The organism is Ensifer sesbaniae, assembly GCF_013283665.1.
GTDB lineage: Bacteria > Pseudomonadota > Alphaproteobacteria > Rhizobiales > Rhizobiaceae > Ensifer > Ensifer sesbaniae.
In genome coordinates this window covers 284259-504324 of record NZ_JABEKU010000001.1, presented here as the reverse complement: position 1 = coordinate 504324, position 220066 = coordinate 284259, and the positions used below count along the sequence as shown (strand labels likewise).

Sequence of the window (220066 nt, the reverse complement as noted above, 5' to 3'; positions counted from 1 at the left end):
GGTTGCAGTGCCGCGGGTGACGATGCGGCCGACGAGGGCGATGAGGCGATCGAGCAGGAAGCCGACGATGCCGACATAGATGAGCGCGACGATGATGTCGCTGATCAGCGAGGAGTTCCAGGCGTCCCAGATGAAGAAGCCGATCCCGACGCCGCCGATCAGCATTTCGGCCGCGACGATCGCGAGCCACGAAAGGCCGATACCGATGCGCAGACCGGTGAAGATGTAGGGGGCGGCAGCCGGCAGCATGATCTTGGCGAAGTACTCAAGGGCGTTGAGGCGCAGCACCTTGGCGACGTTCTGGTAGTCCTGCGGGATGTTGCGAATGCCGACGGCGGTGTTGATGATGATCGGCCAGATGGCAGTGATGAAGATTACGAAGATCGCCGACGGGTTGCCATCCTGGAAGGCGGCCAGCGACAAAGGCAGCCAGGCCAGCGGCGGTACGGTGCGCAACACCTGGAAGATCGGATCGAGCCCGCGCATGGCAAGCTGGCTCTGGCCGACCAGCGCACCGAGCGCGATGCCGACGACCGCCGCGAGCGCATAGCCGATTGCGACACGCTGCAGGCTCGCCGCGATGTGCCAGAAGAGCCCCTGGTCGACACCCTGGCCGACATAAAAGGGATGGGCGATCAGCTCCCAGCTTTCCTCCAGCACGCGCGTCGGCGACGGCAGGCTGGAATCAGGCGCCGAACAGGCTATCTGCCAGGCGACGAGGATCAGCGCCAGCGTGACGAGAAGCGGCACGATGTTGGTGGCAGCGGCAACGAGTCTCGCAGTGAGCGGCCGGCCGCTACCGACCCTGGCCGAGCGGGTGAACGCGATGACGCGCGCGGCTGGCCGAGGCATAGCGTCCTGCTTGAGTTTGAGATTGGTGACGGTCATGCCGTTCTCCTTGGAATTCGGAACGGATGGTCGCGAGGTACTGGCCGCGACCATCGCAATGGTCAGGCGACGCGCGAGATCGAAAGGCTCTTGAGGTAGGCGGCTGGATCCGCGGGATCGAAGACCTTGCCGTCGAAGAACTTTTCGACGCCGCGCGATGTGGACGCCGGCACGTCGGTGACGCCCAGATCCTTGGCGGCGTCGCGCCAGATATCCTCACGGTTGACCTTGGAGACGAGCGCCTTGATGTCGGTATCGGGCGCGAACTTGCCCCAGCGGATGTTCTCGGTGAGGAACCAGGCATCGTGGCTCTGGAACGGATAGGAGGCGTGATCGCGCCAGAACTTCATGAAATGCGGGCTCGCTTCGACGACCTTGCCATTGCCGTAGTCGTATTCGCCCTTGAGACGGTCGACGATGTCCTTCGCCGGCACGTTGAACCAGCTGCGCTTGCCGACGATTTTCGCAAGCTCGTCCTTGTTGGCCATGTCGTCGCACCATTGCGCCGCTTCCTGGATGGCCATGGTGAGCGCCTTGGCGGCGCGCGGGTTCTTCTCCACCCAGTCGGCGCGCATGGCGAAGGACTTCTCCGGATGCTCGTTCCAGATCTCGGCGGTGTTGACGGCGGTGTAACCGATCTTCTGATTGACGAGCTGCTCGTTCCAGGGCTCGCCGACGCAGAAACAGTCCATGGTGCCGACCTTCATGTTGGCAACCATCTGCGGCGGCGGCACGACGATGGTTTCGACGTCTGTATCCGGATCGATGCCGCCGGCGGCGAGCCAGTAGCGGATCCAGAGATCATGGGTGCCGCCGGGAAAGGTCATCGCCACCTTGGCGGCGGCACCTTCGGCCTTCTTCTTGGCGAAGGCCTCCTTGAGCGCGGATGCATCGAGGCCAACCTTGAGATCGGCATAGGCCTGGCCGACCGAGATCGCTTGCGCATCGAGATTGAGGCGGGCGAGGATCGCCATCGGCAGCGGCTGGTTGTTCTGGGTGACCTTGCCGGTCGAGATCAGATAGGGCATCGGCGTCAGGATGTGGGCGCCGTCGATGCCGGAGCCGGCGGAGCCCAGCACCAGGTTGTCGCGCGTCGTGCCCCAGGAGGCCTGCTTGACCACCTCGACCTCGGTCATGCCGTATTTGTCGAAGAGCCCCTTTTCCTTGGCGATGATCAGCGGCGCCGAGTCGGTGAGCGCGATGAAGCCGAGCACGGCCTTGGTGGTTTCCGGCCCAGAGCTTTGCGCGAAGGCGCCGGATGGGAAGGCCGACTTGACCGCGCCGAACAAGGCGGCGGTTGCCGTGGTCTTCAGCAGGCTGCGGCGGGTCAGGCCGCCGGTCGAAAACTTGGTCATGCGCAGGTTCCTCTGCTGGCCGGATAATCGGACATAAAAAAACGCCGCTCGGTGCTTGCGTCCGGGATCGGGAGGAATCCTCGGGAACAAAACCTTGCGACGTCGGTGTCTTCGGCAAACGCGATCTGGCGTTTGAGCTCGCTTCGATCGCCGTTGACCGAAGCATTTCTAGAAAAGCAAAGGCCGTGCCAGTTCGCCGGCGTGACCTTTAGATACTTGAATTCAAACTATAATTTCCGATGGCGGACACTAAGCCTATAAATTCGCCTATTGTAGAATCTGCTGAATTATTGTGCGGCGCACATATTTCGCATCCGGACTCTGCACAAACATGGTGCGTCATCCTCAGCTCTCCTGCTCGACGGAAACGCCCGCCATGGAAGCGCGAACGGGGAAAGAGCGGACATAGGCCTCGATATCCGCGGGATCGAAGACGTGCCCGTCCATGAAGCGGTCGCCCGGCCTGTCGCCTTCTATACGAATAGCGGTGTCGGCGGGAATGGCTGCCTTGCCAAGAGCCTGGCGATAGAGGTCGGGGCGATAGGCGGCAGCGGCCAGCGCCTGCATCTCGGGCGACAATCGCGCCTGCCCCCAGCGCACCATCTGGCTGTAGAGCCAGAGCGCCTGGCCAGGACGGGGATAGTTGGCGTGCTCGCGATGGAAGACGAAATAGTCGTCAATCACGCGCCTGTTGCCGGCCGCATCGATGGTGAACTCGCCGGCGAGAACCCGGCGGATGATTTCGACCGGGGCACCGACGTAACGAGGAGCGGCGAGCAGTTCGGCAAGGGTGCCGCGATTGGCAGGCTCGTCGCACCAGCGCGCCGCTTGATCGAGCGCCAGGAGCAGGCGCGATACGGTCTCGGCGTTGCTCTCCGCCCACTCCGGCCGCATGCCGATCACCTTTTCCGGCGCCGAAGGCCAGATGTCCTGCTTGGCGGCGACGATGCGCCCGAGGCCACGCTCGGAAGCCACCATGTTCCAGGGCGCGCCGACGCAGAACCCGTCGATCGCGCCGGCGGCCAGCGCGTCTGACGTCAGCGGTGGCGGCACGACTACGAGCTTGACATCGCGATCCGGATCGATGCCGCCTGCCGCCAGCCAGTAACGGACCTCGTAATTGTGCGAGGAGAAGGGATGGGTGACGCCGAGCCTTGGCGCCGGCTCGCCGCCGTTGCGCATTCGGCTGAGCACGGCAGCAAGCGCACGTGCATGGGCGAGCGCGCTCTCTACCTCGCCGGGATCACCCTCCTCCTGCATGCGCTGGAAGAGCCGGTTGGAAAGCGTGATCGCATTGCCGCCGCGCCCGAGCGAGAAAGGCGCGATCGTCGGCGAGGGATTGGAGCCGAGGCCGAGCATGGCCGCGACCGGCATCGGCGAGAGCATGTGGGCGATATCGAACTGACGAAAGGCGAGACGGTCGCGCACATTGGCCCAGGAGACATCCTTGACGAGATCGAGCGTCAGCCCCTCCTTGCGAGCGAAGCCGAGCTCTGCCGCTGCGATCAGCACGGCGGCATCGACCAGCGGAATGAAGCCGGCGCGGATCGTTCGTGCCCCCTCGCCACCCATTCTCACCGGCGCGGGCAACCCCTCGCCCATCGCCGCGCCGGGTCGCGAATTGTCGATGGTCGTCATGACGTTCACTCCGGTGTCTCCTTCCGACAGCATCGGAAACCGCGCTCTCACATCAGCAGGCCTGCGGCCGTCACCACGCTTTGCGCGATCTCCGATATCTTCTTCTTCTCGTTCATCGCCGTCTGGCGCAGCAGCGCGAAGGCCTCATCCTCGGAAAGCCCGCGCATCTTCATCAGGATGCCCTTGGCCCGCTCGATGACCTTGCGTTCTTCGAGGGCTGATTTCGCATCGGCCAGCTCACGCTGCAGCCGGCTGAAGGCGTTGAAGCGGCTGACGGCCATGTCGAGGATCGGCTTGACGCGCTCCTTCTTCAGTCCGTCAACCACATAGGCCGAGACGCCCGCCTCCACCGCCGCCTCGATCGAGGCTGTATCGGAGCGATCGACGAACATGGCGATCGGGCGCCCGACCGTGCGGGTAAGCTGGAACAGATGCTCCATCATGTCGCGGTTGGGGTTTTCGATATCGATGACGATGACATCAGGCCTCAACGTCTCAATGGTGCGGACCATGCCCTGGACCTCATGGATCACCGTGACCTTGCGATGGCCGGCCTCATGCAGCCCCTCCTCGATGATCGAGGCGCGGATGGCGTTCTCGTCGATCACGAGAATGGTGAGATCCCGATGCGTCATGGCTTATCATGATGCAGCGCAGCAACTTTCGCAACAGGATTTGCCTAATATTTTGACAATCTTTTATTCTGAATAAAATTTACTCAATTTGCCAATTGAATTGGCAAGGCCAGGACGATAGCGGGATGCGCCTGGACGATGTAGAAGACTAGGAGCAAAGGGGTCGGCGCACGGATGGCAAAGGGTCAGTTCAGGATGCTGCACAGCGCGACCGCGGGCATAGACGCGGTCGAGGCGCAATCGCGCCAATCCTTCGCCCGCCATACCCATGACCAGTTCGGCATCGGCCTCATCTACCAGGGTGCCCAGAAATCGCTCAGCGGCCGCGGCATGGTCGAGGCAGGCGTCGGCGACATGATCACCGTCAATCCCGGCGAGGTGCATGATGGCACGCCGATCGGCGACGCCGGGCGCTCCTGGCGCATGCTTTATTTCGATCCCGCCGTCATCTCCGCCGCCGCCGAGGATATCGGCCAGGGCCGCCCGGATGCCGGCGAGTTCGCCTCACCCGCCTTCAGGGATGTGGACGCGGCAAACCAGTTCCGGGCGCTCTTCGCGGCGATCACAGACCCCACGTCACAGGACGAGGCGATCCGGCACGAGGAACGACTTCTGTTGCTGCTTGCAAGCGTTCTTGCCGCCGGCAGGACACGGCGCCTCGAAAGACCGGCAGCCGTCACTGCCGCAAAGATGATGATCGACGATGATCCGACGGCCGCGATCACCCTTGCCGACCTCGCCGCTGAGGCAAGGCTCAGCCGCTTCCAACTGGTACGCAACTTCGCGAAATCGGTCGGCCTGACGCCGCATGCCTATATCGTCCAGCGCCGCATCGATCTCGCCCGCCGCCTGATCGGCGAAGGCATGCCGTTGTCAGAGGCGGCATTCGCCGCCGGCTTCGCCGACCAGAGCCACATGACTCGCATCTTCGTCAGCAAATACGGGCTCTCGCCGGGCGCTTACGCCGAGGCAAGGAAGTAGCACCGCAATTCCGTTCAAGACCCGAAATCCTCTCCGGCGCATTGCTGCACCCACTGCGCATCGAAAACGCGGCACTGCAACGGAGAACGGACATGTCGGAAAAATTTCGGGGCTATTTCTATCTGTCGCTGGCGATGATCCTCGTCGGCAGCACGGTGATCGCCAGCAAGATCATTGCTGCTGGTCTCGCCCCTTTCACCGCGACGGCGATGCGCTTCGCCATCGCCTTCCCGCTGTTCCTGGTGCTGATGAAGTTCACCGGGACGTCGTGGCCGAAACTTAGGGCCGGCGACTGGCTGATCCTCATCGCCCAGGCCGGTGCTGGCAGCGTCGGCTACACCACCCTGCTGATCGCCGGCCTTGGCCTGACGGCGGCAACCGATGCCGGCGTGGTGATTGGGACCCTGCCGGTCGTTTCCGCCGCCATCGCCATCCTCGTTCTCGGCGAGCGCCCCGACCGACGGATGCTTGCGGCGATCGCGCTTGCCGCCGTCGGTGTGCTCGCGATCGTCTTCAAGTCCGGCGAAGGCAGCGCCCATTCTCCGCTCGGCATCGCCCTCATCTTCGGCGCCGTCGTCTGCGAGGGCCTGTTCATCCTTCTCAACAAACGCGTCGGGGCGGAAATCTCGCCGCTTGCGCTTTCGACGCTGATGTCCGGCTTCGGCTTCGCCGTCGCCCTCATCCCCGCGATGTTCGAGGCACATGCGACTGTAGAGATCGACAAGGGCGCGATCATTGCGGTTTTCTATTATGCGCTCGTTCCGACGGTGGCGGGCTTCGTGCTCTGGTATGCCGGCTCCGCACGGGTGAGCGGCACCGAGGCTTCGGTCTTTACGGCCTTGGCCCCGGTTTCGGCCGTGCTCTTCGCCTTCCTGCTGCTCGGTGAACCGGTCGGTCTCCACCAGCTTCTGGGCATCGGCTGCGTGCTCGGCGCCGTTCTTGGACTGACCGTGCCTCAGATCCACTCCAGCCGAAGGGCAGCAGGCGCCCTTCCCGCAAAGGAGGCTTGAGCCAGAATGAACCCACAGGCTTCGAGGATCTCCATGCATTTCCAACACGCAGACGATATCTGGCGCGATTTCCCGGAGCTCAGCGCCGGCGCCCTCTTTATCGACGGCGTACGCAGCGACGTTTCGGTGGAGGGCGAGATTCGTCGCCTCCAGGCGATCGCGAACGAGCGCCTCGGCACAGGCTCGGAAAGCGAGCTGCCGGAAATCCAGGCCTGGCGCCGGACCTTTGCCAAGATGGGGCTGAAGCCGACGCAATATCGTTCGGCCTCCGAGGCGCTGCTCAGGCGCTTCAGGAAGGAAGGCAGCCTGCCGGCGATCCACCCGCTGATCGATCTCTGCAACGCCGCCTCGCTCGCCTTTGCAATCCCGATTGCGGTCTTCGATCTCGAACGCGTCACCGATTTTCTGTTGGTCCGCCGGGCGCTCGGTAACGAAACCTACCTGACCTTCTCGGGAGAGGTGGAATGCCCCGAACCCGGCGAGGTGATCTTTGCGGATGGCGAAGGGCGGGCGCACGCCCGACGCTGGACCAACCGGCAGAGCGGTCATTCGGCGATCCGGCCGCAGACAACACGTGCACTGATCGTTGCCGAAGCCCTGCACGAGACGGCGCGCGACGATGTCGAGCGCTTGACGATCGTGCTTTCCGAGGCGATCGCGGCGGCCTGGGATGTTCGCCCGAGCATGGCCGTGCTCGATCGCTCATCTCCGCGTTTCGATTTTACGATTTAGGGATCTCGTTCAGACGCGGTACTTCAGCGCCGAAAGGCCGGCCGATGCTTCAGCACTGGCCGGCATGATTGGGTGATCAGGCTGCCTTGGCGACGTGATATTCCTTGATCGCGACCATCTTGATCGCCGGGTAGCGTTCTGCCTCGTAGCGCAGCGAGAAGCTGTCCTGCGCGAGGAAGACCGGGTCGCCGTCGAGATCGCGGGCGATGTCGCCGCGGCGCGCCGTGATAAACTTGTCGAGATCGGCGGCCTGATCGGCCGAAATCCAGCGGCAGACCGAGAAGCGCGACATTTCGAAGGAGACCGGCAGGCCGTATTCGGCGCTGAGGCGTTCCTTCAACACGTCGAGCTGCAGTGCGCCGACGACGCCGACGATCGCCGGCGAGCCGTCTTCGGGCGAGAAGAGCTGGACGACGCCCTCTTCCGCCATCTGCTGCAGCGCTTCCTTCAGCTTCTTCGCCTTCATCGCATCTTCCAGCCGTACGCGGCGCAGGATTTCCGGCGAGAAATTCGGCACGCCCTGGAACACCAGCGGCTCACCCTCAGTCAGCGTGTCGCCGATACGAAGCGTGCCGTGGTTCGGGATGCCGACGACGTCGCCCGCATAGGCGGTATCGGCGAGCTGACGCTGCGAAGCGAAGAAGAACTGCGGAGCGCTGAGGCCCAGTTGCTTGCCGGTGCGCGACAGGCGCGCCTTCATGCCGCGCTCGAGCTTGCCGGAGCAGACGCGGGCAAAGGCGATACGGTCGCGATGGTTCGGGTCCATGTTGGCCTGAATCTTGAAGACGAAAGCCGTCATCTTGTCGTCGGTCGCGTGCACCGTGCGGATATCCGCCACCTGGTCACGCGGCGGCGGAGCCATCTCGCCGAGCGCGTTGATGAGATCGCGCACACCGAAGTTGCGCAGCGCCGAGCCGAAGAAGACCGGCGTCAGGTGACCCTCGAGAAAGGCCGTCTTGTCGAAGGGCTTGCAGGCCTCGATCGCCAGCGTCAGCTCGTCGGTGAAGGCGTCGCGCTCGTTTTCCGGCAGGCGATGGGAGGCCATTTCCGCACCGCTGACCTTGGTCGGAATTTCCTGCGTATCGGAGCCGCGCACGGTGTTGTCGGCCAGATGATAGGAACCGCAGAAGGTCTTGGACCGGCCGATCGGCCAGGTCACCGGCGCGCAATCGAGCGCCAGCTTTTCCTCGACTTCATCCAGGATCTCGAAGGGATCGCGGCTCTCGCGGTCCATCTTGTTGACGAAGGTGATGATCGGGATATCACGCATGCGGCAGACTTCGAAAAGCTTCAGCGTGCGCGGCTCGATACCCTTGGCGGCGTCGATGACCATGACCGCGGCATCCACCGCCGTCAGCGTGCGATAGGTGTCGTCGGCGAAGTCTTCGTGGCCGGGCGTATCGAGAATGTTGAAGACGTTGCCGCCATATTCGAAGGTCATCACCGAGGTGACGACCGAGATGCCGCGCTCGCGCTCGATCTTCATCCAGTCCGAACGGGTCTGGATGCGATCCTTCTTGGCCTTGACCTCGCCGGCGAGCTGGATGGCGCCGCCGAACAGCAGCAGCTTTTCGGTGAGCGTGGTCTTACCGGCGTCCGGGTGCGCAATGATCGCAAATGTGCGGCGGCGGGAGACCGCCTCGGCGAGAGTTTCAGCCATGTCGTAGAATCCTGTGAGTTGCCGCGTCCTTTACAGGCTCGGCCCCGATTATGCAATTGACCGAGGCACCCACGCGCCGGCTTATGCGACCATGAGCACACATCCATCCGAATCCCGCCCGACCCTCAACCTCGTTCGCCTGCCGCACGGCGAGGGCCTCGAGCTGCCGGCCTATGAGACATCCGGTGCCGCTGGCATGGATTTGCGCGCGGCCGTTCCCGCCGATCGCCCGCTCATGCTCACGCCGGGCAAGCGGGCGCTGGTGCCGACGGGCTTCGTCTTCGAGGTTCCGGCGGGCTATGAGGCGCAGATCCGCCCGCGCTCAGGGCTCGCCTTCAAGCATGGCATCACCTGCCTCAACACGCCCGGCACGATCGACAGCGACTATCGCGGCGAGGTGAAGGTGCTGCTCGTCAATCTCGGCGACGAGGATTTCGTCATCGAGCGCGGCATGCGCATTGCCCAGATGGTGATCGCGCCGGTCACGCAGGTCACGGTCCGCGAGGCTGACGGGGCGAGCGAGACGGCCCGCGGCGCCGGCGGCTTCGGCTCGACGGGCGTTTAAACGAGATTTTTCTAAATCAGAGGCGGCAGGCGGCGCTTGACCGGCGACGACTTGACGATCGAAGTGTTGGTCTGCGCCTTCTCGGCGATCCGGTCGAGGATCGTGTCGAGCTGCGCCATGTCGCGAACGAAGAGCTTGGCGATGAAACAATCGTCGCCGGTGACCTTGTCGCATTCGACGATTTCGGGCGTGTCCTGGATCAGCCGCTCGACGATGTGCAGCATGCCCGGCATCGGCCGCACGCGGATGACGGCCTGCAGCGGATAGCCGACTTTCACCGGGTTGAGGGCGATGGTGAAGCCGTCGAGAATGCCGCGCTCTTCCAGCTTGCGGAGACGATCCGCAGCACTCGGAGAGGATAGCCCCGCCTCCTGCGCCAGTTCCTTCAGCGACACCCGGGCATTGGCCGCCAGAATGTCGAGGATTCGTCGGTCAATCTCGTCCAGCATCACGACACCATAAGCCACAACAACAAACAGAACTTCGATAATTAGGCAATATAGCATAATTGCCTTTGTTCATCCATGGGAAAGGCCGTAAGCACCGGCTATTCTCCAATCACCAAACATGGAGCAGTGGTCATGAACAACGAACTCAAGCGCGGCAGCACCGAGATGACGGCGGCCATGCTGATATCCGGAACCATCGGCTTGTTCGTGCTGATGTCGGGGCAGCCGGTGACGAGCGTGGTGTTTTGGCGCTGCATCTTCGGGGCCTTCACTCTCGTGGCCATCGCCTGGGCGCTCGGGCTCCTCGAGCGTCGTCACTTCAGCCGGCGGATGCTGCTGCTCTCGGTTGCCGGCGGCATCGCGATCGTCGTCAACTGGCTGTTGCTCTTCGCCGCCTATTCCCATGCGTCGATCTCGATCGCCACGATGGTCTACAACACGCAACCCTTCATGCTGCTGGGCCTCGGCGCGCTGTTCCTCGGCGAGAAGATCACCGCCACCAAGATCTTTTGGCTTACCGTCTCCTTCGCCGGCATGCTGGCGATCGTCGCCGCCAAGCCCGGCCAGGGCTTCGCCCCGGAAAGCTATCTGACCGGCATTGCGCTCGCGGTCGCTGCCGCCTTCTTCTATGCGATCGCAGCGATCACAACGAAGTTGCTCAAGGGCACGCCGCCGCATCTGATCGCGCTGGTACAGGTGATCACCGGGACCGTGATGCTCGCGCCGATGACGCTCGCCGCCGCCGCACCATCAGGGCCCGCACAGTGGTCGATCCTCCTCACCCTCGGTGTCATCCACACCGGGCTGATGTATGTGCTGCTCTATGGCGCGATCCAGCGGCTGCCGACGCATATGACCGGCGCGCTCTCCTTCATTTACCCGATCGCAGCCATCGTCGTGGACCGCGTCGCTTTCGGCCATCAATTGCAGCCGGTCCAGATCCTCGGCTCTGTGGCGATCCTGATCGCCGCCGCCGGCATGAATCTCGGCTGGAAACTTCGCCTCCCCTCCACTATCAAGCGTGAGCGCGAAGGGAGAACGGCATGATCACCTGCTACCTGAAATACGTCATCGACCCCTACAAGCTCGCCGAGTTCGAGCACTACGCCAAGCTCTGGATTCCGCTCGTCAATCGGCTGGGCGGAACGCATCACGGCTATTTCATGCCGCATGAGGGGGCAAACAACATCGCGCTCGCGCTTTTCAGCTTTCCGAGCCTTGCGGCCTACGAGAGCTATCGCAAGGAGATGGCCGCGGATCCGGAATGCCTGGAGGCTTTCGCCTATGCCGAGAGGACGCGCTGCATCGTCAGCTACGAGCGCAGCTTCATGCGGCCGGTTTTCGAGTAATCCTCTGGGGATAGGGCAGGCACCGGCTATCGCCGCGCTTCGGCCGCCATGCCGAGCGCAAAGCCGAACAGCGCCGTGCCCATGGCCCAGCGCTGAACCACCATGAACAGCGGCCGCCCGGCGAGAAACGCGGCGATGCCGCTGGCTGCAAGCGCGATCATCGCGTTGACGGTAACGCTGGTCACAATCTGGATCGAGCCGAAGACCAGCGACTGGCCGAGCACATTGCCGAGCTCCGGCCGGATGAACTGGGGCAGAAGCGAAAGATAGAGCACCGCCACCTTGGGATTGAGCAGGCTCGTCAGGAACCCCATGACGAAGAGCTTCTTCGGCCCGTCCTTCGGCAGTTGGCGGACCTGAAAAGGCGACCGACCGCCCGGCCTGACCGCCTGCCAGGCGAGATAGAGAAGATAGCCGGCGCCTGCGAGACGCAGCGCGTCATAGGCGAAGGGCACGGCGAGAAGCAGCGCGGTGATGCCGAGCGCGGCAGAGACCATGTAGACGACGAAACCGAGTGCGACGCCGCCGAGCGAGATCAGTCCGGCGCCCGGTCCCTGGCTGATCGAGCGCGAGATCAGGTAGATCATGTTCGGCCCCGGGGTCAGCACCATGCCGAGTGCCAGCAGGGCAAAGCCGATGAGATCCTTCAATTCCGGCATGGAAGCGCGCCTTTCGCTCGTTTTTCAGCAAGCTCTACCGATCCGGCGTCGGCGGGCAATGCCAGACTTGTCACCCGGTCAATTTTGCCGCCAGACGCGCCCATTGGCCGCCGTCCCATGATTTCCCTTTTTGGCGGTTTGCGTTAAAAGCCTGCACCACCATTGGGAGGAACGTCCATGACGCTCGCGGCCCTCATCGCCTATAGCGGTGCCCTTTTCATCGCGGCGGCCATCCCCGGTCCCGGCGTGACCGCGCTGGTCGCGCGGGCGCTCGGTTCCGGCTTTCGCGAAACCTTCTTCATGGGCCTCGGCGTGATCCTCGGCGATATGGTCTATCTGACGGCTGTCGTGCTCGGGCTGGCGCTGATTGCGCAGACCTTCACCACCATCTTCCTGGTGGTGAAGTTCGCCGGGGTGCTCTATCTCGGCTATATCGCCTGGAAGCTCTGGACCGCCGGGCTGCTGCCTAAGGACATCAAGGCGAAGCCATCGACGAATGCGGCAATGTCGTTCGTCTCCGGCCTGCTCGTCACTCTCGGCAACCCGAAGACGATGCTGTTCTATGTGGCGCTGGTGCCGACGCTGATCGACATTGCCGCGATCGGCCCGCGCGACTACGGCCTGCTGCTGACGGCAACCTTCCTGGTGCTCTTGACGGTGCTCGTTCCCTACATGCTGCTCGCCGCGCGGGCGCGCTTGCTGCTCAAGCAACCCAAGGCGCTGAAGGCGCTGAACCGTGTAGCAGCCAGCGTGCTTGCGGGAACGGCCGCCTATATCGCCGTTCGCGCGGGCTGAAAGAACTTTTCCCGAACAACGCATTCGCCGGTGATTTTTCCTTCGGCAGGTCATCCTGTCGCGTTCGCCGTTCTGGCATTGGACGGCCGTTGTTCCTATTCTCAGAGACGAACAATCTACGTCCAAGGGAGAGCCTCATGTCCGACACACGCAAGCCCGGCCGCGGCCGCGTCTATTCCTCGATTACGGAAACGATCGGCGACACGCCCATCGTGCGGCTGGACAAGCTTGCCAAGGAGAAGGGCGTGAAGGCGAACCTGCTCGCCAAGCTCGAATTCTTCAATCCGATCGCCTCGGTCAAGGACCGCATCGGCGTGGCGATGATCGAGAGCCTGGAAGCCCAGGGCAAGATCGTTCCCGGCCGCACGACCCTGATCGAACCGACCTCGGGCAATACCGGCATCGCGCTCGCCTTCGTCGCCGCTGCCAAGGGCTACAAGCTGATCCTCACCATGCCGGAGACCATGTCGGTCGAGCGACGCAAGATGCTGGCGCTGCTCGGCGCCGAACTGGTGCTGACGGAAGGCGCCAAAGGCATGAAGGGCGCGATCGCCAAGGCACAGGAACTGGTCGAGACCCTGCCCGACGCGATCATCCCGCAGCAGTTCGAAAATCCGGCCAACCCGGAAATTCACCGCAAGACCACGGCAGAGGAGATCTGGAACGATACCGACGGCGCGGTCGACATCTTCGTGTCCGGTATCGGCACCGGCGGCACGATCACCGGTGCCGGCCAGGTATTGAAGGCGCGCAAGCCTTCGATCCAGGTGATCGCGGTCGAGCCGGAGGAATCGCCCGTTCTCTCCGGTGGAGCGCCCGGCCCGCACAAAATCCAGGGCATCGGCGCAGGCTTCGCCCCGGCAATCCTCGACACCTCGATCTATGACGAGATCGTCACGGTCAATAGCGGCGAAGCCATCGACGCCGCCCGCCTCGTCGCCAGGCTCGAAGGCGTGCCGGTGGGCATCTCCGCCGGCGCGGCACTGACGGCCGCGATCGAGGTCGGCCAGCGTGAGGAAAATGCCGGCAAGACCATTGTCGTCATCATCCCGTCCTTCGCCGAACGCTATCTCTCGACGGCGCTGTTCGAGGGCCTCGGCGGCTGATCGGCCTGCCAGACCTGGTCAAAGGGCGCCGCGCGGGCCGGCGTCGTGAAACACATGGATCGGGTGTCGCAGAGCCGACCGTCTGCTATGCCGCCGCCTGCAGCCTTTCGCCGGCGATGCGGTAGGAAATCGCCTCGGCCAGATGGATGCGGCCGACCGTCGGCGCGCCATCGAGGTCGGCGAGCGTGCGCGCGACTTTCAGCACACGGTGGTAGCCGCGCGCGGAGAATTTCATCTTTTCGGCGGCGTCCCTGAGGAGTTGCAGGCCCGCGGTGTCGGGCTCGGCGATTTTCTCGATCATCGATGTCGATGAGCGGGCATTGCTCGTCAATTCCGCATGGCCAAGGGCGGCGAAGCGGTCGATCTGCAAGGCCCGGGCGCGGGCAACCCGGCGGGCCACGACCTCACTGCTTTCGGCAGCCGCCGGCTTCAGGAGATCGGCGGCGCTGACGGCCGGCACGTCGATACGGATGTCGATGCGATCCATCAGCGGGCCGGAGATGCGCGCCTGATAGTCTGCCATGCAGCGGGGTCCACGCGCGCAGCTGTGGCCGGGCTCGCCCGCCATGCCGCAGCGGCAGGGGTTCATGGCGGCGACGAGCTGGATCGCGGCGGGATAGCTGACGCGGTGATTGGCGCGGGCGATGATGCATTCGGCCGTTTCGAGCGGCTGGCGCAGTGCATCCAGCACCTGCGGCGAGAATTCCGGAAACTCGTCGAGGAACAGCACGCCATGATGGGCGAGCGACGCCTCGCCGGGTTTGGCACGCAAGCCGCCACCGACCATGGCGGCCATGGTGGCGGAATGGTGCGGCGTGCGGAACGGCCGCCGGTCCGACAGCTTGCCGCCCGGCAATTGCCCGGCGATCGAATGGATCATCGACACTTCGAGGAGCTCGGCCGGACTGAGTGGCGGCAGGATCGATGGCAGCCGCGCAGCCAGCATCGACTTTCCCGATCCGGGCGGGCCGACCATCAGCAGATTGTGGTTGCCGGCGGCCGCGACCTCGAGCGCCCGCTTGGCGCTTTCCTGGCCCTTGATGTCGGCGAGGTCGGGCAGGTTGGCAGAGCCCGAGCGGATCGCGGCCTGCGGCCGCGAAAGCACCTGCGTGCCGCGGAAATGGTTGGCGATGGCGATCAGGCTTCGCGGCGCGAGAATGTCGATGTCAGCCCCGGCCCAGGCGGCCTCCGCCCCGCTTTCGGCTGGGCAGATCAGCCCCTTGCCGAGCGCATTGGCGCCGATCGCCGCCGGCAGCGCGCCGGCAACCGCGGCAATGGTGCCATCGAGGTTGAGTTCGCCGATCACGACATAGGGCGCCAACGCGTCGCCGGGAATGGCGCCGAGCGCCGCCATCAGGCCAAGCGCGATTGCCAGATCGAAATGGCTGCCTTCCTTGGGCAGATCGGCGGGGGCGAGATTGACGGTGACGCGCTTGGCCGGCAGCGCCAGACCGGAAGCGTGAAGCGCCGCCTGCACCCGCTCGCGGCTTTCGGCGACCGCCTTGTCCGGCAGGCCGACGATCTGCATGCCGACCTTGCCCGGTGCAACCATCACCTGAACGTCGACCGGCAGACCCTCGATACCCTGAAATGCGACCGTGCTGACACGCGCGACCATGATTATCCCCTCGCCCAGGCAGCCCAACTCATGGGCGCCGCAACCGCCTTGGGTTGCAAGACGGAGCCTTGCACGGATCACGCACAAAAACAAGAACAATTACAGAACATATGCTGGCACGAAACCAGCGCGCTGTCGTCGACGAGGACGCTCGAGTGAGCAGCCCCGGGCGGAGCCGCGGCAATCTCTATTGGCCGGAAGTACCTCTATAGCGCCGCGCGTCTTAGCAGACGCCCAAAGATCGAGGTCGATTCAAGGAGACACGCAGTAGGAAGAGCGTCGGATCAGGCGCGCTTGTGCTCGATCGCGTCCCAGAGCAGGCTGGCTATGTCGGCGCCGCCGAATTTCTTCACTTCGCGGATGCCGGTCGGCGAGGTGACGTTGATCTCGGTCATATAGTCGCCGATGACGTCGATGCCGACGAAGAGGAACCCGCGGGCCTTCAGCGCCGGGGCGATACGGGCGCAGATTTCCTTTTCGCGGGCCGTCAGTTCGGTCGGCTCGGGCCGGCCGCCGGCATGCATGTTGGAGCGGGCGTCGTGCGCGGCCGGAACGCGGTTGATGGCGCCGACCGGTTCGCCGTCGACGAGCAGGATGCGCTTGTCGCCCTTGCGCACCGCCGGCAGGTATTCCTGGGCAATGAAGGGCTCGCGGAACATCTGGCCGAACATTTCGAGCAGCGACGACAGGTTGCGGTCGTCACGGGTCGAGTGGAAAACACCAGCGCCGCCATTGCCGTAGAGCGGCTTCAGGATGATGTCGCCCATCTCCTGGCGGAAGCTGGCGATCTCGGCGGGGTCGCGGGTAATCAGCGTCTTCGGCATCAGGTCGGCGAATTCGGTGACGAAGATCTTCTCCGGCGAGTTGCGCACCCAGGCCGGATCGTTGACGACCAGCGTCTTCGGATGCAGGCGCTCCAGAAGGTGGGTCGAGGTGATGTAGGCCATGTCGAAGGGCGGGTCCTGACGGAGCAGGATGACGTCCATGGTCGAAAGATCAACGCGCTCAGCCTCGCCAAGCGTGAAGTGATCGCCCTTGACGTCGCGCAGCGTCATCTGCTGCACGCTTGCATAGACCTTGCCGTCGCGCAGCGACAGTTTTTCGGGCGTGTAGTGGAAGAGGCGATAGCCGCGCCACTGTGCCTCGAGGCTCATCGCGAAGGTGGAGTCACCCGCAATGTTGATGCCCGACACATGGTCCATCTGGACCCCGACATTGACGATTTTCGCCATCTTCCCGTCCCTATTGCATCACGGAAACCCGCGATCGATTTCAAACCGCCAGAGCGGAGTGGCCGCGGAAATCGCACGCCATTCTACTCTGAAAAAGCCCGCAACATGTAGAATGCGGGCGGGCCTTAGGCAAGGCGAGGTGAGGCTATTCGAAGCCTTCGACGAGGCAGGTGATGAGATCGTGATCCGAGAGCGGCCGGCCGGACGGATCGAGCTAGGGAATGATCCTGGTTTCGCCGATCGTCAGCCCCCGCGAAAGGAACCAGTCGAGCTTCATCGCGCGCTCCGGCCAGCGGGTAATCAGGCTCGGTCGGGTGGTCATCACCTCGAGCGGGCCGCCGTGGCGGGTGAAGCCGCGGGCGGTGCTCATGGCAAAGAGCCCTTCCGCCTCGAAGTCGCCGCCGGCATGGTTGCCAGTGTTGAGATCGCCACCGATCAGCATGGGCAGGCCCGGGAAGGCCTCGTCGAGCGCATCGATCAATTCCCTGACCTGGCGCTCGCGATAGGCGGCAGTGGTGGCGCTTTCGAGATGGGTGGAGACGGCGACGAAGGGACCCGCCTCGGTCTCGATGACGGCGCCGATCGTAAACGGAAGCGCGAGCGGCATGGTCGAGGATGGCGCGCCGCCGACCTCGATGCTGTTCATCTCCGGGCGCGCGGCATGGCTGCGTCATGGGCTGCGACGGTGCGCACGACCCCGGCAAAACCAGCACGGACTTCAGCCGATGGAACGACAAGTTGCTCTACGGTTTCGTGGATCACGATACGGTCTCCAGGCGCAGGCTCTGCGCCGACTGATCGTCGCCCGCGACAGACGTGCCGCGCTCCAGCCGCTTGCCGGTTTCGGGCGAGAAGAAGTGCAGGCAGTCGACGGCGATCGTCACGGCAAGATCGCCGGACAGCGGCGTTTCAGGAGAGAGAGCGATCGTCAGCTGCTGATCGTCGATGGTTCCGTGCACGAGACGCTGCGCGCCCAGCTCCTCGACATAGTCGACCTGGAACAGCATGGCGTCCTCACCGACGGCAGCGAGCCTGAGGTCCTCGGCGCGCAGGCCGACGGTGACGGCGCCTTCCACCGGAGCGCGACCGGCAAGGGCAATCTTGTAGAGACCGATCTGCAGGCTGCCGCCTTCGATGTGCCCCTTCACCAGGTTCATTGCCGGCGAGCCGATGAAGCTCGATCTGCTCGATGCGGCCGCCGTTCAGCACTACCAGCCGGTCGGCGAGCGTCATCGCCTCCAGCTGGTCGTGGGTGACGTAGAGCGAGGTCGTGCCGAGGCGCTTCTGTAGCCGCTTGATTTCGCCGCGCATGGAGACGCGCAGCTTGGCGTCGAGGTTGGAGAGCGGTTCATCGAAGAGGATGGCCGCTGGCTTGCGCACGATGGCGCGGCCCATGGCGACGCGCTGGCGCTGGCCGCCGGAGAGCGCGCGGGGCTTGCGGGAAAGATAGGGCTCGATCTCCAGCATGCGGGCGGCTTCGGCGACGCGGGCATCGATCTCGGCCTTCGGCCGTCTTGCGGTTCCTGAGGGCATAGGCAAGGTTGTCGTAGATGGTCATGTGCGGATAGAGCGCATAGTTCTGAAAGACCACGGCGATACCGCGCTCGGCCGGATCGACGTCGTTGATGACGCGTGAACCGATCGTCACCGTGCCCTTGGACATCGTCTCGAGGCCCGCGACCATGCGCAGGAGCGTGGACTTGCCGCAGCCGGACGGACCGACCAACACGATGAATTCGCCGTCCTCGATGTCGATCGAGACGGATTTCACCGCCTCGACATTGCCGTGAAAGATCTTCGAGACCTCGGCGATGGTAATGGCCGCCATGGCTGCCTCCGTTGAAATGGTGCCGTTTCGGGAGCGGGCGGGAGACTTGTCCCACCGCCGCCCCGCCTACTTGTCGCTTTCCGTCAGGCCCTTGATGAACCAGCGCTGGAAGATCACGACGATCATCACAGGCGGCAGCATGGCGAGGATCGCCAGCGCAAAGGCCTCGTTGTAGTCGGGAATGTTCGAGCCGACCCAGACGAGCAGGATCTGCTTGATGCCGCGCACCAGCGTGAAGAAGCCTTCGTCGGTGGTCATCAGCGTCGGCCAGAGATACTGGTTCCAGCCGTAGACGAACATGATGATGAAGATCGCCGCCATCATGGTTCGCGACAGCGGCACCAGGACGTCGATGAAGAACTTGAACGGTCCCGCGCCATCGATGCGCGCCGCCTCGACAATGACAGGCTGGTTACGCTTTTGTGTCGGAACGATTACAAATTCGACAATATGTTCCAAGTCGGGGTGCCGGCGGAACACCGCGATCATTTTCCCTGATCCCGCCCCGGTTCAGAAGGCATCCGGCAGGTGCCGCGGCCAACCCCAGGGCGTCACCGTGACGATGTCGTAACGCACTGAAAGCCTGCTGAAATCTGGTTGTTTGGCTAGCCAGAGATCGCTCGCAGCGCGAATGCGCTTTTGCGCCGTGGCCGTCACCGCGAAGACGCCGTCTTCGGCCGAGCGGCGCGCCTTGACCTCGACGCAGGCAATGAGGTCGCCGCGCCTTGCGATGATGTCGATCTCGCCGAGCTTGGTGCGATGGCGCATGGCGACGATGCGATACCCCTTCAGCAACAGGCAGAGTGCTGCGCGATACTCGGCGAGGTATCCGCGCCTCAGCGCCTTCAGTCTCCGCCGATCGCCCGCATCAGTCGCCATGGCGCTCCTTCAATTGCAGCAGGCGGTCATAGAGTTCCCTGCGCGGCAGGCCAGTCTGGCGGGCAGCTTCGGTCGCCGCCTTGCCTGCCGGCATGTCGGTGATGAGGCTTAGCAGCAGGGCGTCGACATCGGCCGCTTCCGGCTCGGGTGCTGCATCCGGCGGACCGATGACGAGAACGATCTCGCCTTTGACGGCACCTGCCTCTTCATAATGGGCGGCAAGCTCGCCGAGCGTGCCACGGCGGAACTCCTCGAAGGTCTTGGTGAGCTCGCGGCAGACGGCAGCCCGTCTCCCCTCGCCGAGCACCTCGGCCGCGGCCGCTACCGTCGTGGCAATCCGGTGCGGCGATTCAAAGAACATGATCGTCGCCGGCACGGTCGCGAATTCCTTGAGGCGATCGCGCTTCGCCTTGTCCTTGGTCGGCAGGAAACCGGCAAAGAGGAAGGCGTCGTTCGGCAGGCCAGAACCGACTAGGGCGGCGAGCGGCGCCGAGGCACCGGGGATCGGCACGACGCGGTGTCCCGCCTCGATCGCAAGCTGGGCCAGGCGGTAGCCGGGATCGGAGACCAACGGCGTACCGGCATCGGAGACGAGTGCGACCGATCGCCCTTCGGCGAGCGCTGCCAGCAACCGTGGCCCGGCCTCGTCGGCATTGTGTTCATGGTACGCATAGGGCCGGTTCACGATGCCGTAGCGGTCGAGCAGCACGCGCGTGACCCGCGTGTCCTCGCAGGCGAGCACATCGGCGCCGGCGAGCGTTTCCAGCGCCCGCAGCGTGATATCGCCGAGATTGCCAATCGGAGTTGCCACCAGATAGAGTGCGGCATCGAGCGGACGGGCCGGGACGCTGACATTGTGCAGGCGATAGCTGCGCTCTCTCTGCCCGCCGGATGGTTCCGATATCTTCTGTTTTTCCACCTGCAACGTCCTGATCATGCTCGCCGAAGCGCCTGTTCGGACTTTATGAGTGAGCCGGCACGGCAGGGCAAGGGTCGAGCGGCGAGCCGGCGTACCACATCTGGGGACAGAAGCCCTCAAACCCCTTGCTTTCCGGGCGCTGTTTCTGCCATTTTGCCGGTCCACATCTTTCCGGTCGGTCGGCCGGGACACTCGCAGTTGACGCTCAGGCGGGCGCCTCGTCCGCCGGGCAATGGTTGAAAGCGGCATCCCATGCGCATTACTCTCGAGCGGTCCAACCTCCTGAAATCGCTGAACCACGTGCACCGCGTGGTCGAGCGGCGAAACACGATCCCGATCCTCTCGAACGTGCTCTTGCGTTCCGACGGCGCGAGCCTGGAAATGAAGGCGACCGACCTCGACCTCGAAATCACCGAGGCGACGCCGGCGCAGGTGGAACAGTCGGGCGCGACCACGGTGCCGGCGCATCTGCTCTACGACATCGTGCGCAAGCTGCCCGACGGTTCGGAAGTGCTGCTCGCCACCAATGCCGAGGGCACGGCGATGACCGTTGCCTCGGGCCGTTCGAAATTCTCGCTGCAGTGCCTGCCGCAGTCCGACTTCCCGGATCTCACCGCCGGCAGCTTCTCGCACTCCTTCCGCCTCAAGGCGACCGACCTCAAGATGTTGATCGATCGCACCCAGTTTGCGATCTCGACCGAGGAAACCCGCTACTATCTCAACGGCATCTTCATGCACACCGTCGAGAGCAAGGGCGAACTGAAGCTGCGCGCCGTCGCCACCGACGGTCACCGCCTCGCCCGCGCCGACGTCGAAGCGCCGTCGGGCTCGGAGGGCATGCCGGGCATCATCATCCCGCGCAAGACCGTCAGCGAATTGCAGAAGCTGCTCGACAATCCGGACCTCGTCGTCACCGTCGAAGTGTCCGATGCCAAGATCCGCCTGACCATCGGCTCGATCGTCATGACCTCGAAGCTGATCGACGGCACTTTCCCGGATTACCAGCGCGTGATCCCGGCCAACAACGACAAGGAACTGCGCGTCGATTGCCAGTCCTTCGCCCAGGCCGTCGACCGCGTGTCGACGATCTCGTCCGAGCGCGGCCGCGCCGTCAAGCTGGCGTTGAGCGAGGGCCAGATGACGCTGACGGTCAATAATCCGGATTCCGGCAGTGCTACCGAAGAACTGCCCGTCGGTTACGAACACGACCCACTCGAAATCGGCTTCAATGCCAAGTACCTGCTCGACATCACCTCGCAGCTGACCGGCACCGATGCGATCTTCATGCTGGCCGATCCGGGTTCGCCGACGCTCGTTCGCGATCTTGCTGCCGAAGACGCGCTTTACGTGCTCATGCCGATGCGCGTGTAACCGGGCCTGACGTGGTGCAAATACCAACCCGTCACGCCTGCGCGTGACGGGTTTTTTATTGGTCGATCCATCCGGCGGCTGTTGATAAGCGGACGCTTTCAGGCGCAGATAGACTTGTTTTTGCCGCAGATGGGGACACATTATTATTGCCGCCGCCGCGACCGGCTCGAATCAGCGAGCGAGGATCCATAGCGGGCGGCCGTATGAGGAGAGGACGACGGTTTTGAGGGGTTCAATGAATTTGCGCGTGAAGGTGAAGGAACGGCTCGGACGGAAGTTCGACGAGGAAATTCGCTTTTTCAAGGGATGGATGAGCAATGCCAAGGCTGTCGGCGCAATCCTGCCGACCTCTTCCGTTACCGCGCGCCGAATGGCGAGCGTCATCAATCCCGCCTCGGGCTTGCCGGTTCTCGAGCTGGGCCCGGGCACTGGCGTCATTACCAAGGCAATTCTGGAACGCGGCCTGCCCGCATCGAGCCTGGTCTCGGTCGAATATTCCACCGACTTCTATAACCAGCTCAAGGTCAACTTCGCCGGCGTCAACTTCGTCAATGGCGATGCCTTCGATCTGGAACATACGCTCGGCGAACTGAAGGGGCAGACCTTCGACAGCGTCGTCTCGGCGGTGCCGCTTCTGAACTTTCCGATGCACCGGCGCGTCGAACTGATCGAGGATCTGCTGTCACGCATTCCGGCCGGCCGGCCGGTCGTACAGATTTCCTATGGACCCCTGTCGCCCGTCGTCGCCATGCCGGATCGCTACAGCATCCAGCACCTCGACTTCGTCGTGCGCAACATCCCGCCGGCACAGCTTTGGGTCTATCGTCGGGCACACTGACGGAATGTTCGGGGTCTACCTCACCCATCCGCAGGTCCAGATCGATCCGGACGTGCCCATTCCGCGATGGGGACTTTCCTCCGTTCGCCGCGAGCGTGCGGCCAGAACTGCGGCCTTGCCTTGGGTGCGTTCGCTCGGCAGGGTCGTCTCGAGCGACGAAACCAAGGCGATCGAGGCTGCTCGGCGCACCGATTGCCCGCAGTTCCGACCAGAAGGGTAGTGGCGGCGGCAACGTCTTCGCTTTCCGCCTTGCGGATCGCGCCGTCGCATGCGACTGGACCGTCATGGAAAACTGGCAGGGGATCTAGACGATGACCGAAACCGCGCGCGACAGACTGATCGTGGGCCTCGACCTTCCGACGATCGCCGATGCCGAGAGGATCGTGTCGACGCTCGGCAACGAGGTCTCCTTCTACAAGATCGGCTATCAGTTGGTCTTTGCCGGTGGGCTCGAATTCGCGCGCGACCTTGCCAAGAGCGGCAAGAAGGTCTTCCTCGACATGAAGCTGCTCGACATCGACAACACGGTTGCCAAGGGTGTCGAGAACATCGTCAAGATGGGCATGTCGATGCTGACCCTGCACGCCTATCCGAAAGCGATGAAGGCGGCCGTCGAGGCTGCCAGGGGTTCCGACCTCTGCCTGCTCGGCGTGACCGTGCTCACCTCGATGGACGAGCAGGACGTGATCGATGCCGGCTATGAATACGATCCGCATACGCTGGTGCTGCGCCGGGCCGAACAGGCGCGCGCGGCCGGCATGGGCGGCATCGTCTGCTCGGCCGAGGAATCCGCCGCGGTCCGCAAGATCATCGGGCCGGACATGGCGCTGGTCACCCCGGGCATCCGCCCGGCCGGCGCCGACAAGGGCGATCAGAAGCGGGTGATGACGCCGGCCGAAGCGCTGAAGGCCGGCTCCAGCCATCTCGTCGTCGCGCGCCCAATCGTCGCAGCCACTGAGCCGCTTGCCGCCGCCCGCGCCATTCTGGCGGAGATGGACGGGGCTCTCCCGCGCTGACGCGGGAAGTATTCCTGACGCTGGGCGGTCCCATGTTGATCCGCTTGACCTCGATCAAAATTTGCCGGAAGTAACTGCCGTCGGCCCCGGTGCCGAAAGACGAGGAGCTCAACATGGCCAAGGGATACTGGATCGCACGGGTCGATGTCCGCGACCCCGAGCGCTACAAGGATTATGTGGCGGCAGCAAAGCCGGCCTTCGAGAAATACGGCGCGAATTTTCTCGCGCGCGGCGGTGAACATCATCGCCTCGAGGGCGGCGTTCGTGCGCGCAACGTCGTCATCGAATTTCCGTCGCTGCAGGCAGCGGTCGACTGTTACAACTCGCCCGAATATCAGGTTGCCGCTGCGATCCGCCAGGAAGTCGCCGACGCAGAGATGGTCGTCGTCGAAGGCATCTGACGGCCTGGCATCCCCATCTTCCGACAGGTCCTGCAAGCCGCGTGGATTGGCCTTCACCTCTCGCGGCTGTTGGGCTATGTAGCAATCAATTCTTTCCTTTGCGATCAGGAGTGCGTTTCCCATGACCTTGTCCAACCTTCCGCCGCTGGTGACGATTTTCGGCGGATCCGGGTTCGTCGGCCGTCATGTCGTGCGCGCGCTCGCCAAGCGCGGCTACCGCATTCGTGTTGCCGTTCGCCGGCCGGACCTTGCCGGCCACCTGCAGCCGCTCGGCAATGTCGGCCAGATCTCCTTCGTCCAGGCGAACCTGCGTTATCGTAAATCCGTCGACCGCGCCGTCGCAGGCGCCGACCACGTCATCAACTGCGTCGGCGTGCTGTTTGAAAGCGGCCGCAACACCTTTGATGCCGTCCAGGACTTTGGCGCGCGCGCCGTGGCGGAAGCTGCGCGTAGCGTTGGCGCCACGCTGACGCACATCTCCGCGATCGGCGCGGATGCGTCCTCGCCGTCGCAATATGCCCGCAGCAAGGGTCGTGCCGAGGCGGCGATCCTGGAAACGAAGCCTGACGCGATCATCCTGCGTCCTTCGATCATCTTCGGACCCGAGGACGGCTTCTTCAACAAGTTCGCCAGCATGGCCCGTTCTTCGCCGATCCTGCCGCTGATCGGTGGTGGTCACACCAAATTCCAGCCGGTCTACGTGACCGACGTGGCGGAGGCCGTCGCGCGCGCCGTCGACGGCAAGATTGCCAAGGGCAAGATCTACGAGCTCGGCGGCCCGGATGTCTTGAGCTTCCGCGACTGTCTCGAGATCATGCTGAACACGATCGACCGCAAGCGCACGCTGGTGTCGCTGCCCTTCGGCGTTGCGTCCCTCATCGGCCGCATCGCGTCGATGGTCCCCTTTATCAAGCCGCCGCTCACGGCGGACCAGGTAGTGTTGCTGAAATCCGACAATGTCGTCTCGGCAAAGGCGGTTTCGGAAGGACGCACGCTCACCGGCATCGGCATCGAGCCGACCATGCTGGAATCGATCCTGCCGACCTATCTGGTGCGCTATCGCCCGCAGGGCCAGTACACCCGCAGCGGCCGCGCCGCCTGATCGCTGCGAAGCCCATCTTCTTTTGAACGGCCGCCGGCACCCGCCGGCGGCCGTTTGCTGTGGTATTCGAGCAACAGCGTTGCAGTTCTGCCGCAGTTAATAAAGCGAATGGCATTTACTGCAAATTCAACATGTCCTGATATTGATCATGTCATATCCAGCGACTAAACACCGCCTCGCGCCCGGATCGCAAGGCACGGCGGGCGGCAGCAGCAATCTCGAAAGGCATAGCGTCCATGGGCAAGTCGATCGCAATCTTTTTTGCGTCTGCGGCACTGATCATTCTGGCTGGCTCATTCATCGCGCCGAACACGGTCGCGAGCAGCGGCAAGGATTGCGCGCCGGCCTATGGCGTCGATCCCTGCACGACGGCATCGATCGATCTTTCCGGCCACTGAGGCGGGCGCCCCTCAGATCACGTAGTTCCGAACGGAAGGCCGCTTCGCGCTTTTCCGGAATTGCTTCGAGGGGCATATCTAGAGTTATTGGCGGGGGCCAGTAGCCGCGTGCGTTTCACCTTGAGACGCACGCGGCTTTGTATTTTGGGCCCAGTGAGAGATCAAAGAAAACTGAGGCAACAGAAAAGGCGCGTCCGAGAACGCGCCTTCGTTTGCGGATAGCAATCCCGGGTTCAGCCAAGCAGCCAGAGGCCGATCAGGCCGGCCGCACCGACGAGGATGCGCCAGATGGCGAACGGCGTGAAGCCGCGCCGCGAGACGAAGTCCAAGAGCGAACGCACGACGAAGATGCCGGCAACGAAAGCCGCGATGAAGCCGACGGCGATCAGCGTGAAATCGTCGAAGGAAAGCGCGTCGCGGTTCTTGTAAAGATCCAGCGTGAACGCGCCGACCATGGTCGGCATCGCCAGGAAGAACGAGAACTCCGCGGCCGAGCGCTTGTCCGTCCCCATCAGCAGGGCGCCGGCGATCGTGGCGCCGGAGCGCGAGGTACCGGGGATCATCGCCAGGCACTGAAACAGGCCGATCTTCAGCGCCAGCGACGGCGGATAGTCTATCACATCGGTATAGCGCGGCTTCAGCGGCAGATGGTCAATCGCATAGAGGATGACACCGCCGACGATCAGCACGACGCAGATCAGGCCAGGCGTTTCGAACAGCACCGCTTTGATGAAATCATGGGCGATTGCTCCGATGACGGCCGCCGGCAGGAAGGCGATCAGAACGGACAGGACGAAGCGGCGCGCCTTGATGCTCGTCGGCAGCGCCAGCACAATCGACAAAAGCTTCTGGAAATAGACGAGCAGGATCGCCAGAATGGCGCCGAGCTGGATGAGGACGGCGAAGGTATTGCCCGGCGACTTGAAGCCGAGAAAGTGGCCGGCGAGGAGGACGTGCGCCGTCGACGAGACAGGGATGAACTCCGTCAAGCCCTCGATGAGCCCGAGGACGAGCGCGCTGATGATCGATTGATCCGCCATATATGAGATTTTCCTGACGTGTTTTGGAGTGGGAGGAAAAAGGCTGATTCGCTTGTGTTTGCCACCACAAATTTCTATAGCTCTATCACAGGAGCCGTGGCCAGACGCTTGCGCCGCCACGCTGACGCCCCCTGCAAAAAGCTGACGCCCCCTGCAAAAAGACTCTGAGAAGCAAGATCATCGATGCCGACACTGTATCATCACCCCATGTCCGCCGCTTCACGGTTCGTCCGCCTTATCCTCTCGGAATATGGCTATCAGACGGAATTGTCGGAGGAGCAGCCCTGGGAGAACCGGCGCGACTTCCTGGCCTTGAATCCGGCCGGGACGTTACCGGTGTATGTTGACGACAGTATGAGAGCGCTCTGTGGCGCCACGATCATCTCGGAATATCTCGACGAGACGAACGGCATCATGAAGCGGGATCGTCGGCTTCTGGCGGAAGACCCGTTCCAGCGCGCGGAAATCCGCCGCCTGGTCGAGTGGTTCCTGCAGAAGATGGAAGCGGACGTCACCAGGCCGCTGGTGCGCGAGCGGATCTTCAAGCTGCAGATGACGCCGGACCAGGGTGGTGGTGCGCCCGACAGCAAGATCCTGCGCACTTCGCGCGCGAATATCCGCCAGCATATGAAGTATCTCTCCTGGCTCGCGGGGTCGCGCACCTGGCTTGCCGGCGACCGCATCTCCTATGCAGATCTCGCGGCGGCCGCGACGGTGTCCGTGCTAGATTATCTTGGCGAGATCGACTGGTCGGATGCCCCGACCGCCAAGGAGTGGTATCAGCGGCTGAAGTCCCGCCCCTCCTTCCGCCCGCTGCTTTCCGAGCGCGTGCGCGGCGTAACCCCGGTTCCGCATTATGCGGACCTCGACTTCTGAGGCTGAAACCGTGCCCGGCATCGCTGCCAAGGCTGACAGTGGGGATCGACGGCGGCTGAAGCTGACCGAATTTCTGAAGGCTGAGGCGGCAGACAAGGGCTTCGATCTCTGTCGCATCACCCGGCCGGACGCCATTCCCGAGGCGCCGGCTCGGCTGCAGGACTTCCTCGACGACGGCTTCCACGGCACGATGGACTGGCTCGCCGAGACTGCCGAGCGACGCTCCGACCCGCGAACGCTCTGGAGCGAAGTGCGCTCGGTCGTGATGTTCGCGATGAATTACGGGCCGGAAGACGATCCGCGCGGAATTCTCCAAAAGACCGATCGAGGCGCGATCTCGGTCTACGCCCAGAACCGCGACTATCACGACGTCATCAAGGGCAAGCTCAAGGAAGTCGCCACACGGTTTGCCGCGCGTGCAGGCGAGGATGTCAAGGTCTTTGTCGACACCGCCCCGGTAATGGAGAAACCACTTTCGGAAAAGGCCGGTCTCGGCTGGCAGGGCAAGCACACCAACCTCGTCAGTCGCGAATTCGGCTCCTGGCTGTTTCTCGGCAGCCTGTTCACCACAGCGGAACTCATCATCGACGAGCCGGAGCGCGACCGTTGCGGCTCCTGCCGCGCCTGCCTCGATGCCTGCCCGACCGGCGCTTTCCCCGCACCCTATCAGATCGACGCGCGGCGCTGCATTTCCTACCTGACGATCGAGCACAAGGGGCCGATCGATCCGGAACTGCGGCCGCTGATGGGCAACCGCATCTACGGCTGCGACGACTGTCTCGCCGCCTGTCCCTGGAACAAGTTCGCGCAGGCTGCTTCCGAAATGAAGCTGAAGGCGCGCGAGGATCTGAAGGCGCCGTCGCTGGAAGCCTTGCTCGACCTCGACGACCCGGCCTTCCGCAGCCTGTTCTCGGGCTCGCCGGTCAAGCGCATCGGCCGCGACCGTTTCGTGCGCAACGTGCTGATCGCGGCCGGCAACTCCGGCGATCCGGCGCTTGCGCCTGCGGTCAAGGCGCGCATCGATGATCCCTCGCCTGTGGTGCGGGCGATGGCGATCTGGGCGCTGTCACGATTGGTCGCGCCGGCAGCGCTTGCAGAATTTGCCGAACAATGCGAGCCAGAGACGGACGAAGACGTCCTCAACGAATGGCAGATGGCGGGAGTGAGCCGATGCATGTCCTGATCCTTGGCGCCGGCTACTCCGGTACGGCAATCGCGCGGGCGATGGCTCCGACGGCGACAAGCGTTGTCGGCACCACCCGCACCGGGGAGAAGGCGATGAAGCTTGAAAAGGCCGGCATCCGCCCGATCCTGTTCGATGGAGAAACGGTCTCGGACGAACTCGCAGCCGCGCTTGGCCAGGCGACTCATCTGATCCAGTCGATCGCGCCCGGCCGCGACGGCGATCCGATGTTCCGCGCTTCCAGCCCGGATCTCGCGCAGCTGGCTCCGAACCTCAAGTGGATCGGCTATCTGTCGACGGTCGGCGTCTATGGCGACCATGGTGGAGCATGGGTCACCGAGGACATGCTGCGCAAACCGGTTTCGGCGCGCTCGGTCGAGCGGGTGGAAGCAGAGGACGGCTGGATTGCCTTCGGCGTCAGGCAGAACATCCCGGTCGCGGTGCTGAGACTTGCGGGCATCTACGGCCCGGGACGCAACGCCTTCTGCAATCTCGCAAACGGCACGGCCCGACGCCTGATCAAGCCGGGACAGGTGTTCAACCGCATCCGCGTCGAGGACATCGGTGCTGCCACCCTGTTCCTCGCCACCAGTGGTACGGGCGGCGTCTTCAACATTACCGACGATGAGCCGGCACCGCCGCAGGACGTTGTGGCCGAGGCCGCGCGGCTGATGGGCGTCGAGCCGCCGCCGGAGATCCCGTTTGAACAGGCGGAACTCTCGCCGATGGCCCGCTCCTTCTATGGCGAGAACAAGCGGGTATCGAACGCCCGCATGCGCGCCACCGGCTTCGCGTTCGCGTATCCGAATTATCGCGTTTCGCTTGCGCAGCTCTGGCAATCCGGCACGTGGCGCAACGCCTGAAACGCAACGCGGCGTACAATCAACAACATAACCCGAAATGCTTATAGAAAGCCGATAGTCTGTTCATCAGTAACGGCGCCACGAACGCCGCCAGAATTGTGACATTCTCTGGATATTCCTTCGATACTTGATGAAGTGAATACAACCTTTGCGCTAGTGGCGAATTTTCGACCATCCGGATTCCGGAAATTTCGTCCAATTCGAAATTTTTAATGAATTTTTTCGTTTACCACTGAGTTGCGCCTGCGTGCGGAAGGCCGCCAGCGTTCAACCACTGATTCCAAAGAACTTCCCGGCCCCTTTTAAACTATTTCAAACAATCTTCGTTTTTGAATTTTCGTCCTTTTTTAATAATTCCTAATAGAACGTAAATGGTTGAAGCACGTTTTCGCCATTTTTCGCCCCAATTAGCGGTTCTCAGAAGTTTTTTAATCAACCATTTGACCGAGGGGATCGCCAGTTTGACGCCAGCGAAGATCAAGACAGCTGCCGCTGCAGCGCTGTTCACGACCGCTATCGGTCTCGTTTCCGTTTCCGATAGCCATGCAGCCGGCGCCGGCTGCGGCGGCGCATCCTGGTATGCGCTGAGTTCCAGGACCGCCTCCGGCGAGCGCATGAATGCGGCACACCTGACCGCCGCCCACCGCAGCCTGAAATTCGGAACCAAGGTTCAGGTCACCAACAAACGCAACGGCAAGAGCGTGATCGTTCGCATCAACGATCGTGGGCCGTTCATCCGCGGACGCGTCATGGATCTTTCCAAGGCCGCGGCTTCGCAGATCGGCATGGTACGCTCCGGCACCGCCAGCGTCTGTTATCGCGTCGTCAATTCCTGATCTTGAAATACTGCCGTCCGGCCAATCGTCGGGTGGGTTTACTTGAGAAAGACCGTTCTCGGCGGTTAATCTTCTCCGCCGTCTTGCTCTTCGATGCCATCGCCGCTACCACGGCGAAAAAGGAGTTGATCGAAGATGCGTTTGGGCGGCAGGCTCGCTGGAGCCATTGAGGTTCTTGAGGATATCGAAAAGCGGAAGCGCCCGGTCGCCGACGCGCTCAAGGATTGGGGCCTTTCCCATCGCTTCGCCGGATCCGGCGACCGCTCCGCGATCGGCAACATCGTCTACGACGCCCTTCGCATGAAACTCTCGCACGCCTACCTGATGGACAGCGACAGCGCCGCAGCGCTCGGCCATGCCGTCATGTACCGCCAATGGGGCTTCAGCCCGGAAGCGCTCGCCGCCGAGCTCGACGGCGACAAATTCGCACCGGAAGCCCCTTCCGCCGAGCGCATGCAGGCCTTCACGACGCGGCGTCTCGAAGACGCGCCGGCCTATGTCCAGGGCGACATTCCCGAATGGACGCAGGCCTCCTTCGAGGAAAACTTCTCCGACGACTGGCTCGATGAAGCCAAGGCGCTCGCCGGCCGGCCGACGCTCGACCTGCGTGCCAATACTCTGAAGGCCTCGCGCGCCAAGGTGCTGAAAGCGCTGGAGCGCAGCGGTGCGGAACCGGCGACGATCGCTCGCAACGGCATTCGCATTCCCGCCGGCGAAGGCGCCTCGCGCCTGCCGAACGTGACGGCGGAACTTTCCTTTCAGAAGGGTTGGTTCGAAGTCCAGGACGAGGGCTCGCAGATCGTTGCCGATCTCGCCTTTCCCCAGGAAGGCGAACAGGTGCTCGACTATTGCGCCGGCGGCGGCGGCAAGACGCTCGCCATGTCGGCGGCGATGAACAACAAAGGCCAGGTGCACGCTTACGACACCGACCGCAAGCGCCTTGCCCCGATCATCGAGCGGCTGAAGCGCGCTGGCACCCGCAATGTCCAGGTGCATGAATCCGCCGAAAGCCTGGCGCCGCTCGCCGGCCGCTTCGACCGCGTGCTGGTCGATGCGCCCTGCACCGGCACCGGCACCTGGCGCCGGCGGCCGGACACCAAGTGGCGGCTCAACCAGAAAAACCTCGAAGAGCGCATCTCCCAGCAGGAGGAAGCGCTGGCGAGTGCCGCCCAGTTCGTCCGGCCGGGTGGCCACCTCATCTATGTCACCTGCTCGGTGCTGCCTGAGGAAAACGAGGCCCAGGTCTACGGCTTCTGCGAAGACAATCCGGAATTCGAGATCCGGTCGGCCGCCGACATCTGGGCGACGCTCTTCGGGACCGACAAGCCGCAGCCCTGGTCGGCCGACATGAAGACGGTGACGCTGACGCCCGCGTCCACCGGCACGGACGGCTTCTTCTTCTGCCTGATGCGACGCAAGGGCTGAGCCCTTCGCCGGCCGCCGAACGCCCGGCATCAGATTTAAAAGGTTCTAAACTATACACTTTGACACAAGTTTGCTTTTGGTTCATGAGAGGCGGGCCCGGCCGGGGCCCTTTCTCATGGCCCGAGCCTGAACGACACCCGCGTCTGCGGGCTCGCTCGGCTGCGCCGAAGGAAGCAACAGGAGAGGGTCATGACCAAGAAATTCATCCGTGGCGCCGCGCTGGCGTTGATGACGGCAACGTCGGCGCTGGCCCTGCAGCCGGCCCATGCCGCCACCGATGCCGCCGCCGTGGTGAAGCACTACACCGCTGTCGCCCATGCCAAGTTCGAAGATGCGCTGACGACGGCCGAGGCACTCGACAAGGCAGTCGACGCGCTGATCGCAACGCCGAGCGAAGAAACGCTGAAGGCAGCCCGCGACGCCTGGCTCAAGGCCCGCAATCCCTATCAGGAAACCGAGGTCTACCGTTTCGGCAACGCGATCGTCGACGAGTGGGAAGGCAGGGTCAATGCCTGGCCGCTCGACGAGGGCCTGATCGACTATGTCGATCCGAGCTACGGCAGCGAGAGCGACGAGAACGCCCTCTTCACCGCCAACGTCATCGCCAACAAGACGATCAAGATCGACGGCAAGGACGTCGATGCCAGCAACATCACGCCGGAATTCCTGGCCGGCACGCTGCAGGAAGCCGGCGGCATTGAGGCGAACGTCGCGACCGGCTACCACGCAATCGAATTCCTGCTGTGGGGCCAGGACCTGAACGGCACCAAGGCCGGCGCCGGCAACCGCCCCTATACGGACTACGACACCAAGGCCTGCACCGGCGGCAATTGCGACCGCCGCGCCGCCTATCTGAAGGCCGCGACCGAGCTTCTCGTTTCCGACCTCAAGGAAATGGTCGCCAACTGGACACCGGACGGTGCTGCCACCAAGGCCGTCGAGGCGGATCCGAAGGCTGGTCTCGTCGCCATCCTCACCGGCATGGGCTCGCTCTCCTATGGCGAGCTTGCCGGCGAGCGCATGAAACTCGGCCTGCTCCTGCATAATCCGGAAGAGGAGCACGATTGCTTCTCCGACAACACGTACAACTCCCACCTTCATGACTCGATCGGCATCCAGTCGGCCTATACGGGCGAATATACCCGCGTCGACGGAACGAAGATGACGGGCCCGTCGCTCTCCGAACTGGTCGCCGCCAAGGATGTGGCTCTCGACAAGGAAATGACGGCCAATCTCGCCACCACGGTCGAGAAGATGCGGGCGATGGCGAAGCGCGCGGAGACCACCGAGGCCTACGACCAGATGATCGGCGAAGGCAATGCCGAAGGCAACGCCACCGTTCAGGCGGCGATCGACGGTCTGATCGCCCAGGCGAAGACGGTGCAGCGCGTCATTGCGTCGCTGGATCTCGGCACGATCGAGCTTGAAGGTTCGGACAGCCTGGACAATCCTAACGCCGTCTTCCAATAAGCTGAAAAGGCGGGCCGCTCCGGCACCGGTGCGGCCCCGATACTCCTGTCATGAAACCTGGCGTCCCCGGCCTCTTCGCGCTTCTTCTCGTTCAAGCGCTTTCTACGGCCCTGCCCGCCCTTGCCGGCGACGGCCTTCCGACCGAACGCACCGATCTCGACAGCAAGGACCGCGCCCGCGTCGAAGCGGTGACGCGGCCGACCGACGATTTCTCCAAGGCGGAGACCTTCGAGGCGATGTCCGGGGGTGCAGCGACCTCGATCGCGCCCGTCAATGCCGACAGTTTCTCGCAGTTCTCGGCCAATCTCACCTTCCAGGAGGAAGAGGGCTTCAAGCTCGGCAATGCGCTCTTCCGCAAGCTCTGGGTTTCCTCGCCCTCCTCGACCCAAGCGTCCGACGGGCTCGGTCCGCTCTACAATGCCCGCGCCTGCCAGAGCTGCCACCTGAAGGACGGGCGCGGACGCCCGCCCGAAGGCTCCACCGATACGACTTCGATGTTCTTCCGCCTGGCGCGCCCGCCGCGCGACGACGAGGAACGGCGGCTGGTCGAAGCACATGAGGTCGGCAACTTTCCGGATCCGGTTTACGGTGCCCAGCTTCAGGATAGCGCCGTGCCCGGCCTTGCAGCCGAGGGTCATCTGAAGGTCAGCTACACGGAGGAGCCCTTCACCTTCCCCGACGGTGAGACCGTTTCGCTGCGCCGACCGAGCTATTCCGTAACCGACCTCGCCTACGGGCCGCTCGATCCGGCGACGACGCTCTCGCCGCGCGTGGCCCAGCCGATGATCGGGCTCGGCCTGATCGAGGCGATCCACGAGGCCGATATCCTGGCGCTTGCCGATCCTGACGACGCCGATGGCGACGGGATCAGCGGCCGCCCCGCGCTGACGCGCGATGCCAGGACCGGCAAGCCGATGCTCGGCCGTTTCGGCTGGAAGGCGCAGAATGCCACCGTGCGGCAACAGAGCGCCGACGCTTTCGCCACCGATATCGGCATCTCCTCCCCCGACGCCGACCGGCCGCACGGCGACTGCACCGCGGCGCAGGCAAAATGCCTTGCCATGCCGACCGGCGAGCAAGCGCGTCTCGGACCGACAGAAGCTCCGGACCCGGTGCTCGACCTCGTTTCCTTCTACTCCAGAAACCTCGCCGTGCCGGCGCGGCGAAAGGCGAGCTTTGCCGAGACGCTCCGTGGCAAGAAGGTCTTCTACGATCTCGGCTGCACGAGCTGCCATACGCCGAAGTTCGTCACCCGCCGCGATGCCGACAACAAGGCGCAGTCCTTCCAGCTCATCTGGCCCTATTCCGATTTCCTGCTGCACGACATGGGCGAGGAGCTTGCGGATGGGCAACAGGTCGGGGTCGCCAGCGGCCGCGGGTGGCGCACGCCACCGCTCTGGGGCATCGGCTTGACGAAGACCGTCAGCGGGCACACCTTCCTGCTGCACGACGGACGCGCCCGCAATCTCACCGAAGCGATCCTCTGGCATGGCGGCGAGGGGCGGAAGGCCCGCGATGCTTTCGCCGCCCTTGCCGCAAGCGATCGCCGCGATCTCCTTGCCTTCCTGGAGTCACTCTGATGTCCGCTACGCATACACTCACCCTTGCACTCTCCCTGGCGCTGACGACCGCATTGCCGGCAATGGCCCAGGAAGGGAGCGCGCTCTCGCCGCGCGTCGTCAACGAGGCCGCCGTCCCCACCGTCATGGCCAAGGCCGTCGACGCGTTCATCATTCCCGCCTATCGCAACCTCACGGAAAAGACCGCCGCCGCAAGGCAAGCTACGGCCAAGCTCTGCGAGGCGCCGTCGCAAGCAGCACTCAAGAGCGCACAGGGAGCGTTCTCCGATCTGGTCGGCGCCTGGTCGGCGATCGAGGTGGTAAGGCTTGGTCCGGCTCTCGAGCAGAACCGGTTCGAACGCTTCCTCTTCTACCCCGATCGCAAGAGCACCGGGCTGAAGCAAGTGCAGGCGATCCTTTCGAAAGAGGATGAAGGCGCAACGGACGAAGCCAGGCTCAAGGGCAAGAGCGTCGCAGCCCAGGGACTGGGCGCGCTCGAATACGTGCTCTATGGCACCGGCGCCGAGGCGCTTTCGAGCGAGGAGGGGAATTTCCGCTGCCGCTACGGCCTGGCGATCACCGGAAATCTCGACACAATCGCCGACGAGCTCCTGGCGGCGTGGCAGAAACCGGACGGCATCCAGGCGGCCTGGAAACATCCGGGCCCCGACAATCCCGAGTTCCGCGACAGCCGCGAGGCGGCCACCGAACTGCTCGGCATTCTCGTCCACGGAGTCGAGACGGTGAAGGACCAGCGGCTGAAACCGTTCTACGAAGGCAAGGACGACAAGGGCCACCCGAAGCTTGCGATCTACTGGCGCTCCGGCAACACCATGGCCTCGATCGCCGGGAATGTCCGTGGCCTCAAGACGCTGTTCGACGTTGCCGACATGCAAAGCCTGCTGCCGGAAGACAGCCGCTCCGTCGCCGGCTCGGCCGACTTCGTGTTCAAGTCGGTGATCGGCATGGCCGGGAACATCGATGGACCGATCGACGCGGCCCTTGCCGATGACGACAAGCGCGCCAAGCTCGCCTTCCTGTCGCTCAACATCAACGACCTTCTCGACCGCTTGAACAAGGATTTCGGCGGCGCGATCGGGCTTGGCGCCGGCTTCTCCTTTGCCGACGGCGACTGACGAAAACCGTTGCCCGGACGGGCTGTTGACAATTCCGGCTTTTAGGCGCAAAGCGCTTTTCGTGTCCGCTTTCGCGGGCACGTTTCACCACAAGGACCAACTCACAATGAACCCCGACAGTCGAAGTCGAGCCTTCACGCTCACGACCGTCCGGTCCTGATTGATCAGGGCTTCATGGCGGTCGGATGACTCGCCCTATGGAGCCCCAAATGCTGCGCATCTACAAAAGCCAGAACAGCCACCTCGTGCTCGTCGACATGCTCGATGGCATCGCCTCCCCGACGCCGGCGATCTGGTTCGATCTCTTCAACCCGTCCGTCGAGGAAACGCGCCTCGTCGAAGGTCAACTCGGCATCGCGATCCCCACCCGCGACGAGATGCAGGAGATCGAGCTTTCCGACCGGCTCTACCAGGAGGATGGCGCCGAATTCATGACGATGACGGCAACCGCGAAGCTCGACAGCGACTACCCGGTCAAGGTGCCGGTGACCTTCATTCTCAAGGGAACGACGCTGGTCACGGTCCGCCATGCCGACCCGAAGCCGTTCCAGACCTTTTCCAACCGCATCCAGAAGGCGAACGGCCAGATCTGTGAGAGCGGCGAACTGGTGATGCTCGGGCTTCTCGAGGCGATCATCGACCGCACAGCGGATGCGCTCGAGCGCGCCGGCAGCGAGGTCGACGCGATCTCGCGCGAGGTGTTCCGCAAGACCAATGCCAGCGCCACCAAGAAAACGCGCGACCTGCAGTCACTGATCGAGCAGATCGGCCAGAAGGGCGATCTCTTGACGGTGATCCGGGAAAGTCTGGTCAGCATCGGCCGACTCGTCGCCTATCATGTAGCGCTCGAAGGCATGGGCCCGCGCAAGGCTGGAAAGGAAAGCCGGCAGCGGATCAAGCTGATCCAGCGCGACGCGACCTCGCTTGGCGATCACGCGCTGTTCCTGTCGAACAAGATCAACTTCCTGCTCGACGCGACGCTCGGCCTGATCAATCTCGAGCAGAACCAGATCATCAAGATCTTCTCGGTTGCCGCCGTCGTCTTCCTGCCGCCGACGCTGGTCGCCTCGATCTACGGCATGAACTTCGGCGTGATGCCGGAATTGCAATGGGAGTTCGGCTATCCTGCGGCATTGATGCTGATGGTGATCTCGGCAATCGTGCCCTATTTCTACTTCAAGCGCCGGGGCTGGCTCTGAGCGCATAACCCGCTATATCGCAGCCTTGAGCGGCGCCTCCGTTGAGGGCTGCGGATTTGCACGACGAGCGAGGATGGCATGAGAGCCGCCACGGGCCTGATCGACCGGCGCAGTTTCCTGAAAATGGCGGGTTCAGCCTGGGTATCGAGCCTTGCGCCCGAGCAGGCTTTCGCCCTGGCACGGGCGGATGCCGTTTTCGCCTCCGCCTTCATGGCGCCCGATGGAAGCTACGGCGTCGCGACGCTGACGGAAACGGGCGAAATCATCGAGCGCACCGCGCTGCCGGCCCGGGCGCATGGCATGGCCTATTCGCCCGTCAGCCGCCGGGCGGTCGCCTTTGCCCGCCGACCCGGCACCTATGCCATGATCCTTGCGACCGACGGCACGGCGGAACCGGTGGTCATCGCCGCGGCGGAGGGCCGGCATTTCTACGGCCACGGTTGCTTTTCGGCGGATGGCAGGCTGCTCTATGCCACCGAGAACGACTTTGCCGCCAATCGCGGCATGGTCGGCATTTATGACGGCACCGACAACTTTGCCCGCATCGGCGAGGTCCCGACCTATGGCATCGGCCCGCATGACATGACGCTTGCTGCCGACGGACGCCTGCTGGCGATCGCCAATGGCGGCATCGAGACGCACCCGGATTTTGGCCGCACCAAGCTCAATCTCGACCACATGGAGCCGAGCCTGACGCTGGTCGACACGCGAACCGGAGCGCTGGTGCAGAAACACCGACTGCCTGATGACCTCAGCCGGCTATCGACCCGCCATGTCGATATCGGCCCGAAGGGCGAAATCTGGTTTGCCTGCCAATACGAAGGCGCGCGCAACGACCTGCCGCCGCTCGTCGGGCATTTTTCCAAGGGGGAGGATCTCCAGTTCCTGTCGCTGCCCGAGCACACGACGGAAGCGCTGGCAAATTATGTCGGCGCGATCGCGGTCAACCGGCATGAGGGGTTGATCGGCCTGACCTCGCCCAAGGGCAACGTGGCCGTGACGCTCGATGCCCAGACCGGAGCGGTGCTGAAGGAGGAGCGCGTCGTCGATGCAGCAGGGGTTGCCGCCGCCGATCACGGTTTTGCCGTCTCCTCCTATGATGGCCACTTCAAGCGGCAGCAAAGCCGCGTCGCCTGGGACCAGCACATCGTCCGCTTGACGTAGACCGAAAGAGACGACAGCGCCGCGCGTCTGGAAGCGCAAAGGTCGCCTAACACCTGTCCGGGCCATCTTTCCGCTTCCAGCGTTTCCACTTGCGGAATTCTCTAGGCGGCGAGATCCGCGGCACCCGAGAGCCGCGCCAAATCATTCCAGCGATAGGCGACTTGCTCATGCGTCTCGGCTCCGAGCGCGACCTGTCCCTGGGCGACCGGTACTGCGCCCAGGCGCTCGTAGAAGGATCGGTTCGGGTTGGTCGACAGCACCCAGGCGAACAGCGAAGAGCCCCCCATTTCGCGGCTGTGCGCCGCGACGCTTCGCACCAGCGCCGAACCGATGCCGGCGCGCTGGAACTCTTCGAGAATGTAGAGGGCGTAGAGCTCCCGGTCGAAGCGCGGCGGCATGGAGCGCGCCTTGCCGTAGTTCGCAAAGCCGATCACCTTGTCTGCGTTCATATCGACCGCCACCAGATGGAAGACCCCGGCAACGCGCATTCGCCTGGCGTGGCGCAGCGCCTGCTGCTCGATCGTCATGGCATCGAGAAACTGATCGGCGATCAGGCCGCGAAACGTCGTTCGCCAGGTTTCGACGATGACAGAAGCGATCATCATGATGTCGTCCGGAACGGCCGGGCGAATTTCGATGCGGCGGAAGCTGTTCATGAAGGAGATATAGGGGCGACAGGCGGGCTTAAAAACGGCACGAACGGGACTGGCGAGGATTTTTCACGAGCGGGCGCAAACACTGTCCAAGGCCGCAGCCTCTTCCGTCTTTCCGTCTTGTCGTCCAGGGAAGGCCGTGCGACTGTCCGCCGACCGGGGCCGGTAGGCCCGTAGACATTATGCAGGGCCTTTCTCATTGATGGACGACCGCGATCCCCCCGATTTTCGAAAGCGCATTCGCGAGAGCTTCGCACGGCAGGCGGCGATGCGCACGATCGGCGCAGAACTGACGCTAATCGAGCAGGGTACGATCGAAATCGAACTGCCCTTCGACGAGAAGCTGACGCAGCAGCATGGCTTCCTGCATGCGGGCGTGATTTCGGCGGCGCTGGATTCGGCCGGCACTTATGCGGCCTATTCGGTGATCGACCCTGATGCCTCGATCCTGACGATCGAGTTCAAGGTCAACCTGCTTTCGCCGGGGCGCGGCGAGCGCTTTCTGTTCCGCGGCGAAGTGACCAAGCCTGGATCGACGATCATTGTTTCCGACGGGCGCGGCTACGCGATCCGCGCCGACGGGCCGGCAAAGCTGATCGCGTCGATGACGGGAACGATGATGGTGGTGCGGGGACGCGAGGGGATCGAAGGATGAGTTTTGCCGTCAAGGACGTCGCCGGACGCAGGATCCTCTACGTCATGGCCGTGGATGCCGAATACGGGCCACACCTCAAGGAGCGGATCAAGCCGCTGATGACCGGTGTCGGCCCGGTCGAGGCGGCCGTCGTGCTGACGCGGACGCTTGCCGAACTCGCCGCGGAGCGTGCACTACCCGATCTCGTCGTTTCGCTCGGCTCTGCCGGTTCCGCCAAGCTCGAACAGACGGAAGTCTACCAGGCGGTCTCGGTCGGCTACCGCGACATGGATGCCTCGCCGCTCGGTTTCGAGAAGGGTAGGACGCCGTTTCTCGACCTGCCGGCGATAGTGCCGCTGCCGCTCAGGATTCCCGGCCTGCCGGAGGCGCGGCTTTCGACCGGCGCCAACATCGTCTCGGGTGCTGCCTATGGGGCGATCGATGCCGACATGGTTGAGATGGAGACCTTTGCGGTCCTGCGCGCCTGCCAGTCCTTCGGGGTTCCGCTGGTTGCGCTTCGCGGAATTTCCGACGGCAAGGCTGAGCTCAAGCACGTTAGCGACTGGACGGAATATCTTCACATTATCGACGAGAAGCTTGCTGATGTGATCGACCGGTTGGAGAATGCGGTTTCGACCGGCGAGATCCCGCTCTAGACGCTCATCCTGCTCTGAAACCCCGGAATTGTCGGGGTGCAATTGAATCGTTGCGCTGATGGCGGGCTTTCATTAAAGGCTCGCCATGATCAAGCTTGTTTGAAGGCCCCAAATGACCCAGACAGCCCATCCCGACACCGTCCTCATCGTCGACTTCGGCAGCCAGGTGACGCAGCTCATCGCCCGGCGCGTGCGCGAATCCGGTGTCTATTGTGAAATCGTGCCGTTCCAGTCGGCGGAAGAAGGCTTCCGCCAGCTGAAGCCGAAGGCCGTCATCCTTTCCGGCAGCCCGGCCTCGACGCTCGAGATCGGCTCGCCGCGCACGCCCCAGGTGATCTTCGATTCCGGCCTGCCGGTCTTCGGCATCTGCTACGGCCAGCAGACCATGTGCGCCCAACTCGGCGGCAAGGTCGAGAGCGGCCACCACCGCGAATTCGGCCGCGCCTTCCTGGAAGTCGAAAAGGACTGCCCGCTATTCGAGGGCCTCTGGTCCGTTGGCTCGCGCCACCAAGTCTGGATGTCGCATGGCGACCGCGTCACCGCGATCCCCGAAGGCTTCGAGGTCGTGGCGACCTCGGCCAACGCGCCCTTCGCCTTCATCGCCGACGCGAAGCGCAAATATTACGCCGTGCAGTTCCACCCGGAAGTGGTGCACACGCCCGACGGCGCCAAGCTGATTTCCAACTTCGTGCACAAGATCGCCGGCATCAAGGGCGACTGGTCGATGTCGGCCTACCGCGCCAAGGCGGTCGAGGCGATCCGCAAGCAGGTCGGCGACAAGAAGGTCATCTGCGCGCTTTCCGGCGGCGTCGACAGCTCGGTCGCGGCACTGCTCATCCACGAGGCCGTCGGCGACCAGCTCACCTGCATCCTCGTCGACCACGGCCTGATGCGCAAGGACGAGGCGAAGAACGTCGTTGCGATGTTCGAGGAGCACTACAACCTGCACCTCCTGCACATCGACGCGTCCGACCGCTTCATCGGCGAGCTCGAAGGCGTCAGCGACCCGGAAACCAAGCGCAAGATCATCGGCCGCCTGTTCATCGAAGTGTTCGAGGAAGAGGCGAAGAAGCTCGGCGGCGCCGACTTCCTCGCCCAGGGCACGCTCTATCCCGATGTGATCGAAAGCGTCTCCTTCACCGGCGGCCCGTCGGTGACGATCAAGTCGCACCACAATGTCGGCGGCCTGCCGGAGCGCATGAACATGCAGCTCGTCGAGCCGCTGCGCGAACTCTTCAAGGACGAAGTGCGCGTGCTCGGCCGCGAGCTCGGCCTGCCCGACAGCTTCATCGGCCGCCACCCCTTCCCGGGGCCGGGCCTTGCCATCCGCTGCCCGGGCGGCATCACCCGCGAGAAGCTCGAGATCCTGCGCGAAGCGGACGCGATCTATCTCGACGAGATCCGCAAGGCCGGCCTCTACGACGCCATCTGGCAGGCCTTCGCCGTGCTCTTGCCGGTGCAGACCGTCGGCGTCATGGGCGACGGACGAACCTACGAGTTCGTCTGCGCGCTTCGCGCCGTCACCTCGGTCGACGGCATGACGGCGGACTTCTACCACTACGACATGGAATTCCTCGGCCGCGCGGCAACACGCATCATCAACGAGGTCCGTGGCATCAACCGCGTCGTCTACGACGTGACCTCGAAGCCGCCAGGCACGATCGAGTGGGAATAGCCAGTCATCTCGATGCCATCGGACAAACTCTATAACGATCCAAAGCTTGTAGAGTTCTACGACATCGAGAACGGCTGGACCGCCGATTCCGAATATCTGAAGTCCATCTCCGCTGGCCGCACCTCGATCCTCGATCTCGGGTGCGGCACCGGCTTGCTGACTTCTGCTCTGGCAGCGACGGGCAAACGGGTCGTCGGCGTCGATCCGGCAGTCGCGATGCTGGATGTCGCGAGGTTGAGACCGGGCGGCGACCGGGTACGCTGGGTCGAAGGCGACGGGCGAACGATCCGCCTTAACGAGAGCTTCGATCTGGTGCTGCTCAGCGGTCATGCTTTTCAGGTCTTCCTCACCCGGGAAGATCAGCTTTCCGTTCTTCGGACCATCGCTGCGCATCTGGCCGCTGAAGGGCGTTTCATTTTCGATAGCCGCAATCCACGGATCGGAGAATGGCGAAGATGGACGCCGGCCGAATCCGAACGGGATATCGTTCATCCGGTGCTCGGCAAGATTCTCGCGTGGAACGATGCGCGACATGACGCGGAGTCGGGTATCGTGGAATACGGAACCTTCTACCGGATCGCAAAGGACGGACGCACTTACGCTGCCCAGTCGAAAATCACCTTCCCCTCCTATGAAGACCTCGTCTCGATGATGGATGAAGCAGGACTCGTCGTCGAACGGTGGCTTGGCGGCTGGGATGGCCGACCGTTCGAAACCTCCGCGCCGGAGATCATCCCGATCGGCCGGCGGCGATAGGCACGCCTGATGTCCGCCGCCGGGGGCTTGTCGGCAACCGTCGCACAACTCGAATCAATAGTATTGACTAATCAATCAGCGCAGACTAATGATTTAGTCATGATGATCGAAACCGCCCCCATCACTGCCGTCATGCGCGCCCTAGCCGACCCCACCCGCAGGGCCGTCTTCGAGCGCATTGCCAGTGCCGACGAGATCACCGTGGTCGAGCTCACCCGCGGCAGCGGCGTGACGCAGGGCGCAATCTCGCAGCACCTCAAGTCGCTGAGACAGGCGGGTCTGGTCGCCGAGCGTCCCGAGGGCCGCAACGTCTATTACCGCGCCGAGCCCGAGGGGCTGGCGCCGCTCGTCGACTGGATGAGCCACTACGGCAGCTTCTGGCGCGACCGCTTTGCCAATCTGCGCACGCTTCTCAAGGAGATCGATCCATGACCGACGCAGCTGTTCTGAAATACGAGACGCAAGACATTGTCCTCGACGAGGTGTTTCCGCATACGCCCGAGACAATCTGGAAGACGTTGACCAATGGCGAATTGATGGGCCGCTGGATCATGCCGCCTTCAGGTTTTGAAGCCGTGGAGGGCACGCACTTCACCTTCCAGACGACGCCGGCCGGCGCCTGGGACGGGACGATCCGTTGCCAGGTGCTGGAGGTGCGCCCCTATGAGCGGTTCGCCTATTCCTGGAAAGGTGGCGACGAGGGCAATATCGGCTACGGCTCCCGCCTCGATACGGTCGTCACCTGGACACTCACGAAGGTCGATAACGGCACGCGCCTTCGCCTCGTGCATTCCGGCTTCGTGACGCCGAAGAACGACACGGCGTTCAGCAACATGAGCAACGGCTGGCCGAAGGTCCTGTCGCGCCTCGGCTCCGTCACCGACGAGCAGAACTAGCATCGACGCCGGATCGAGCGTCACGACGATCCGGCACCTCACAAACCCGAAACAAGCGAAGAGAACGGTCGGCGTCGCCCTCGCGGTCACGCACCAGGCCTTGCCGTGCCGTAAAAGGAGGAATGGATGAGCACGTCCTATATCGGCGGATGCGCCTGCGGTGCGCTTCGCTATCAGATTTCCGGAGAACCGGTTTTCTCGAACGACTGCCAGTGCCGCGACTGCCAGCATGAGAGCGGGACCGGGCATGGATCGCATATGACGTTCCGGCGCGACGGGGTGAAGCTCGAAGGCGAAGCCAAGCACTGGGACATGGTCGCCGACAGCGGCAATGTGAAGACGCGCGGCTTCTGTCCCATCTGCGGCTCGCCCGTCTACATGACCTTTGCGGCCATGCCGGAGTTCTTCACCATCCGCGCGGCAAGCCTCGACGACCCCAGCCGCTACAAGCCTCAAGCGGTGACCTACGGTATACGCGGCCATGCCTGGGACCATCTCGATCCGGCCCTGCCGAAATTCGAGAAGATGCCGCCGAGGTGAGCGGCGCAGCAGCACCTCGGCGTCGCCGGCCTGCATCCCCATTCCCGATCGAGGGGCGTCTGCCGCGACCGACAATCCGCATCAGGCCGGCGGAATGAAGGGCTGACTGATCGTCTGGAACACGGGGAGCGCTTCCAGCTTCTCCGCATGGGCGTGCAAGTGGGGATAGCGCGAGGTCGCCACCAGATCGGAATGCACGTCCCTAAGGAACCGCAACACCGCCGCGACTGCGATGTCCGCATGACCGATCCGCTGCGAGAACCAGTATTCGCTCTGGCTTTGCGCGCGGCTCGCCTCGAGGACGCCCAGCGTCTCCTCGATCTGACGGCGGCAGCGGTCGACCCAAACGGCCGAGACCTCGCCGTGCAGCCGTTTCTCGTAGAACAGGCTTACGGCCTTGTCGCCCAACCCGGTGGCGAGCGCAGCGATCCTCAGCGCCCGGTGTCGCTCCGGCTCGTATCGGGGGAACAGGGCCTCCTCGTCGGAAACGAGGCTATCGAGATAGTCGAGGATGATGTGGCTGTCGGTCAGCGCGAGGCCATCGTCCAGCACGAGGGTCGGCACGCGCGTCAATGGATTATAGGCCCGAAGCTCGTCGGCATTGCCGAAGGACGACCAGGGGCGGTGTTCGAACGCAATGCCGTAGAGACTGAGGGCGATGCCCACGCGCCGTACGAACGGGGAGTCATATTGGCCGATCAAGATCATTTTGCCGCCTTCTGCTTGTGCTGACGTTTTCCAAGAACAATAGGCATTCTCCGGATATCAAGGCCAGAGCGATTACGGCGAAATCCGTTGCCGCACCCCAGTTCTTAGCGACTTGCGGAGCACTGTCGGAATGCCGATAAGCGCCACCAGCATAACGATACGGGAGGAGCCCATGGACATTTCCGAAATCATCATCGCCGGCGATACGCCCGGCATCGAATGGCGCCTGCCCGTCTTCCGCTTCAAGGGGCGGAGCGCTGCGGCACCCAAGACCTATATCCAGGCGGCATTGCACGCCAACGAGCTGCCGGGCACGGCGCTGGCGCATTTCCTTCTGCAAAGGCTGCAGCAGGCGGACAAGGACGGCGCCATCCTCGGCGACATCACTGTCGTGCCACAGGCGAACCCGATCGGCACCGCGCAGTCGCATTTCGGCGAGCTGCAGGGCCGCTTCGATTTGGGATCGCGCACCAATTTCAACCGCGATTTTCCGCTGATCTCGCTGGCCGACCGCGACAGCCTCATCGATGATCTCGATCGCCATTCAGCCACCGATCGACTGAAACGCCAGTTGCTGCACATGGCGCTCGGCGCCGACTTGATGCTCGACCTTCACTGCGACGACGAGGCGCTGCAATACGCCTATATCGACGATGCCTTCTGGCCGGAGGCGGGAGACCTCGCCTCCGCGCTCGACATGGAGGCGATCTTCCTTTCGGATGGCGAAAGCTCCGCCTTCGAGGAGGCTGTCGCCTATGCCTGGAAATATGAAACCGGGCAGAAGAAGGCGCGCCTTCCCGGACGCCTGTCGGTCACCGTCGAGCTTCGCGGCACGCGTGACGTCTATCCGGAACTTTCCCGCAAGGATGCCGAGGGTGTCTTCCGCTTCCTCGTCGCCCGTGGCGTCGTAAGCGATGACGAAGAGGCGATCGCACCCTTCGCCGGCATCGTCGCGCCGCTCGACAATATCGAGATGATCCGCGCACCGCAGGCAGGCGCCATCCTGTTCCATCGCGACATCGGCGAAACCGTCAAGGCCGGGGACCTGCTCGCGACCATTCTCACCCGTCCCGGCCGACCCGACGGCGCGCTCGACGTGCGCGCGCCGCAGGACGGGCTGATCGTCACCCGCGTCTCGACCCGCCTTGCACGCCGACACTCGGACCTGATGAAGATCGCCTGCGCCGCGCCTTCCGGCGCCGTACGCAAGCCGGGCCCGCTCGAGGCCTAGGAGACATCCGGGAAAGCGCGAGGCCGTCCCGGGTCGCTTTATTCAGCGGCCGTCACCCAAGGTGGCGGCTGTCATCTTCGGGCTGTCGAGAAGTATGGTCGAGCGCAGCGTCTTGATCTCGGCAATCTGCTCGAACTCGCTCCAGAGCAGACGCTTGTAATCCGCGACATCGCGCACGGCGATCTTCAGGAGAAAGTCGAAGTCGCCGGCGACGGTGTGGCACTCCACCACCTCCGGCATGCGTGAGATCAACTCGATGAAGCGATGGCCGACCTTGCTTGCTGTGCGTTCCAGCGTCACCTCGACAAAGGCCTGGAAACCGATGCCGGCCGCCTTCGGATCGACCACGACCGTCTGGCGGATGACGCCGGCCGCATAGAGCCTGGCGAGGCGACGCGACAGCGGCGCCGGCGAGAGCCCGACCCTGGCCGCGAGCTCGTTGTTGGTCAACGACGCATCCTCGACCAGCAGACGAATGATCCGCCGATCGACCTGATCCAGCTCCAGCGATACCTTCTCGATCACGTTTGAACCTCGCATGCGCAAATCAGCAAATGAAATGCAGGATTTTGCGCAAATCGCACGATGTCAACATTGTCTCCATGGCAAAAATCGCATCGATTTTGCGCTGATCCTGACCTAAGAAGGAAGTCGCAGGGCAGCCGGAGGAACGGCGGCCGGCTGGCTTTTCGACAGACAAATGCAATCGCTGCCACGCCAAGGGGGAATTCCGGCATGTTCGACGCACTGACCCGCCAACCCGATGATCCGTTGCTTGCCCTGATCGGGCTCTATCGCAACGACGAACGCCCCGGAAAGGTCGATCTCGGCGTCGGCGTCTACCGCGACGAAACCGGCCATACGCCGATCTTCCGCGCCGTCAAGGCCGCGGAAAAACGGCTCCTCGAAACCCAGGACAGCAAGGCCTATGTCGGCCCTGAGGGCGACCTCGTCTTCATCGATCATCTGTGGACGCTGGTCGGCGGCGACACCGTCGATCGCAGCCACATTGCCGGCGTGCAGACGCCGGGTGGTTCCGGCGCGCTGAGGCTCGCGGCCGACCTCATCCACCAGATGGGCGGCAGGCGCATCTGGATCGGCCTGCCGAGTTGGCCCAACCATGCGAGCATTTTCAAGACGGCCGGCCTTGAACCCGCCGGCTACCCGTTCTTCGACGTGCCGTCGCAGACGGTGCTCTTCGACAACATGATGACGGCGCTGCAGGGCGCTGCCGCCGGCGATGCTGTTCTCCTGCATGCGAGCTGCCACAACCCGACGGGCGGCGTCATCACCGAGGCACAGTGGATGGAGCTTGCCGCCGTCATTGCCGAGCGCGGTCTGCTGCCGCTCGTCGACCTCGCCTATCAGGGCTTCGGCCGCGGACTCGACGAGGATGTCGCCGGCCTTCGCCACCTGATCGGCGTCGTGCCCGAAGCGCTGGTCGCCGTTTCCTGCTCCAAGTCCTTCGGCCTTTATCGCGAACGCGCCGGCGCGATCTTCGCAGTGACGACCTCGTCCTCCTCGGCCGATACGGTCCGCTCCAACCTCGCCGGCCTCGCCCGCACCAGCTACTCGATGCCGCCGGATCATGGTGCGGCGATCGTGCGTATGATCCTTTCCGACGCCGATCTCGCACGCGATTGGAAGGAAGAACTCGAAACCATGCGGCTGCGCATCACCAACATCCGCCGGGCGCTTGCCGAAGGCCTGCGCGACCGCTGGCAGGCACTCGGTGCCGTCGCCAGCCAGGAGGGCATGTTCTCGCTGCTGCCGCTCACCGAGGCCGACGTCATGCGGCTCCGAAACGAGCACGGCATCTATATGCCCGGCTCCGGCCGCATCAACATCGCCGGCCTGAAGACGGCGGAAGTCGAAGACGTCATCACCAAGTTCAGGAATCTCTGAGGATCAGATGGCCGAGCGCAGCATCGACGTCTCCGAAGCCCCGGTAGAACGCCACCGCCTCTACGAGGATGCGCTGGCGATCTTGACGGGCACGCTGATCATATCGCTCGGCGTCATCATCTACAGCAAGGCGATGCTGTTGACGGGCAGCACGTCGGGGCTGGCGCTGCTTTTGCAATATGCGACCGGGGCCGAGTTCTGGCTGGTCTTCTTCCTCGTCAACCTGCCCTTCTACGTCCTGGCGGTCAAACGGCTCGGCTGGATGTTTGCGCTGCGCACCTTCCTCGCCGTCAGCCTGGTGTCGCTGTTTTCGCGGCTGACGACCGGTTGGGTGGAGATCGCCCGGCTCGACCCCATCTACGCGGCGGTCGTCGGCGGCGGACTGATGGGCACGGGTCTGCTGATCCTCTTCCGCCACCGCACCGGGCTTGGCGGCATCAACATCGTGGCGATCTATCTCCAGGAAAAATTCGGCGTCCGTGCCGGCTATTTCCAGCTCGCGGTCGATCTCGCCATCCTCGCCGCCGCCTACTTCGTGCTGCCGCCGGCAAACCTCGTGCTTTCGGTCGTGGGCGCTGCCGTCGTCAACATGACGCTGGCGATCAACCACCGGCCCGGCCGCTACGCCGGCGTGACCTGACAAGCGAGCGCTCTTCCCTCCCGCGCGTCAGGCGGCTATCACTCCCGTCACGCTTTCAAGTTGCGCGATTCCGGACAGTGGCCGGAGTTGCTCACGACGATATTGGGGCATGGAATGACGGTTACGATCTACGGCATCAAGAACTGCGACACGATGAAGAAGGCGCGCACCTGGCTCGAGGGCCGGGGCATTGCCTACCGCTTCCACGACTACAAGGCCGAGGGCATCGACCGCGCGCATCTCGAACGCTGGTGCAAGGAAGCCGGGTGGGAAATGGTGCTGAACCGTGCCGGCACCACCTTCCGCAAGCTCGACGAGGCCGACAAGCAGGGCCTCGATGAAGAAAAGGCGATCACGCTGATGCTGGCCCAGCCCTCGATGATCAAGCGGCCGGTGCTCGAAGCCGACGGCAACCTGCTGATCGGGTTCAAGCCTGACCTCTACGAGGCGCTGCTCGCCAAAGCCTGATCCCCATTTGGAGCGACGATGTCGAAGACCACCCGCGCCACGCAAACGCTTTCGAAGGCCGGCATCGCCTTCAGCGTGCACAGCTATGACTACGATCCCAATGCCGAGCGCGTCGGCCTGCAGGCGGCGGAAGCGCTCGGCGAGGATCCGCGCCGGGTACTGAAGACGCTGATGGCCGAGGTCGACGGCAAGCCGGTCTGCTGCGTCGTACCCTCCGACCGCGAAGTCAGCATGAAGAAGCTCGCCGCCGCTTTCGGCGGCAAATCGGCGGCCATGATGAAGCCGGCGGACGCCGAGCGGCTGACCGGCTACCACGTCGGCGGCATCAGCCCGTTCGGACAGAAGAAGCTGGTGCCGACCGCAATCGAAGAGGCAGCCCTTGCCGAAGCCGCGGTTTACATCAATGGCGGCCAGCGCGGGCTGCAGGTCCGGCTCGCGCCGCGCGACGCCCAGGCGGCGCTGAAGGCGATCGCCGCACCGCTGATCGCCTGATCTCTGCCATCAAAATATCATGGATGACATATAGAGCCGCGATGCGGGATGAGGAAATCTCCGATGGTTTCCGCCCGCAGCGCGCTCACGACCGGGAGCGTGGGGTCGCTTCGGAGTCGTTTCATGGCATCTGCAAGGTTTCTGCGCGCGAAGCGTCTTCTGAAACGCCTCGTCGTCGGCACGGTTGCGCTCGTTGCAGCCCTGGCCCTCTATCTCGTTGGTCTGCAATGGACCGGCAACTTCCACACGCTCGTCGCCGGTGAGGTCTACCGTTCGGCACAGCCGACTGCGGAAGCGATCGCCGCCTATTCCAAGGCCTACGGCATCCGCACCATACTCAATCTGCGCGGCGAGAAACCGCACGAACGCTGGTATCGTGATGAGGTCGCCGCCGCCGAGCGTAACGGTATCCGGCTCATCAACTTCCCGATGTCCGCCTCGGCGGAAATCGACCGCAAGGAAACCGACGCGTTGATGGCGATCCTCAGGAACGCGCCGAAGCCGCTACTGATCCATTGCAAGGCCGGCGCCGACCGCACCGGCCTCGTCTCGACGATCTACCTGCAGCAGATCGCCGGCGTCGACGAGGAGACGGCCGAGTGGCAGCTTTCGCCGCTCTACGGCCATGTGGCGCTGCCTTATCTCTCCGGCACCTTCGCCATGGACGAGACCTGGGAAGCGCTGGAAAAATCCTTCGGCCTCAGCAGCTGAGGTTGAGGGTATCGCGCGGCGTGGGCTGCGCGTGACGGCCCCTCATCCCGCTGCCGCGACCTTCTCCCCGCACGCGGGGAGAAGGGGCCTTGCTGCACTCGCTCTCCCAGCCACGACCGAGGGGCAAGCTTCCGAGGAATTCCATCGCCCCTACGCCGTGCCAATAGCTATATCGCGCTTGAAATACCTTACCGCAGCTTCGCCAGCAGCGCCGCCAACTGCCTCGCCTCGGCCTCTGTCAATCTGGCACCGACATGGGCCTCGATCGATGGGCCATAGGTCTGCCACATGCGTTCACGCATCGTCCGGCCGGCCTCGGTGATCACCACCCACTGGCCGCGACCATCGGCGTCGAAAGCTTCGCGGCGGACCAGACCTTCCTTTACCAGCCGATCGATCAGGCGCGAAAGATTGTATTGCGCAAGCAGCGTGCGCGCTTCGATCTCGAAGGGACGCAGACGGCCGCCTTCCGCCTGGGCCAGCTCCCACAACACATCGTACCAGCCAAGCGGCGGCAAGCCGGCAGCCTTGAAGTCGGCCTCGATCCGCGCAAGCACGCGCTCACGGGCGCGCATCAGCCCGATCCAGGCTTCGGTGGTTTCCGCACTCGGGCGCTTTGCTTCGTTTTTTGTCTCGTTGGCCATAGATGCAGTTACATCCATCTTGAAAGCCGAAGCAAGCCCACATACATGCAGATGCATCTACCTTACTTCAACCGGGAGACTGCCATGCTTACCCTCGTCAGCCACCATCTCTGCCCCTATGTGCAACGCGCCTCGATTGCGCTCGACGAAAAAGGCGTTCGTTTCGAGCGGACCTATATCGACCTCAAGTCCAAGCCCGACTGGTTCCTGAAGATCTCGCCTCTCGGCAAGGTGCCGCTGCTCCAGGTGCCGCAGCAAGGCGGTGAAGCAGTGCTGTTCGAAAGCTCCGTCATCGCCGAATATGTCGAGGAAACTCAAGCCGGTCCGAGGCTTCACCCCGAGAATGCGCTGGAGCGCGCCCGGCATCGCGGCTGGATGGAATTCGGCTCATCGATCCTTTCGGAACTCTGGGGCTTCGAGACCGCCAAGGACCAGGCAACCTACGAGCAGAAGCGCAAGGCGATCGCCGGCAAGTTCGCGACCGTGGAAGCGGCACTCGGCGATGGTCCCTATTTTGCCGGCGCCGGCTTTTCCCTCGTCGATGCGGTCTTCGCACCGATCTTCCGCTACTTCGACCTCTTCGACACGCTCGCCGATCACGATATCTTCGATCGCCTCGACCGAGTCCGCGCCTGGCGAAGGGCGCTCTCCGAGCGACCGAGCGTCAAGGCGGCCGTGACCGCCGATTACGGCGAGCGGCTGATGGCCTTCCTCAGGGATCACGACGCCTACCTGCTGCGTGCGCGAGAGGCATAGGCAGATAGGATCGCAGCCAGCATCCCGTCCTTCAGTTTCGTTTCGCACTGGCCTATGACATCACCAAGCCCGTGCGGGAGGAGTTGCACATGACGGACCTGACCTCGACCTTGACGATCCTGGAGCCCTACCCCGGCCTCTACGCCTATTACGACGGGCGTATTGCCGGGGTGCGACTTCACTCGGAGGCGCCGAACTGGCTCGATGACGGCGCCTATGAACTGGGCATCGCCTCCTATGCCGTCGTCGATGGCCGCGAGGCGCTGGTCTATGACACCCATATTTCGCTCGCCCATGCCCAGGCGATCCGCGATCATCTCGAAAGCCTCGGCGTCACCTCGATCCGCGTCGTGCTCAGCCATTGGCACAAGGATCACGTGGCCGGGAACGCCGTCTTTGCCGACTGCGAGATCATCGCGCTCAAGCTGACGGCGGAGAAGCTTGAGGAAAATCGCGAACGGATCGAGACGGCGACACCGCCGATCAATCCCCTCGTCATGCCGAACCGGCTGTTTACGGAGACGCTCACGCTCACCGTCGGCGAACGTCGGGTCGAGCTGCATCACTTCGCCATCCATAGCGCCGACGGCAATGTCATCTGGCTGCCTGAGGAGAAGCTGCTGCTCGCCGGCGATACGCTCGAGGATACGACGACCTTCATCAGCGAGGCGGACCAGACGGCGACGCACATCTCGGAACTCGGGCGCCTGCGGCAATGGCCGATTGCTCGGATCCTGCCCGCCCATGGCGACCGCGAGCGCATCGCAGCCGGCGGCTACGGGCCGGAACTGATCGATGCCAACCGCCGCTACATCGAGCGGCTGACGCATGCGATTGAGACCGGTACTGCCATCGGCACGCTTGCGGAATTCGCCGCCGAGGAGATCGCCTCCGGCGCGCTCGTCTATTTCGCGCCTTACGAGGCGGTGCACCGGAGCAATGTCGAACGGATGAGGGCTGCCCTCGCGGCACGCTAAGCGCGGAACGATGCCGGGCAATCAGCCTTCATTTTCGCCGCAAAGCGCTCTAAGTCTTCTTCTTCCGATTCAAAAGACAGGCAGATCATGACCTATCCCGCCAATACGCCCAATCCCATCGATCCTGTAAAACTCGATAAGCTTGCAGAAGTCGCGATCCAGGTCGGCCTGCAGCTGCAGCGCGGCCAGGACCTGGTGATGACCGCGCCGGTCGCGGCAATGCCGCTGGTGCGCCTGATCACCAAGCACGCCTACAAGGCGGGTGCAGGCCTGGTGACGACGCTCTACTCCGACGAAGACACGACACTGGCACGCTACGCCTACGCTCCAGACGAGAGCTTCGACCGGGCGAGCGCCTGGCTGTTCGAAGGCATGGCCAAGGCCTTTGCCGGCGGCGCGGCGCGCCTGGCGATCTCCGGCGACAACCCGATGATGCTCTCGACGCAGGACCCGGCCAAGGTCGCGCGCGCCAACAAGGCGAATTCGATCGCCTACAAGCCGGCGCTTGAAAAGATCTCCAACTTCGACATCAACTGGAACATCGTCTCCTACCCGAACCCGTCGTGGGCGAAGCTGGTCTTCCCGAACGATCCGGACGCGGTTGCCGTCGAAAAGCTCGCCAACGCCATCTTCGCCGCCTCGCGCGTCGATGTCGCCGATCCGGTGGCCGCCTGGAAGGAGCACAATGCCAACCTCGCCCGGCGCTCGGCCTGGCTGAACGGCGAGCGCTTCGCTGCGCTACACTTTACCGGCCCCGGCACCGACCTGACGGTGGGACTGGCCGATGGGCATCTGTGGTGCGGCGGCGCGTCGGAAGCCAAGAACGGTATTACCTGCAACCCGAACATCCCGACCGAGGAGGTCTTCACGACGCCGCACGCCCTGCGCGTCGAGGGCCATGTCTCCTCGACCAAGCCGCTATCGCACCAGGGCACGCTGATCGACAACATCCAGGTGCGCTTCGAGGGCGGCCGGATCGTCGAGGCGAAGGCATCGCGCGGCGAGGAAGTGCTGAACAAGGTGCTGGATACCGACGAAGGCGCGCGCCGGCTCGGCGAAGTGGCGCTGGTGCCGCATTCCTCGCCGATCTCGGCCAGCGGCATCCTGTTCTACAACACGCTGTTTGACGAAAACGCCTCCTGCCATATCGCGCTCGGTCAGTGCTATTCGGGCTGCTTCGTCGACGATACCAAGCTGACGCCGGAACAGATCCGCGCCCAGGGCGGCAATTCGAGCCTGATCCATATCGACTGGATGATCGGCTCCGGCCAGGTCGACATCGACGGCGTGCGTGCCGACGGCAGCCGCGTGCCGGTCATGCGCCAGGGCGAGTGGGCCTGATCGCGGTCGCGATCAGGGGCCGGTTCCCTTTGTGAAAACCATCAAGGCCGTCGCAGGAATGCGGCGGCCTCTTCGTCAGTAAAGTGGCCGGCCGGCAATGTGAAGCGCTTGCCCTATGGTTGCAAGCCCGCGCTTAGGCGCGGGCCGGTCGCACCTTGGGCAGCAATTGTGCGCGCTGGCTGAGCCAGACACTGGCGAAGACGACGAGGATGCCGAGGGCCTGGACCGGCGTCAGTTGCTCGCTGAGCACGCCCCAGCCGAGCAGGATTGCAACCACCGGGCTCAGGAAGCCGAGCGGCGAGACGGCCGCCGGTTCGAGGCGTGAGAGGCCGCGGAACCAGAGCAGATAGGTGAAGGCGGCGCCGATGAGGCCGAGATAGGTCAGGCCGAGAATGTTCGCCGCCGACAATGAAGGCAGGGACGGTTCGAAGAACAGCGCTACCGGCACGAGAAGCAGGCCGCCGGCCGCCAGTTGCCAGGCGGTGAAGGTGAGCGGCGGCACCGGCGGCGCCCAATGGCGGCTGAGGACCGTACCGAAAGCCATGGAGACGGCGCCGGCGAGACCGGCGAGCACTCCGAGCGGATCGAGCGTGGCGCCCGGCGTCAGAACCAGAAGGCCGACCCCGACGATACCTGCAAGGCCGGCGGCGACGCTGAGAGCCCGGATCGGCGAGCCGAGGAAGACGCGCGACAGCAGGATGACGATCAGTGGCTGAACGGCGCCGACCGTAGCGGCAACGCCGCCCGGCAGCCGGTAAGCCGAGACGAACAGCATGGCCCAGAAGAAGGAGAAGTTGAGCGCGCCGAGGATGAAGGATCGCGGCCACCAGATCCCCTCAGGGAGACGCCGTACGATGAGCAGCAGCAGGAGCCCTGCCGGCAGGGCCCGCAACATCGCAACCGTCAGCGGATAGCCTGATGGCAGGAACTCCGTCGTAACGAGGTAGGTGCTGCCCCAGATGGCGGGTGCCAGCGCAGTCAAGGTAAGGTCGGCAGTGCGGTTCGTGCTCATATCTCTACCTGAAGAATCTCTATATCAAGATAAATTGAGACTATCAGAGTTTATCTCTACGTCAAGATATCCTATAGCTGTTGGAACAATGGAGGCTTCGGATGGACCGCGTCGACAGGATATTGGCTCAATGGCACCGGGAACGGCCGGATCTCGACGTGTCGGCCATGGGCCTGCTCGGCCGGCTCTCGCGGCTTTCGACGCATATCGGCCGGGAGATCGAAAAGACCTTTGCCGAACGCGGCATCTCCGCTTCGAGCTTCGACGTGCTGGCGACGCTGCGCCGCTCCGGGCCGCCTTATCGGCTTTCGCCCGGCGAGCTGCTGGATACGACCATGGTCAGTTCCGGCACCATGACCAACCGCATCGACCAGTTGGAGAAAGCCGGCCTCGTCGAGCGGATCGCCAATCCCGAGGACCGGCGCAGCGTCATCATCGCCCTGACGGAAGAAGGGCGGCGCCGGGTCGACGAGGCGGCGACCGCGCATGTGGCAAACCAGCATCGGGTCGTTGCCGAGCTCTCGCCCGAGGAGCGCGCGACGCTCGACCGGCTGCTGCGCAAGTATCTGGCGGCGTTCGAGTAGCCGTGGCCAGCGCATGGCGCGTTCAAGTGAAAGCGCTGGAAGCGGAAAGATGCCCTAGAAACAAAGGCTGGAGCGACCATAGTGCGTTCATCTGAACGCATGGCGCTCTAGTGTCCTGATCGATAAATTTGTGCGATCATTTTCCCTGTTTGAGAAGGGGATGATCGATGGGCAAAGCGGCGGTTGCGATTGTCTTGACGGGTGAGGAGCGCGGTGAACTGGAGACATTGGTTCGCCGCCGCGGCACGGCGCAGGGCCTGGCGCGGCGGGCCCAGATCGTGCTGATGGCCGCGGACGGCGTTGAGAACAAGGAGATTGCCACGCGGCTTGGCACGATGCCGAACACGGTGGCCAAATGGCGACGGCGTTTCGCCGAGCAGCGGCTCGATGGGCTTTACGACGAGCCGCGTCCCGGCGCGCCGCGCCAGATCGGCGACGAAGAGATCGCCGAGACGATCCGGTTGACGCTGGAGACGACACCGCCGGACGCCACCCACTGGAGCCTGCGTTCGATGGCACGGGCGGTCGGACATGCGCCCTCGACGATCCATCGCATCTGGACGGCCTTCGGGCTGCAGCCGCATCGCGCCGAAAGTTTCAAGCTGTCTTCGGATGCGCTATTCGTCGAGAAGGTGCGCGACATTGTCGGCCTTTATCTCAACCCGCCCGAGCGGGCGCTGGTGCTCTGCGTCGATGAGAAGAGCCAGATCCAGGCACTCGATCGCAGCCAGCCGGTGTTGCCGATGCGGCCCGGCCAGATCGAGCGGCGCAGCCACGACTACACCCGGCATGGAACACTTTCGCTCTTCGCCGCGCTCGACGCTGCCACCGGCAAGATCATCGGTCGCTGCTTCAAGCGTCACCGCGCGCAGGAATTCCTGAGATTCCTGCGCGAAATCGAAGCCAACGTGCCGCCAGACCTTGATATCCACATCGTCATGGACAACTACGCCACCCACAAGACCAGCGCCATCCGCAGCTTCTTTCTCAAGCGGCCCCGCTGGCACATTCATTTCACCCCGACGGCGGCGTCATGGCTCAACCAGGTCGAGCGCTTCTTTGCCAACCTGACCGAAAAGCAAATCCGGCGCGGCGTGCACCGCTCCACCGCTGAATTGGAGGCGGCAATCACCGCCTATATCGACGCCGTCAACACCGATCCCAAACCGTTCCGATGGACCAAATCGGCAGACGATATCCTCGCCACCATCAAACGCTTTTGCCTGGCAACCCTGCAAATCGCCGATGTGCAAAACAAATCGGCAGAAACTTCTGAATCAGGACACTAGATGCCGCCGACCAGCCGACGGACACGGGCGAGATGCGCCTTGCGCTTGGCGTCGGTCGCCCGGTCCATGTCGTGCAGCGCGAGCATGCGGAAGTTCAGCCCCTTGGCACACAAGGCAGCGATGCCGCGCTTCAAAAGCCGCTTCACCGGATTGCCCATGTAGAGATGCACCACCCACCAGGGAGCACCGGTCGTGGTCAGCGCCCAGAAGAGCTTGATGTTTTGGAGGCGCGGAATGATGCGCCCGCCGGTCGCATCGTTGTCGAAGGCAACACCGGGTGCCAAAACCCGGTCGAAGAAGCCCTTGAGAATCGCCGGGAAATTGAACCACCATTGCGGAAACACCAGCACCAACCCGTCCGCCGCTTGCAGTCGTGCGATCCAATCGGAGGCCGCCGATCGATCATAGGTCTCGGTAAAATAGCTTGCGCGTTCCGCCACGCTCAGACGTGGATCGAAGCCCTCGCGGTAGAGATCGAGCAGGTCGACGGTATGGCCGTTTTCCTCCAACGCCGCGCGCGCTTCACGCGCAACACTTGCGGCAAAACTGTCTTCCAGCGGATGAGCAAGCACGAGCAAGATACGCATGGTTCTCCCTTATGACTGGCGCCGGAGCTTCCGCTTGATCTTCTGGGCTGGCGACCGTGAAGCCAGAAAGCGGCGCGTTCCCAAGACGCCCGTCCCATCACGGCCAACCGGACTAGAACAGCGTGCCCTGCTTCGGCGTCTCTCCTGACGGTTCTGGGGACTTCGATTGTTTCTTGCGGGGCGTCGGCGGCTGCGGGACCGGCTCGCCGCTCCCCTCGCCCGCGATGGCTGAGACCCGGCCATCGGCAAATTCCAGACTGAGCGCCATGCCGGCCGTAACGGCCGCCGCCTGCCGCACCGGACCGCCTTCGGCATCGCGGACCAGCGCGAAGCCGCGCTGCAGGACGTTGCGATAGGAAAGGGATTGCAGGATGCGGTCCTGGGCGACGATGACGCTGCGCAAGCGGCGCACGTCGGCGCGAACCGCTGCATCGGATCGGGCGGCGAGCCCGGCGACACGATCCGTCGCGCGATGGATCTGGCCAAGCAGCCGCGACGGCAACGTCCGCAGCGCGGCGTCTGCCGCCGAAACCCGCGCCTCGCCGCGATGCACCTGCCGCTCGACGATGCGTTCCGCGCGGTTCATGAAGTCGGCGATTCGCTGACGGCGGTCGGAGAGCTTGCCTTTGAGAAGGTCTGCTCGAAGCTCGGTCGATACGCGCTCGAACTGGCGCCGCTTGTTGGCCGTGTTCATCTGCAGGCCGCGTCCGAGCCCGAGGGCGGCCTCGTCGAACCGGCGGCGCGGCAGCGCCAGCAACTGATCGAGCGACGGCAGCGCGCGCGCCAGTGAACGCACCGCCTGGCGGCGATTGTCCATCTGCCGACCGACGGCCGCCTTGAGACGAGCCGAGAGGCCGGAAATCGCGGCTTCGAGATCGGCCTTCACCGGCACCGCCATTTCCGCAGCACCAGTCGGCGTTGGCGCCCGCTGGTCGGCGGCATAGTCGATCAAGGTCCAGTCGGTCTCGTGCCCGACCGCGGAAATCAGCGGAATCTCGGAGGCGGCCGCGGCGCGGACGACGGCTTCGTCGTTGAAACCCCAGAGGTCCTCGAGGCTGCCGCCGCCGCGGGCGACGATCAGCACGTCTGGCCGGGCCATCGCGCCGCCCGGCTCGATCGCGTTGAAGCCGCGGATCGCTGCCGCCACCTCGTCGCCCGAACCATCGCCCTGCACCCGGACGGGCCAGACGACGACGTGCACGGGAAAGCGGTCGGCGATGCGGTGCAGGATATCCCTGATGACCGCACCCGTGGGCGACGTCACGACGCCGATCACCTTGGGCATGTAGGGTAGCGGCCGCTTGCGGCCGGCATCAAAGAGCCCTTCGGCGGCGAGCTTGCGCTTGCGCTCTTCCAGCAGCGCCATCAGCGCGCCGGCACCGGCCGGCTCCATCGATTCGATGACGATCTGGTACTTCGACGAGCCCGGAAAGGTCGTGACCTTGCCGGTCGCGATCACTTCCATGCCTTCCTCGGGCCGGAAGCGCAGGCGCGAGAACGTGCCCTTCCAGATCACCGCATCGATGCGCGCCCGATCGTCCTTGAGCGCGAAATAGGCGTGACCGGACGAATGCGGGCCGCGATAGCCGGAGATCTCGCCGCGGACGCGCACCTGGTCGAAAGCCTGCTCGACCGTTCGCTTGATCGAGCCGGAAAGCTCGGACACCGAATATTCGGTGAGGTTGCTCGGAGAATCGCTGTCGAAGAAAGAAGCCATGGCTTCTTTTACCGCACCCTTGGCCGAAGGCCAGCACATCCGTTGCGCTTTCCACCCGCCGGCGGCAGGCGCGCTCAAGGTTTCAGGGCATAGAGCCGAATGGACGCGCCTGCCGAAACCGGCAGGGGCGAAAGGAACGCCGGCACGCGCCCGGCGGTCAACTCGGCATAGAAGCCTTGCGGCGCCCTCGCGGCGATCATTCGCGCCTGAACGTCGGCGGCGCAGAAGGCCAGCACTGGATGCCCGAGTTGCCGCAGCATGGCCTCCGCTTCTTCCGGCCGCGCCAGGCCGATCTTCAGTTCCGCGAGCATGCCGGCGGCATTGCGGTGATAGGGCGCGCTCAGCACGCGGTGCTGCGTGTGAAGAAGGAGGGCCGCACCAATATCCGATGGCCCGACGACGAACGACGGCGGCAAGTCTTCCAGATCTGCCAGCGACGCCGCTGTCAGGCACGCCTCACCGTTCGAGACTGCGGTTTCGCCCGCCACGTGTCCCCCGATCCCCTTGTCGACGAGCGTTCCGGCCATGGCCCATACCGCCGGAACCGAAATGACAAGCGTGCCGACGTAAAGCAGAGAGGCGCCCACGCCTGCCGTTCCGCCGTTTGAGCGGGCGCGAAGGTCGGTGAGCAGCAAAGCGATCGGCACAATCGCCAGGAGATTGGAAAAGGCCATCCCGCGCACCTGGATGAGCGCAATCATCAGGCTCGAGAACACAAGCGCGAAGAGGATGAGGTTGAGACCGATCCGGTCACGGCGCCAGATGCGCCAGACACAAAGAAGCGCGGCAAATGCACCGGTGAAGTAGTAGGCCCCGATGCTCGCTGATTCCGTCCTTGCAACGGCAACGAAGGAACGCGCCTCGGTGACGTTGTCGAGCCACAGCTCGCGAAGCAGCGGATCGAGCCCTGCCAAGGGATTGCCCAGGCATTGCGGCGCCACCGACAGTGCCACGGCAACGATACCCAGGCCGCAAGCGCCAAGGGCGAAGAACCGCACGACGGTCGGTCGATCGCTGACCATTGCCGCGGCAAGAGCAAGCAGGCCGCCTCCAGTCAGCGCCAGCGAGTAGAAGGCGATCGAGAGATTGTCGCAGGTCGCAGCCAGATAGAGGCGCGGCGGCACGGTCACGAAAAAGAAGAGGCTCAAGCCTGCAGCGAGCGAAAGGCCAAAGGCAACGGTGGTCCGCGCAGCCTTCCCGCCGACGGCGGCCCACTGGCAGGCAACGACGGCGCAGACCATAGCCACAAATGGCGTCGTTTCCGCACCAATGGCGATCGCCAGCGCCGCCGCCAATCCTGCTACTGCGTAGCTGGACGCGCGATACTGCCGATCGACGAGCATCGCCAGCATGACCGCGACTAGGACCAACTGCACGTTATGATGATCGATGGCCCCCCCTAGGAACCGGTTCGAGGTGGCGATGAACAGCGCCGTCAGCCCCAGACAGAAATGCATGGATGGCGTGCCGCCCACACGGCGCCCGGCCAGACCCATTGCCGCGAGCAACGGAAGCGCCAGGCAGATCGGCAATATCGCTAGGGCCAGGACTTCCGCCTGCATTGCACCGACAAAGGGCCTGAGGAGAGCCATGAGCCCGGCGATGGGCAGATCAATCAAGCGCGACCAGTGCATCAACGTTCCGCCCTCAGGGCCGAGGCGGACTTGCGTCAGGTCGAACCAGCTTTGGCCGGCCAGCAGATCGCGCACCTCTACCAATCGCATGACATCGTCATTGTCGCGGCCGACATAGTCAGGCGCCCTCAGGAACTGGATGATGAGGAAGAGGATGATGGGCGCGCCGTAGACGAGCACCGCCCAGGGCAGGTTCGACCAGGACCGCCTCGGTGCATGCGCCGTCGCCATGTCTGATGGTGCCGCAGTGCCACTCGGCATAGTTTCCCGCCCCTCTTGCTCTCGCGGCATCATAAGGAGGCGCAATCAAGAAAGGGTAAAAACCGGGGGGCGGGAACGAGCTTGTCGAGCGCCCAGCGCGACGCTCCTTGGCGTCTTGTTAACACCCTGATGCCTATGATGGCACCGATCCAACAGGAACCGAGCCGCTCGGATGTTCGAACGTTTCAACATCGCCGTTCTCTTGCCGTGCTACAACGAAGCCTCGACCATCGGGCAGGTCGTTCAAGGTTTCCAAACGGCGCTGCCGACGGCCCGCATCTACGTCTACGACAACAACTCGACGGACGGCACGGCGCTGAGGGCCGTGCTTGCCGGCGCAACCGTCGTGCGCGAACGCCGGCAGGGCAAGGGGCATGTAGTACGCCGAATGCTCGCCGATATCGATGCCGACATCTATGTCATGGCCGACGGCGACAGCACCTACTGCCCGACGGATGCGGAAGATCTCGTGCGCACCCTGATCACCGAGCGCGCCGACATGGTCGTCGGGACGCGCCGCGGCGTTCATGACGACGCCGGCAGACAGGGGCACGCCCTCGGGAACCGCCTCTTCAACCTTCTCTACCGTTCGATGTTCGGCACGGACTTCAACGACATTTTCTCCGGCTACCGCGTCTTCTCGCGGCGGTTCGCCAAGAGCTTCCCGGCCGTTTCCAATGGCTTCGAGATCGAGACGGAGATGTCGGTCCATGCCTCGCGGCTGAAGCTGCCGGTCGCTGAACTCGAGCTCGATTACGGCCGGCGGCCCGAAGGCTCCCATTCCAAGCTCTCGACCTTCAAGGACGGCGCCAAGATCCTCTGGACCTTCGTGATGCTGATGAAGGAAACGCGGCCGTTCACCTTCTTCGGCCTCATCAGCCTCGCTTTCCTGGCGGCGAGTTCAATTTTCATGACGCCGGTCCTGATCGAATACTTCGCGACCGGGCTCGTGCCCCGCATGCCCACCTGGGTCTTCTCGCTGGCTCTGCTCCTGGTCTCGATCATGATGATCACGGCCGGTCTGATCCTCGATTCGGTCTCGCGCGCCCGCACCGAGCAGCTCCGGCTGCACTATATCGCGACGCCCGCACGGGCTGCGCCGGCTGAGAGCTTGAATGCGAGCATCGCTCCCTCCCCGTTCGACGACCAGGAATCCGGCCTACAGCCAACACCACGGATTGTTCGGGAACGCCACGGATGAACCGGGAAACAACCAACCGCATACGCTTCATCATCGAAGACGTCATCCCGCCGATCTTCCGAGATTCGCGGCTTTTCAAGGGCATGGCCAGCCTCGCCTGGGGCAAGCATATCGCGCATCTTGCCGAGTTTCGCGCGCGTGCGCCGTTCCTGTCGGCGCGCGAATACGAAGATCTCTACCGGCTGCATCCGAGGGTCCACGAGGGAACGGACAATTCGGAAGCCTGCGTTCGCAAGATCGCGGCAAGCGTCGTCGGCGACGGCGTCTGCGACGTCGGTTGCGGAACCGGCGTTCTGCTGAAGCGTATTCGAGAGCCTAATCCGGGCCTTCGGCGCCTCACGGGCGTCGACTTTGCCATCGACGATGCGGCCCGGATCGAGGGCGTAGAGTATCACGCGGCGATGATCGAGGAGCTGCCGTTTGCCGATGGCGAGTTCGATACCGTCGTCTGCACGCACGTCATCGAGCATATCCTCGACTATCGCAAGGCGATTTCCGAGCTTCGCCGGATCACCCGGCGGCGCCTGATCATCGTCGTGCCGCGCGAGCGCGAGTATCGCTACACGTTCAACCCGCACTTCAATTTCTTTCCCTACACCCACTCCTTCCTTCGCGCGATGCATCCGGTTCCAGCCGAACACGAGTGCATCGATATCGGCCGCGACATCTTCTATCGCGAAGACAAAGCTCTGGCGGTGTGAGGGGTGGCGATGAATCTCAATCTGGCGCCCACTGTCTGGTTCGGACTGTTTTTCACACCGGTGCTGATTTCGGCCGGACAGATCCTCTTCAAGCTGACGAGCGCCAAGACCGGCGACGCCAACGCTCACGGGCTGCTGGCGCTCGCCCTCAGCCCGACATTGCTCACGGCATTAGCCGTCTATGGCATCGGCACGATCATCTGGATCTTCACGATCAAGTCCGTGCCGCTGACGATCGCCTATTCGTTCATGGCGTTGACGTTCTGCCTCGTACCGCTGCTTGCTGCCGTCTTCCTCGGCGAGGCCATGACGCTGCGCTACGGCCTCGGTGCCGCGCTGATCATCAGCGGCATGATTATCATCAATTCGTAAGGGTGCCCGGGACCATGATCGTCACCGCTTCCTTCCTCCTCGGCATCATCGCATGCGGCCTGCGATCGGCACGCGCCTGCCTGTTCGTCGGCGCGGCGCTGACGGCTTTGGCCGGCGCAGGCGGTGACTGGATCGAAGCGTTAGCAACGATCGGCGCCTACAACATGGGCCTCGCCCTTATGCTGTGCGGCGCCATTGCCATCGACCGGCAGCGCGACCAGCAATAGCGCTCACCCCTTCCGTTCGAAAAACGCCTTGGTCTCCTCGTCCGCGGGGAAGAAGGATTCGATCAGCACGCCTTCCACCAGGGCATCCTGGGTCGAGCCGAAGGTCTGCAGCGTGGTGATGAAGCTCAAGCGCGGGCCGCCGACATCGAGCTCGATCGGCAGCACGGGCAGGCGATCGGTGGCGGGGTGGTTTTCGATCGCCCGCTCGACCGCCGGGCTCGACGCGGCTTTCTCCAGGCGTTTGCCGAGGCGGCTGCGCGGCCCCTGCAGCCAGGCCTCGGTGCGCACGCGCTGTACGAGATCAGCCGCCGCGGCCTCCCAGTTGACGACCAGCTTGCGAACGTTTTCGTTGCCGAGGAACGCGTCGAGGAAGTTTTCTCCGGGCTGGAATGGAATGTCGGCAGCCACGGCCAGGCTCGCCAGCGCCGGGTTGACGACGAGCAGCGTGTATTCATGGTCGAGTACCAGGCCGGGATAGGGATCGTGCCGGGCCAGGATGAGCCTGATGGCATTGGCGACGGCCGGCGGCATGGCGTCCAGCCCTGCGGCCGGGCGCGTCGCCATGCGCGGCCGATAGCCGGCTGCCGAAAACAGCGTTCCCTGGTCGCGGGCCGGAATATCCAGCACCGAGGCCAGCCGCAGGATCATGCCCTCCGACGGTTTCGAGCGACCGGTTTCCAGGAACGACAGGTGCCGCGCCGAGATGCCGGCAGCGCCCGCGAGATCGAGCTGGCTCATGCGGCGATGGCCACGCCATTCCTTCAGATGTTCGCCAAATTGCATATGCCTGTTTTCTCCATTTGCCCGGCAGAGTGACGTCCGTGCCAAGTAAATCCATTACCTCAGAGGTAATTGGTTCGATGACGTCATCAGAGCAATATCCGGCCATCGACAAACGGATGGAGCCGAAAATGAACCTCTCGAACCGCAGCCTGCTCAACAAGACCTTCCTTGCCGACGGTGCATTCTCGCTGGTCGCCGCCGCCGTCCTGATCCTCGACGCGGCACCCTTCGCCGCATTGATCAGCCCCGCCGCGACACCTGTCACGATGAAGGTGCTCGGCGTTGGACTGCTGGTCTGGGGGATCTTTCACCTGTCGGCGGCGCGCAATGGCGGTCCGGTAACGGCAGCGGCGCGCATCAGCATTGCCGGCGACGTGCTCTGGCAGATGGCGAGCCTAGTGCTGCTGTTCACGGCCTATACCGATCTCTCAGCTGCGGGCATCGCCCTCGTCGTGATCGGCATGATCGCTGTCGCCGACTTCCTGTTCTTCAAGCTGCGGGGACTGGCACGGGAACGCGCCGCGCTCGCCTGACGAACCCAAGAGATCGAGAAGGAGGTCCGCCAGCCATGCCGGCGGACCTCCTCGCATTCTTCGACCGGCTCAGATGGTCTCCCAGCCGTCCTTGGCGCTGGCGCGGTAGATCGCATCGATGAATTTCTGGTTGAGGCGCGAATTCTCGAGTGTCACCACTTCCTCGGGCTCGCCCTTGGCGGCGCGCGAGAAGGCTTCCGCCTGGAGCTTGTACTGGCGCGCATCCTGGAAGCGGAAGAGCTGCGACTGGGCGTGGTTCTGATTGGTGAGTTCCACCTCCTCTCGGCCGTAGCGGTCGGCGTTGAAGGGCGATTTCACCTCGATGAAGCCCTTGTCGCCGTGGAAGACCATGATCTGGCGGGCAGCGAGCTGGGTGGAGATATAGAAGCTCAGCTCGAAATCACCGAAGTCTGCCCGCACGCTCGAATAGATGTCGGTGCCGAATTCCTGATCGCGATCGGTGTTTGCCTGAACCCGCACCGGCTCCTGGCCGGTGACGAAGCGGGTGGTGATCGTCGGATAGACGCCGATATCCGGCAGGCCGCCGCCGCCGAGCGCGGGAATGTTGCGCATGTTGTTGGGGTCGCGGTTGAAATAGGTGAATGCACCCTGGACGTGGCGCAGCCGGCCGATCGCGCCCTCAGCCAGCAGCGCGCGCACCTTGCGCCAGACGGGGCTGTAGGTGACCATGAAGGCTTCGGCGATCAGAACCCCATTGCGATCACGCGCGGCGATCAAGGCGTCGATCTCCGAGGCGCGCAGCGCGATCGGCTTTTCGCAGAGCACGTGCTTGCCGGCATTGGCGGCCTTCACCGACCATTCGACGTGCTGTGCCGTCGGCAGCGGGATATAGACCGCATCGATGACGTCGGAGGCCAGCATGTCCTCATAGGAGCCGAAGGCATGCGGGGCGGAGAAGCGATCGGCCATGGCCCGGGCTTTTGCGAAGTCGCGGCTGGCAACAGCCGAGACGACGCAGTTTTCCGCATCCTGAATGGCCGGCACGACGAGATCGCGGCCGATCTTGGCCGTGGACAGAATTCCGAAACGTAACATGGCGGAGCTCCCTGATTTTAGCGGCCGAGACTACTGCATGTTTCCTTAAATTTCCTGCAATTTAAGGATGAAAACATGCAGCAACTCAAAGTGCTACAGCGACCTTAGCGCGTCTAAATACGCGCGGCGCTGTAGCGCCGAGGTACGTACCTATCAAGCGGTTGATATCGTTCCGACGGAGATTCCCGTTCGCAGAAAAAAGCCCTGGGGCGGGTGACAATGTCAGCTTTTCCGCCCTATCTTTCCCTTCGCAATCCTCCCGATCGCGATATGCTTCCATCCCGTCCAATGGAGCGACCCCATGGAAAAACTGAGACTTGGCCGCACTGACCTGGAAATCGCGCCACTTGTCTTCGGCGGCAATGTCTTTGGTTGGACCGCCGACGAAAAGACGTCGTTCGCCTTGCTCGATGCCTTCTTCGATGCCGGCTTCAACGCCATCGATACCGCAGACGTCTATTCCTCCTGGGCGCCAGGCAACCAGGGCGGAGAATCCGAAACGATCATCGGCAAGTGGCTGAAACAATCGAGGCGACCACGCGATAAGGCAGTCATCGTCACCAAAGTCGGTTCCGAACTCGGGCCCGGCCGCAAGGGGCTTTCGCGCCGTTGGATCCTGCAAGCGGTCGAAGATTCGCTGAGGCGGCTGCAGACCGACCATATCGACCTTTATCTCTCCCACTGGCCGGACCCGGAAACGCCCTGTGAAGAGACGCTTGCGGCCTATGACCAATTGCTGTCCGAAGGCAAGGTCCGCAACATCGGTGCCTCCAACCTGAATTCGCTGCAGCTGCGCGAGGCGCTCGACATATCCGCGACCCACGGCCTGCCGCGCTATGCGGTGCTGCAGCCGGAATACAATCTCTACGACCGGGACGCCTTCGAGGGACCGCTGCGCGACCTCTGCATTTCGGAAGAGATCGGCGTGATCACCTATTTCGCGCTGGCGCGTGGCTTCCTGTCGGGCAAGTACCGAACACACAAGGACCTCGAAGGCTCGGCGCGCGGCAGCGGTGTCGAGAAATACCTCGACGGACGCGGCATGCGCATCCTTGGCGTGCTCGACGAGATTGCCGCCGAAACCGGTGCAAGCCAGGCAGAAATTGCGCTCGCCTGGGTCCGGACGCGCAAGGGCGTCACGGCACCGATCGCCAGCGCCACGAACCTCGCGCAGTTGCAGAGCCTCATTCGTTCTGCCGATCTCCAGCTGTCGGATGAAGCGATCCAGCAACTCAACGATGTCGGCGAATGACGGAGGCAAAGCCAGCACGATGGCATTGACGCGCTGCTGCCGGTGGCGACGAAGCGATCGGCGTCGGCTCCCACTGGTGCACCGAAGCCGACCATGCCGCCGTGCGGCGGCTCCGTGAGCGCTCCTCCGGCACCGACGAGCATGTGCGCTACAAGGTCAGTTTCCGCACATTCCGCAAATCCGGAAAACCGGCATAGGCCTCGGCATGGCTGCCGCCCTGGTTGGCCATGCCCGCCTTCGTCAGGACGCCGCGCGGCTGCACGAAGCTCATGATCCGGCGCGCGGGCCGCTCGTGCCACTGGATGTTGAAAGCCCAGAGCTTCGGGAAGAAACAGAGCGAGGCGTAGGGCAGGTGGTCGTGGATCCACCAGGCGATCGACTGCCAGCCGCCGATGTCGCCGCGCCGGTCCCATACCCAGGGGATGACGATGCAGGCGGTGGCGCCGATACATCCGTCGGCGTCGCGCATGTCCCAGATATGGTCGGCGGCCGAAGCGGCATTGGTCGAACAATTGAGGCCATTGGCGTTGCCGAAGCCGTTGACGGCGCGATTGCGGTAGCCGGAGCGAATGACGAGGCGGCCGAAGGTCGCTTCCAGCGGCTCCAGCAGTTCTTCGCAGAGGCGCCGCCCCGCCTCGATCGCGAGATCCGGATCATCAGGGATGTTCGGGATACGGTAGAAATCGGCGATCTCCGAATGCAGGAACTCGCGGAAGAAGAAATTCCGGGAGAGCCGCACACGGCCGAGATCTTCAAGACCCTTCATCGATCCGGGCTTCTTCATCGTCTTCCTTTCTCATCCGAACAAACGGAGTGCGCGAGCCAATGGCATTCCAGATTCGGCCCAACCGCGCCACCCGATTCCAGAGCGGCTGCTATCCGCTGTGCCGGAAGAAATCGATGAAGGCGCGTAGCGCCGGCCGCATCTGCCTGCGGCTCGGATAATAGAGATATGGACCGGCATAAGGTGCGCACCCAGCCGACCTTCGGCGATCGCCGTCTCGACCCGGGAGCGAAAGAGATAGGCCAGACCGGCACCGCCGATCGCCGCCTTGATGATCGGCCTGTCCTCGGTGAGGATCAGCGGGCCTTCGACCGATACCGTCAACTCCTCGCCGTCCTTCTCAAACTCCCAGCGATAGAGCGCGCCATTGGAAAAGCGCAGGCGGATGCAGCGATGCTGAGCGAGATCGCGCGGGTGCTGCGGCCGGCCATGGCGCGCGAAGTAGTCGGGCGACGCAACGACGGCACTTTCGAGCTCCGGCCCGACCTTCACCGCGATCATATCGGCCTCCAGACTTTCGCCGAGCCTGATTCCGGCGTCGTAGCCCTTTTCAACGATGTCGGTGAAGCCGTCCTCGTTGGCGATCTCCAGGACGATCTCGGGATAGCGGTTCAGGAAGGCGCCGAGCCGGGGCGCGAGGATGAGATCGGCGGCAAACCGCGGCGCCGTGATGCGCAGGTTGCCGGCGGGGCGCTCACGCGCGTCGGCGGCGGCCTCTAGTGCGAGGGCGATCTCTTCCAGCGCCGGCGCCAGCCGTTCGAGCAGCCGGCGCCCCTCCTCCGTCGGCGCGACGCTGCGCGTGGTGCGCGCCAGAAGGCGGATGCCGAGGCTCGTCTCGAGGCTGCCGACGGCATGGCTCACCGCTGATGGCGCCACGCCCAGTTCTCGGGCGGCCCCGCGAAAACTGCCATGGGCGGCAACGGCGGCCAATACCGCAAGTTGGGAGAGCTGTGTTCTGTTCATTGATCGAAATAATAGAACAGCCCGTGAGAATTGACAGTGATTTTCAGCCGCGGCGCATGGCCCTATTCTTCAATCGTCGCCAACGTCGGACGGAGCGAGGAGTTCGTCAGCCTTGGCGCAGAGGAACCGTCGTTCGCCCACGCGGGCTCGTCGGCGGCGCCCGACCATCAATTCACGCCTCGGACGATAGACGTGCCCTCCCAGCGCGCGAGTTTCGATGCGTGCCAGCTAGACAAGGAAACGACATGAAGACCCGCAAACTCGGGAATGACCTCACCGTCTCCACCATCGGCCTCGGATGCATGGGCATGAGCTTCGCCTATGGCGCCACGGACGAGGCGGAATCGATTCGCACGCTCCACCGCGCCGTCGATCTCGGCATCACCTTCTTCGATACGGCCGAAGTCTACGGCCCGTTCGAGAACGAGAAACTGCTCGGCAAGGCTCTCGGGCCGCTGCGCGACAAGGTGACGATCGCCACGAAATTCGGCTTTCGCATCGAAGCCGGCGCGCCGGCAGCCCAGGCGATCAGGGGTGTCGACGGACGGCCGGAGCATGCGAAGGCGGTGGCGGAAGCCTCGCTCAAGCGGCTCGGCACCGATGTCATCGACCTCTACTACCAGCATCGCGTCGATCCGGAGGTGCCGATCGAGGACACCGTCGGCGCCATGGCCGAGTTGGTGCGCGAGGGTAAGGTGCGGACCATCGGCCTTTCGGAAGCGAGTGCCGCCACCATCCGCCGGGCCCACAAGGTTCATCCGATCGCCGCTGTTCAAAGCGAATACTCGCTGTGGTCGCGTGACCCGGAAGAAGACGTGCTTGCCACCTGCCGCGAACTCGGCATCGGGTTCGTGCCCTACAGCCCGCTCGGGCGTGGCATGCTGACCGGCGCCCTGCGCAAGGCTGACGATCTCGAAGCCGACGATTTCCGACGCTCGCTGCCGCGTTTCCAGGCGGAGAATTTCGACGCCAATGTCCGGCTCGTCGAGACGCTCCAGGCGCTGGCCGAAGAAAAGGGCGTCACCGCCGCTCAGCTCGCGCTCGCCTGGGTCGTCAACCAGGGCGATTTCATCGTGCCGATCCCCGGCGCCCGCAAGCTCAATCATCTGGAGCAGAATGCTGCGGCCGCAGACATCACCCTCACGGCCGAGGAATCCCGCCGGCTCGCCGACGCTCTCTCGCCGGCCTTGGTCGCCGGCAAACGCTACACGGACGCCTCGCTGGCGCTCACCAACCGTTGAGCTGGAGCGTCTCCCGTTGAAGCGGCGTGGTGGAAGCCCTCTATCTGTTTGTTTCCAGCGCATTTCCTGACGGAAAGCCGCTTCGCACTTTTCCTGGAAATGCTCTATTGCTCCCCGCCTGCCGTCAAGGGCGGGGAGATTTCCCATCGAAATTCCCGCCGGACGCACTACCTCTCAACCAACGGCAACAAATCCGGAGGAGCGGGAATGTCCGACGAGCAGGCGATCAGCGCAGTGGTGCATCTCTATGTCGACGGCATGGCCTTTGCCAACGAGGGCGCTCTGCGCAAGGCGTTTCATCCCGATGCAGCTATCATCGGCAACTACAAGGGCGCGCTCGAATGGACGACGCGCGAAGGCTTCATCAAGACGATCGTCGAGGCGGGGGCTGCGCCACCTGGAACCCAGCCGGAGATGGACGTGCAGAAGATCGATATCACCGGTGATGCCGCAACCGTGCGAGTGGTCGACAGTTTCGCCGGCGAACGCTATTCCGACCATCTGTCGCTGGTGAAGATCGACGGGCGCTGGGTGATCGTCAACAAGGTCTTCCATCAGCACGCGTCATGAGGGAAATCCTGCAGAAGACCGAGCCGACGGGCAGGCTCATCGGCATCGACCATATCCAGCTTGCCATGCCGGCGGGTGCCGAGCCGGCGGCACGTGGCTTCTATGGCGGCCTTCTCGGCCTCTCGGAAGTAACGAAGCCGGCCAATCTTCTCGCGCGCGGCGGCTGCTGGTTCGAGCAGGGCAATATCCGCGTGCATCTCGGCATCGACCGAGACTTCAGGCCGGCGCGCAAAGCGCATCCGGCCTTCGTCGTCGACGATCTCGACTGTCTGACGCTGCGGCTCGAAGCGGCCGGCGTGACGATCGTCGAGGACGAACCGCTTGCCGACTACCGCAGATGTTATATCTACGACCCTTTCGGCAACCGTATCGAACTGATGCAGCGCCTGGACTGAGTTCGAACGAAAAAGGGCCGCTGCGATCCAGCGGCCCTTTCGATCGAGTGCTTGCCTACAGCGCCGCGCGTCTTATCAGACGCGCAAAGGTCGCTGTAGCACTTTGATTTTCTGCATGTCTTCGCCCTTAAATCGAGGTCGATTTAAGGAGACATGCAGTAGGGCTCACGCCCGGAGCACGCCGCCCGTCGATTTCGTCACATTGGCGACGATCTTGGCGGTGAGAGCCTCGAAGTCCTCGTCGGTCAGCGTGCGCTCGACCGGTTGGATGGTAACTTCGATGGCGATCGACTTCTTGCCTTCGCCGAGCGAGGCGCCTTCGAAGACGTCGAAGACGCTGACGCCCGTCACCAGCTTGCGGTCGGCGCCCGAAGCCGCGCGCAGGATGGCGCCGGCTTCCACCGTCTTGTCGACGACGAAGGCGAAGTCGCGCTTCACCGCCTGGAAGGGCGAGAGATCGAGCGCCGGCTTGGTGCGGGTCGCCTTCTTCTTCGGTTCGGGCATGGCGTCGACATAGATCTCGAAGCCGCACAGCGCGCCCGAAACGTCAAGCGCTTCCAGCGTCTTCGGGTGGAATTCGCCGAAGGAGCCGAGAATGATCTTCGGCCCGAGCTTGATCGTGCCGGAACGGCCCGGGTGATACCAGGCGGGGCCGCCCGGTTCGAACTGGACATTGACCATCGGCACGCCGCAGGCTTCGAGTACGGCAATCGCGTCGGCCTTGGCATCAAAGACGTCGACCGGCTTGCCGCCGCCCTTGGCCGCGTTCGACCAGAGACGGCCGGCGCCGTTCAGCGAGGCCGTGCCGCGGCGGATGCCGCCGGCAACGCGGCGCTGGGTTTCAGGCGTATCGCCCTCATAGGTGCCGGAGACTTCGAAGATCGCGACGTCGCCGAAACCCTTGTCGGCATTGCGCTGGGCGGCCGTCAGGAGACCCGGCAGCAGCGACGGGCGCATGTCCGACATGTCGGAGGCGATCGGATTGGCGAGCTTCAGCGCCGGCGCACCGCCGCCGAAGAGCTTCGCCTGCTCCTCGGAGATGAACGACCAGGTGACCGCTTCCAGCATGCCGCGGCTTGCAAGCGCGCGCTTGGCAAGGCGGGTGCGTATCTGCAGCGTCGTCAGGATCTTGCCGTTGACGGTGCCATGACTCGGCAGCGGGGCGGCGACGATGTTGTCGACGCCGTGGATGCGCATGACCTCTTCGACGAGGTCGGCCTTGCCGTCGATGTCCGGTCGCCAGGACGGAACCGAGACCTTGAAGCGGTCACCGGAACCCTCGACGCCGAAGCCGAGCTTCTTCAGGATCGAGATGCTCTCTTCCGAGGAAACCTCGAGGCCGGTCAGGCGCTTCACTTCGGAAACCGGGAAATCGACGATCTTCGGCGTGTGGCCGGCGTAACCGACCACTTCCGCCTTGGCCGCCCTGCCGCCGCAGAGTTCAAGCACCAGCTCGGTCGTACGCTCGAGGCCAGGCACCATGTATTCCGGATCGACGCCGCGCTCGAAGCGGTAGCGGGCATCGGTGATGATGCCGAGGGTACGGCCGGTCTTGGCGATGTTCATCGGATCCCAGAGCGCCGACTCGATCAAGACGTCCGTGGTGTTCTCGTCGCAGCCGGAATGCTCGCCGCCCATGACGCCGCCGATCGATTCGATCGCCTTTTCATCGGATATGACGACGTTGTTGGGCCCGAGCTTGTATTCGCGCTGGTCGAGCGCCAGCACGGTTTCGCCTTCCTTGGCCCGGCGGACCGTCAGGTTGCCCTTGACCTTGGCGGCGTCGAAGACGTGCATCGGCCGGCCCTGATCGAAGGTCATGTAGTTGGTGATGTCGACCAATGCGTTGATCGGGCGCAGGCCGATCGCCAGCAGCCGCTGCTGCATCCACTTCGGCGACGGGCCGTTCTTGACGCCGCGCACCAGCCGCAGCGAGAAGCCCGGGCAGAGGTGCTTGTCTTCGCCGAGGTCAAGCGTGAGCTTCACCGGTGTTTCGCCTTCGACGGCGAATGACGGCGCCTTACGCGCCTTGAGTGTGCCGAGGCCGGAGGCGGCGAGGTCACGGGCGATGCCGTAGACGCTGGTGCAGTCTGGCCGGTTCGGCGTGAGGTTGATCTCGATCATCGGATCGTCGAGGCCGGCATAGGCGGCATAGCTCGTGCCGACAGGCGCATCGGCGGGCAGGTCGATGATGCCGTTATGATCGTCGGAGATCTGCAACTCCTTTTCCGAGCACATCATGCCGCGGCTTTCGACGCCGCGGATGGTACCGACGGCAAGCGTCACGTCGATGCCGGGCACGTAAGTGCCCGGGGCGGCAAAGGCACCGACGAGGCCGGCGCGCGCATTCGGTGCGCCGCAGACGACCTGGATCGGAGCGCCAGAGCCGGTATCGACCATCAGCACGCGAAGCTTGTCGGCATTCGGATGCTGCTCGGCCGAGACGACCTTGGCGATGACGAAAGGTTTGAAGGCGGCCTTGTCGTCGACGTCTTCCACTTCGAGCCCGATCATCGTCAGGCGCGCGCAGATTTCTTCGAGCGTGGCGTCGGTTTCAAGGTGGTCCTTGAGCCAGGAAAGCGTGAATTTCATGATTTCACCTGTGTCCTAGGAGCATTTTGCAGTCAGGTGGCCTCACCTGACGTCGCACAAATGCGGCAAATCAAAAAGAACGAGCGGAAGCGCGAACGGTGTGAGCGCACCCGCTCTGATCAGCTGCGCGATCAGGCCGAAAGACCGCCGAACAGCGTCGGCATGTCGAGCGGGCGGAAACCGTAATGGGTCATCCAGCGAACGTCGGCGTTGAAGAAGTCGCGCAGGTCCGGCATGCCGTATTTCAGCATGGCGATGCGGTCGAGGCCCATGCCCCAGGCGAAGCCCTGGTACTCGTCCGGATCGAGCCCGCCCGAGCGCAGCACGTTCGGATGCACCATGCCGCAGCCGAGGATCTCCATCCAGTCGGTGCCTTCGCCGAACTTCACGATCGGGCCGGAGCGGTCGCACTGGATATCGACCTCGAAGGACGGCTCGGTGAAGGGGAAGAAGGACGGACGGAAGCGCATCGTCACCTGATCCACCTCGAAGAAGGCCTTGCAGAACTCTTCCAGCACCCAGCGCATGTTGGCGACATTCGCCGCCTTGTCGATCACCAGGCCTTCGACCTGATGGAACATGGGCGAGTGGGTCGCGTCGGAATCCTGGCGGTAGGTCTTGCCGGGGATGATGATGCGGATCGGCGGCTGCTCAGCTTCCATGGTGCGGATCTGCACCGGCGAGGTGTGCGTGCGCAGTACCTTGCGCTCGCCCTTCTCATCCGGATTGAAGAAGAAGGTGTCGTGCATCTCGCGGGCCGGATGGCCCTCGGGGAAGTTCAGCGCGGTGAAATTGTAGTAGTCGGTCTCGATATCCGGACCTTCGGCGATCGAGAAGCCCATGTCACCGAAGATCGCGGTGATCTCGTCAACGATCTGGCTGATCGGGTGAATGCGGCCGCGTTCGGCCGGCGAGGAGCGGACCGGAAGGCTGATATCGACGGTCTCGCGCGCCAGGCGCTCGGCAATCGCTTGGTCCTTCAGCGCCGTCTTCCGGGCGGCAATCGCCTCGGCGACCGTGTTCTTCAGCGCATTGATCTGGGCGCCGCGGGTCTGGCGCTCCTCCGGCGTCATGGTCCCGAGCGTCTTCAGCAGCTCGGAGATCGAGCCCTTCTTGCCAAGCGCATTGACACGCACCGCCTCGATCGATCCTTCATCGTCGGCGGCATGGATATCCGCCAGCAGTGTCCGTTCCAGTGTTTCCAGTTCGCTCATTCTGTCCTGCCTCGATGCGGGAATGGGTTCGGTTCTATATCGGCTCAAGTCTTCAGGAATGTGATCGCGCCGCGGTCGCGAAGAATGCCGGTGCAAGGACGACCAAGCCGCAGGCCCGGCCGAAGCGTCGTCGGATGAGGGAACCGGGGCAGTTCCTTTCGATCGTCTCGCACGTTCATCTCGCGAAATAAGAAAAACCCGCGCCAGCCCTGCCAGCGCGGGTTTCCCAACGAATTTTAAGTACGGTTTTGGGAAAACGCTGGCTTAACGGACAGCGCTTTCAAACTCGTTTGCCGTGCCGGCTTCCTTGAGATAGGCAAGCGCCTTCTTGGAAGCTTCGACGAGGGCGCCGAATGCTGCCGGCTCATGGATCGCCATGTCGGACAGAACCTTGCGGTCGACTTCGATGCCAGCCTTGTTCAGGCCGTCGATGAAGCGGCCGTAGGTCAGGCCGAATTCGCGGACGGCAGCGTTGATGCGCTGGATCCAGAGAGCGCGGAAGTTGCGCTTGTTGACCTTGCGGTCGCGGTAAGCGTACTGCTTCGAACGGTCAACCGCTGCCTTGGCGGCGCGGATGGTGTTCTTGCGGCGGCCGTAGAAACCCTTGGCTGCCTTGAGCGTCTTCTTGTGCTTGGCGTGGGCGGTAACGCCGCGTTTTACACGTGCCATGTCATGATCTCCTTAACGTATCCAATGTGCCTGAAAGTCTTAGAGACCGTTCGGCAGGTAGTTCTTGACGACCTTCTTGCCGTCGGGCTCGGCGAGAACCATGGTTCCACGCGCGTCGCGGATGAACTTGTTGGTACGCTTGATCATGCCGTGGCGCTTACCAGCAGCCGCTGCACGAACCTTGCCGGTCGCGGTGATCTTGAACCGCTTCTTGGCAGACGATTTCGTCTTCATCTTGGGCATTTTGCTACTCCATTGTTCTTTAAAATGCGAAACGAACAGACGAGGCTCGTTTCCAGCGTTAAGAACGGCCACGGCATGCCCTGCCGGACCGTTCGGACGGGGGCTTATAACCGCACATCCGGAAAAGCGCAACTGCGGAATCGAAGATGGGCCGCAAGCCGTGGCTGAATGCGTCCCACTATTGGCCGACGCATCGCGAACACCTTGTCCCTAGGCGGGATCGCGCGGTCTCTGGCGGCCGCCGACGGTGTCGAATGTCAACACGGCCTCGAGGCCGCCCAGCGACGACTGCCCGAGCGACAGCACCGCGCCATAGGCGTCGGCGATATCGGCGCTGATCGCAAGTCCGAGGCCGGAATTGGCGGCGTGATTGCCCTCAGTGTCCTCACCATGGGCGCCGCGGCGCAGGACCTGTTCCCGGTCCGCCTCGGCAACGCCGGGACCGTCGTCGCCAACGGCGATGCGCACCCGACCGTCAGCCGCCTCCGCCGAGAACCGGATGCGGGTCCGCGCCCATTTGGCGGCGTTGTCGAGCAAATTGCCGAGGCATTCGGCCAGGTCGGCCGGATCGAGGTCAAGCGAAATCGACGGATCGATCTCGACTTCCCAGACGACATTGCGCTCGGCCGTTATCGGCCGCAGGACATTGACCAGCTTGCCGCCGAGGCTGGCGATCGACGTGGTTGCCATGCGTTCGACACCCATGCGGGCCGCCTGAATCTGGCGATCGGCACGCTGGCGCACCAGATCGACCTGCTCGAGCGCGATCCGCCGCTCTTCCTGCGGCAGGCTCTCGGCAAGCTGGGCAAGCACGGTCAACGGCGTCTTCAGGCCGTGGGCAAGATCGCTGGCACGGGCGCGCGCTTGCGCCAGGGCTGCCTCGCGCTCGGAAAGCAGCAAATTGATCTCGGCGATCAGGGGCTGTACTTCGGTGGGGCCGGCCGAACCAAAATCCTTCTCTTCGCCGGATCGAACCCGGGCCGCCTGCTCGCGCAAGCGCACCAGCGGTGAAAGTCCGAGCGCGCCCTGTAGAAACGCGGCACCGGCGAGCACGAAGGCGGTTGCCACCAGCATCAGCCGGATCTGGCTGTGAAAGTCGGCCAGCGCATCATCGAGTTCGCTGCGCGCGAAGCCGGCGGCAACGGAGAACCGTCGCGCATCCGGCCCCTCACCGAAAGTCAGCGTCTGCTGGTAGACCAGCACAGATGCTCCGTCCGGACCTTCTACCTCCAGGAAGCCCAGATGGTGGGGTGCCGAAGGCCGATCGCGGTCGATCACCGTGTCCCATAAAGAGCGCGAGCGGATGGGCGCGCGGCCGTCGCGGGTGATCTGCCAGTAGCGTCCGCCGGCGGGCAGGCTCAGCCGCGGATCCGCGGGCTCGCGCGGCAGGACAATTTCGCCGTCACGCACCGCCACCTGGGCGGCAATCGTATCGACCAGCGTCACCATTTCCGTACGATAGCGGCCGACGACGTAATCGGTGAAAAGCCTGCTCAGGGAGAGCCAGACCACCAGCAGCACGAGGCCTATGGCGATCGATGCGCCGATAGCAAGCCTCAGCCGCAGCGAACGGATCATGCCGGGCCATCCGGCAGAACGTAACCGAAGCCGCGGCGAGTCTCGATAGCGTCGCTTTCCGTCTTTTTGCGCAGGCGTGCGATCATCGCTTCGACGGCGTTCTTGGCCGCATCGTCATCACGTCCCTGCACATGGCTCGCCAGTTCGAGCGGCGTGACGACCTGGCCCTTGCGCTCCACGAAGAGCGCGACCATCCGGTATTCGAGCGGGCTGAGTTCGAGTGGCTCTCCGTCGAAGGTCACGCGGCGCGTCGCCTCATCGAGCGTGAAGCGCCCGGCCGCACGTACCGACGTGACGCGAGGGCCGGCACGCCGCAACAGAGCTCTCAGCCGCGCCAGCAGCTCCTCCGCGCGAAAGGGCTTCGGCAGATAGTCGTCCGCACCGGCATCGAAGCCATCGACACGCTCCATCCAGGAACCCCGCGCCGTCAGAACCAGCACCGGCGTCTCCAGCCCGGCCTGGCGCCAGCGCTTGAGGATCGACAGCCCGTCCATGCCCGGCAGGCCGAGATCGAGGATGATCGCGGTATAGTTACCGCTTTCCCCTCGCTCCCAAATGTCCGGCCCCAGGGCAAGCGTATCGACGCCATAGCCCTCCGCCTCCAGCCTGCCTGTCACGTGGGCTGCGATGTTGGGATCGTCCTCCGCCAGAAGAATGCGCATGCCGCCCTCAGAAACCGAAGATATTCATGAATTTTCCGGTGCGCGCGTTGATGCGCAGGTTGCGGATCGTGCCCTGCCGGTCACGCGTGCGCAGCCGGTAAACCTCGCGGCTGCCGGAGCCTCTGAGATCGACGCCGATGACCCTGCCGTATTTGTCCTCGTCCACAAGTCGGAGAACATCCTTCAACGGCAGGATGTCGCCTTTCTCGACCGCTGCGCGCGCGCGCTCCTGGTCGCTGCGGCGACCGCCGCCGTCCGGAGCGCCGGCGCTTGTACCGTCATCGTCGTTGCCACCGCCGTCGTTGCCGCGATCGTCATCGTTGTCATCGTGGTCATCGTCGCCGCCCTGGTCACCACCACCGCCGCTGCCGCCACCGCCGCCACGCGAACCACCGCCGTTACCGGAATCGCCGTCCTCGGCCAGGGCGCCCAAGCGACCGGGCTGCGGCGCAAGCGAAAGCAGGAGCGAACAGCAGAAGAGCGCAATCAGGTCTCGTCGTGTCATCGCCATGGCGCCATCCGGTCGCGATCGCCTCTTCGATTTCGGTTCAGGGTTATTTTCCCAAGCTTAGCGCATCCGCAGGTCGGCCCGCGAGAGCGCGCCCACGGGGTGTCAGCCTACGCCAGCCGTCGCCACAACGCCAGTTGCGCGCATACCCCCAGCGCCACGTTGGCACGGGGGCATGCGCTGGCCGGGTCGAGCCGCCGGGCGGGCTGGTGGCGGTCGACCTTCGCTCCGGCGCATGGTGCGGGGCTAATGCGCCGGGCAAACTCCAAACAGATCAGGGCGCCGGCCTGATGGAAACGGTGGTGATCGGCCCCGGGTTACGGCGGAAATCACCGTGATTCGGCTCCACCGTCACGACGCGAACGCCATGTTCGAATTCCACTTCGACCTCGAGCACACGGCCGAGATCGTCGACGGCGATCAGCGACCCGTCGCGCAGGCCGCGAAGGCTTTCCTCGGAAACGCGCAGTTCGACCTCGGGACGATCGCGGGCATCCCGGAAGTCGTCATCGTTGAAATCATCGTCGTCGCCGTCGTCATCCCGATCAACGTCATGCCGATCGTTGTCGTCGCGGTCATCGTCATCGCGATCTTCCGATCCGTCGTGACCGCTACCACTGCGATCATCATTGCCGCGATCGTCGCCGTCATCGTCATCGGCGAGGGCTGCGGTCGAAAACGGATGCGCAGGACCGCTTGCGATTACCGACAAGCCGATGGGCGCTGAAACGAGGCTGCAGAGACTGACCGAGGAAACAAGCAGGGCTTTTCGCAGCGCTGAACTCATCATCTCCAGTCCATCTCCCGTTGCCGATGCACGAAGAATGGCATCCGTTTGCTGACAGATCGCTGAGGATGGTTGTCAGCATTCTGTCAGAAAGCGCCGGCACGGCACCGGCAACGAAAAAAGCCGCCCGGAAGGCGGCTTTCATCGGATCGGTCTTGCGATTGACGGCAGCAACGGCTCAGCGCGGCGCCAGAACCATCATCATCTGACGGCCTTCCAGCTTCGGCTCGGCCTCCACCTTGGCGATCGCCTGGGTATCGTCCTTGACCTGAAGCAGGAGCTTCATGCCCAGTTCCTGGTGGGCCATTTCGCGGCCGCGGAACTTCAGCGTGACCTTGACCTTGTCGCCGTCCTCGAAGAACCGGTTCATCGCCTTCATCTTCACGTCATAGTCATGCGTGTCAATGTTCGGGCGCATCTTGATTTCTTTGATTTCGACGATCTTCTGCTTCTTGCGCGCTTCGGCCGCCTTCTTCTGGTTGGCGTATTTCAGCTTGCCAAGATCCAGAATCTTGCACACCGGCGGTTCGGAGTTCGGTGCGATTTCTACCAGATCAAGACCGGCTTCCTCCGCCATGCGGAGCGCCTGGTCGATCGGCACGACGCCGATATTCTGGCCTTCGGCATCGATAAGCTGAACCCGGGGAACCCGGATTTCCTTGTTTGAGCGCGGCCCCTCCTTGACTGGGGCGTCCGCTTTGAACGGTCTGCGAATGGTCGTACTCTCCTCGAGCTATTTCCGAAATGTAGTTAATTCGATCATCGGCGCGATCACAAACGAAGCGCCTGAATCTGTCACCGACGGCAATGTGTGAATTGCGGCGCCAGAGTCAATAGCACGGCTTGCAAGGAAAATCACCACCTGTCGATACCAAGGCGAATCTGTTTTAGAAAGAAAATCGCCAGCGAAACCGGCCTTTGGAGAGAAATGCATGCAGGATACGCCAGCCGAGACGGAAATCAGCTTCATCGACGTCGGTGTGTCTGCGGCCGGACGCAGGATCGCGATGCGCGTGCGCCGCCCGGAAAAGCCATCGGGACAGCCGACGCTCGTCTGGCTCGGCGGTTACCGCTCGGACATGACCGGCACCAAGGCGGTCGAGGTCGAGCGCTACGCCACCGAACGGGGTGCGGCCTGCGTTCGGTTCGACTATTCCGGCCATGGCTCCTCCGGCGGCGCCTTCGCCGACGGCACGATCTCGCGCTGGCTCGAGGAGAGCCTTGCGGTCATCGATCAGGCGGCGCCGGGCCGCGTCGTATTGATCGGCTCGTCGATGGGCTGCTGGATCGCACTGCGCGCCATCCAGGAGCTCAGGCGGCGTGGCGACGGATCGCGCGTCGCCGGCCTCGTGCTGATCGCGCCGGCACCGGATTTCACCGTGGAACTGATCGAGCCCAACCTGACGGAAGCGGAGAGGACCTCGCTTGCCGAACGCGGCTATTTCGAGGAGCCCTCCGAATATAGCCCCGAGCCGAACATCTTCACCCGCGCCCTGATCGAAGACGGCCGCGCCAACCGGGTGCTCGACGGCACGATCACCACCGGCTGCCCGGTGCATATCCTGCAGGGCATGCGCGACCCCGACGTGCCTTATACCCATGCGCTGCGGCTGATGGAGCACCTGCCCTCCGACGATGTCGTCATGACGCTCATCCGCGACGGCGACCATCGCCTTTCGCGTGAAGAAGACATCGCTAAAATGAAGCAGGCCATCGGCACGATGCTCGCCTGAGCCTCGGGCGGAAAAGACGCCCGCCCCTTCCGCCACGACTTGTCCGAAAGCCTGTCCGGCGCCGCAGATCGCCTGCGGCGTAAGGGTTTGCGCGCACACAGTCCCGCTTTTAACCATAAAGTCCGATGCGCCGATTCCGGCGATTGACTCTGCAGCGCCGACGTTATTAACTCTTTCTTAACGATTAGAGCAGCAGCGGGGACAATCCTAAAGAAGCTGCCTTCAACTCAGGATTGCGCGAATACGTCCGGACAGGAAGAGCCCGGCATACCGCGCTGCAGGGGATTTGTATGGCGTCTTGGACTGGGGTTAAGGGAAGTATCGCGGCGTTTTGCGCACTTTTCATTTCAGCAAACACGGCAATTCCTGCACAGGCAGGTTCCTCTCCATGGATGCAGACCGGCTCCGCCACCTCACAGCCGATCGGTCACTATGAGTTCTGCCAGAAATACAAGAGCGCATGCAACGTGCGTTCCAAGGGAACGGTTGCTCCGCGCGTGACCGAACGCGGCTGGGCCACCATCCGGCAGGTGAATGCTGCGGTCAATCGCGAGATCATGCCGGTCACCGATTTGGAACTGCACGGCAGGGACGAGGTCTGGTCCTATCCCGACAACGCCGGTGACTGCGAGGACTTCGTGCTCGAAAAGCGCAAGCGCCTGATGAAGAAGGGCTTCTCGGCGAGCGACCTCCTGATCACCGTCGTACGCAAGCCCGATGGCGAAGGCCATGCGGTGCTGACGGTGCGCACGTCGCAGGGTGACTTCGTGCTCGACAATCTCGAGAACGGCGTCAAGCTCTGGACGCAGACACCCTACCGCTACCTGAAGCGCCAGGCTGCGAACCACAGCGGCCGCTGGGTCACCATCGAGAACGGCGCGGAAGTCGTCGTCGGTTCGGTCGGCAACTGATTCGCAGCAAAGTACAAGGTTTCAAAAAGGGCCGCTCAAACCGGCCCTTTTTCACATCTACCGCTCGCCGTCATGCATTGCCGATCAGAATGCCGGCCGCGAGCACCAGGCCACCGCCGAGCACCACCTGGAATGCCGCCCGCAGGAACGGTGTCTCCATGTAGCGGTTTTGGATGAAGGCGATCGCCCAGAGTTCGAAGAAGACGATCACGGCCGCGGTAACGGTCGCCGTCCAGAAATGCGGGATCAGGTAGGGCAATGCGTGGCCGAGACCGCCCAATGCCGTCATGATGCCGGAAGCGAGGCCGCGCTTGATCGGCGAACCGCGGCCGGAGAGTTTGCCATCGTCGTGGGCGGCCTCGGTAAAGCCCATGGAAATGCCGGCGCCGACGGAGGCTGACAGACCCACCAGGAAGGTCTGCCAGGTGTCCTGCGTCGCGAAGGCGGCGGCAAAGATCGGCGCAAGCGTCGAGACCGAGCCGTCCATCAGGCCGGCGAGGCCGGGTTGAACGTAAGTCAGGATGAACTGACGGCGCGAGGTCTGATCCTCCTCGGCGCGCACATCTTCGGGCGTATGCTCCTCACCAAGCCGGCGTGCCAGCGATTCATGCGACTTCTCGGCAATGGCGAGATCGCCGAGCAGCTTGCGAGTGGCTGCATCCCGGGTTCTCGTCGCGGCCTCGACATAGAAGCGGTGCGCCGCCTCCTCCATCGCTTCGGCTTCCTCGCGCGCCTTTTCGATCGGCATTTCGGCAATCAGCCAATCGGGCTTGCGCTCCGGGAAGTCGCGCACGTGTTCACGCCGGATGAGCGGAATGCGGCTGCCGAACCGCTGCACGTGCAGATCGATCAACCACTGCCTGTGGTGGCTTTCCTCTTCCGCCATCTCCTCGAACACTTTTGCCGAGTGCGGATATTGCCGCCGGAGCGCGTCGGCATAGGCGAGATAGATGCGCCCGTCGTCCTCCTCGGACGAGATTGCGAGCGCCAGGATTTCCTGTTCGCTCAGGGATAGAAAGGGCCGTTTGGATCGGGAGAAGAGACGCGAAAACATTGGAAGAAAACCTTCTTTAGAATAATTCTAAAAATAGAAAGTCGAGACGGCACCGTCAAGGTCAAAGCCATGCAAACATGCGACAATCTCTCGACAGAGTGTCGCGGCTCAGCCACCATGCGGGATTACGACGTCAGTCCCCTCCCTTCCCGGAGCGATCGCCTCGATGAGGACCATCTATCCGCTTTCAGAAAGCAAGGACACCTTGCTGGATCGTCTCGGCGCCAGGCTTGCCGCGCGCCTGCAAGCGCAGACGTCCGGCTACGAGCCCTACACCCCTTCCGATCAGGAAACGCTGGCCCGCACGCTCCGTCCGGGCGACGTTCTCTTGATCGAGGGCAACCAGAAGATTTCGGCCGCGATCAAGTATCTGACGCAATCAACCTGGTCGCATGCCGCGTTCTTTGTCGGCGACCAGATGCCGCTGACGCTCGATCAGGCGACGCTGCCGGTCATCGAGCGGCCGCAGCTCATCGAGGTCAATATCGGCGAGGGCTGCGTTGCGGTACCGCTGCAGAAATACGCCTCGTTCAACACACGCGTGTGCCGGCCGATCGCGTTGACACCGGATGATCGCACGGCGCTCGTCGGCTTCATGATCTCGCGGCTTGGAATGAAATACGACCTGAAGAACATTCTCGACATGCTGCGCTATTTCATGCCGACGCCACCGGTGCCGGTGCGCTGGCGCCGGCGCCTGCTGGCCTTCGGCTCCGGCGATCCGACGCGGGCGATCTGCTCGACGCTGATTGCGGCTGCCTTCGAGCAGATCCGCTATCCGATCCTGCCCGAGATTACCCGGGCGCCCGGACGGGCCGCGGCGACCTCGACCTATTCACGCGAGGAGATCCTGCACATCCGGCACCACTCGCTCTATACGCCGCGCGATTTCGATCTCTCGCCCTTCTTCGCCATCGTGAAGCCGACGCTCGAGTTCGGCTTCGACTACAAGCGGCTGCGCTGGCATGCAGACGAAGAGAGCAATTCCAGGAAAAGTGTGTAGCGGTTTTCCGTCCGGAATTGCGTCCTTTCTAGAGATTAAGGGCGAGCGCCTGTTCGCGGGCCATGAAATCGCGCTGACGATCGGTGATATAGTCGCGCACGATCGGCGCCGCATCGCGCGAGCGCGAGAGTTGCATGTGGAAGACGAGCTGGCTGCCGGTGCGGAACATCATCTCGGCGCTGATCAGGTAGAACTCCCACATGCGGGCGAAGCGCTCGTCGTAGAGGGCGATCACCTTGTCGCGATTCGCCTCGAAGCGCGCGCCCCAATGGGCGAGCGTCGTCGCGTAATGCACCCGCAGGAATTCGAGATCCGTGACCCAGAGGCTGTTGCGCTCGACGACCTCGAAGACCTCCGAAAGCGCCGGCGAATAGGCGCCGGGGAAGATGTATTTCCGAAGCCAGGGGCTCGCCATGCCGGGCGGGCTCATATGACCGATCGAATGCAGCAGCGCGAGGCCGTCGTCCGGCATCAGCGCGTTCAGCTTCTTGAAGAATTCGTCATAGTGATGCACGCCGACATGCTCGAACATGCCGACCGAAACGATACGGTCGAACGGCCCCTGGACATCGCGGTAATCCCTGAGCTCGAAGCGCACCCGGTCCGACAGCCCGGCCGCGCGGGCCCGTTCGGTGGCCAGTGCCTGCTGCTCCTTGGAAAGGGTCACGCCGAGCACCTGCACGTCCGCAAGCTCGGCAAGATACATTGCGAGATCGCCCCAGCCGCAGCCGATATCGAGCACCTTCATGCCGGGTTCGAGGCAGAGCTTGGCGGCGAGCAGCCTCAGCTTGTTGCGCTGCGCCTTCTCGAGCGTCTCGTTGGGTTCGCGGAAATAGGCGCAGGAGTAGAGCATGTTCTCGTCGAGGAACAGCTTGTAGAATTCGTTGCCGAGATCGTAATGATGCGCGACGTTCTGCTGCGCCTTACCCTTGGGATTTGCCTGCTGGCGCTTGCGGAAGCGCATCTTCACCGCGCGCAGGACTTTCTGGATGGGGTAGGAGCCGAGTGAGAGGCGGTTGATCGAGAACAGCGTCAGGAAGTCCCGAAGCGTCGAGCCCTCCTCGAAGCGCATGGTGCCGTTCATATAGGCCTCGCCGGCGGCGAGTTCCGCATTGAAGACGAGGCTGCGATAGAGCTTCCTGTCGGTGAGCCGCATCGTCACTTCGGGCCCGGGTGTGCCGGAAAAGACGTGCCTTTTGCCATCGGCGTCGATCACCGTCAGGCGACCCTTGCGAATGAACGACTTCATCATATGCGACAATGGGAACATGCAGGCCCTCTCGTGACAAACCGTCGTATTGGCAGCGGCCGCATCCTAGCACCCGTTTTTGGAAATGCGCTCCTTAAATTTCTGGTTGCTGATCAAGGCTCCGGAAACGACAACGGGGACGGCCGCTTTCGCTGCCGTCCCCGTCCAAAACAACCTGGCTCAGGCCTCAGTCCTTGGCGCGCTCGACGTAGGAGCCGTCTTCCGTCGCGATGACGACGCGGGTGCCGGCCTGGATATGCGGCGGAACCGAAGTGCGCACGCCGTTCGACAGGACGGCCGGCTTGTAGGAAGACGACGCCGTCTGGCCCTTGACGACCGGTTCGGTCTCGGTGATTTCGAGGATGACGTGACGCGGCAGGTCGATGGCGATGGCAACACCTTCGTGGATCGACAGCATGACGGCCATGCCTTCCTGCAGGTAGGCCTTCTGATCGCCGATGTCCTCGGCGCTCATGACCAGCTGGTCGTAGCTTTCCGGGTTCATGAAGTGGAAGCCTTCGGCATCTTCGTAGAGGAAGGTGTGCTCGCGGTCTTCGACGAAGGCGCGCTCGACCTGCTCGGTCGTGCGGTAGCGCTCGGAGACCTTAACACCGTCGGAAATGCGGCGCATGTCGACCTGGGTAACCGGCGTACCCTTGCCCGGGTGGAAGTTCTGCGCGGTAAGCACGACATAGAGCTTGCCGTCGACGTCGAGAACGTTGCCCTTACGGACAGATGAAGCGATGACCTTGACCATTAGTCTTCCTTGTAACAGAGGTATGCGCGACACGACGGGCCGGAAACACTGGCCCTGAAGGACGCGGAAAGAAGGATTTCGCGCCGCCACTACCCTAATTTCGTGCAAATAGCCAGCCTGAGCCGGCATCTGCGCAAAGAAAGCCTGGACTGAACCGATCATGTCGCATGCCTCACCCTGGTGGACACCCGATGTCCATGCCGACCGGCGCCCGTTTCTTCTCGGCCGCAACCGGATCCAATCGGCATTGCGCCGGTTCTTCGAGACACGCGATTTCATCGAGGTCGACACGGCGACGCTGCAGGTCTCGCCCGGCAACGAGGCGCATCTGCACGCCTTCGCGACAGAGGCGCTCAACCACGACGGCTCCGGCCATCCGCTCTACCTGCACACCTCGCCGGAATTCGCCTGCAAGAAGCTGCTTTCCGCCGGTGAACGGCGCATCGCCTGCTTTGCCCATGTCTACCGCAACCGCGAGCGCGGGCCGCTGCATCACCCCGAGTTCACCATGCTCGAATGGTATCGCGCCGGCGAAAGCTACGAGGCGCTGATGCGCGATTGCGCCGAGATCCTGGCGCTCGTGGCAGAGACCACCGGCACCAGGCAATTCACCTTCCAGGGACATGTCTGCGATCCCTTCGCCACGCCCGAGCGCCTCAGCGTCGCCGATGCCTTCGAGCGTTTCGCCGGCATCGACCTGCTGGCCTCGATCGCCGCCGACGGTGAAACCGACCGCGATCGCCTCGCCTCGGCCATGACGACGGTCGGCCTGCGGGTCGCATCCGATGACACCTGGGCGGATCTCTTCAGCCGCGTGCTCGTGGAAAAGGTCGAGCCGCATCTCGGCTTCGGCCGCGCGACGATCCTCGACGAATACCCGACTGCCGAAGCGGCGCTGGCGCGGCCGGCCGGGCGCGACCGGCGCGTCGCGGAACGTTTCGAGCTCTATGCCTGCGGCGTCGAGCTCGCCAATGCCTTTGGCGAACTGACCGACGCAGCGGAGCAACGCCGGCGCTTCGAGATGGAGATGGCCGAAAAGGCGCGCGTCTATGGCGAGACCTATCCGCTCGACGAGGATTTCCTGGCGGCGCTCGCCATCATGCCGGAAGCGAGCGGCATCGCGCTCGGTTTCGACCGGCTGGTGATGCTCGCAACCGGCGCGTCTCGCATCGACCAGGTGCTCTGGGCACCGGTGGCGGAGACGCAGCCGTGAACGTCCACCGCCCGATCAGGACCGCGCGCGAGCTGGTGGAAGCCGGTCTCGTCGACAGCTCCCGGGAGACCGCCATTGCCGCGGTCGCCGAGCGCTACGCCGTCGCGATTAGCCCTGTCATCGCCGACCTCATCGACCCCAGCGATCCGGCGGACCCGATTGCCCGGCAGTTCGTGCCGGATGCCGCCGAACTGACGCTGCTTCCCGAAGAGCGCGACGATCCGATCGGCGACAAGCCGAATAGTCCGGTCGCCGGCATCGTCCACCGCTATCCGGACCGGGTGCTCTTGAAGGCCGTGCATGTCTGCCCGGTCTATTGCCGCTTCTGCTTCCGCCGCGAGATGGTCGGTCCGCAGGGGCTTGGCACGCTGACGCCGGCCGAACTCGACACGGCGATCGCCTATATCGCAAGCCACGAGGAAATCTGGGAAGTCATCCTCACCGGCGGCGATCCGCTGGTGCTTTCGCCGCGACGGCTAACCGAGCTCATGGAGCGGCTGAAGCCGATCCCGCATGTGAAGGTCGTCCGCTTCCACACGCGCGTGCCGGTGGTCGAGCCGTCGCGTATCGACGCCGACCTGATCGCGGCGTTGAAATCCAGCGGCAAGGCGACCTATGTCGCGCTGCATGCCAACCATCCGCGCGAGTTGACGCAAGAGGCGCGCGCCGCCGCGGCGCGCCTGATCGATGCCGGCGTCGTCATGATCAGCCAGTCGGTGCTCTTGAAGGGCGTCAATGACGATGCGGAGGTACTGGCCGCACTGATGCGCGCCTTCGTCGAAACCCGGATCAAGCCCTATTATCTGCATCATCCGGACCTGGCGCCGGGCACCAGCCATTTCCGCCTGACGATCGAGGAAGGCCAGGCGCTGGTCTCCGCCCTGCGCGGCCGGGTCTCCGGCCTCGGCCAGCCGACCTATATTCTCGACATTCCCGGCGGCCACGGCAAGGCGGTGATCAGCGCCGCGGCGATCGCAGCCGATGGCGGCGGCTGCTACACGATTACCGATTTTCGCGGCGGCGAGCACAGCTACCCGCCGAAAGGCTGACACGCGAGAAATCGCGTCTCGCCAAGCTGTTGAAACTTCATCAAAATATCTGGAACCTACATTTTTTCTTGGTGCCTCCGCAGGAAAATCGCGAAGGCGCGTCACAGGCATCCTGCGTCGATCGTCACATGGTCATAGGCAACACGACAACGACGGAGTTGAGACCATGACCGATACGAAAGCCGTCCGCTACGAACAGGAAATCCCCGATGTGCTCGGCGCGCTCGCCGATGTGCACAAGGCCATGGACCTGCACGGACTCGACCCGACGATTCACAATCTCGTGCAGCTTCGCGCCTCGCAGATCAACCGCTGCGGCTTCTGCGTGAAGATGCATACCAAGGAATCCCGTGCCGAGGGCGAGAGCAGCGAGCGGCTTGACCGCATCATCGTCTGGGACCAGGTCAATGATTTCACACCGCGCGAGAAGGCAGCGCTTGCCTGGACCGAAGCGCTGACGGAACTCGAGCCGCGCACCGATTTCGCATCGCTCCGCGCCGAGCTGCGCCGGCATTTCAGCGAAAAGGAGATCAGCGTCATCACCTCGACTGTGGCGATGATCAACCTTTGGAACCGCATCCAGATTTCGAGGCACTGACATGAACGATCGCCAGCACATGCAGATCTTCGAGGAGGCGCGCCCGCGCCTTCTCGGCCTCGCCTATCGCATCCTCGGCTCACGCGCGGATGCGGAGGATGCGGTGCAGGACACCTTCCTGAAATGGCAGGAGATCGATCGCGCGGCGATCGAAACCCCTGCGGCCTGGCTGACGACCGCCTGCACGCGCCGCTGCCTGGATCTGCTCAAGGGCGCACATCGCAAGCGCGTCGATTATGTCGGTGCGTGGCTGCCCGAACCGATCCATACGGCGAGCGAGGACAACGCCGAAGAGAAGCTGGCGCTGACCTCTTCGCTGACGACGGCGTTCCTGCTGATGCTCGAACGGCTGACGCCGAAGGAGCGCGCCGCCTATCTGCTGCACGAGATTTTCGGCCAGCCCTATGACGAGGTGGCCGAAACCTTGGACATGCGGGAGGCGGCCGCCCGCAAGCTGGTCTCGCGTGCCAAGACGAATATCGGCCTGGAGAAAGCCCGGCACCAGACGCCTCGCGAGCGGCAGGACGCGCTGCTGTCGGCCTTCCACCAGGCGATCCACGGCGGCAACGTGGCCGGGCTTTCAGCCCTTCTTTCAGCCGACGTGAAGCTGACGGCCGACGGCGGCGGCAAGGTGGCGACCGTGCTCGGCGTACTCTCCGGCAAGGAGACGGTGCTCGCCTTCATCATCGATCGGCTCACCGAATACTGGGCGCACTACACCTGGGAAATCGGCGACATCAATGGCGGCCGCGGCATCGTGCTTCGGGACGAAGCGAAAAACGAGATCGCCGCGACGGTCGCCTTCGGCTATGACGGCGACGGAAACGTCGACGACATCTTCATCATGCGCAACCCGGACAAGCTCACGCATTTTGGCGAGGCTGCGCTCCACTGACATAGCGGCACCGCCGAAGCGAACGCGATCTCCCGATACCGGATGGGCCAATACGCGTCCGCTGCGTTGCCCCGCGTGAGGTACTGACATGCTTGAGAAAACACCCGCTCCGCAACAGGAAACCGGCTGGCGCGCGCTGCTGACGGGCGAAAACGCCGTGCACTCGCTCGTGCTCAGCGGCGGCGTCGCGCTGCATGCGCTCAACATCTATGTGGTGACGACGATCATGCCGTCGATCGTGCGCGAGATCGGCGGGCTCGAATATTACGCCTGGAGCACCACCGTCTTCGTCGCCGCCTCCATTCTCGGCGCCGCATTGTCGGCGCGGCTGCTCGGTGTCGTCGGCGCCGGCGGTGCCTATGCAATCGGCGCGCTCGTTTTCGGCTTGGGGACGCTCCTCTGCGCCACGACCCCTTCGATGGCGATGCTGCTTGCCGGCCGTGCGATCCAGGGCTTCGGCGGCGGCCTGCTCTATGCGCTCGCCTACGGCGTGATCCGGCAGGTGTTCCGGCCCGAACTCTGGACCCGCGCCATCGGCCTGATTTCGGCAACCTGGGGAACGGCGACTTTGATCGGACCGGCGATCGGCGGTATGTTTGCCGAGTTCTCCACCTGGCGCATCGCCTTCTGGTCGCTGCTGCCGCTGACGGCACTGCTTGCCGCGCTCGCCTTCTCGACGCTGCCGCGCAAGGCAGCCGCCGAAGAAGGGCGCACGCCGCTTCCACTGCTGCAGCTCCTGCTTCTCGTCGGCATCGTGCTTGCGCTTTCGGTTGCGAGCACGCGCGCCACGGCCCTCGAACAAATCGGCTGCGTCGGAGCCGCGATCTTCCTGTTCCTGAGCCTACTGTTTATCGAGCGCCGGGCGGCGGGCAAGCTTTTGCCTTCCGGCAGCTTCACCCTCACCTCCCCGCTGGCCGCCCTTTATGTTACGATCACGCTGTTGATGGTCGGCCTGCAGCCGGAAATCTATGTGCCGTACCTGCTGCAGGAACTGCATGAGCTGTCGCCGCTGGTGGCTGGCTATATCGCGGCGCTGATGTCGATCGGCTGGACGGCGGGATCGATGACGAGTGCCCACTGGCACGGAGAGCGGGCGAAGCAGACGATCTTTGCCGGTCCGGCCTTCGGTTTCATCGGCCTGACCCTGATTGCCCTGTTCATGCCGATTGCGGGCGCCGAGTTCCTGGTCATCGCGGCACCGCTCTGCATCGGCATCATCGCGGTCGGCTTCGGCATGGGTTTTGCCTGGCCGCATATCGTCACGGCCGTTTATGAGTTCGCGCCAGAGGGTGAAGCGGAGAAGGCATCGAGCTCGATCACCACGGTCCAGCTCTTTGCCGCTGCACTCGGCGCCGCGCTTGCCGGACTGACCGCCAACCTCGCCGGCATCGAGTCGTCGTCGGAGGGCGGCGTGGCACTGGCGACGGCCTGGCTCTTCGGTCTGTTTGCGCTGCTGCCGGCACTGGCTGTGCTGACGGCCAGGCGCGTATGGCGCGCAAGACGAACGACGGCTTAGGCCTTATCGGGTATTGCGGCCTGCCGAAACGACGGCGGGTCGCGAGGCAAGGACTATGGCACCGCTGACGCGTTCGACGGCGCCGTCGGGAGGAGACGATGGAAGCCGAGAGCCTCGGCCTTCATGGCGTGCGCGAAACGCTGCTGATCACGCTCCGGGCGAAGGCTGCGGAGAGCGCGTTTCCCGATTCCCTTCTGCGCGATCGTTTCGCCGCCGAGCTGATGCGACGCCTCGACGGCAAGGCGAAAGCACTCGATGTCGGCCACGACATGACGATCGGCATCGCGGTTCGTGCCTATCTGCTCGACCGATGGACCCGAGCCTTCATCCAACGCCACCCGGATGCGGTCGTGCTCAATCTCGGCTGCGGCCTCGATACACGGATCCTCCGGCTCGATCCGCCTTCCTCCGTCGCCTGGTTCGACGTCGATTTTCCGGATGTGATCGCCTTGCGACAGCAGCTCTTCCCCGATCGCATCGGCTGCACCGCGATCGCCTCATCCATTACCGAGCGGGATTGGATCGACCGCATTCCTGATGACCGGCCGACGATCGTCGTCGCCGAAGGCGTGCTGCCCTATCTTCGCGACCAGGAGGTGCGCGACCTCATGCGACGGCTCGTGACCTGCCTTGCCGGCGGCGAGATCGTCTTCGACGCCTATAGCCATATCGCCATCGAGCTTCTGCGCTTCAATCCATCCTTGCGCGCAACGGGCGCGGAGCTTCGCTGGGGGATCGAGGACGCACGGGCGCTGGAACGCGAGGTGCCCGGGCTGACGCTGCTCGAAGACATCCATGACTACGATGCCGCGCAGATTGCGCGCATGTCGCCGATGGCGCGGATCGCGATCCAGTTCGTGAGCGTGGTCCCCGTGCTGCGCCGCATGGGGCGCCTGCTTCGCTACCGTTTCAAGCAAATATGAAAAGGGCCGCGCCTCGCGGCGCAGCCCCTCGATAACAAACAGTCAGTGTCTGCCGATCAGGCCTTGATCGGAGCGATCGAGATTTCGACACGGCGGTTCTGCGCGCGGCCGGCTTCCGTTGCGTTGGAAGCGATCGGGCGCTCCTTGCCGTAGCCCATGGCCGACATGCGGCGCTGGTCGACGCCCTGGCCTGCCAGATAGTTGGCAACCGAGGCGGCACGGCGCTCGGAAAGACCCTGGTTATAGGAGGCGCTGCCGGTCGAATCGGTATGGCCATCGACGTCGATCATCGTCTTGTTGAACTTGCGCAGCACGATCGCCACCGAGTTCAGCGTGTCGTAGAAGGTCGGGATCACCTGGTCGCGGTCGGTCGCAAACGTGATGTTCGACGGCATGTTGAGGATGATGCGGTCGCCGGCGCGGGTCACGGAGACGCCGGTGCCCTGAAGCTGGGCGCGCAGCTCCGCTTCCTGCTGGTCCATGTAGTTGCCGATCAGGCCGCCGCCGAGACCGCCGATCGCGGCACCGACGAGGGCTGCGTCGCGCCGCCCTGCGGCGCTGCCGCCGACGAGCAGACCGGTCGCTGCACCGAGGCCTGCGCCGATCAGCGCGCCGCCGGCCGTGTTCGACATCTTCTGTTCACCCGTATAGGGATCGGTGGTGGTGCATCCCGAAAGATAGATGGCCGCAACAGCCAGAATGGCGCATTTCTTGATCATGGAATCAGTTGTCCCCATTGGTGCTCGAAAGTGCTTCATACTATCGATTGCGGCAGGAAGATGAAGAGGCGTCCCAATCACGCCATGGTTTAACGGCAAATGCCGTTTCACCGCATTATGGTGTGTCGGTCGGCCACATCATAACCGATCCTTCACATGCCCTTGGTAGGACGGACATCCAGGCGACCAGGGTAAAATGTGCGCGGCTTTCCGCCACCGCCCATTGAAAATGACGAGGCAAGTTTGATGGCAATCGAGTTCGGCGACACGCAACGCAGTCTCAGCGACACGCTCAACGGCATGATTGCCTCTATCCGCGGTGAGACGATCACGCTGCGCGAACTGATGACCGAGATCGGCGAACAGGGCTTCCTGCTGCTTTGTGCGTTGCTAACGCTGCCGTTCCTGCTGCCGGTGTCGATCCCCGGCGTCAGCACCGTCTTCGGCGCCGCCATCATCCTGATCTCCGTGTCGGTCACGCTCAACCGCCTGCCCTGGGTGCCGCAGCGCATTCTCGACCGCAAGATCGAGACCGAGAAGCTGGTGCCGACCCTGCAGAAGGGGGCGAGCATCGTCTCCAAGCTCGACCGCTACGTGCGGCCGCGCCTCGGCTTCCTGACGCAGGGCGCGGTGATGAACCGCTTCAACGGCCTGATGATCATGGCCGGCGGCATTCTCTTGATGTTCCCGCTCGGGCTTATTCCGCTGTCGAACACGCTGCCGGGGATTGCGATCCTCTTACTCTCGCTCGGCATTATCCAGCGCGATGGGCTGATGGTGGCCGGCGGTTATCTCTTCCTGGTCGCAACGACTGTTTACTTCACCGTGCTTGCCTATATGGCCTTTGCCGCCGGCCAGGGCCTGTCGTCGTTCTTCGTTTCCTGACGGCGGACTGCACTTTTCGCCAATCGGCGAACCCGACCCGACCAAGCTGCCGGGCCGGTTCCGTTTAAGCAGCCAGTCCGGCGAAAGCCCTGTAGCTGGCAAAATCGGTGCGGATGCCAAGCGTCTTCATCAGGGCTTCGCGGTCGAGGCCAAGGCTGCGGTCGAACTCACCCAGAGCGGCCGCGACCTTCGGCGCGACATCCGCACTGGCGAACTCGATCATGGTGATGAAATCGAACTGGCCGGGACCGGCGTGCTGCTCCAGGAACAGGTCCTTCACATAGCCATCCTGCTTGCGGATGACCGCAAGCGTCTTGTCGACCAGCTCGACGAACTGCTGCCGCGCCTCGACCGGCACGGTGTATTTGTTGATGCGGTACAGCGGCGCTACGACGGCGGTTTCGGATGCGGTGCTCATTGCTCTTTCCTCTGCTCTCTTTTGAACAAGAGCAGGCGTACGACCTCAAGCATAGTTGAGGTCAATAGGGAGCATCGCTCTTTTCTAGGGTGAGCGGCGCGATCACGCAATCACCCTTGGAGCGCGATCCGCTTGTAGAAGAAGGTCGTGGCGCAAAGGCCGCCTTCGGGCCACATGGCATAATCGGGGATGACACCGACGCGCTCCCAGCCGAGGCGGGGATAGATCGTCTCCGCCTCGCTGCCGGTTGCCGTATCGAGCACCAGCAGCGTCTTGCCACGGGCCGCGGCCTCGCGCTCGGCCGCCTCCATCAGCCGCCGCGCCAGCCCCTTGCCGCGGGCGGCGCGATGGACGAGCAATTTCTTGAGGTCGCCGCGATGCGGCTGATTCGGCATTTGCGCGACACCCACCTGAACGGTGCCGAGAATGCGGCCCGCTTCCTCCGCCACCATCAGCAGCGTTTCGTTCGCGGCGACCGCTTCGACGACGCCACTCCAATAGGCGAGCGCGCTTTCCGGCGGATAGGGTTGCATGAAACCGACAGAAGCGCCCCCCTCGACGCAGTCGGAAAGCACCTCGGCAAGTGCCGGGATGGCGAGGCGGGCCTGGGTTTCATCGAGCAGGCGGATCTGGAAATCGGACATGTTCAAACCTTGGTGCGGCAGAGGATGACGGCATAGTGAGCCGGCTCATCATAGGGGTTGTGGAAGATGTGGCCTGCCCCCAGAGCCATGAACAGGCAGTCGCCTGGCTCGAGCGAGTGGGAGCCGGATTCGGTTGTCAGTTCCAGCCGGCCGGAAAACAGCCAGAGATGCTGGGTGATGCCCCGGTCGGACGGTTGGCGCTCGAACACGACACGGGCGCCCGGCGGAAACTCGACCTCGACGATATCGACGGGCGAGCCGAGACCATCGGGCGAAACCGAGCGGCGCAAATAGCCGGACTCAGGATCACGCCAGAGCCGCTGGTCGACACGTTTCGCAAGCGGCGACGCCTCCTTGGTGTCGAAGGCAAAAAGGGCTGAGAGCGTCGTGCTGAGCGCGCTGCAGAGCTTGGCGAGAAGCTGGGCGGTCGGGCTCGCCTCGCCGCGCTCGATGCGCGAGATCATCGCGCGGCTGACGCCGGAACTGCTGGCAAGCTCGTCGAGCGTCAGGTTCTGTTCGGTGCGCAGCGTGCGGATCCGCTCGCCGATGGCATATTCGAGAGGGTCGGTGACGTTTTCCATTATTTGAGATTGCATTTCTCATATAGTGGAGTCAAGACTGAGAAAGATTAAAATACGGGCATGCGATGCCGCTTTGGCGACAGCACGACAAAGGTCTTTCTGCTATGGTCGCGGTTTCGCGAACGGAAACGAGAAAAGCTTACACTTCAATACTTTAGACGGTTCTCATTGATCACGCCCGTGCGCCCTTCAGGTGCGCCTTCATCGACAGGTTGGACATGACAAAGCAGCCCTCCTCGCTGACCTCGATCGCCAGCATCGTCACCTCGATGACGGCGGTCGCGATCGGCAACGGCATGATGCTCGCCTATGTGCCCTTCGCGCTGACGCGCTCGGACGCGCCGGACTGGGTGCCGGGTGCGGCCGTCACCATGATCGCCTTCGGCGGGCTGATCGGCTGCGTCATCGCCGGGCCGATGATCCGCCGGGTCGGCCATGCCCGCGCCTTTTCCTGCTCGATGGCGCTCGTCATCCTCTCGGCGCTGACGATCGCGCTCGGCGTGCATCCGCTCTTGTGGGTGCTTGCCCGCGGCCTTTACGGCGCATCCGGCAACACCAATTTCATCATCGCCCAGAGCTGGCTCAACCATGCGAGCGAGAACCACTGGCGCGGCAAGGCGATGGCGCTGTTCTACATGGCCTATGTCATCGGGCTCGGTACCGGCGCCTGGCTGTTCGGGCAGATCCCGGCCGACGGCAACCTGCCGCCACTCGTCACCATCTTCTTCACTGCGCTTGCGCTGCTGCCGATCGGGCTGACGCGACTGCCGACGCCGCCGGCGCCCGCCAAGGTCAGCATCGACATCCCGATGGTCTGGCGCAATTCCCCCGTCGCCTTCATCGGCGTGCTGGCCGCCGGCGGCCTGTCGATGGTGGTGCAGGGCTTCACCCCGATCTATGCGGCCGCCAACGACGTCAGCCAGAGCGATGTCGCCAACCTCATGTTCGTGATGCAGTTCGGGCTCATCGCCATCCAGTACCCGATGGGAACGCTGTCCGACCGGATCGACCGACGGCTCGTGTTAATCGGCACCTGCCTGTTGATCCTCGCCGCCGGTTTCTTTGCGCTTTCGGCCTCCTTCGGCAATCTGATCCTGCTGATGCTGGTCTTCGCGCTCTTTGCCGGCGCGGTCGAGACCGTCTATTCGATCGCGAATGCGCACGCCAACGACCGCACGGACCCCGCGGATTTCGTGCCACTTGCCAGCACCATGCTGGTTGCCTGGTCGATCGCCGCGACCGTCGTGCCGATGCTGGTGACGCTGCTGACACCGGTGTTCGGGCAGCGCACCTTCATCTATGCGGCGATGGCCGTTGCCGCCCTCTACGCCCTCTTCGTGCTCATGCGGCTGAGGAAACGCGACGAGGTGCCGGCGGCCGAGCGCGAGAGCTTCGAGATCAGGAGCGCGCAGGTGCCGAATGCCGGCGCGCTCGTCGATGCCGAGGCGGGCGCCGAATAGGCCGATTTATAGTGAACGAAGCCTTCATTTCCCGCTTTGCGGCGGTTGAAGGCGCTGCTATATGCGGCCCATGAGCACAACATCTTCGAAGACGCCCCTTTCGCATATCCGCAACTTCTCGATCGTGGCCCACATCGACCACGGCAAGTCGACGCTTGCCGACCGGCTGATCCAGTCCACCGGCGGCCTCGCCGAGCGGGAAATGTCCGAGCAGGTGCTCGACAGCATGGATATCGAGCGCGAGCGCGGCATCACCATCAAGGCCCAGACGGTGCGCCTGCACTACAAGGCCAATGACGGCGAAACCTATGTGCTGAACCTGATCGACACCCCCGGCCACGTCGACTTCGCCTACGAAGTCTCGCGTTCGCTGTCGGCCTGCGAAGGCTCGCTGCTCGTCGTCGACGCCTCCCAGGGCGTCGAGGCCCAGACGCTCGCCAACGTCTATCAGGCGATCGACAACAACCACGAGCTCGTCACCGTGCTCAACAAGATCGACCTGCCGGCGGCCGAACCCGACCGCATCAAGGAGCAGATCGAGGAAGTGATCGGCATCGACGCCTCCGACGCCGTGCTGATCTCGGCCAAGACCGGCCTCGGCATCCCTGATGTGCTCGAAGCGATCGTCACCAAGCTGCCGGCGCCGAAGAGCGAAGGCGGCGATGCGGCTCCCTTGAAGGCGTTGCTGGTCGATAGCTGGTACGACACCTATCTCGGCGTCATGGTTCTCGTGCGCATCATCGACGGCACGCTCAAGAAGGGCATGACCATCCGCATGATGGGCACCGACGCCAAGTACACGATCGAACGTGTCGGCGTGCTGACGCCGAAGATGGTCAACATGGACGCGCTGGGGCCGGGCGAGATCGGCTTCATCACCGCTTCGATCAAGGAAGTGGCCGATACCCGCGTCGGCGATACCATCACCGAGGACAAGCGCCCGACCGACAAGGCCCTGCCGGGCTTCAAGCCGGCGCAGCCGGTGGTCTTCTGCGGCCTCTTCCCGGTCGACGCCGCCGACTTCGAGGATCTGCGCTCGGCGATGGGCAAGCTGCGCCTCAACGACGCGTCGTTCTCCTTCGAAATGGAATCGTCGGCAGCGCTCGGCTTCGGCTTCCGCTGCGGCTTCCTCGGCCTCCTGCACCTCGAAATCATCCAGGAGCGCCTGGAGCGCGAGTTCGACCTCGACCTGATCGCAACCGCGCCTTCGGTCGTCTACAAGCTGTTCATGACCGACGGCACGGAGCGCGAGCTGCACAACCCGGCCGACATGCCCGATGTCGTCAAGATCGCCGAGATCCACGAGCCGTGGATCCGCGCGACGATCCTGACGCCCGACGACTATCTCGGCGGCATCCTCAAGCTCTGCCAGGACCGCCGCGGCATCCAGATCGAGCTGACCTATGTCGGCACCCGCGCGATGCTGACCTACGACCTGCCGCTCAACGAAGTCGTGTTCGACTTCTACGACCGGCTGAAGTCGATCTCCAAGGGCTATGCCTCGTTCGACTACCAGATCACCGAGCACAAGGAAGGCAACCTCGTGAAGATGTCGATCCTCGTCAACGGCGAGCCGGTCGACGCGCTGTCGATGATGGTGCATCGGATGGCGGCCGAAAAGCGCGGCCGCGAAATGTGCGAGAAGCTCAAGGAGCTGATCCCGAAGCACATGTTCAAGATCCCGATCCAGGCGGCGATCGGCGGCAACGTCATCGCCCGCGAAACCATCTCGGCCCTGCGCAAGGACGTGACGGCCAAGTGCTACGGCGGCGACGCCACCCGCAAGCGCAAGCTCTTGGAAAAGCAGAAGGCCGGCAAGAAGCGCATGCGCCAGTTCGGCAAGGTGGAGATCCCGCAGGAAGCCTTCATCGCCGCGCTGAAGATGGGCGACGAGTAAAGAGCGCGTTGCACGGCAATAGCCCTCGGGTCGGCTTGCGACTGGATCCTCGGGTCAAGCCCGAGGATGACCGTGGGCGGTTTGGCCCGCCCAGCGACAGATCTCACCCCTCAAAGCAGATACCGCTTCGAGATCCGATCCACCAAGCGCCCATCGTTCAGCGGCACGGCCTTGTCGACCTTGTAGTCGACGAAGCCCATCTTGCCGTAATAGGTGAGGCCGCCCAGGTTGTCGGCGCGGATGGTGGCGTTGAGCGCCTTGAGGCCGATCGAGCGGGCGTGGTCGCAAGTGGCCTTGAAGAGCGCGGTGCCGGCGCCGGGCACCTTGTTGCCGGGGCGGGAGAAGGTGCCGATGTCGGCCCAGTCCTCGGGTATTCCGTCCCAGCGATCCAGCGCCTGGAAGGCGCAAGGTTCACCATTCTCGTCCTCGGCGACGAAGCAGCTCACAAAGCCGGGGCCGGCGAGATAGTGGGCAACGAAGCTTTCGGGCGTGAACGGCGTCTGGTGGGCGGTGGTGCCGCCGATCCGGATGATCTCGTTCAGGAAGGCGCAGAGTGCCGGTGCGTCGTCGGGTCGCGCCGGGCGTACATGGATCGTCTTCATCTCATTCGTCATCGAAAATTGTCCTCCTGAAATCGCCCGGATCATTTCATCCGTCCGCTGGAACGATGAGGCTGATCCGGCCCTTGCAATCACGCAGTTCCGGACGGAGCCGGTTCACGCCTCTCCCGATATAGGGGCGCTGGGCAGCGGGCGCGCCGGGTTGCCGACGACGATCGCGCCGGCGGGCACGTCCTTCGTCACCACCGAACCCGCGCCGACGATCGCGCCGTCGCCGATTGTGACCCCACCGAGAATGATCGCGCCGCCGCCGATCCAGACATCCGAGCCGATCGTCACAGGGCGAGCGACTTCGAGGCCCTGCCCCCGGAGCGCGGCATCCTTGTGGTGTTCGGCGCAATAGATCTGCACGCTTGGCCCGAGCATCGTCCCCTCGCCGATCGTCACCCGACCGCTATCGAGGATGGTGCAGCCGGCGTTGAGATAGACGCGGGCGCCGAGATGGATGTTGATGCCGTAGGAACAATGGAACGGCGCCTCGATGAAGACGTCATCGGCGACCGCACCGAACAGCGCGCGCAAGGCAGGCGCCATGCTTCCACGCTCCGCCGGCGGCATGGTGTTGTGCTGGTGGACCGCTTCACGCGCCGTGAGGCGAAGCGCGTCGAGTTCGTCGTCGAGGCACGAGTACCACTCGCCAGCGGCCATCTTGTCGCGTTCGCTGGCGGTCACGCCTTTGCCTTTGCTTCCGCCGCCTCGCGTCGTGCCAGGCTTTCGGCCGGCCACATGGTCTTCATGTCGTAATAGACCTCGAAGGCCGGGGCGCCGCCCTCGAGCGACAGCCACTTCACCTTGGAGCGAGTGAAAATGTGCGCATCCGGCGGGAAGTCCGAGGGCCGATCGAGGCTGGCAATGCGAAGGAAGGAGAGCCAGCCGCGCCGGCCGTAGTCGCTCCAGAGCGCCGTCTGGCATTCGGCGCAACGATAGACGTCGTGCGGGCGACCGCTGTCGGTGGGGAGCGTGACGACAACGGGCTCGCCCTCGGTGAGCTCGATGTTTTCGCGCTCGATGACGCCGTTGACGACGAAGGCACTGCCGACCTGGCGCTGGCAATCGCTACAGTGACAGCAGTTGACGAACATCGGCGCGGCCTTCAGCCGATAGCGGATCTTGCCGCAGAAGCAGCCGCCGTTCAGTGTTCCACTCATCCGTCTACCTCCTCCAGAACGGGATCCTTATTCATCCCGACGCCCTCCCGGCGACCGATCGTCGCCACCCAGGCGCGCGCCAGCGCCAGGCCGGCAGCATCGGCCGCTCGGCCATGGCGGGCAGCGTGCTCGCGATAGCGGGCAAGCCAGGTGGGGTCGAGCCGGTTGATCGTATCCGGGAAGGCACGGTTCCAATCCTCGACCAGGTGCGTGTCCGCCTCGAAATGGAATTGAGTGCCATAGGCGGCGCGGCCGATGCGGAAGGCCTGATGGGTGGTGACAGCGTTTTCGGCGAGGTGCACAGCGCCATCAGGCAACGAGAAGGTATCGCCGTGCCATTGGAAGATCGGGAAGCTCTGGCCGACGCTGGAGAGCACCGGGTCCTCGGCGCCTTCGGCGCGCACCTGGACCTGGCACCAGCCGAACTCCCTGGCGGCGCCCAGCAGATTTTCGGCGCCATAGGCCCGCGCGAGAAGCTGGCTTCCGAGGCAGATGCCAAGCACGGAGCGGCCGCTGTCGCCGAAAGCGCGCATCAGCGCGGCCAGGTCAGGCAGATAGGGATAGGCAGCATCATCGAGCGCGCTCTGCTCGCCACCGAGCACGACGAGCGCATCATAACCCTCGGGCGTTGCAGGAATGGTATCGCCAAGATAGGCGCGATGGATCTCGATCTGCGCCTTGACCTCGCGAAGCGCCGTGCCGACCTGGCCGAGCTCGGTCTTCGCCATGTTTTCAACCACCAAAACCCGCATCGTCACCTTCCCTTCGCCGTCGCGAACCGAGATTGATCACGAGCGCGGCCGCTGTTCAAGAGGCGCGATGATCCGCACCCCGCGCTTTGCCGCGCCCCGGTACGGGTCTTGACTTCCTGGTCAAACTTTCCGACCCTTGCGGCATCATGATGTCGACGACTTCTTCCTATCACTGCTTCCGGGTGTGCCCGATCGCAGGAACCTGACCCCGGCCCGGATGTTTGCGCTCTCCGGGTGAGGGGAGCCTTTCGCGTCGACAGAAGAAATTTCAGACGCGGCTGAACAGCGCCGAATTCCCAGAAATTCGATTCCGAGCGCGCCCGCAGGCGCCACGGCCGAACACGGCAGGTCACATCATGGCGGCATCCCGCAAGAAACTTCCCTCCATCATCATCAATGCCGAGGACCACAAGCGGCTGACGGCATTGGCCTCATCGGCGCTCGATCGCGTGCCCGACGTGGCCGAATCGCTTCTCTGCGAGCTCGACCGCGCTCGCATCGGCGCGCCGGGCGCGCTGCCGGCTGACAGCGTGCAGATGGGTTCCAGCGTTGCCTTTGACGCCGACAACGGCTTTGCCAAGCAGGTGACGCTCGTCTATCCCGGCGAGGCCGATATCGAGGCCGGACGCATCTCGGTGCTGACGCCTGTTGGAGCGGCTTTGATCGGCCTTTCCGTCGGCCAGTCGATCGACTGGCAGGACCGGTCCGGGAAGGTGCATCGCATGACCATCCGCAGCGTGACGCCCCAAGCAATTCCAGGAAAGGTGTGAAACGGTTTTCTGTCCGGAATTGCGTATTCTCTGAAGGTCGACCGCCATTACATGCCGCCAAACGAAAAACGGGGAGGCCGGCTTTCGCCACCTCCCCGTTTCCCCGTTCATCGTGCGATCGATCAGAACTGCTTGCCGAGCCTGGCGTCGACCGACTGGCCGTTGGCGCCGCGGATGGCGAAGAAGAACAGGATCGCCGCCCAGAGGATCGACTTCTCGGCACCGAACAGGCCCTCGCCCTGCACGACGCCGTGGAAATAGACGGTGACGAGCAGAACGATCATGCCGGCGAAAGCCGCCGGGCGCGTCAGCAGGCCGATCGCAACCAGGATGCCGCCGAAGAATTCGGTGGCGGCGAGAAGCGGCGACCAGAAGACGCCGGGATAGAAACCCAGGCCTTCGACCATGCCGATCGCGCCGAAGGGATCCGTGATCTTGCCGAAGCCATGGACGGCCAGCAGGGCACCGGCGAGTACGCGCAGCAACGTCTCGGCAAAGCCATCGAGCGGCAGATAGATCTTTTCCAGCGCCGGCAAGATGGCGCGCGGGCGGGAACTGGAAACGGTGACGTCGGTCATGAAGGGCCTCTCCGGCGGTTGGGGTGCGACAATTTGTGCAATGCCGCATCTCTCTCCGCGCCGCCCGCTCAAAGCAAGCTACCTGCCGATAAAACATTGACTAAACTGGTTGACAATTGTGTGAGCGCGGCGTGAGCAGCTACGGTAAGCGCGACGCAGTTGTTTCCGCCAGACGCCGCCGGTATGGTCGCCGCTCCGAGACATGTCCGAGACCAAGCCATGGACCAGAAGCCGCGCATCACCATCCTCTATTGCACCCAGTGCAACTGGCTCCTGCGCGCCGGCTGGATGGCGCAGGAATTGCTGCAGACGTTCGGACAATCGCTTGGCGAAGTGGCGCTCATTCCCGGTACCGGCGGAAATTTCGAAATCCGGGTCGATGACGCGCTCGTCTGGGAGCGCAAGCGCGATGGCGGCTTTCCCGGCCCCAAGGAACTGAAGCAGCGTATCCGCGATATCATCGAGCCGGAGCGCGATCTCGGCCATACGGACAGGAGCTGATCCTGGATTTCGGAATTCTCGCCGGCGTCTTTTCCGCTGCGTTCCTGTCGGCGACGCTGCTCTTCGGCATGTCCGAGGCTGCGGTCGTTGCCGCGGCCTTGCACAGAGAGACGGGTCGATCCGCCCTCTTCGTCGCGGCGACGCTCGGCAACGTGCTCGGCGCCGTCGTCAATTTCGCGCTGGGGCGTTTTCTCATCCGCTTCGAAGGGCGGCGCTGGTTTCCGGTTTCGGCGGCCGGCCGGCAAAAGGCCGAGGCGCTCTTTGCCCGCTACGGCCAGCCCGTGCTGCTGCTCTCCTGGCTTCCCGTCATCGGCGACCCGTTGACGCTGGTTGCCGGCCTGTTGCGCATGCCGCTGCCGCTGTTCCTGCTGTTCGTCTCGATCGGCAAGGCGGCGCGCTATGCCGTTATCCTGTATCTGACGCCCTGACGCCATGCCGCCACAGCGCTGCGGTCGCCGGCCTAGCTGTGCGCGAAGATATCCGTCTCGTCCCAGCCCAGCAGGTCGAGCTTGGATCGCGTCGGCAGGAAGGCAAAGCAGGCGTCGGCGAGCTCCAGCCGGCCGTCTCGGATGAGGCGCGCTGTCAGCTTGTCGCGCAGCGCATGCAGGTGCAGCACATCGGAAGCCGCATATTCGAGCTGCGCCGGCGACAGGATATCCGCCGCCCAATCGGACGACTGCTGCTGCTTGGAGATGTCGACGTCGAGCATCTCCTTGAGATTGTCCTTGAGGCCATGGCGATCGGTGTAGGTCCGGGTCAGCCGCGAGGCGATCTTGGTGCAGAAGACCGGCGTCGTCGTCACCCCGAAGGTGTGGAACAGCACGGCGATATCGAAGCGACCGAAATGGAAGATCTTCTGGCGGGCCGGATCGGCAAGCATGGCGACGAGGTTCGGCGCTTGCGTCTGCCCGGCGGCGATACGGATCACGTCGGCCGTGCCGTCGCCCGGCGAAAGCTGCACGACACAGAGACGGTCACGGCGGGGGATGAGGCCGAGCGTTTCAGTGTCGATGGCGATCGCGCCCGTATAGCGCGCAGCATCAACCGCGGAAATGTCGCCTTCATGGACCCGTATTGCATTCACCATCGAAAATCCCCAGATCAAACGAAATGGTGTCGCCTATAGCGCAAGTTTGGCGCCGGCGATACCGTTACCGTGTGCCGCCAGCCGGTCGCCCGTTCGAAAGCCCTGACAATGACGTCTTTTCGCTCTGCTCTCACCCTTTCGGCCCTTGCGCTGACTTTGGGGTTCTCCGCCGTCCCGGCACCGGCACAGACCTACCGGGATCTGCCCGGCGTGCGCCAGATGGACCCGCTGAACGGCGGCGGCAACCACATTGTATGTGAGCAGACCTTCGTCGACCGCAATTATCCGTTCGAATCGACGGCTCGCGGCCGCCCCGTCTACGACACGATCTACAATTGCCGCCGCGGTGATGGACCGGTCTTCCAGGGCAGCGATCTGCCGCCGTCGCTCTATCGGCAGAAACGCGGCCTCGGCTACTAAGGCGATCCGTCATCGGCCGCCACCCGCTCGTATGCTCCGCGACCCGACGGCCGCGGCTGCCTCCGCCGACGGCGCCGCGCATCCTACCAGACGCGCAATGGTCGCTCTAGCACTTTGAATTGCTGCGTGTTTTCATCCTTCAATCAGTTACGATCAAAGGAAACATGCAGTGGGAGGAACCATGTCCGATACGAAGCCGCTCGCCATCAGCGCACCCGCTCCGCGCACGCTCGACCTGATCTTCACGCCGGAGGCGTTGAAGGATCTCAATCGGCGCTACCGGATCGTCGAAGCCGATCCGGACGACATCGCCGGGCTCGGCGACGCTGTCTTGTCTGAAGCGCGTTACATCATCGGCCAGCCGCCGCTCGATCACGCCACGCTGCAGCGCATGGGCCAGCTCCGGGCGATCCTCAACGTCGAAAGCAACCTGATCAACAACATGCCCTACGAGGTGCTGTTCGAACGCGGCATCCACGTGGTGACCACCGGCCAGGTGTTTGCCGAGCCTGTCGCCGAACTCGGCCTCGCCATGGCGCTCAACATCGCCCGCGGCATCGTCGACGCCGACCTTGCCTTCCGCGAGGGCCGCGAACTCTGGCGTGGCGACGGCAACCGCTCGGCGCGGCTTCTCTCCGGCGCCGACATCGGCATCATCGGCTTCGGCGACCTCGGCAAGGCGCTGAACCGCGTGCTCTCCGGCTTTCGCGCCAGGATCCGCGTCTTCGACCCCTGGATGCCGGCTTCGATCCTTAGGGACAACGGCGTCGAGCCGGCATCGCTCGATACGGTCCTCGGCGACAGCGACTTCGTCTTCGTCGTCGCCGCGGTCACCAGCGAGAACGAAGGCTTCCTCGGTGAGAAGGCCTTTGCCCGTATGCGGCCGGGTGCCGCCTTCATCCTGCTCAGCCGCGCCGGCGTCGTCGACTTCGACGCACTGATGGCCGCCGTCGCACGCGGCCATATCGTGGCGGCCAGCGACGTCTTTCCGGAAGAGCCCCTGCCGCTCGACCATCCGGTCCGGCGCCTGCCGGGCTTCCTGCGTTCGGCCCATCGCGCCGGCGCGCTCGACAGCGCCTTCAAGAAGATGGGCGACATGGTGCTCGAGGACATGGACCTGATGGACCGCAACCTGCCGCCGATGCGCTGCAAGCGGGCCGAGCGGGAAACCGTCGCCCGCATGCGTTCGAAACCTGTCACGGTGAACTGAACCACCGATTTTTCGCAGTGCCTGCCGGCGGGGCGTGCATCCCGCCGATTAACGTGTTTTATGGGATTGGCATTTAACTTTCCTTGCACACACGACCGCCCTTGCACGTTAAGGTGGTCGCCGATTGATCGGTACGGAAGCAGAGATTCACAATGGCAGACACGGCTCCCGGCACTCGGCAAAGCAGAAAGCACGATGGCTGGAACAGTTCGCTGCGGTCGCTGTTCAGCCTGGTCATGGTTGCGATGCTGATCGTCGTCTCCGCCACGCTCGTCGGGCTCGATTATCATCGCTCACGCAACGCCGCCATCGCCGACGCCGAAGCCAACATGCGGGGCTTCATGGGCCGCCTCGTCGACCGGCTGGGGGTTCTCTCGGGTGACACGACCGCCCTCGTCAATCTCGTTTCCTCGGTCGCCAACTCCTTCCTGGTACCACCGCCGGAACGAATGAACGACAAGGTCGCGGTCCTGCGCGAAGGCATCACCCGCTCGCCGCACATCGACGGGGTCTATGTCGGCTATCCCAACGGCGCCTTCTTCCACGTGGTCGACCTCAAGCAGATCGCCTGGCGCATGGCGCTCGACGCGCCGCGGGGTGCCGCCATTGCCGTGCGCTCGATGGAAAAGGATGCAAGCGGCACGTCCCTCCAGCGCGTGCTCTTCCTCGACAAGGACGGCATGCAATTCTCCGAACGGCAATTGCCGCCCACCGGCTTCGATCCGCGGACCCGTCCGTGGTACCGCGCCGCGGTCAACGGAACGGCCGCGGTTTCGACAGGCCCCTACGAAAGCGCCACGACCGAAACGCCCGGGATGACGATCTCGCAGGCACATCGCGGCAATCCGAAGATCGTCATCGGCGCCGATGTCGTACTCGACACGATCACCGATTTCCTCGCCCGCGAACGGCTGACCGCCGGCTCGGTTTCCTTCATCCTCGATTCCGTCGGGCGTCCGATCATCCATTCGGACCGCGTAATGATGCGACGCATCATGGCGGCGAAGGACAAGGACGCGCCGATCGTACAGGCCGAGAGCGACCCGCTGATCCAGAGCATTCGCCTCAAGCCGCCGGCGCCCGGCAAGGCCGATTTCGTCGAGGTCGGAGACCGAACCTATCTGGTCATGGTGACGCCGCTCGAATCCGCACTGCTTCTCTCCGGCAACCGTGCCGTGGTGGCGGCACCGCTCGACGAGTTGATGGCCGAGGCCAACCAGACGCTCGTGCAAGGTCTCGCGATTTCCGGCTCGGTCGTCGCGCTCGCGGTTCTCGCCTCGCTGGTGCTCGCGCATTTGATCACCAAGGGGCTCAACCAACTGACCGCCAGCGCCAACCGGCTGCAGGATCTCGACTTCACGACGCCCATCGACGTCTCGTCGCATGTCAGCGAAATCTCCACGCTTGGCGGCGCCATGAACCGGGCGCGCGACGCGATCTTCACCTTCGCGCTCTACGTGCCCAAGGAACTGGTGCGCAAAGGCATCGAATCGGGCCAGTTCAGCGGCCGCTCCGCCTGGCGCCAGGAGGTGACGGCACTCTTCACCGACATCTATGACTTCACCACGCTCAGCGAAAAATATCCGCCGGAAGAGGTCGTGGCGATGCTGTCGGAGTATTTCGACATCTTCAGCGAGACGGTGGGAGAGCACGAGGGAACGATCATCCAGTTCCTCGGCGATTCGGTGTTCGCCATGTGGAACGCGCCGGCCCCTGACGAAAAGCACGCCGAACATGCCTGTCGGTGCGCGCTGGCGGTCGAGGAGCGCCTCAGCGCCTTCAACGAAACCCAGCGCAAGAAGGGGCTGCCGGAGTTTCGCACCCGTTTCGGCATCCACACTGGCACCGCCGTCGTCGGCAATGTCGGCGCCAAGGAGCGGCTACAATATACGGCGATGGGCGACACGGTGAACGTTGCCTCCCGCCTTGAGGGCATGAACAAGAACTACGATACGACGATCATGGCGAGTGGCGCCGTCGTCGCCCAGGCCGGCACCGCGATCCGCTTCCGGCCGCTGGGCTCGGCACAGGCGAAGGGTCGCGCCTCCGCGCTGGAGATCTATGAGGTGCTCGGCGCCGAACCGGAAGAAATGGCACCCGTGGGCACTCCGCCGATCAGCCCGGAAGAGGCCGAGGGCGGTTCTCGCGAAAGCACGTAACGTTCCTCATGGCCCGATGCTGCGGCGCTGGCGGGTCACCCAGCGGATACCGGCGACGACGGCAAAGGCGAGCAGCGGCCAAACGGCCCAGAACACGCCGCGCCACGTCAGCAGGTTGATGGCAAGGATCACCAGCCCGGCAAGGGCCAGCACGCCGATGCCGCGATCGACCCACGGATTTGCCTTGAGCCAGGCGAGGCCCGACAGGGTGCCGAACCCGAGCAGTGGCCAAGCGGACCAGAACGCACCATTCCAGGTAAGGAGGTTCAGCGCGACCAGTCCTGCGACGATGACAGCGAGCACGGGAAGAGATCCTCGCTTGGCCGCCGCAACTGCCCCCTCGACACCCTTTGCCTCCGTCCCGGATCGGTCGGGATCTCCGCTCGCTTGGCCAGCGGAGCGTCCGAGGGCCTGAACGCCGGGCGCCGGGCGTGCCTCGGCCGTGCCGATGCGCACCGCGTAGCTCGGCACGCCGCCATCGATGTTCTTCACTTCAAGCGGTCCCAGAAAATCAAAGCCGACGGCGACCTTGTTGCGCACCTGGTCGTAGACCGTGCTGGAGATGACGATGCCGCCGGCGGGTGCTGAGGCCTGCAGGCGCGCCGCGACATTGACGCCGTCTCCATAGAGGTCGTCTCCCTCGGCAATCACATCGCCAAGATTGATGCCGATGCGAAAGAGCATCTGTTCCTCGGCAGGGCACTTGGCGTTGCACCCCGCCAGTTCGTTCTGCACGTCGATCGCCGTCCGCACGGCTTCCACGACACTCGGGAACTCGGCGATCAGACCGTCACCCCAGGTGTTGACGACACGCCCCTCATGCGCCTCGATCAGCCGCGCCATGGCGTCGCGATAGCGCTTCAACGTGGCGAGCGTGCCCTCTTCGTCGGCACGCATCAGCCGAGTGTAGTCCTGGACATCCGCGGATAGGATTGTCGTCAGCTTGCGACGCGTCTCAGACATCGCCTTGTCCTCGCTTGAGTTCCGCCGGCACGGCGGACAATTGCATGGTACCGCGTTTGCACGGCCCGCACGCCTTGCGTTGCGGATAGAATATCAATGTTGACGGTCAAGGCTTCAAGGCGCGTTGCGCGAAAAGAGCGACGGCGTACAACCAATGTGAGGGAAAGAGAGTGCCGCTCGGCGGGAAACCAGTTCGACTTTCAACCAAATGCCAGAAACGAAAAAACCCCGGGTAACCGGGGTTTTTCAAAACCAAATCAAGGATTTGGCTTAGGGAATTTGGTGCCCAGAAGAGGACTCGAACCTCCACGCCTCGCGGCACAGGTACCTGAAACCTGCGCGTCTACCAATTCCGCCATCTGGGCGACGAGCGGGGGTGTAAAAGGCCAGAGCTGAAGTGTCAACAGGCTTTTTGAAGTTTTCGTGTCGGATTGCAAAAAACTCAGTTCGACGCGGTTTCAGCCCACCGACGGATTGTGGATAGACCTCTTGAGAGCAGCGCTTCGGCAGCCTCCGACGACTCCGCCTCGACGTAGCATCGCATCTCCGGCGCATTTCCCGAAGGCCGGAAATGGATGATCCGGCCATCGTCGAGCGTCAGCCTCAGTCCATCGATGTCGCTGACGGCAGAGACGCCGCCGATCGGCGACAGGAACTCCACAAGATTTGACTCGTCTCCGCGCAGATAAGCCATCAGCCGGGTGCTTGTTTCGACCGGGAAGTTTTCGAGCCTATCGCTGAGCGCCACAGGCAACCGGTAGGAAGCAGCGAGCGCGGATAGCGAAAGCTTGGCTTCGCCCGCGGCGGCAAGTGCGGCAACGATCGGGAGAAAGCTGTCGCGCGTTGGCAAGGCCTCGAGTGTAGCGCCGTTGACGACGAACGGGCTCGCGGTCAACGTGCCGCCATTGGCCTCGAAGCCGGCGACCTTCTGCGCCCCCTCTTTCAGCGCCTGCTGCATGCCGGCGATGACGAAGGGCGAGCCGACGCGGGTGCGCAGAACCGAGAGCCCTTCCCTGCCCTCCAAGCCGGAATTCGAGGTGACCGGAGTGACGGCAAGTCTGGCACCGAGGAAGCCGCACGCCATCAGGCCCAGCAGGTCGCCACGCATGGGCAGCCCGTTTTCGTCGGCGACCAAGGGCCGGTCGCCGTCGCCATCCGCGGACACGATCGCATCCAGGCGATGTTCGCGAGCCCAATCCCGAAGCCGCTCGATCGTCTCCGCCGAAACCGCCTCGGTATCGACCGGAACGAAGTGTTCCGAGCGCCCAAGGGCCACGACATCGGCACCAAAGTCAGCCAGCAGTTCGGCGATCAGGTCGCGGGCGACGGTGCTGTGCTGGTAGACACCGACCTTGAGGCCGGACAGCGCACCGGCCGGCAGCAATTGCCGATTCCTTTCCATGAAGAGCGCGGCAGCCGGGGCCGCGTAATCCTCGCCGGTCCCGGCATCGGCGACCGGGGCGATCTGGTTCGCAATACCGTCGGCGATGCGGCTGATCGCAACCTCGTCCTGCTTGTCGATCTCGCCGTCCGGGCGATAGAACTTGATGCCGTTGCGATCGGCCGGAATATGCGAGCCGGTGATCATCAGCCCCGCCACCTTGTTGGCGAGACCGTAAAGCGCCAGCGCAGGGGTCGGCACCGTGCCGCAATCGAAGACGCGCAGCCCCTCGCGCGACAGGGCAGCGGCGCAAACGGCCGCGATCTCAGGGCTCGAATCGCGAAAATCGCGGGCGATCAGGATGGGATCGCCGGGCCTGCTGTGCCCTGCCGCCATCAGGTGCCGGGCAAAGGCGGTCGCATAGCGGGCGGAGGGCTCTCCCTTCAGTTCCTCGGAGAGGCCGCGCAAACCACTGGTGCCAAACTTCAATTGCATCGCGTACCTCGTTGAAACGGGAATTGGTCATGAAAGAACCGCAGTCACACGGCCGAAGCATCGGCGCATCGTGCTGCGGGGGGATGAGCGAACAGAAATCCAGTAGTTCCAGTAGCGACCCGCGACTTCCGCCGCCATGAATAAACCAAGAAAAACAAACGTAATAGAGGCCGGGACAAAAGCGGAAGGCATGGCCTTCTGAAAGTGAGGACAAAATGACGGGATTTCGCAATTTCGTTATCGGCTGCAGTTTGGCCGCCACCTCCCTGATCACCCCCATCGGGCCCGTTCAGGCAATGCCTATCCAGGCGCCCGATCTCCAGATCAAGGCACAGAGCGACGTCCAGAATGTGTACCACCGGCGCCACTGGCGCGGCGGTTGGGGCCATGGATGGGGTTCCGGCTGGGGACCCTACTACCGTCACGGTTGGGGCGGACCGTACTATGGCTCGGGGCTGAGCTTCTACTTCGGCTCCGGCGGCTACTATGGTGGTGGTTATTATGGCGGCTACTACCCCCGCTATGGCTACTACCCGCGCTACGGTTACTACCCGCGCTATGGTTACTACCGCGGCTACTACCCGCGCCGCTACTACGGCGGTAACTACTACTATCGCGACCGATACGTGCGCGGCGGCTCACATGTGAGCTGGTGCATGTCGCGCTACCGCTCCTACGATCCGGCAACCAACCGGTTCCTAAGTTACGGTGGAACCTACAGGGTCTGCTACTCGCCTTACCGATAGGCGAAACCTCGGCAACGCCGCGTGAGGGCGATTGCGGCTCACGCGTGTCTCCGTGCGCGATCGCGGAGACAACTGCGTGTGCCAGACCCGCCCCGATTTGTGGGAGACCACGGTTAAACCGTCATTAACCGCAACGACCTAACTTTCGGAAAGCTCCACGATGCTGTCCGGGGATGAAACATGCTGCTTCCGACCCAGCAATCGATCGCCACCGCAACGACCAGCTTGGTCGGCTCGATCGTCAAGGACATCGAAAAGCGGCAGGCGGAAGAAGAAGAAAAGGCCAGAGGTGCCAAGGACGACAAGGTTCTGAAGGCGCAGGTCCAGTCCGATGGCGCCCGCAAGGCGGCCAACGACAAGATCAACGCCCATTTCTTCGATCGCACCCAGAACGACCCCAACAGCAATCGCGCGGCTCTCATTCGCCAGGTCGGTGAGTTCTTCGACCTCGACCGCGAGACATTCAAATCCGACGCCGCCTTCGCCAGAGCGCTCGAAAACGAGATCAAGGCCCTGGATCCCAGCGATATCGCCAAGGTCGAGAAGCAGCTTGGGCTGGATAAGCTCGGCGTCTCCCTCACCGAACTGACGGAGGCGCTCAAGAACCCGGGCGGCCGGGAAAACGAGACGTTGAAGACAGCACTTGGAGAGACGAGCGGCAAGGGGTCCCAAAGCCAGGCACAGGCTGCCAAGGCGGTGGATCGGCTGAAGAGCGCAGCGGAATCCGGGTCGCTTGAGGAAGCCCAGGTCGACAGCCTGCGCAACGATCCCACCCGCAGCACCGACAAGCAGTCGCTGGTCGAACAGAACGAGCAGTTACGCGCACTCCGTCTCAAGGATGAACTGAAAAATGTCGCCGAGCGCCGCGAAACCGAGCTGCAACCTTTGGTCCGCTTCGATGAGAACGGCCTGTACAGCCTGACGGCGCAGAGCTTCTGATTATTTCCTGCGCACGATCCCCAGCCGCGCCATGACCTCCTTGGGGATGCCGTAGCGGCGAACGGCATCACGGCTGTCACGCAGCCCGCAGATCTCGCGCTGGATGAAGAAGGCCCAAACGGCATCGGCAGCTTCGTCGAGAAGCCGCTCGCGCAGATCCGGAGCCACCTCCGCCTTTAGCTCCGACAGCGCGTCAAGTGCCTTTTCCACCTTCAACCCGTGCCGGCCGAGCGCATCGGCGCGCTCGGACATGAGTTCATATTCGAGCACGTTGAAGGCGCCGGTGGTCGAGAAGGTCGGGCCAAGGGCTTTTGGGGGACGAACGGTCATCCGGAACTCCTCAGAAGTGCTGAAGATGGCGCTGTTGACGCCCACAGGCAAGGGCGGTCGACCGCTGCAGCCATCGAAACACGGTTAAGAATTCATAAACCTCTTTCACCTAACCTCGGACATCATGCCGATTCCCCATCCGCGACGTTGTCGCGGTCGTCCGGCCATTGGCCTGCTGCATGTTTCTTCAAGAACATGCAGCAACCCAAAGAGCGACAGCGACCTTTGCGCACCTCACAGGACGCGCGGCGCTGTAGACGCGCATGAGGCGCCGACCCGTAAGTGACGAAGAAAACAGTCCGCACGCGAGCCGGAAATCGGCCCGTGTCCAGGCGTGCAACCGCGTTTCGTCGGCCAACGACGATTGGTCAACCCGAGGTCAAGCGAGATGGAGACCAGAATGCTGATACCCATCCAGACGGGCCGAGCGGCGGCCACCTCCGCAGAAGACACGAGCACCAAAGCGCAGCAGCCGTCAGCGCTGTTGCCCGCCTTGCAGCGCGGCGAAGCCATACAAAAGATTCTGGACGCGCTGACCCGACATCTCTCGGGCCGCGAAATCCTCTCCAAGGACGCGCTGGTGCGGCTGATGGAGGACCTGGCGCGCATCCTGAAGTTTCCGCCCCTGCCGCAGGAAGGCGGGCGGGATTTCGTTCGCCGCCTCGTGGCCTTCCTCGAATCGATGCCTGCCTCCGATCGGCGGCTGCTCGAACGCCAGCTCGGCGGGCGCAGCCTCGCCGTCCGGGTCGGCTTGCTTGCAGAACTGCCGGCGATCCGCAATGGGACGAGCGCGCCGGGCAGCACCGCCACGTCGATGCCCGCCCAGGTGCGCGACGTCATCCTGCGCAACCCCTCTCTCCAGCCGGCCATGCCTCTCAACCCGGTTGCTGCACGCATGCCGGTCGCCGGCGAGGTCGCGCTGCTGCAAACAGTACTGCGCAAGACCTTTGGCGTCGGCGACGACACCGACGTGCGCGACCCCCGGGGCGATGAGCCGGACCGGACCGGAACGACAGAGGCACCCTCGAAAGGCCGAAACGCAGCACCGGTTGAGCGAAGCGAAATGCGTGCGACAGGCAAGCCCACGTCCGCGGAAGGCACGCCGGTCGAAAACGCCGCCGCCCTGCTCGCAGGCGAAGTCGAGGAAACACCTCCGCAAACGGCCTCCGGGGCCGAGCCTGAGCAAACCGTCCCATCGGCCGGTGCCGGGCATGTCGAAAGCGAGGCGTCCGCCAGCGAGACCACGGCGGCGCCGGCCGAGGCCGATGCGACGGCCGAATCCGCCGAAGACGCGGATCCGGATGGCACCTATGGGCCGATGCCGGATGCCGATGAGGAGAATGGCGTCAAGACAGCAACGGCGGCCGGACGCGGCAATCCCGAGACCCGGCCGGTGCGGGTGCTTTTCGAGGCAATCAAGACGCTCATTCGCGACAGCGTCACCCCGCCCGGAAGCACTGCCGGCACCGAGACCAAGCCGGTGGCCGAGCACGCCGACGGAACGGATGCGCCGGCGCCGGTTCCGGCAAAGGACGCCGCACCGGCACGCGAGATCAAGGATGCGTCCCGCTCGCGCGGGGCGCCGGATGGCGGCAACGCCTTGCCGTCCTTGCTCGACGAGCAGGCGGAGGACGCAAAGGCCACTCAGCGCACGCCTGCGGACACGCTGCCGCAGCGCGTAACCGACGAACAGACGATGCGGCAGGTCATCGCCAGGCTGGTCGAAAACGGCCTGCCGCGCGAAGCCATCCCCTTTGCCATGATCCCCTACCCGCCGGCCGCCAGGGATGCGGCGGAAACCGAAAACCTCAGCCATGAAATGCCTGGCGGATCGGAAGACGAAACACCGGACGAAGAGCAGGGCGCTGAAGAAGGCGACGACCGCGATCAAGCGGACGGGGCGGAACCAACTGACGAGGCCGCGCTCGACGACAGGGCGGCGGAAGCATCCGACGCCTATGATCTTTATCGCAGGCTCGGCGGCCTCGGCTGAGAGTCCAAACCGAACAAGCATTCGGCCAAAGAAAAACCCGCGGAGATGGCTCTCCGCGGGTTTTCCAGTTCAGATGTCAGGCAACGATTACTCGTTGTTCTGGCGGTTCTTCAGAGCCGCGCCGAGGATGTCGCCGAGCGAAGCGCCCGAGTCGGACGAACCGAACTGAGCAACGGCTTCCTTCTCTTCGGCGATTTCCAGAGCCTTGATCGACAGCTGGATCTTGCGGTCCTTCTTGGAGAAGTTGGTGACGCGCGCGTCGACAACCTGACCAACCGAGAAACGCTCCGGACGCTGTTCGTCACGGTCACGCGCGAGGTCAGCGCGGCGGATGAACGAGGTGATGTCTTCGTGGTTGACGAGCTTCACTTCGATGCCGCCATCGTTGATCGCGATGACTTCAGCCGAAACAACGGCGTTCTTGCGCAGTTCGCCGGAAGCGGCGGCGTCGCCGACCGAGTCCTTGCCGAGCTGCTTGATGCCGAGCGAGATGCGCTCCTTCTCGACGTCGACGTCGAGAACAACAGCGCGAACGACGTCGCCCTTGTTGTACTCTTCGATGACCTGCTCGCCCGGACGGTTCCAGTCGAGGTCGGAAAGGTGGACCATGCCGTCGACATCGCCGTCGAGGCCGATGAACAGGCCGAATTCGGTCTTGTTCTTGACTTCGCCTTCGACTTCGGTGCCAGCCGGATGGCTATGCGCGAATGCCTGCCACGGGTTCTCGAGCGTCTGCTTGAGGCCGAGCGAGATACGACGCTTGGTCGGATCGACTTCGAGAACGACGACGTCGACTTCCTGGCTCGTGGACAGGATCTTGCCGGGGTGTACGTTCTTCTTGGTCCAGGACATTTCGGAGATGTGGATCAGGCCTTCGATGCCCGGCTCCAGCTCGACGAACGCACCGTAGTCGGTGATGTTCGTGACGGTACCGGAGATCTTCTTGCCGACCGGGTACTTCGCACCGATGCCATCCCACGGATCCGACTCGAGCTGCTTCATGCCGAGCGAGATGCGGTGGGTTTCCTGGTTGATGCGGATGATCTGAACCTTGACCTGCTGGCCGATGTTCAGGATCTCCGACGGATGGTTCACGCGGCGCCATGCCATGTCGGTGACATGGAGCAGACCGTCGATGCCGCCGAGGTCGACGAACGCACCGTAATCGGTGATGTTCTTGACGACGCCTTCGACAACCTGGCCTTCTTCGAGGTTCTGAACGATTTCAGAACGCTGTTCGGCGCGGGACTCTTCGAGAACCGTACGACGCGATACGACGATGTTGCCGCGGCGCTTGTCCATCTTGAGGATTTCGAAGGGCTGCGGGTTGTGCATCAGCGGGGTGACGTCGCGGATCGGACGGATGTCGACTTGGCTGCGCGGCAGGAAGGCAACGGCGCCGTCGAGATCGACGGTGAAGCCGCCCTTGACCTGGTTGAAGATGATGCCTTCGACGCGTTCGCCGGCTTCGAACTTCACTTCCAGGCGCTGCCAGCTCTCTTCGCGGCGGGCCTTTTCGCGCGACAGAACGGCTTCGCCGAGCGCGTTTTCGATGCGCTCAACATAGACTTCGACTTCGTCGCCGACCTTGAGCGAGCCGTCCTTGGCCTTCGCGCCGAATTCCTTCAGAGCGATGCGGCCTTCGACCTTCAGACCGACGTCGACAACGGCGACGTCCTTTTCGATGGCCGTAACGATGCCCTTGGCAACATAGCCTTCGGCGAGATCGGTCTTCGCGAAGGATTCTTCGAGAAGGGCGGCGAAATCGTCACGGGTGGGGTTGGTAGCAGACATGGAATCTCCTGCATGCATCTCGTTCGAGACGCACATGCGCCGGGGGCTGGTGTTGAACAGGCCTGAACCCAGTCCGCCCCAATCATGGAGCAATCCGGCGCGTGGACGGAATTTCAGGCTATGCAAGAGGAGCGACCCTGACAGCGTCGGAGATAGGCTCTTCTTCAGATCTTCTTCATCAGCGCCGCGTCGATCAAAGTCTTCGCGGCCTGAAACGCCGCCTCTATACTCATTTCGGACGTATCAAGCAAGTGCGCGTCGTCGGCAGGCCGCAAAGGACTGTCGGCGCGGCCCATATCGCGTTCGTCGCGCTTCTTCACGTCCTCGAAGATGGCCGCATAGTCAGCCTGTTGGCCGTTGCCGACGATCTCGTCATAACGCCGCTTCGCCCGCACTTCCGGCGAGGCGGTGACATAGAGCTTTACCGGCGCATCGGGGCAGACGACCGTGCCGATGTCGCGGCCGTCGAGAACGGTTCCGGGCTCGCGCAGCGAAAAGGCGCGCTGCGCCTCGACCAGCGCCCGCCGCACCGCCGGCATGACCGCGATCTTCGACGCTGCCTCGCCGATCGCATGGGCGGAAAGGACTGAGCGGTCGAGCCCGGCGAGCTCGACCTCGCGCGCCATCTTCTCGGCCACCGCCTCGTCGTCGAGCGGCAGGCCCGCATCCAGCAGCGCCTTGGCGGTGGCCCGATAGGTCAGCCCGGTATCGAGATGGTGAAAGCCGTATTCTTCGGCGATCCTTCGCGAGAGCGTGCCCTTGCCGGCCGCAGCCGGCCCGTCGATGGCGATGGTGAACGTCATTTTCCAACCTGCATATGTATATGGTCGTCGTGCCTGGCGGCCCTGCAACCCTGAAACCTAATGGACTCGGCCTCAACGCCAAGTCTTTGCGCCAGATGCGGCTCCACGAATATCTTCTCGATACCGAAGCTACTCCCCTCACCGGAGAGCCAGCGGAGCGCCTCGCCGGTCCGGCCTTCCTCCAGCGGCAAAGACCGCCACAGCGACTGCAAGAAGTCCAAGTCCCACCGCAAGGTCAAGAGGTCTTCGCGATCCCGGCATGCGATTGTCAGCCGCGATCTGGGTTGGAGCGCCGGCGTCGTCGGCTTCACGCGATCTCTGCCCCCAGCCCTGTCATCAGATCCGTGAACCCCGGAAAGCTCGTCGCAATCATCGACACATCATCGACCTGAACCGGGTGCTCCGAGGCAAGCCCCAGGACAAGGAAGCTCATGGCGATGCGATGATCGAGATGGGTCTTCACGACCGCGCCTGAAGCAGCGCCTAGTCCTTTGCCGCCCGGACGGCCGCGGACAACAAGCGAGGATTTGCCCCCATCGCAATCGACACCGCTGCGTTTCAGGCCCGCGGCGATGGCGGCGAGGCGATCGGACTCCTTCACGCGCAGCTCATCGAGGCCGCTCATGACGGTCGCGCCTTCGGCAAGGGCGGCGGCAACAGCGAGAACAGGATATTCGTCGATCATCGAGGCTGCGCGCTCTTCGGGCACCGTGACGCCCTTCAGCTCGGAATGGCGCACCCTCAGATCCGCCACGTCTTCTCCGCCGGCCTGCCGGATGTCGATCACTTCGATGTCGGCGCCCATCTCCTGCAAGGTCAGGATCAGGCCGGTGCGGGTCGGGTTCATCAGCACGCTGCGGATCGTGATGTCAGAGCCCGGAACGACCAGTGCCGCAACCAGCGGGAAAGCCGCCGAGGACGGGTCGCCCGGCACCTCGATCTCCTGGCCGACGAGCCGGCCACGACCTTCGAGCCGGATGGTGCGGACGCCGGCGGCATCGGTCTCCACCGAGAGTTCGGCGCCGAATCCGCGGAGCATGCGTTCCGTGTGGTCGCGGGTCAGCACCGGCTCGATGACGGTGGTGATGCCCGGCGCATCGAGACCGGCGAGCAGCACCGCCGATTTCACCTGGGCGGATGCGACCGGCACCCGATAGGTGATCGGCGTCGGCGTCTTCGGTCCGCGAAGTATCACCGGCAGACGATCACCGGCAGCCGCCTTTACCTGCACGCCCATCTCGCGCAAGGGATCGAGCACGCGCGCCATCGGCCGCCGGCCGAGCGAGGAATCACCGATGAACGTCGTTTCGAAATCATAGACGCCGGCGAGACCCATGATGAGCCGGCAACCCGTGCCGGCATTGCCGAAATCGAGCGGCGCTTCCGGCGCAAGCAACGCGCCGTTGCCGACGCCGTTGACGATCCAGGTGTCGCCGTCCTTGCGGATCCCGGCGCCCATGGCCTGCATCGCATGGCCCGTGGCGATCACGTCGTCACCTTCGAGCAGGCCGGTAACGCGCGTCTCGCCAGCGGCAAGGGCACCCAGCATCAACGACCGATGCGAAATCGACTTGTCCCCGGGAATGCGGGTCGACCCCTTGAGGCCGTCGGATTTGCGGGCGGTGGCGGGGCTTTGGCCCAATCCTTGCGACATGCAGTATCCTCGAAACATGCAAGACAGTATCGCGCGCTCGAAGGCCCGCCAAAGTCGCGGCAGCACATGAACGGCTGCCCGCTTTATTCTTAGATCGATAGGATTGAAGAAAACAATGCAGCGCGTAAGGCATCCTTGCGGGCCGGCGCCAAGGCGCTTGCAAGTTTTGTCTTTGACAGATGCTGTCAAGATGATTATGGGGACCGGCTAATCATCATAAGCTTGATACCCTTTCCACCCGCCGGTTTTTCCGGCAAGCGCCGGCACGGCCGGCCATTCAAGAGGCTTTGACTGTGGCAAAACCGGAACTTGGAACAAAGCGCATCGACCCGGAAACGGGGCGCAAATTCTACGATCTGAACCGTGATCCGATCGTTTCGCCTTACACCGGCAAGTCCTACCCGCTGTCCTTCTTCGAAGAAAGCTCGGTCGCCAAGGTGCTCGAGAAGGAAGAAGAAGAAGACGTCACGGAAGTCGATGCGGAGAACACCGAAGTCGAACTCGTTTCGCTCGAGGATGCCGATGATGAGGCAGCGGGCGGCGACGACCTGCCGGATCTCGGCGACGACGATGTCGAAATCGACGGTGACGACGACGACACCTTCCTCGAAACCGACGAGGACGAAGACGACGACGACATGAGCGGTCTCATCGGCGTTTCCGACGACGAAGAAGACGTCTAAGCGCTTCAAATGACATAGGAATGCTCCCGTCCTCGGCCTTTACGGCCCGGACGGGAGAAAATCGGCCCGGACTGCAAATAAATCCACAGGCCACGCATTTTTCGGCTTGCCATCCTCAAAAAGGGGAAGTAATAAGCCGCCACTCGCCGGGCACAACAGCCCGACGAACTTCCCGGACCGGCCCAGCCGGAACCCGATATGGGGCTATAGCTCAGCTGGGAGAGCGCTTGCATGGCATGCAAGAGGTCAGCGGTTCGATCCCGCTTAGCTCCACCAAATTTCTCCTTCGATTGAACGTTCTTGGACCTTCAAGGTCCCTCGCTGCCCCCCAATTCGTCCAGCGAGTCCAGGATCATGGTCAGCAGCCGGATGATGTCGGCCGACTCGAGCAGGGCGTTGCGGATTTCGCGTTCCGACCGGTTTGGCACGGAAGCGGCAATGTCGAGCAGGACATTGGTGACATCGGGCGCTTCGGTGTTCGGTTCCATGCCGGTCTGTTCGCGCATGCAGCGGATCAGCGCCACTGCGCCTTCGAGCAGCCGTTGTGCCTGTAATGGGGTGAGTTCATGAACCTCATTGGCGGCACGAAACAACTGGGATCTGAAGCCCGATATCGTGGTCATCTCCCGGATGATACTCCTTTCGGCTTCAAATGAAAGTGGTGGCCGCAGCCGCCCGTGCAACGTTCGGATGAGCATGTTACGCGGGCGACCTTGTGCGAACGCGACCGCCGATCCGCACAGTCACACATCGGTACGGCCCGGGCCGCTCCGATGCGCGCTTATGATTTGTTAAGCATCGAAACGCGGAAGCTGATGCCCATGTTCCTGATCTCGAAAATCTTCTGGCTGGTGGCGCAGCCGCTGTCCTTCTCGTTCTTCACAGTCTTTGCCGGACTGCTGGCGACAGCCGCGGGCTTGCGCCGCACCGGTATTGTCTTCTGCGGCCTCGGCGCGCTGGTACTCTTTGTTTCGCTGTTCACCACTGCCGGCCCCTATGCCCTGCAAGCGCTGGAGGATCGCTTTCCTCACCCGGCGCCACCTGCCTCGCTCTCCTGCATCATCGTGCTCGGCGGCGCCTTCGAGAACGAAGTGATGGCAGGGCCGCGGCGGCACGGAGTTCAACCAGGCGGCGGACCGTTTCATCGAGACCCTGGCGCTCGCCAAGCACTATCCCGAGGCGCGTATTCTCGTGTCCGGCGGCGACGGCTCGTTCAGTGGCGCCTATGCCGGAGATGCCGAGGCGTCGGAAAGCTTCCTCGCGGCGTTCGACGCCGGCGGCGAGCGGCTGATTCGCGAAGTGCAATCGCGCACGACCTTCGAGAACGCCCGCAACACCAAGGAATTGCTGGCCGCGCATGGGCTTTCGAACTGCGCGCTCGTTACCTCCGCCTTCCACATGCCGCGTTCGGTCGCGCTCTTCCGCGCCCTCGATATCCCCGTCATTCCCTGGCCGGCGGATTACCGCACCAGCGGCAAGCTTGGCCTCGGCTTCGACTTCACCCAGCCGTCGCTCAACGCCCAATTGACGACGACGGCGGTGCGCGAATGGATCGGGCTCATCGGCTACTATCTCACGGGCCGGACAGCCTCGATCCTGCCGGCGCCCTGAGAGTTGACGCCGGGGCACGAGATGGCCCAGCTTCAAGGGGAACCGCCGATTCTATAGTCCGGAGCGCCCATGCCGATCCTCGAAATCCTCGACTACGCCGGTGTTGCCGTCTTTGCAGCGACCGGAGCGTTGTCGGCATCACGCAAGCAGCTCGATATCATCGGCTATCTCTTCCTCGCCTCGGTGACCGGCATCGGCGGCGGCACCATGCGCGACGTCGTTTTGGGCGCGGCTCCGGTCTTCTGGGTTACCAATCCGACCTATCTGCTGGTCTGCGCCACGGTGGCGGTCATCCTCTTCTTCACCGCCCATCTCTTCGACTCGCGCTACCGGGTCCTCGTATGGCTCGATGCGATCGGCCTTGCGGCCTATTGCGTCATGGGTGCTGCGAAGGGATTTGCGGCTACGGGCTCCGCGGGTGTCGCGCTCGTTACCGGCATGCTGACGGCCACCTTCGGCGGCATCCTGCGCGATCTGCTCGCCGGAGAGCCTTCGGTGCTGCTCAGGCCGGAAGTCTATGTCACCGCCGCATTGATCGGCGCTGGCGCCTTCGTTCTGGCGACGATGGCCGGCTTGCCGCTTACGGCGGCATCGACGCTCGGCGTGATTTCGGCCTTCATCGTGCGCGGCGGCGCGCTCAAATACGGCTGGACGCTGCCGACGGGCAAGGCGCTGCCGGGCCGAGATCCGGACGATGTGATGTGACTTGGGGCACGATCGACACGAAGGCCGAGCGATCAACTTATCTTGAAGATCGCCCTGCGGGCCAGTTTGAAGCTATGCCGTTCCGGACGGAATACCGCTTCACACTTTTCCCAGACCTGCGCCGATGTCAGCGGCCATTCTTGCGACGCAGACGGATCACCACGTCGACATGCGAAATCTCCATGCCCTCGGGCGGCTCCGGGAGATTGTCGATCTGGATGTTGCTGACGGGGATATCGAGAACCTCGTTCTGACCCTCGACGAAGAAGTGATGATGATCCGACACGTTGGTGTCGAAATAGGTCTTGGCACTTTCGACCGCCAGGACACGGATCATGCCGGCTTCGGTGAACTGGTGCAGCGTGTTGTAGACGGTTGCCAGCGAAACCGGCACCCCGGCCATCACAGCTTCTTCGTGCAATTCCTCGACGGTCAGATGGCGATCACCCTTGGCAAAGATCAAATCGGCGAGGGCAACGCGCTGACGGGTCGGACGGAGGCCTGAGTGGCGCAGCCTTTCTTCCGAACTCACTTCTGTTGCTTTCGTCATCAAGGGTCGTTCCATGTATCCCGGCGAAATTCACAATACTTCCGTTGCGATATAACTTTTGCGCCCCGCGCTTTCAATAGATTCTCATCCAGACATGCGTTGCAAAGCCTGAAAAACCGGTCAAACTCGGGGAAGGTTGGCAATTAACTCTGGTCGCGCCCACATTGATCCTGTAAGCGACGGCGGAACGAAAATGCCATCTGAGGCGGCGGTGACCGGGCCGGAAACGAGAAGATCCGGGTTCCCCGCGCTTCATTTCAAGCCGAACTTGCTCTAAAGCAGATCGGATAACACGTTAAGTCATTCGGGGAAGCACCTATTCATGACCACCAGACAATCCAGCTTCAGCTACGAGGAAATCCTGGCCTGCGGCCGTGGCGAGCTGTTTGGCCCCGGCAACGCGCAACTGCCGCTGCCGCCGATGCTGATGGTTCATCGCATCACCGAGATTTCCGAAACGGGCGGCGCCTTCGACAAGGGCTTCATCCGCGCCGAATACGACGTGCGTCCCGACGACTGGTACTTCCCCTGCCACTTCCAGGGCAACCCGATCATGCCGGGCTGCCTCGGCCTCGACGGCATGTGGCAATTGACGGGCTTCTTCCTGGGCTGGCTCGGCGAGCCCGGCCGCGGCATGGCGCTCTCGACAGGCGAAGTGAAATTCAAGGGCATGGTTCGCCCCGAAACCAAGCTGCTGCAGTACGGCATCGACTTCAAGCGCGTCATGCGCGGCCGGCTCGTGCTCGGCACTGCCGACGGCTGGCTGAAGGCCGATGGCGAGACTATCTATCAGGCAACCGACCTGCGTGTCGGGCTGTCGAAGGATAAGGCCGAGTAAGGACCAGGCCTGCCTGCACCGAACGAAATAAAGAAAAGGTCAGTATCATGAGACGGGTTGTTGTCACGGGCCTCGGCATCGTTTCCTCGATCGGAAACAACGCCGACGAAGTCACGGCGTCGCTGCGCGATGCAAAGTCGGGTATCACGTTTTCTCCCGATTTCGCGGAAAACGGCTTCAAGTGCCAGGTCTGGGGCGCTCCGTCGCTCGACCCGACCGAGCTCGTCGACCGCCGCGCCATGCGCTTCCTGTCGCAGGGCGGCGCGTGGAACCACGTGGCGATGAAGCAGGCAATCGCCGACTCCGGCCTCGAAGAGTCGGTCGTTGCCCGTAACGAGCGCACCGGCATCATCATGGGCTCGGGCGGCCCGTCCACCCGTACGATCGTCGACGCCGCCGACATCACCCGCAAGAACGTCAGCCCGAAGCGCATCGGCCCGTTCGCCGTTCCGAAGGCCATGTCGTCCACGGCTTCCGCAACGCTCGCGACCTGGTTCCAGATCCACGGCGTCAACTACTCGATCTCTTCGGCCTGCTCGACCTCGGCGCACTGCATCGGCAATGCGGCCGAGATGATCCAGTGGGGCAAGCAGGACGTGATGTTTGCCGGCGGCCACGAGGATCTCGACTGGACCATGTCGAACCTCTTCGACGCCATGGGTGCCATGTCCTCGAAATACAACGAGACGCCGGCGACGGCTTCGCGCGCCTATGACGTCAACCGCGACGGCTTCGTCATTGCCGGCGGCGCAGGCGTTCTCGTGCTCGAAGAACTCGAGCACGCCAAGGCCCGCGGCGCCAAGATCTATGCCGAAATCGTCGGCTATGGTGCGACCTCTGACGGTTACGACATGGTGGCCCCTTCGGGCGAGGGTGCGATCCGCTGCATGCGCCAGGCGCTTTCGACGGTGAAGGGCGACGTCGACTACATCAACACCCACGGCACCTCGACTCCGGTTGGCGACAGCAAGGAGATCGGCGCGATCCGCGAAGTGTTCGGCAGCAAGATGCCGCACATCCAGTCGACGAAGTCGCTGACCGGCCACTCGCTGGGTGCTGCCGGCGTGCAGGAATCCATCTACGGCCTCTTGATGATGCAGGCCGGCTTTATCGGCGAAAGCGCGCATATCAGCGAACTCGACCCCGAATTCGAGGGCGTTCCGATCGTTCGCAAACGCATCGACAACGCCAAGATCGATACGGTTCTCTCGAACTCGTTCGGCTTCGGCGGCACCAATGCCACGCTCGTTTTCCAGCGCTACAACGGATAACACGATGACGGGACTGATGACTGGAAAGCGTGGCCTCATCATGGGTGTGGCCAACAACCATTCCATTGCCTGGGGCATCGCCAAGGCGCTTGCGGCGCAGGGTGCCGAACTCGCCTTCACCTACCAGGGCGAAGCCCTTGGCAAGCGTGTCAAGCCGCTGGCCGCCGAGCTCGGCTCCGACTTCCTGCTTCCCTGCGACGTCGAAGACATCGAGTCCGTCGATGCCGTGGTCTCTGCGATCAAGGAGCGCTGGGGCAAGCTCGATTTCGTCGTGCACGCCATCGGCTTCTCCGACAAGAACGAGCTGAAGGGCCTCTATGCCGACACCTCGCGCGACAACTTCAGCCGCACGATGGTGATCTCCTGCTTCTCCTTCACCGAGATCGCCAAGCGCGCGGCCGAACTGATGAACGACGGCGGCTCGATGCTGACGCTCACCTATGGCGGCTCGATGCGCGTCATGCCGAACTACAACGTCATGGGCGTCGCCAAGGCCGCGCTCGAGGCTTCCGTGCGTTACCTCGCCGCCGATTACGGTGCGCGCGGCATCCGCGTCAACGCGATCTCCGCCGGCCCGATCCGCACGCTTGCCGGCGCCGGCATTTCCGACGCCCGGGCGATGCTGTCCTGGCAGCAGAAGAATTCGCCGCTGCGCCGGACCGTCACCATCGACGACGTCGGCAATTCGGCTCTCTATCTGCTGTCGGATCTGTCGCGCGGCGTCACCGGCGAGATCCATTACGTCGACTCCGGCTACAACATCACCTCGATGCCGTCCCTCGACACGCTCAGGACAGCCGACGCCGAGTAAGGCGCTCAGGGTAAGGCGTTCAAGCGGAAACGCACGACAAAGCCCACGGATCAGCCTGCTGCATGTTTCCTCAAATCGACCTCGATTTAAGGAAACATGCAGCAAATCAAACTGCTACAGCGCCGCGCGTCTGATTAGACGCGCGGCGCTGTAGTCCGTGGGCTTCGTCATTGATGGGCGGTTCAAACCAAGACGAACAGCACGAACAAGGCGGCGATGACCGCCAGCACGACAAATCCCGTATGGGTGCGCCGCCCCGGATCCAGCGGCAGATGATAAAGGCTTTTCAGGAACGACATGGGCACTTCGGAGGTGGCTCCATGTCCCTCGGCATGCTTGATGTCCCTGGCGACAGCCTCGGCCGCATCCTCGGTCAAGGGCGGCCTGTTCACTCCCGACGTCATCGCACTCATCCTCCGACGAGAAACACCGACGGCGTCATGGTGGGCCCGAACAGGGGTGATGGCAACAGGCAAACTGTCGCTGCCCGCCGGCCGGAGCGACGGGCCCAGAAAGCAACGAGCCGGGCGAATGGCCCGGCTCGTTGCTTGATCCTTAAAGCGCGTCGCGATCTTTCAGATTCGCTCCTTGTGCTTTAAGCCTTTGATATTTCGCATGTCGTTATCGCAAAACCGCTGCGCACTTTTGCGCGAATGCTTTAATGGTCTTCAGCGCTTCGCCCAGAGCACCTTGAAGCGGGCGTTGCGGCAGGTTTCGCCGTATTCCTTGGCGTTCTCGGCCAGTACCTGCTCGTAGGGCAAGCCGCGATTGGCGACCAGCATTAGCTTGCCGCCCTGCTTCAGCGCCTTCAGCGCCGTCTTGATGATGGCAATGCCGAGCGCCGGCTCGGCGGCGTGGGCCTCATGGAAGGGCGGGTTCATGACGATGAGATCGTACTTGTCGCGCGGCTCTTCGCTCGTCAGATCGAACCAGTAGAAGCGCGCCGGCGTCGAGGGGGCATTTGCCATCATGTTGACGCGGGCAGCCTCCAATGCCTCGTGATCGGCCTCGAAGAGATCGACGCCCTTGAGGCCCGGCGAGGCTTCGGCGAGCTTGACGGCGAGATAGCCCCAGCCGGCGCCGAAATCGGCAGCATGGCCGTGGAAATCGTTCGGCAGGCGCGAGGCGAGCAGTTCCGAGCCCGCATCGATGCGATCGTGCGAGAACATGCCTGGTGACGCCTCGAACAGGCCTTCGACACGTACCGGCACCTTGGCGAGCTTGTGTACGGCATCCGTGACGTCGTCCGGGCGGGTGAACCAGAAGGCGACACCGTGATATTTCGGCAGGTGGTCGCCGTCCCACTCGAACTTGGCGATCCGCTTCCTCAGCGACTGGATGCCGTCTTCCTTGCCGCCGGCAACGACGATCAGGCCGCCCTCACGCGTGTGCTTCAACGCCTCGGCGATCCGGTCCTCGTTCTCGCCCTTGTGCTTGCCGCAGAGCACCAGCGTGACGTCGTAGTCCTCCCCGGTGATCTCCGGCGACACATCGGCGCGTACGGCCTCCAGGGCGCGATAGAGCGGCCTCAGCGGCTGCACGGCCGCGATCGAGGCTTCGAAGCCCTGGGGCAGCCTGTAGCCAGCCTCGGCGCCGAGAAAGAGAACGCGCTCGCCTTCGCCCGGCGGGTCGATCACGCCGCTATCGAACGGGTAAAACAGGGTCTTCAACGCATCTCGGCTCATCGGTCTATCCGTCTCTTCCTACAAGAAAGGGGCGCGGAGCGATCCGCCCCGCGCCCCGAATGCATTCGGGTGAAGCCTGCTTATTCGGCGGCTTCGCCGTCGCCCTTCTTCTCAGACTTCTCGGCAACGATTTCCTTGCCGGTCGCCTGGTCGACAACCTTCATCGACAGGCGAACCTTGCCGCGCTCGTCGAAGCCCATGAGCTTGACCCAGACCTTGTCGCCTTCCTTGACGACGTCGGTCGTCTTGGCAACGCGCTCGGCGGCGAGCTGCGAGATGTGGACGAGGCCGTCACGGGCGCCGAAGAAGTTGACGAAGGCGCCGAAGTCGGCGGTCTTGACGACCGTGCCTTCATAGATCTGGCCAACTTCCGGCTCGGCGACGATCGAGTGGATCCACTTGCGGGCCGCTTCGATTTCCTTGCCGGACGAGGAGGCGATCTTCACGGTGCCGTCGTCTTCGATGTTGATCTTGGCGCCGGTCTTTTCGACGATTTCGCGGATGACCTTGCCGCCGGAGCCGATGACTTCGCGGATCTTGTCTACCGGGATGTTCATGACTTCGATGCGCGGAGCGAATTCGCCGAGCTGGCCGCGGCTTTCGGAGATGGCCTTGGCCATTTCGCCGAGGATGTGGAGACGGCCGCCCTTGGCCTGGTTGAGCGCGATGCCCATGATCTCTTCGGTGATGCCCTCGATCTTGATGTCCATCTGGAGCGAGGTGATGCCGGCTTCCGTGCCGGCGACCTTGAAGTCCATGTCGCCGAGGTGGTCTTCGTCGCCGAGGATGTCGGAGAGAACGGCGAAGCGCTCATCTTCCTTGATCAGGCCCATGGCGATACCGGCAACCGGCTTTGCCAGCGGAACGCCGGCATCCATCAGCGCCAGCGAGGTGCCGCAGACGGTGGCCATCGAGGACGAGCCGTTCGACTCGGTGATTTCCGAGACGACGCGCAGCGTGTAGGGGAACTGTTCCGCCGTCGGCAGCATCGGGTGGATGGCGCGCCAGGCAAGCTTGCCGTGGCCGATTTCGCGGCGGCCCGGAGAACCCATGCGGCCCGTCTCACCGACCGAGAAGGGCGGGAAGTTGTAGTGCAGCATGAAGTTTTCCTTGTACATGCCCGTCAAGGAATCAACGTACTGCTCGTCTTCGCCGGTGCCGAGCGTGGCAACGACGATCGCCTGGGTTTCACCGCGGGTGAAGAGCGAGGAGCCGTGGGTGCGCGGCAGGACGCCGACTTCGGCGACGATCGGACGAACGGTTTCGAGATCGCGGCCGTCGATGCGGCTCTTGGTGTCGAGGATGTTCCAGCGAACGATCTTGGCCTGCAGGTGCTTGAAGACGGCGCCGATTTCTTCAGCCGTATGGGCCGGGTTCTCGATGCCCTCGGGCAGGAAGTGTTCCTTCACCTTGGCCTTGACGGCGTCGACGGCAGCGTAGCGGGCAGCCTTCTCGGTGATCTTGTAGGCGTTGCGCAGCTCGTCTTCGGCGATCGAGAGCATGGCGTTCTCGAGGGCGGAATGGTCTTCCGGCTCGAATTCGCGCGGCTCCTTGGCGGCAACTTCAGCAAGCTTGATGATCGCGTCGATGACCGGCTGGAAGCCCTTCTGGCCGAAGACGACGGCGCCGAGCATGATGTCTTCCGGCAGTTCCTTGGCTTCGGATTCGACCATCAGCACCGCGTCCTGGGTGCCGGCGACGACGAGGTCGAGGGTCGATTCGTCCATCTCGTCGAGATGCGGGTTCAGAACGTACTGGCCGTTGATGTAGCCGACGCGCGCGCCACCGATCGGGCCCATGAAGGGGATGCCCGACAGCGTCAGCGCAGCCGAAGCGGCGACCATCGACAGGATGTCCGGATTGTTCTCGAGGTCATGCTGCATGACCGTGACGATCACCTGGGTGTCGTTCTTGTAGCCTTCCGGAAAGAGCGGGCGGATCGGACGGTCGATCAGGCGCGAAACCAGCGTTTCGTTTTCGCTCGGACGGCCTTCGCGCTTGAAGTAGCCACCCGGGATCTTGCCGGCGGCGTAGGTCTTTTCCTGGTAGTTGACGGTCAGCGGGAAGAAATCCTGGCCCGGCTTTGGCGCCTTGGCCGAAACGACGGTCGCGAGAACGACGGTTTCACCGTAGGTGGCGAGAACGGCGCCATCAGCCTGGCGGGCGATCTTGCCGGTTTCGAGCTTGAGCGGACGCCCAGCCCATTCGATTTCAACCTTGTGGGTATCGAACATGTTCTGTCCTTCGTGTGCGGCGGACCTTTCCGCGGCTGTTGCAGCGCGGGTGGTCGAGGGGCCGCATGAAATGGCGCATCACGGGCAAGACAACGGGAGGCTTCACGCTTGAAATCGGCTTGTTTCCGCTTCGCCGGACCGCTCATCAGCGGCGTTCCGGCAAGCAGGGCCGAAGCATCCTGCAATCCTGCCCCATGACGGGCCATCGGTTGATCCGCGAAACCGGCCCATCCGGTTCGCTGGATTCTCTCCTGAAGCCACGCTTCCTGGGCGGCCGGAGAGTTCATTCGTCGAGCGTGCACCGCTCCATAAAAAAGCCGGCGGGCCGCAATGACCCGCCGGACAAGTCGCTTAGCGACGGATGCCCAGGGCACCGATCAGCTTGCTGTAGCGCGCTTCGTCTTTCTTCTTCAGATAGTCGAGGAGCGAACGACGGCTGGAAACCATCGCGAGCAGACCACGGCGGGAATGGTTATCCTTCTTGTGGCCCTTGAAGTGTTCGGTCAGGTTGTTGATCCGTTCGGTCAGGATAGCAACCTGGACTTCCGGGGAACCGGTATCGCCTTCGACGGTTGCAAATTCCTTGATGAGCTGAGCCTTACGCTCTGCAGTAATCGACATCGGATGATCCTTTCGATTTCGAGGATTTCGGGACGCCTTCAGCCGGGATGTCGTCCAGCTGCGGCCGTGAACGCAACTGGCATGCGCCTTTTGCTGGCGTGCCTATAAACGAAATGGATGAAAAAGGAAAGGGTCATGAGCCGGCCCTCCTGGAGGCCGGCAGGACGCATCAGTTGCTCGTCGGGCGCGGTCGCATCGGTGCGGATTTCTGCGGGTCGCGATTGACCGAAACGCAATCGAGATAGGCGGAGAAAGCCCAGCCAAGCGCGCCGGCCTCGTTGGCGACCAGAGACCAGCGCTTGCCTCCGAGATTGCGCTCTCCGGTCCTCTTCACCCTCGTTCCGTTCGACAACGTCATCACGACCCGACCGTTCGGCGCGTCGCGGATGTTGAGCGGCGTCCCGGTCGGGTCCGCGACGGTGCAAGCGATTTCTATACCGCGCGCCGGCCCACCCGTTGACAGGAGGAGCACCGGGATTACGGCCAGCACCAACAGACGACCGAAAGACGGTTTCATCGCGAGCGCTCTCCTCCGTTTGCCTTCATGCCTCTTCTTCCTTCTCGTCGCGGGGAATGGTGATCCGCCACTCAATGCCGTCGGCATGCATTATCCGCTCCAGGGCGGCGTTCAGCGCCATGCCGAGCATGCGCTCCAATACCAAGGTCCCGAAGCCCTTGCGGACCGGATCCAAAGGCTTGCCCGCGAGATCCGCGCCCTCCTCCCGCCAGCGAATGGCAATGCCGTCGTCCTCCAGCGACCAGCTCAGCTTGACGACCCCGGTGGTGTTGGCAAGCGCACCGTATTTGGTGGCATTCGTCGCAAGTTCGTGCAGGGCCATGCCGAGCGTCTGGGAGATCTGCGTGTCGAGCCTCAGGGCGGGGCCGGAAAGGATCAGGCGTTTCGGATCGTCGGGCGTGAACGGCTGCAATTGGTTCTGGGCGAGCTCGCGGAAATCGACGCCTTGCGCCGCATTTGCAATCATCAGGTCCGTCGAGCGCGCAAGCCCGGCAATACGCTTGCGGAAGGATTCGGCGAAGTCGGCGGCACTCTCGGCCGAATAGACCGATTGGTTCAGCATGGACTGGATGACGGTCAACTGGTTCTTCGAGCGGTGGGCCACTTCGCGCATGAGGAAGCGGATCTCGTTTTCCGCCTTGCTGCGCGCCGCGGCGGCGCGTGCCAGCGCCGTCGAGACCTGCTCGACCTCGGATATCATGTGCGGCCGGGATTCGATCCGCTCGCCGGCGCCGAGACGGCGCGCATCCTGCGCCACCAGCTTGACGCCCTGCGACAACAGCCGCGCGATCGCCAGCGAGCCGGCGATCGCGATGCCGGCGAAAATGATGCCGCCGAGCGACAGCCAGAGAAACGACCAGACGGCCGGCGCATCGACGGTTGCGCTCGGTGCCCAGGCAATGATCCGCCATCCGGTGACGACGGAGAACTCGGTCGCGACGCGATATTCCGTGCCGTTTTCCTTGATATTGCTGACGCCAATGCTGATCGCCGGCACCGTGTCGAGGAAGAACGGTTCGCCGGCCTTCACGGCTGCGTCCGACGAGATGATGACCTTGCCCGCGCTATCGACCAGCGCCGCATTCCAGCCGGGGGAGAGCGTATCGCGGTTAACGGCCTTGGCCATGTTCTCGGCGTTTTGCGTCAACGTCAGCACATATTCCTCGCCGGTCGACAACTTCGCCGGCAGGTAAACGTTGAACACCCATTTTCCCGCGGTCTGGCCGAAGAAGACGTTGGAGACGAGTGGCGCACCACTGTTGGTGAAGGCGCGCTCGACGGAGTCCGGATCCGAGGCCTTGTTGAGCTGTGCGCCGAAAGGCACGCGCGTGTTGAGCAACTGGTTGTGCTTGCGATCTATGACGATCAGGTAGGAATCCGTCTCGGCAAGCGCGGTCGAGGCCCTGCCGTAGAAGGCCTCCATGTTGCCGTCTTCGATTTCTTGTGATGTCGACAGCACCTTCAGCGTGGTCAGCATGCCTTCGATGTCACGCTCGACGATACGGGTGACCGACCCGGTCGAGGCCTGCAGCAGCGCCGTGATCACCTGCTCCTGCTGATCGACGCTGCGCTTCAGCACCACGAGCGAAAAAATGAAGGCCGGAACGATGGCTACCAGGAGCAGCGACGTCAGGTAAAAGCTGAAAGGCCGGGTCAGGCGATGACGAAGGAGATCGACGATCGCCGACAGGCCATTCGCCGTCCTTCGTTTTCCTTCTTCCGACACGCCCGTCACCTCAGCCGTCCGTCTTCATTGCGAGCCAGCGGGCACAGCCGCGTTCGGCGGACGCTGTCGAAGGCGGCGTGATCGCCATTCGGGTCTGGAGCACGGCAAGGAAACGGAATCACCTCGGATGGATTAGAAGCCCATGCCGGGGATCATGCGTCAAGGATGGGGCAAAGGCAAACGCTTCCGGGCGTTTAGCCGGTGGCGAAAACACGCTTCGGCCGGAACTCGCCCTCGGCGATCTCGCCGATGGCAACCAGCTTGCCGCGTGCCGTCGCATAGGCTTCAGGCGTCGCAAGCGGGGCATCGCGGCCGCGCAGAATGATCGGGTTGCCCATTCTCAGGCGATGCGCCTGATCGTCGTTGACGGCGACATGCGGCAGGTTGGAAAGCGCTTCGCCGGTTTCGATCAGATACGCGTCGAGCGCAGCAAGGCGGTCCTCGTCGCTCTCGATTTTTTCCAGCGCCACCAGATCGGCGAGCGGCACCATATCCTCTTCGCCAAACGGCGCGACGAAGGTGCGGCGCAACGAGGCGATATGGCCGAAACAGCCGAGGTCGCGCCCCATGTCGCGGGCGAGCGAGCGCACATAGGTGCCCTTGCCGCATTCGATTTCGAAATGCGCGAGATTGGGGGTGGCCCCCAGGAGCGTCAGGCGGTGTACCTCGACCTCGCGGGCCGGGATCTCGACCGTCTCGCCGTCGCGGGCGAGATCGTAGGCGCGCTCGCCGTCGATCTTGATCGCCGAGAATTGCGGCGGCACCTGGCTGATGACGCCGGTATACTTCGGCAGCAGCGCGCGGATCGCCTCTTCGTTCGGCCGTTCGCTCGACGAGTGCGTGACCTCGCCTTCGAGATCGTCGGTCGAGCGTTCCTCGCCCCAGGCAACGGTGAATTCGTAGATCTTGCGTCCGTCCATCACGTAGGGGACGGTCTTCGTCGCATCACCGAGCGCGATCGGCAGCATGCCGGAGGCCAACGGGTCGAGCGTGCCGGCATGGCCGGCCTTCTGGGCCTTGAACAGCCACTTGATCTTCGAGACGGCTTCGGTGGAGCCGAAGTCGAGCGGCTTGTCGAGGATCAGCCAGCCCGAAATCGGGCGGCCCTTGGGCTTACGCGGTTTGGACATGAAATCTACTATTCTTCGTCTTCGCTGGTCTGGTCGAGATCGCGGCTGACTTCCGGCGAGCGCAGGAGGGCGTCGATCTTCTTGTAGTTGTCGAAGCTCGTATCGTCGCGGAAACGAACGTCGGGCATGTATTTCATCTGCCGAAGCTGCGGGCCGAGGCGGCCGCGAATGTACTTGGCATTGCGGTTGAGCGCCTCGATGACTTCGGCATGATTGGGCACGCCGAGCGGCGTGACATAGGCCGTGGCGATCTTCAGGTCGGGCGACATGCGCACTTCCGAGATCGCGATGACGGTCTTTTCGATCACGGGATCGCGGACCTCGCCACGTTGCAGAACCTGGGTAATGGCGGCACGCACCTGTTCACCGACGCGCAGCATGCGCTGGGAGGGGGCAGAGGATGTGGCTTTGCTCATGGACGGTACCTCAAAAAAATGCGAGCGCCGAAGGATAACCCGGCGCCCGCATAATCTCTAATCGGACGGATCTTAAAGCGTCCGCGTGATGTGCTCGACGCGGAAGCACTCGATCGTATCGCCGGCGCGGATGTCTTCGTAGTTCTCGAAGGCCATGCCGCATTCCTGACCGACGTTGACTTCCGAGACCTCGTCCTTGAAGCGCTTGAGGGTCTTGAGCTTGCCTTCGTGGATAACGACGTTGTCGCGAACCAGACGGACGCCGACGCCACGCTCGACCTTGCCTTCGGTGACGCGGCAGCCCGCGACCTTGCCGACCTTGGTGATGTTGAACACCTCCAGGATCTCGGCGTTGCCGAGGAAGGTTTCGCGACGCTCCGGCGAGAGCAGACCCGACATCGCCGCCTTCACGTCATCCACCAGATCGTAGATGATGTTGTAGTAGCGGATCTCGATGCCGGCACGCTCGGCGGCCGAACGGGCCTGCGCGTTGGCGCGGACGTTGAAGCCGATGATCGCGGCATCCGACGCTTCGGCGAGCGAGATGTCGGACTCGGTGATACCACCGGCACCCGAATGCACGATGCGCGCACGCACTTCGTCGGTTCCGAGCTTTTCGAGAGCACCGGCGATCGCTTCGATCGAACCCTGCACGTCGCCCTTGATGACCAGCGGGAACTCCTTCAGACCAGAGGTCTGGAGCTGGCTCATCATCTGCTCGAGCGAACCGCGCGAGCCGGACTGGCGAGCAACCGCCTTCTCGCGGGCAAGCCGCTGGCGGTATTCGGAGATCTCGCGGGCGCGGCCTTCGTTTTCGACGACGGCGAACTTGTCACCGGCAGCCGGCGTGCCCGAAAGGCCGAGAACCTCGACCGGCATCGACGGACCAGCTTCCTTGACGTGTTCGCCCTTGTCATTGACGAGCGCGCGCACACGGCCCCACTGATCACCGGCAACGATGATCTGGCCGGGCTTCAGCGTGCCCTTCTGGACGAGGACGGTCGCAACCGCACCGCGGCCACGATCAAGCTCGGCTTCGACCACCGTACCTTCGGCCGTCCGGTTCGGATTGGCCTTGAGGTCGAGAATTTCGGCCTGAAGCAGGATCGCTTCCAGGAGCTTGTCGAGGTTGGTGCCGTTCTTCGCGGACACTTCCACGTCGAGAACTTCACCGCCCATGGATTCGACGAAGACTTCGTGCTGCAGCAGTTCGGTGCGAACCTTCTGCGCATTCGCCGTCGGCTTGTCGATCTTGTTGATCGCCACGATGATCGGAACGCCAGCCGCCTTGGCATGGTTGATCGATTCGATCGTCTGCGGCATCACGCTGTCGTCAGCGGCAACCACCAGGATCGCGATATCGGTCGCCTGGGCACCGCGGGCACGCATGGCGGTGAACGCCGCGTGGCCGGGGGTGTCGATGAAGGTGATCTTGTTGCCGTTCTGCTCGACCTGGTAGGCGCCGATGTGCTGGGTGATGCCACCGGCTTCGCCGGCCACCACGTTGGCATGGCGGATCGCATCGAGCAGCGAGGTCTTGCCGTGGTCGACGTGACCCATGATCGTAACGATCGGCGGACGCGGCAGCATCTCCTCTTCCGCATCCGAAACGTTGAAGATGCCCTCTTCGACGTCGGATTCCGAAACGCGCTTGACCGTGTGGCCGAATTCACCGGCGATGAGTTCTGCCATATCGGCGTCGATCAGATCGCCGGGCTTCATCATCTGACCTTCCTTCATCAGGTACTTGATGACGTCGACGGCGCGTTCGGACATGCGCTGCGACAGTTCCTGAATGGTGATGGTCTCCGGCAGGATGACTTCGCGCGAGATCTTCTCGCGGGTCTCCTGCATCTGGCTGCGCTTGAACTTCTCCTGGCGGCGACGCATGGCCGACAGCGAACGGCTGCGCTGGCCGCCGTCCTCGTCGACCGCAGCCGTCAGCGTCAGCTTGCCCTGGCGGCGGCCGTCGTCGCCCTTCGGGCGGGCCGGAACCTTGGCCGGTTCAGGACGCACGACCTTGCCGCGCGCCGGGCCGGCATTGCTGCGCGAGCCGCGATCATCGTCTTCGTCATCGCTGCGGCGACCACGGGCGGCAACGCCCGCAGGTGCCTGCGGTGCGGCAGCCGGTGCCGGACGCGGCGATTGCGGACGATTGTCGGGGCGACGCTCGGCGGCGGGCGCCGGTGCCGCGACCGCGGCAGCAGCCGGGCGCTCCGCGACCGGTTCGGCTGGCTTCTCGGCAACGGCGCGCGCAGCTTCTTCGGCGGCGCGGCGCTCGGCCTCTTCCTTCTCGCGAAGGATCCGTTCTTCTTCCTCGCGCTTGCGGCGGGCTTCGTCCTCGGCGCGGCGCTTGGCTTCCTCGGCATCGCGGATCTGGGCTTCGGCCAGGGCGCGACGACGGGCCTCCATCTCACCGGCGGAGAGATCGTTCAGGACGACGCCGACGCGCGGGCGGTTCTGCTCCTGGCGCGGCTGATGTGCCTGCGGCTGCGGCGCCGGACGGCCCGAAGGCTGCGGCTGCTGAGGGCGCTGCTCTGCCGGACGTGCGGCAGGAGCCGCGCTCACGGGCGTGATCGGGCGCTCGTCCTTGTGCCGATTGAAAGAAGTCGGGCGCTTTCTGGTCTCGACCACGACCGCTTTGGTGCGGCCGCGGCCCATGTCCTGACGCACCGTTCCCTGCTGAACCCCATGGGGCTTCAGGGTCAGCGTCTTCTTGCCTGCTACGCTGATGGTCTTGTCGTCTTTGTCGTCGGTCATTCCGTTCCGTTCCTAGCGATCAGGCCCGGATGCGTATCACCCGACCCCGTCTTCCAATTTGTCTCAAACAATACCCGCGATGCCGGCACTCGCCGGTGACGCGCGTCATTGCTGTGGCTTGCCAGCGCCGCCTTCGGCCCGGACCGGGACGGATCCTCGGTACTTTTCGAGCATGATTGCGCGCTTCACTACACCCTCACCCGCCTGCCCTGCAAGCGCTGCGGCATGGATAAAAGCATTACTTCCCAAAAGGCCCTCCATTTCCGCCCCGGTGAAGGGACGGAACGAAGGTATTTCTGTTTCGTCGTCGGCCACGAAGCTCATCGCCTTGCGGGCCTGGTCTATCTTGCGCACGCCGTCGGCCGCAGCATCGGCCGCATGGAACACGGCAAGCGCCGCAAGTCCGCGCACGGCCTGCTCCGTCTTCGTCGCGCCGGAGATGAACTGGGCGGCCTTGCGCGCCATGTTCATCATGCCGGCCAACTGCTCGGCGAGCAGCCGGTCGACCTCGTCGGCAAGCGTCGCGTCGGCCTTGACGTCCGCCTTCAGGGCGCGGGCGAAGAACTTCTTCGCCACCGCCTTTTCGACGAGCGCCCGCTCGGCCTTCACCCAGCAGCCGCGTCCCGGAAGCTGCCGCTTCAGATCGGGAACGACGCGACCGTCGGGCCCGGCAACGAAGCGGATCAGTTCGTCGGGCGAACCGCTTTCACGGGTGACGATGCAGGTCCGCGTGCTGCCGTTCCGATCCTTCGGCCCCCTATCCGAGGGCAGGGCGTCGGCATCATCAGAGGCGATCATCGTCCTTAGGCGTCCTGCTCGGCGCCTTCGGCAACGTCGATCGGCTCTTCGCCTTCGGCCTCATCGCTTGCCAGATCCTCTTCCGTGATCCAGCCGGCCGCCAGACGGGCCTGAACGATCATGGCTTCGGCCTCGGCGCGCGAAACGTCGAACTTCGAGAAAGTGCCCTCGAAGCGCTTGGTCTCGCCGTCCTTGCGCTCGCTCCAGCCGACGAGATCGTCGGCGGCGCAACCGGCAAAGTCCTCGATCGTCTTGATGCCTTCCTCGCCCAGCGCAACGAGCATCTGGCTCGTCAGGCCGTCGATCGAGCGCAGTTCGTCGGCAACGCCGAGCTCCCTGCGCTTGGCATCCATTTCCGCTTCGAGCTTGTCGAGGTACTCGCGCGCACGGGTCTGGATTTCGGTTGCGGTCTCCTCGTCGAAGCCGTCGATCGACGAGATTTCGTCGAGATCGACATAGGCAAGCTCCTCGACGGCGGCAAAGCCTTCGGAAGCCAGAACCTGGCCGACCATTTCGTCAACGTCGAGCGCTTCCATGAAGAGGTTGGTGCGCTCGGTGAATTCCTTCTGGCGACGCTCGCTCTCTTCCTGCTCGGTGAGGATGTCGATGTCCCAGCCGGTCAGCTGCGACGCGAGGCGAACGTTCTGGCCGCGACGGCCGATGGCGAGCGAAAGCTGCTCGTCCGGAACGACCACTTCGATGCGCTCGGCATCTTCGTCGAGAACGACCTTGGCCACTTCCGCCGGCTGCAGCGCATTGACGATGAACGACGCCGGATCCTGCGACCACGGAATGATGTCGATCTTTTCGCCCTGCAGTTCGCCGACGACCGCCTGAACGCGCGAGCCGCGCATACCGACGCAGGCGCCGACCGGGTCGATCGACGAGTCGTTCGAGACCACCGCGATCTTGGCGCGCGAACCCGGATCACGGGCAACCGACTTGATCTGGATGATGCCGTCGTAGATCTCGGGCACTTCCATGGTGAAGAGCTTCACCATGAACTGCGGATGGGTACGTGACAGGAAGATCTGCGGGCCGCGCTGCTCGCGGCGAACGTCGTAGACGAAGGCGCGGACGCGGTCGCCGTAGCGCATATTTTCGCGCGGGATCATCTCGTCGCGGCGGATGATGCCTTCGCCACGACCGAGGTCGACGATGACGTTGCCGTATTCGACGCGCTTGACCGTGCCGTTGACGATTTCGCCGACGCGATCCTTGAACTCGTCGTACTGGCGATCACGCTCGGCTTCACGGACCTTCTGCACGATGACCTGCTTGGCCGACTGGGCGGCGATACGGCCGAAGTCCATCGGCGGCAGCGGATCGGCGATGAAATCGCCGAGCTTGGCATCCGGATTGCGATCGCGAGCAAGCTCGAGCGGAATCTGAGTGGAATAGTCGTCAGCCTTCTCGACGACTTCCAGGAGTCGCTGCAGGCGGATTTCACCGGTCTTCGAGTTGATGTCGGCGCGGATGTTCGATTCCGACCCATAGCGCGAGCGGGCGGCCTTCTGGATCGCATCGGCCATTGCGGCCAGAACGATCTCGCGGTCGATCACCTTTTCACGCGCGACGGCATCCGCGATCTGCAGAAGCTCGAGCCGGTTAGCACTGACTGCCATGTCTTGTCTCCGTTTGGGTTGCAGGGGGCTTCACGCTCCGCCCGACTTATTCCTCAATAGGTGAATCTTCGTCTTCGAAATTCTCGTTCGCGGCGCGCGCAGCCTTCGCCTTCTTGTCGGCCGTCAGCGCATCGCGGATCAGATCGTCGGTCAGGATCAGCCGCGCTTCGGAAAGCGTGGTGAACGGGATGACGACGACAGGTTCCTCGCCGTACGCGGGCTGGTCGCGCTCGAGCCGGAAACCATCGTCGTCGACGGAAACGATCTTGCCGCGGAACCGCTTGCGGCCATCGACCAGAACCGACGTCTCGCATTTCAACAGGTGACCCTGCCAGCGGAAGAAGTCGGACTTGCGCACCATCGGGCGGTCGATGCCCGGCGACGACACTTCGAGATGATACGCCTTGTCGATCGGATCTTCCACATCGAGCACCGGCGAAATGGCCTTGGAGATCTCTTCGCAGTCCTCGACGGTCATGGTGCCGTCGTTGCGCTCGGCCATGATCTGCAGCGTCAGCCCGTTCTGGCCGGACATGCGCACGCGCACCAGGCGGTAGCCCATCGGCACGATGACCGGCTCGATGATATCGGCAATGCGCTGGTCGAGACCGGTTTCGGTAATCAGGCGCGGTTCATTTGCATTTTCAGCCGTTGTCGTATCGGACAAACGATCATCTCCTCATCGGACCGGCTAATAAAAAAGAGCGGGTCCTGACGGGCCCACTCTTCATCTACCGATCAAGAATTTGAGGCTCATATACGCTTCATCGCCGCAAATTGCAAGGCGTTGGGCCGTCGGTTCCAAATGCCTCGATCCGCGCGCAGCCAAAGATCGTCGACAACAAGGTCAGTTTCAGCGGGTGGCACTTCGCGTCCTCCGGCCTATAACAGGAATCGAACTGCTTCGAGACGACAATCAAGGACAAGAGAGACGACGAGGTGCCCCACCGTATTTCGCCGCTTGCACCCTTCAAGCACGACATCTTCCGCGCAATCTGGATTGCGAGCCTCGCATCCAACTTCGGCGGCCTCATCCAATCGGTCGGCGCCGCCTGGCTGATGACCTCGATCTCCTCATCGGCGAACATGGTGGCGCTGGTGCAGGCATCGACCTCGCTGCCGATCATGCTCTTCTCGCTCGTCTCGGGCGCGCTTGCCGACAATTTCGATCGGCGGCGGATCATGCTGGTGGCGCAATGTTTCATGCTGTTCGTCTCGGCGCTCCTGACGATCTGTGCCTATGTCGGGCTGATCACGCCCTGGCTGCTTTTGCTCTTCACCTTCCTCATCGGCTGCGGCACGGCGCTCAACAACCCATCCTGGCAGGCCTCGGTCGGCGACATGGTCCCGCGTGACGATCTGCCGGCGGCCGTGGCGCTGAACAGCATGGGCTTCAACATCACCCGCAGCGTCGGCCCCGCCATCGGTGGCGCGATCGTCGCCGCGGCCGGTGCTGCGGCCGCCTTCTTCGCCAACACGCTCAGCTATTTCGCGATCCTTTTCGCGCTGCTGCGCTGGCGACGGGAGGTACCGGCCAACACCCTGCCGCGCGAGACGCTGGGCCGCGCCATATCCGCGGGCCTGCGCTATGTCGCCATGTCGCCCAACATCGGCAAGGTGCTGCTGCGCGGCTTCCTCTTCGGCCTGTCGGCAAGCGCGATCCTCGCACTCCTGCCGCTCGTCGCTCGCGACCTCGTTCAAGGCGGGCCGTTCACCTACGGCCTGATGCTCGGCGCCTTCGGCCTCGGCGCGATCGGCGGGGCGCTGCTCAGCGCGCGCCTGCGAGAGAAGCTCACGAGCGAAGCGATCGTACGCATCGCCTTCACCGGTTTTGCCGCCAGCGCCGTGATCACGGCGATCAGCACCTATGCGTGGCTGAGCTGTCTCGTGCTGCTCGTCTCCGGTGCCTGCTGGGTGCTGGCGCTGTCGCTCTTCAACACCACCGTGCAGCTTTCGACGCCGCGCTGGGTCGTCGGCCGGGCACTGTCGCTCTACCAGACGATGACCTTCGGCGGCATTGCCGGCGGCAGCTGGCTCTGGGGCACGACCGCCGAACAATACGGCGCCGCCAACGCGCTGATGGGCTCCTGCCTGCTGATGTTCGCTGGCGTCGTGGTCGGCTTCCGGCTGCCGTTACCGGAATTCACTTCGCTGAACCTCGATCCACTCAACCGCTTCATGGAGCCGCCGCTCGAGCTGGATCTGAAGCCGCGCAGCGGCCCGATCGTCATCATGATCGACTACGAGATTGCCGATGACGACATCCCGGAATTCCTGACGACCATGGCGGAACGCCGGCGTATCCGCATCCGTGACGGCGCGGGACATTGGGCGCTGATGCGCGACCTCGAAAACCCGACCACCTGGACCGAGACCTACCACGTGCCGACCTGGGTCGAATATGTGCGCCACAACCAGCGCCGCACCCAGGCCGACGCCGCCGTCGGCGACAAGCTGACGGCGCTGCACAGCGGCGCGGCACCACCGCGGGTTCACCGGATGATCGAGCGCCAGACAATCGTGCCGACCCACTACGAGCGCTACAAGCGCCAGGTCAATGTCGATATGCACTGACAGGTTCGCCAGCGCCTGCAACGAGATCGACGGAGACAAGAGAAAGAGGCCTTGCGACGCAGGGCCTCTTTCGTGTCGGCGGCAGTTCCGCGGCTGGAATGACTTAGCGCAGCTTCGACTTCAGCGAAGCATCGGGGAAGCAGGTCGCGGCAAGGCCGCTCTTCGCCTGCCAGTCGCCGAGCGAACGACGGGTCTTGTAGCCGGGAAGACCGTCGACCTTGCCGACATCATATCCCTTGGCAACGAGCGCCTTCTGCATGGCGAGAACGTCCGAGCGCAGCATGTTGCCGACGTCGCCCCAATTGCCACGGAAGGCTCCGCCGCCGGTGGCTATGCGGTCGGCGAGGTTGCCGATGAACAGCGCGTAGAGGTCGGAGTTGTTGTACTCCTTGAGCACGTAGAAGTTCGGCGTGACGATGAATTCCGGCCCGTGCCGGCCTGCCGGCACCAGCATCATCGAGGATGCCGAAAGCTCGTGCGACGGGAACCCCTTGCCGGAGATCCGCGTGATGCCCTTGTCGGCCCAGTCCGAGATCGGCCGGGCAAGGTCCGGCCCTTCCTGCGCGCAGGAAACGGCTTCGGGGATCGACACTTCAAAACCCCAGTCCCGGCCGCGCTGCCAGCCCTTCTTGACGAGATAGTTGGCGATCGAGGCCAGGCTGTCCGGCACCGAATTCCAGATGTCGCGGCGACCGTCGCCGTCGAAATCGACGGCATATTGCAGGAAGCTCGACGGCATGAACTGCGGCTGGCCCATGGCGCCGGCCCAGGAGCCGCGCATTGCGGCCTCGTCGACGTCGCCGCTATCGAGAATATGCAGCGCCGCGATCAGTTCACGCCGGAAGAGGTCGGGCCGCGTCGACATGAAGGCCTTGGTCGCCAAGACATCGACGACCGGATAGGGGATCTTGGCACGACCGAAGCCGGATTCGCGGCCCCAGATCGCCACGACCACCGAGGCCGGGACGCCATAGGTGCGCTCGATCTTCTTCAGGGTCGAGGCATGGGTGGAGGCAAGGCTGCGGCCGGTCGCCGCGAGACCCTGCAGGCGCTTTTCCGAAAAGTAGCTGCCGGGCGAGGAGAACTCCGCTTGGCTCTGCTTCTGCTCCTTCGGCTTCGGAAAACCGGGCGGCGCCAGATCCGGCAGATCCCAATTGAGCTTCACCTCGGAAAACGCCGCCTTGAACGAGCCGGCGGAAATGCCTGCCTGCTTCGCTTCCGGCCAGAGGTCGTTCTGCAGCCAGGTGCGGAATTGAGCTTCAACATCCGCCTTGGTGACGGCGTGAGCGGGAAGGCAAAGGGCAAGGAACGCGGCGACGGCCGCGACGAGGCGCGCGGGGCGCTTACCCCCCTCTGCCCTGCCGGGCATCTCCCCCACAAGGGGGGAGATTGACGGACGGCAACCGCTTTGGTTTGCGGGAAGACTCGCGTCTGTGGAACCCACGTTGTCGAATTGAGCGCTCGCTCCAACCTGATCTCCCCCCCTGTGGAGGAGATGCCCGGCAGGGCAGAGGGGGGTGGCGGCTCGTGCACGACTGGCAAAAAGTGAGCGAACAAGAGATTCCAAACGCATCTGCATCCCTTCAGATCGACGTGCGGGCGCGAAGTGCTGCCGCCAGCGTGCCTTCGTCGAGATAATCGAGCTCGCCGCCGACAGGTACGCCATGGGCGAGCCGGGTGATCTTCACTTCCATGCCCTCGAGCTGGTCGGTGATGTAGTGCGCCGTGGTCTGACCCTCGACCGTCGCATTGACGGCGATGATCAGTTCGCGAACGCCGCCATTGGCGACGCGCTGAACGAGCCCCTTGATGTTGAGATCGTCAGGGCCGACGCCGTCGAGCGGCGAAAGCGTGCCGCCGAGCACATGGTAGGCGGCATTCATCGCCCCCGCACGTTCCAGTGCCCAGAGATCGGACACGTCCTCGACGACGATGATTACCGACCGGTCGCGACGCTCGTCGGAGCAGACGGTGCAGGGATCGATCGTATCGACATTGCCGCAGCAGGAGCAGATCCGGACCTTGCGGTGCGCCTCGCCCATCGCATCGGCGAGCGGGCCCAGCAACTGGTCCTTCTTCTTGACGAGATGGAGGGCGGCGCGCCGGGCCGAACGCGGCCCGAGCCCCGGGACCTTTGCCAGCAGCTGGATCAGTTTTTCGATTTCGGGGCCGGTGACTCGTTTTGCCATGCCGCGCTTTTAGCTCATATCGCGTGCGAACGGAATCGTCTTCGCAGTGTGGTGATGCGATGCCAGCAGCCCCAGCGTGCAGCGATCACCGGCGATCGTTGCCGCGCTCGTGCAGACGCACGGCCAGGCGGCCCTTTGAGGAAGGGACGCAAGGCCAGTGCCCTCTTTCGGTCGGCGGGTCAGAAACCACGAATCGGCGTGCACTCGGGCCTGGTACAATCTATTGTTGATGGCAGCAGATGGAGGCTACGATGACCGATACGCCTTTCCGCTATGCCGCGCCGAGCGATGAATGCGACCTGATCATGAAAGGTGGCATCACATCAGGAGTCGTCTTTCCCCGCGCGATCACTGAGCTCGCGACGCGCTATCGCTTCATGCATATCGGCGGCACGTCCGCCGGCGCCATCGCCGCTGTCATGACGGCCGCCGCCGAATACCGGCGCCAGAGCGCGGCCGCGCCCGAGGAAAAGAACGCCGGCTTCGCGCTCATCGATGCGATGCCGGCGGAGCTTGCCGCCAACCTCCCCACCTTCTTCCAGCCGTCGCCGGAAACTGCGCCGCTGTTTCACATCGGCATGGCGATGGTACGGACGAAACGGAGCAAGGCAGCGGCCGTGGCCCTCGAGGCTGTCAAGGTGTTTCATCTGTCGCTGCTGCTCGCCGTCCTTCCCGGTCTCGCGCTATTCGTCGCAGGCGTCGCAGCCGCCAACCTCGCGCTCGGCATTCTCGGGGTGCTCATCGCGCTCATCGGCGCGATCGCACAGCTCGCCTACCAACTCTATCGCGCGGTCGCCGTCGTGCTGCCGGCCAATGACTTCGGCCTCTGCAGTGGCCTGACGCAACCGGGCAGCGACAAGCCGGCCTTCACCAACTGGATCACCGAACGGATCGAAGCGATTGCCGGCTCCGTGCGGCCGGACGGGGAAGCCCGACCTCTGACCATTGGCGACCTCGAACGCTACGACATCACGCTGAAGAGCGTCACGACCGACCTCTCCTCGCGCCGCCCTTATGAACTGCCCTTCGGCGATCGGGTGCACAATTACCGTAGGTCGGAATTCGAGAAGCTGTTTCCCCCGTCCGTGATGAGCTACCTCATCAAGGAGAGCAAACCCCGGGACATCGCCGCCGCGGACGGAACGCGGGATTTCTACCAATTGCCGCCGGCAAGCAAGCTGCCGGTGGCGATCATCGCCCGCATGAGCCTCAGCTTCCCAGGGTTGATCCGCGCCGTGCCGCTCCATCGCTTCGACTATTCGCTCCGGGCGGCCACCCGGCGCGACCCGTCGACCCATATCCGCTGCCTGTTCTCGGATGGTGGCATCACCAGCAACTTTCCGATCCACATGTTCGACGGACTGCTGCCCGGTCGGCCGACCTTCGGCATCTCGCTCACCAGCTACGATGCGAGGCGCCACGGAGAGGACGAGGATGGTTCGGGCGGCAGCCGCGTTCACCTGCCGCGGCGGACCGCCGAGGGCAAGGCAACGCCGGTCTATCCGATCGAGGGGCTCTTCGCTTTCGTCGGCGCGATCCTCGACACGGCCCGTAACTGGCAGGACACGTTGCAAAGCCAGTTGCATGGCTACAGCGAACGGATCGTCGAAGTGAGGCTCGATGACGCCAAGGAAGGCGGTCTCAACCTCGACATGAATGCGGAGACGGTGAATTTCTTGAGCAGGCTCGGCGACAAGGCAGGCGCCGTGGTGCTGACGAATTTCGACTTCAACGAACACCGATGGCGCCGGGCGATGACGATGCTGCCGACGCTCGCCGAGCAGTTGCGCAAGCTCTCCAATCGCTACATGGAGCCGGCGACGGAGCACAGGATCGACTATCCGGCGATCCTTACCGAATACGATCCGACCGGCCTCGTCGGAGTCTCGAAGGCCGATCGCGTGGCGCTTGATGAACTCACCCGGAAGCTCGCAGCGCTCGGCGCCGAACTCGACCGGCGTCCGATCCCGCCGGCATCGAGCCAGAAGGTGGACCTCAGGATTACCGCCAGCATGGATACCAATCCGCGCGGCGCGAACCCGCCACGACCGGACACTCCGCCGAGCCCTGATCCATGAACGGGACGAGGAAAAAGTGAGTGCGGTTTTCTTCCCGCATCCCGCTCGAAGCCGTTGGAATCGATCAGAACGGCAGCTTCATGCCGGGCGGGATCGGTAGGCCGGCGGTCAGCTCGCGGGTCTTTTCCGCCTGGAGGGCTTCGGCCTTGTCCTTGGCGTCCTTGTGGGCGGCAACGACCAGGTCTTCGAGGATCTCGACATCATCTTCCTTGAAGAGCGAGGGGTCGATCTTCAGGCTCTTGAGGGTGCCCTTGCCGTCGAGGCGAACGGTCACCAGACCACCGCCGGAAGTGCCGTCGACTTCGATTGCGGCGATCTCCGCCTGCATCTTCTCCATCTTGGCCTGCATTTCCTTGACCTTGCCCATCATCCCCATGATGTCGCGCATCGTCGTCTCCTGTTGTTCTGTTTCTACTCGCAGACGGGACTATTCGATGTCGTCGCCAGGGACGATATCGCCATCGGCGGATTCGGCTGTCGCCGGAGCAACGCTCTCGGCCTCTTCCTCGACCGTGCGAATGCGCACGTCGGTGATCTTTGCGCCCGGGAACCGGGCAAGAATTGCGGCAACGTCCGGATCCTGGCGCGCGTCGTTGACGCGCTGCTCCTGCGCCCGCTGCTCGGCCTCGATCAACGTCGGCTCGCCCGGCTCGCGGCTGTAGCTGACGATCCAATGGATGCCGGTCCATTCCTTGAGCTTGACGGCCACCTCGCCGAGCAGCGTCTTCGGCGCGTCGTCGGAGACGTTGACGTCGAGACGACCGGGCTCGATATGCACGAGCCGCAGGAAGCCGCGCACCAGCGTCTTCAGCTTGATGTCGCGGTTCTTGGCACAAAGCTCGGCGATATCCGCGATCGAATTGACCGGCACCGACGGCTGGGGCTTGGCGGCCGCAACGGCCATCGGCCGTTCCTCGATACGGCCGACCGTGATCGGCTCAGATGCCGCATCCGGCACGGCGCGCAGCATCGTCGCGCCATTGCTCGTCGGGCGCTGCGCCGGCATCGCCTGGCTGGCCTGCGCCGAAACCGGGCCTGAGGCCGAGGCCTGCGCTCCGCCGCCACTGCCGCCGGCCGGTCCCGGGCGGGCACCGCCGCCTTCGCCACCGGAAAGCTCGAGCAGACGCCGCGCAGCCTCTTCCGGCGCCGGCAGATGTGCGGCATGCGCCAACCGGATCAGCACCATTTCGGCCGCACCCGCCGGGCGCGACGAACTTTCGGCTTCCGGGATGCCCTTCAGAAGCATCTGCCAGATGCGCGAGAGCGCCGTAACGGCGACGCTTTCGGCGAAGACGGCGCCGCGGGTGCGTTCGATCTCGCTCAGCGACTGATCGTTGACCGCATCCGGCACGTATTTCATGCGCGTCACGAGGTGGGTGAAATCGGCAAGGTCGGTCAGCACGACCGTCGGATTGGCGCCGGCCTCATACTGTGCGGTGAATTCCTGAAGCGCCGCAGCAGCGTCGCCTTTGACGATATGGTCGAAGAGATCGACGATACGGGCGCGATCGGCTAGGCCGAGCATGGAGCGCACGGTCTCGACCTCGACCGCGCCGCCGCCGTGCGCAATCGCCTGGTCGAGCAGCGACAGGCCGTCGCGCGCCGAGCCCTCGGCGGCACGCGCCACCATCGCGAGCGCCTCGGGATCGAAGGAAACGCCTTCCTTGCCGAGGATCGTCGAAAACAGGCCGACGAGATCGGAGGCGCTGATGCGGCGCAGGTCGAAGCGCTGGCAGCGCGACAGGACCGTGATCGGGACTTTTCGGATTTCGGTGGTGGCGAAGATGAACTTCACATGCTCCGGCGGCTCTTCGAGTGTCTTCAACAGGCCGTTGAAGGCCTGGGTTGAGAGCATGTGCACTTCGTCGATGATGTAGACCTTGTAGCGCGCCGAAACCGGGCGGTAGCGCACCTGCTCGATGATCTCTCTGATGTCATCGATACCGGTGTGCGAGGCGGCGTCCATTTCGATGACGTCGACATGGCGGCCGTCCATGATCGCCTGGCAATGCTCGCCCGGCACACGCAGGTCGATCGTCGGCCTGTCGGTGTCCGATGTCTTGTAGTTCAGCGCGCGGGCGAGGATGCGGGCGGTGGTGGTCTTGCCGACCCCGCGCACCCCGGTCAGCATGTAGGCCTGCGCGATGCGCCCCGTTTCAAAAGCGTTGGTGAGCGTGCGCACCATCGGCTCCTGGCCGACCATCAGGTCGGAGAAATCCTTGGGGCGGTACTTGCGCGCCAGAACACGGTAGGCGGCCGGTTTCTCAACGGATGAAATGGACGTGTCGTCGCTCATCGACCCTGCCGCTGTTCGAACTCTTGTCCCGACAGGACGGAAAAGGTGGGAGGCTGGCACGATGACCCGTGCCGGGGCTCGTTAGGGCTGCTTCCTTCCGGACCTGACCCGGTTGGCGAGTGGCTCGTCCACCACCAACCTCCCGGCTTCCATATCGGCAATATCGAAAGCAAATGCAAGCCAAGCCATCAAAAAACTGATATCGATATGCAAAACAAGGCGAATCCGTTGTGTTTGCCCGAGGAGAATGCGTTGGCGACCTTCACCCTTGACGACCGGCTCGAACGCGACGGCATCCCGATCGCCTCGATCGGCCTTTGCCAGATGCGGCTGATGAACGACCGCCGCTGGCCCTGGCTCGTGCTCATTCCGCAGCGTGAAGGCATTTCGGAAATTTTCGACCTGACCCCGCTCGACCAGACGATGCTGACCTTCGAGACGACGACGGCGGCAACCGCCCTCAAGAAGGTCACCGGCGCCGAAAAGATCAATATCGGCGCCTTGGGCAATATCGTCCGGCAGCTACATGTGCATATCATTGCCCGCAACGACGGCGACCCGAACTGGCCGGGGCCAGTCTGGGGCTTCGGCAAGTCGGAGCCGTGGGACGAGAAAGAACATCAGGCCTTCGCAGCGCGCATTCTGGAAAACCTCTGAACATGACGAAATCGATCTTTGACCTTCGTAGCCCACATCCGGAGCCAAGCACCCTCGTCGCCTTTTCCGAAAACCACCTGGACCGCCAGTCCGAGCACCGCGCCGACGATTGCGTCGAAGTGGCGCTCAAGCACCCGGGCGCCCATTTCCTGGCCTTCTCGGGACCGAAGCTGATCGTCAAGCACGACGAGAAGATCATCGATCCGCTGTTCGCCCCTTACGAACTCGAAGGGCTCGAGCCGGTGCTCGACGAGACGATCCTGCTCGGCTACCTGCCGAACGGCGAGCCACGGCTTGCGGTGTCGACCGGCCTCACCGAAGAGACGATCGGCGAGCCCTTCAAGATTGCCGACGGCCGCACGCTCTACCGCCAGCAGATGCTGCCGGAGGAATTGCTCGGGCAGTTCGCGCAGGCCTCGAGCCTGATTACCTGGAACGCCAACAACCGCTTCTGCGGCCGCTGCGCCGGCCCGATGGAAGGCAAGGCCGGCGGTTACCGCCGGGTCTGCACCGCCTGCGGCCATATGGTCTTCCCGCGGACGGACCCGGTCGTCATCATGATGACGATCGACCTCGAACGCGATCTCTGCCTGCTCGGCCGCAGCCCGCATTTCGCGCCGGGCATGTATTCCTGCCTCGCCGGCTTCGTCGAGCCCGGCGAGACGATCGAAAACGCGGTGCGGCGCGAAACGCACGAGGAATCCGGCATCCATATCGGCCGGGTGCGCTACCATGCCTCGCAGCCCTGGCCGATGCCGCACACGTTGATGATCGGCTGCTATGCCGAGGCGAAATCGACCGTCATCAAGCGGGACGAGCAGGAGCTGGAGGACGTGCGCTGGTTCACCCGCGAGGAAACGATCGCGATGCTCGAACGCTCGACCGGCGTTGCCGATACCGGCGACGAGCATATTCCGCCGCCGAAGGGTGCGATTGCGCATCAGTTGATGCGCGACTGGCTCGCCTGGGGCGAGCGGGCGTGATGGCGTCAGGATGGCGATAGGAGGCGCTCGGCTTGTCCCGCTCCGAACGGTTGCTCGATCTTCTGCAGGTGCTGAGGCGCTACCGCCAGCCGGTGAGCGGCCAGAAGCTGGCGGAGGAAACCGGCGTCAGCCTCAGAACGCTCTATCGCGACATCGCAAGCCTGCAGGCCCAGGGCGCCCATATCGAGGGCGAGCCGGGGCTCGGATATGTGCTGAAACCCGGCTTCATGCTGCCGCCGATGATGTTCTCGGCGGAGGAAATCGAGGCACTGGTGCTCGGATCGCGCTGGGTCTCCAAGCGCACCGACGACGACCTCGCGGGTGCCGCAGCGAACGCGCTCGCCAAGATCGCCGCGGTGCTTCCGGCCGAGCTTCGCGACGAGCTGGACAGTTCCACCCTGCTCGTCGGGCCGAGCCCGCCGGCCACCAACGGCGTCGACATCGCCGCGCTCAGGCGGGCGATCCGCAACGAACGCAAGGTGGAACTCAGCTACGTCGACAACGATGGCAGCGAAACGGAGCGGACGATCTGGCCTTTTGCGCTCGGCTTCTTCGAAAATGTCCGCATGGTCATGGCCTGGTGTGAACTCCGCCTGGACTTCCGACACTTCCGCGCCGACCGCATGCGCCGGATGACGGTCACCGAGGCACGCTACCCCCGCCGCCGCCAGGTGCTGATGAAGGACTGGCGTGCCAGCCAGAATATTGCCGCCTCGAACCGACGGACGATCGGCTCCTGATGCGCGCTGCACGATACTGACATAAGTTGGCAGCGGCCGACCCTAGCCTGCAACTCCCGCAACAAGGAGGCAGAGCATGGCCAAGGCAAATCTCATCGTACTTTATGTCAAGGACCCGCTGGCAAGCGTCGAGTTCTATCGCAAGATCCTCGAACAAGAACCGCGCGTCGCCTACCAGACCTTTTCGTCCTTCGAACTCCCCGGCGGCTTCACGCTCGGGCTTTGGGCCGAACACACGGTCGCGCCGGAGCCGACGGCATCTGGCCATCGATCGGAACTGGCTTTCATGGTGGAGGACGAGGGCGCGATGCGCGCGCATTACGACAAATGGAAAGCGGAAGGGCTGCAGATTGCTCAGGAATTGACCGAGATGGATTTCGGTCCGACTTTCGTCGCGCTCGATCCGGACGGTCACCGGCTGCGCGTCTGCCTCTACGATTCGTGACGGGGAAGGCAGCGGCGCGCATCCCGCCGACCGCTGCAGCGCCGGACATCTCGCGAGATGTGCAAGGGTGGCTGCAGCATTTTTGAAGTGCGGCGGGATGCGCGAATGGTACGGATTAGCGGCCGTAGACGGCGGCGTGGATCTGCGAACGGGACAGACCGATATCGCTCAGTGCATGGTCGTCGAGAGCATTCAGCTCGCGGATCGCACGGCGGGTCTTCGCATATTCCATGATCTTCTGACGGATCTTCATCTTTTACACTCCTTACTTGAACGGACGTCAGATAGGCATTTGCCTAAATTTTGTGTACCGCCGCGATTGCAAGTTAGGCATGCGCCAGACGCGTAGCCGGTTAACGAATATTTGCCGCATTCGTCAGCGGCAATGAGATCGCGAAGCCAATGATTCGCACCGGAAATCCGGGCGAAAATCACCTGCCGCAAGCAATCACAAATTTAGCAGAAATCGTTAGCCGGCCTGCAGTCAGGAAGGCGCTAAATGCGGCGGCAGGGCCAAACATAGGCGATAACTGGTCAGAAATGAGGCATTTCCAGACCTCGTTCGCCGGTCGCACCGAGGCACGAGGAGAGGCGCCGATGAGCCGCCATGCTCTCTTCGGGCCACAGAACGAGCGAGGGCACTCGTCTGACGCGTACCCCCACTTCAGAGGTTTCTTGAACCGGTGGAACGGCTTGGCTCAGAGAACGCCGCGCATCGGATGCGCCTTGTAGGTGCCGAGGATGCGCACCTTCTCGGAGAAGAAGCGAAGCTCATCCATGGCGTGACGCACGCCGATATCATCCGGATGCCCTTCGATGTCGGCATAGAACTGCGTGGCCACGAACTTGCCCCCGAGCTGATAGCTCTCGAGTTTCGTCATGTTGATGCCATTGGTCGCGAAACCGCCCATCGCCTTGTAGAGTGCGGCGGGAATGTTGCGGACATTGAAGACGAAGGTGGTGATGATCAGCTCGTCGTCGCTGCTGCGGGCGATGTGCTGTTCCTGCCGGGAAAGCACGACGAAGCGGGTGACGTTGCTTTCGGTATCCTCGACGTTCTCGGCGATGATCTCGAGGCCATAGAGGTCGGCGGCAAGCCGCGGCGCAAGCGCCGCCATCGAACGGTCGCCCTTTTCGGAGACGAGCTTTGCCGCACCGGCCGTGTCGCCGGCGACAACCGGCTTCCAGCCATTGGCGCGCACGATCTTGCGGCACTGGCCGAGCGCGTGGATGTGGCTGTGCACCGTACGGATTTCATCCCGCGTCACGCTAGGCAGCACCATCAGCTGGAAGCGGATCGGCATGAAATATTCGCCGACGATGTGCAGCCGCGATTCCGGCAAGAGGTGATGGATGTCGGCGACGCGGCCGGCGATCGTGTTCTCGATCGGGATCATCGCGAGGTCGGCATCACCGTTCTCGACTGCGACGAAGGCATCCTCGAAGGTCTGGCAGGGCAACGGCTCCATCGACGGGAACATGTCGCGGCAGGCCATGTCGGAATTGGCGCCGTAGTCGCCCTGGAAGGAAATCCTGTTGGTCTTGACGGTCACGGTAGCTTCCTTCTCAGGCTTATTCGGATTGGTGGGCGGAAAGGATACGGCGGGCTTTTTCCAGCTCCACCGGCGTGTCGACGCCGAGCGGAACCGAATCGACGATCTCGACATCGATGCGCATGCCGGCTTCGAGCGCGCGTAGCTGCTCGAGCGATTCGCGGCGCTCCAAGGTGGAGGGCTGAAGCGCGACGAAGCGCTCCAGCGCCTGGCGGCGATAGGCATAGAGGCCGATGTGATGATAAAGCGGGCCCTGTCCATAGGGCGCGGTCGCGCGGGTAAAATAGAGCGCGCGCATTCGCGATTCGCTAAGCGGCGAGCCGACGACCTTGACGATGTTCGGGTTGGTCTTTTCGCCCTCTTCGGTGATTGGCACCGTCAACGTCGCGATATCGGTGCCGGCATTTTCAAGCGGGTTCAACGCCGCGCGGATCGATGCGGGCTCGACCGTCGGCAGATCGCCTTGCACGTTGATGACGATCTCGGCTTCGCCATCCGGGTCGGCCTTCAGCAGCGCCTCGTAGATCCGGTCGGAACCGGACTGGTGGTCGATGCGGGTCATCATCGCTTCAAAGCCGGCCGCGCGCACCACGTCGAAGACCTGCTGATCGTCGACGGCGACGACGACCCGGCCGACGTCCGCTTCCCGGGCACGCGTGGCAACCTGAACGATCATCGGCAGGCCGCAAATGTCGGCGAGCGGCTTTCCGGGCAGGCGTGTCGAGGCCATGCGCGCCGGAATGAGCACGATGGCTTTACCTGAATTTTCGCGATTCATGATCTGGCCTTCAAAAACCCCGCTGAAAGTGTCAATAAGTCTCAGTTAGGGGCCGATAATCACTGTTGCAACGCAGAGCCAAAAGACATAGGTTCCGCGCGATTTCAAGATAGGCCGGGTTTTTGTTTGCGCCGGTGGCAAAGGGAGCGTTTGCAGATGAATTCATATGTGAACATGGGCGTGGGTGCCTTTCTGGGGACGGTCTTCGTTCTGATGTCCGTGTCCATTGCATCGGAAGGCATTTTCCATTCCGAAGCTCCCGAGAAGGAAGGCTTCACGATCGTCGCCGAGGAAGGCACGGCTGAAGCCGGTGCCGGCGGTGGCGGCGAAGCAGCCGAAGTCGATATCAAGCCGCTGCTCCTCAAGGCCGATGCATCTGCCGGTGCTGCCGTATTCAAGAAGTGCGCAAGCTGTCACACCGCCGAGAAGGGCGGTCCGAACAAGGTCGGGCCGAACCTTTGGGGCGTCGTCAACCGTCCGGTCGCCTCGCATGAGGGCTTCAGCTACTCGGCCGGCATGAAGACCTTCTCCGAAGGTGGCAAGGTCAACTGGGACTACGACCACCTCAGCTTCTTCATCGAAGCCCCGAAGAAGCATGTTCCGGGCACTGCCATGGGTTTCGCCGGCCTCAAGAAGCCGGATGAGCGCGCCAACCTGATCGCCTGGCTGCGCGAGCAGGCCGATTCTCCGGCTCCGCTGCCGGATGCTGCTGGCGGCGCGGCCGAAGGCCAGGTCGCTCCGGCCACGGAATCCAAGCCTGCCGAAGGCCAGCCGGCACCGGCGCAATAAGCTCAGCGGCTGGAAACAGCCCCGTAAAAAGGCCCGGCGCGCGCGCCGGGCCTTTTTGCGTGTGCAAGGCACGGCGACGCCCATGCAAGCGGAAGAGGAGATTTCATTCCTCCCGAGGAAACACGCTCCCGAACTTCCTAAGCAGTTACACCAGCAGATAGGCCCAGACCGAAACGCTGACGACGCCGAGCGCGGTCGTCAATGTGATCGTCGAGGAGGCGAGCGCGTGGCCGACGTTGAAATGGTTGGCGATCAGCCAGGCGTTTACGCCTGTCGGAACCGCCGATGTCAGCACCAGCGCCGTCGTCCAGTTGTCGTTGAGGCCAAGCAGGTGGCAACTGGTGAAGACGACCCCCGGCATGATGAGGAGCTTCAGAACACTCGTAAAGGAGGCAAGGCCGAGATTGCCGGCAAGGCCGTATTTGTCAAGCGCCATGCCGATCGAGACCAGCGCCGCCGGTGCCGCCATCGAGGCAAGCTGGTCGACGACGGTCTTCACCGGTCCGCCGAGCGGTTGGCCGACGAGATGAAAGGCAGCGCCGCAAGCAAGCCCGATGACCAGCGGGTTGCGCAGCAGATTGCGGCCGACGCCGGCGAGAAGCTGCAACGGATCTTGCCCTGGCTTGCCGCTCGTGCGGCGCTCGGCACGCTCCATCAGCAGCGTGCCGGCGATCATCATCACAGGCAGGTGGACGGACAGCAGGATCGAAATCGCGACAATGCCCTCCTCGCCGACGATGCGCGAGACCAGCGGCAGACCGATGAACACGGTATTGGCGAATGCCGAGGAAACGCCGGCCAATACGCCCATGCGCGCGTCGCGGCCGAAAATGAGCATTGCCGCCAGATGTCCGACCGTCCAGGTCACCGCGACGCCGGAGAAATAGGCGACCCAGAGCGGCCACGGCGAACCGTCCTTGAAATCGGCCTCGGCAATCGTGCGGAACAGCAGAATGGGAACCGCGACGCGAAAAACGAAGTCCCCGAGCGCCTCGCCGACAGTCGGTTTCAGATAGCCTGACCGAACCAAGAGCCAGCCGGCAAAGATCAGAATGAAGATGGGCAGGACGTTCTGGAAAATGTCGGACATGCAAGGGCCTTGGGATGGGACAGCCAGCAATAGCCGGGTTCACTCCACGATCGCAAGCGCGCGACGGCCGCGCGCCTTAAAGGGAACCTTCGCACACGGCAGGCGTTCGGGAAGAGCATGAGGAACGTACCATGCCGCCAGAGAAGCCCATTTACGCCCATAGGGACGACGATCCGCATCTCACGGATGACGCGCTCGCCGACAAGGTGCTGCGTTTTATCGGCTATGCGACGATGATCGACACCAGCACAGTCTCCGTCATCGCACTCGGCGACATCGTGGTGCTTACCGGAGTGGTGGCAAGTGAGGCGGACGTCATCTGCGCCGGCGATGCGGCAGCATCGGTGGCCGGTGTTGCCAGCGTCGAGAACCGGCTGACCGTGAAGCCGGGCGCGACAGACTAAGTCGAAAGCCAATTTTCTTTTCACACCCAAGACAAACGGAAGTTGGAAATGGGACCGAGGGCCAGGGCTTTCGGGTGATGCGCGGCCGGGTTGTTGAGATCTGGCCCAGATGCTAAATAGGTGGACGTTTGATCGACGAGCAACATTCCGGATGACCGCATGAGGACCGACGAGTCAGCAACCCGATAAGCCGCAACAACGGTTTGAGAAAGTTGTTGCGGCGTCTGTCGGCTCATACTCCCAGGATTTGATGAAGTGGCAGATCGCCGCCGAATGTTACCCATTTGCGCGGATGTTTCATCATGCCCGATCATAACTCACCCACCTGGTCCCATAGGCTGCCGGCGGCGCTGCTGCTGATGGCGCCCTTCGATATCCTGGCGTCACTCGCCATGGACATCTACCTGCCCGTCGTGCCTCAGATGCCTCGCATTCTCGGCACATCGCCGGAAATCGTCCAACTGACGCTCAGCCTCTACATGCTCATGCTTGGCTTGGGACAGGTTCTCTTCGGCCCGCTTTCCGACCGCTTCGGCCGCCGTCCGGTGCTTCTCGGTGGCGCGACTTTGTTTGCACTGACGTCATTGCTGCTTGCTGTCACCACCTCGGCCCCGGTCTTCGTGACACTCCGGCTCGTGCAAGCGGCGGGCGCCTCGGCGGCGCTGGTCGCGACTTTTGCGACGGTGCGGGATGTCTATGGCGCCCGTCCGGACGGCGTCACCATCTACGGCCTCGTCAGCGCCATGCTCTCCTTCGTTCCGGCGTTCGGACCGATTGCCGGCGCGCTGATATCGGGTGCCTTCGGCTGGCAGGCGATCTTCCTGACGCTCGGCGTGCTCGGCCTTGCGGCGCTCGGACAGGCGCTACCGCGCTGGTCGGAAACCCGGCCCGCCCCCTCCGGCAACGGGAAGCCCAGCTTCGCGCCTGTTCTCAGAAGCGGCGCGTTCTGGACCTATACGCTCGGCTTCAGCACGGCGATGGGCGCGTTCTTCGTATTCTTCTCGACCGCGCCGCGCCTGCTGATCGACCGCGCCAGCTATTCGCAGTTCGGCTTTAGCCTGGCCTTTGCGAGTGCGGCAGGGGTGATGATCCTGACCACGCGCTTCGCCAAGGGCTTCGTCGCTCGTTACGGGATCCCGGGATGCCTCGTGCGCGGCATGGCGGTGCTGATGTCCGGCGGGCTCCTGCTTGCCGTTGGCGAAGTCCTCACCACACCTTCGTTCGCAAGCTTCGTGCTGCCCATGTGGGTGATCGCCGTCGGCATCGTCATGACCGCCTCGGTGACCGCGAACGGTGCGCTGAAGGCCTTCGATGCGATCGCCGGAACGGCGGTGGCGCTCTACTTCTGCATCCAAAGCCTGATCGTCGCCCTCGTCGGCACCGGCGCCGTGCTGCTTCTCAGCGGTGATACGGCCTGGCCGCTCGTCGGCTATTGCCTGGTCATGGCGACGGTCACGCTGCTGGCGCTGGCGCTCCTGAACCGACGCGAAAGGCAATAGCTGCACCGTGCCTCCCGGAGCGATTGCCCGCTTCGGGAGGCATTCAGCCGACCGGTCCGGCGGCTGCCGGCATTCGAGAAAGATGTCCCTTGACCTCACCCTTGAGGCAGGCCCCAGCCTTGTCAGGCAGCGCGCGAGCGCCGCGTCTGCGCACCACGACCTGCTCGGCATTGTCATGAGAAATCATGATCCAGTGTCTGCTGCTCGACGAGGCGGGCCAGCTGCGCCGCCACCGTTCCCCAGCCGTCGTAGAAGCCCATCTCCTCGTGCATGTCGCGATCGGCCTTGCTCCGGTGCATCACGTGGGCGGCATATTGTGTTCCGGCCGGATGATCGCTGAGCGTGATGATGGCCGTCATGAAGGCATTTTCCGCCGGCCGCCAGCCAGCGACCAGCGTGTCCGTGAAGACGATGCGAGAGAGTTCGTCCACCGCGAGGAAGCACGCATTGATATGCGGAACGAAATCGCCGCCGCCTTCGCTGATCTGGGTCACGAAGCTGCCGCCGAACTTCAGGTCCATGTCGATCACCTTGCATCGTGCCGGCGCCGGGACCCACCATTGCTCGAGACGTTTGCGGTCGGTCCAGGCGCGCCAGACCGTGGAACGAGGCGCCTTGATGATGCGCGCCATCGTCAGGTCGAGATCGGGATCTGGGGAGCGGGTCATGTCATTCCTCCTCGCGTTCAGTGACGAATTTTTCCAGCCGGTCGGCACGGCCTTCCCACAGTGCGCGCTGCGCGGAGAGCCAGGTCTCGACCACGGCGAACTGCGCCTTCTCGATGGCGCAGGTGCGCACCCGGCCTTGCTTGTGCGTGCGGATCAGGCCGCTGCCTTCCAGGAAGTGGATGTGCTTCATGAAGGACGGCAGGGCCATGTCGAAGGGTCTGGCGAGATCGCTGATGCTCGCCGGGCCACCGCCAAGCCGCGCCAGCACGGCGCGCCGGGTCGGATCGGCGAGCGCCTGAAAGATCACGTCCAATCGTTCTGAATACTGTTCCATAAGGCTAAGTATCACGGCCAGACACTTAGCGCAACAGCTAACTATTGAAGTTCGGCCCGACAGGCTCAGGGCCAATTCGTCACACGCCTTCGCGCGCCCCTGACTTCTGGATGGCGGCCAGAACGGGTTTGGTCGCAATCCCGTCGCGTAAGCGCTGATGAGGCCCGCAACGGCCCCCGCAAAACGCGGGCTCGCCCCCGGCAGAAGATCAGCGCTCGCCTATCTCCTGCAGAAAAGTCTCCAGCACGCTGCGGCTCTGTGCCAGCTTTTGCGTCTTCTCTTCCACGAGGCGAATCTGTTGGCGCAGGGTAAGGCGCAGTTCGTCGCAGGGTTCAAAGATCGGACCTTCGCCGCGCACGCAGGGCAGGAACTGCAGGATCGTCGCAAGGGTCATGCCGCCGGCACCCAGGAGCTTGATACGCTCGACGGTTCTCACCTCCGCCAGATCATAATCGCGATAGCCGTTTCTCGTGCGCTCTGGCTTCAAGAGCCCTTCAGCCTCGTAGTAACGCAGCATCCTGATGCTGACGCCGGTGCGTTTCGACAGCTCGCCTATTTTCATTCCGTTCCCTTCGCCGCGCCCTTGACCCTGACAGCGCTGTCAGACCTTAAACCTATTGGCTCCTTCATGTGAACACACCAGGAGCAAGAACATGACGAGCGAAACCAGCTTCTATCCAGCGGCGCTCAACGGCCACCTGGCCAAAGCCGCCGACCTTATCCCCTTGGCCTTTGCCGGCTTCGCACACTTCACCGCGATCCAGGTTCGGGATCGCAAGATCAGAGGCCTGGACCTGCATCTGAAGCGCCTCAACGACGCCTCGCTCGCCTTCTTCGGCCGCGCATTGCCCGACGAGGATCTGCGCGTTCACATCAGACAGGCGATCGGCGCCGGTCCAGCGGACCAGTCGCTGACGGTCACGGTCTTTTCGCCGCACGGCGAATTCACACCCGACAGCATGGATGTCGAGCCCGCGGTCATGGTGCGCACGGCGGCCCCTTCGGATGGCCCTACCGGGCCGCTGCGGCTCGCGGTGGTGGAACATGAGCGGCCGCTTGCCAATTTCAAGCATGTCGGCGAATCCGGAAAAACCTACTATCTGCATCAGGCCGTGCGCGACGGCTTCGACGACGCCGCCTTCATTGACCGGCATGGACGCCTCAGCGAAGCAACGATCTGGAATCTCGTCTTCTGGGACGGCGAAGCGGTCATCTGGCCCAAGGCCGCGATGTTGACAGGCACGATGATGGGTACGGTTCAGCGGCAACTCGAGCGCCTCGGCGTACCGCAGCGCCATGAGGAAATCACCCTTAGCCGGCTCAAGGAGTTTTCCGGTGCGGCGGTCATGAATTCATGGACACCGGGTATCGCGGTGACCGTGATCGGCTCGACCGCGATCCCGCAAGCGAAGACGTTCCTGGGCCTGTTGCATGCGGCGCATGGGGCCGAGCCGGCCGAGTCTGTTTAGATCTGTTGAGATTGGCCGAGGCGGGCCAACCGCACCGCCGCGGCCCGCCTCACCGCTTGCGGGCGACGATATAGGGACGATTGTCATTGCCCTTCGTCGCGTGGTTTTCAATGTCCAGAATCTCGAAACCGGCGGCCGTCATCTCTTGGCTCAACTCGATCAAGTCGAAAGTTGCGGCATAGGGCGCCTTTCCGAGTGCCCGCATCGCCGGCAACAATACCAAACGGATCAGCGGGTTCATCTCCCCGACACAGGGCGCCTTGGAGATGAAGAGTCCCCTCGAGGCAAGCAGGGCGTGGATGTTGCCAAGCGTGCCTGAGAGGTCGCGCACGAGATGGAGATAGTTGAAGCCCAGAACCGCATCATATTGCACGCGCTCGGCGGCGAGCATTTCGGCCGTCGCCGTGCGGAAGGCGAGGTTCGGCACCAGGTCGGCGCCGTACCTCTCGCTCGCAATTGCGATCATCGCGGCGGAAAAATCGGTCGCAAGATACTCCCGCACATCGCCGGCGAGGCGAAACGCCGTTGTCCCCGTGCCGCAACCGAGCTCCAGCACGCGGTCATCGGGCAGAAGCAGGGCGCGGGTGCGGTCGAGCGTGCGCTCATATCCAGCCGGGTCCGCGATCGCTCCCTTGGCGTATCGCCGCGCCGTCCGGTCCCAGAAACGCGCGCTTGCGATGCTCATGCTGCCTGTCCCCAGATCGCGACCAGATCTCCTCGGCACCGGGCTCAATGCCGCGGTCATGCCGAACAAACAAATCCCGCCGAGCTCCAACGGCGATCCGTACCAAAGAAGACGCGCGGTACCGCGCAGTCGTCAACAAATGGCGGAGAACGGATCGTCAGTCGGCGGAGGAGCCTCTCAAGCCAGGCGAGCATCGACGGTCGCAAGAAGAAAGCGCCGGCGACGTTTGACGATGCGGGCGGCGCAAGACACAGATCGCCGCAGGATCGCGCTGGGTGGCATCCGAAATAATGGGGAGAAATGGCGGACAGAGAGGGATTCGAACCCTCGATACGCTTTCACGTATACACGCGTTCCAGGCGTGCGCCTTCAACCACTCGGCCACCTGTCCATCCGTCAGCAGCCGACGGTCAATCCGGCTGGATGGGAAGGGCGAGGCCCTTCGGTGCCAGCCGGCGTGAACCGGCGGACGCGCGTCTATATACCGATGATTTGCCTGGGATCAACTGCTTTCTGACAGATTGTTGACATCTTGTGAAACGAGCGACCCGTCGTCCCCATTGTGCATGCCGGGCGGCACGCTTATCTCTTGTGCCGGGACGAGCATCACGCTCCCGGGCAGGTCCAGATGCCGCATCGGCCAGTGTTCAGATTACCGCATAATTTCGCCGCCGGGCCTTGTCCGAGTCCCGTGCGATCGAGGAAGATGCCGCCGGGCGCCGCGCCTGACCATGACAGCGCGCCAGCCGATGTGACGAAAGGGAATTTAGATCGATGCGGTTTCTACTGAGACTGGCGAGCGCCGTCGTGTTGTTTGCCGCCGTACTTGCGGGCGCCGTCGATGCGATCCAGTCGGTCGCCGCATCGCAGCTGGTCATGACTTCGCTCGGCGACGATCTGGAGGCGCTTGGCGCCGATACGGCGAGCTGGATCCAGTTCGCGCAGCGTTCCGATACGGCGCCGACGATCTGGCATTTGACCCTGCATTGGGTGCTGATGCAGCCGGCCTTCGCCGTGCTGGCACTGCTCGCCCTCGTTCTGTGGATGGTCGGATACAAGAAACGGCCGGCGGCCGGCCGCTTCGCCGCCTGATTTTCGCGGGACTCACCTCCGCACCGACGAAAGGAGTAGGCTGATGTTCCTGATCGACATGTTCCACAAGAAGATGATCATGCCGGATGCGCAGACGGCGCTGCCGGGTCGCGATGAGGCGATCCCGACGGCCGAGACGCATTTCGTTTCCGGCCGGCCGCTGAAGGGCCCCTACCCCGACGGCACGAAGAAGATCCTGCTCGGCATGGGCTGCTTCTGGGGCGCAGAGCGACTGTTCTGGAACATTCCCGGCGTCTATGTCACGGCCGTCGGTTATGCCGGCGGGCTGACGCGGAACCCGACCTATCAGGAGACGACCACCGGGCTCACCGGCCATGCCGAGGTGGTGCTGGTCGTCTATGATCCCGCGAAGGTTCCGCTTGCGACTCTGCTCAAGACCTTCTTCGAGGAGCACGATCCGACCCAGGGCATGCGCCAGGGCAACGATATCGGCACCACCTACCGCTCGGCGATCTATACCTATGACGATGAGCAGTTGGCGGAGGCCAAAGCTGCGCGCACGGCCTTTCAGTCGGCGCTGAAGCACTCCAACCATGGCGGCAGGATCACCACGGAGATCGGCAAGGCTGGCCCGTTCTACTTCGCCGAAGACTATCATCAGCAATATCTGGCGAAGAACCCGAACGGCTATTGCGGCCTGCGCGGCACCGGGGTGAGCTGCCCCATCGGCCACTAGACGACAAGATGATCGCTTCGTTTCGGCCAGAGCGGCATGCGGGCAAATAAACAAGCACACATTTCCTCATTCCGCTCGACACCTCGGCACCGCTCTGGGCATCTCGAACGCAAGAGGGATGCCCACAACCCTCAGGCCGCGCCGGATGGGCGCGCACACTTGCCCGCGTCCTCAAAAGCGCAACAGAACCGGTGCCTTACGGGCAGCGGCATCTGTGGCTTCAATTTTTACCATCTGAAAAATTTTGAGTGTTTTTTTGCCGTGGCCGTGCAAGGATGCGCCACCCTAGCCCCAAGGAGAAGGGGGTGGGTTCCGCAGACAGGCTTCCGTCAGGGAGCCGGCGGGAGGACCCAATAAGATCAATAGCGACAACAGGGCTGCACGATGAAAAAAACAATTCTCGGTCTCTTTGCCTTTTCGATGATGTCCGCCACGGCATTGGCCGCCGACATCAAGCCGGCGATCATCTACGATCTCGGCGGCAAGTTCGACAAATCCTTCAACGAGGCTGCCTATAACGGCGCCGAGAAGTTCAAGACGGAATCGGGTGTCGAATACCGCGAGTTCGAAATCGCCAACGACGCCCAGCGCGAGCAGGCGCTGCGCCGCTTTGCCAGCGACGGCAACAGCCCGATCGTCATGGCCGGCTTCAACTGGGCAGCTTCGCTCGAGAAGATCGCCCCTGAATATCCGAACACCAAGTTCGCGATCATCGACATGGTCGTCGAGAAGCCGAACGTCAAATCGGTCGTCTTCAAGGAACAGGAAGGCTCCTACCTCGTCGGCGTTCTCGCCGGTCTCGCTTCCAAGTCGAAGACGGTCAGCTTCGTCGGCGGCATGGACGTTCCGCTGATCCACAAGTTCGCCTGCGGTTACGTCGGCGGCGCCAAGTCGACCGGCGCTGACGTCAAGGTTCTCGAAGCCTACACCGGCACGACGCCGGACGCCTGGAACGACCCGGTCAAGGGTGGCGAAATCGCCAAGTCGCAGATCGACCAGGGCGCGGATGTCGTCTACCACGCTGCCGGCGGCACCGGCGTCGGCGTTCTGCAGGCAGCAGCGGATGCTGGCAAGCTTGGCATCGGCGTCGACTCCAACCAGAACGGCCTGCAGCCGGGCAAGGTCCTGACCTCGATGCTGAAGCGCGTCGACGTCGCCGTCTATGAAGCCTTCAAGGCGGCCAAGGACGACAAGTTCGAATTCGGCATTTCCAACCTCGGCCTCAAGGAAGACGGCGTCGGCTATGCGCTCGACGACAACAACAAGGCGCTGATCACGCCCGAGATGCTCGACGCGGTGGAAAAGGTGAAAGCCGAAATCATTGCCGGCAAGGTCGAAGTTCACGACTACATGAGCGACGAGTCCTGCCCCTACTAAGTGCAGCGCTTAGGTAACGAAAAAGGCCGCCGGTTCGTTTGGACCGGCGGCCCTTTTTGTTTGCTCCGGCTTTTGCGGCTGCGCTCAATAGTGCGGCGGCCGTGTGATCGCCGGCGCGTCGAGCGATTGCTCCTCCAGCGTCAGGAAGCGCTCGGTCAGCCGGTCGAGCTTGGCGCGCGTCTGCTCCACCACCTTCCATTGCTCGGCGAGCTGATCGGAAAGCTCCTCGATGGTCTTGGCCTGATGGGCGACCGTTTCTTCGAGATGGGTGATCCGTTCGTCCGTCTTGTTCATCTGTATCACTCCGTCCTGCCATGCGCCGGCCTGCGCGCAGCACAATGGGATTTTGCCGGCAGATTGGCCACAGCCGGCATGATGTCAAGCAACAGCGTCTCAGGCCTTCGCCGCAGCACCGCCCGACAGCGAAAATCCGGGGTCCTTTGCCGAAAGCCGCTTGTGGAGATGCACCATCAGACCGGCGGCAAAGAGCGGCGTCAGCAGGTTGACGACCGGCACCGCCAGAAAGGCCGCAAGCAGAAGGCCGGCGAGGAACACGGTGGAGCGGTGCTTCTCGCGGAAGAGCCGGGCCTCCGCCGGCGCACGGTGGCGCATCGCCGCGAACTCGAAGAATTCGCGTCCGAGCAGGTAGCCGTTGACCAGAAAGAAGGCGACCAGATTGACGCCCGGAACGAGCAGCAGGAAGAGTGCCACCAGGTTGCCGAGGATGACGACGCCGAGGAACTTCACCGAGCCGGCGATCGCCTCGCCGAGCGGCAAAGGCTGGCCCTTGGGCTCGTTCGGATAGTCCCGCTTCTCGATCACCTCGGCAACGTCGTCGAGGAAGAAGCCGGCAATCAGCGCGGTGACGGGCGCGAGCAGCAGAGCAAGCGCGAGCGCCAGCCCGAGGCTTGCAAAGATGCCGAGAACGAACGTCAGCCAGCCGGCCCAGACGGGCGTGCCCGGCATCAGCGTATCGATCCACGGCAGCGCCAGCCAGGTAAACAGTTCGCGCAGGGCAAACCAGAGCGCCACGAGCGCCAGGATCGTCAGGCCCAGCACCTTCCAGAAAACCGACCTCGTCTCGGGCGCAAGCAGATTGGCGAGCGCAAGCCGTGCCGCATCCAATATCATCATCGCTCTCCAATGTCGGCCAAGGTTCGATGAGGCATGTAGGCAGAGGCGTTGCGGCCGACAAGGCGTGCCCGGCCTGCGCATGGTCTTTATGCAAGATTCATCGGTCTCGCCTATGTGGAGCATGGAAAACGCCAAGGGCGACGATATGCTAGGGGATAAGTGCGATTGCCCGTGGCAGGCAATAACGGCGGTACGCGGAGGATGACATGACAGAACAGAAGACACTCGCCAGCCTTTCCGTGCTCGTTCAGGGCGGCAAGCTGGACCCCGTCGACCTCGCCAAGGAAACCTATGCGGCCATAGACGCGCATGGCGACTATGCCATCTTCGTCGAACTGACGACTGAGCGCGCGACGCGCGATGCGGACGCCGCCTCGAAACGCCTCAGGGCGGGACGTTCCCTCGGGCTGCTCGACGGCCTGCCGGTTGCGTGGAAGGACTTGTTCGACATGGCCGGCAGCGTCACGACCGCCGGCTCGACGGTGTTGCAGACAAGCGCCCCGGCAAGGAGCGACGCTCCGGTCGTCGCCGCCATCGCCGCCGCCGGCATGGTCAGCGTCGGCCGCACCAATATGAGCGAGTTCGCCTTTTCGGGCCTTGGCATCAACCCGCATTACGGCACGCCGAGGAACCCAGCGGCCACGGACGTCGAACGCATTCCCGGCGGCTCGTCGTCAGGCTCTGCAGTCGCGGTCGCGGCCGGGCTGGTGCCGGCGGCCATCGGTACCGACACCGGTGGCTCCATCCGCATTCCCGCGGCGATGACCGGCATCGTCGGCTACAAGGCGACACGCGGCCGCTACGCGATGAAGGGCGTCTATCCTCTGGCCGAAAGCCTGGATTCGCTTGGGCCGCTTTGCCATACGGTTCAGGATGCGGTCTGGGTCGACGCCGCCATGCATGGGCTGACGGCGCCGACGGTGCGCCGTGCCGACCTCTCCGGTGTCTCGCTGGTGATCCCGGAAACGGTGGTCTTCGACGATGCCGAGACAGAAGTCATAGAGGCTTTCGAGGATGCCATCCGGCGGCTCGAAAGAGCCGGTGTTGCCGTCACCCGCCGCGCCTTCCCGGCCTTTTCGGCGATATTCGGGCTGATGGCACGCCATGGCGCCCTGGTGACGGCGGAAGCCTACGCACTTCACCGCGAGCGACTTGCCGGTCCCGAAGCCAATGCCATGGACCCGCGCGTCGTTGCCCGCACCCGGCTCGGCGAAAAGATCACCATGCCCGACTATATCGCCCTGCTCGACGCGCGCGACCAGCTGATCCACGAGACGGTCGATGGCCTGAAGCCGAACGAGCTCATCGCCCATCCGACGCTGCCGCATGTGGCGCCGCCGATCGCGCCGCTGATCGAGGACGACGAGCTGTTCTTCAAGACCAATGCCAAGACGCTCCGCAACACGTCGATCGGCAATTTCCTGGATTTCTGCGGCATCTCCATTCCCTGCGGTACCGGTGCGGCGGAAATGCCCGTCGGCTTCCAGCTTGCAGCCCCGCATCACCAGGACGACAGGCTGCTTTCGGTCGCGCTTTCAGCCGAAGCGATCATCCGGGGTGAGGCATGATCGTCTGTTTCGATATCGGTGGTTCGGCGATCAAGGGCGCGATCGTCCATTCGCGCGATCGGATCTTCCCGTTGCCGCGACGGACGACACCGCTCAACAACTTCCGCCAGTTCGTGCAGGTGCTCGAATCGGTGCTCGACGAGGCCGGCGGGCATCCCGCCTGCGTGGCGATCTCGATCACCGGCGTCATCGATCCGGAGACGCGGCGGATCAAATGTGCCAACATCCCCTGCATCGACGGGCGTGAACTGGTTGCCGAGCTGGAAGCGGCGCTGCATCTGCCGGTGAAGATCGCCAATGACGCCGACTGTTTCGCGCTTGCCGAGGCCGGCGCCGGCGCCGGGCGTGGGCATCGTATCGTCTTTGGCGCCATCCTCGGCACCGGGGTCGGCGGCGGCCTGGTGATCGACGGCCGGCTGATCAATGCGGATGGCGGCTTTGCCGGCGAATGGGGACACGGCCCGGCGATCGCGGCGCAGGCCGGTTATCCGCCGATCGCCATTCCGGCCTATGACTGCGGTTGCGGCCAGAAGCGCTGCGTCGATACCATCGGCGGGGCGCGCGGGCTGGAGCGGCTGCACCAGACCGCGCATGGCAAGACGCTTTCGAGCCATGAGATCATCGAGGCCTGGCGGGCGGGCGACGCCGAGGCGAAGCGTACGGTCGAGCTTCTCGTCGATCTCGTCAGCTCGCCGCTGGCGCTCGTCATCAACATCACCGGTGCGACGATCGTGCCGGTCGGCGGCGGCCTTTCCAATTCGGAGGAATTGCTTGCTGAAATCGACGGAGCGGTTCGTAGCCGGATTCTGAGGCAATTCGACCGGCCGCTGGTGGTGCGGGGCGAGTGCCGGGTCGAGCCCGGCCTGATCGGCGCGGCACTGCTCGGACTGGGAGAGGAAAGGGCATGAACGGCATCAAGCTCGAAGTCTGCGTCGATGATGCCGACGGGCTGAATGCGGCCATCGAGGGCGGTGCCGACCGCATCGAGCTCTGCGCGGGGCTTTCCGTCGGCGGCCTGACGCCCAATCCTGGACTGATGGCGCTGGCCGGTCCGCCACCGGTGCCCGTTTACGCGATGATCCGCCCCCGCCCCGGCGATTTCGTGTTCTCCGCCGCAGATCTCGACGTCATGCGCCGGGATATCGATGCGGCGCGGGCCGCCGGTCTGGCGGGCGTCGTGCTCGGCGCCTCGCTTGCCGACGGCCGCCTCGATGCCTCAATGCTCATCAAGCTCACCGGCCACGCAGCCGGCCTCGGCATGACGCTGCACCGCGCCTTCGATCTGGTGCCGGATTTTGCCGAGGCGATGGAGGTGGCGGTCGAACTCGGCTTCGAGCGCATCCTGACCTCCGGCGGCGCCAAGAGCGCGCCGCAGGCAACCGAGCGGCTGGCCGAAATCGTCGGTCTCGCCAAGGGCAGGCTGTCGATCATGCCGGGGTCCGGCGTCACGCTCGATACGGTCGATGGTCTTCTCGACCGGCTGACCGTCAGCGAGGTGCATTCCTCCTGCTCCATTCGTGATCCGGCTCAGGATCGGCGGCTGGTCGAGATGGGCTTCGTCTCGGCCGATCGGCGGCGCACCGATATGGAAACGGTCCGGGCGATGAAGGCGAGGCTTTCGGCGCGCTGAGACAAATGTCACCCGAAATGAAAAAGCCCCGGACAGGCTTTGCGCTGTCCGGGGTTTATGCCTGACGGCGACGATCAGGCGGCGTAGACCTGAACGCCGCCAATCCAGGTGGAGCCCATGCCGAGCTCCGGCGTCAGCAGCACGAAATCCGCATCCGCGCCGGGCTTCAGCCGTCCTTTGTGAGTGGCAAGCCCCATGGCATCGGCCGGATAGGCGGAGGCCATGCGCAAGGCTTCCTCCACCGGCAGGCCGAGCTTCTCGTGCACGAAGCGGACCGAGGAGAGCATGTCGATGTCGGCGCCGGCGAGCGTGCCGTCCGCAAGCGTCAGCCGGCCGCCCTCGCGCAAGATCTCGCGGCCGTTCAGCTGGAAGCTGGTCATGTCGGTGCCGATCGGCGACATCGCATCGGTGACGAGGAAGATCTGGCCCGGACCGGTCTTGGCGCGAAGCGCCACGCCCATCGAGGCCGGCTCGACATGGTAACCGTCGGCGATGAGGCCCGCATGCAGCGTCCCGGTGGCAAGCGCGGCGCCGACCACGCCCGGTTCGCGATGACCGAGACCGCTCATGGCGTTGAAGAGGTGGGTCACCGTCCTGGCGCCTGCTTTTGCATAGGCAACGGCCGTCTCGTAGCCGACATCGGTGTGGCCGAGGCTGACGACGACACCGGCATCGGCCAGCGCCCGCACCTGCTCTTTGGTGGCGTTTTCCGGCGCCACCGTTACCATCAAGACGCCGAGCGCTTTCGCGCAATCGAGCATTTCCGCGAGATCGGCGTCGTCCATCGGACGGATCAGTTTCGGATCATGAGCGCCCTTGCGCGCGACCGAGAGATGCGGGCCTTCGAGATGCAGGCCGAGGAAACCGGGCACATGTGCGGCCTTGGCCTGTAGGCCGGCGTGGATGGTGGCGCTTCTGACTTCACGCGTATCGGTGATCAGTGTCGGCAGCAGTGCTGTGGTGCCGAACTTGGCATGCGCCGAACAGATCTGCCGGATGCCCTCGACGCTGGGCTCCTCATTGAGAAGCGCGCCGCCGCCGCCATTGACCTGCAGGTCGATGAAGCCCGGCACGAGCAGCATGCCATGCGCATCGATCCTTTCGGCATCGGCAGGAACGTCGGCCGATGCCACGATCGCCTTGACGCGGCCGGCCTCGATCACGAGGGCACAGCCGTCGTGCCATTCAACGCCGTCGAACAGGCGGGCGCCGGTGAATGCCTTCCTCTCGCTCATCTCGTCTCCGTTACCTTCTTGAGGCTTGCCGGCGCATCGGGGTTGAGACCACGCGAGCGCGACCAGGCTTCCACGAAGCCGTAGAACGGCAGGATCAAGGTCAGCGCGTCCGTGATCGGATGGCCCGTCTCGACGAACGGCAGGCGCTTGGCCTTGGCCGCACGGCTCGAAGTAACATGAACCACTGCGCCTTTTTCCGCCATACCGTCGGCGATGCCGGCGACCGAGGTTTCCGCCGCGTCGCGGGCTGCGAGCGTCAAGACCGGGAACTTGGCGCCGACGAGCGCCACCGGTCCGTGCAGCACTTCCGCCGCGGAATAGGCTTCGGCGTGCATGCCGGAGGTTTCCTTGAACTTCAGCGCCGCCTCGCTGGCAATCGCCAGCGCCGGCCCGCGGCCGAGCACGTAGAGCGACTCCGCCTCGCCGAGATCGTCGGCGAAGGCCTGCCAATCGAGCTTCACCGCCTTGGCAAACTGGTTCGGCAGGTCAGCAACCGCCCGCTTAAGCGCAGCGTCACCGGTCCATTCGCCGAGCACGGCGAGGCCGGCGACGATCGAGTTGACGTAGGACTTGGTCGCGGCAACCGCGATCTCGGGGCCAGCCAGGATGTCGAGCGGATGGGTGCAGGCCTCGGAGATTGGCGAGGGCAGCGTGTTGGTGAGCGCAATCGAGACGGCGCCGGCGTCGGTCGCGGCCTGAGCCATGGCGACGATGTCGGGGCTCTTGCCCGATTGCGAAATCGCGATTGCCGCTGCACTGCCGAGCTTCAGCTTGGCGCCGTAGATCGAGGCGAGCGACGGGCCGAGCGAGGCGACCGGCCGACCGGCCTGCAGTTCGATCGCATATTTGAGGAAGAGCGCCGCGTGGTCGGAAGAGCCGCGGGCGATCGTTACCAGAAAGGCCGGATCCTTGGCGCGCAACGCGGCCCCGGCGGCCTTGAGTTGATCGGCCGAGCGCTCCAGCAGGCGCTGGGCGGCCTCGGGGATCTCGTCGATTTCTCGGCGCATGTTGGTCTGCATGGTCAATTCCTTTCTGCGGGCGGTCGCTCTAGGATTCCGAAAGCGTCAGTTCCGCGACAAAATCATAGGCATCGCCCCGGTAGAGCGAGCGGGTGAATTCGACGACACGTCCCGATGCGAGATAGGAGACGCGTTCGATGGAAAGGCCGGCCGAGCCGACGGCAACGCCGAGCATCGAGGCATCCGGGTCCTTGATGTTGCAGGCGGAGATGCGCTGAACGGCCCGAACCGGACGCGAGCGCGTCTTGTCGAGCGCGGAATAGAGCGACGAGGTGACGGCCTGCGGATCCGGCAGGAACTCGGCCGAGATGCTGGCACGCTCGATTGCGAGCGGCATGTCGTCGGCAATGCGCAGGCGCCCGAGGCGGGCGACCAAGGCATCGGCCGGCAGGCCCAGCGCCATCATCTCGTCCGGCGAAGGATGGAACAGGCCGCGCTCCAGCCAGCGCGCATGGGTATTGAGCCCGCGGCGCGCCATGTCCTCGGTGAAAGAGGTCAGCCGCGACAGCGACTGCTGCACCTTCGATACCGGCTTGACGACGAAGGTGCCGGAACCGTGGCGACGCACCAACAGTCCGTCGCGCACCAGATCGTCCACCGCCTTGCGCACGGTCACACGGCTGATGTTGGCATAGTCGGCGAGGTCGCGTTCCGGCGGCAAGGCGTCACCGTGATTGAGCTTGCCCGACTGGATCGCCTCTTCGAGCGACTGCCGAAGCTTGAGATAGAGCGGCCCCGCCCCTCCGGACTGCAGGGCATCGAGCGGCAGAATGGATGCGAGCTGATGCGTCATGCGCCTGCCCTCGCCTTTGACCCGAAGCGCTGGGCGGCAAGTGCGACCGCGCCGGTCAACGCGTCCGCTTCCGCCTCGACGAGCAGCGCCCGATGCCGTTCGGCAAGCCAGGGACGATAGAGCGGAGCCAGTCCGCCGAGCAGGCACAGCCGCTCGCATCCCCTGGCAACAACCACGTCGAGCGCCTCATCCACGGTGACCGCTGCGGCTTTCAGGAGCCGCACGGCAACGGGGTCGCCGGCGGCAGCGCCTTCGAAGACCCGCGGCGCATAGCGGCCGAACTCGCCCGGCTTGGCAAGGCGGGCGAAATCGACGACATCGCGCGGGTCGTTGTTGAATTCAGCCATGACGCCGTCCGTGATGGCGGAGGCCTCGTGGATATTGTCGAAGGCGAGCAGGCTCTCCTGCAGAAGGGCATGCCCGATGCGCGCGCCGCTGCCGTGATCGCCGATGGTGAAGCCCCAGCCGCCGATATAGCTGACGGCTTCGCCCTGGCGCAGGATATAGATGGTGCCGGTGCCGAGGATGGCGACCGCGCCGTCCTGGTTGCCGAGCGCACCCTGCAGCGCGATCAAACCGTCCGATTCAATGTCCGCGGCAGCGAAGGGCAGACGACGCTTCACGTAATGCACGGCGTCGCCGACATTATGTCCGGCCACACCGACGATCGCCTTCGCGGTGGCAATGCCCTCAGGATCGAGGCCGGCCTCTTCAAATGCAGCGCGCGCGGCTTCGCCAATATTGGCGAGCGCAGTCTCCGGGTCGGTCAGGATGTTGGCGGCGCCGGCCTTGCCGCGCCCGAGAATGCGCCCATCCGCCGTTGCCACGGCCGCCCGGCAGCTCGTCCCGCCACCATCGATTCCAATCAGGTAATTTGTCATGAGCACCTCCGCCCAATGAGGATACCAAAAAAATACCAATAACCAAGTCCGAATCCGTCGGCGCTTTCGATTTCGTCGCAATACATTGAAATTTAAGCACTAATTTAGACACGCAGTTTTTTCAGGCGTCAAAAGTTAAATTCTGCTGGACAATTGGTATTTTTTTGGCATTAATTTCAACCGAGAGGAGACACGACCCATGCCGCCAGCAAAGACCGAAGAGCGTCACGACAACGCCAAGGGCCTGGATCTCATGCATCCGGCGCTGGCGCTGCGGCTGCTCGCATCCGGCCAACAGGCGGCCGCCAAGAGCGTCGATGCGGCCATCGAGTCGATCTCTGCCGCCGCCTCCATCGCCGCCGAAGCGCTTTCTGCGGGCCACCGCCTCGCCTATGCCGGCGCCGGCAGTTCCGGCCTGATGGCAATGGCCGATGCGCTCGAGCTGCCCGGCACCTACGGCATTGCCCAGGAGCAGATCGTCATCCTGCTTGCCGGCGGTGCTGCCAGCCTCAGTAATCTTGCCGGCGGCTATGAAGACGATATGGACCTCGCCCGCGAGGATGTGCGGAAGGCCGGCATCGGTGCGGGCGACTGTCTCGTTTCCGTTTCCGCCAGCGGCTCCACCCCTTATGCGCTTGCCGCCGCCGACGAGGCCCGCAAGCTCGGCGCGAAGGTGATCGCCGTCGCGAACAATCCGGGTGCTGCGCTCTTTAGGGATGCCGACGTCTCGATCCTCCTGCAAACGCCGCCGGAAGTGGTCTCCGGCTCGACCCGCATGGGCGCCGGCACGGCACAGAAGATCGCCTTCAACATGTTCTCGACGCTGGTCGGCATCCATCTCGGCCACGTGCTCGACGGCCATATGGTCAACCTGCGCGCCGACAATATCAAGCTGCACGGCCGCGCCATCCGCATCGTCACCGACATTACCGGCGTCAGCGCCGCCGAGGCCGGCCGGCTGATCAACATGGCCTCAGGTTCGGTCAAGGTCGCGATCCTTCTCGCCGCGGGCGCGAAGGACGTGGCGGCTGCCGACGCCGCGCTGAAAGAGGCCAAACAGAACCTGCGCCGGGCGATCGACATCGTCTCGGCCTGAATGAACTCTGGGATCTGAACCGCGCCAAAGCGGCGCCTATAAAAAGGGAGAACCTGCATGACCCGTACAACAATCAAAGGCCTGCTGCTCGCTTCGAGCATTCTCGGCACGGCCGGCCTGGCGCACGCCGAGGACGTGACGCTGACGATCGAAAGCTGGCGCAACGACGACCTGGCAATCTGGCAGGAAAAGCTGATCCCGGTCTTCGAAGCGAAGAACCCGGGCATCAAGATCAAGTTCGCCCCGACGGCGCCGACCGAATACAACGCGGCGCTGAACGCCAAGCTCGACGCCGGCTCTGTAGGTGATCTCATCACCTGCCGCCCGTTCGACGCCTCGCTCGAGCTCTTCAACAAGAAGCACCTCACCGACCTGACCGCGCTGCCGGGCATGGAGAACTTCTCGCCTGTCGCCAAGTCCGCCTGGACCACCGACGATGGCAAGACGACCTTCTGCGTGCCGATGGCTTCGGTCATCCACGGCTTCATCTACAACAAGGACGCCTTCGACCAGCTCGGCATCCAGATCCCGACGACGGAAGCCGAATTCTTCGCCGCACTCGACAAGATCAAGGCCGACGGCAACTACATTCCGATGGCGATGGGCACCAAGGACCTCTGGGAAGCCGCAACCATGGGCTACCAGAACATCGGCCCGACCTATTGGAAGGGTGAAGAGGGCCGTACTGCCCTCATCAAGGGCGAACAGAAGCTGACCGACGAGCCGTGGGTCGAGCCCTACCGCGTCCTTGCCAAGTGGAAGGACTATCTCGGCGACGGTTTCGAAGCCCAGACCTATCCGGACAGCCAGAACCTGTTCACGCTTGGCCGTGCCGCAATCTATCCGGCCGGCTCCTGGGAGATCGGCCTGTTCAACACCCAGGCACAGTTCAAGATGGGCGCCTTCCCGCCGCCGGTCAAAAACGCCGGCGACACCTGCTACATCTCGGACCACAACGACATCGGCATCGGCCTCAATGCCAAGAGCGCCCATGCGGAACAGGCCAAGACTTTCCTGACCTGGGTCGCTTCGCCGGAGTTCGCCGAGATCTACGCCAATGCGCTCCCGGGTTTCTTCAGCCTGAACTCGACCCCGGTGAAGATGGCCGATCCGCTCGCTCAGGAATTCGTCTCCTGGCGCGAAAAGTGCAAGCCGACGATCCGCTCGACCTACCAGATCCTGTCGCGCGGCACGCCGAACCTGGAGAACGAAACCTGGGTTGAATCGGCCAACGTGATCAACGGCACGGATACGCCGGAGGTTGCTGCCGAGAAGCTGCAGAAGGGCCTCGACGGCTGGTACAAGCCGGCGAAGTAAGATGTAAGCGCAACAGGTTCCCTCCCCTTCGGGGGAGGGTCGGCCCTACGGCCCGCCCCCGTGTCCTTCCGGACGCAGAATGGCCGCCGTAGCACTTCGAAGGCTGCATGTTTGTCCTTGGGACATTTGCAGCAAGGCCGGGCGGGGCGGCATGCCGCATGAGGCACTCCCCCAGCCGCAGCGTCACAGGCCTCCCTTCTGGGAGGCCACCGACGCAGTCGTTTGCAAAAGAACGCGATAGACTTAACCTTCGTCATGAAGCCCAAACGGGCAGATGGCACACGGCGAGACCGGCCGTGTGGCGTCGGTGCGCATCGTGATTGTCTGGGGACCGGTCTTCTAGAAACGGATGGACCAATGAGTGACGCTCTTTCAGTGCAAGACGGACAGCCGACCGCAAGGCGGCCGAAGCGCTGGCACATCCTCGTTTTCCTGCTGCCGGCCTTCCTGATCTACTCGGCGGTCATGATCCTGCCGCTGATCGAAACGCTGCGACTGTCGCTGTTCAACACGGTGGACGGCCAGCCGGCCTTCGTCGGGCTCGCCAACTTCCAGACATTGTTCGGCGACGAGCGCTGGGCCCACGACTTCTGGAACGCGCTGAAGAACAATGTCATCTTCTTCATCATCCACATGTGCGTACAGAACCCGATCGGTGTCGCGCTCGCCGCGATGCTGTCAATCCCGAAGCTGCGCTTCGTCACCTTCTACCGCACGGCAATCTTCCTGCCGACGCTCTTGTCCTTCGTCATCGTCGGCTTCATCTGGAAGCTGATCCTGTCGCCGATCTGGGGCGTGGCGCCCGGGATGCTCGATCTCGTCGGCCTGAAGACGCTGTTTGCGCCTTGGCTCGGCAAGCCCGGTTCGGCGCTCATCGCCGTGTCGCTGATCTCGGTCTGGCAGTATGTCGGCATTCCGATGATGCTGATTTACGCGGCCCTGCTCAACATCCCCGATGAGGTGATCGAAGCGGCCGAATGCGACGGCGTCACCGGCTGGAGCCAGTTCTGGAAGATCAAGCTGCCGCTGATCCTGCCGGCCATCGGCATCATCTCGATCCTGACCTTCGTCGGCAACTTCAACGCCTTCGACCTGATCTACACGGTCCAGGGTGCACTTGCCGGCCCCGATGGGTCGACCGACATCCTCGGCACACTGCTCTACCGCACCTTCTTCGGTTTCCAGCTCCAGCTCGGTGACCGCTCCATGGGCGCGACGATCGCCACGGTGATGTTCCTGATCATTCTCGCCGGCGTCTCGCTCTACCTCTTCGTCATCCAGCGCCGCATGCGCCGCTACCAGTTCTGAGGAGATCGGCGATGTCGAAAGCACGCAATTCCATCTTCCGCACCGGCTTCGTGCATGTGGCGCTGATCGCCTATACGCTCGTGTCGCTGTTCCCGGTGTTCCTGACGATCGTCAACTCGTTCAAGGATCGCAACGCGATCTTCCGGGCGCCGTTGATGATCCCGACACCGCAGACCTTCAGTCTGATCGGATATGAAACCGTCCTCGGCCAGGGGGATTTCGCCACCTATTTCCAGAACAGCTTCATCGTCACGATCGTTTCGATCGCGCTGGTGCTGCTCTTCGGCGCGATGGCCGCCTTCGCACTGTCGGAGTATCGCTTCCGCGGCAACACGGTGATGGGTCTCTATCTCGCGATCGGCATCATGATCCCGATCCGTCTCGGCACCGTCGCCATTCTCCAGGGCATGGTCGCCGCCAACCTAGTCAACACGCTGACGGCGCTGATCCTGGTCTATACGGCGCAAGGCCTGCCGCTGGCGATCTTCATTCTCTCGGAGTTCATGCGAACGGTTTCGGATGACCTCAAGAACGCCGGACGCATCGACGGACTGTCGGAATATGCGATCTTCTTCCGCCTGGTGCTGCCGCTGGTGCGACCGGCCATGGCGACGGTTGCAGTCTTCACCATGATCCCGATCTGGAACGACCTCTGGTTCCCGTTGATCCTCGCGCCGGCGGAAGCAACCAAGACCGTAACGCTCGGCTCGCAGATCTTCATCGGCCAGTTCGTCACCAACTGGAACGCGGTGCTGGCGGCGCTCTCGCTCGCCATCCTTCCGGTCCTCGTTCTCTACGTCATCTTCTCGCGGCAACTGATCCGCGGCATCACGGCAGGAGCAGTCAAGTGAGCGCAAGCAGCAAACCGATCCGGGTCCTCGTCGCGGGACTCGGCAACATGGGGCGCAGCCACGCGCTCGCCTATCACAACAATCCCGGCTTCGAGATCGTCGGCCTCGTCAACCGCTCGAAGGTGCCGCTGCCGGAGGAGCTCCGCGGCTATGAGATCCATCCGAATTTCAAGACGGCGCTTGCCGAGCTGAAGCCGGATCTCTGCTCGATCTGTACCTATTCCGACAGCCATGCCGATTTTGCGGTCATGGCCTTCGAGGCGGGCGCCGACGTCTTCGTCGAGAAGCCGCTTGCAACTACCGTCGCCGATGCCGAACGCGTCGTCGCGGCTGCGAAGAAGCACGGGCGGAAACTGGTGATCGGCTACATCCTTCGCCATCACCCCTCGTGGATCCGGCTGATTGCCGAAGCCCGCAAGCTCGGCGGTCCCTATGTCTTCCGCATGAACCTGAACCAGCAGTCGAGCGGCCCGACCTGGGAAACCCACAAGTCGCTGATGCAGACGACGCCGCCGATCGTCGATTGCGGCGTGCACTATGTCGACGTCATGTGCCAGATCACCGACGCCAAGCCGGTGGAAGTGCGTGGCATGGGCCTGCGCCTTTCCAACGAGATCGCGCCGGATATGTACAACTACGGCCACTTGCAGGTGATCTTCGAGGATGGTTCGACCGGCTGGTACGAAGCCGGCTGGGGGCCGATGATCTCGGAGACGGCCTTCTTCGTGAAGGACGTGATGTCGCCGAAGGGATCGGTGTCGATCGTGATGGATCCGAACGCGAAGTCCGACGATATCGACACGCATACCAAGACGGCGGTCATCCGCCTGCACAGCGCCGAAACCGGCCCGGACGGGCGGTTCCTCAGGGCTGACGAGGACCTGAAGATGGACGGCGAGCCCGGCCACCAGGAACTCTGCGACCGCGAGCAGGCCTATGTCCTGAAGGCCATTCGCGAAGACATCGACCTCGACCGTCACATGAACGACGCCGTCCAATCGCTGCGCATCTGCCTCGCCGCAGATGAAAGCGTACGTACCGGCAGACCAGTCAAACTCTAAGGGGGCAACCAGGTGGGATCGCTTCAACTCAAATCCATCCGCAAGGCCTATGGTAGCCATGAGGTTCTGAAGGGCATCGACCTCGAGGTAAAGGACGGCGAGTTCGTCATCTTCGTCGGCCCGTCCGGCTGCGGCAAGTCGACCTTGCTGCGCACCATCGCCGGCCTCGAAGACGCGACCTCTGGCAGCGTGCAGATCGACGGCGCCGAAGTCGGACACGTGGCGCCGGCCAAACGCGGCATCGCCATGGTGTTTCAGTCCTATGCGCTCTATCCGCACCTGACGGTGAAGGACAATATGGGGCTCGGCCTGAAGCAGGCGGGCGCCCCGAAGGCTGAGATCGACAAGAAGGTCAACAAGGCGGCCGGCATGCTGTCGCTGGAGCCCTATCTCGCCCGGCGCCCGGCCGAGCTGTCGGGCGGCCAACGGCAGCGCGTGGCAATCGGCCGCGCGATCGTGCGCGAACCGAAGCTCTTCCTGTTCGACGAGCCGCTTTCCAACCTCGACGCGGCACTGCGCGTCAACACCCGTCTCGAGATCGCAAGGCTGCATCGCAGCCTGAAGGCAACGATGATCTACGTGACCCACGACCAGGTGGAGGCGATGACGCTCGCCGACAAGATCGTCGTCTTGAACGCCGGCAAGATCGAGCAGATCGGCTCGCCGATGGATCTCTACAACCGCCCCGCCAACGTCTTCGTCGCCGGCTTTATCGGCTCGCCGCAGATGAACTTCATCGAGGGCGCGCGGCTCGGCGACGCCGGCGCCAAGACGATCGGCATCCGGCCCGAGCACATGGCGCTTTCGCGCGAGAGCGGCGACTGGAAGGGCAAGGTGATCCACGTCGAACACCTCGGCGCCGACACGATCGTCTACGTCGATTCCGAACAGGCCGGCACCATCACCGTCCGCCTCTTCGGCGAGCATCGCTACGCACCTGACGACATCGTCTATGCGACGCCGATGGTCGGCAGCATGCATCGTTTCGGCGACGACGACCGCGTTCTCGCCTGATCCATCTTGGGGCCGGCGCCCCATCACAGCTGCGTGAAAATTAGCCGCCACAGGACTAACCCCCTGTGGCGGCTGCATTATTTTTTGACCCGACGCCCCGTATCACGCTGTTGCACTGCAACGCGAATTAACATACATTTGTGTTTGTATATTAGCTTTCCGGTATTTGCCGAACCTGATACCGGTTCCGCTCCCCTTCACTTCCGGACCGCACGGGCACCTTGCGAGATGCATCCGTTGCCTGCGGTCACCGAATATGGACATCGCTATGCGCATGAACCGACCGACACTGGCCGCCGCCTTGGCAACTGTGATTCTTCTTTCCGGCTGCCAGAAAGAGGAAGCACAACAGGGCGCTGCCGCATTCCCACCGTCCGCCGTCGCAGTCTTCACGACCAAGGCCGAAACGCTGCCGATCACCAACGAGTTGCCCGGCCGCATCGCCGCGACCCGGGTCGCAGAGGTCCGCCCGCGCGTCTCCGGCATCGTCGTCGAGCGCGTCTTCCAGCAGGGCTCCAAGGTCAATGCGGGTGACGTGCTCTACCGCATCGATCCGGCTCCCTTCCGCGTGCAGGTCGAAAAGGCCGAGGCAACGCTGCGGCGCGCCCATTCCATCCGCGTCCAGGCGCAGCAGAAGGCCGACCGCCAGGAGCAGCTCAAGAAGGCGAATGTCGTCGCCGCGCAGCAGTTCGACGACGCGGCCGCCCTGCTCGCAACCGCCGACGCCGATGTCGCGATCGCCGAGGCCGGCCTCGCGGCAGCCAAGCTCGACCTGCAATATGCCGACGTGACGGCGCCGATCAGCGGCCGCATCGGCCGCGCGCTGATCACCGAAGGCGCCCTCGTCAGCACCAATGGCTCGGAAAATCTCGCGACAATCCAACAGCTCGATCCGCTCTATGCCGACTTCACCCAGTCGGCGACCGACCTCATTCGCCTGCGCAAGGCGCTCGAGGACGGCAAGATGATGAGCGGCGACGGCGAAGAAGCCGAAGTGCAGCTCGTGCTCGACGACGGCACGGCCTACGAGCACAAGGGCAAGCTCCTGTTCTCCGAAGCGGCCGTCGATGCGACGACCGGCCAGGTGACCCTGCGCGGCGAATTCCCGAACCCGGACAACGACCTGCTTCCGGGCATGTATGTCCGCGTGCTGGTGCAGCAGGGCGTCGAGAAGGACGCGATCACCGTTCCGCAGCAGGCCGTTCAGCGCAACAATGCCGGCCAGTCGCAGGTCTATGTCGTAGGCGCCGACAACAAGGTCGAGTTCCGCAACGTGACGCTCGGCCGCACGATCGGCACCCGCTGGCAGGTGACCGCCGGCCTCAAGGCCGGCGAGAAGGTCATCGTCGAAGGCTTCCAGAAGATCGGCCCCGGCGCACCGGTCGAGCCGACGGACTGGAACCCGGAGGCCAAGCCTGTGGCGCAAGCGGCGCAGACGACGGCATCTGCCGACGAGAAGCCGGCCGAAGTTACAAAGTGAGTTTGATTGATGCCTAGTTTTTTCATCGACAGGCCTATTTTTGCCTGGGTGGTGGCGATCTTCATCATGGTCGCCGGCGTCATTGCGATCCCGCTTCTGCCGGTATCGCAATATCCCGACGTCGCGCCGCCGCAGATCTCCATCAACACGAGCTACCCCGGCGCTTCGTCGCAGGACACCTATCAGAGCGTCACCCGACTGATCGAAGATGAGCTGAACGGCGTCGAAGGCCTGCTCTACTTCGAATCGACCTCGAGCGCCTCCGGTTCGGTCGAAATCAGCGCCACTTTCGCGCCCGGCACCGATCCGGGACAGGCGGCGGTCGACATCCAGAACCGCGTTCGCCGCGTCGAGCCGCGCCTGCCCGATTCGGTCAAGCGCCAGGGCGTCCAGGTCGATGAGGCCGGCTCCGGCTTTCTGATGATCGTGGCCCTGACTTCGACCGACGGCTCGATGGATGCCATCGGTCTCGGCGACTATCTGAGCCGCAACGTTCTGAGCGAAATCCAGCGCGTGCCCGGCGTCGGCCGTGCGCAGCTCTTCGCCACCGAGCGCTCGATGCGCGTCTGGCTCGACCCGGACAAGATGCTGGGCCTCAACCTGACGGCCGCCGACGTGACGGCTGCGATCACGGCGCAGAACGCCCAGATCGCCTCCGGCTCGATCGGCGCCCAGCCGAACCCGATCACCCAGCAGATCAGCGCGCCCGTCGTCGTCAAGGGCCAGTTGGAGAGCGCCGAAGAGTTCGGCGCGATCGTGCTCCGCGCCAATCCGGACGGTTCGTCCGTTCGCCTGCGCGACGTCGCCCGCATCGAGATCGGCGGCGAAAGCTACGCCTTCTCGACGCGGCTGAACGGCAAGCCCTCGGCGGCGATCGCCGTCCAGCTCTCGCCGAGCGGCAACGCCATGTCGACCTCCGCGGCGATCAAGGCGCGCATGGACGAACTGGCGAAGTTCTTCCCGCAGGGCCTCGAATATTCGGTTCCCTACGACACCTCGCCCTTCGTCGCCGTTTCGATCGAGAAAGTGCTTTCGACGCTCGTCGAAGCGGTGGCACTGGTATTCATCGTGATGTTCCTGTTCCTGCAGAACATCCGCTACACCATCATCCCGACGCTCGTCGTACCGGTCGCCCTGCTCGGCACCTGCGCCGTTATGCTGGCGATGGGCTTCTCGATCAACGTTCTGACCATGTTCGGCATGGTGCTGGCGATCGGTATCCTCGTCGACGATGCGATCATCGTCGTCGAAAACGTCGAGCGCATCATGTCCGAGGAAGGGCTGACACCGAAGGAAGCGACCCGCAAGGCAATGAGGCAGATCACCGGCGCGGTCATCGGCATCACGCTGGTACTCGCCTCCGTGTTCATTCCGATGGCCTTCTTCCCGGGTGCGGTCGGCGTGATCTATCGCCAGTTCTCGCTGACGATGGTCGTCTCGATCCTGTTCTCGGCGCTTCTTGCGCTGTCGCTGACCCCGGCACTCTGCGCGAGCTTCCTGAAGCAGGTGCCGAAGGGCCACCACCATGCCAAGCGCGGCTTCTTCGGCTGGTTCAACCGCAGCTTCGACAAGACCTCGCACGGCTATAGCGGCATCGTGAAGCGCCTGGTGCACCGGACCGGTCGCTACATGATCGTCTATGTCGCCGTGCTCGCCGGCCTCGGCTGGCTGTTCATGAAGCTGCCGTCGTCGTTCCTCCCGGACGAAGACCAGGGCTTCGTGATCGTCATGATGCAGCTGCCGTCGGAAGCGACGGGCAACCGCACGACCGAGGTGGTGGAGCAGGCCGAGAAGATCTTCGGCCAGGAACCGGCCGTCGAACGCATCATCGCGATCAACGGCTTCTCCTTCTTCGGCACCGGCCAGAACGCAGCGCTCGCCTTCGTGACGCTCAAGGACTGGAAAGAACGGGACGCCAACAACGCCGCGCAGTCGATCGCCATGCGTGCGACGATGGCGATGAGCCAGATCAAGGACGCGATCAGCTTCGCGCTGTCGCCGCCGGCGATCCAGGGCCTCGGCACCACGGGCGGCTTCTCGTTCCGTCTGCAGGACCGCGGCGGTCTCGGCCAGGCGGCATTGTCGCAGGCCCGCGACCAGCTTCTCGGCATGGCGGCGGAGAGCAAGGTGCTCTCGGGCGTCCGCTTCGAGGGCATGCCGGATGCGGCCCAGGTCAGCGTCAACATCGACCGCGAGAAGGCCAACACCTTCGGTGTGACCTTCGCCGACATCAACTCGACGATCTCGACCAACCTCGGCTCGTCCTATGTCAACGACTTCCCCAATGCCGGGCGCATGCAGCGGGTGACGGTGCAGGCGGACGAAGGTCAGCGCATGCAGACCGCCGACCTGCTGAACCTGAACGTCCGCAATGCCAATGGCGGCATGGTGCCGCTGTCGGCCTTCGCGACGGTGGAATGGGTCAAGGCGTCGACGCAGACGATCGGCTACAACGGCTATCCCTCGGTCCGTATCAGCGGCGAGGCGGCGCCCGGCTACTCGTCCGGTGATGCGATCGCCGAGATGCAGCGTCTCGCCGGGCAGCTTCCGGCTGGCTTCGGCTACGAATGGACAGGGCAGTCGCTGCAGGAAATCCAGTCCGGCACCCAGGCGCCTCTCTTGATCGCGCTGTCGTGCCTCCTCGTGTTCCTGTGCCTTGCGGCGCTCTACGAGAGCTGGTCGATCCCGGTTGCGGTGATCATGGTCGTTCCGCTTGGCGTCATCGGCGCCGTGCTGGCGGTCACCATGCGTGACATGCCGAACGACGTGTACTTTAAGGTGGGCCTGATCGCGATCATCGGCCTTTCGGCGAAGAACGCGATCCTGATCATCGAGTTCGCCAAGGAACTGCGCGAGCAGGGCAAGTCGCTGATCGACGCGACGCTGGAGGCAGCACATCTTCGCTTCCGACCGATCCTGATGACGTCGCTGGCCTTCACGCTCGGCGTTCTGCCGCTGGCGATCGCCACGGGCGCCAGCTCCGGCAGCCAGCGCGCCATCGGCACGGGCGTCATGGGCGGGATGATCTCGGCAACGGTGCTGGCCATCTTCTTCGTTCCGGTCTTCTTCGTGTTCGTCACGAAGATTTTCGGACGAAAGAAGGTGGAAAACACACCGGCAGCCGCAGAAAACCTGACGCCCGCCGAATAACATGACAACAGACGGCCCGCCGCACATCACTGTCGGCGGGCCGCCTGACGAGGAGGAATGAATGCGCCGAACAAAAGCCGACGCAGAAGTAACCCGGCAGAAGATCCTCTGCGCCGCCGAGCGGGTCTTCTACGAAAAGGGCGTCTCGAACACGACGCTCGAAGAAATCGCCAGGGCTGCGGGCGTGACGCGCGGTGCCATCTACTGGCACTTCGCCAACAAGACGGACCTGTTCCTCGCGCTGCACGATGCCGTGCCCCTGCCGCAGGAAGACATGATCGCCCGCGAAATCGAAGCGGAGGCGGCCGATACTCTTTCCATCCTCGAAGGCGCCATGGGCGACTGGCTGGACGCTCTCGCCGCCGACGAACAGCGCCAGCGCATTCTCACAATCATGCTGCGCACCAATTACGACGGCGATCTGGGCGAGGTGCTTGCCCGGCAAAAGGAACTCGACGACCGCCACAACATCCTGCTGGAACTCGCTTTCTCCCGCGCCCTCGCCAAGGGGCAGATGCACGAGACCTGGACGCCGGCCTCGGCGACCAGAACGCTGCACTGGATGATGCTCGGGCTCTGTACCGAGTGGCTGCTCTTCGGCCGCCGCTTCGATCTGATCGCCGAGGGACGCGAAGGCTTGAGCCGGCTCTTTGCCAGCTTCCGCGCGCCGGCCGTCACGGCGACCGCGGTTGCCGCACGCCCATAACGGCCTTGAGCCGGCGCCCGTTCGGGCACCGGCCATATCGGCACCAAACGATGCTGTTTAGCTGAACACCACGGTCTTGTGACCGTTGAGCATAACGCGCCGTTCCAGGTGCAGCCTGACGGCACGCGCGAGCACGCGGCTTTCGATGTCGCGGCCGGTGGCGACGAAGCCCTCGGCCGTCAGCGCATGGCTGACACGCTCGGTTTCCTGCTCGATGATCGGCCCTTCGTCGAGGTCGGGCGTGATGTAATGCGCCGTCGCACCGATCAGCTTCACCCCACGCTCATGCGCCTGATGATAGGGCCTGGCGCCCTTGAAGCTCGGCAGGAAGGAATGGTGGATGTTGATCGCCTTGCCGTAGAGTCGCTTCGACAGATTGTCCGAGAAGACCTGCATGTAGCGGGCGAGGATGACGAGATCGGCGCCAGTCTCCTGGACGAGGCGCAAGAGTCTCTCCTCCTGCTCGGCCTTGTTGTCCTTCGATACCGGCCAACAGTGATAAGGCAAACCTTCGGCTTCCGCCGTGCGTCGGCTGTCCTCGTGGTTGGAGACGATGGCGACGACTTCCGCGTTCAGCCAGCCGACACGGATCTGGTAGAGCAGGTGCAGGAGCGCATGGTCGAACCTGGAGACGAGCACGAGGATCTTCGGCCTCACCGTGGCGTCCGCCAGGACCGTCCGCATCTGGAAACGCTCGACGGCCGGGGCCAACGCCCGCTCGACATCGGTTGCCTGAACGCTCGCCGCAACCTGAAAGGCGATGCGCATGAAGAAGCTGTTGGTCTTGACGTCCCAGAACTGGTTGCTCTCGGCGATATTGGCGCCGAGGCCGGCGAGCTCGGTGGTGACGGCCGCGACAATGCCGGGTTTGTCGTCGCAGGACAGGACAAGAATGAAGGTCTTCGGCGCCATGATCTCCTCCGATTGCAGCCGTTTCGGATGGGGCTTCAAGCCCCTTCCCAACCGCTGCCTATGAGGAGTTGAACGCGCCGGCAATCGTTCCGGCTGCGACGGCCGGCGCTTTCTATCATCCTGATGGAAAGGCGCCCGAAAGCATCAAATGCCCTCGGGCACTGCAAGAATCATCGCAGGCGATTTTTGATGCTTCCTGAGAGAATTCCCTCAGAAAACCCGGCACTGGGCCGACGGATTAGTGCGCCTCGTCCCAGTTGGTCGCGGCCCGTGCGTCGACCTTGAGCGGCACCTTCATGTCGAGCGCCGGCATGGCGGCGTTTTCCATTACCGAGACGACGATCGGAATGGTCCGTTCGACCTCGGCGTCCTCGACCTCGAAGATCAGTTCGTCGTGCACCTGCAGCAGCATGCGGGCCGAGAGCTTCGCCTCGGCCAATGCCGGCTCCATCTTCACCATGGCGCGGCGGATGATGTCGGCGGCCGAGCCCTGGATCGGCGCGTTGATCGCGGCGCGTTCGTTGAAGGCGCGATGCGACGGGATCGACGAGCGGATGTCCGGATAATGCGCGCGGCGGCCGAAGATGGTCTCGACGTATCCGTGTTCGCGGGCAAAGGCCTTGGTGCCTTCCATGTAGTCGCGAATGCCGGGGAAGCGCTCGAAATAGCGCTTGATGTAATCGCTCGCCTCTGAGCGTTCGATCGACAGCTGGTTGGCGAGGCCGAAGGCCGAGATGCCGTAGATGATGCCGAAGTTGATCGCTTTGGCGCGCCGGCGGATCTCACCCGGCATGCCCTCGACCGGAACGCCGAACATTTCCGATGCCGTCATCGCATGGATGTCGACACCGTCGGCGAAGGCCTGGCGGAGCTGCGGAATGTCGGCGACATGGGCGAGCACGCGCAGTTCGATCTGGCTGTAGTCGGCGGAGACGAGCTTGTGACCTGGCGTTGCGATGAAGGCGGTGCGGATCTTGCGGCCTTCGGCGGTGCGCACCGGAATGTTCTGTAGGTTCGGGTCTGAGGAGGACAGCCGTCCCGTCGTCGTCGCGGCAAGCGCATAGGACGTGTGCACGCGCTTCGTCTCCGGATGGACAAAGCCCGGCAGCGCGTCGGTATAGGTGGATTTGAGCTTGGTCAGCTGCCGCCAGTCGACGATCTTGCGCGGCAATTCATGCCCTTCGGCGGCCAGGTCTTCCAGCACCTGGGCCGAGGTCGACCATTGCCCGGTCTTGGTCTTCGACCCGCCGGCAAAGCCCATCTTGCCGAACAGGATATCGCCCAACTGCTTCGGCGAACCGATGGTGAAGGTTTCGCCGGCGAGCTTGTAGATCTCGTCCTCCAGCGCTGCCGCCCCTTGCGCCAGTTCGCCCGAAAGCCGTGACAGGATCTGGCGATCGATGGTGATGCCGCGGTCCTCCATGCGTGCGAGCACCGCAACCAGAGGTCGCTCCAGACGCTCATAGACGCGCGTCAGCCCCTTGGCGGCCAGCCGCGCCTTCAGGACGTGCCAGAGCCTCAGCGTGACGTCCGCATCCTCGGCCGCGTAGGCCGTTGCCTTGTCGATATCGACGAAGTCGAAGGTCAGCGACGACTTACCGGTACCGGTAATGTCCTTGTAGGCGATCGGCTTGTGGTTCAGCCAGCGCTCGGAGAGCGAGTCCATGCCATGGGTGCCGTTGCCGGCATCGGCGACATAGGACATCAGCATCGTGTCGTCGAAGCTCTCGACGGTGATGCCGTGCCGCTTCATCACCAGGTAATCGTATTTGAGGTTCTGCGCGACCTTGAGCACCGACGGGTCTTCGAGCAGGCGCTTCAAGCGGCTCAGCGCTTCCCCAACCGGGATCTGGTTTTCGGCAAGCCCGCCGCCCAGGAGATCACCGATACCGGTCTTGTGGATCAACGGCACATAGGCCGCCCGGATGGCGGTGCCCGTCGGGTCCGCCCGATGGTCGGCGATCGCCAGCGAGAAGCCAACAAGATCGGCCTGCATGGCATCAAGCGAGTTCGTTTCCGTGTCGAAACCGACGACGCCCGCTTCCTGCGCGGCTGATATCCACTGGTCGAGAACCGCGATATCGCGAATCGTCACATAGGCGCTGTGGTCAAACGGCGCCTTGGCAAAGATTTCCGCGCGCGCCGCGGCCAGCGCCTGGGGTGTGGCATCGGTCGCGGCCGGTTCGCCGGCGCGTGACAGCACAGCGGCCGCTTCGGCCGCCTCGCCCCGCACTGCTGCCTTGGCGGCGGACTCCTCGCTGACGGCCACCGCTTCGCCCTTGTCAAGGTCGGGTCCCCGCGCCTCAGCACCCCATTCGACCGGCACGTTGGCAGCTTCGACGGCGTCTGCGTCCGTGCCCGTCGCCGCGGCGACGCGGCGCGTCAGCGTGTTGAATTCCATCGCCTTGAGGAAGGCGATCAACTTCGGCCCGTTTTGCGGCTCCAGGCTCAGCTCTTCCAGCGGAACATCGAGCGGCGTATCTGTCTTGAGCACCACGAGCTGGCGCGACAGGCGCGCGAGATCGGCATTGGCGATGATGTTTTCGCGGCGCTTGGCCTGCTTGATTTCGCCGGCGCGGGCAAGCAGCGTATCGAGGTCGCCGAATTCTTCCAGCAGCTGCGCCGCCGTCTTTGGACCGATCCCGGGAATGCCGGGGACGTTGTCGGTGGAATCACCGGTCATCGCCTGGAGATCGATCATCTTCTCCGGGGGCACGCCCCACTTTTCGATGACCTCGGGGATCGAGATCTGCTTGTCCTTCATGCTGTCGTACATCGACACTTTCGGGGTGACGAGCTGCATCAGATCCTTGTCGGACGAGATGATGGTAACATCGGCACCGGCTTGCTCGGCGAGCCTCGCATAGGTAGCGATCAGATCGTCCGCCTCATAACCTTCCTTCTCGATACAGGGCAGGTTGAAGGCACGGGTCGCATGGCGGATCAGGCCGAACTGCGGAATGAGATCTTCCGGTGGCGCAGTCCGATTCGCCTTGTACTGATCGTAAAGCGCGTTGCGGAACGTCTTCGAGGAATAGTCGAAGATGACGGCGAAATGGGTCGGCGTAACGCCGACCGACGTGTCGCGCGCATCGGTGAGCAGCTTCCACAACATGTTGCAGAAACCCGATACCGCATTGACCGGCAGGCCGTCGGATTTGCGATTGAGCGGCGGGATGGCGTGGAACGCCCGGAAGATGAATCCGGAGCCGTCGACGAGGAAGAGATGATCACCGTTTTTCATGGGCAAATGGATAGCGCGGGGTGAGGCAAAGGTCCATTGCGGTTTTCCCACCGAACACTACAATCTCCACTTGTCAAAGAGGAGGCCAGCCATGCCGCATGACGTGCGTTACGCCCTGCAACAGTATCTTCTTCTTTCAAGCTTTGCCGGCTTTTGCTTCCTCATTTCGTGGCTCCTGTCGGCCGATCCGACGTTCCTGATCGTCATCAAGACGGCTTTCGCGCCGATGTACCTGCTCGCGATGACGGGCTCGATACCCATTTCAGGCGAGGGGACGGTTCATCCTGGCCAACTTGGCAGAAGGTGGAGTATGCCGTGGCGCGCGCCGCGCTCTTCGGTGCCTTCATTGTCGTCATGTCCATTACGCCGGATCAAACGGCGGGCGAAATGGCAAAAACGGCGATGACGGTTGCGATGGGGATCGGCCTTGTGGAACTCATTTTCGCCTTGCGAAACCGGGCTTCGACAGATCGCTGAGGGGCGTGCGAGCTTTCACGGAAACGTTACGTATTTGTAATGTCCGATTCGTGCCGCCTATCCTTGAAAAGCCACATTTGACTCCTCAAATCTTACCCAACGGCACCGAGTGATGCCGTCTTCTGGTGATTGGCCTGTCCCCCGCCCGCACCAGATGAGGACAAAGGCCTTATCCCCCTCTCCGGGCCTTTGTCCCGTTTTCAGGAAACCGTCACGGCGCCGCCTCCGCGCCGTGACGGTTTTTTGTTTTCCGGCCACGGCCTGCGATCAAGTCCGCTCAATTCAAGGCTTAAATCGAGCTCGCTTGAAGGAGACACGCAGAAGGGTTCATCGCCTGCATTGTAACTTGTCTTCATGGCGCTTCGGGCGTACCGATAGGCATGGCCTTCAATCGGATGGAATCTGCGACCTATCTGGCCAGCCTGCTGGCGAAGAGCTTTTCGCGCGCCCTGCACGAGCGCGGCCAGAAGCTCGGGTTCGCGCCGGGACAGTTTCCCATTCTGCTGGAGCTTTGGGCCGAAGAGGGCCTGACGCAGAAGCAACTGCTTGATCGCCTCGACATCGAACAGGCGACGATGGCCAACACGCTCTCCCGCATGGAGCGCGACGGGCTCATCATCCGCCGCAAGCATCCGCAGGACAAGCGCTCGCAGCAGATCTTCCTGACCGAGCGGGCGAAGGAGATGGAGGCGGCAGCCAAGGAAGCAGCCCTTGCCGCCGACCAGTCGCTGCTCTCCGGCCTCAGAAACTTCGAGCGCGAGTTGATGCTCGAATATATGCGCATGGCGCTTGCCAACGTGGCGCGCGGCGACGGCCGCGCCTGACGCCTCGCACCGTCCCTGATCGATCCATCAAAATATTTGGCTTAAAGAGAATGGCCTTAGGCTCTAAACCAGAGCGCGCGCGCCCGGTGACTTTGCGCGCCTGAAGGCGCAGCGTCGAATGCCCGCCGGTCTGCCGCTCTACAGCGCCGCGCGTCTTATCAGACGCGCAAAGGTCGCTGTAGAATTTTGATTTGCTGCATGTCTTCGTCCTTAAATCGAGGTCGATTTAAGGAGATCATGCAGGAGAATGTGGCTCGCGTGATTTCGTGCGCAAATCGATTCCGATTTGGCGATTCATGCAGTAGGTTCCGGCCAAACGAAGCAAGGATATGCATGATGGCAGATATCACCCCCGTTCTCGAACGCGCAGACGCCAACCTGCCGAAAAGCCTCGACCGGCTTTTCGATCTCGTTCGGATCAAGTCGATCTCGACCGACCCGGCCTTCAAGGCGGAATGCCGCAGGGCAGCCGAATGGCTGGTGGCGGAACTCAACAATCTTGGCTTCACCGCCTCGGTGCGCGACACCCCCGGCCACCCGATGGTCGTTGCCCATCACGATGGCGCCAGGCCGGATGCGCCGCACGTGCTGTTCTATGGTCACTACGACGTCCAGCCGGTCGACCCGCTCAATCTCTGGGACACGGATCCTTTCGAGCCGGGCATCAAGGAAATCGAACCCGGCCGCAAGGTCATCACCGGCCGCGGCACGGCTGACGACAAGGGCCAGCTCTTGACCTTCGTCGAAGCCGTGCGCGCCTATAAGCAGGTGCATGGCGGCCTGCCCTGCCGCGTCACCATTCTGTTCGAGGGCGAAGAGGAATCCGGCTCGCCGTCGCTGAAGCCCTTCCTCGAAGCCAATGCCGCCGAACTCAAGGCCGACTATGCGCTCGTCTGCGACACCAGCATGTGGGACCGCGAGACGCCGGCCATTTCGGCTGGCCTGCGCGGCCTCGTCGGCGAAGAGGTCATCATCAAGGCGGCCGACCGCGACCTGCATTCCGGTTACTTCGGCGGTGCCGCCGCCAACCCGATCCGCATCCTCACGTCCATTCTCGCCGGCCTTCACGACGAAAACAGCCGTGTGACACTCCCCGGCTTCTATGAAGGCGTCGAAGAAACCCCGGCTGAGATCAAGGCTGCCTGGGAAACACTCGGCCAGACGGCGGAGAAATTCCTCGGCGAAATCGGCCTCTCGATCCCGTCGGGCGAGAAGAACCGCTCGGTGCTGGAACTGACCTGGGCGCGCCCGACGGCGGAAGTCAACGGCATCACCGGCGGCTATACCGGCGAAGGCTTCAAGACGGTGATTGCGGCAGAGGCTTCGGCGAAGGTTTCCTTCCGCCTCGTCGGCAACCAGAACCCGGAGAAGATCCGCGAGGCGTTCCGCGGCTATGTCCGCTCCAAGGTTCCGGCCGATTGCTCGGTCGAGTTCCACGCCCATGGCGGTTCGCCGGCCATCCACCTGCCTTACGAATCGCCGCTGCTCAACACGGCAAAGGTGGCTCTTTCCGACGAATGGCCGAAGCCGGCCGTCATCATCGGCATGGGTGGCTCGATCCCGATCGTCGGCGACTTCCAGAAGATGCTCGGCATGGAATCGCTGCTGGTCGGCTTCGGCCTTTCCGACGACCGCATCCATTCGCCGAACGAGAAGTACGAGCTGCAGTCCTACCACAAGGGCATTCGTTCCTGGATCCGCATCCTGGACGCGCTGGCAGCCTGAGACGGTCAGGGCGGGATCGCAAAATGCGCGGGATTTTCGCCTGCATCCCGCTCAACCCTCTTGATCCAAGCCGCGGCGGAACGCCCCGTCGCGGCCTCGTCAATGGGGTGCATAGCCGTGATGACGCAGCCCCCACGAGCAATCCGCCTGCCGACACGTACGCGTTGCTGTTCGATCGCCGTCCCGCCCGCGTTTTACCGTTTCCCCTTCACCGTTTCCGGGCGGTTTCTCCGTTTTCGGCAGACCCTCAATCCTTGACCTCAGGGGTCTCAGGTGCTTCCTTTTTGTGAAACAAATCACAAAAGGGAAATCGGATCGTTGGCAAGGGTAAGGACCGAAGCGTCGCGCTGCGGGCGTGACGCTATGACAAGACGGCTCATAGGACGGAATGTCTCCGCTTGGAGAACCACTCCGGCAGCCGCAACAGAAGTGTCCTCAGAGCGCCTTACCCACGTCCTCACACCAATCGCGGCAGCGGTATGAAGAGGCTGCAGACCTATTTCTGGCCCGTTGTCGGCCTTCTCGCGATCCTTTTTTCGGTGAATGCGCTTTATCACGAACTCCGTGGCCTTTCGCTCGATGAGTTCATCGCGAGCTTCAACGCCATTTCATTCAAGAGCTGGCTGTTGGCGATCGGCTCGACGCTGGTCGCCTATGCGGCGCTTGCGGCCTACGACCGACTGGCGCTCGACCATCTCGGTCACCGCATTTCGATCTGGTTCATCACGCTCTGCTCGTTCACGACCTACGCGCTTTCACACAATCTCGGTGCATCGGTCTTTTCCGGCGCCGTCGTGCGCTACCGGGCCTATCGCTCCAAGGGGCTTTCTCCGGGTGAAGTCGGCGTACTCGTCGCCTTCTGTTCCTTCACCTTCACGCTCGGCACGCTGGTGCTTTCCGCCATCGTCCTGCTGATACGGCCCGACATCATCGAACGCTTCGCTGAATTCCTGCCGGTGGAAATGTCGCTGACGACCGGCGTGCTCATTCTCGTCGTCATCGGGCTCTATGTCATCGGCAGCCTCGTCGGGCTTCCGTCGTTCCGGACGCGCTGGTTCCAGCTTCACTACCCAAAGCCGAAGATCGTCGTCCGGCAATTGGTGATCGGGCCCGTGGAACTGATCGGCGCTGCCGGGATCATCTATTTCGCGCTGCCGGAAACCGGAAACCCGGGCTATATCGTCATCCTCGGCATCTTCCTCGCCTCGTTCTCGGCCGCACTGCTCTCGCATGCGCCGGGCGGGATCGGCGTGCTCGAACTGATCTTCATCGCCGCGCTGCCGGAGATGGATCCGGCCGACGTTCTCGCCGCCCTTGCGATTTTCCGCCTGCTCTACCTGGTCATCCCCTTCGTCCTTGCGTTGGTAGTGATCCTCGTCTTCGAGCGGGCGCGCTTCGTGGCACAACGCTCTCCCCCTGGAGGGACCGACCTTCCCTAGCGGGGACGGACGCCTTTCCGTGCTTCAGGGCGCATTGCAGACGGCCGGAAGCGCCTGCTCGAGCGGCCCCTTCACTTCCTCAAGCCGCGCCGCCTCGATCTGGTAGGGCGTGAAGGGCGGCACCTGCAGCGAGGGGTTGATGATGCGCGTCACGTAGCAGCCGGCGAAGAACCGGACCCGCGCGCGCTTCTCGATGGATTTCACCGCAACCGGGACCGCGGAATAGATGCTGCCGGCACCGGCTTCCGTCTTCACCTTGCCGATCTTTACCTCGACGGACACCGTGCGATCATAGCCGCGGGTGAAGGACTTGAAGCCGCCGACGGGCTTCGATTCGCCGAAATAGCCGTAGGCGCGGGCATATTCCTTGCGGTTGATGGCGTTATAGAGAGAGCGGACGAGGGTTGCCCCATCGGAGCGATCGTCGACATAGGCGACGCCTTCTTGCGCCAGGGTCTCGCCGTTCAACGCTGCGAATGCGACGAGCGCGAGGACGGTGGATCGAAGCTTCATGGCAACCCTCCTTTGTCGTGCGATAGCCAAGCACAACAATAAGGCGAAGCCATAGCAGGATTCACCGCCTGCCGGTTTCCTCAAATCGTCTCCACGCCGTCCCGCGAGAACCCGCCGCGGCGCCAACGGCGCACCACAGGTGCGACATGCAGGGAAACACGACTGCATTCGAGACATGAAAAGAGCCCCGTGTGGGAGGAGGTACACGGGGCTCTCGAACTTGATCGGCGACTGGGAGGAGGAGTGTCACCGATCCGCATCGGGCGCCGCGGGAGGAGGTGCAGCGCTTCGATAAGTCATATAATAATTATGCATTGCAGCAAAATCAAGTCATTATTTTTGCATTGCACAAAATCGTGAAAGCGAGCGCGCTTGGCGCGCTCTTGAGCTCTTCACCCGCGCCCGAGTCGCGGATTCCCTCGCTAAAGACCGATGCTCGAAAGCCAAGCTTGGCGCGGTAACCGGATGGAAACTACAACCTTTGATGGCTTTTTACTTTCCCTCAGCTTTTCAGATATACGACCACCAATAAGCTAAATGTATATTTTACTCTCATTAATTGCAGGATTTCAGATGAAATTGTTGCTCCAGATCCCCACCGCAATCATCGTCGTCCTGATCCTCGCGACCTGGGTTGCCAGCCTGCGCCTCGTGGTACTGCCCCCTGGCTCCCTCAAACTGAGGGCGATGACGGCGCTCGTTTATCAGGGGCACGGCTACCGCCTGGTCGACAGCCCACGTGCCATGTGCGGCCGGCAGGCCTATCCCGCGAAGGATTGCGAGGAAGTGGCGACGAACCATCTGGGCAAACGGGTCCTGCTTCGGCTTCCCTACAGCCAATGGCTCTACGACTTTACCGCGCCCGCTGCTGCGGGATCGAGCGTGGCGGTCGAAGATACGCCGCTGCGTACTTCGATCCAGTAACCGCGACCATATTTGGCTCGTCAACACAATGGGCGCGCGTCACTACTGCGACCCGGCCCACCGACTGAACGCAAGTTGTTGAAGACCATGCGTATTTCACGATCCGCTTCTTAACTCCCCCTTAAATTGCCGTATTTAAAGTTCACCCGGTCGCCGTGGCGGATGGGCGCAGAGTGCCGGTACCGCCGTCGAGATCGAAGTCGCCGTCGCGGTTGAGCCAAGCGGCCCCCGCGGACGGCAGAGGGACAAATCCAAACGGCATGGCAACAAACGGCAGGTCAGGACAGCGGATCGAGCCATCGTTCGGCGGAGACGAGGACGACGATGACGATTTTCGCGTCGAGGCCAGCGATCGCGTGACCAGCAGCCGCAAGGCGCCCCGCGGCAAATCTTCGGGCAGCAGCAAAAAGAGCAACGGCAAGAAGAAGGCAGCCGGCAAGCGCGGCAGCGCACGGCGCTCCTCCGGCGGCGGCTTCATCGGCCTTGTCCGCACGCTCTTCTACTGGTGCATCGTGCTCGGCATCTGGGGCGCCATGGGCGTCGGCGGCCTCGTGCTCTACTACGGCGCCCGCATGCCGAGTGCCGACAGTTGGTCGATCCCCGAACGGCCACCAAACGTCAAGATCCTTGCGGTCAATGGCGACGTCATCGCCAACCGCGGCACCACCGGCGGCGAAGCGCTGTCGCTCGAAAACATGTCGCCCTATATCCCCCAGGCGGTGATCGCCATCGAGGACCGTCGGTTCTATTCGCATTTCGGCATCGATCCGCTGGGTCTCGCCCGCGCCATGCTGACGAACCTGACCACCGGCCGCATGGTGCAGGGCGGCTCGACGCTGACGCAACAGCTTGCCAAGAACCTGTTCCTTTCGCCGGAGCGCACGCTCGAGCGCAAGGTGCAGGAAGTGCTGCTCGCCTTCTGGCTCGAGCAGAAATATTCCAAGGACCAGATCCTGGCGATGTACCTCAACCGGGTGTTCTTCGGCTCCAACGCCTATGGCGTCGAGGCGGCCTCGCGGCGCTACTTCAACAAGTCGGCGCGCGACGTGAACCTCGGCGAGGCCGCATTGCTGGCCGGCCTGCTCAAGGCCCCTTCTCGCTTGTCGCCGGCCCGCGACCCGCAGGCGGCGGAAGAGCGCGCCCAGGTCGTTCTCCGCGCCATGCGTGAGGAAGGCTACGTCACCGACAGCGAGATCAAGACGGCGATGTCGCAGACGCCGACCAAGGCGAAGAGCTACTGGTCGGGCGCCGAACACTATGTCGCCGACATGGTGATGGACCAGCTTCCCGGCATGATCGGCGAGATCAAGGAAGATCTCGTCATCGACACGACGATCGACCTCGACCTCGAAAAGAAGGCCGAGGAGGTGATCGGCGCCACGCTTGATGCCGACGGCAAGAAGCTCGACGCTTCGCAGGCGGCGCTGGTCTCGATCGACGGCACCGGCGCCATCCGGGCGCTCGTCGGCGGCAAGGACTATGCCGAGAGCCAGTTCGACCGCGCCTCCAGGGCGAAGCGGCAGCCGGGCTCGGCCTTCAAGCCCTTCGTCTATGCCGCCGCGATGGAAATCGGCCGCACGCCGATGTCGATCCGCAACGACGGTCCGGTCCGCATCGGCAACTGGACGCCTGAGAATTACGACCAGAAATATCGCGGCGAGGTGACGATCGCCGATGCGCTCGCCAATTCGCTGAACACCATTGCCGCCCAACTGGTGATGGAAGTCGGCCCGCAGAACGTCGTCAAGTTCGCCCATCGCCTCGGCATCGATTCCGAGATGCAGGCCAATGCCTCGATCGCGCTCGGCACATCCGAAGTCAGCCTCGTCGAACTGACCTCGGCCTACGCCCCGTTCATGAATGGCGGCTTCAAGGCAACGCCGCATGTCATCCGCCGCATCTCCAAAGCGGACGGCACGGTGCTTTACGAGAATACCTACGACAACCCGCCACGCGTGCTCGACCCGGCAATCGTCAGCGAAATGAACCAGATGATGGTGCGGGTGCTGACCAAGGGCACCGGCAAGAAGGCGCAGCTCAAGGGTTGGGAGGCGGCCGGCAAGACCGGCACGACGCAATCCTTCCGCGACGCGCTGTTCGTCGGCTACACCTCGAACCTGACCACCGGCGTCTGGTTCGGCAACGATGACGGCAAGTCGATGAAGAAGGTCACCGGCGGCGGCCTGCCGGCCAAGGCCTGGCACGATTTCATGATGGCGGCCCACGAGGGCCTCTCGCCCTCACCGCTCTTCGGCACAACCGGCGTGCAGCCGGTCTTCGACGAGGGCGCGGGTGCGCCGGCCGGCGACTTGCTCTCGGGCGATCCGGAAGCGTTCCCGCAAGCACCCGTTGGGGTCGATGGCGCCGTCGCGGTCGGCCAGCGTCCCGTGGACCAGGGCGGCGAATGGGGCGGCCAGAACGCGGACGAGGGCAATGGCGGTCTCGTACCACCGGCCGATGTCGGCCAGACGACGGGTGCCACGCGTCGCACGACCCTCTTCGACATTTTGACCGGCGGTTGAGCCGGCTGGCGGCTTTCTCGCCGGCGGCGGATGGCCCATTTCCAGCTGGGCAAATCCCGCACTTGCATTTGCCCCCAAACGCCCCGCAGAATGCCTTGCAGTCCGAAACGCCGGTCCTTATATACGCCGCATCGGCGCAGTCTCGGCTGCGAAGAAATCCTGAGACCATCCCGTTAGGGGCTGTCTTACGAATGCCTGACCGGGTTCCGACAGTCCGCTGCAAGGAGAGAACGACATGGCTAAAGTTATTGGTATTGACCTGGGAACGACCAACTCCTGCGTCGCCGTCATGGACGGAAAAGATGCGAAGGTGATCGAAAACGCCGAGGGTGCGCGCACGACCCCCTCGATGGTGGCATTCAGCGATGACGGCGAACGTCTCGTCGGCCAGCCGGCCAAGCGCCAGGCCGTCACCAATCCGGAAAACACGCTTTTTGCGATCAAGCGCCTGATCGGCCGGACCTTCCAGGACCCGACCACGCAAAAAGACAAGGGCATGGTTCCTTACAAGATCATCAAGGCCGACAATGGCGATGCCTGGGTCGAAGCGCACGGCAAGGATTATTCGCCGTCGCAGATCTCCGCCATGATCCTCCAGAAGATGAAGGAAACGGCCGAATCCTATCTCGGTGAAAAGGTCGAAAAGGCCGTCATCACCGTTCCGGCCTACTTCAACGACGCCCAGCGCCAGGCAACCAAGGATGCCGGCAAGATCGCTGGCCTTGAAGTCCTGCGCATCATCAACGAGCCGACCGCGGCAGCGCTGGCCTATGGCCTCGACAAGAAGGACGGCAAGACCATCGCCGTTTACGACCTTGGCGGTGGTACCTTCGATATCTCGGTCCTGGAAATCGGCGACGGCGTCTTCGAAGTGAAGTCGACGAACGGCGACACCTTCCTCGGCGGTGAAGACTTCGACATGCGTCTCGTCGAGTATCTCGCCGGCGAGTTCAAGAAGGAACAGGGCATCGACCTGAAGAACGACAAGCTCGCCCTTCAGCGCCTGAAGGAAGCTGCCGAAAAGGCCAAGATCGAGCTGTCCTCGTCGCAGCAGACCGAAATCAACCTGCCGTTCATCACGGCTGACGCCTCCGGTCCGAAGCACCTGACGATGAAGCTGTCGCGCGCCAAGTTCGAAAGCCTCGTCGACGACCTGATCCAGCGCACCGTCGCGCCGTGCAAGGCAGCCCTCAAGGATGCCGGCGTTTCGGCTGCCGAGATCGACGAAGTCGTTCTCGTCGGCGGCATGAGCCGCATGCCGAAGGTTCAGGAAACCGTGAAGCAGCTGTTCGGCAAGGAGCCGCACAAGGGCGTGAACCCGGATGAAGTGGTCGCCATGGGCGCCGCCATCCAGGCCGGCGTTCTGCAGGGCGATGTCAAGGACGTCCTGCTGCTCGACGTCACCCCGCTGTCGCTCGGGATCGAAACCCTCGGTGGCGTCTTCACCCGCCTGATCGAGCGCAACACGACGATCCCGACCAAGAAGTCGCAGACCTTCTCGACCGCCGACGACAACCAGTCGGCCGTGACGATCCGCGTCTCCCAGGGTGAACGCGAAATGGCCGCCGACAACAAGCTGCTCGGCCAGTTCGACCTCGTCGGCATTCCGCCGGCACCGCGTGGCGTGCCGCAGATCGAAGTCACGTTCGACATCGACGCCAACGGCATTGTGCAGGTTTCGGCCAAGGACAAGGGTACCGGCAAGGAACACCAGATCCGCATCCAGGCATCCGGCGGTCTTTCCGACGCCGACATCGAGAAGATGGTCAAGGACGCCGAGGCCAATGCCGAGTCCGACAAGAAGCGCCGCGAAGCCGTCGAAGCCAAGAACCAGGCCGAAAGCCTGATCCACTCCAGCGAGAAGTCGCTGAAGGACTACGGCGACAAGGTTTCGGAAACCGACCGCAAGGCGATTTCCGACGCGATTGCGGCGCTGAAGACCGCCGTCGAAGCTTCCGAGCCGGACGCGGAAGACATCAAGGCCAAGACCAACACGCTCATGGAGGTTTCCATGAAGCTCGGTCAGGCGATCTACGAAGCGCAGCAGGCTGAAGCGGCGCACACGGATGCCGCAGCAGACGCTGCGCGCGATGGTGACGTCGTCGACGCCGACTACGAAGAAGTCAACGACGAGGACGATCGCAAGCGTTCGGCCTAAGTCGCCTTCAGACAGACGAAAAGCCCGGGTTCGCCCGGGTTTTTTGTTGCCCGCGCAGCCCTGGTGCAACTGACAAACATGGCGACAGCTGCCGCGACCCGCTGCAAACATTACTTTTCCGACAAAAAACCGCGTCTACCGCCGTTCGGGCTATGGTATCGCGCTTCAAGGTTTACTAAATCGGTGGCAAGGTAAACGGGCAGCCGCCGAGCCCTCGCGCTGGCACGCCTTGTCAATGGGACAATCTTCGACGAATGAAACGTGATCTGTACGAAACGCTTGGGGTTGCCAAGAACGCCGATGAGAAGGAGCTGAAGAGCGCCTTCCGCAAGCTCGCGATGAAGTATCACCCGGACAAGAACCCCGGCGACGCGGCATCGGAAAAGACCTTCAAGGAAATCAACGAAGCCTATGAGACGCTCAAGGACCCGCAGAAGCGGGCGGCGTACGACCGTTACGGTCACGCGGCCTTCGAGCAGGGCGGCATGGGCAACGGCTTCGCCGGCGGCGGTGCCGGCGGCTTCTCCGACATCTTCGAGGACATCTTCGGCGAGATGATGGGCGGCGGACGTCAGCGGCGCTCATCGGGCGGCCGCGAGCGCGGCGCGGACCTGCGCTACAACATGGAGATCTCGCTCGAGGAAGCCTTTAGCGGCAAGACCGCGCAAATCCGCGTCCCGACTTCGATCACCTGCGACGTCTGCAGCGGCTCCGGCGCCAAGCCCGGCACGAGCCCGAAGACCTGCGGCACCTGTCACGGTTCCGGCCGTGTGCGCGCCGCGCAGGGCTTCTTCTCGATCGAGCGCACCTGCCCCACCTGCGGCGGACGCGGCCAGACGATCACCGATCCCTGCGGCAAGTGCCATGGCCAGGGCCGTGTCACCGAAGAGCGCACGCTCTCGGTCAACATTCCGGCCGGCATCGAGGACGGAACGCGCATCCGTCTCTCCGGCGAGGGCGAGGCGGGGCTTCGCGGCGGACCGGCGGGCGACCTCTACATCTTCCTCTCGGTCAGGCCGCACGAATTCTACCAGCGTGACGGCGCCGATCTCTATTGCAGCGTGCCGATCTCGATGACGACGGCAGCCCTTGGCGGCAAGTTCGACGTGACCACGCTCGACGGTACCAAGTCGCGCGTCACGGTTCCGGAGGGCACCCAGGCCGGCAAGCAGTTCCGCCTCAAGGGCAAGGGCATGCCGGTGCTGCGCTCGGCCCAGTCCGGCGACCTCTACATCCAGATCCAGATCGAGACGCCGCAGAAGCTGACCAAGCGCCAGCGCGAACTGCTGCAGGAATTCGAGCAGATCTCGTCCAAGGACAACAATCCGGAATCGACCGGCTTCTTCGCCCGGATGAAGGATTTCTTCGATACGCTGAGCGAATAAGGCACGCCCAAAGCGTGCCCAAAGCGATCTTGCGCGCCGGATACGGCGTGCGGCGCTGGGCGCTTTTACGTCATGGCCGCAAGCTGCCACAGCCCGGCCATGACGAGCGCCACCCCGGCGACACGGGACAAGAGCCGGCCGCCGGGCACGACCTTTTCGGCGAGCACGAAAATGGCGATCGCCGCGATCCACAATACATTCATCACCCCGCCGACGAACAGAAGCGCCATCAGCGCCCAGCAGCAGCCGACGCAATAGAGGCCGTGCTGCAGTCCGAGGCCGAAGGCAGCGCCTGCCTCGCGGCGAAAACCGCCGTGGCTCTGGATGAAAAGCAGCGGCGCCCGGCATTGCCGGAGGCACCGCTCCTTGAGCGGCGTCCACTGGAACAGGCCGACGGCAATCAGGACAACGCCGCTCATCGCCTGGCTGGCGCTCGAAAGCATCGGGGTGAGCAGCAGTGCATGGTCCAGGAGCCATTGCCCGAGAACGGCAAGCAGTGCGAACAGGGTCCAGGCCAGCAGATAGCCGCCAGCAAAGTAGCCGGTCGCGGCGAAGGGCTTTCCCTGCTGGGCCGCCTGGCGGCCGACGCGGGCATAAAGCAGGATCATTGGCGTTGCCGATGGCACCATCATGCCCACCATCATCACGGCCCACATGACAAAGGCGTAGGCGAAGGTCGCCGTGGTCCAGGGACCGGCGGCCACAGTCGCCAAGGACGTCACCGAGCCCTCTTGCGCCTCCGTGGGCGTATTCGTCGGCATGTCCATGGGCATATCCATGTCCATGCCAGAACCCATGTCCATGCTACCGGAAGACGCTGGTGCGGTGGCCGTGTCCATGGCCGACGCCAGCCACAGGATGTAGAGCCAACTCACTGCCGTCAACGTGACCAGTGCCACCACGACGATGGCACGATCGCGTCTAAGCAGAGTTTCGAGCGTCGTATCCCTCATGGGCGTCAGTGGATCACGCCGCTTTCAGTCAGGTGCGTTCTGGCGAAATGGGCGTGCGAGTCGGCAAGCGCCAAAGTCAGCGGCCCCTTCGTGTCGGCCCATCCGCGTCCGACCTCGCAGAGATCATATTCAAAACCCTGCGGGAGATTGATGCGAGCCTGATGGGCGACGCCGGTGACCGGGTTGAGGATCGGCTCGCCGCGCGCGGTGATCCAGCCGGGCACATTCAGCCGTGCCGTGCGCCCGCTCACATCGACGTCGAAGTCGATCTCGGCATAGACCGGATCGTACATCGTCTCGAAGGTGGTCGCGAAGACCTGGAAGAAGGTGGCGCCCGGCTCGGTATCCTCGCCGCTCATGATGCGCAGCAGCGCATTGCGCTGCGGCTCCGTGGCGCGGATGTCGATGATCGGCACCACCTGCCCGCGCCCCTCGTGGATCGCGCCGGGCCAGGCGGCGATCAGGCCACAGCGAAGCCCGTCGAGCCGCGTTTCGCCGTGATAGCCTTCCTCGATCTCGAAGGCGCCAATGGCGCTGCAATGGCCCTGCGTCGGTCGCGCATTGAACTGGCAGGGGCAGCCATAGGCGCAGTTGCAATGAATGAACTCGCGCCCCTTCATCATCCATCTGACACTCGTCATCGTCTCCTCCCGGGATCTGATCGGTGTTCGTCTCGCGGCTCCCCCGCGAACGGATGCGTTTTATTAGACCGCAGAAATATACTCCTCTGCCTTGCCAATGCCAACGGAGGCAGGCACGCCAGCGCCGCGGATCCGATGGGACGCGCGGCGCCTAAAAGGGATGCTCAGGCTGTTCGGCTCATTGGCACCAGCATGTTCACAGCGTCGCCATGCCGCCGTCGACGATCAACTCAGCGCCGACGGTGAAGGTGGCCTCGTCGGAGGCGAGGAAGACGACCGCCTTGGCGATCTCGCTCGGGTCGCCGAAGCGGCCAAGTGGGATCTGCGCGGCGATGGCATCGACAACCTGCCTGTTTTCTTCGGGCGTCGGGGCGTGGCCGTCATGGAGCGGCGTGCGGATCGGGCCGGGGCTAACAGCATTCACCCGGATGCCACGGCCGATGAGTTCGCCGGACAGCGTGCGCGCCAGCGAGAGGAGTCCCGCTTTGGTCAACGCATAGACGCTTGAGGTCGGCATGCCGATATGGGCGTTGATCGAAGTGTTGAGCACGACCGAAGCCCGCTTCGAGAATACCGGCAGCAGCGCCTGGATCAGGAAGTACGGTCCTTTGACGTTGATCGCCAGCGACCGGTCGAAGCTTGCCTCGTCCCATTGTTCGATCGGCTGCAGCTTGGCGATGCCCGCATTGACGAACAGGATATCGAGCGTGCCGAAGGCGGCGCGGATTTTTTCGGCGACCGCCGCCTGCCCGGCGACATTGCCGGCATCCGCCTCGATGATGAGGGTCGCCTCGCCAAGGATCGCACGAGCCTCGGCGATGTTCTTCGGATTGGTGCCGGTCACGGCAACCCTTGCGCCTTCGGCGATGAACTGGCGCGCGGTTTCGAGGCCGATGCCGCTGGTGCCGCCGGTGATGAGTGCCGTCTTGTTCTCTAAACGTGACATGATGAAAGTCCTCTTGCTGGGTTGAAGAAGAGGTCGGTTTGATTGGCTTGAACCGCCGTCCTCTGATGCAGACAGATATGGCGGAAAACGACCGTTCGGATTAGTCTTCCAATCCTGGAACTCGAATTCGGAAAAGCCGGACGATGATGAAGATCGAGGGAATAGCGGCCTTTGTCGCGGTCACCGAAGCCGGCTCGATCAGCGAAGCGGCGCGGCGCCTGCGTCTGTCGAAATCCGTCGTCAGCGAAAGGGTTGCAGAGCTGGAGCGGACGCTCAACGCCACCCTACTCCATCGCACGACGCGCAAGCTGACGCTCACCGAGGATGGCATCGCCTTCCGCGAGCGTGCGGTCCGGATCGTCAGCGAGGTGCAGGCCGCTGCCAGCGATCTTGCCGAACGCCGCGGGCTCCTGACGGGTCCGCTTAGGATCGCCGCGCCTGTCAGTTTCGGCCGCAGGCATCTCGGTCCAGCACTCTATCCGTTCCTGGCGGGCCATCCGGAAATCGAGCTGACGCTCGATCTCGACGACCGCCGGGTGGACGTGGCGTCGGAAGGCTATGATGCGATCGTCCGCCACGGCGTGATCGCCGATTCTCGTCTGGTGGTCTGGAAACTTGCAAGAAGCCGGCGTCTGCTCGTCGCCGCGCCGGACTATCTCGGACGTCACGGCACTCCAACGTCGCTTGCCGAGCTCGAAGGCCATCACGGCATCTTCTACACCAATCGCGGCGCGGCCGACTGGCGGTTCGAGGGACCTTCGGGTGCAGCGATCGTCCGGGCGCGCTTGGCACTCGGGATGAACAACGGCGACATGATGCACGATGCCGCCGTCGCCGGGCTTGGCATCGCGCTGCTGCCCGCCTTCATCGCCGGTCCCGCGGTGCGCGAAGGGCAACTCCGCGAGATCGATGTCGGGCTGCGTCCGGAGCCCGAATTCATCTACATGGCTCATCCGGAAGGACGACGCGTCTCGGCCAAGCTTCGGGCCATCGCCCAACATCTGAAGGAAGCGTTCGGCGATCCGCCCTATTGGGATCCGTGACGCATTTCCGCAATCTCGGCGCAATCATTTCCGGCCACGGTTCCTCGCCGATTGCCGATCAAGTCTCGACAGAAGCTTGATCGAAGTCGGCTGGCATCTGCCTCGCCTTTGCAACCAAAGATTGTCTCTTATGTTTTCATCATGCGGACCTTCTTTCTGAACTGGATCATCGTCATGACGCTTGGCACCACCGCCCATGCGGGTTCCCCTTCCACGACCCCGACCGATGCCGAAATCCTGGATATTCTGACCGACCGAATCGACAAGCAGCAGCAGTCAGTCGGCATCGTCGTCGCCATCACCGATGCCAATGGCCGGCGCATCGTCGCGCACGGCCATCCCGCCAAAGGCGACCCGCGTCCCGTCGATGGGCACACCGTGTTCGAGATCGGCTCGGTCACCAAGGTGTTCACCGCACTGCTGCTCGCAGACGCGGTCGAGAGAGGTACGCTCGGCCTCGATACGCCCGTCTCCACATTGCTGCCGCCCGGAGTGACGATGCCGGAGGACAAGCAGGCTCCGATCACGCTGGCAGACCTGGCGACGCACATGTCGGGCTTGCCGCGGCTACCGAGCAACCTGGCGCCGGCCGACGTCACCAATCCCTATGCGGACTACGACACCAGCAAGCTCTACGGCTTTCTTTCCGCCCACAAACCGCAGCGTCGCCCGGGCGTCGCGCACGAATACTCCAACCTCGGCGCGGGGCTTCTCGGCCACGTACTGGCACTGAAGGCCGGGCTTTCCTACGAGGATCTCGTCGAAAGACGCATCGCCAGGCCGCTCGGCCTCGAGGATACGGCCATCACGCCGCAGCCAGACTGGTCCGAACGCCGGGCAACGGGCCACGATGCGGCACTGGAGCCGGTGAGAGACTGGGATCTCAACGCGCTGCAGGGAGCCGGTGCCCTTCGCTCTACCGCGGACGACCTGCTGATCTTCCTTGAGGCCGCCATGGGGAGAACACCCTCACCGTTGGCGTCCGCCTTTGCCACCCTGCTGGCGACCCGGCAGCCGCTCGGCGAAGGCGCAGGCGAGCAGGCGCTGGGCTGGGTGATTTCCGGCAAGGGCGACGCGCAGGTGATCTGGCACAATGGCGGTACTGGCGGCTATCGATCCTTCGTCGGCTACCGTCCGTCGACCGGGATCGGCGTCGTCGCCCTGTCGAATACGTCGACCGAAGTGGGCGTCGACGATATCGGCCAACATTTGCTCAACCGCACCGTCCCGCTCGCGCCCGCCACCGTCCAGCGCACTGCCATAACGGTCGATCCGGCGACCTATGATGCCTATCTCGGCACCTACAGGCTGGCGCCGGGTTTCGACCTGACGATCTTTCGCGATGGCAATCGGCTGTTTGCCCAGGCAACTGACCAGGACCGGCTTGAAATCCTTCCGGAGGCCGAACATCGGTTCTTTGCAAAGCTCATCGATGCGCAGATCAGCTTCACGCTCAACGGCACCCGCGCCGAAAGCCTGACCTTGCATCAGGGCGGGCGGGACAGTCCTGCGCCGCGCGTAGAGAAATGATGCATGTCTCCCGCCCCGAAAGGCGAGAGACGGGTCCCCGGATCGATCAGAACAGCAGATCGATCGTGAAGTAGGCGAATGCCGAGATCGCCGCCGCTGCCGGCATGGTGATGAACCAGGCAATCACGATATTGCCTGCAAGCCCCCAACGCACGGCCGAGACGCGGCGCGCGGCCCCGACGCCGATGATCGCGCCGGTGATGGTGTGCGTCGTCGAAACCGGAATGCCGAGCCAGGTGGCGGCAAACAGCGTGATCGCTCCGCCGGTTTCGGCGCAGAAACCCTGCATCGGATTGAGCCTGGTGATCTTCGAGCCCATGGTATGGACGATGCGCCAGCCGCCGAACAGCGTGCCGAGTGCGATCGCCGCCTGGCAGGTGATCACGACCCAGAAGGGCACGTAGAACTCCGAACCGAGATAACCCTGCGAAAAGAGCAGAACGGCAATGATGCCCATGGTCTTCTGCGCGTCATTGCCGCCGTGACCGAGCGAATAGAGCGACGCGGAGAGGAACTGCATCACGCGGAAGGTGCGATCGACGGCAAAGGGTGTCTGCCGCACGAACAGCCAGGAGACGATCAGCACCAGTATCAGCGCCAGGAAAAAGCCGATCGCCGGCGACATGAAGATGGCGCCGACGGTCTTGAGAAGACCGGTCCAGACGATGGAATTGAAGCCAGTGCTGGCAAGGCCGGCGCCGACGAGGCCGCCGATCAGCGCGTGCGACGAGCTCGACGGAATGCCGAACAGCCAGGTGACGATGTTCCAGACGATCGCCCCCATGAGGGCCGAGAAGATCACCAGCGGTGTCACGATGCCGGGATCGATGATGCCCTTGCCGAGCGTCTCGGCCACGTGCAGACCGAAGAACAGGAAGGCGATGAAGTTGAAGAAGGCCGCCCACATGACCGCATATTGCGGCCTGAGCACCCGCGTCGAGACGATCGTCGCGATGGAGTTGGCGGCATCGTGCAAGCCGTTCAGGAAGTCGAAGAACAGCGCGATGGCAATCAATCCCGCGAGCAACGGAAAGGCGAGCGTCGCATCCATCAGACGTTCTCGATCACGATGCCGCTGATTTCATTGGCAACGTCCTCGAACCGGTCGATGACTTTCTCCAGCTGGCCATAGATCTCGCTGCCGACGATATAGGCCATCGCGTTGCCGGTGCCGTAGCGGTGGAACAGCTCCTTGAGGCCTTGGTCGTGCAGTTCGTCGGAATGTCCCTCGATGCGGGTGATCTCCTCGGCGATGGCGATGAGGCGATCGTGATTGGTGCCGATGCGGTCCAGCAGCGGGACAGCCTCGGCAATCAGATGCGCGGCCCGGCCGACAATTGCGCCCATTTCGCGCATGCCGGGTTCAAAGCTCTTCTGTTCGTAGAGCCTGATCGTCTTGACCGTCTTGTGCATCATGTCGATGGCATCGTCCATCGACTGGATCAGGTCCTTGATGTCGCCGCGGTCGAAGGGCGTGATGAAGGAGCGACGGACTGCAAGAAGCACTTCGGCCGTGATGTGGTCCGCTTGATCTTCGAGCGCGACGATCCTGTCGCACTGTTTCTCCATGTCATCGCCGCCGGCAAGCAGCTTGTCGAGCGCATCGGCGGCGCCGACGACGGTGAGCGAGTGTTTTGCGAAGAGCTCGAAAAAGCGATCCTCGCGGGGAAGTAGTTTGCGGAACCAGGCCAGCATCACAAATATGTCCATTCGTGGATTGTCATGAAACTGTCATATTGGACCGGAGCGCCCAAGAAAAGCACCTGATCCGAGGGGTTTGTCGCCTTTCCCCCGCCGAAATCGGCCAACTTGCACCGATATGGACAAGCATGCCGTTTCATCTTGCCTTGGCGCCTGCTTTCGTCCTAGCTGCGCCCAACGTCGAATTCGGACTGCCGATGCCACACAAGGTCTTTCTCAACCGCCTGAAGCTCACGGAGTTCCGCAACTATGCGGCCCTTTCGCTGGAGCTCGATCAGCGTCATGTGGTGCTGACGGGAGAGAACGGCGCCGGCAAGACCAACCTGATGGAAGCGGTCTCGTTCCTCTCTCCCGGTCGGGGCTTGCGGCGTGCGGCCTATGCCGACGTCACCCGTGTCGGCGCCAGTGACGGCTTCTCCGTCTTCGCCGCTGTCGAGGGCATGGAGGGGCCGGTCGAAATCGGCACCGGCACCGCGGGCGTGACCGAGGGGCAGTCCCGACGACTGCGGCTCAACGGAACCGCGGCGGCGAGCGTCGACGAGCTGACCGATCACCTGCGCGTCCTCTGGCTGACCCCGTCGATGGACGGTCTCTTCACCGGGCCCTCTTCCGATCGGCGGCGCTTTCTCGATCGGCTGGTGCTTTCGCTCGATCCGGAACATGGCCGCCGCGCCAGCGAGTTCGACCGCGCGATGCGCAGCCGCAACCGCCTGCTGACCGAGTTTCGCCCGGACCCGGCTTGGCTGACCGCGATCGAACGCGAGATGGCCGGCCTCGGCGTTTCCATGGCGCTGGCGCGGCAGGAAATGCTCGGCCTGCTCACCGCACTCGTCGAACGGAACGTGGATGGCGATGTCTTTCCGTCGGCACGGCTGGCGCTGTCCGGGTTCCTCGACGACGAGGGTCACCGCCCGGCCTATGATCTCGAAGAGCAATATCTGACGATGCTGCGAGATGGACGGCCGCGCGACGCGGCGGCAGGCCGCACGCTCGACGGGCCGCATCGGAGCGACCTGCTCGTTCGCCACCGCGAGAAGGATATGGAGGCGGCACGCTGCTCGACCGGCGAGCAGAAGGCGTTGCTCGTCGGCCTGGTGCTGGCGCATGCACGTCTCGTCGGCGACATGACCGGCCACGCGCCGATCCTTCTGCTCGACGAGATCGCAGCGCATCTCGACATCAACAGGCGCGCGGCGCTGTTCGACCTCGTCGACGGCCTCGGCGGCCAGGCCTTCATGACCGGCACGGACCAGGCGATGTTCGAGGCGCTTGGCGATCGCGGCCGCTTCCTGACCGTTTCGCACGGCAGCGTTACGGGCTAAGCAGGAGCCGGATGAGGAAAGTGTTTGCGGTTTTCCGCACGGATCCCGCTCTCCCTTACGGGCGTCGATCACGTTTATGATTTGGTCGAGTCGACCCAAGATCTAGAGATCGGCCGCCGCCGAGGAGGATGTTGCCATGACCGGTGAGAACAAGCTCGACCAATCGGAGATCTCCCGCTACGCCCGCCATATCGTGCTGCCCGAAATCGGTGGCGCCGGCCAGCAGAAGCTGAAGGCGGCGAGCGTGTTGGTCATCGGCGCCGGCGGTCTCGGCGCGCCGGTGCTGCACTACCTGGCAGCCGCCGGCATCGGTCGCATCGGTATCGTCGACGACGACACCGTTTCGCTCTCCAATCTACAGCGACAAGTCATTCACCGCACCGAGGACATCGGCCGCGCCAAGGTGGAGCGGGCGGCGGAGGCAATTGCCTCGCTCAATCCGCATGTCGTCGTCGAGGGCCACCAGATCAGGCTCAACTCCGACAATGCCGAGCCGCTGTTCCGGCAATATCACCTGGTGATCGACGGCTCGGACAATTTCGACACGCGCTACCTCGCAGCCGATACGGCGGCAAGGGTCGGCATTCCGCTGGTGACCGGCGCCGTCGGCCGCTTCGACGGTTCGCTGACGGTGCTGATGCCTTACAAGGCCGGCGCGGACGGCCGGCCGAATCCTTCCTATCGCGATCTCTTTCCCGAAGCGCCACCGGCGGGCGTCGTGCCCTCCTGCGCCGAGGCGGGCATTGTCGGCGCGTTGACCGGCGTCATCGGCACGCTGCAGGCGATGGAAGCGATCAAGGTGATTGCCGGCTTCGGCGAGCCGCTCGTCGGGCGGCTGTTGATGTATGACGCGCTGACGGCGCAGTTCAACACCATCCGCTATCGTCGCAGAGCATAGGCCGACCATGGTGCAAATCTTTCGCATCGACGGAACATTCGACCGGCACGAGGAGCTGCTGGCGCTTATCCTTGGCGCCTTCTCCTACATGGACGGGCAAATCGACCCGCCCTCGTCGGCGCATGCATTGAACGTCGAATCGCTCCGGCAAAAGATCGCTGACGAGATCGCCTTCGGTGTCAGCGACGGCGAAAGGCTCGTCGGCTGCATCTTCTGCAAGCCCGAGGCCGATTGTCTCTATATCGGCAAGCTCGCAGTTGCCCCACAGACACAGGGAAAGGGCATCGGCCGGCGGCTGCTCGCGGAAGCGGAAATGACGGCGCGGACGCTCGGCCTTCCCGCACTGCGGCTGTTGACCCGTATCGAACTCGTCGACAACCACCGCGCCTTTGCCGCCTGGGGATTCATCCAGAGCGGCACGATGTGCCATCCCGGCTTTACCCGGCCGACGGCATTCGAGATGCGCAAGACGCTCTAAACTCTGGACGGACGACCGCACGTCAGGGCCGTGCAGCCTTTCGCGATCAATCGCGGCCCGGAAGCACGCGGTCCGGCGGGCGGTGACCGTCGAAGAAGGTGCGGATGTTGATCACCACCTTGTCGCCCATGTCGATCCGGCCTTCGAGCGTCGCCGAGCTCATGTGCGGCAGCAGCACGACCTTGCCTTCGCCGGCGAGCTTGATCAGCTTCGGATTGACAGCAGGCTCGTTCTCGAAGACGTCGAGACCGGCGCCGGCGATCTTGCCCTCGCGCAGGCATTTGATCAGCGCCGTCTCGTCGATGATGCCGCCACGGGCGGTGTTGACGATGTAGCTGTCAGGTCGCATCAACGCCAGCCGGCGGGCCGAGAGCAAATGATAGGTCGCCGGCGTCGACGGGCAGTTGACCGAGACGATGTCGACGCGGGCAAGCATCTGGTCGAGGCTGTCCCAGTAGGTCGCCTCCAGCATCTCTTCGGTCTCCGCCTTCACCCGGTGGCGGTTGTGGTAGTGGATCGAGAGGCCGAAGGCCTTGGCACGGCGGGCAACGGCGGTGCCGATCCGGCCCATGCCGACGATGCCGATGCGCTTTCCCGCGATGCGCCGGCCGAGCATCCAGGTCGGCGACCAGCCGGCCCATTCGCCCTTGCGATCGGTCAGGATCTGCGCACCTTCGGCAAGCCGGCGCGGCACCGCGAGAATCAGAGCCATCGCCATGTCGGCCGTGTCTTCGGTCAGCACGTTCGGCGTGTTAGTGACGGTGATGCCCTTGCGCGCGGCGGCATCGACGTCAATGTTGTCGACGCCGTTCGAGAAGCTGGCGATCAGCTTCAGCTGCGGGCCGGCCTGCTCGATCAGCGCCGCATCGATGCGATCGGTCACCGTCGGCACCAGCACGTCGGCGCGTTTCACCGCCGCGACCAGCTCCGGCTGGCTGCGCGGCGTGTCGTCGATATTCAACTCCGCGTCGAAGAGCTCGCGCATGCGCGTCTCGACGATATCCGGCAATTTGCGGGTGATGTAGACCGTGGGCTTCTTCTTGCTTGTCATTGCTGCGACGGGCCTTGTTGACGGGTCTTTAACCAAGTTGGGCGATACTTTCTCCCTGTAGCCGCATTTTCTACCAGACCCCACCGGGAAGACAAACAAAACTCGCGTCGTCGTCCTCGCGATTTCAGCCCGCGAACTGGGCCTCGAATGAACTGCGCCTGCATAAGCGACTGCATGTCTCCTTAAATCGTTTCCGATTGAAGGACAAAGGCATGCAGCAACTCAAAGTCCTACAGCGACCTTTGCGCGTCCCAGGACGCGCGGCGCCGTAGTGCCACGGATAATGAGCTTCGTCATGCGTCATGTCATTGCCAGATTCTCGTTCTCGTTGATCGCCGCCTGCCTTGGCGCCGGGATCATGACGTCGGCGGCTTACGCTCAAGCCGCCAAGGGCGCCAGCGGATTGCCGCTGCCGCGATTCGTCAGCCTCAAGTCCAAGAGCGTCAATCTCAGGATCGGCCCGAGCGTCGATTACGCGGTCGCGTTCCGTTACATGAAGCCCGGCGTACCGGTGGAGATCATCCAGGAATACGATAACTGGCGCCGTATCCGCGATGCCGACGGCACCGAGGGCTGGGTAAACCAGGCACTGCTTTCCGGCGACCGCACGGCCGTCGCAGCGCCCTGGATGCGCGGCAAGGGCGAAGGCGTCTTCGTCAACATGCGCCGCGATCCGCAAGGAACGGCCCCGATCACCGCCCGCATGGAACCTGGCGTCATCGTGCGTGTCGGCGAATGCAATGGCGACTGGTGCCATGTCGAGACGCAGGGCGTCGAAGGGTGGATCGCCCAGAGCGAGATCTGGGGTGCCTATCCGGGCGAGGCCTTCAAGTAAGCCGCGCCCGTTTTTCGCACAACTCAATCAGGTCGAATCAGGCGAGACCGGCCTGCTTGGCGGCGGTTGCCAGCGACACCATCGGTCGTGGTCCGATCTGACCGATGACGATGCCGGCGGCGAGGTTGCCGAGCCTGCTGCAATCTTCGAGCGAGCGTCCGGTCGTGTAGCCGTGAAGGAAGCCTGCAGCATAGAGGTCGCCGGCGCCGGTCGTATCGACGACCTGGGCGATCGGCTTTGCGCCGACGTGGACCCGCTCTTCTCCGCGCACGACCACCGACCCTTCCTCGCTCAGCGTCACGGCGGCGAGCTTGCAGTCCTTCGAGAGTTTTTCCAGCGCCAGATCGAAGTCCTCGGTCTCGTAGAGCGCCAGCGCTTCCTGCTTGTTGGCGAAGACGATGTCGACCGTTCCGGAACGCATGAGCTCGAGGAACTCGTCGCGGTAGCGGTGGACACAAAAGCTGTCCGAGAGCGTCATCGCGGTTTCGCGGCCGTTTTCGTGGGCGATCCGGGCGGTTTCACGGATGGCGTCCTTGGCCCGCGGCGGATCCCACAAATAGCCTTCGAAATAGGTGACCTTGGACTGGGCGACGACGTCAGCCTCCACATCCTCGGGGCCAAGCTCGACGCACGCGCCGAGATAGGTGTTCATCGAACGCTCGCCGTCCTCAGTGACGAAGATCATCGAGCGCGCCGTCGGCGGCACGCTTTCGAGCGGCTTCGTCTCGAAGTAAACGCCCTGCGCGCGGATATCGTGTGCGAAGATCTCGCCGAGCTGATCGCTCGCGGTCTTGCCGAAATAGGCGGCCCGGCCGCCGAGGCTGGCGACACCGGCTGCCGTATTGCCGGCGCTGCCGCCGGACGCTTCGACCGCCGGGCCCATGCGCGAGTACAACAACTCGGCGCGTTCGGCATCAATGAGGTTCATGGCGCCTTTTATGATGCCGTTTTCGTTGAGAAAGGCATCGTCGCAGCGCGCGATGATATCAACGATGGCATTGCCGATCGTCAGCACGTCGTATTTTGTCATGAACCTCGTCCGGTCTCCGTGATGGCCGGTGTTCGTTAATACCGGTTTTCCCGCCATTTGGAAGCCAAAAGACGCGTGCCGGCTGGCTCACGCCGCAGGAAACGCGCCTTCATCATATACAGCGGCGAAATCGGCGCCCGGCGGAACGATCTGACGATATCGATCAACTTGCGGCGGAGATGTTCTGCGGCGGCAGTTCGACGAGCGGCGCCGGGACATCGCAGGTCTTTTCCGGCGACTTGCAGAGATCGGCGATGATACAGCGCTCGCATTCGGGCTTGCGCGCCTTGCAGCAATAGCGCCCGTGCAGGATCAGCCAGTGATGTGCATGGTAGAGATACTCGTCCGGGATGATCTTGATCAGCTTCTCTTCCACCTCGTCCGGGGTCTTGCCCGGCGCCAGGAGGATGCGATTGGCGATGCGGAAGATGTGGGTGTCAACGGCGATCGTTTTCTGTCCGAAAGCCATGGAGAGCACCACATTAGCGGTCTTGCGGCCGACGCCCGGAAGGGTGACCAGCTCCTCGCGCGTGCGTGGCACCTCTCCGCCGAAATCGCGGATCAGCTTTTCGCTGAGCGCGATGACGTTCTTCGCCTTGTTGCGGTAGAGGCCGATGGTCTTGATGTAGTCCCGGAGCTTCTCTTCCCCGAGCGCCAGCATCTTCTCCGGCGTATCGGCGACGGCGAACAGCGCCCGCGTCGCCTTGTTGACGCCGGCATCGGTCGCCTGCGCCGAAAGGGCCACGGCGACGACCAACGTGAACGGATTGACGTGCTCCAACTCCCCCTTCGGCTCCGGCCGCTGGATCGAGAAGCGGCGGAAGATCTCCTGGAGCTCGTCCCGGCCATAGAGGTTCTTCACGCGCGGCGGCGCGCGGCGGGCGGTCGCCGACTTCGGTTTCGCAGCGCCAACGGGCAATTTCGGCTTCACGTTTTTCATGATGCATCTATAGTCAAAGGTCATGATCAATGGCAACGCCACCACCCCGCCCGAAGATGCGCCGGTCTTCACAGCCGAGCTCACGCCCTATCGCTCGCTCGGGCGCCGCGGCTTCAAGATCTTCTTTCTGATCGCCGGGCTGTTGAGCCTCGTGCACGCCGTCGTCTTCCTCGTCATCGGCGCCTGGCCGGTCGTGTTCTTCTTCGGCCTCGACTATTTGCTGCTGTTCGGCGCCTTCTGGCTGAACAATCGCTCGGCACTCAGCCGCGAGGAGGTCAGCGTATCCAGGACCGATGTTTCCGTGCGCAAGTTCACTCCCTCCGGAAAGATCACCGAACACCGGTTCAATCCTTTCTGGGCGCGCTTCAACGTCGCCCGGCACCAGGAGATCGGCATCGTCTCGATGACGATCAGCGGCGGTGGCCGGCGGACCGATATCGGTTCGTTTCTCAATCGCAACGATCGCGAAACCTTCGCGCTGGCGCTATCGGGCGCGCTTGCGACCGTTCGCCGCCGCTAACGCCCCCCGGCCGACAAATGGGGATCCAAATCCGCGCATTCGCTCAAGTTTCGGGTGGTTGCCGGGGCCGCCAAATGGTTACCTGTGGCATGACAGGAGAAGAGCCATGAACATTGCGACATCCGTACCCACAGACATCACGCCGAAAGGCACCGACTACGATACGGTCAGCCGCGTGATCGAAATGCTGACCGAGGATTATCGTGAGCAGCCGTCGCTCGAAACCGTGGCGCAGCGCCTGAAACAATCGCCGACGCAGCTTCAGAAGGTCTTCACCCGCTGGGCCGGACTTTCGCCGAAAGCCTTCCTCCAGGCCGTGACGCTCGACCATGCCAAACGTCTGCTGCGCAAGGAAGACATGCCGCTGCTCGAAACCAGCATCGAGGTGGGGCTATCAGGACCGAGCCGCCTGCACGACCTGTTCGTGACCCACGAGGCGATGTCACCGGGCGAATGGAAGGCGCGCGGCGAGGGTCTCACGATCCGCTACGGCTACCACCCCTCCCCCTTCGGCACCGCCCTCGTGATGATCACCGAGCGGGGACTAGCCGGCCTTGCCTTCAACGATGCCGGCGGCGAACAGGCAAGCTTCGAAGACATGGCGCAGCGCTGGCCGAACGCCAGCTATATCGAGGACAGCGCGGCAACGGCCTACTATGCTGCACGCATCTTCGATCCGTCGCGCTGGCGCCCGGAAGAGCCGCTGCGTATCTTCCTGATCGGCTCCGATTTCCAGATCCGGGTGTGGCAGGCGCTGTTGAAGATCCCGCTCGGCTGCGCCACCACCTATTCGAACATCGCCGGAAACATCGGCCAGCCGACGGCGTCGCGCGCGGTCGGTGCTGCCGTCGGCCGAAACCCGATCTCCTTCGTCGTCCCCTGCCACCGCGCGCTCGGCAAGGGCGGGGACCTTACCGGCTATCACTGGGGCCTGACGCGCAAGCGCGCGATCCTCGGATGGGAGGCCGGAAAGGCGGCGGACGGCACGATCTGATGTTTGCAGGTCACCCGTTCCGGACGGAAATCACAGGTTTCCTGGAACTGCTTGGCAAAACAAAAGGGGCGCTCGCTCGGCGCCCCTTCTCCATTCTGCATTCCGGGAGCGCTCAGTGGGCGCCGGACATGTCGCCCAGCACTTCCTTGGAAGCGACCGTCGAGTCGGCGTTGAGCTTGTAGACCATCGGCACGCCGGTCGCGAGGTTGAGCTTCAGGATCTGCTCCTTGGTCAGGCGGTCGAGCACCATGACCAGCGAGCGCAGCGAGTTGCCGTGGGCGGCAACCAGGACCTTCTGGCCGGACAGCACGCGCGGCAGGATCTCGGTCAGGTAATAGGGCCAGACGCGGGCGCCGGTGTCGCGCAGGCTTTCGCCGCCCGGGGGCGGAACGTCGTAGGAGCGGCGCCAGACATGCACCTGCTCCTCGCCCCACTTCTCGCGCGCATCGTCTTTGTTGAGGCCCGCGAGGTCGCCGTAGTCGCGCTCGTTCAGCGCCTGGTCGCGGATCGTTTCGAGCGAGGACTGGCCGACGGCGTCGAGCACAAGCTGGCAGGTTCGCTGGGCGCGGACGAGGGCCGAAGTGAAGGCGATGTCGAATTTGATGCCGTAGTCGGCAAGTGCCTTGCCGCCGGCCTTGGCTTCCTCGACGCCGAGTTCCGTCAGGTCCGGATCGCGCCAGCCGGTGAACAGGTTTTTGAGGTTCCAGTCGCTCTGGCCATGCCGGACGAGGACGAGAGTACCGCTCATGTCGAATTCCCCTTGAGACTTGAGAGTGAAAAGGTCAGTTGAGCCCGAGAACGTCGAGCATGGAGTAGAAACCGGGCTTCTGGCCGCGGGCCCAGAGCGCGGCAGTCACGGCGCCGCGCGCGAAGATGGAGCGATCCGTAGCGCTGTGCGACAGCGTCACCTGCTCGCCTTCGCCGGCGAGAATGACCGAATGCTCGCCAACGACCGAGCCGCCACGCAGCGTCGCAAAACCGATCGCACCGGCAGGACGCGGGCCGGTATGGCCGTCACGCACGCGCACCGAATTGTCGGCAAGGCCGATGCCGCGGCCCCTTGCCGCCGCTTCGCCGAGAAGCAGCGCCGTGCCCGATGGCGCATCCACCTTGTGCTTGTGATGCATTTCGAGGATTTCGATGTCCCAGTTGGTGGGATCGAGGGCGCGCGCCGCCTTCTCCGTGAGCACGCCGAGCAGGTTCACGCCGAGGCTCATGTTGCCCGACTTGACGATGCGGGCGTGGCGCGCGGCAGCACGAATCTTCGCCTCTTCGTCGGCCGAGCAGCCGGTGGTCCCGATGACATGGACGATACGGGCCTGGGCTGCGAGGCCGGCGAACTCGACGGTGCCCGCCGGCGCCGTAAAATCAAGCACGCCTTCGGCCTCGACGAAAGCCTCGAGCGGCTGGTCGGTGACCGGCACGCCGATCGGCCCGAGACCGGCCAGTTCACCGGCGTCACGGCCGATGAACGGGGAACCCGGACGTTCGATGGCGGCATGCAGGCTGACGCCACCCATAGCGTGAACCGTGCGAATCAGCGTCTGGCCCATGCGGCCAGCGGCGCCCACCACCACGAGCTTCATATCGGTTTCGCCCATCGGTGATTTCCTTCTCGTCCGTTCTTAGAGCGTTCCCGGTCAAAAAGGAGTCGGGGAAACGCTCTATCTCATTGTTCTTACGCATTTCCGGACGCAAAACCGTTACGCACTTTTGCTGGAAATGCTCTAGATTTCGGCGCCGGCCGGCGCTTCGGGAGCCTTGGCCTCAGGCGACTGACCCTGAAGATTGTGAAGCCGAGCGTAGAGACCGTCCGGTCGCCGTGCAAGCTCGGCATGCGTCCCCTCCTCGACGACGGAACCGTCCTTCATGACGATGATCTTGTCGGCATTGACGACGGTCGAAAGGCGATGCGCGATGACGATCACCGTGCGGCCGTTCATAGCGTGATCGAGTGCCTTCTGCACGGCGGCCTCCGATTCCGTATCGAGCGCCGAGGTGGCCTCGTCGAGCAGCAGGATCGGGGCGTTGCGCACGAGCGCGCGGGCGATCGACAGGCGCTGGCGCTGGCCGCCGGAAAGCGTCATGCCGTTCTCGCCGACAGGGGTGTCGTAACCCTGCGGCTGCGTCAGAATGAAATCATGCGCATAGGCAAGCCGTGCGGCCTCCTCGATCTCCGCGTCGGTCGCGTCGATGCGGCCGTAGCGGATGTTGTCGCGGATCGATCCTTCGAAGAGATAGGGTTGCTGCGAGACATAGGCGATGCCCTTGCGCAGCGACTGCTTGGTGACGTCGGCAATGTCCTGTCCATCGATCAGGATCTGGCCGGAAGTCGGATCGTAGAAGCGCGGGATGAGGCTGATGACCGTCGACTTGCCGGCGCCGGAGGGGCCGACGAGCGCCGTCGTCTTGCCGCCTTCGGCGACGAAGCTGACGCCTTTCAGAACCTCGTCGCCATTGGCGTATTGGAAGCGAACGTCGCGCAGTTCCACGGCGGCGCCGCTGAAGGCCAGTTCCTTGGCATCGGGCTTGTCGCGCTGATGCGGCACGGTGTCGAGGATTTCGTAGACCATGCGGGCATTGACGGCGGCACGTTCCAGCGAGACCTGCAGCCGCGCCAGGCGGCGCGCCGGATCGTAAGCCATCAGGAGGGCCACGACGAAGGCGAAAAAGGCGCCGGGCGGCACGTCGGCATAGATCGCGCGGAAGGCGGAATAGGCGAGAACGGCGGAAATCGCGAGGCCGGCGAAGGTCTCGGTCATCGGCGCCGTGCGCTCGCTTAAGCGCGCAATGCGGTTCGCCCGGTTCTCGGCCCGATCGATGATGGCCTCGACCTTGCCGCGCAGTTCGCCTTCCATGGTGAAGGCCTTGACGATGGTGATGCCCTGGATCGTTTCCTGCATCGCGCCGAGAACGCGGCTGTTGACCTCGATCGATTCGCGCGTCGCCGAGCGCAGGCGCTTCGAGACGTAGCGCAGGCCGAGCAGCAATGGCGGCGCGGCGACGAAGACGATGATCGACAGCAGCCAGTCCTTGGCGAACATGACGCCGATGAGACCGATCAGCGTCAGAAGGTCGCGGGCGATCGACGTGACCGTCAGATTGAGCACGTCGCGGATGCCGCTGACGTTCTGGCTGATCTGGGCCGCAAGCTGTGCCGACCGCGTCTCGTTGAAATAGCCGACGCTCAGCGCCATCAGGTGGGCATAGAGCCGGCGCTGGTAACGCGCGACGATGTTGTTGCCGATCTTCGACAGGGCAACGGCCTGGCCGTAGGTGGCGAAGCCGCGCAACACGAAGGCCGCAAGGATCGCGCCGCAGACGAGCAGGACAATGTCCGCCCGCCTGTTGGCGAAGGCCTCGTTGATCACGGTTTCCATGATCGAAGCCGTAAAGCCGGTTGTCGCAGCAACGACGGCCAGACAGGCAATGGCGAAGACATAGCCGCGAATGTGGTCGCGACCGTTTTCCGCAATGACCCGTTTCAGGATTCCGCTGATCGTATCGGAATCGACCGCGTGCTGTTTTCTATTGCTGGCGCTCAAAAAGCCCGTCTTCCCTGGACCCAATGTGGCGAGCCGGTTTCCGGCCCGACCTTTCCCGGGGCTCTATAGTGCTTTGGTGTCGCTTTGGCGAGTCTTTGCGCGCGCCGACTGCTTAGCTTCTCCAGCGGCGTCCCTCCGTTGCAACACCGAAATCCCACGGCGTGCGGGCAAAAACGGCAAGACCCGAGAGCGCTGCCATCGGATGGATGACAGCAAAAGTCGGGATCGTCTTCATCAGCGCCGAGTGCGGTGCCTTGTCTTCGAAGGCGGCACGGAACGGCGATTTCATGAGCGCCGGCAGGATCTTCTGCGAAATGCCGCCGGCCAGAAACACGCCGCCGCGAGCCATGAAAATCAGCGCCATGTCGCCGGCAACGCGGCCGAGATAGGTGCAGAACAACGAAATCGTCTCGATCGCCGCCCTGTCGCTCTCGGCAAGCGCCTGCGTCGTCACTTCCGCCGGTTCGGCGAGCACCGGATCGATACCATCGGCGGCACAGACGGCGCGATAGAGATTCATGATGCCGCGGCCGCAAAGGATCTGCTCGCCGGCCATGCGCCCTTCGATCGGCTCGAGGAAGGGCCAGATCTGGAAGTCGCGTTCGCTGCGCGGGCCGATGTCGACATGGCCGCCTTCGCCCGGTACCGGGATCCAGGTGTGCTGGGCAAAGACCAGTCCGCCGACGCCGAGGCCTGTGCCTGGGCCGAGAACGACGCGCGACGTCAGCGGGCGGACGCTGCCGCCGCCGATCTGCACGAGATCCTCATCCGCCGGCGCGGCGACCGCGAGCGCCTGTGCCTCGAAATCGTTGATGATCAGCACGTCTTCGAGGCCAAGACTCGAAAGCATGTCCTTCGGCCTGATCACCCAGCCAGCATTGGTGAGCGGAATTTCGTCGCCCCGGATGGGACCGGCCACAGCCAAAATAGCCGAACGCGGCTGGACCGAGGTCTTGTCGAGGATGCTCTTCTGCATTGCCTCCTCGATCGTTTCGAAATCACCGGTCTTGATCGGCGGCAGTTGTTTCGGCTCGGCAAAGGCATCGACGAGCAAGGCAAAGCGGGCATTGGTGCCACCGATATCGCCGATCAGGATCGGAAAGGGGAAGACGTTTTCACTGGTGCCGGGCATCGCAAGATCCATCCTGATCGGTCGTGGCAGGTATATAGCGTTGTCTATCAGTTAGAGCGGGATAAGGGAAAGTGTGCGATTTTCCGCCCGCATCCGCCCAACTCATGAGAAGCGATCACGTTCATGGCTTTGGATTGAAGTCGAGCAACTGTTCGGCCGTCGCCCGGTTAAGAGCCATCGGAATGTCGTAGACGATTGCAAGACGCATCAGCGCCTTGACGTCCACGTCATGCGGCATCGCCGTGAGGGGATCGACGAAGAAGATCAGCAATTGCACCTCGCCGGTGGCAATCATCGCGCCGATCTGCTGGTCACCGCCGAGCGGACCGCTTTTCAGTCGCGTGATATCGAGCCCCGGGCAGACATCGAGGACACGGCCGCCTGTCGTGCCTGTCGCAACGATGCGCCATTGGGACAAAACCGCCTCATGCGTCTTGGCAAAAGCAGCTAGATCGTCCTTCTTCTGATCGTGAGCGATCAGGGCAATGCATTTCCGATCCGCCATGTCGGGCCTCGTATCAATCTTTAAATCGATTTGATCGCCCTATACATGAACGCTGCGGCAATGGAAAGATTGAAGCCTTCCCACTCCGCTCATGCGTCCAGGATCTATTGCAGGGGCGGACGGGCCAGCGGCACCGG

The 220066-nt window shown here is 63.5% G+C and carries 220 protein-coding genes, 3 tRNA genes, 1 other RNA gene and 6 pseudogenes (2 of these 230 only partly in view); 122 read left to right on the top strand and 108 right to left on the bottom strand.

Translation table 11 applies throughout. From position 1 onward, the window contains the following. From ntrB to BHMPCIPO_RS02425, 4 genes are all read right to left on the bottom strand, one after another. Positions 1 to 888, bottom strand: the 5' portion of a protein-coding gene (ntrB, locus tag BHMPCIPO_RS02440) for a nitrate ABC transporter permease (RefSeq protein ID WP_173515294.1). It extends 6 nt beyond the left edge of the window; 888 of the gene's 894 nt are visible here — the first part of the coding sequence; it begins with the start codon at positions 886 to 888; its stop codon lies off the left edge, out of view. A 62-nt stretch (positions 889 to 950) separates the two neighbouring features. Next, positions 951 to 2243, bottom strand: a complete 1293-nt coding sequence (locus BHMPCIPO_RS02435; RefSeq protein WP_173515293.1) for a CmpA/NrtA family ABC transporter substrate-binding protein — start codon at positions 2241 to 2243, stop codon at positions 951 to 953. Between the two features lie 345 nt (positions 2244 to 2588). Next, positions 2589 to 3890, bottom strand: a complete 1302-nt coding sequence (locus BHMPCIPO_RS02430; RefSeq protein WP_376741614.1) for a CmpA/NrtA family ABC transporter substrate-binding protein — start codon at positions 3888 to 3890, stop codon at positions 2589 to 2591. Between the two features lie 38 nt (positions 3891 to 3928). Further along, positions 3929 to 4516 (bottom strand): ANTAR domain-containing response regulator, encoded by a 588-nt coding sequence (locus tag BHMPCIPO_RS02425; protein ID WP_173515292.1) that lies wholly within the window; start codon positions 4514 to 4516, stop codon positions 3929 to 3931. 174 nt (positions 4517 to 4690) lie between these two features. Between BHMPCIPO_RS02425 and BHMPCIPO_RS02420 the strand changes: the two genes are divergently transcribed. The 3 genes from BHMPCIPO_RS02420 (at position 4691) to BHMPCIPO_RS02410 (ending at position 7239) form a co-directional block, all read left to right on the top strand. Further along, complete coding sequence (locus tag BHMPCIPO_RS02420; RefSeq protein ID WP_173515291.1) at positions 4691 to 5497, top strand: AraC family transcriptional regulator; 807 nt, start codon at positions 4691 to 4693, stop codon at positions 5495 to 5497. 92 nt (positions 5498 to 5589) lie between these two features. Beyond that, positions 5590 to 6507: a DMT family transporter gene (locus tag BHMPCIPO_RS02415; RefSeq protein ID WP_173515290.1), complete on the top strand. Its 918-nt coding sequence runs from the start codon at positions 5590 to 5592 to the stop codon at positions 6505 to 6507. Positions 6508 to 6540: 33 nt separating this feature from the next. Continuing rightward, positions 6541 to 7239 (top strand): B3/B4 domain-containing protein, encoded by a 699-nt coding sequence (locus BHMPCIPO_RS02410; protein ID WP_173515289.1) that lies wholly within the window; start codon positions 6541 to 6543, stop codon positions 7237 to 7239. 76 nt (positions 7240 to 7315) lie between these two features. On the opposite strand, the gene BHMPCIPO_RS02405 is transcribed toward BHMPCIPO_RS02410, so the two are convergent. Further along, positions 7316 to 8899, bottom strand: a complete 1584-nt coding sequence (locus BHMPCIPO_RS02405; protein ID WP_173515288.1) for a peptide chain release factor 3 — start codon at positions 8897 to 8899, stop codon at positions 7316 to 7318. Between the two features lie 91 nt (positions 8900 to 8990). Here BHMPCIPO_RS02405 and dut point away from each other — a divergent pair, with 91 nt between their 5' ends. Further along, positions 8991 to 9464 carry a dUTP diphosphatase gene (dut, locus tag BHMPCIPO_RS02400; RefSeq protein WP_173515287.1) on the top strand — a complete coding sequence of 158 codons (474 nt, stop codon included), beginning with the start codon at positions 8991 to 8993 and terminating at the stop codon, positions 9462 to 9464. Between the two features lie 11 nt (positions 9465 to 9475). On the opposite strand, the gene BHMPCIPO_RS02395 is transcribed toward dut, so the two are convergent. Next, complete coding sequence (locus BHMPCIPO_RS02395; RefSeq protein ID WP_173515286.1) at positions 9476 to 9913, bottom strand: Lrp/AsnC family transcriptional regulator; 438 nt, start codon at positions 9911 to 9913, stop codon at positions 9476 to 9478. A gap of 132 nt (positions 9914 to 10045) precedes the next feature. Between BHMPCIPO_RS02395 and BHMPCIPO_RS02390 the strand changes: the two genes are divergently transcribed. Together BHMPCIPO_RS02390 and BHMPCIPO_RS02385 are read left to right on the top strand one after the other, a co-directional pair. After that, entirely contained in the window at positions 10046 to 10960 is a 915-nt protein-coding gene (locus BHMPCIPO_RS02390; RefSeq protein WP_173515285.1) for a DMT family transporter, read from the top strand. After that, entirely contained in the window at positions 10957 to 11262 is a 306-nt protein-coding gene (locus tag BHMPCIPO_RS02385; protein ID WP_173515284.1) for an NIPSNAP family protein, read from the top strand. Before BHMPCIPO_RS02390 ends, BHMPCIPO_RS02385 begins: the two co-directional genes overlap by 4 nt. A 26-nt stretch (positions 11263 to 11288) precedes the next feature. On the opposite strand, the gene BHMPCIPO_RS02380 is transcribed toward BHMPCIPO_RS02385, so the two are convergent. Beyond that, positions 11289 to 11921 carry a LysE family translocator gene (locus BHMPCIPO_RS02380; protein ID WP_173515283.1) on the bottom strand — a complete coding sequence of 211 codons (633 nt, stop codon included), beginning with the start codon at positions 11919 to 11921 and terminating at the stop codon, positions 11289 to 11291. A 177-nt stretch (positions 11922 to 12098) separates the two neighbouring features. Between BHMPCIPO_RS02380 and BHMPCIPO_RS02375 the strand changes: the two genes are divergently transcribed. Then, on the top strand, positions 12099 to 12716 hold the full coding sequence (locus tag BHMPCIPO_RS02375) for a LysE family translocator (RefSeq protein WP_173515282.1): 618 nt from the start codon (positions 12099 to 12101) through the stop codon (positions 12714 to 12716). A 137-nt stretch (positions 12717 to 12853) separates the two neighbouring features. Further along, a complete protein-coding gene (gene cysK, locus BHMPCIPO_RS02370; RefSeq protein ID WP_173515281.1) occupies positions 12854 to 13822 on the top strand; it encodes a cysteine synthase A in 969 nt (322 codons plus the stop codon). Between the two features lie 85 nt (positions 13823 to 13907). On the opposite strand, the gene BHMPCIPO_RS02365 is transcribed toward cysK, so the two are convergent. From BHMPCIPO_RS02365 to rsmI, 7 genes and pseudogenes are all read right to left on the bottom strand, one after another. Then, positions 13908 to 15440, bottom strand: coding sequence for a YifB family Mg chelatase-like AAA ATPase (locus BHMPCIPO_RS02365; protein ID WP_173515280.1), 1533 nt, complete (start codon positions 15438 to 15440; stop codon positions 13908 to 13910). Positions 15441 to 15724: 284 nt separating this feature from the next. Beyond that, positions 15725 to 16672, bottom strand: a complete 948-nt coding sequence (gene gshB / locus BHMPCIPO_RS02360; protein WP_173515279.1) for a glutathione synthase — start codon at positions 16670 to 16672, stop codon at positions 15725 to 15727. A 145-nt stretch (positions 16673 to 16817) separates the two neighbouring features. After that, a pseudogene (locus tag BHMPCIPO_RS02355) lies at positions 16818 to 17255 on the bottom strand (endonuclease/exonuclease/phosphatase family protein); the annotation flags it as partial. Positions 17256 to 17430: 175 nt separating this feature from the next. Continuing rightward, a pseudogene (gene ugpC / locus BHMPCIPO_RS02350) lies at positions 17431 to 18500 on the bottom strand (sn-glycerol-3-phosphate ABC transporter ATP-binding protein UgpC). Between the two features lie 66 nt (positions 18501 to 18566). Next, positions 18567 to 18902: pseudogene (locus BHMPCIPO_RS02345) on the bottom strand (ABC transporter permease subunit); the annotation flags it as partial. 108 nt (positions 18903 to 19010) lie between these two features. Continuing rightward, positions 19011 to 19379 (bottom strand): YraN family protein, encoded by a 369-nt coding sequence (locus BHMPCIPO_RS02340; protein WP_173515278.1) that lies wholly within the window; start codon positions 19377 to 19379, stop codon positions 19011 to 19013. Further along, positions 19369 to 20298 (bottom strand): 16S rRNA (cytidine(1402)-2'-O)-methyltransferase, encoded by a 930-nt coding sequence (gene rsmI, locus BHMPCIPO_RS02335; protein WP_376741613.1) that lies wholly within the window; start codon positions 20296 to 20298, stop codon positions 19369 to 19371. Before rsmI ends, BHMPCIPO_RS02340 begins: the two co-directional genes overlap by 11 nt. Before the next feature lie 252 nt (positions 20299 to 20550). On the opposite strand from rsmI, the gene dnaN reads away from it, so the two are divergent. From dnaN to BHMPCIPO_RS02300, 7 genes and pseudogenes are all read left to right on the top strand, one after another. Then, positions 20551 to 21669 (top strand): DNA polymerase III subunit beta, encoded by a 1119-nt coding sequence (dnaN, locus tag BHMPCIPO_RS02330; RefSeq protein ID WP_173515276.1) that lies wholly within the window; start codon positions 20551 to 20553, stop codon positions 21667 to 21669. A 235-nt stretch (positions 21670 to 21904) separates the two neighbouring features. After that, positions 21905 to 22507, top strand: coding sequence for a phospholipid N-methyltransferase PmtA (pmtA, locus tag BHMPCIPO_RS02325; protein WP_173515275.1), 603 nt, complete (start codon positions 21905 to 21907; stop codon positions 22505 to 22507). 4 nt (positions 22508 to 22511) lie between these two features. Further along, positions 22512 to 22815, top strand: a pseudogene (locus BHMPCIPO_RS02320) (hypothetical protein). A gap of 3 nt (positions 22816 to 22818) precedes the next feature. Further along, entirely contained in the window at positions 22819 to 23523 is a 705-nt protein-coding gene (gene pyrF / locus BHMPCIPO_RS02315; RefSeq protein ID WP_173515274.1) for an orotidine-5'-phosphate decarboxylase, read from the top strand. A gap of 113 nt (positions 23524 to 23636) precedes the next feature. Beyond that, positions 23637 to 23924: a DUF1330 domain-containing protein gene (locus tag BHMPCIPO_RS02310; protein WP_173515273.1), complete on the top strand. Its 288-nt coding sequence runs from the start codon at positions 23637 to 23639 to the stop codon at positions 23922 to 23924. Positions 23925 to 24045: 121 nt separating this feature from the next. Then, entirely contained in the window at positions 24046 to 25026 is a 981-nt protein-coding gene (locus BHMPCIPO_RS02305; protein ID WP_173515272.1) for a complex I NDUFA9 subunit family protein, read from the top strand. 236 nt (positions 25027 to 25262) lie between these two features. Further along, positions 25263 to 25424, top strand: coding sequence for a hypothetical protein (locus BHMPCIPO_RS02300; RefSeq protein ID WP_173515271.1), 162 nt, complete (start codon positions 25263 to 25265; stop codon positions 25422 to 25424). 233 nt (positions 25425 to 25657) lie between these two features. Here the strand turns inward: BHMPCIPO_RS02300 and BHMPCIPO_RS02295 are convergent, their stop codons facing one another. Then, entirely contained in the window at positions 25658 to 26464 is an 807-nt protein-coding gene (locus BHMPCIPO_RS02295) for an undecaprenyl-diphosphate phosphatase (protein ID WP_173515270.1), read from the bottom strand. A 183-nt stretch (positions 26465 to 26647) separates the two neighbouring features. Between BHMPCIPO_RS02295 and BHMPCIPO_RS02290 the strand changes: the two genes are divergently transcribed. The 10 genes from BHMPCIPO_RS02290 (at position 26648) to BHMPCIPO_RS02245 (ending at position 38175) form a co-directional block, all read left to right on the top strand. Continuing rightward, positions 26648 to 27340 carry a glutathione S-transferase family protein gene (locus tag BHMPCIPO_RS02290; protein WP_173515269.1) on the top strand — a complete coding sequence of 231 codons (693 nt, stop codon included), beginning with the start codon at positions 26648 to 26650 and terminating at the stop codon, positions 27338 to 27340. After that, on the top strand, positions 27321 to 28523 hold the full coding sequence (gene queG, locus BHMPCIPO_RS02285; protein ID WP_173515268.1) for a tRNA epoxyqueuosine(34) reductase QueG: 1203 nt from the start codon (positions 27321 to 27323) through the stop codon (positions 28521 to 28523). Before BHMPCIPO_RS02290 ends, queG begins: the two co-directional genes overlap by 20 nt. Then, a complete protein-coding gene (locus BHMPCIPO_RS02280; protein ID WP_173515267.1) occupies positions 28511 to 29386 on the top strand; it encodes an SDR family oxidoreductase in 876 nt (291 codons plus the stop codon). The genes queG and BHMPCIPO_RS02280 overlap by 13 nt, the downstream gene beginning before the upstream one ends. A 461-nt stretch (positions 29387 to 29847) precedes the next feature. After that, entirely contained in the window at positions 29848 to 30222 is a 375-nt protein-coding gene (locus BHMPCIPO_RS02275) for a septal ring lytic transglycosylase RlpA family protein (RefSeq protein WP_173515266.1), read from the top strand. 135 nt (positions 30223 to 30357) lie between these two features. After that, positions 30358 to 31647: an RsmB/NOP family class I SAM-dependent RNA methyltransferase gene (locus tag BHMPCIPO_RS02270; protein ID WP_173515265.1), complete on the top strand. Its 1290-nt coding sequence runs from the start codon at positions 30358 to 30360 to the stop codon at positions 31645 to 31647. Positions 31648 to 31836: 189 nt separating this feature from the next. After that, a complete protein-coding gene (locus tag BHMPCIPO_RS02265) occupies positions 31837 to 33117 on the top strand; it encodes an imelysin family protein (protein ID WP_173515264.1) in 1281 nt (426 codons plus the stop codon). Between the two features lie 50 nt (positions 33118 to 33167). Continuing rightward, the gene (locus BHMPCIPO_RS02260) at positions 33168 to 34697 is read left to right on the top strand and encodes a di-heme oxidoreductase family protein (protein WP_173515263.1); all 1530 of its coding nucleotides are present in this window, start codon (positions 33168 to 33170) and stop codon (positions 34695 to 34697) included. After that, positions 34697 to 35812 carry an imelysin family protein gene (locus tag BHMPCIPO_RS02255; protein WP_173515262.1) on the top strand — a complete coding sequence of 372 codons (1116 nt, stop codon included), beginning with the start codon at positions 34697 to 34699 and terminating at the stop codon, positions 35810 to 35812. Before BHMPCIPO_RS02260 ends, BHMPCIPO_RS02255 begins: the two co-directional genes overlap by 1 nt. Positions 35813 to 36021: 209 nt before the next feature. Then, positions 36022 to 37011 (top strand): magnesium transporter CorA family protein, encoded by a 990-nt coding sequence (locus tag BHMPCIPO_RS02250; RefSeq protein WP_173515261.1) that lies wholly within the window; start codon positions 36022 to 36024, stop codon positions 37009 to 37011. A 78-nt stretch (positions 37012 to 37089) separates the two neighbouring features. Then, a complete protein-coding gene (locus BHMPCIPO_RS02245; RefSeq protein WP_173515260.1) occupies positions 37090 to 38175 on the top strand; it encodes a DUF1513 domain-containing protein in 1086 nt (361 codons plus the stop codon). Between the two features lie 101 nt (positions 38176 to 38276). On the opposite strand, the gene BHMPCIPO_RS02240 is transcribed toward BHMPCIPO_RS02245, so the two are convergent. Then, on the bottom strand, positions 38277 to 38831 hold the full coding sequence (locus BHMPCIPO_RS02240; RefSeq protein WP_173515259.1) for a GNAT family N-acetyltransferase: 555 nt from the start codon (positions 38829 to 38831) through the stop codon (positions 38277 to 38279). Between the two features lie 199 nt (positions 38832 to 39030). On the opposite strand from BHMPCIPO_RS02240, the gene BHMPCIPO_RS02235 reads away from it, so the two are divergent. The 7 genes from BHMPCIPO_RS02235 (at position 39031) to BHMPCIPO_RS02205 (ending at position 43985) form a co-directional block, all read left to right on the top strand. Continuing rightward, positions 39031 to 39483, top strand: coding sequence for a PaaI family thioesterase (locus BHMPCIPO_RS02235; RefSeq protein ID WP_173515258.1), 453 nt, complete (start codon positions 39031 to 39033; stop codon positions 39481 to 39483). Beyond that, positions 39480 to 40118, top strand: coding sequence for a 5'-methylthioadenosine/S-adenosylhomocysteine nucleosidase (locus BHMPCIPO_RS02230; protein WP_173515257.1), 639 nt, complete (start codon positions 39480 to 39482; stop codon positions 40116 to 40118). The genes BHMPCIPO_RS02235 and BHMPCIPO_RS02230 overlap by 4 nt, the downstream gene beginning before the upstream one ends. Positions 40119 to 40230: 112 nt before the next feature. Further along, positions 40231 to 41793: a glutamine-hydrolyzing GMP synthase gene (guaA, locus tag BHMPCIPO_RS02225; protein ID WP_173515256.1), complete on the top strand. Its 1563-nt coding sequence runs from the start codon at positions 40231 to 40233 to the stop codon at positions 41791 to 41793. Between the two features lie 12 nt (positions 41794 to 41805). Further along, positions 41806 to 42549, top strand: a complete 744-nt coding sequence (locus BHMPCIPO_RS02220; RefSeq protein WP_173515255.1) for a class I SAM-dependent methyltransferase — start codon at positions 41806 to 41808, stop codon at positions 42547 to 42549. Positions 42550 to 42651: 102 nt separating this feature from the next. Then, positions 42652 to 42981: an ArsR/SmtB family transcription factor gene (locus BHMPCIPO_RS02215; RefSeq protein WP_173518058.1), complete on the top strand. Its 330-nt coding sequence runs from the start codon at positions 42652 to 42654 to the stop codon at positions 42979 to 42981. Next, complete coding sequence (locus BHMPCIPO_RS02210; protein WP_173515254.1) at positions 42978 to 43445, top strand: SRPBCC family protein; 468 nt, start codon at positions 42978 to 42980, stop codon at positions 43443 to 43445. The genes BHMPCIPO_RS02215 and BHMPCIPO_RS02210 overlap by 4 nt, the downstream gene beginning before the upstream one ends. Before the next feature lie 126 nt (positions 43446 to 43571). After that, positions 43572 to 43985, top strand: a complete 414-nt coding sequence (locus BHMPCIPO_RS02205) for a GFA family protein (protein WP_173515253.1) — start codon at positions 43572 to 43574, stop codon at positions 43983 to 43985. 81 nt (positions 43986 to 44066) lie between these two features. Here the strand turns inward: BHMPCIPO_RS02205 and BHMPCIPO_RS02200 are convergent, their stop codons facing one another. Beyond that, entirely contained in the window at positions 44067 to 44693 is a 627-nt protein-coding gene (locus tag BHMPCIPO_RS02200) for a glutathione S-transferase family protein (RefSeq protein WP_173515252.1), read from the bottom strand. A 172-nt stretch (positions 44694 to 44865) separates the two neighbouring features. On the opposite strand from BHMPCIPO_RS02200, the gene BHMPCIPO_RS02195 reads away from it, so the two are divergent. Then, positions 44866 to 45924 (top strand): M14 family metallopeptidase, encoded by a 1059-nt coding sequence (locus BHMPCIPO_RS02195; protein ID WP_173515251.1) that lies wholly within the window; start codon positions 44866 to 44868, stop codon positions 45922 to 45924. Between the two features lie 42 nt (positions 45925 to 45966). Here BHMPCIPO_RS02195 and BHMPCIPO_RS02190 read toward each other — a convergent pair whose 3' ends face one another. Further along, on the bottom strand, positions 45967 to 46464 hold the full coding sequence (locus tag BHMPCIPO_RS02190; protein WP_173515250.1) for an Lrp/AsnC family transcriptional regulator: 498 nt from the start codon (positions 46462 to 46464) through the stop codon (positions 45967 to 45969). A gap of 195 nt (positions 46465 to 46659) precedes the next feature. Here BHMPCIPO_RS02190 and tatA point away from each other — a divergent pair, with 195 nt between their 5' ends. The 5 genes from tatA (at position 46660) to BHMPCIPO_RS02165 (ending at position 50140) form a co-directional block, all read left to right on the top strand. Continuing rightward, positions 46660 to 47829, top strand: coding sequence for a tyrosine aminotransferase (gene tatA, locus BHMPCIPO_RS02185; protein ID WP_173515249.1), 1170 nt, complete (start codon positions 46660 to 46662; stop codon positions 47827 to 47829). Between the two features lie 7 nt (positions 47830 to 47836). After that, positions 47837 to 48469, top strand: a complete 633-nt coding sequence (locus tag BHMPCIPO_RS02180) for a YitT family protein (protein ID WP_173515248.1) — start codon at positions 47837 to 47839, stop codon at positions 48467 to 48469. A gap of 114 nt (positions 48470 to 48583) precedes the next feature. After that, a complete protein-coding gene (locus BHMPCIPO_RS02175; RefSeq protein ID WP_173515247.1) occupies positions 48584 to 48937 on the top strand; it encodes an ArsC family reductase in 354 nt (117 codons plus the stop codon). A gap of 18 nt (positions 48938 to 48955) precedes the next feature. Beyond that, positions 48956 to 49429 carry a Cys-tRNA(Pro) deacylase gene (ybaK, locus tag BHMPCIPO_RS02170; RefSeq protein ID WP_173515246.1) on the top strand — a complete coding sequence of 158 codons (474 nt, stop codon included), beginning with the start codon at positions 48956 to 48958 and terminating at the stop codon, positions 49427 to 49429. A 123-nt stretch (positions 49430 to 49552) separates the two neighbouring features. Then, on the top strand, positions 49553 to 50140 hold the full coding sequence (locus BHMPCIPO_RS02165) for a dual specificity protein phosphatase family protein (RefSeq protein WP_173515245.1): 588 nt from the start codon (positions 49553 to 49555) through the stop codon (positions 50138 to 50140). A gap of 188 nt (positions 50141 to 50328) precedes the next feature. On the opposite strand, the gene BHMPCIPO_RS02160 is transcribed toward BHMPCIPO_RS02165, so the two are convergent. Next, positions 50329 to 50784, bottom strand: a complete 456-nt coding sequence (locus BHMPCIPO_RS02160; protein WP_246304243.1) for a MarR family winged helix-turn-helix transcriptional regulator — start codon at positions 50782 to 50784, stop codon at positions 50329 to 50331. 84 nt (positions 50785 to 50868) lie between these two features. Between BHMPCIPO_RS02160 and BHMPCIPO_RS02155 the strand changes: the two genes are divergently transcribed. The 3 genes from BHMPCIPO_RS02155 (at position 50869) to BHMPCIPO_RS02145 (ending at position 53858) form a co-directional block, all read left to right on the top strand. Then, positions 50869 to 51540, top strand: coding sequence for a glutathione S-transferase family protein (locus tag BHMPCIPO_RS02155; protein WP_246304242.1), 672 nt, complete (start codon positions 50869 to 50871; stop codon positions 51538 to 51540). 89 nt (positions 51541 to 51629) lie between these two features. Next, a complete protein-coding gene (locus BHMPCIPO_RS02150) occupies positions 51630 to 52517 on the top strand; it encodes an MBL fold metallo-hydrolase (RefSeq protein WP_173515243.1) in 888 nt (295 codons plus the stop codon). Positions 52518 to 52604: 87 nt separating this feature from the next. Beyond that, positions 52605 to 53858 (top strand): aminopeptidase, encoded by a 1254-nt coding sequence (locus BHMPCIPO_RS02145; protein WP_173515242.1) that lies wholly within the window; start codon positions 52605 to 52607, stop codon positions 53856 to 53858. 133 nt (positions 53859 to 53991) lie between these two features. Here the strand turns inward: BHMPCIPO_RS02145 and BHMPCIPO_RS02140 are convergent, their stop codons facing one another. Further along, positions 53992 to 54870, bottom strand: coding sequence for an EamA family transporter (locus BHMPCIPO_RS02140; protein WP_173515241.1), 879 nt, complete (start codon positions 54868 to 54870; stop codon positions 53992 to 53994). A 101-nt stretch (positions 54871 to 54971) separates the two neighbouring features. Here BHMPCIPO_RS02140 and BHMPCIPO_RS02135 point away from each other — a divergent pair, with 101 nt between their 5' ends. Both BHMPCIPO_RS02135 and BHMPCIPO_RS02130 read left to right on the top strand, forming a co-directional pair. Next, complete coding sequence (locus BHMPCIPO_RS02135; RefSeq protein WP_173515240.1) at positions 54972 to 55454, top strand: MarR family winged helix-turn-helix transcriptional regulator; 483 nt, start codon at positions 54972 to 54974, stop codon at positions 55452 to 55454. A 167-nt stretch (positions 55455 to 55621) separates the two neighbouring features. Next, positions 55622 to 56743, top strand: coding sequence for an IS630 family transposase (locus tag BHMPCIPO_RS02130; RefSeq protein ID WP_173515064.1), 1122 nt, complete (start codon positions 55622 to 55624; stop codon positions 56741 to 56743). On the opposite strand, the gene BHMPCIPO_RS02125 is transcribed toward BHMPCIPO_RS02130, so the two are convergent. The 3 genes from BHMPCIPO_RS02125 to BHMPCIPO_RS02115 form a co-directional block, all read right to left on the bottom strand. After that, positions 56740 to 57330, bottom strand: coding sequence for an NAD(P)H-dependent oxidoreductase (locus BHMPCIPO_RS02125; protein WP_173515239.1), 591 nt, complete (start codon positions 57328 to 57330; stop codon positions 56740 to 56742). The genes BHMPCIPO_RS02130 and BHMPCIPO_RS02125 overlap by 4 nt on opposite strands. A gap of 112 nt (positions 57331 to 57442) precedes the next feature. Further along, the gene (gene xseA / locus BHMPCIPO_RS02120) at positions 57443 to 59047 is read right to left on the bottom strand and encodes an exodeoxyribonuclease VII large subunit (protein WP_173515238.1); all 1605 of its coding nucleotides are present in this window, start codon (positions 59045 to 59047) and stop codon (positions 57443 to 57445) included. Between the two features lie 74 nt (positions 59048 to 59121). Continuing rightward, complete coding sequence (locus BHMPCIPO_RS02115) at positions 59122 to 60912, bottom strand: hypothetical protein (RefSeq protein WP_246304240.1); 1791 nt, start codon at positions 60910 to 60912, stop codon at positions 59122 to 59124. 202 nt (positions 60913 to 61114) lie between these two features. Here BHMPCIPO_RS02115 and BHMPCIPO_RS02110 point away from each other — a divergent pair, with 202 nt between their 5' ends. The 4 genes from BHMPCIPO_RS02110 to BHMPCIPO_RS02095 are packed head-to-tail and all read left to right on the top strand — an operon-like array spanning position 61115 to position 63443. Further along, the gene (locus BHMPCIPO_RS02110) at positions 61115 to 62143 is read left to right on the top strand and encodes a glycosyltransferase family 2 protein (RefSeq protein WP_173515237.1); all 1029 of its coding nucleotides are present in this window, start codon (positions 61115 to 61117) and stop codon (positions 62141 to 62143) included. Further along, a complete protein-coding gene (locus BHMPCIPO_RS02105; protein ID WP_173515236.1) occupies positions 62140 to 62844 on the top strand; it encodes a class I SAM-dependent methyltransferase in 705 nt (234 codons plus the stop codon). The genes BHMPCIPO_RS02110 and BHMPCIPO_RS02105 overlap by 4 nt, the downstream gene beginning before the upstream one ends. 9 nt (positions 62845 to 62853) lie before the next feature. Beyond that, positions 62854 to 63216 (top strand): DMT family transporter, encoded by a 363-nt coding sequence (locus tag BHMPCIPO_RS02100; protein WP_173515235.1) that lies wholly within the window; start codon positions 62854 to 62856, stop codon positions 63214 to 63216. A 14-nt stretch (positions 63217 to 63230) separates the two neighbouring features. Then, entirely contained in the window at positions 63231 to 63443 is a 213-nt protein-coding gene (locus BHMPCIPO_RS02095; RefSeq protein WP_173515234.1) for a hypothetical protein, read from the top strand. Between the two features lie 3 nt (positions 63444 to 63446). Here BHMPCIPO_RS02095 and BHMPCIPO_RS02090 read toward each other — a convergent pair whose 3' ends face one another. Continuing rightward, a complete protein-coding gene (locus BHMPCIPO_RS02090) occupies positions 63447 to 64226 on the bottom strand; it encodes a helix-turn-helix domain-containing protein (protein WP_173515233.1) in 780 nt (259 codons plus the stop codon). A gap of 128 nt (positions 64227 to 64354) precedes the next feature. Here BHMPCIPO_RS02090 and BHMPCIPO_RS02085 point away from each other — a divergent pair, with 128 nt between their 5' ends. Next, complete coding sequence (locus BHMPCIPO_RS02085; RefSeq protein ID WP_246304238.1) at positions 64355 to 64759, top strand: hypothetical protein; 405 nt, start codon at positions 64355 to 64357, stop codon at positions 64757 to 64759. 69 nt (positions 64760 to 64828) lie between these two features. Here BHMPCIPO_RS02085 and BHMPCIPO_RS02080 read toward each other — a convergent pair whose 3' ends face one another. Continuing rightward, complete coding sequence (locus BHMPCIPO_RS02080; protein WP_173515231.1) at positions 64829 to 65815, bottom strand: Gfo/Idh/MocA family protein; 987 nt, start codon at positions 65813 to 65815, stop codon at positions 64829 to 64831. 301 nt (positions 65816 to 66116) lie between these two features. On the opposite strand from BHMPCIPO_RS02080, the gene BHMPCIPO_RS02075 reads away from it, so the two are divergent. Next, a complete protein-coding gene (locus BHMPCIPO_RS02075; protein WP_173515230.1) occupies positions 66117 to 67067 on the top strand; it encodes an aldo/keto reductase in 951 nt (316 codons plus the stop codon). A 148-nt stretch (positions 67068 to 67215) separates the two neighbouring features. Here the strand turns inward: BHMPCIPO_RS02075 and BHMPCIPO_RS02070 are convergent, their stop codons facing one another. Both BHMPCIPO_RS02070 and BHMPCIPO_RS02065 read right to left on the bottom strand, forming a co-directional pair. Next, positions 67216 to 67851: a hypothetical protein gene (locus tag BHMPCIPO_RS02070; RefSeq protein WP_173515229.1), complete on the bottom strand. Its 636-nt coding sequence runs from the start codon at positions 67849 to 67851 to the stop codon at positions 67216 to 67218. Between the two features lie 91 nt (positions 67852 to 67942). Beyond that, positions 67943 to 68814: pseudogene (locus BHMPCIPO_RS02065) on the bottom strand (LysR family transcriptional regulator). 245 nt (positions 68815 to 69059) lie between these two features. Between BHMPCIPO_RS02065 and BHMPCIPO_RS02060 the strand changes: the two are divergent. From BHMPCIPO_RS02060 to BHMPCIPO_RS02050, 3 genes are all read left to right on the top strand, one after another. Beyond that, positions 69060 to 70055 carry an aldo/keto reductase gene (locus BHMPCIPO_RS02060; protein ID WP_173515228.1) on the top strand — a complete coding sequence of 332 codons (996 nt, stop codon included), beginning with the start codon at positions 69060 to 69062 and terminating at the stop codon, positions 70053 to 70055. A gap of 207 nt (positions 70056 to 70262) precedes the next feature. After that, entirely contained in the window at positions 70263 to 70625 is a 363-nt protein-coding gene (locus BHMPCIPO_RS02055; protein WP_173515227.1) for a nuclear transport factor 2 family protein, read from the top strand. Next, complete coding sequence (locus BHMPCIPO_RS02050) at positions 70622 to 71020, top strand: VOC family protein (RefSeq protein WP_173515226.1); 399 nt, start codon at positions 70622 to 70624, stop codon at positions 71018 to 71020. Before BHMPCIPO_RS02055 ends, BHMPCIPO_RS02050 begins: the two co-directional genes overlap by 4 nt. 165 nt (positions 71021 to 71185) lie before the next feature. Here BHMPCIPO_RS02050 and pheT read toward each other — a convergent pair whose 3' ends face one another. From pheT to BHMPCIPO_RS02015, 7 genes are all read right to left on the bottom strand, one after another. Beyond that, positions 71186 to 73612 (bottom strand): phenylalanine--tRNA ligase subunit beta, encoded by a 2427-nt coding sequence (gene pheT, locus BHMPCIPO_RS02045; protein WP_173515225.1) that lies wholly within the window; start codon positions 73610 to 73612, stop codon positions 71186 to 71188. A 131-nt stretch (positions 73613 to 73743) separates the two neighbouring features. Further along, positions 73744 to 74826, bottom strand: coding sequence for a phenylalanine--tRNA ligase subunit alpha (pheS, locus tag BHMPCIPO_RS02040; protein WP_173515224.1), 1083 nt, complete (start codon positions 74824 to 74826; stop codon positions 73744 to 73746). 264 nt (positions 74827 to 75090) lie between these two features. Further along, positions 75091 to 75495 (bottom strand): 50S ribosomal protein L20, encoded by a 405-nt coding sequence (rplT, locus tag BHMPCIPO_RS02035; RefSeq protein WP_012710091.1) that lies wholly within the window; start codon positions 75493 to 75495, stop codon positions 75091 to 75093. Between the two features lie 39 nt (positions 75496 to 75534). Next, on the bottom strand, positions 75535 to 75738 hold the full coding sequence (gene rpmI, locus BHMPCIPO_RS02030; protein WP_077962740.1) for a 50S ribosomal protein L35: 204 nt from the start codon (positions 75736 to 75738) through the stop codon (positions 75535 to 75537). Positions 75739 to 75948: 210 nt separating this feature from the next. Further along, positions 75949 to 77316 carry a sensor histidine kinase gene (locus BHMPCIPO_RS02025; RefSeq protein WP_173515223.1) on the bottom strand — a complete coding sequence of 456 codons (1368 nt, stop codon included), beginning with the start codon at positions 77314 to 77316 and terminating at the stop codon, positions 75949 to 75951. After that, positions 77313 to 77978 carry a response regulator transcription factor gene (locus tag BHMPCIPO_RS02020; RefSeq protein ID WP_173515222.1) on the bottom strand — a complete coding sequence of 222 codons (666 nt, stop codon included), beginning with the start codon at positions 77976 to 77978 and terminating at the stop codon, positions 77313 to 77315. Before BHMPCIPO_RS02020 ends, BHMPCIPO_RS02025 begins: the two co-directional genes overlap by 4 nt. A 7-nt stretch (positions 77979 to 77985) precedes the next feature. After that, positions 77986 to 78489: a PepSY domain-containing protein gene (locus tag BHMPCIPO_RS02015; protein ID WP_246304237.1), complete on the bottom strand. Its 504-nt coding sequence runs from the start codon at positions 78487 to 78489 to the stop codon at positions 77986 to 77988. 331 nt (positions 78490 to 78820) lie between these two features. Between BHMPCIPO_RS02015 and BHMPCIPO_RS02010 the strand changes: the two genes are divergently transcribed. Then, the gene (locus BHMPCIPO_RS02010) at positions 78821 to 79213 is read left to right on the top strand and encodes a hypothetical protein (RefSeq protein WP_173515221.1); all 393 of its coding nucleotides are present in this window, start codon (positions 78821 to 78823) and stop codon (positions 79211 to 79213) included. A 238-nt stretch (positions 79214 to 79451) separates the two neighbouring features. Here BHMPCIPO_RS02010 and infC read toward each other — a convergent pair whose 3' ends face one another. After that, the gene (infC, locus tag BHMPCIPO_RS02005; RefSeq protein ID WP_173518054.1) at positions 79452 to 79988 is read right to left on the bottom strand and encodes a translation initiation factor IF-3; all 537 of its coding nucleotides are present in this window, start codon (positions 79986 to 79988) and stop codon (positions 79452 to 79454) included. 217 nt (positions 79989 to 80205) lie between these two features. Between infC and BHMPCIPO_RS02000 the strand changes: the two genes are divergently transcribed. Further along, entirely contained in the window at positions 80206 to 81006 is an 801-nt protein-coding gene (locus tag BHMPCIPO_RS02000; RefSeq protein ID WP_173515220.1) for an alpha/beta hydrolase, read from the top strand. 290 nt (positions 81007 to 81296) lie between these two features. Next, positions 81297 to 81917, top strand: a complete 621-nt coding sequence (locus BHMPCIPO_RS01995; protein ID WP_173515219.1) for a transglutaminase-like cysteine peptidase — start codon at positions 81297 to 81299, stop codon at positions 81915 to 81917. Positions 81918 to 81987: 70 nt separating this feature from the next. Here the strand turns inward: BHMPCIPO_RS01995 and mbfA are convergent, their stop codons facing one another. After that, positions 81988 to 82971: an iron exporter MbfA gene (gene mbfA, locus BHMPCIPO_RS01990; RefSeq protein WP_173515218.1), complete on the bottom strand. Its 984-nt coding sequence runs from the start codon at positions 82969 to 82971 to the stop codon at positions 81988 to 81990. Positions 82972 to 83137: 166 nt separating this feature from the next. Between mbfA and BHMPCIPO_RS01985 the strand changes: the two genes are divergently transcribed. Continuing rightward, on the top strand, positions 83138 to 83974 hold the full coding sequence (locus BHMPCIPO_RS01985) for a C40 family peptidase (protein WP_173515217.1): 837 nt from the start codon (positions 83138 to 83140) through the stop codon (positions 83972 to 83974). A gap of 28 nt (positions 83975 to 84002) precedes the next feature. Here BHMPCIPO_RS01985 and BHMPCIPO_RS01980 read toward each other — a convergent pair whose 3' ends face one another. Further along, the gene (locus tag BHMPCIPO_RS01980; protein WP_173515216.1) at positions 84003 to 85244 is read right to left on the bottom strand and encodes an SAM-dependent methyltransferase; all 1242 of its coding nucleotides are present in this window, start codon (positions 85242 to 85244) and stop codon (positions 84003 to 84005) included. Between the two features lie 166 nt (positions 85245 to 85410). Continuing rightward, on the bottom strand, positions 85411 to 85980 hold the full coding sequence (efp, locus tag BHMPCIPO_RS01975; protein WP_173515215.1) for an elongation factor P: 570 nt from the start codon (positions 85978 to 85980) through the stop codon (positions 85411 to 85413). 160 nt (positions 85981 to 86140) lie between these two features. Here efp and epmA point away from each other — a divergent pair, with 160 nt between their 5' ends. The 6 genes from epmA (at position 86141) to BHMPCIPO_RS01945 (ending at position 92174) form a co-directional block, all read left to right on the top strand. After that, positions 86141 to 87193 (top strand): EF-P lysine aminoacylase EpmA, encoded by a 1053-nt coding sequence (epmA, locus tag BHMPCIPO_RS01970; protein WP_173515214.1) that lies wholly within the window; start codon positions 86141 to 86143, stop codon positions 87191 to 87193. Next, positions 87190 to 88242 carry a lysine-2,3-aminomutase-like protein gene (locus BHMPCIPO_RS01965; RefSeq protein WP_173515213.1) on the top strand — a complete coding sequence of 351 codons (1053 nt, stop codon included), beginning with the start codon at positions 87190 to 87192 and terminating at the stop codon, positions 88240 to 88242. Before epmA ends, BHMPCIPO_RS01965 begins: the two co-directional genes overlap by 4 nt. A gap of 166 nt (positions 88243 to 88408) precedes the next feature. Then, the gene (locus BHMPCIPO_RS01960; protein ID WP_173515212.1) at positions 88409 to 88840 is read left to right on the top strand and encodes a carboxymuconolactone decarboxylase family protein; all 432 of its coding nucleotides are present in this window, start codon (positions 88409 to 88411) and stop codon (positions 88838 to 88840) included. A gap of 1 nt (position 88841) precedes the next feature. After that, on the top strand, positions 88842 to 89735 hold the full coding sequence (sigJ, locus tag BHMPCIPO_RS01955) for an RNA polymerase sigma factor SigJ (protein WP_173515211.1): 894 nt from the start codon (positions 88842 to 88844) through the stop codon (positions 89733 to 89735). A gap of 88 nt (positions 89736 to 89823) precedes the next feature. Continuing rightward, positions 89824 to 91251, top strand: a complete 1428-nt coding sequence (locus BHMPCIPO_RS01950; RefSeq protein WP_173515210.1) for an MFS transporter — start codon at positions 89824 to 89826, stop codon at positions 91249 to 91251. Positions 91252 to 91349: 98 nt separating this feature from the next. Beyond that, positions 91350 to 92174 carry a class I SAM-dependent methyltransferase gene (locus tag BHMPCIPO_RS01945; RefSeq protein ID WP_173515209.1) on the top strand — a complete coding sequence of 275 codons (825 nt, stop codon included), beginning with the start codon at positions 91350 to 91352 and terminating at the stop codon, positions 92172 to 92174. Between the two features lie 56 nt (positions 92175 to 92230). Here BHMPCIPO_RS01945 and BHMPCIPO_RS01940 read toward each other — a convergent pair whose 3' ends face one another. Continuing rightward, positions 92231 to 92893, bottom strand: coding sequence for a YiaD family glycine zipper/OmpA-like lipoprotein (locus BHMPCIPO_RS01940; protein ID WP_173515208.1), 663 nt, complete (start codon positions 92891 to 92893; stop codon positions 92231 to 92233). A gap of 246 nt (positions 92894 to 93139) precedes the next feature. Between BHMPCIPO_RS01940 and BHMPCIPO_RS01935 the strand changes: the two genes are divergently transcribed. Beyond that, complete coding sequence (locus tag BHMPCIPO_RS01935) at positions 93140 to 93778, top strand: exopolysaccharide biosynthesis protein (protein WP_173515207.1); 639 nt, start codon at positions 93140 to 93142, stop codon at positions 93776 to 93778. Positions 93779 to 93842: 64 nt separating this feature from the next. On the opposite strand, the gene BHMPCIPO_RS01930 is transcribed toward BHMPCIPO_RS01935, so the two are convergent. The 3 genes from BHMPCIPO_RS01930 to BHMPCIPO_RS01920 form a co-directional block, all read right to left on the bottom strand. Then, on the bottom strand, positions 93843 to 94196 hold the full coding sequence (locus BHMPCIPO_RS01930) for an antibiotic biosynthesis monooxygenase (RefSeq protein WP_173515206.1): 354 nt from the start codon (positions 94194 to 94196) through the stop codon (positions 93843 to 93845). A 110-nt stretch (positions 94197 to 94306) separates the two neighbouring features. Continuing rightward, the gene (locus BHMPCIPO_RS01925) at positions 94307 to 94840 is read right to left on the bottom strand and encodes a GNAT family N-acetyltransferase (protein ID WP_173515205.1); all 534 of its coding nucleotides are present in this window, start codon (positions 94838 to 94840) and stop codon (positions 94307 to 94309) included. A gap of 2 nt (positions 94841 to 94842) precedes the next feature. After that, positions 94843 to 95421, bottom strand: coding sequence for a helix-turn-helix domain-containing protein (locus tag BHMPCIPO_RS01920; protein ID WP_173515204.1), 579 nt, complete (start codon positions 95419 to 95421; stop codon positions 94843 to 94845). A gap of 218 nt (positions 95422 to 95639) precedes the next feature. Between BHMPCIPO_RS01920 and BHMPCIPO_RS01915 the strand changes: the two genes are divergently transcribed. Together BHMPCIPO_RS01915 and lepA are read left to right on the top strand one after the other, a co-directional pair. Then, the gene (locus BHMPCIPO_RS01915; RefSeq protein WP_173515203.1) at positions 95640 to 96881 is read left to right on the top strand and encodes an MFS transporter; all 1242 of its coding nucleotides are present in this window, start codon (positions 95640 to 95642) and stop codon (positions 96879 to 96881) included. Between the two features lie 70 nt (positions 96882 to 96951). Continuing rightward, positions 96952 to 98778 carry a translation elongation factor 4 gene (gene lepA / locus BHMPCIPO_RS01910; protein ID WP_376741612.1) on the top strand — a complete coding sequence of 609 codons (1827 nt, stop codon included), beginning with the start codon at positions 96952 to 96954 and terminating at the stop codon, positions 98776 to 98778. Positions 98779 to 98888: 110 nt separating this feature from the next. Here lepA and BHMPCIPO_RS01905 read toward each other — a convergent pair whose 3' ends face one another. The 4 genes from BHMPCIPO_RS01905 to BHMPCIPO_RS01890 form a co-directional block, all read right to left on the bottom strand. Continuing rightward, positions 98889 to 99392, bottom strand: coding sequence for a GNAT family N-acetyltransferase (locus BHMPCIPO_RS01905; RefSeq protein WP_246304236.1), 504 nt, complete (start codon positions 99390 to 99392; stop codon positions 98889 to 98891). A gap of 102 nt (positions 99393 to 99494) precedes the next feature. Beyond that, on the bottom strand, positions 99495 to 100070 hold the full coding sequence (locus tag BHMPCIPO_RS01900; protein ID WP_173515201.1) for a sugar O-acetyltransferase: 576 nt from the start codon (positions 100068 to 100070) through the stop codon (positions 99495 to 99497). Then, positions 100067 to 100546 (bottom strand): GFA family protein, encoded by a 480-nt coding sequence (locus BHMPCIPO_RS01895; protein WP_173515200.1) that lies wholly within the window; start codon positions 100544 to 100546, stop codon positions 100067 to 100069. The genes BHMPCIPO_RS01900 and BHMPCIPO_RS01895 overlap by 4 nt, the downstream gene beginning before the upstream one ends. Beyond that, a complete protein-coding gene (locus tag BHMPCIPO_RS01890) occupies positions 100543 to 101298 on the bottom strand; it encodes a type 1 glutamine amidotransferase (protein ID WP_173515199.1) in 756 nt (251 codons plus the stop codon). The genes BHMPCIPO_RS01895 and BHMPCIPO_RS01890 overlap by 4 nt, the downstream gene beginning before the upstream one ends. Before the next feature lie 356 nt (positions 101299 to 101654). Here BHMPCIPO_RS01890 and rnk point away from each other — a divergent pair, with 356 nt between their 5' ends. Further along, a complete protein-coding gene (gene rnk / locus BHMPCIPO_RS01885; RefSeq protein ID WP_173515198.1) occupies positions 101655 to 102068 on the top strand; it encodes a nucleoside diphosphate kinase regulator in 414 nt (137 codons plus the stop codon). Positions 102069 to 102190: 122 nt separating this feature from the next. On the opposite strand, the gene BHMPCIPO_RS01880 is transcribed toward rnk, so the two are convergent. After that, the gene (locus BHMPCIPO_RS01880; RefSeq protein WP_173515197.1) at positions 102191 to 102646 is read right to left on the bottom strand and encodes a DoxX family protein; all 456 of its coding nucleotides are present in this window, start codon (positions 102644 to 102646) and stop codon (positions 102191 to 102193) included. A gap of 219 nt (positions 102647 to 102865) precedes the next feature. Between BHMPCIPO_RS01880 and BHMPCIPO_RS01875 the strand changes: the two genes are divergently transcribed. Beyond that, a complete protein-coding gene (locus BHMPCIPO_RS01875) occupies positions 102866 to 103147 on the top strand; it encodes an Rdx family protein (protein WP_173515196.1) in 282 nt (93 codons plus the stop codon). Positions 103148 to 103215: 68 nt separating this feature from the next. Continuing rightward, complete coding sequence (locus BHMPCIPO_RS01870; protein WP_173515195.1) at positions 103216 to 103575, top strand: YqaA family protein; 360 nt, start codon at positions 103216 to 103218, stop codon at positions 103573 to 103575. A 32-nt stretch (positions 103576 to 103607) separates the two neighbouring features. Here BHMPCIPO_RS01870 and BHMPCIPO_RS01865 read toward each other — a convergent pair whose 3' ends face one another. Continuing rightward, the gene (locus BHMPCIPO_RS01865; protein ID WP_173515194.1) at positions 103608 to 104234 is read right to left on the bottom strand and encodes a ribonuclease D; all 627 of its coding nucleotides are present in this window, start codon (positions 104232 to 104234) and stop codon (positions 103608 to 103610) included. 108 nt (positions 104235 to 104342) lie between these two features. Here BHMPCIPO_RS01865 and BHMPCIPO_RS01860 point away from each other — a divergent pair, with 108 nt between their 5' ends. The 3 genes from BHMPCIPO_RS01860 to BHMPCIPO_RS01850 all read left to right on the top strand — a co-directional run bounded on the left by BHMPCIPO_RS01860 (position 104343) and on the right by BHMPCIPO_RS01850 (position 108023). After that, the gene (locus BHMPCIPO_RS01860) at positions 104343 to 104654 is read left to right on the top strand and encodes a hypothetical protein (RefSeq protein ID WP_173515193.1); all 312 of its coding nucleotides are present in this window, start codon (positions 104343 to 104345) and stop codon (positions 104652 to 104654) included. A 181-nt stretch (positions 104655 to 104835) separates the two neighbouring features. Beyond that, the gene (locus tag BHMPCIPO_RS01855) at positions 104836 to 105864 is read left to right on the top strand and encodes a hydroxyacid dehydrogenase (RefSeq protein ID WP_173515192.1); all 1029 of its coding nucleotides are present in this window, start codon (positions 104836 to 104838) and stop codon (positions 105862 to 105864) included. A gap of 152 nt (positions 105865 to 106016) precedes the next feature. Further along, complete coding sequence (locus BHMPCIPO_RS01850) at positions 106017 to 108023, top strand: adenylate/guanylate cyclase domain-containing protein (RefSeq protein WP_173515191.1); 2007 nt, start codon at positions 106017 to 106019, stop codon at positions 108021 to 108023. 6 nt (positions 108024 to 108029) lie between these two features. Here the strand turns inward: BHMPCIPO_RS01850 and BHMPCIPO_RS01845 are convergent, their stop codons facing one another. The 3 genes from BHMPCIPO_RS01845 to BHMPCIPO_RS01835 all read right to left on the bottom strand — a co-directional run bounded on the left by BHMPCIPO_RS01845 (position 108030) and on the right by BHMPCIPO_RS01835 (position 110862). Continuing rightward, the gene (locus BHMPCIPO_RS01845; protein ID WP_173515190.1) at positions 108030 to 108986 is read right to left on the bottom strand and encodes an adenylate/guanylate cyclase domain-containing protein; all 957 of its coding nucleotides are present in this window, start codon (positions 108984 to 108986) and stop codon (positions 108030 to 108032) included. A gap of 280 nt (positions 108987 to 109266) precedes the next feature. Then, a tRNA-Leu gene (locus tag BHMPCIPO_RS01840) sits at positions 109267 to 109351 on the bottom strand. Between the two features lie 77 nt (positions 109352 to 109428). Beyond that, positions 109429 to 110862 (bottom strand): phosphomannomutase, encoded by a 1434-nt coding sequence (locus BHMPCIPO_RS01835; RefSeq protein ID WP_173515189.1) that lies wholly within the window; start codon positions 110860 to 110862, stop codon positions 109429 to 109431. Positions 110863 to 111077: 215 nt separating this feature from the next. Between BHMPCIPO_RS01835 and BHMPCIPO_RS01830 the strand changes: the two genes are divergently transcribed. Both BHMPCIPO_RS01830 and BHMPCIPO_RS01825 read left to right on the top strand, forming a co-directional pair. Then, positions 111078 to 111608, top strand: coding sequence for a BA14K family protein (locus tag BHMPCIPO_RS01830; protein WP_173515188.1), 531 nt, complete (start codon positions 111078 to 111080; stop codon positions 111606 to 111608). A 180-nt stretch (positions 111609 to 111788) separates the two neighbouring features. Then, positions 111789 to 112547: a hypothetical protein gene (locus BHMPCIPO_RS01825; protein ID WP_173515187.1), complete on the top strand. Its 759-nt coding sequence runs from the start codon at positions 111789 to 111791 to the stop codon at positions 112545 to 112547. Here the strand turns inward: BHMPCIPO_RS01825 and BHMPCIPO_RS01820 are convergent, their stop codons facing one another. Further along, positions 112548 to 112877, bottom strand: a complete 330-nt coding sequence (locus BHMPCIPO_RS01820; RefSeq protein ID WP_173515186.1) for a DUF6665 family protein — start codon at positions 112875 to 112877, stop codon at positions 112548 to 112550. 400 nt (positions 112878 to 113277) lie between these two features. On the opposite strand from BHMPCIPO_RS01820, the gene BHMPCIPO_RS01815 reads away from it, so the two are divergent. Continuing rightward, a complete protein-coding gene (locus tag BHMPCIPO_RS01815; protein WP_173515185.1) occupies positions 113278 to 114870 on the top strand; it encodes a prolipoprotein diacylglyceryl transferase in 1593 nt (530 codons plus the stop codon). 87 nt (positions 114871 to 114957) lie between these two features. On the opposite strand, the gene rpsA is transcribed toward BHMPCIPO_RS01815, so the two are convergent. The 4 genes from rpsA to aroA all read right to left on the bottom strand — a co-directional run bounded on the left by rpsA (position 114958) and on the right by aroA (position 119121). Next, positions 114958 to 116682, bottom strand: coding sequence for a 30S ribosomal protein S1 (rpsA, locus tag BHMPCIPO_RS01810; protein ID WP_173518052.1), 1725 nt, complete (start codon positions 116680 to 116682; stop codon positions 114958 to 114960). Between the two features lie 146 nt (positions 116683 to 116828). After that, positions 116829 to 117467, bottom strand: a complete 639-nt coding sequence (gene cmk / locus BHMPCIPO_RS01805) for a (d)CMP kinase (RefSeq protein ID WP_173515184.1) — start codon at positions 117465 to 117467, stop codon at positions 116829 to 116831. Next, entirely contained in the window at positions 117464 to 117778 is a 315-nt protein-coding gene (locus BHMPCIPO_RS01800) for a hypothetical protein (RefSeq protein ID WP_173515183.1), read from the bottom strand. Before BHMPCIPO_RS01800 ends, cmk begins: the two co-directional genes overlap by 4 nt. Then, positions 117775 to 119121: a 3-phosphoshikimate 1-carboxyvinyltransferase gene (gene aroA / locus BHMPCIPO_RS01795; protein ID WP_173515182.1), complete on the bottom strand. Its 1347-nt coding sequence runs from the start codon at positions 119119 to 119121 to the stop codon at positions 117775 to 117777. Before aroA ends, BHMPCIPO_RS01800 begins: the two co-directional genes overlap by 4 nt. Before the next feature lie 293 nt (positions 119122 to 119414). Here aroA and BHMPCIPO_RS01790 point away from each other — a divergent pair, with 293 nt between their 5' ends. Together BHMPCIPO_RS01790 and BHMPCIPO_RS01785 are read left to right on the top strand one after the other, a co-directional pair. Continuing rightward, the gene (locus tag BHMPCIPO_RS01790; protein ID WP_173515181.1) at positions 119415 to 119804 is read left to right on the top strand and encodes a TIGR02300 family protein; all 390 of its coding nucleotides are present in this window, start codon (positions 119415 to 119417) and stop codon (positions 119802 to 119804) included. A gap of 200 nt (positions 119805 to 120004) precedes the next feature. Next, positions 120005 to 120080, top strand: a tRNA-Ala gene (locus BHMPCIPO_RS01785). Between the two features lie 32 nt (positions 120081 to 120112). Here the strand turns inward: BHMPCIPO_RS01785 and BHMPCIPO_RS01780 are convergent. Next, positions 120113 to 120502: a hypothetical protein gene (locus BHMPCIPO_RS01780; RefSeq protein WP_173515180.1), complete on the bottom strand. Its 390-nt coding sequence runs from the start codon at positions 120500 to 120502 to the stop codon at positions 120113 to 120115. Between the two features lie 123 nt (positions 120503 to 120625). Here BHMPCIPO_RS01780 and BHMPCIPO_RS01775 point away from each other — a divergent pair. Beyond that, positions 120626 to 121415 (top strand): annotated as a pseudogene (locus tag BHMPCIPO_RS01775) (YdcF family protein). A gap of 69 nt (positions 121416 to 121484) precedes the next feature. Next, a complete protein-coding gene (locus tag BHMPCIPO_RS01770; RefSeq protein ID WP_173515179.1) occupies positions 121485 to 122120 on the top strand; it encodes a trimeric intracellular cation channel family protein in 636 nt (211 codons plus the stop codon). 127 nt (positions 122121 to 122247) lie between these two features. On the opposite strand, the gene irrA is transcribed toward BHMPCIPO_RS01770, so the two are convergent. Continuing rightward, on the bottom strand, positions 122248 to 122670 hold the full coding sequence (irrA, locus tag BHMPCIPO_RS01765; protein ID WP_093234322.1) for an iron response transcriptional regulator IrrA: 423 nt from the start codon (positions 122668 to 122670) through the stop codon (positions 122248 to 122250). Positions 122671 to 122992: 322 nt separating this feature from the next. On the opposite strand from irrA, the gene fabA reads away from it, so the two are divergent. Genes fabA through fabI form a run of 3 tightly spaced genes read left to right on the top strand, consistent with a single transcriptional unit; the run spans position 122993 to position 125590 of the window. After that, positions 122993 to 123508 carry a 3-hydroxyacyl-[acyl-carrier-protein] dehydratase FabA gene (fabA, locus tag BHMPCIPO_RS01760; protein WP_173515178.1) on the top strand — a complete coding sequence of 172 codons (516 nt, stop codon included), beginning with the start codon at positions 122993 to 122995 and terminating at the stop codon, positions 123506 to 123508. Between the two features lie 47 nt (positions 123509 to 123555). Continuing rightward, positions 123556 to 124779: a beta-ketoacyl-ACP synthase I gene (gene fabB, locus BHMPCIPO_RS01755; protein ID WP_173515177.1), complete on the top strand. Its 1224-nt coding sequence runs from the start codon at positions 123556 to 123558 to the stop codon at positions 124777 to 124779. A 4-nt stretch (positions 124780 to 124783) separates the two neighbouring features. Continuing rightward, positions 124784 to 125590 (top strand): enoyl-ACP reductase FabI, encoded by an 807-nt coding sequence (gene fabI, locus BHMPCIPO_RS01750; RefSeq protein WP_173515176.1) that lies wholly within the window; start codon positions 124784 to 124786, stop codon positions 125588 to 125590. Between the two features lie 182 nt (positions 125591 to 125772). On the opposite strand, the gene BHMPCIPO_RS01745 is transcribed toward fabI, so the two are convergent. The 12 genes from BHMPCIPO_RS01745 to rimP all read right to left on the bottom strand — a co-directional run bounded on the left by BHMPCIPO_RS01745 (position 125773) and on the right by rimP (position 139769). Continuing rightward, complete coding sequence (locus BHMPCIPO_RS01745; protein WP_173515175.1) at positions 125773 to 125994, bottom strand: hypothetical protein; 222 nt, start codon at positions 125992 to 125994, stop codon at positions 125773 to 125775. 264 nt (positions 125995 to 126258) lie between these two features. After that, positions 126259 to 127275 carry a class I SAM-dependent methyltransferase gene (locus BHMPCIPO_RS01740; RefSeq protein WP_173515174.1) on the bottom strand — a complete coding sequence of 339 codons (1017 nt, stop codon included), beginning with the start codon at positions 127273 to 127275 and terminating at the stop codon, positions 126259 to 126261. 80 nt (positions 127276 to 127355) lie between these two features. After that, positions 127356 to 129509 (bottom strand): polyribonucleotide nucleotidyltransferase, encoded by a 2154-nt coding sequence (pnp, locus tag BHMPCIPO_RS01735; RefSeq protein ID WP_173515173.1) that lies wholly within the window; start codon positions 129507 to 129509, stop codon positions 127356 to 127358. Positions 129510 to 129860: 351 nt separating this feature from the next. Beyond that, entirely contained in the window at positions 129861 to 130130 is a 270-nt protein-coding gene (rpsO, locus tag BHMPCIPO_RS01730) for a 30S ribosomal protein S15 (protein WP_173515172.1), read from the bottom strand. 169 nt (positions 130131 to 130299) lie between these two features. Further along, a complete protein-coding gene (locus tag BHMPCIPO_RS01725; protein ID WP_173515171.1) occupies positions 130300 to 130647 on the bottom strand; it encodes an SH3 domain-containing protein in 348 nt (115 codons plus the stop codon). Between the two features lie 25 nt (positions 130648 to 130672). Then, positions 130673 to 132382, bottom strand: a complete 1710-nt coding sequence (locus tag BHMPCIPO_RS01720) for a sensor histidine kinase (protein WP_173515170.1) — start codon at positions 132380 to 132382, stop codon at positions 130673 to 130675. 185 nt (positions 132383 to 132567) lie between these two features. Beyond that, on the bottom strand, positions 132568 to 133503 hold the full coding sequence (gene truB / locus BHMPCIPO_RS01715) for a tRNA pseudouridine(55) synthase TruB (RefSeq protein WP_173515169.1): 936 nt from the start codon (positions 133501 to 133503) through the stop codon (positions 132568 to 132570). An 8-nt stretch (positions 133504 to 133511) separates the two neighbouring features. Beyond that, a complete protein-coding gene (rbfA, locus tag BHMPCIPO_RS01710; protein WP_173515168.1) occupies positions 133512 to 133919 on the bottom strand; it encodes a 30S ribosome-binding factor RbfA in 408 nt (135 codons plus the stop codon). Positions 133920 to 133991: 72 nt separating this feature from the next. After that, positions 133992 to 136679, bottom strand: a complete 2688-nt coding sequence (infB, locus tag BHMPCIPO_RS01705) for a translation initiation factor IF-2 (protein WP_173515167.1) — start codon at positions 136677 to 136679, stop codon at positions 133992 to 133994. Between the two features lie 105 nt (positions 136680 to 136784). Next, positions 136785 to 137477 carry an RNA-binding protein gene (locus BHMPCIPO_RS01700; RefSeq protein WP_173515166.1) on the bottom strand — a complete coding sequence of 231 codons (693 nt, stop codon included), beginning with the start codon at positions 137475 to 137477 and terminating at the stop codon, positions 136785 to 136787. A 5-nt stretch (positions 137478 to 137482) separates the two neighbouring features. Beyond that, on the bottom strand, positions 137483 to 139102 hold the full coding sequence (gene nusA / locus BHMPCIPO_RS01695; protein ID WP_173515165.1) for a transcription termination factor NusA: 1620 nt from the start codon (positions 139100 to 139102) through the stop codon (positions 137483 to 137485). A 46-nt stretch (positions 139103 to 139148) separates the two neighbouring features. Next, positions 139149 to 139769, bottom strand: coding sequence for a ribosome maturation factor RimP (gene rimP, locus BHMPCIPO_RS01690; RefSeq protein ID WP_173515164.1), 621 nt, complete (start codon positions 139767 to 139769; stop codon positions 139149 to 139151). 272 nt (positions 139770 to 140041) lie between these two features. On the opposite strand from rimP, the gene BHMPCIPO_RS01685 reads away from it, so the two are divergent. Further along, positions 140042 to 141676 carry an MFS transporter gene (locus BHMPCIPO_RS01685; RefSeq protein ID WP_173515163.1) on the top strand — a complete coding sequence of 545 codons (1635 nt, stop codon included), beginning with the start codon at positions 140042 to 140044 and terminating at the stop codon, positions 141674 to 141676. A 103-nt stretch (positions 141677 to 141779) separates the two neighbouring features. Here BHMPCIPO_RS01685 and BHMPCIPO_RS01680 read toward each other — a convergent pair whose 3' ends face one another. Beyond that, positions 141780 to 143045 carry a lytic murein transglycosylase gene (locus BHMPCIPO_RS01680; protein WP_173515162.1) on the bottom strand — a complete coding sequence of 422 codons (1266 nt, stop codon included), beginning with the start codon at positions 143043 to 143045 and terminating at the stop codon, positions 141780 to 141782. A 214-nt stretch (positions 143046 to 143259) separates the two neighbouring features. Continuing rightward, entirely contained in the window at positions 143260 to 143865 is a 606-nt protein-coding gene (gene recR / locus BHMPCIPO_RS01675; RefSeq protein ID WP_173515161.1) for a recombination mediator RecR, read from the bottom strand. A gap of 251 nt (positions 143866 to 144116) precedes the next feature. On the opposite strand from recR, the gene BHMPCIPO_RS01670 reads away from it, so the two are divergent. Then, on the top strand, positions 144117 to 145943 hold the full coding sequence (locus BHMPCIPO_RS01670; RefSeq protein ID WP_173515160.1) for a patatin-like phospholipase domain-containing protein: 1827 nt from the start codon (positions 144117 to 144119) through the stop codon (positions 145941 to 145943). A 64-nt stretch (positions 145944 to 146007) separates the two neighbouring features. Here BHMPCIPO_RS01670 and BHMPCIPO_RS01665 read toward each other — a convergent pair whose 3' ends face one another. From BHMPCIPO_RS01665 to ffs, 3 genes are all read right to left on the bottom strand, one after another. Further along, positions 146008 to 146331, bottom strand: a complete 324-nt coding sequence (locus tag BHMPCIPO_RS01665) for a YbaB/EbfC family nucleoid-associated protein (protein WP_173515159.1) — start codon at positions 146329 to 146331, stop codon at positions 146008 to 146010. A 39-nt stretch (positions 146332 to 146370) separates the two neighbouring features. Further along, on the bottom strand, positions 146371 to 148239 hold the full coding sequence (locus BHMPCIPO_RS01660) for a DNA polymerase III subunit gamma/tau (RefSeq protein ID WP_173515158.1): 1869 nt from the start codon (positions 148237 to 148239) through the stop codon (positions 146371 to 146373). A 45-nt stretch (positions 148240 to 148284) separates the two neighbouring features. After that, positions 148285 to 148382: signal recognition particle sRNA small type (gene ffs / locus BHMPCIPO_RS01655), an RNA gene on the bottom strand. A gap of 64 nt (positions 148383 to 148446) precedes the next feature. Between ffs and BHMPCIPO_RS01650 the strand changes: the two genes are divergently transcribed. The 4 genes from BHMPCIPO_RS01650 (at position 148447) to BHMPCIPO_RS01635 (ending at position 151064) form a co-directional block, all read left to right on the top strand. Further along, positions 148447 to 148896, top strand: coding sequence for an HIT domain-containing protein (locus BHMPCIPO_RS01650; protein WP_173515157.1), 450 nt, complete (start codon positions 148447 to 148449; stop codon positions 148894 to 148896). Between the two features lie 2 nt (positions 148897 to 148898). Beyond that, the gene (nudC, locus tag BHMPCIPO_RS01645; RefSeq protein WP_173515156.1) at positions 148899 to 149879 is read left to right on the top strand and encodes an NAD(+) diphosphatase; all 981 of its coding nucleotides are present in this window, start codon (positions 148899 to 148901) and stop codon (positions 149877 to 149879) included. Positions 149880 to 149911: 32 nt separating this feature from the next. Further along, a complete protein-coding gene (locus tag BHMPCIPO_RS01640; protein ID WP_173515155.1) occupies positions 149912 to 150619 on the top strand; it encodes a helix-turn-helix transcriptional regulator in 708 nt (235 codons plus the stop codon). 76 nt (positions 150620 to 150695) lie between these two features. Further along, the gene (locus BHMPCIPO_RS01635; RefSeq protein WP_173515154.1) at positions 150696 to 151064 is read left to right on the top strand and encodes a VOC family protein; all 369 of its coding nucleotides are present in this window, start codon (positions 150696 to 150698) and stop codon (positions 151062 to 151064) included. Between the two features lie 115 nt (positions 151065 to 151179). Here the strand turns inward: BHMPCIPO_RS01635 and BHMPCIPO_RS01630 are convergent, their stop codons facing one another. From BHMPCIPO_RS01630 to BHMPCIPO_RS01620, 3 genes are all read right to left on the bottom strand, one after another. After that, positions 151180 to 151317, bottom strand: coding sequence for a DUF1127 domain-containing protein (locus tag BHMPCIPO_RS01630; RefSeq protein ID WP_173515153.1), 138 nt, complete (start codon positions 151315 to 151317; stop codon positions 151180 to 151182). 445 nt (positions 151318 to 151762) lie between these two features. After that, a complete protein-coding gene (locus tag BHMPCIPO_RS01625; RefSeq protein WP_173515152.1) occupies positions 151763 to 152617 on the bottom strand; it encodes a prephenate dehydratase in 855 nt (284 codons plus the stop codon). 19 nt (positions 152618 to 152636) lie between these two features. Further along, positions 152637 to 153395: a 3-deoxy-manno-octulosonate cytidylyltransferase gene (locus BHMPCIPO_RS01620; protein ID WP_173515151.1), complete on the bottom strand. Its 759-nt coding sequence runs from the start codon at positions 153393 to 153395 to the stop codon at positions 152637 to 152639. Positions 153396 to 153551: 156 nt separating this feature from the next. Here BHMPCIPO_RS01620 and BHMPCIPO_RS01615 point away from each other — a divergent pair, with 156 nt between their 5' ends. Continuing rightward, positions 153552 to 154184 (top strand): c-type cytochrome, encoded by a 633-nt coding sequence (locus BHMPCIPO_RS01615; RefSeq protein ID WP_173515150.1) that lies wholly within the window; start codon positions 153552 to 153554, stop codon positions 154182 to 154184. 145 nt (positions 154185 to 154329) lie between these two features. Here BHMPCIPO_RS01615 and BHMPCIPO_RS01610 read toward each other — a convergent pair whose 3' ends face one another. After that, entirely contained in the window at positions 154330 to 155274 is a 945-nt protein-coding gene (locus BHMPCIPO_RS01610; protein WP_173515149.1) for an AEC family transporter, read from the bottom strand. 131 nt (positions 155275 to 155405) lie between these two features. On the opposite strand from BHMPCIPO_RS01610, the gene BHMPCIPO_RS01605 reads away from it, so the two are divergent. Then, positions 155406 to 155678 carry a BON domain-containing protein gene (locus tag BHMPCIPO_RS01605; RefSeq protein ID WP_173515148.1) on the top strand — a complete coding sequence of 91 codons (273 nt, stop codon included), beginning with the start codon at positions 155406 to 155408 and terminating at the stop codon, positions 155676 to 155678. A gap of 302 nt (positions 155679 to 155980) precedes the next feature. Then, positions 155981 to 157177 (top strand): CmlA/FloR family chloramphenicol efflux MFS transporter, encoded by a 1197-nt coding sequence (gene cml / locus BHMPCIPO_RS01600; protein ID WP_173515147.1) that lies wholly within the window; start codon positions 155981 to 155983, stop codon positions 157175 to 157177. A gap of 43 nt (positions 157178 to 157220) precedes the next feature. Here the strand turns inward: cml and BHMPCIPO_RS01595 are convergent, their stop codons facing one another. The 4 genes from BHMPCIPO_RS01595 to BHMPCIPO_RS01580 all read right to left on the bottom strand — a co-directional run bounded on the left by BHMPCIPO_RS01595 (position 157221) and on the right by BHMPCIPO_RS01580 (position 158741). After that, entirely contained in the window at positions 157221 to 157364 is a 144-nt protein-coding gene (locus BHMPCIPO_RS01595; protein WP_173515146.1) for a hypothetical protein, read from the bottom strand. After that, positions 157351 to 157845, bottom strand: coding sequence for an SRPBCC family protein (locus BHMPCIPO_RS01590; RefSeq protein ID WP_173515145.1), 495 nt, complete (start codon positions 157843 to 157845; stop codon positions 157351 to 157353). Before BHMPCIPO_RS01590 ends, BHMPCIPO_RS01595 begins: the two co-directional genes overlap by 14 nt. Before the next feature lies 1 nt (position 157846). Further along, a complete protein-coding gene (locus tag BHMPCIPO_RS01585; protein ID WP_173515144.1) occupies positions 157847 to 158179 on the bottom strand; it encodes an ArsR/SmtB family transcription factor in 333 nt (110 codons plus the stop codon). Between the two features lie 208 nt (positions 158180 to 158387). After that, a complete protein-coding gene (locus tag BHMPCIPO_RS01580; RefSeq protein WP_173515143.1) occupies positions 158388 to 158741 on the bottom strand; it encodes a MerR family transcriptional regulator in 354 nt (117 codons plus the stop codon). 91 nt (positions 158742 to 158832) lie between these two features. Here BHMPCIPO_RS01580 and BHMPCIPO_RS01575 point away from each other — a divergent pair, with 91 nt between their 5' ends. Beyond that, the gene (locus BHMPCIPO_RS01575) at positions 158833 to 159648 is read left to right on the top strand and encodes an aminotransferase class IV family protein (RefSeq protein WP_173515142.1); all 816 of its coding nucleotides are present in this window, start codon (positions 158833 to 158835) and stop codon (positions 159646 to 159648) included. 49 nt (positions 159649 to 159697) lie between these two features. Here BHMPCIPO_RS01575 and BHMPCIPO_RS01570 read toward each other — a convergent pair whose 3' ends face one another. Further along, a complete protein-coding gene (locus BHMPCIPO_RS01570) occupies positions 159698 to 160333 on the bottom strand; it encodes a class I SAM-dependent methyltransferase (RefSeq protein ID WP_173515141.1) in 636 nt (211 codons plus the stop codon). A gap of 301 nt (positions 160334 to 160634) precedes the next feature. Then, a tRNA-Ser gene (locus BHMPCIPO_RS01565) sits at positions 160635 to 160724 on the bottom strand. Between the two features lie 383 nt (positions 160725 to 161107). On the opposite strand from BHMPCIPO_RS01565, the gene BHMPCIPO_RS01560 reads away from it, so the two are divergent. The 3 genes from BHMPCIPO_RS01560 (at position 161108) to BHMPCIPO_RS01550 (ending at position 163499) form a co-directional block, all read left to right on the top strand. Then, positions 161108 to 161425 (top strand): hypothetical protein, encoded by a 318-nt coding sequence (locus BHMPCIPO_RS01560; RefSeq protein WP_173515140.1) that lies wholly within the window; start codon positions 161108 to 161110, stop codon positions 161423 to 161425. Positions 161426 to 161468: 43 nt separating this feature from the next. Continuing rightward, positions 161469 to 162122, top strand: a complete 654-nt coding sequence (gene msrA, locus BHMPCIPO_RS01555) for a peptide-methionine (S)-S-oxide reductase MsrA (protein WP_173515139.1) — start codon at positions 161469 to 161471, stop codon at positions 162120 to 162122. A gap of 384 nt (positions 162123 to 162506) precedes the next feature. Next, complete coding sequence (locus tag BHMPCIPO_RS01550) at positions 162507 to 163499, top strand: BMP family lipoprotein (protein WP_173515138.1); 993 nt, start codon at positions 162507 to 162509, stop codon at positions 163497 to 163499. Between the two features lie 84 nt (positions 163500 to 163583). On the opposite strand, the gene BHMPCIPO_RS01545 is transcribed toward BHMPCIPO_RS01550, so the two are convergent. Next, positions 163584 to 163793 carry a SlyX family protein gene (locus BHMPCIPO_RS01545; protein WP_173515137.1) on the bottom strand — a complete coding sequence of 70 codons (210 nt, stop codon included), beginning with the start codon at positions 163791 to 163793 and terminating at the stop codon, positions 163584 to 163586. Between the two features lie 99 nt (positions 163794 to 163892). Continuing rightward, positions 163893 to 164630: a sulfate transporter family protein gene (locus tag BHMPCIPO_RS01540; RefSeq protein ID WP_173515136.1), complete on the bottom strand. Its 738-nt coding sequence runs from the start codon at positions 164628 to 164630 to the stop codon at positions 163893 to 163895. A 209-nt stretch (positions 164631 to 164839) separates the two neighbouring features. Here BHMPCIPO_RS01540 and BHMPCIPO_RS01535 point away from each other — a divergent pair, with 209 nt between their 5' ends. Genes BHMPCIPO_RS01535 through BHMPCIPO_RS01525 form a run of 3 tightly spaced genes read left to right on the top strand, consistent with a single transcriptional unit; the run spans position 164840 to position 167831 of the window. Beyond that, positions 164840 to 166201, top strand: coding sequence for an amidase (locus BHMPCIPO_RS01535; protein WP_173515135.1), 1362 nt, complete (start codon positions 164840 to 164842; stop codon positions 166199 to 166201). Beyond that, positions 166198 to 167109 (top strand): ROK family protein, encoded by a 912-nt coding sequence (locus BHMPCIPO_RS01530; RefSeq protein ID WP_173515134.1) that lies wholly within the window; start codon positions 166198 to 166200, stop codon positions 167107 to 167109. Before BHMPCIPO_RS01535 ends, BHMPCIPO_RS01530 begins: the two co-directional genes overlap by 4 nt. Continuing rightward, positions 167106 to 167831 carry a copper homeostasis protein CutC gene (locus tag BHMPCIPO_RS01525; RefSeq protein WP_173515133.1) on the top strand — a complete coding sequence of 242 codons (726 nt, stop codon included), beginning with the start codon at positions 167106 to 167108 and terminating at the stop codon, positions 167829 to 167831. The genes BHMPCIPO_RS01530 and BHMPCIPO_RS01525 overlap by 4 nt, the downstream gene beginning before the upstream one ends. A 74-nt stretch (positions 167832 to 167905) precedes the next feature. On the opposite strand, the gene nagA is transcribed toward BHMPCIPO_RS01525, so the two are convergent. The 4 genes from nagA to BHMPCIPO_RS01505 are packed head-to-tail and all read right to left on the bottom strand — an operon-like array spanning position 167906 to position 171759. Further along, positions 167906 to 169066 (bottom strand): N-acetylglucosamine-6-phosphate deacetylase, encoded by a 1161-nt coding sequence (nagA, locus tag BHMPCIPO_RS01520; RefSeq protein ID WP_173515132.1) that lies wholly within the window; start codon positions 169064 to 169066, stop codon positions 167906 to 167908. Then, positions 169063 to 170085, bottom strand: a complete 1023-nt coding sequence (locus tag BHMPCIPO_RS01515; RefSeq protein ID WP_173515131.1) for an SIS domain-containing protein — start codon at positions 170083 to 170085, stop codon at positions 169063 to 169065. Before BHMPCIPO_RS01515 ends, nagA begins: the two co-directional genes overlap by 4 nt. Before the next feature lie 28 nt (positions 170086 to 170113). After that, complete coding sequence (locus tag BHMPCIPO_RS01510; RefSeq protein WP_173515130.1) at positions 170114 to 170878, bottom strand: GntR family transcriptional regulator; 765 nt, start codon at positions 170876 to 170878, stop codon at positions 170114 to 170116. Then, on the bottom strand, positions 170875 to 171759 hold the full coding sequence (locus BHMPCIPO_RS01505) for a glucosamine kinase nucleotide-binding domain-containing protein (protein WP_173515129.1): 885 nt from the start codon (positions 171757 to 171759) through the stop codon (positions 170875 to 170877). The genes BHMPCIPO_RS01510 and BHMPCIPO_RS01505 overlap by 4 nt, the downstream gene beginning before the upstream one ends. A gap of 199 nt (positions 171760 to 171958) precedes the next feature. On the opposite strand from BHMPCIPO_RS01505, the gene BHMPCIPO_RS01500 reads away from it, so the two are divergent. From BHMPCIPO_RS01500 to BHMPCIPO_RS01460, 9 genes are all read left to right on the top strand, one after another. Further along, entirely contained in the window at positions 171959 to 172855 is an 897-nt protein-coding gene (locus BHMPCIPO_RS01500; protein WP_173515128.1) for an N-acetylmuramic acid 6-phosphate etherase, read from the top strand. A gap of 57 nt (positions 172856 to 172912) precedes the next feature. Beyond that, positions 172913 to 174172, top strand: coding sequence for an ABC transporter substrate-binding protein (locus tag BHMPCIPO_RS01495; protein WP_173515127.1), 1260 nt, complete (start codon positions 172913 to 172915; stop codon positions 174170 to 174172). A gap of 357 nt (positions 174173 to 174529) precedes the next feature. Beyond that, entirely contained in the window at positions 174530 to 175480 is a 951-nt protein-coding gene (locus BHMPCIPO_RS01490) for a carbohydrate ABC transporter permease (RefSeq protein ID WP_173515126.1), read from the top strand. A gap of 11 nt (positions 175481 to 175491) precedes the next feature. Next, a complete protein-coding gene (locus BHMPCIPO_RS01485; RefSeq protein ID WP_173515125.1) occupies positions 175492 to 176331 on the top strand; it encodes a carbohydrate ABC transporter permease in 840 nt (279 codons plus the stop codon). Next, complete coding sequence (locus BHMPCIPO_RS01480) at positions 176328 to 177392, top strand: Gfo/Idh/MocA family protein (protein WP_173515124.1); 1065 nt, start codon at positions 176328 to 176330, stop codon at positions 177390 to 177392. Before BHMPCIPO_RS01485 ends, BHMPCIPO_RS01480 begins: the two co-directional genes overlap by 4 nt. A 12-nt stretch (positions 177393 to 177404) precedes the next feature. Beyond that, a complete protein-coding gene (locus BHMPCIPO_RS01475) occupies positions 177405 to 178406 on the top strand; it encodes an ABC transporter ATP-binding protein (RefSeq protein ID WP_173515123.1) in 1002 nt (333 codons plus the stop codon). 268 nt (positions 178407 to 178674) lie between these two features. Next, positions 178675 to 179886 (top strand): efflux RND transporter periplasmic adaptor subunit, encoded by a 1212-nt coding sequence (locus BHMPCIPO_RS01470; protein WP_490243278.1) that lies wholly within the window; start codon positions 178675 to 178677, stop codon positions 179884 to 179886. Between the two features lie 9 nt (positions 179887 to 179895). Next, positions 179896 to 183036: a multidrug efflux RND transporter permease subunit gene (locus BHMPCIPO_RS01465; RefSeq protein ID WP_173515121.1), complete on the top strand. Its 3141-nt coding sequence runs from the start codon at positions 179896 to 179898 to the stop codon at positions 183034 to 183036. Between the two features lie 61 nt (positions 183037 to 183097). Further along, complete coding sequence (locus BHMPCIPO_RS01460; RefSeq protein WP_173515120.1) at positions 183098 to 183742, top strand: TetR family transcriptional regulator; 645 nt, start codon at positions 183098 to 183100, stop codon at positions 183740 to 183742. A gap of 57 nt (positions 183743 to 183799) precedes the next feature. On the opposite strand, the gene purU is transcribed toward BHMPCIPO_RS01460, so the two are convergent. Both purU and polA read right to left on the bottom strand, forming a co-directional pair. Beyond that, positions 183800 to 184654, bottom strand: coding sequence for a formyltetrahydrofolate deformylase (purU, locus tag BHMPCIPO_RS01455; protein ID WP_173515119.1), 855 nt, complete (start codon positions 184652 to 184654; stop codon positions 183800 to 183802). A gap of 238 nt (positions 184655 to 184892) precedes the next feature. Next, entirely contained in the window at positions 184893 to 187898 is a 3006-nt protein-coding gene (gene polA, locus BHMPCIPO_RS01450) for a DNA polymerase I (RefSeq protein WP_173515118.1), read from the bottom strand. A gap of 91 nt (positions 187899 to 187989) precedes the next feature. On the opposite strand from polA, the gene BHMPCIPO_RS01445 reads away from it, so the two are divergent. The 4 genes from BHMPCIPO_RS01445 (at position 187990) to BHMPCIPO_RS01430 (ending at position 192363) form a co-directional block, all read left to right on the top strand. After that, positions 187990 to 188304, top strand: a complete 315-nt coding sequence (locus tag BHMPCIPO_RS01445; protein WP_173515117.1) for a hypothetical protein — start codon at positions 187990 to 187992, stop codon at positions 188302 to 188304. Between the two features lie 451 nt (positions 188305 to 188755). Continuing rightward, positions 188756 to 189199 carry a MarR family winged helix-turn-helix transcriptional regulator gene (locus BHMPCIPO_RS01440; protein ID WP_173515116.1) on the top strand — a complete coding sequence of 148 codons (444 nt, stop codon included), beginning with the start codon at positions 188756 to 188758 and terminating at the stop codon, positions 189197 to 189199. 333 nt (positions 189200 to 189532) lie between these two features. Then, positions 189533 to 190924 (top strand): M20/M25/M40 family metallo-hydrolase, encoded by a 1392-nt coding sequence (locus BHMPCIPO_RS01435; protein ID WP_173515115.1) that lies wholly within the window; start codon positions 189533 to 189535, stop codon positions 190922 to 190924. 479 nt (positions 190925 to 191403) lie between these two features. Continuing rightward, complete coding sequence (locus BHMPCIPO_RS01430; protein ID WP_173515114.1) at positions 191404 to 192363, top strand: lysylphosphatidylglycerol synthase transmembrane domain-containing protein; 960 nt, start codon at positions 191404 to 191406, stop codon at positions 192361 to 192363. 24 nt (positions 192364 to 192387) lie between these two features. On the opposite strand, the gene BHMPCIPO_RS01425 is transcribed toward BHMPCIPO_RS01430, so the two are convergent. After that, complete coding sequence (locus BHMPCIPO_RS01425) at positions 192388 to 192876, bottom strand: hypothetical protein (protein WP_173515113.1); 489 nt, start codon at positions 192874 to 192876, stop codon at positions 192388 to 192390. A gap of 573 nt (positions 192877 to 193449) precedes the next feature. Between BHMPCIPO_RS01425 and BHMPCIPO_RS01420 the strand changes: the two genes are divergently transcribed. The 4 genes from BHMPCIPO_RS01420 (at position 193450) to dnaJ (ending at position 199865) form a co-directional block, all read left to right on the top strand. Next, positions 193450 to 193800, top strand: a complete 351-nt coding sequence (locus BHMPCIPO_RS01420) for a hypothetical protein (RefSeq protein ID WP_173515112.1) — start codon at positions 193450 to 193452, stop codon at positions 193798 to 193800. A gap of 260 nt (positions 193801 to 194060) precedes the next feature. Beyond that, positions 194061 to 196322, top strand: coding sequence for a transglycosylase domain-containing protein (locus BHMPCIPO_RS01415; RefSeq protein ID WP_173515111.1), 2262 nt, complete (start codon positions 194061 to 194063; stop codon positions 196320 to 196322). A gap of 235 nt (positions 196323 to 196557) precedes the next feature. After that, entirely contained in the window at positions 196558 to 198480 is a 1923-nt protein-coding gene (gene dnaK / locus BHMPCIPO_RS01410; protein WP_173515110.1) for a molecular chaperone DnaK, read from the top strand. Between the two features lie 254 nt (positions 198481 to 198734). Next, the gene (gene dnaJ / locus BHMPCIPO_RS01405; protein WP_173515109.1) at positions 198735 to 199865 is read left to right on the top strand and encodes a molecular chaperone DnaJ; all 1131 of its coding nucleotides are present in this window, start codon (positions 198735 to 198737) and stop codon (positions 199863 to 199865) included. 65 nt (positions 199866 to 199930) lie between these two features. On the opposite strand, the gene BHMPCIPO_RS01400 is transcribed toward dnaJ, so the two are convergent. From BHMPCIPO_RS01400 to BHMPCIPO_RS01390, 3 genes are all read right to left on the bottom strand, one after another. After that, on the bottom strand, positions 199931 to 200818 hold the full coding sequence (locus tag BHMPCIPO_RS01400) for a DUF2182 domain-containing protein (protein WP_173515108.1): 888 nt from the start codon (positions 200816 to 200818) through the stop codon (positions 199931 to 199933). A 5-nt stretch (positions 200819 to 200823) separates the two neighbouring features. Beyond that, positions 200824 to 201459 carry a DUF1326 domain-containing protein gene (locus tag BHMPCIPO_RS01395; RefSeq protein ID WP_173515107.1) on the bottom strand — a complete coding sequence of 212 codons (636 nt, stop codon included), beginning with the start codon at positions 201457 to 201459 and terminating at the stop codon, positions 200824 to 200826. 196 nt (positions 201460 to 201655) lie between these two features. Then, complete coding sequence (locus BHMPCIPO_RS01390) at positions 201656 to 202405, bottom strand: SDR family oxidoreductase (protein WP_173515106.1); 750 nt, start codon at positions 202403 to 202405, stop codon at positions 201656 to 201658. Between the two features lie 143 nt (positions 202406 to 202548). Between BHMPCIPO_RS01390 and BHMPCIPO_RS01385 the strand changes: the two genes are divergently transcribed. Beyond that, positions 202549 to 203448, top strand: a complete 900-nt coding sequence (locus tag BHMPCIPO_RS01385) for a LysR family transcriptional regulator (protein ID WP_173515105.1) — start codon at positions 202549 to 202551, stop codon at positions 203446 to 203448. Positions 203449 to 203589: 141 nt separating this feature from the next. Then, positions 203590 to 204978, top strand: coding sequence for a serine hydrolase (locus tag BHMPCIPO_RS01380; RefSeq protein ID WP_210266391.1), 1389 nt, complete (start codon positions 203590 to 203592; stop codon positions 204976 to 204978). A gap of 46 nt (positions 204979 to 205024) precedes the next feature. Here the strand turns inward: BHMPCIPO_RS01380 and BHMPCIPO_RS01375 are convergent, their stop codons facing one another. Both BHMPCIPO_RS01375 and BHMPCIPO_RS01370 read right to left on the bottom strand, forming a co-directional pair. After that, positions 205025 to 206029: an inorganic phosphate transporter gene (locus BHMPCIPO_RS01375; protein ID WP_173515104.1), complete on the bottom strand. Its 1005-nt coding sequence runs from the start codon at positions 206027 to 206029 to the stop codon at positions 205025 to 205027. After that, positions 206029 to 206673 carry a DUF47 domain-containing protein gene (locus BHMPCIPO_RS01370; RefSeq protein ID WP_173518050.1) on the bottom strand — a complete coding sequence of 215 codons (645 nt, stop codon included), beginning with the start codon at positions 206671 to 206673 and terminating at the stop codon, positions 206029 to 206031. Before BHMPCIPO_RS01370 ends, BHMPCIPO_RS01375 begins: the two co-directional genes overlap by 1 nt. Before the next feature lie 203 nt (positions 206674 to 206876). On the opposite strand from BHMPCIPO_RS01370, the gene recF reads away from it, so the two are divergent. The 3 genes from recF to BHMPCIPO_RS01355 all read left to right on the top strand — a co-directional run bounded on the left by recF (position 206877) and on the right by BHMPCIPO_RS01355 (position 209377). Next, the gene (recF, locus tag BHMPCIPO_RS01365; protein ID WP_173515103.1) at positions 206877 to 208001 is read left to right on the top strand and encodes a DNA replication/repair protein RecF; all 1125 of its coding nucleotides are present in this window, start codon (positions 206877 to 206879) and stop codon (positions 207999 to 208001) included. Between the two features lie 136 nt (positions 208002 to 208137). Further along, positions 208138 to 208899 (top strand): molybdopterin-synthase adenylyltransferase MoeB, encoded by a 762-nt coding sequence (locus BHMPCIPO_RS01360; protein ID WP_173515102.1) that lies wholly within the window; start codon positions 208138 to 208140, stop codon positions 208897 to 208899. Positions 208900 to 208909: 10 nt separating this feature from the next. After that, entirely contained in the window at positions 208910 to 209377 is a 468-nt protein-coding gene (locus tag BHMPCIPO_RS01355) for a GNAT family N-acetyltransferase (protein ID WP_173518049.1), read from the top strand. 46 nt (positions 209378 to 209423) lie between these two features. On the opposite strand, the gene BHMPCIPO_RS01350 is transcribed toward BHMPCIPO_RS01355, so the two are convergent. After that, a complete protein-coding gene (locus tag BHMPCIPO_RS01350) occupies positions 209424 to 210428 on the bottom strand; it encodes a 2-hydroxyacid dehydrogenase (protein WP_077962855.1) in 1005 nt (334 codons plus the stop codon). A gap of 283 nt (positions 210429 to 210711) precedes the next feature. On the opposite strand from BHMPCIPO_RS01350, the gene BHMPCIPO_RS01345 reads away from it, so the two are divergent. Next, positions 210712 to 211263, top strand: a complete 552-nt coding sequence (locus BHMPCIPO_RS01345) for an SH3 domain-containing protein (RefSeq protein ID WP_173515101.1) — start codon at positions 210712 to 210714, stop codon at positions 211261 to 211263. Between the two features lie 37 nt (positions 211264 to 211300). On the opposite strand, the gene BHMPCIPO_RS01340 is transcribed toward BHMPCIPO_RS01345, so the two are convergent. Together BHMPCIPO_RS01340 and nth are read right to left on the bottom strand one after the other, a co-directional pair. Further along, positions 211301 to 212293, bottom strand: coding sequence for an adenosine kinase (locus BHMPCIPO_RS01340; RefSeq protein WP_173515100.1), 993 nt, complete (start codon positions 212291 to 212293; stop codon positions 211301 to 211303). A 163-nt stretch (positions 212294 to 212456) separates the two neighbouring features. Next, positions 212457 to 213233 (bottom strand): endonuclease III, encoded by a 777-nt coding sequence (nth, locus tag BHMPCIPO_RS01335; RefSeq protein ID WP_173515099.1) that lies wholly within the window; start codon positions 213231 to 213233, stop codon positions 212457 to 212459. Between the two features lie 22 nt (positions 213234 to 213255). Here nth and BHMPCIPO_RS01330 point away from each other — a divergent pair, with 22 nt between their 5' ends. Together BHMPCIPO_RS01330 and BHMPCIPO_RS01325 are read left to right on the top strand one after the other, a co-directional pair. Beyond that, positions 213256 to 213753, top strand: coding sequence for a DUF2244 domain-containing protein (locus BHMPCIPO_RS01330; protein ID WP_173515098.1), 498 nt, complete (start codon positions 213256 to 213258; stop codon positions 213751 to 213753). Positions 213754 to 213859: 106 nt separating this feature from the next. Continuing rightward, positions 213860 to 214747: a methylated-DNA--[protein]-cysteine S-methyltransferase gene (locus tag BHMPCIPO_RS01325; protein ID WP_173515097.1), complete on the top strand. Its 888-nt coding sequence runs from the start codon at positions 213860 to 213862 to the stop codon at positions 214745 to 214747. Positions 214748 to 214859: 112 nt separating this feature from the next. Here the strand turns inward: BHMPCIPO_RS01325 and BHMPCIPO_RS01320 are convergent, their stop codons facing one another. The 6 genes from BHMPCIPO_RS01320 to mepA form a co-directional block, all read right to left on the bottom strand. After that, the gene (locus tag BHMPCIPO_RS01320) at positions 214860 to 215495 is read right to left on the bottom strand and encodes a 2,3-bisphosphoglycerate-dependent phosphoglycerate mutase (RefSeq protein ID WP_173515096.1); all 636 of its coding nucleotides are present in this window, start codon (positions 215493 to 215495) and stop codon (positions 214860 to 214862) included. A 34-nt stretch (positions 215496 to 215529) separates the two neighbouring features. Then, positions 215530 to 216348, bottom strand: a complete 819-nt coding sequence (gene dapB, locus BHMPCIPO_RS01315) for a 4-hydroxy-tetrahydrodipicolinate reductase (protein WP_173515095.1) — start codon at positions 216346 to 216348, stop codon at positions 215530 to 215532. Between the two features lie 126 nt (positions 216349 to 216474). Beyond that, the gene (locus BHMPCIPO_RS01310; protein ID WP_173515094.1) at positions 216475 to 218292 is read right to left on the bottom strand and encodes an ABC transporter ATP-binding protein; all 1818 of its coding nucleotides are present in this window, start codon (positions 218290 to 218292) and stop codon (positions 216475 to 216477) included. Positions 218293 to 218404: 112 nt separating this feature from the next. Continuing rightward, entirely contained in the window at positions 218405 to 219424 is a 1020-nt protein-coding gene (locus tag BHMPCIPO_RS01305) for a glucokinase (RefSeq protein WP_173515093.1), read from the bottom strand. 121 nt (positions 219425 to 219545) lie between these two features. Next, positions 219546 to 219929, bottom strand: a complete 384-nt coding sequence (locus BHMPCIPO_RS01300) for a methylglyoxal synthase (protein ID WP_173515092.1) — start codon at positions 219927 to 219929, stop codon at positions 219546 to 219548. Positions 219930 to 220033: 104 nt separating this feature from the next. Continuing rightward, positions 220034 to 220066, bottom strand: the end of a protein-coding gene (mepA, locus tag BHMPCIPO_RS01295) for a penicillin-insensitive murein endopeptidase (protein ID WP_173515091.1). Its footprint extends 1026 nt past the window's final position; 33 of the gene's 1059 nt are visible here — the last part of the coding sequence; its start codon lies beyond the right edge, outside the window; its stop codon occupies positions 220034 to 220036.

Excerpts from the sequence above, each read along its gene's own strand:
- BHMPCIPO_RS02435 (WP_173515293.1), bottom strand. The coding sequence starts at position 2,243 with ATGACCAAGTTTTCGACCGGCGGCCTGACCCGCCGCAGCCTGCTGAAG.
- BHMPCIPO_RS02425 (WP_173515292.1), bottom strand. The coding sequence starts at position 4,516 with ATGACGCATCGGGATCTCACCATTCTCGTGATCGACGAGAACGCCATC.
- BHMPCIPO_RS02420 (WP_173515291.1), top strand. The coding sequence starts at position 4,691 with ATGGCAAAGGGTCAGTTCAGGATGCTGCACAGCGCGACCGCGGGCATA.
- BHMPCIPO_RS02415 (WP_173515290.1), top strand. The coding sequence starts at position 5,590 with ATGTCGGAAAAATTTCGGGGCTATTTCTATCTGTCGCTGGCGATGATC.
- BHMPCIPO_RS02410 (WP_173515289.1), top strand. The coding sequence starts at position 6,541 with ATGCATTTCCAACACGCAGACGATATCTGGCGCGATTTCCCGGAGCTC.
- BHMPCIPO_RS02405 (WP_173515288.1), bottom strand. The coding sequence starts at position 8,899 with ATGGCTGAAACTCTCGCCGAGGCGGTCTCCCGCCGCCGCACATTTGCG.
- dut (WP_173515287.1), top strand. The coding sequence starts at position 8,991 with ATGAGCACACATCCATCCGAATCCCGCCCGACCCTCAACCTCGTTCGC.
- BHMPCIPO_RS02395 (WP_173515286.1), bottom strand. The coding sequence starts at position 9,913 with ATGCTGGACGAGATTGACCGACGAATCCTCGACATTCTGGCGGCCAAT.
- BHMPCIPO_RS02390 (WP_173515285.1), top strand. The coding sequence starts at position 10,046 with ATGAACAACGAACTCAAGCGCGGCAGCACCGAGATGACGGCGGCCATG.
- BHMPCIPO_RS02385 (WP_173515284.1), top strand. The coding sequence starts at position 10,957 with ATGATCACCTGCTACCTGAAATACGTCATCGACCCCTACAAGCTCGCC.
- BHMPCIPO_RS02380 (WP_173515283.1), bottom strand. The coding sequence starts at position 11,921 with ATGCCGGAATTGAAGGATCTCATCGGCTTTGCCCTGCTGGCACTCGGC.
- BHMPCIPO_RS02375 (WP_173515282.1), top strand. The coding sequence starts at position 12,099 with ATGACGCTCGCGGCCCTCATCGCCTATAGCGGTGCCCTTTTCATCGCG.
- cysK (WP_173515281.1), top strand. The coding sequence starts at position 12,854 with ATGTCCGACACACGCAAGCCCGGCCGCGGCCGCGTCTATTCCTCGATT.
- BHMPCIPO_RS02365 (WP_173515280.1), bottom strand. The coding sequence starts at position 15,440 with ATGGTCGCGCGTGTCAGCACGGTCGCATTTCAGGGTATCGAGGGTCTG.
- gshB (WP_173515279.1), bottom strand. The coding sequence starts at position 16,672 with ATGGCGAAAATCGTCAATGTCGGGGTCCAGATGGACCATGTGTCGGGC.
- BHMPCIPO_RS02340 (WP_173515278.1), bottom strand. The coding sequence starts at position 19,379 with ATGGCGACTGATGCGGGCGATCGGCGGAGACTGAAGGCGCTGAGGCGC.
- dnaN (WP_173515276.1), top strand. The coding sequence starts at position 20,551 with ATGCGCATTACTCTCGAGCGGTCCAACCTCCTGAAATCGCTGAACCAC.
- pmtA (WP_173515275.1), top strand. The coding sequence starts at position 21,905 with ATGAATTTGCGCGTGAAGGTGAAGGAACGGCTCGGACGGAAGTTCGAC.
- pyrF (WP_173515274.1), top strand. The coding sequence starts at position 22,819 with ATGACCGAAACCGCGCGCGACAGACTGATCGTGGGCCTCGACCTTCCG.
- BHMPCIPO_RS02310 (WP_173515273.1), top strand. The coding sequence starts at position 23,637 with ATGGCCAAGGGATACTGGATCGCACGGGTCGATGTCCGCGACCCCGAG.
- BHMPCIPO_RS02305 (WP_173515272.1), top strand. The coding sequence starts at position 24,046 with ATGACCTTGTCCAACCTTCCGCCGCTGGTGACGATTTTCGGCGGATCC.
- BHMPCIPO_RS02300 (WP_173515271.1), top strand. The coding sequence starts at position 25,263 with ATGGGCAAGTCGATCGCAATCTTTTTTGCGTCTGCGGCACTGATCATT.
- BHMPCIPO_RS02295 (WP_173515270.1), bottom strand. The coding sequence starts at position 26,464 with ATGGCGGATCAATCGATCATCAGCGCGCTCGTCCTCGGGCTCATCGAG.
- BHMPCIPO_RS02290 (WP_173515269.1), top strand. The coding sequence starts at position 26,648 with ATGCCGACACTGTATCATCACCCCATGTCCGCCGCTTCACGGTTCGTC.
- queG (WP_173515268.1), top strand. The coding sequence starts at position 27,321 with ATGCGGACCTCGACTTCTGAGGCTGAAACCGTGCCCGGCATCGCTGCC.
- BHMPCIPO_RS02280 (WP_173515267.1), top strand. The coding sequence starts at position 28,511 with ATGCATGTCCTGATCCTTGGCGCCGGCTACTCCGGTACGGCAATCGCG.
- BHMPCIPO_RS02270 (WP_173515265.1), top strand. The coding sequence starts at position 30,358 with ATGCGTTTGGGCGGCAGGCTCGCTGGAGCCATTGAGGTTCTTGAGGAT.
- BHMPCIPO_RS02265 (WP_173515264.1), top strand. The coding sequence starts at position 31,837 with ATGACCAAGAAATTCATCCGTGGCGCCGCGCTGGCGTTGATGACGGCA.
- BHMPCIPO_RS02260 (WP_173515263.1), top strand. The coding sequence starts at position 33,168 with ATGAAACCTGGCGTCCCCGGCCTCTTCGCGCTTCTTCTCGTTCAAGCG.
- BHMPCIPO_RS02255 (WP_173515262.1), top strand. The coding sequence starts at position 34,697 with ATGTCCGCTACGCATACACTCACCCTTGCACTCTCCCTGGCGCTGACG.
- BHMPCIPO_RS02250 (WP_173515261.1), top strand. The coding sequence starts at position 36,022 with ATGCTGCGCATCTACAAAAGCCAGAACAGCCACCTCGTGCTCGTCGAC.
- BHMPCIPO_RS02245 (WP_173515260.1), top strand. The coding sequence starts at position 37,090 with ATGAGAGCCGCCACGGGCCTGATCGACCGGCGCAGTTTCCTGAAAATG.
- BHMPCIPO_RS02240 (WP_173515259.1), bottom strand. The coding sequence starts at position 38,831 with ATGAACAGCTTCCGCCGCATCGAAATTCGCCCGGCCGTTCCGGACGAC.
- BHMPCIPO_RS02235 (WP_173515258.1), top strand. The coding sequence starts at position 39,031 with ATGGACGACCGCGATCCCCCCGATTTTCGAAAGCGCATTCGCGAGAGC.
- BHMPCIPO_RS02230 (WP_173515257.1), top strand. The coding sequence starts at position 39,480 with ATGAGTTTTGCCGTCAAGGACGTCGCCGGACGCAGGATCCTCTACGTC.
- guaA (WP_173515256.1), top strand. The coding sequence starts at position 40,231 with ATGACCCAGACAGCCCATCCCGACACCGTCCTCATCGTCGACTTCGGC.
- BHMPCIPO_RS02220 (WP_173515255.1), top strand. The coding sequence starts at position 41,806 with ATGCCATCGGACAAACTCTATAACGATCCAAAGCTTGTAGAGTTCTAC.
- BHMPCIPO_RS02215 (WP_173518058.1), top strand. The coding sequence starts at position 42,652 with ATGATCGAAACCGCCCCCATCACTGCCGTCATGCGCGCCCTAGCCGAC.
- BHMPCIPO_RS02210 (WP_173515254.1), top strand. The coding sequence starts at position 42,978 with ATGACCGACGCAGCTGTTCTGAAATACGAGACGCAAGACATTGTCCTC.
- BHMPCIPO_RS02205 (WP_173515253.1), top strand. The coding sequence starts at position 43,572 with ATGAGCACGTCCTATATCGGCGGATGCGCCTGCGGTGCGCTTCGCTAT.
- BHMPCIPO_RS02200 (WP_173515252.1), bottom strand. The coding sequence starts at position 44,693 with ATGATCTTGATCGGCCAATATGACTCCCCGTTCGTACGGCGCGTGGGC.
- BHMPCIPO_RS02195 (WP_173515251.1), top strand. The coding sequence starts at position 44,866 with ATGGACATTTCCGAAATCATCATCGCCGGCGATACGCCCGGCATCGAA.
- BHMPCIPO_RS02190 (WP_173515250.1), bottom strand. The coding sequence starts at position 46,464 with ATGCGAGGTTCAAACGTGATCGAGAAGGTATCGCTGGAGCTGGATCAG.
- tatA (WP_173515249.1), top strand. The coding sequence starts at position 46,660 with ATGTTCGACGCACTGACCCGCCAACCCGATGATCCGTTGCTTGCCCTG.
- BHMPCIPO_RS02180 (WP_173515248.1), top strand. The coding sequence starts at position 47,837 with ATGGCCGAGCGCAGCATCGACGTCTCCGAAGCCCCGGTAGAACGCCAC.
- BHMPCIPO_RS02175 (WP_173515247.1), top strand. The coding sequence starts at position 48,584 with ATGACGGTTACGATCTACGGCATCAAGAACTGCGACACGATGAAGAAG.
- ybaK (WP_173515246.1), top strand. The coding sequence starts at position 48,956 with ATGTCGAAGACCACCCGCGCCACGCAAACGCTTTCGAAGGCCGGCATC.
- BHMPCIPO_RS02165 (WP_173515245.1), top strand. The coding sequence starts at position 49,553 with ATGGCATCTGCAAGGTTTCTGCGCGCGAAGCGTCTTCTGAAACGCCTC.
- BHMPCIPO_RS02160 (WP_246304243.1), bottom strand. The coding sequence starts at position 50,784 with ATGGCCAACGAGACAAAAAACGAAGCAAAGCGCCCGAGTGCGGAAACC.
- BHMPCIPO_RS02155 (WP_246304242.1), top strand. The coding sequence starts at position 50,869 with ATGCTTACCCTCGTCAGCCACCATCTCTGCCCCTATGTGCAACGCGCC.
- BHMPCIPO_RS02150 (WP_173515243.1), top strand. The coding sequence starts at position 51,630 with ATGACGGACCTGACCTCGACCTTGACGATCCTGGAGCCCTACCCCGGC.
- BHMPCIPO_RS02145 (WP_173515242.1), top strand. The coding sequence starts at position 52,605 with ATGACCTATCCCGCCAATACGCCCAATCCCATCGATCCTGTAAAACTC.
- BHMPCIPO_RS02140 (WP_173515241.1), bottom strand. The coding sequence starts at position 54,870 with ATGAGCACGAACCGCACTGCCGACCTTACCTTGACTGCGCTGGCACCC.
- BHMPCIPO_RS02135 (WP_173515240.1), top strand. The coding sequence starts at position 54,972 with ATGGACCGCGTCGACAGGATATTGGCTCAATGGCACCGGGAACGGCCG.
- BHMPCIPO_RS02130 (WP_173515064.1), top strand. The coding sequence starts at position 55,622 with ATGGGCAAAGCGGCGGTTGCGATTGTCTTGACGGGTGAGGAGCGCGGT.
- BHMPCIPO_RS02125 (WP_173515239.1), bottom strand. The coding sequence starts at position 57,330 with ATGCGTATCTTGCTCGTGCTTGCTCATCCGCTGGAAGACAGTTTTGCC.
- xseA (WP_173515238.1), bottom strand. The coding sequence starts at position 59,047 with ATGGCTTCTTTCTTCGACAGCGATTCTCCGAGCAACCTCACCGAATAT.
- BHMPCIPO_RS02115 (WP_246304240.1), bottom strand. The coding sequence starts at position 60,912 with ATGGCGACGGCGCATGCACCGAGGCGGTCCTGGTCGAACCTGCCCTGG.
- BHMPCIPO_RS02110 (WP_173515237.1), top strand. The coding sequence starts at position 61,115 with ATGTTCGAACGTTTCAACATCGCCGTTCTCTTGCCGTGCTACAACGAA.
- BHMPCIPO_RS02105 (WP_173515236.1), top strand. The coding sequence starts at position 62,140 with ATGAACCGGGAAACAACCAACCGCATACGCTTCATCATCGAAGACGTC.
- BHMPCIPO_RS02100 (WP_173515235.1), top strand. The coding sequence starts at position 62,854 with ATGAATCTCAATCTGGCGCCCACTGTCTGGTTCGGACTGTTTTTCACA.
- BHMPCIPO_RS02095 (WP_173515234.1), top strand. The coding sequence starts at position 63,231 with ATGATCGTCACCGCTTCCTTCCTCCTCGGCATCATCGCATGCGGCCTG.
- BHMPCIPO_RS02090 (WP_173515233.1), bottom strand. The coding sequence starts at position 64,226 with ATGCAATTTGGCGAACATCTGAAGGAATGGCGTGGCCATCGCCGCATG.
- BHMPCIPO_RS02085 (WP_246304238.1), top strand. The coding sequence starts at position 64,355 with ATGAACCTCTCGAACCGCAGCCTGCTCAACAAGACCTTCCTTGCCGAC.
- BHMPCIPO_RS02080 (WP_173515231.1), bottom strand. The coding sequence starts at position 65,815 with ATGTTACGTTTCGGAATTCTGTCCACGGCCAAGATCGGCCGCGATCTC.
- BHMPCIPO_RS02075 (WP_173515230.1), top strand. The coding sequence starts at position 66,117 with ATGGAAAAACTGAGACTTGGCCGCACTGACCTGGAAATCGCGCCACTT.
- BHMPCIPO_RS02070 (WP_173515229.1), bottom strand. The coding sequence starts at position 67,851 with ATGAAGAAGCCCGGATCGATGAAGGGTCTTGAAGATCTCGGCCGTGTG.
- BHMPCIPO_RS02060 (WP_173515228.1), top strand. The coding sequence starts at position 69,060 with ATGAAGACCCGCAAACTCGGGAATGACCTCACCGTCTCCACCATCGGC.
- BHMPCIPO_RS02055 (WP_173515227.1), top strand. The coding sequence starts at position 70,263 with ATGTCCGACGAGCAGGCGATCAGCGCAGTGGTGCATCTCTATGTCGAC.
- BHMPCIPO_RS02050 (WP_173515226.1), top strand. The coding sequence starts at position 70,622 with ATGAGGGAAATCCTGCAGAAGACCGAGCCGACGGGCAGGCTCATCGGC.
- pheT (WP_173515225.1), bottom strand. The coding sequence starts at position 73,612 with ATGAAATTCACGCTTTCCTGGCTCAAGGACCACCTTGAAACCGACGCC.
- pheS (WP_173515224.1), bottom strand. The coding sequence starts at position 74,826 with ATGAGCGAACTGGAAACACTGGAACGGACACTGCTGGCGGATATCCAT.
- rplT (WP_012710091.1), bottom strand. The coding sequence starts at position 75,495 with ATGGCACGTGTAAAACGCGGCGTTACCGCCCACGCCAAGCACAAGAAG.
- rpmI (WP_077962740.1), bottom strand. The coding sequence starts at position 75,738 with ATGCCCAAGATGAAGACGAAATCGTCTGCCAAGAAGCGGTTCAAGATC.
- BHMPCIPO_RS02025 (WP_173515223.1), bottom strand. The coding sequence starts at position 77,316 with ATGATCCGTTCGCTGCGGCTGAGGCTTGCTATCGGCGCATCGATCGCC.
- BHMPCIPO_RS02020 (WP_173515222.1), bottom strand. The coding sequence starts at position 77,978 with ATGCGCATTCTTCTGGCGGAGGACGATCCCAACATCGCAGCCCACGTG.
- BHMPCIPO_RS02015 (WP_246304237.1), bottom strand. The coding sequence starts at position 78,489 with ATGGCGATGACACGACGAGACCTGATTGCGCTCTTCTGCTGTTCGCTC.
- BHMPCIPO_RS02000 (WP_173515220.1), top strand. The coding sequence starts at position 80,206 with ATGCAGGATACGCCAGCCGAGACGGAAATCAGCTTCATCGACGTCGGT.
- BHMPCIPO_RS01995 (WP_173515219.1), top strand. The coding sequence starts at position 81,297 with ATGGCGTCTTGGACTGGGGTTAAGGGAAGTATCGCGGCGTTTTGCGCA.
- mbfA (WP_173515218.1), bottom strand. The coding sequence starts at position 82,971 with ATGTTTTCGCGTCTCTTCTCCCGATCCAAACGGCCCTTTCTATCCCTG.
- BHMPCIPO_RS01985 (WP_173515217.1), top strand. The coding sequence starts at position 83,138 with ATGAGGACCATCTATCCGCTTTCAGAAAGCAAGGACACCTTGCTGGAT.
- BHMPCIPO_RS01980 (WP_173515216.1), bottom strand. The coding sequence starts at position 85,244 with ATGTTCCCATTGTCGCATATGATGAAGTCGTTCATTCGCAAGGGTCGC.
- efp (WP_173515215.1), bottom strand. The coding sequence starts at position 85,980 with ATGGTCAAGGTCATCGCTTCATCTGTCCGTAAGGGCAACGTTCTCGAC.
- epmA (WP_173515214.1), top strand. The coding sequence starts at position 86,141 with ATGTCGCATGCCTCACCCTGGTGGACACCCGATGTCCATGCCGACCGG.
- BHMPCIPO_RS01960 (WP_173515212.1), top strand. The coding sequence starts at position 88,409 with ATGACCGATACGAAAGCCGTCCGCTACGAACAGGAAATCCCCGATGTG.
- sigJ (WP_173515211.1), top strand. The coding sequence starts at position 88,842 with ATGAACGATCGCCAGCACATGCAGATCTTCGAGGAGGCGCGCCCGCGC.
- BHMPCIPO_RS01950 (WP_173515210.1), top strand. The coding sequence starts at position 89,824 with ATGCTTGAGAAAACACCCGCTCCGCAACAGGAAACCGGCTGGCGCGCG.
- BHMPCIPO_RS01945 (WP_173515209.1), top strand. The coding sequence starts at position 91,350 with ATGGAAGCCGAGAGCCTCGGCCTTCATGGCGTGCGCGAAACGCTGCTG.
- BHMPCIPO_RS01940 (WP_173515208.1), bottom strand. The coding sequence starts at position 92,893 with ATGATCAAGAAATGCGCCATTCTGGCTGTTGCGGCCATCTATCTTTCG.
- BHMPCIPO_RS01935 (WP_173515207.1), top strand. The coding sequence starts at position 93,140 with ATGGCAATCGAGTTCGGCGACACGCAACGCAGTCTCAGCGACACGCTC.
- BHMPCIPO_RS01930 (WP_173515206.1), bottom strand. The coding sequence starts at position 94,196 with ATGAGCACCGCATCCGAAACCGCCGTCGTAGCGCCGCTGTACCGCATC.
- BHMPCIPO_RS01925 (WP_173515205.1), bottom strand. The coding sequence starts at position 94,840 with ATGTCCGATTTCCAGATCCGCCTGCTCGATGAAACCCAGGCCCGCCTC.
- BHMPCIPO_RS01920 (WP_173515204.1), bottom strand. The coding sequence starts at position 95,421 with ATGGAAAACGTCACCGACCCTCTCGAATATGCCATCGGCGAGCGGATC.
- BHMPCIPO_RS01915 (WP_173515203.1), top strand. The coding sequence starts at position 95,640 with ATGACAAAGCAGCCCTCCTCGCTGACCTCGATCGCCAGCATCGTCACC.
- lepA (WP_376741612.1), top strand. The coding sequence starts at position 96,952 with ATGAGCACAACATCTTCGAAGACGCCCCTTTCGCATATCCGCAACTTC.
- BHMPCIPO_RS01905 (WP_246304236.1), bottom strand. The coding sequence starts at position 99,392 with ATGACGAATGAGATGAAGACGATCCATGTACGCCCGGCGCGACCCGAC.
- BHMPCIPO_RS01895 (WP_173515200.1), bottom strand. The coding sequence starts at position 100,546 with ATGAGTGGAACACTGAACGGCGGCTGCTTCTGCGGCAAGATCCGCTAT.
- BHMPCIPO_RS01890 (WP_173515199.1), bottom strand. The coding sequence starts at position 101,298 with ATGCGGGTTTTGGTGGTTGAAAACATGGCGAAGACCGAGCTCGGCCAG.
- rnk (WP_173515198.1), top strand. The coding sequence starts at position 101,655 with ATGGCGGCATCCCGCAAGAAACTTCCCTCCATCATCATCAATGCCGAG.
- BHMPCIPO_RS01880 (WP_173515197.1), bottom strand. The coding sequence starts at position 102,646 with ATGACCGACGTCACCGTTTCCAGTTCCCGCCCGCGCGCCATCTTGCCG.
- BHMPCIPO_RS01875 (WP_173515196.1), top strand. The coding sequence starts at position 102,866 with ATGGACCAGAAGCCGCGCATCACCATCCTCTATTGCACCCAGTGCAAC.
- BHMPCIPO_RS01870 (WP_173515195.1), top strand. The coding sequence starts at position 103,216 with ATGTCCGAGGCTGCGGTCGTTGCCGCGGCCTTGCACAGAGAGACGGGT.
- BHMPCIPO_RS01865 (WP_173515194.1), bottom strand. The coding sequence starts at position 104,234 with ATGGTGAATGCAATACGGGTCCATGAAGGCGACATTTCCGCGGTTGAT.
- BHMPCIPO_RS01860 (WP_173515193.1), top strand. The coding sequence starts at position 104,343 with ATGACGTCTTTTCGCTCTGCTCTCACCCTTTCGGCCCTTGCGCTGACT.
- BHMPCIPO_RS01855 (WP_173515192.1), top strand. The coding sequence starts at position 104,836 with ATGTCCGATACGAAGCCGCTCGCCATCAGCGCACCCGCTCCGCGCACG.
- BHMPCIPO_RS01850 (WP_173515191.1), top strand. The coding sequence starts at position 106,017 with ATGGCAGACACGGCTCCCGGCACTCGGCAAAGCAGAAAGCACGATGGC.
- BHMPCIPO_RS01845 (WP_173515190.1), bottom strand. The coding sequence starts at position 108,986 with ATGTCTGAGACGCGTCGCAAGCTGACGACAATCCTATCCGCGGATGTC.
- BHMPCIPO_RS01835 (WP_173515189.1), bottom strand. The coding sequence starts at position 110,862 with ATGCAATTGAAGTTTGGCACCAGTGGTTTGCGCGGCCTCTCCGAGGAA.
- BHMPCIPO_RS01830 (WP_173515188.1), top strand. The coding sequence starts at position 111,078 with ATGACGGGATTTCGCAATTTCGTTATCGGCTGCAGTTTGGCCGCCACC.
- BHMPCIPO_RS01825 (WP_173515187.1), top strand. The coding sequence starts at position 111,789 with ATGCTGCTTCCGACCCAGCAATCGATCGCCACCGCAACGACCAGCTTG.
- BHMPCIPO_RS01820 (WP_173515186.1), bottom strand. The coding sequence starts at position 112,877 with ATGACCGTTCGTCCCCCAAAAGCCCTTGGCCCGACCTTCTCGACCACC.
- BHMPCIPO_RS01815 (WP_173515185.1), top strand. The coding sequence starts at position 113,278 with ATGCTGATACCCATCCAGACGGGCCGAGCGGCGGCCACCTCCGCAGAA.
- rpsA (WP_173518052.1), bottom strand. The coding sequence starts at position 116,682 with ATGCATGCAGGAGATTCCATGTCTGCTACCAACCCCACCCGTGACGAT.
- cmk (WP_173515184.1), bottom strand. The coding sequence starts at position 117,467 with ATGACGTTCACCATCGCCATCGACGGGCCGGCTGCGGCCGGCAAGGGC.
- aroA (WP_173515182.1), bottom strand. The coding sequence starts at position 119,121 with ATGTCGCAAGGATTGGGCCAAAGCCCCGCCACCGCCCGCAAATCCGAC.
- BHMPCIPO_RS01780 (WP_173515180.1), bottom strand. The coding sequence starts at position 120,502 with ATGCTCATCCGAACGTTGCACGGGCGGCTGCGGCCACCACTTTCATTT.
- BHMPCIPO_RS01770 (WP_173515179.1), top strand. The coding sequence starts at position 121,485 with ATGCCGATCCTCGAAATCCTCGACTACGCCGGTGTTGCCGTCTTTGCA.
- irrA (WP_093234322.1), bottom strand. The coding sequence starts at position 122,670 with ATGACGAAAGCAACAGAAGTGAGTTCGGAAGAAAGGCTGCGCCACTCA.
- fabA (WP_173515178.1), top strand. The coding sequence starts at position 122,993 with ATGACCACCAGACAATCCAGCTTCAGCTACGAGGAAATCCTGGCCTGC.
- fabB (WP_173515177.1), top strand. The coding sequence starts at position 123,556 with ATGAGACGGGTTGTTGTCACGGGCCTCGGCATCGTTTCCTCGATCGGA.
- fabI (WP_173515176.1), top strand. The coding sequence starts at position 124,784 with ATGACGGGACTGATGACTGGAAAGCGTGGCCTCATCATGGGTGTGGCC.
- BHMPCIPO_RS01745 (WP_173515175.1), bottom strand. The coding sequence starts at position 125,994 with ATGACGTCGGGAGTGAACAGGCCGCCCTTGACCGAGGATGCGGCCGAG.
- BHMPCIPO_RS01740 (WP_173515174.1), bottom strand. The coding sequence starts at position 127,275 with ATGAGCCGAGATGCGTTGAAGACCCTGTTTTACCCGTTCGATAGCGGC.
- pnp (WP_173515173.1), bottom strand. The coding sequence starts at position 129,509 with ATGTTCGATACCCACAAGGTTGAAATCGAATGGGCTGGGCGTCCGCTC.
- rpsO (WP_173515172.1), bottom strand. The coding sequence starts at position 130,130 with ATGTCGATTACTGCAGAGCGTAAGGCTCAGCTCATCAAGGAATTTGCA.
- BHMPCIPO_RS01725 (WP_173515171.1), bottom strand. The coding sequence starts at position 130,647 with ATGAAACCGTCTTTCGGTCGTCTGTTGGTGCTGGCCGTAATCCCGGTG.
- truB (WP_173515169.1), bottom strand. The coding sequence starts at position 133,503 with ATGTCCAAACCGCGTAAGCCCAAGGGCCGCCCGATTTCGGGCTGGCTG.
- rbfA (WP_173515168.1), bottom strand. The coding sequence starts at position 133,919 with ATGAGCAAAGCCACATCCTCTGCCCCCTCCCAGCGCATGCTGCGCGTC.
- infB (WP_173515167.1), bottom strand. The coding sequence starts at position 136,679 with ATGACCGACGACAAAGACGACAAGACCATCAGCGTAGCAGGCAAGAAG.
- BHMPCIPO_RS01700 (WP_173515166.1), bottom strand. The coding sequence starts at position 137,477 with ATGATCGCCTCTGATGATGCCGACGCCCTGCCCTCGGATAGGGGGCCG.
- nusA (WP_173515165.1), bottom strand. The coding sequence starts at position 139,102 with ATGGCAGTCAGTGCTAACCGGCTCGAGCTTCTGCAGATCGCGGATGCC.
- BHMPCIPO_RS01680 (WP_173515162.1), bottom strand. The coding sequence starts at position 143,045 with ATGCCCGGCAGGGCAGAGGGGGGTAAGCGCCCCGCGCGCCTCGTCGCG.
- recR (WP_173515161.1), bottom strand. The coding sequence starts at position 143,865 with ATGGCAAAACGAGTCACCGGCCCCGAAATCGAAAAACTGATCCAGCTG.
- BHMPCIPO_RS01670 (WP_173515160.1), top strand. The coding sequence starts at position 144,117 with ATGACCGATACGCCTTTCCGCTATGCCGCGCCGAGCGATGAATGCGAC.
- BHMPCIPO_RS01665 (WP_173515159.1), bottom strand. The coding sequence starts at position 146,331 with ATGCGCGACATCATGGGGATGATGGGCAAGGTCAAGGAAATGCAGGCC.
- BHMPCIPO_RS01660 (WP_173515158.1), bottom strand. The coding sequence starts at position 148,239 with ATGAGCGACGACACGTCCATTTCATCCGTTGAGAAACCGGCCGCCTAC.
- BHMPCIPO_RS01650 (WP_173515157.1), top strand. The coding sequence starts at position 148,447 with ATGCAAAACAAGGCGAATCCGTTGTGTTTGCCCGAGGAGAATGCGTTG.
- nudC (WP_173515156.1), top strand. The coding sequence starts at position 148,899 with ATGACGAAATCGATCTTTGACCTTCGTAGCCCACATCCGGAGCCAAGC.
- BHMPCIPO_RS01635 (WP_173515154.1), top strand. The coding sequence starts at position 150,696 with ATGGCCAAGGCAAATCTCATCGTACTTTATGTCAAGGACCCGCTGGCA.
- BHMPCIPO_RS01630 (WP_173515153.1), bottom strand. The coding sequence starts at position 151,317 with ATGAAGATCCGTCAGAAGATCATGGAATATGCGAAGACCCGCCGTGCG.
- BHMPCIPO_RS01620 (WP_173515151.1), bottom strand. The coding sequence starts at position 153,395 with ATGAATCGCGAAAATTCAGGTAAAGCCATCGTGCTCATTCCGGCGCGC.
- BHMPCIPO_RS01615 (WP_173515150.1), top strand. The coding sequence starts at position 153,552 with ATGAATTCATATGTGAACATGGGCGTGGGTGCCTTTCTGGGGACGGTC.
- BHMPCIPO_RS01610 (WP_173515149.1), bottom strand. The coding sequence starts at position 155,274 with ATGTCCGACATTTTCCAGAACGTCCTGCCCATCTTCATTCTGATCTTT.
- BHMPCIPO_RS01605 (WP_173515148.1), top strand. The coding sequence starts at position 155,406 with ATGCCGCCAGAGAAGCCCATTTACGCCCATAGGGACGACGATCCGCAT.
- cml (WP_173515147.1), top strand. The coding sequence starts at position 155,981 with ATGCCCGATCATAACTCACCCACCTGGTCCCATAGGCTGCCGGCGGCG.
- BHMPCIPO_RS01595 (WP_173515146.1), bottom strand. The coding sequence starts at position 157,364 with ATGATTTCTCATGACAATGCCGAGCAGGTCGTGGTGCGCAGACGCGGC.
- BHMPCIPO_RS01590 (WP_173515145.1), bottom strand. The coding sequence starts at position 157,845 with ATGACCCGCTCCCCAGATCCCGATCTCGACCTGACGATGGCGCGCATC.
- BHMPCIPO_RS01585 (WP_173515144.1), bottom strand. The coding sequence starts at position 158,179 with ATGGAACAGTATTCAGAACGATTGGACGTGATCTTTCAGGCGCTCGCC.
- BHMPCIPO_RS01580 (WP_173515143.1), bottom strand. The coding sequence starts at position 158,741 with ATGAAAATAGGCGAGCTGTCGAAACGCACCGGCGTCAGCATCAGGATG.
- BHMPCIPO_RS01575 (WP_173515142.1), top strand. The coding sequence starts at position 158,833 with ATGACGAGCGAAACCAGCTTCTATCCAGCGGCGCTCAACGGCCACCTG.
- BHMPCIPO_RS01570 (WP_173515141.1), bottom strand. The coding sequence starts at position 160,333 with ATGAGCATCGCAAGCGCGCGTTTCTGGGACCGGACGGCGCGGCGATAC.
- BHMPCIPO_RS01560 (WP_173515140.1), top strand. The coding sequence starts at position 161,108 with ATGCGGTTTCTACTGAGACTGGCGAGCGCCGTCGTGTTGTTTGCCGCC.
- msrA (WP_173515139.1), top strand. The coding sequence starts at position 161,469 with ATGTTCCTGATCGACATGTTCCACAAGAAGATGATCATGCCGGATGCG.
- BHMPCIPO_RS01550 (WP_173515138.1), top strand. The coding sequence starts at position 162,507 with ATGAAAAAAACAATTCTCGGTCTCTTTGCCTTTTCGATGATGTCCGCC.
- BHMPCIPO_RS01545 (WP_173515137.1), bottom strand. The coding sequence starts at position 163,793 with ATGAACAAGACGGACGAACGGATCACCCATCTCGAAGAAACGGTCGCC.
- BHMPCIPO_RS01540 (WP_173515136.1), bottom strand. The coding sequence starts at position 164,630 with ATGATATTGGATGCGGCACGGCTTGCGCTCGCCAATCTGCTTGCGCCC.
- BHMPCIPO_RS01535 (WP_173515135.1), top strand. The coding sequence starts at position 164,840 with ATGACAGAACAGAAGACACTCGCCAGCCTTTCCGTGCTCGTTCAGGGC.
- BHMPCIPO_RS01530 (WP_173515134.1), top strand. The coding sequence starts at position 166,198 with ATGATCGTCTGTTTCGATATCGGTGGTTCGGCGATCAAGGGCGCGATC.
- BHMPCIPO_RS01525 (WP_173515133.1), top strand. The coding sequence starts at position 167,106 with ATGAACGGCATCAAGCTCGAAGTCTGCGTCGATGATGCCGACGGGCTG.
- nagA (WP_173515132.1), bottom strand. The coding sequence starts at position 169,066 with ATGAGCGAGAGGAAGGCATTCACCGGCGCCCGCCTGTTCGACGGCGTT.
- BHMPCIPO_RS01515 (WP_173515131.1), bottom strand. The coding sequence starts at position 170,085 with ATGCAGACCAACATGCGCCGAGAAATCGACGAGATCCCCGAGGCCGCC.
- BHMPCIPO_RS01510 (WP_173515130.1), bottom strand. The coding sequence starts at position 170,878 with ATGACGCATCAGCTCGCATCCATTCTGCCGCTCGATGCCCTGCAGTCC.
- BHMPCIPO_RS01505 (WP_173515129.1), bottom strand. The coding sequence starts at position 171,759 with ATGACAAATTACCTGATTGGAATCGATGGTGGCGGGACGAGCTGCCGG.
- BHMPCIPO_RS01500 (WP_173515128.1), top strand. The coding sequence starts at position 171,959 with ATGCCGCCAGCAAAGACCGAAGAGCGTCACGACAACGCCAAGGGCCTG.
- BHMPCIPO_RS01495 (WP_173515127.1), top strand. The coding sequence starts at position 172,913 with ATGACCCGTACAACAATCAAAGGCCTGCTGCTCGCTTCGAGCATTCTC.
- BHMPCIPO_RS01490 (WP_173515126.1), top strand. The coding sequence starts at position 174,530 with ATGAGTGACGCTCTTTCAGTGCAAGACGGACAGCCGACCGCAAGGCGG.
- BHMPCIPO_RS01485 (WP_173515125.1), top strand. The coding sequence starts at position 175,492 with ATGTCGAAAGCACGCAATTCCATCTTCCGCACCGGCTTCGTGCATGTG.
- BHMPCIPO_RS01470 (WP_490243278.1), top strand. The coding sequence starts at position 178,675 with ATGCGCATGAACCGACCGACACTGGCCGCCGCCTTGGCAACTGTGATT.
- BHMPCIPO_RS01465 (WP_173515121.1), top strand. The coding sequence starts at position 179,896 with ATGCCTAGTTTTTTCATCGACAGGCCTATTTTTGCCTGGGTGGTGGCG.
- BHMPCIPO_RS01460 (WP_173515120.1), top strand. The coding sequence starts at position 183,098 with ATGCGCCGAACAAAAGCCGACGCAGAAGTAACCCGGCAGAAGATCCTC.
- purU (WP_173515119.1), bottom strand. The coding sequence starts at position 184,654 with ATGGCGCCGAAGACCTTCATTCTTGTCCTGTCCTGCGACGACAAACCC.
- polA (WP_173515118.1), bottom strand. The coding sequence starts at position 187,898 with ATGAAAAACGGTGATCATCTCTTCCTCGTCGACGGCTCCGGATTCATC.
- BHMPCIPO_RS01445 (WP_173515117.1), top strand. The coding sequence starts at position 187,990 with ATGCCGCATGACGTGCGTTACGCCCTGCAACAGTATCTTCTTCTTTCA.
- BHMPCIPO_RS01440 (WP_173515116.1), top strand. The coding sequence starts at position 188,756 with ATGGCCTTCAATCGGATGGAATCTGCGACCTATCTGGCCAGCCTGCTG.
- BHMPCIPO_RS01435 (WP_173515115.1), top strand. The coding sequence starts at position 189,533 with ATGATGGCAGATATCACCCCCGTTCTCGAACGCGCAGACGCCAACCTG.
- BHMPCIPO_RS01430 (WP_173515114.1), top strand. The coding sequence starts at position 191,404 with ATGAAGAGGCTGCAGACCTATTTCTGGCCCGTTGTCGGCCTTCTCGCG.
- BHMPCIPO_RS01425 (WP_173515113.1), bottom strand. The coding sequence starts at position 192,876 with ATGAAGCTTCGATCCACCGTCCTCGCGCTCGTCGCATTCGCAGCGTTG.
- BHMPCIPO_RS01420 (WP_173515112.1), top strand. The coding sequence starts at position 193,450 with ATGAAATTGTTGCTCCAGATCCCCACCGCAATCATCGTCGTCCTGATC.
- BHMPCIPO_RS01415 (WP_173515111.1), top strand. The coding sequence starts at position 194,061 with ATGGCAACAAACGGCAGGTCAGGACAGCGGATCGAGCCATCGTTCGGC.
- dnaK (WP_173515110.1), top strand. The coding sequence starts at position 196,558 with ATGGCTAAAGTTATTGGTATTGACCTGGGAACGACCAACTCCTGCGTC.
- dnaJ (WP_173515109.1), top strand. The coding sequence starts at position 198,735 with ATGAAACGTGATCTGTACGAAACGCTTGGGGTTGCCAAGAACGCCGAT.
- BHMPCIPO_RS01400 (WP_173515108.1), bottom strand. The coding sequence starts at position 200,818 with ATGAGGGATACGACGCTCGAAACTCTGCTTAGACGCGATCGTGCCATC.
- BHMPCIPO_RS01395 (WP_173515107.1), bottom strand. The coding sequence starts at position 201,459 with ATGACGAGTGTCAGATGGATGATGAAGGGGCGCGAGTTCATTCATTGC.
- BHMPCIPO_RS01390 (WP_173515106.1), bottom strand. The coding sequence starts at position 202,405 with ATGTCACGTTTAGAGAACAAGACGGCACTCATCACCGGCGGCACCAGC.
- BHMPCIPO_RS01385 (WP_173515105.1), top strand. The coding sequence starts at position 202,549 with ATGATGAAGATCGAGGGAATAGCGGCCTTTGTCGCGGTCACCGAAGCC.
- BHMPCIPO_RS01380 (WP_210266391.1), top strand. The coding sequence starts at position 203,590 with ATGCGGACCTTCTTTCTGAACTGGATCATCGTCATGACGCTTGGCACC.
- BHMPCIPO_RS01375 (WP_173515104.1), bottom strand. The coding sequence starts at position 206,029 with ATGGATGCGACGCTCGCCTTTCCGTTGCTCGCGGGATTGATTGCCATC.
- BHMPCIPO_RS01370 (WP_173518050.1), bottom strand. The coding sequence starts at position 206,673 with ATGCTGGCCTGGTTCCGCAAACTACTTCCCCGCGAGGATCGCTTTTTC.
- recF (WP_173515103.1), top strand. The coding sequence starts at position 206,877 with ATGCCACACAAGGTCTTTCTCAACCGCCTGAAGCTCACGGAGTTCCGC.
- BHMPCIPO_RS01360 (WP_173515102.1), top strand. The coding sequence starts at position 208,138 with ATGACCGGTGAGAACAAGCTCGACCAATCGGAGATCTCCCGCTACGCC.
- BHMPCIPO_RS01350 (WP_077962855.1), bottom strand. The coding sequence starts at position 210,428 with ATGACAAGCAAGAAGAAGCCCACGGTCTACATCACCCGCAAATTGCCG.
- BHMPCIPO_RS01345 (WP_173515101.1), top strand. The coding sequence starts at position 210,712 with ATGAGCTTCGTCATGCGTCATGTCATTGCCAGATTCTCGTTCTCGTTG.
- BHMPCIPO_RS01340 (WP_173515100.1), bottom strand. The coding sequence starts at position 212,293 with ATGACAAAATACGACGTGCTGACGATCGGCAATGCCATCGTTGATATC.
- nth (WP_173515099.1), bottom strand. The coding sequence starts at position 213,233 with ATGAAAAACGTGAAGCCGAAATTGCCCGTTGGCGCTGCGAAACCGAAG.
- BHMPCIPO_RS01330 (WP_173515098.1), top strand. The coding sequence starts at position 213,256 with ATGATCAATGGCAACGCCACCACCCCGCCCGAAGATGCGCCGGTCTTC.
- BHMPCIPO_RS01325 (WP_173515097.1), top strand. The coding sequence starts at position 213,860 with ATGAACATTGCGACATCCGTACCCACAGACATCACGCCGAAAGGCACC.
- BHMPCIPO_RS01320 (WP_173515096.1), bottom strand. The coding sequence starts at position 215,495 with ATGAGCGGTACTCTCGTCCTCGTCCGGCATGGCCAGAGCGACTGGAAC.
- dapB (WP_173515095.1), bottom strand. The coding sequence starts at position 216,348 with ATGGGCGAAACCGATATGAAGCTCGTGGTGGTGGGCGCCGCTGGCCGC.
- BHMPCIPO_RS01305 (WP_173515093.1), bottom strand. The coding sequence starts at position 219,424 with ATGCCCGGCACCAGTGAAAACGTCTTCCCCTTTCCGATCCTGATCGGC.
- BHMPCIPO_RS01300 (WP_173515092.1), bottom strand. The coding sequence starts at position 219,929 with ATGGCGGATCGGAAATGCATTGCCCTGATCGCTCACGATCAGAAGAAG.